This is a genomic window from Ruegeria sp. BB9, from assembly GCF_056539345.1.
The window spans coordinates 556,195-778,948 of sequence record NZ_JBQFUU010000001.1; the positions used below are offsets into that span (position 1 = coordinate 556,195).

The window sequence follows — 222,754 nt, forward strand, 5'->3', positions numbered from 1 at the left end:
GAAAAAGGGCGCCCGTTCGGGGCGCCCTTGCGTTCTTGGCTTTGTGCCGGCTTAGCTGGCCTTGGCCAGGTTCCGCAGCACATAGTGCAGCACGCCGCCGTTTTCGATGTATTCGATCTCGGGTGCGGTATCGATGCGGCACTTGAGCGTGATGGTCTTCTCGGTCCCGTCTGCGTAGGTGATGGTGCATGGCAACTCTTGCAGCGGCTGGATCGTGTCCAGACCGTGGATCGAGAAGGTCTCGTCGCCTTTCAAGCCCAGCGTCTTGCGGTTGTCGCCGGCGGTGAACTCGAACGGGATGACGCCCATGCCCACCAGGTTCGAGCGGTGGATACGCTCGAAGCTTTCTGCGATCACGGCCTTGACACCCAGCAGCGCGGTGCCCTTGGCCGCCCAGTCCCGCGAGGAACCGGCGCCATACTGCTCGCCACCGATCACGACCAGCGGAGTGCCTTCAGCCTGATAGGCCATCGATGCGTCATAGATCGAGGTCTGCTGACCATCGGGGCCTTTGGTGTAACCACCCTCGACGCCGTCCAGCATCTCGTTCTTGATGCGGATGTTGGCGAAGGTGCCGCGCATCATGACCTCGTGGTTGCCACGGCGCGACCCGTACGAGTTGAACTCGCGCGGTTGCACCTGGCGCTCCAGCAGGTATTTGCCCGCGGGGCTGGTGGTTGCAAACGAACCAGCCGGCGAGATGTGGTCGGTGGTGACCATGTCGCCCAGAATGGCAAGAACCTTGGCGCCTTCGATGTTCGAGATGGTGCCCGGCTGTGCCCCCATACCCTGGAAGTAGGGCGGGTTCTGGATATAGGTCGACGTCGGCGGCCAGTCATAGGTCTCGGCATCGGTGGTTTCGACCGATTGCCATTTCTCGTCGCCCTTGAAGACATCAGCGTATTTCGACTGGAATGCCTCGCGGGTTACGGTTGCCTCGACCAGTTCGGCGATCTCTTTCTGGGTCGGCCAGATGTCTTTCATGTAGACGTCGTTGCCGTCCTTGTCCTGACCGATCGGTTCCGAGGTCAGGTCGATGTCCAGCGTGCCGGCCAGCGCATAGACAACCACCAGCGGCGGCGAAGCCAGGTAGTTGGCGCGCACGTCGGGCGAGATCCGGCCTTCGAAGTTGCGGTTGCCCGACAGGACCGAGGTCGCCACAAGGTCGCCCTCGGCGATGGCTTCCGAGATCTCTTTCTGGATCGGGCCCGAGTTGCCGATGCAGGTGGTGCAGCCATAACCAACGAGGTTGAAGCCGATCTTGTCCAGATCTTCCTGCAGGCCAGCGGCCTCAAGATATGCGGATACGACCTGCGATCCCGGGGCCAGAGAGGTTTTGACCCACGGTTGGCGGTTCAGGCCCAAAGCCGCCGCCTTGCGTGCGACAAGGCCCGCACCGATCATCACATAGGGGTTCGAGGTGTTGGTGCACGACGTGATCGAAGCGATCACGACCTTGCCCGATTCCATGGTGTAGTCTTCGCCTTTGACCGGCACTTCCTTGCCCATCGGGCGCTTGAAAGTGTTTTCCATTTCCTGGCGGAAGGCAGCCTTGGCGTTGGTCAGGGGCACATAGTCCTGCGGACGCTTGGGACCCGAGATCGCCGGAACGATGGTGCTCATGTCCAGCGTCAGGGTGTCGGTGTAGACCGGGGCATAGTTCTCGTCGCGCCAGAAACCGTTTTCCTTGGCGTAGGCTTCGACCAGCGCGATGCGGTCCTCGTCACGGCCAGTGTTGCGCAGGTAGCGCAGGGTTTCGTTGTCGATCGGGAAAAAGCCGCAGGTCGCGCCGTATTCGGGCGCCATGTTGGCGATGGTTGCACGGTCGGCCAGCGGCAGACGGTCCAGGCCTTCGCCGTAGAATTCAACGAACTTGCCCACCACGCCCTTGGCGCGCAGCATCTCCACGACCTTCAGAACCAGGTCGGTGCCGGTGGTGCCTTCGACCATCTCGCCGGTCAATTCGAACCCGATCACTTCGGGGATCAGCATCGAGATCGGCTGACCCAGCATCGCGGCCTCGGCCTCGATCCCGCCAACGCCCCAGCCCAGAACGGCCATGCCGTTGACCATGGTGGTGTGGCTGTCGGTGCCGACCAGCGTGTCGGGATATGCGACTTCTTCGCCGTTCTGGTCGGTGTCGGTCCAGACGGTCTGGGCCAGGTATTCCAGGTTCACCTGGTGGCAGATGCCGGTGCCCGGCGGTACCACGCGGAAGTTGTTGAACGCGCTCTGGCCCCATTTCAGGAACTGGTAGCGCTCCATGTTGCGCTCGTATTCGCGGTCCACGTTCATCTGGAAGGCGCGCGGGTTGCCAAATTCATCGATCATGACCGAGTGGTCGATGACCAGATCGACGGGGTTCAGCGGATTGATCTTCTGCGGATCGCCCCCCAGCGCCTTGATGCCGTCGCGCATCGCGGCCAGGTCGACAACGGCCGGAACGCCCGTGAAGTCCTGCATCAGCACGCGGGCAGGGCGATAAGCGATCTCGCGCGGGTTCTTCCCGTTGTTGGCACCCCATTCGGCAAAGGCCTTGATGTCATCGACCGAGACCGAAAAACCGCCGTCCTCGAACCGCAGCATGTTTTCCAGCACCACTTTCAGCGCGGCGGGAAGCTTGGAGAAATCGCCCAGGCCGGCCTCTTGCGCGGCGGGGATCGAGTAATACGAGATGGACTTGCCATTCACGCTCAGGCTGCGGCGTGTCTTGGCGGTATCCTGTCCGACTTTGATGGGCATCTGTGGCCTCCCTCTCAAATGACGTGGAATTGGGATTCGCTGAGCGGTATCTGCATCACCAAGGCCTGCGGTTCAAGGTCCAACAGGGCGGGTGCGGCAATTTTTGTATACCATTGCACACATTTTTGCGGATTGCCGCCGAAACCTGTCTCAAGAAACCTTGATTGGCGCTTGATCCGGTGGCGGAGTACACCGGTGCTTGCAGGCTCCTCAAACCGAGAGTGAAATGAAAAGATCAGCCCTGACCACATTTCTTGCGTCCGTGTTCCTGTCGGCGTCTTCGGCCTGGGCGGACGGCCCGGTAGTAGTCGAATTGTTTACCTCGCAGGGGTGTTCGTCCTGTCCGCCGGCAGATGCGATCATGCACGATCTCGCCATGCGCGACGACGTGATCGGCTTGGCGCTGCACGTGGACTATTGGGACTACATCGGTTGGAAGGACGAGTATGCCGATCCGGCGCATACGGACCGTCAACGAGCGTATGCGCGGCGCGGCGGCCGTTCGATGATCTATACCCCTCAGATGGTGATCAACGGACAGCAGGATGTCGTTGGCGCCAAATCCCGTGACTTGAACCGTTTGATCGACGCGCATTTGACCGCTGCGCCCACCGCGTCGGTTTCGGCGCAGAGGTCCGGGAACACGGTTACGGTCCGCGTTGCCCCGGTCGATCTCGCCGCCGCGGAAAACTATGACGTGGTGGTCGTACAATACACGCCGTTGCGCCACGCATCGATTCGACGGGGTGAATTGGCCGGACACGATCTGGACTACGCGAATGTCGTTGAGGAATGGCACAATGCGGGCGGATGGAGCGGGTCGGCTGAACAGGATTTTCAGATCGAACTGTCTTCGGACCTGCCTGCGGTGGTTCTGATTCAGGGCACCGGCAATGGCCCGATCATCGCCTCAACAAGGGTGAAGTAGAGGGCGGCTCAGGGCATGTCCTGAGGCTGCACACCCAGCCCATTCCAGGCTTTCCACCGTCGGTGAATCCAGAACCATTGGCCCATGTGTTTCCGCACCATGCCTTCCAGGTCATCGTTGATGAACTGGGTCATGGTCTTGGGGTCCGTATGCGGCACCGGATCATGCAAAACGATCTCGAAATCGATACCGTTGGCTTGGCGCACCGCATAGCAAGGAATGAGAACGGCATCGTATTTCATTGCCAATTCCGCGTTCAATACCGACGTGACTGCGGGTTTGCCAAAAAACGTCAATTCTTCACCGCCATGGGCGTGCAGGTCCGATACGATGGCGATGATGCCGCCCTTTTTGAGGGACCGAACCATTTCCACCATGCCGCGCCGACCTTGTTCGAACATCGGCTCGCCGGTTTTGTGGAAGGCGTCGACATACATCTCGTTGAAATACGGATTGGCCATGCGGCGGTACAGGCAGCCAATCGGCTTGCCGCTGCGCGCCTGCAAAGCGATCCGCGCAGCAAGGTAGTGGCCGAAATGTGCGGTGATCATCATCACCGGCCGACCTTCGGCCACCGCTTGTTCAAAGGCGGCGATTCCTGAACCTGATACTTTTGCGTTCTTCTGCCGTTCAGTGAAATCCTCGGGCGAGAAGTGTTCCATAATCGCGCGGCCTGCGTTGTCGGGCACCGCACGGCAAATGCGTTTGACTTCGGCTTCAGGCAGGTCAGGGCAGGTCAGTTTCAGGTTGCTTCGCACACGTTTGGTGAACCCAACCGCCGGGGCCAACCCGCGCACGATCGCCCCCATCGTCGCAATGCGCCGTTCATAGGGCAAAAGGCGCATTGCGCCGATCATGCCTTTCAGGAACAGGTTGGCGACATAGTATTGACCAAGCTCAAAGCGGCTCAGTTCCGACTTTTCGACGGGCATCGGGGGATCTCACCGGGTGTTGTGAATTGCGGATTCAGACATACAGCCGGCGCGCAACAACCACAAGCATTGTCCCGAGCCCTGGTTCTACGGCATCCGAGCCAGCGGCGGGCAGCCCTTAGTCCTCGTTGCCATCGGCGTCCGCTTCGACCAAGGTGATTGTGCCTGCGTCCACGAGTGTGCGGATCGCACCGACAATCTGGGTCATGGCCTCCTCTGCTTCGGCCTGCTTGACCTTGCCGCGTTCAGCAATTTCCTCGCGCAGGTTGTCGGCCATCCGTGCGGATATGTTGGACAGCAGATAGTCGACCGAGGCCTTGTCATCCTCGGTTCTTGCGCCAGCCAGAGCAGTTATCAAAACCGGCTGATCGACTTCGCGCAGGATGGCAGGCACATCCCGTGCAGCTATACGCGTGGCGATGTGCGCAAAGGTGAAGATGGACTTTCGAACAGCGCTGGCGAACTCAGTATCCTCCTCATCGAGCGCGTCCAGCAGTCCGTCACGCGTGGATGGGGGGGATTGGTTCAAGATCGCCCCGACGCGCGTGTCGGGTGAATCGGTGAAGGCCGGAACTGGGCGTTGATCGAGTTGCGCGGCCAGGGACCAGCCGATCCGCTCCACCGCCTCGGGCGTCACGTTGGCGGTTTTTGATACGGCATAGGTTATCCGTCTGGCCACCGGCCCGGGCAATTGCGCCAACAACTGTGCTGCCTTCGCCGTATCCAGCTTGGATAGCATGACGGCTGCAACTTCGGTGCTTTCGGCCTGAGCCATACGCGCAAGGTCTTCGGCAGGGGTGTCACGCAGGCGCAGCCATGGATCGCCGACCTGGCGCACACCCGCGACCTTGCGCAGCCGGGCGGCGGTCGCCGGGGCAATCTTGCCATTTACTGCGTCAAGCGCCCCAGCCAAGCCGTGCGGGAAGGCAAGTCCGACGCTGTCCAGCGCATCTGCGAATTCTTGCGCGACCGCAGCGAGGGTTACACGGTCAACCAGCCCCATCCGGCCCAGTTGGAGGGTCAGCCGTTCCTGCAGTTCGTCGGGCAACTCCTCCAACGGAAGATCGGCCCCCTCGTTCAACAGCAGGCGTACGATGATGGCGGCCTTCTGACCGGGCGTGAGTTGGCGAGGTATGACGCGAGGGGCGTCATCCGTCTGTTTCTCGGCCGGAGCAGAATTGCCCGGCGCGGTCTGTACCAAAGCATGTGAATCTTGCATCTGCCTGCGGTGTCAATTTTTGTTCCGCAGGCAGACTAGCGAGAGTCGAGTAAAGAAAGACTGAACCTAGTAGCTGTAAGTCAGCCCCGTGCGGATCGCCTCGCGCAGAGACGCTTCGGCCCAGGTGCCTTCGCCTCCGCGTGCCTTGATCTCGCGCCATTGCGCGATGGCCAGTTCGGTTTTCCCTTCGGTGACATATCCCTGACCCATGTAGCTGCGGGCCAGAATGTTGTCAGGATTGGTTTTGATTGCGCGTTGGTAATAGGTGTTGGCCAGCTCGGCTTCGCCCATTTTGCGGTAGGTGAAGCCCCAATACGTCAAAACGCGATCATCGTCTTGATCCATGACCCGCAACACGTTCTGCGCATTTTCGAACTGGCCGTCATAAGCAAGCTCGCGCACGGCCTGATACAATTGCTCTTCGCTGAAATTGGTCTTGTTCGGTTTGACGCACCGGCCGGCTGCTTCGTCATAGACGCGGCCGAACAGGCATTTCTTGGTGGTATTCGTCGGTTTTGGGGGGCTGCTGTCACCGCCGGCGGCACTGACCGCGGGGGCAAAGGCAAAGGTCTGAAGGGCTAGTGCCGTGGCCATCAAAAGGCGCATTGTCCTACTCCGTTCCAAGGGCTGCTCGCAAGAAGCATAGTGCGTTCTTCAAAAAAGCTAACAGCCAATGGCTCGCTTTTATTCACAAGTAGGACAAGAAATCAGCTGCTGGCGTTTTTCACGCAGCTTTCCGAGGCCGAATCCCAAGTCGTACCGGGCGCACAGGATTGCGATTGCTTGCTGTGGCCTTGGCATGCGAAAGCGGACGAGGCGGACAGGGCAAGGGCCAGTGCGCAGAGGGTCGTGCGGATCATGGTGGGCTCTCCTTGAACGGAAATTGCCCACCCAGCATAGCCGATTTCCGATGTTTCCGCAAAAGACAGGGGCCCGGATCGCGCTGTGCGACCCGGGCCCCGAAAAAAGCCGTTCCTGCGTCGAGGGTTACTCGCCGAACACCCGCTCGAAGATCGTGTCGACATGTTTGGTGTGATAACCAAGGTCGAATTTTTCTTCGATCTCTTCCTTGCTCAGCGCCGCGGTCACGTCCGGGTCGGCCAGCAGTTCGGTTTTGAAGTCCTTGCCTTCTTCCCAGACCTTCATCGCGTTGCGCTGCACCAGGCGATAGGCGTCTTCGCGGCTGACGCCGGCCTGGGTCAGGGCCAGCAGCACGCGCTGGCTCATGACCAGACCGCGGAACTTGTTCATGTTGGCCAGCATGTTGTCCGGATAGACCACCAGCTTGTCGATCACCCCGGTCAGGCGCGACAGGGCGAAATCCAGGGTCACGGTGGCGTCGGGGCCGATGTTGCGCTCGACCGAGCTGTGGCTGATGTCGCGCTCGTGCCACAGGGCCACGTTTTCCATCGCCGGGATCACGGTCATGCGCACCAGCCGGGCCAGGCCGGTCAGGTTTTCGGTCAGCACCGGGTTACGTTTGTGCGGCATCGCCGACGAGCCCTTCTGGCCTTTGGAAAAGAACTCCTCGGCCTCCAGAACCTCGGTGCGCTGCATGTGGCGGATTTCGATGGCGATGTTCTCGATGCTGCTGGCGATCACGCCCAGCGTGGCAAAGAAGGCCGCGTGGCGATCGCGCGGGATGACCTGCGTGCTGATCGGCTCGGGCACCAGGCCCAGCTTTTCGCAGACATGCTCTTCGACGCGGGGGTCGATATTGGCGAAGGTGCCGACCGCGCCGCTGATGGCGCCGGTGGCGATCTCGGCGCGGGCGTCGCGCATCCGCGACAGGTTGCGGTCCATCTCGGCGTAGAAGCGCGCGAAGGTCAGGCCCATGGTGGTGGGTTCGGCATGAATGCCGTGGCTGCGGCCGATGCGGACAGTGTCCTTGTGCTCGTAGGCGCGGCGCTTGAGCGCGGCCAGCAAGCCTTCGAGATCGGCGATCAGGATGTCGGCGGCGCGGGTCAGTTGCACGTTGAAGCAGGTATCCAGCACGTCCGAGCTGGTCATGCCCTGGTGGACAAAGCGGGCCTCATCGCTGCCGACATGCTCGGCCAGATGGGTCAGAAAGGCGATGACGTCATGCTTGGTGACGGCCTCGATCTCGTCGATGCGGGCCACGTCGAATTCCACGTCCTTGGCCTTCCAGACGGCCTCGGCGTTTTCGCGCGGGATGACGCCCAGATCGGCCATCGCGTCGCAGGCATGGGCCTCGATCTCGTACCAGATGCGGAACTTGGTCTCGGGCGACCAGACGGCAACCATTTCGGGGCGGGAATAGCGGGGAATCATGGGCGGCGGCACCTTTTTCGGTTGGCAATGGGTGTTGGCGCGGGTGATAGACTCGCCGGACCGTTGGGACAAGGCAGGAGACGCGGGATGAGACGGTTTGCCCTGATTTTGTTGGTTTGGCCCGAAATTCTGGCGGCCGACACGTTCCTACCGCTGACGGGCGCGCAGATTCTCGACGCCCTGTCAGGCCGGATGCTGGCCTATGACAACGGAGCCACACAGGTCTTCGAGCCGTCTATGGCCACGCAGTATTTCTCGGGTCGACCCAGCTCGGGGCGCTGGGCGGTGCGGGATGACCGATATTGTTCGATCTGGCCACCGTCTGACTTTTGGGCCTGTTACGATGTTCAGTCGGACGGTACGCGGATCCGATTTGTGGGAGAGGCCGGCGATGTGACAGTCGGCGTATATGCAGACTAGGCGGCAATGCAGGTCGGGCGGGCCCCTGAGCAAAACTCTTTAAAAACTGGACAAGCGCGGGTTGCATCGCTCATCCTCGGGACGATGACACCAACAAATAGAGATATCAGCTTGTTTAAGAAAAACCTTTTTGCCATCGGCGCGGCTTTTTGGGTCGGGATGGCGGGTGCGGGGCTGAGCGATACGCCGGTCACCTACACCGAAGGGGGGCGTGCGCTGTTTCAGTTCGATGTCCCGGATTTCTGGATGCTGCGCACGGGCGGCCCACGCGATCTTGAGGATACACAACTGGGCGATACCCGGTCCGTAAGCCGGGTGATGGCTGCGCGCCCGGTCACAGATGACTCGGTCTGGATCGGGTTCGTGTCGCCGTTCGGCGTTGCCAGCATCGAGGACGGGGTCCGTTACTTGCAGGATGTCGACAAGTTTCTGGTGAAAAACCCAGAGGTGACAAGTGATGCGAACATGCGCATCGGCGGTTTGCCGGCCCGGGTCATTCGCGGCATCGGCACCCGTGACGGGCGCGGGGTCAACTTCACCGCAACGGTGATCGACCTGCCGCTCAACCGTGTTGCGGTTGTGGTGACCATCCTGCGCGACGGTGCAGATCCTGGCTATGTCGAGGATCTGAATGCCATCTTCGCGTCATTCCGGTCGATGCAGTGAGGGCGTGACAATGGCAGGAACATTTTTGAAGCGATCCGTCATCGTTCTGGGGCTTGGGGCCGGTGGATTTACCCTCTCGGGCTGTGAGGGTGTCACGGTCGGCGTAGGATACGGATATGACCCGTTCTATGACTCGATGCTGTGGAACGACTATTACCGCAACGTGAATGTCGACATTGACGTGGACCGTCCTCCGCCGCCGGGTAAACCGCCGGGTGGAAAACCGCCGCCCAAACCCAAGCCGCCAATTGCGAAACCGCCTGCGCGGCCGAAACCTCCGATCGCCAAGCCGCCGGCGCGTCCTCGACCGCCCGTGGCCCGCCCACCAGCGGCACGGCCCCCGATCCACAGGCCTGCGCCACGGCGATAGGTCGTCCGGAACGGGTATTGGGTCACGCCGGAGCCGAAACCGGTTCCGGCGGCAGCAGTTCGGTGGTGATATGCGCCGAATTCTCAAGCGTGCGGTGCACGGGGCATTTGTCGGCGATTTCAAGAAGTTTGGTCCGCTGGGCGTTGTCCAGCGGTCCGTCCAGTCGGATCTTGCGGCGGAACTGGTCGATCTTTCCATCCCCCGCCAGCCCCGCGTCCTGCGCGTGCACCTTGTTGTGACAGACATCCACGCTGATCCCGGTCAGGGGCCATTGCTTGCGTCGCGCATACATGCGGATCGTCATCGAAGTGCACGCCCCAAGCCCGGCGGAAACGAAGCCATAAGGCGACATGCCGCGATCGGTCCCGCCGTAAGAGGCCGGCTCATCGGCCACGGCATGATGGCTTGGACCTGATTGAATGTCCTGAAGAAAACCGCCCGGGTCCACCTCGGTCACGCGCACCACGCCTTCGGGGGCGCCCGGCGGCGGGGCGGGCGGCGACAGCGGCACATAGCGCGATACCCATGCGGCGATGACGTCGGCCGCGTATTCTGCATCCTTTGAACGGGTGATCAGGTGGTCTGCGTCATCGAGCGTGACAAAGCTTTTGGGGTGCTTGGCGGCCAGAAAAATCGTGCTGGCATTGTCGATGCTGACTGTTTCGTCGCGCGGCGCATGCAGAATCAGCAGCGCGGCCTTCAACTCGGCAATCGAGGGCGTCAGTTTGGATTCAGAGATGTCGCGCACAAACTCTCGACCGATGCGGATGGGGCGCCCACCCAGCAGAACTTCCGCGCTGCCATCCTGTTCGATCTGGCCCCGCGCGTCTTCAAAGTGATGAGCCACATGGCCGGGGTCGGCCGGGGCGCCGATCGTAACCACCGCCTTGACAGATGGGATTCCGGCCCGCGCCCGCAAGACTGCGGCCCCGCCCAAAGAATGCCCGACAAGCAGGTCGGGCGCCATGTTCCGGCCCGCAAGAAACTGCGCAGCGGCGATCAGATCTTCAACGTTCGAAGTGAACGTCGTGTTGGCGAACTCGCCCTCGGAATGGCCCAGCCCGGTGAAGTCGAACCTTAGAACGGCAAATCCCATCGCGGCCAGCCGCGCGCTGATGCGTCGGGCCGCGGGAATGTCCTTGGAGCAGGTAAAGCAATGCGCAAACAGCGCAGTTGCCAGCACCGGCCCATCGGGGAAATCCAGCCGAGCAGCCAGTTGGCCACCATCGTGACCGGAAAATGTGACGCGTTCTGTGGGCATGTCGGGTCCTCAGGCTGTGATACTAGGCGCAATACTGTGAACAAGGCAGTGCAGTCTCAACCCTTGTGACAGGACCGTCACGGGAAGGTGAGGGCGCAGGCGGTGATCGTGAGGCGCCCTTTGTCCGGGAAGTGATCACAATTTGTGAAGTCTAAGCGAACAACAATTCGTTTTTACAATGATTCAGAAGCTCCCATGTTCGGCCTAACCGAAACAAAGGATCAAGGAGCGCGGAGATGACAAATTCGACAAACGCAGCGCATTTCGAAGCTGTACAGGTCGGTACGGCGGTTGCTGTCCTTCTGGCCACGGCCATCGGATTTGCCGCCGGACTGCACTGGCCCCAAGACATGTTTTCACCGGGCGCATCGGCAGAGCCGGTGCTTGAGGATTGGCACGGAAATGTGCGTCGCTCTCACTGGGCGGATTGAGACCTAGTCAAGCCCCATAAGCGCGGAATCGAACGGATAGCGGGTCAGGTTCTCAAAGCCGTCTTCGGTGATCAGAACCTGATCTTCCAGCTTGATCGAGAAATCGCCGCCGACTTCGCCCACGGCGGCCTCGACGCACAGTACCATGCCGGGTTCCAGCGGATAATCATATGAGCCTGGCACCGCCTTGTCCGGATAGGCCACCAACGGCCATTCATCACACAGGCCCACGCCATGCATCAGGCAGCCGTATTTCTGCGCCTGGAACTTGTCGTCCAGCCTGTGGCAGTTGGCGGTCAACTCGGGAATCATCACGCCGGGCTTCAGCATCTCCATGTTGGTCATGATGTGCTCGTGCGCGTGCTGCATGGCATAGACCATGTCGGGGCGCGGCTTTTGATCCCCGATCCACCAGGTGCGCGAGATGTCGACGCAGATGCCGTAGCTGCCGATCAGATCGGTATCGAAGGCGATGATCTCGTTCCTCTGCGTGATCCGCGGCCCGCATTCCTGAAACCACGGGTTGGTACGCGGCCCCGAGGCCAGCAGACGGGTTTCGATCCACTCGCCGCCGCGCTTGATGTTCTCGGCGTGCAGAACGGCCCAGATGTCATCTTCGGACGTCTTGCCGTCGCCCACATGGGCACGGGCGAACTTCTCCATCTCGGCCACGGCGGTTTCGCAGGCGTGGCTGGCGCAGCGCATGGCCAGGATCTCGTCAGGGCCCTTGATGGCGCGGGTCTTTTCGGTGACCTCTTCGCCCTCCATGATCTCGAAGCCCTGCGCCTCGAGCGCGCGGAGGCCGTGCAGCATGATCTTGTCCACCGCCAGCCGGGTGTGGCCGGGGGCGTGGTCCTGCATCAGCCCGCGCACCTCGTTGGCGAACACGTCCGCCTGCACGTCCACCTTATCGCCCCGGTCGAAATAGAACAGGTCCGCGCCCGAGCGCTGCTCGCGCACCAGCGGGTTGAATTTCGACAGGAAGGGCGAGTTCTTGTAGTCCCAGATCACCATGTAGCCATCGGCGCACAGCAGCACGGCCCGGAACGGGTTGTGCGTGTTCCACAGCTGCATGTTGGTGCTGTCGGTGGCGTATCGGATGTTGAGCGGGTCGAACAACAGCAGCCCGCCATAGCCCCGGTCGACGATCGCCTGGGTCAGCCGTTTCCAGCGATATTCGCGCATCCGGTCCAGGTTGGGCAACTGCAAACCGGCGGCGGCCCATTCGTTGAATGCAAGTCGGGTGGGGCCGATCTCTATCCGGTCATTGTCGTTCGGCGTGCCGTCGCCCAGCGTCGCGCCGCGGCTGGGGTCGATCTTGCGGGTGTCTCGGTAGTGGTGGTTCACGGCGCGCCTCCCTGCTTACCGGTTCAGCCTGAAGGGGCAGGGCGGCCCCGTCTGGGTGAATTGCGACGATTTGCCAGTCGCTTTTTGACCGACATGGCCTGTTTTGAGTGCTAACCCAACGCCATGACAGTCATTCTGCAACAGACTCTGCCCTACGATCCGACCCAACAGCGCCCGCTGCCGGGGATCGCGCCGACCACGATGGAGGACTGGCTGCATCGCGATGATGCCTTTGCCGCGCAGATGCGCCACCGCCAACAACTGCTTGAAACCCGCCGGGACGACGTTCTGGCGCTGGACGCGCAGGCGCACCCGGCCGCCGTCGAACTGCTGGATCTGGTCTTGGCGCAGGCCTATCCCGAGGCGACCGACACCGCGCAGCGCCCGGACGGGGTCGCCGTGCCGATTGACCGCGACACCCCTTTGGATACGCTTTGCCTGCTGGCGCAGGAGGATTTCTGCATCCTGCAGAAACAGGGCGACCAGCATGTACTGACCGGGGCCATCCTGTGCTTTCCCGCCAGCTGGCGTCTGTCCGAGAAATTCATGCGCCCGCTGATTGCCATTCACGAGCCGGTCGACAGCTATGACCCCAACATCGCGCGCCGGGTTCAGCGCCTGTTCGACGGGATTCAGGTCGACCGGCCTTTGTGGCGCTTCAACGCGCTGTGGTACGACGACCCCGAACTGCACCAGCCCCGAAGCGCCAGCGCCCCGCGCGAGATCCGTGACCGTGGTACCACCCGGTATCTGCGCAGCGAGCGACAAACGCTTTTGCGGTTGCCCGAGACACGGGCCGTGGTGTTCTCGATCCACACCTATGTCGTGCCGGTCGAGCACCTGCCAGAAATGGAAAACCCCGCCTGATGGCGGGGCCTCCAAGGAGGGTCTTCTGGTAATTCAGTTACAGTCCGATCGCATTGGCGACATCGGCAAACGCACCACTTGAGTTCAGCGACACGATGGCGACCGTATAGGCCAGGACCTGAGTGTTCAGGCGAAAGTCTTCGCCCCGGATGAGGTTCACAGCGGCCATCGACAGAGCGATCGGGGCCGACAGGCTGGCAACGGCACCGGTCAGGGCCCAGCTGGTCAGTCGCAACGCGTCACTGGGCCGGTCGTCATCGCCATCCGTCGCGGCCGGTGCATCGGAAACGGGTGCGTTGGCCTCGTCGGAACGGAAGGCAATGCTGAGCAATTGCTCATCGGTCAATTGAATCGGGCGAGGCGGCTTTGCCGGTGCTTTGACGGCCTCGTGGTCATCAGTTGCTGCGGGCTCAAGGCCCGCAAAAGGTCCGCTGACCGCCTCGAACGCCTCGCGGCGGTTCCGCTGCTTGCGTGGCATCAACGAGTCAAACGCGCCCATGAACTGTTCGATCGTCAAAACGGTTTGCGGCGACAGCCATTCCACTCGTTGCGTCGAGCAGATGTCGACCATCCGATACAGCATGACGACAAGCATCAATTCGGAAATCTCAGGGTCATCCATCAGGCCTGAAACAGGCGAGACCGAAATCACCAATCGGTTGCGCGGGCGTGTCGCCGAGGGGCGCACCATGGTCTTCAGACCAACCGTACGGTCCAGACGCCCATAGCGGTCGCTGGTCTCCCGGGGTTCGGACTCGAGGGTCAAACGGACAAGGTACTGGCTGGACACGATGGTTGCCTCGGTCTGGCTCAGCAGGGTCTTTCGTTCCACAAGATGCCCGTAGTCCTCAAGAGTTGCCACCACGATATGGCCGAACCGCTCCAACGCGCCGTTCGTGTCGCCGTTGAATTGCAGGCCACCGTGGTATCTGTGCTTCGTGGTCACAGTCTTGCCCTCTGCCGTACGAATACTGAACCAACACTCTAGTCGGTGATGAGGGTCAAATTTTGACCATATTGCAAAAAAATGAATTTTTGCGACGATTGATTACGCTTTGGAAACCAAGAAATTAGAGCTTTCCACCCGACACTGTGGCAGCAATGTGGCGGAATTGAGTGCGGTGGCCCGGTGGCCAACAAAGCCTCAGTTGTCGATTCGAGCGGCCATGATCGCAATTGATTTTTGGTAAACCGATGCGGCGTTCCATTGCTGTATCACCGCAAAATTCGGTTCGCCGGGTTGATAGCCCCGGCCGGGTTTCCACCCTTTCTGCCGAAGAAAATTTGCGGTTGAGGCCAACGCATCCGTCATGTTGTAGAAGTCCACGCGCCCGTCACCCGTGGCGTCCACGCCATAGGTCAGAGCATTGCCGGGCAGAAACTGGGTGTGGCCCAACTCGCCATGTTTTGCCCCTTTTGTTGCCACCGTGATCGCCCCCTGATCGACCAGTTTCAGCGCCCCGATGGCATGGGGAACAAAGAAGTCGGACCGTCGACAATCGTAGGCCAATGTTGTGATTGCGGAAACAACCTGGCTGTCGCCCATGAAGTTTCCGAACCCGGTTTCCATGCCGTGAATGGCAATCAGAACGCCGGCCGGGACACCATACTGACGCTCCAGCGCCGCGTAGAATCCCGGGTTTCGGGCCTTGCGCTTGCGCCCCTGGACCACGATCGTATCCGCCCCTCGAACCTTCATGAACTTGTCGAGGGAATATTTGAAGCTTTTCTGCCCCCGATCCGCGGCGATGGTCCGTGTGGCATATTGGGTTTGCGCCAGAGCCTGCAGCCCTTTTTTCTTTACTCCGGCTTTGCGCGCCTGCTTGGCAAAGTCGGCCTTCCAGGCTTCAAAACCAGCGCCTGTGTTCCCGCAGGGAGCGGACTGCGCCGCCACGGGGGCACTCAGTGCAATGAAAACGGACAGGACCGTAAGGCGCATGGGGACCTCCTGGAAATCAGGGCAGGGTGGGTGCGATAACGTACAGGGCTTTTAGGGCCTCGCTGGGTTCAATCCCGGGCAGTGCGGCGCGAAAGATCTCTTCCATCGTGCCTTGGGCATACAGCTGCGACAGGATCTCATCGACCATCAGGCGAAAGTCATCGTCGCCGCGCGCAAGGGCCAGGCCTTGCTTTTCAATCGTCAGAATCTCTTGCGAGATTTTGAAGTCGTCCTTCAATCCAGCTGCCAGATAATTCACCAAAAGGATGGATTGGTCGGCGAAATAGGCGTCGATCTCTCCGTCCCTCAAAGCCTTGATCCCGTCGGGATGCGAGGCGAACCGAACGAGCTTTGCCTCGATCCCCGCTGATCCGAACGAGTTGAACACGGCTTCTTCGGTGGTCGTGCTGCTGCGCATGCCGACTTTCTTGCCGGAAAGCGACGCCATCGTGACTTCCGCATCTATCGGCAGCAAAACGGATGTTCCGTCTACGAAGATCGGGATCGAAAAATCGACGGTTTCCCGCCGCGACAGTGTGATTGTCGCCGCGCCGCACAACAGGTCGATCTGGCCAGAGGCGACCATGTCAAAGCGTGTATCCGACTGCACCGGAATGAACTGTGCGGTGAGGTCATCCGCACCCAGTCGGCTGGCGATGGCTCGGGCAACCTGATCGCAGACCATCACGGACAACCCGTCGGGTCGCTCTTGGTCGTTGATGTAAGAAAGCGGGGCGGCATCTGTCCGAAACCCAAATCGGATTTCGCGGGTTTCTTTGATCCGGTCGATCGTCTGCGCCGCAGCGCCTGAAACAAGAAGTGCAGCAGAGAGGGTCAGGGCGAGAAGGCGCATGAAAAATCCTGATAATTGAATTGATCTTCAGCCTAGCGGCAAAGGCGCCTGTCACAAAGGGAAATATCGGGGCCTTGCACCACTGAAAAGGGGCGCCCGACAGGACGCCCCCAAGGTCTTTTCATTGGACTTCCGACCGGGGTCAGCAGCTGTAGTACATGCCGTATTCGACCGGGTGCGGAGTGTGCTCGTAGGTTTCGACCTCTTCCATCTTCAGTGCGATGTAGCCGTCGATCTGGTCTTTGGTGAACACGTCGCCCTGCAGCAGGAAGTCGTGATCGGCCGCCAGACATTCCAGCGCCTCGCGCAGGCTGCCGCAGACGGTCGGGATACCGGCCAGTTCTTCGGCGGGCAGATCGTACAGGTTCTTGTCCATGGCTTCGCCCGGATCGATCTTGTTCTTGATGCCGTCCAGGCCGGCCATCAGCAGTGCCGCAAACGCCAGGTAGGGGTTTGCCGACGGATCGGGGAAGCGGGCCTCGACGCGCTTGGCCTTCGGCGATTCAGTCCACGGGATACGGACGCAACCCGAACGGTTGCGGGCCGAGTAGGCGCGCAGAACGGGCGCTTCGAAGCCCGGGATCAGGCGCTTGTAGCTGTTGGTCGACGGGTTGGTGAAAGCGTTCAGGGTCTTGGCGTGCTTGAGGATACCGCCAATGAACCACAGGGCTTCGTCCGACAGATCGGCATATTTGTCGCCTGCAAACAGCGGCTTGCCGTCCTTCCAGATCGACATGTTGACGTGCATACCGGTGCCGTTGTCACCCGCGATCGGCTTCGGCATGAAAGTGGCCGACTTGCCGTAGGCGTGCGCGACGTTGTGGATGACGTACTTGTATTTCTGCAGCTCGTCCGCCTGTTTGGTCAGGCTGTCGAAGATCAGGCCCAGCTCGTGCTGGCACGAGGCCACTTCGTGGTGGTGCTTGTCGACCTTCATGCCCAGACGCTTCATGGTCGACAGCATTTCCGAACGCAGGTCCTGCGCCTCGTCGATTGGGTTCACGGGGAAGTAGCCACCCTTGACGCCCGGACGATGGCCCATGTTGCCCATCTCGTATTCGGTGTCGGTGTTCCAGGATGCATCGGTTGCATCAACTTCGTAGGACACCTTGTTGATGCTGTTCGAGAAACGCACGTCGTCGAACAGGAAGAACTCGGCCTCGGGGCCCATGTAAGCCACGTCGCCAACGCCCGAAGACTTCAGGTAGGCTTCGGCCTTCTGCGCGGTGCCGCGCGGGTCACGCTCATAGGCTTCGCCGGTATCGGGTTCCACGACCGAGCAGTGCAGGCAGATTGTCTTTTCCGCATAGAAGGGATCGACATACGCGCTTTCAGTATCGGGCATCAGTTTCATGTCCGATGCTTCAATCGACTTCCAACCGGCGATGGACGAACCGTCGAACATGAAGCCTTCCTCAAGGAAGTCTTCGTCGACCTGGTCGGCCATGACGGTCACGTGCTGAAGCTTGCCACGCGGATCGGTGAAGCGGATGTCGACATACTCGGCACCCTCGTCTTTGATCAGCTGAAGAACTGCGTCCTTGCTCATTACTATGTTCCTCTAGATTGCAGAATTGGTATTACAGCGCGTCCGAGCCGGTCTCGCCGGTCCGGATGCGAATGGCTTGTTCAACGGACGAGACAAAGATCTTGCCGTCCCCGATCTTGTCGGTCTTGGCGGCCGACACGATGGCTTCGATGGCCGCATCGACCTGATCGGCATCCAGAACGACCTCGACTTTGACCTTGGGCAGAAAGTCCACCACATATTCCGCACCGCGGTACAGTTCGGTGTGTCCTTTCTGGCGGCCGAAGCCCTTGACTTCGATCACGCTGAGGCCCTGGACGCCAACGTCCTGCAGGGCCTCTTTCACTTCGTCCAATTTGAACGGCTTGATGATCGCTTCGATCTTTTTCATCCGGGCTCACCTCGCATGGTTGTCAGAATGGCAGTGATCACGTCTAAGATCGGGCGGCAATGCGATTGCCGAATTGACCGTCTGCTGGTGAAGGGATTCTGGGCGGCGGGCCAATTTTTAGGCAAGTTGCGCAAAAATTAATCAGATTTGAAACGTGCGAGGGTTTCGGATGCCAAAACTGCTGACTTCGTCCCAGATGAGGGCGGCCGAACGCGCCGCAATCGAATCCGGGTTTGTCACCGGCCTTGAGCTGATGGAGCGCGCAGGTCGCGGGGTGGTCGAGGCCGTCTTTGAAACCTGGCCTGACCTGGCGGCGGGGTCAGGGCGGGCCGTTGTGTTGTGCGGGCCGGGCAACAACGGCGGCGACGGTTTTGTAGTTGCGCGCATTCTGAAAGAGTGGGGGTGGGTCGTGGACCTTTTCCTGTTGGGCGACTCCGAGAAGTTGCCGGAAGACGCGCGGGCGAATTATGAGCGCTGGTGCGCGATGGGTTCGTGCCATGCGCTGTCCGATGACGCGCTTGATGCCTACGCCGCGGACCGTTTGGATACTGTTCTGGCGGTTGATGCCTTGTTTGGAACCGGGCTGACGAGACCGGTAGCCGGGCTGCCACGGACAATGCGTAAATTGGGCCAGTGGAAAGCGTCACAGTCGGAAGGTGGTTGCCCACGTGTGGTTTGTGTGGACATTCCCAGCGGCCTATGCGCGGACAGTGGTCGGCGTCTGGTGTCAGAGGGATTTGCCCCCGAAGATTGCGCCGCTTCGGCCAACCTGACGGTGACGTTTCATACCGCAAAGCCGGGCCATTATCTGGCCGAGGGACCAGAATGCTGTGGCAGGGTGTCCGTTGTCGATATCGGTCTGCCGGCTCTGTCAGTTGAAGAAACACCAGATGGCCGGCCGAGCGTGTTGCTGGACCCGGAAAATCTGCCTGATCTGCAGAAATCGGCTTTCGATCACAAATACGGTCACGGTCATGCGCTGATCCTGACGGGCGAAACTGGAAAAACAGGCGCTGCGCGATTGGCTGCGCGCGGAGCGTTGCGCGTGGGCGCTGGTCTTGTCACGCTGGGTATCCCTCCCGCCGAATTGCAGGAAGTCGCCAGCCAAGTCACCGCGGTCATGATTGAGCAGATCGAAGGCGCGGATGGGCTGGCCATTGCATTGCGGGACCAACGCCTGAACGCGCTGTGCCTCGGGCCCGGATTGGGCCTGGACAAGGCTCGATCGCTGGTCCCCGTGGCATTGGAGTCCGGAAGGGCAACCGTGCTGGATGCCGACGCTCTTTCGGCATTTGCCGAGGATCCGGCGTCACTGATGGCGATCCTGCATGAAAACTGCGTCCTGACACCGCACGGCGGTGAATTCGCCCGTCTGTTCCCCGACATCTCGGCCAAGCTTTCCTTACATCCCGAGGATGGACCGGCTTTCTCAAAGGTTGATGCCGTGCGCGAGGCGGCCGGCAGGGCAGGGTGCGTGGTTCTTTTCAAGGGACCGGACACTGTGATTGCGGGGCCGGACGGTCGGTGCTCGATCCATTCAGCCCACTATGATCGGGCCGCGCCGTGGCTGGCGACCGCAGGCGCGGGCGACGTGTTGGCGGGTTTATTAACCGGGCTGCTGGCACGTGGATTGCACCCGCTGAAAGCGGCCGAAACCGCCGTCTGGCTTCACGTGGAGTGTGCGCGCGCTTTTGGCCCGGGATTGATCGCGGAAGACCTTCCCGAGCAACTGCCCGGTGTGCTCAAGCGTCTTCAGGTATGAAGTTCTTGCGTGTTCCCAAGGCGCAAGGCTAGAATATCGGCAGGTTTTTGCTGTCAAGACCGCGCAAATGCATAGCGAGTGTTTGCCAAACGCATGGCCGGATGGCAGAATTCTCTTGCGGGCCGTCTGAAGCCTGTGCACGTTTGTTGTTAAAATATTGATAACACGGACATTTTGCTTTGCTGCCACTTTGTCTTTGTGGCGGATTTGCAATGATCGAGCTGAATGGCGTAGGGGCCTCTGGAACCGGACAGTTCCACTGAACATCTGGGCAGTACCTGAAACCCGAACCTTTCATGGTGAGTGCTATGACATTGAATATCAAACTCTCCTCAGTCGCCGCTGTTCTTGCGGCCACCACGGCCATCCCCGCCGCGGCAGAGCTGAAATACGAGAACAACAGCGGTGGCTATGTTCTGCTGTATGGGCAGTTCAACCCGGCAATCATCTCGGTTGACGACGGCCAAGAAACCGATACCCGCCTGCTGGACAACGACCTGTCCAACAGCCGCGTCGGCCTGAGCCTGATGCAGCCGTTTGGCCAGAACGAATTCACCTTCCGCTTTGAAACCGCGCTGGGTCTTCCGAACTCCAGTGAGTGGAACCAGTTGGGCACCGATTTCAGCGGCTGGACCCGGGAAGACATTCGTCACGTGGATTTTGCGCTGAAAGGTGGCTGGGGTAAATTCTCGGCCGGTCAGGGCAGCATGGCGTCTGACGGTGCAGCGGAAACTGACCTGTCTTATGTCGGCACCGCGCTGTATTCGTTCACCAACGATGAAAACTCGGGCTTCTTCTACCGCGGAACCGACGGAACCCTCAGCGACATCACCGTCGGCGACTCCAGCAGCAACTTTGACGGCGCGCGCCGTGGCCGCGTGCGGTATGACACGCCGGATTTCAGCGGCTTTTCGGCCAGCTTCGCCTATGGTCAAAACATCCTGTCCAGCAGTGATGACGACGACTATTACGACGTTGCTCTGAACTACAACAACACCTTTGCCGGTGGCATCGAGTTCGCGGCAAGCGTGGCCTATGCGGTGCGTGATTTCGACGACGGTTCGGGCGACCGTGAAGACACGATCGGCTCGGCATCGGTACTGCTGCCCAGCGGCTTCAGCTTCACCGCTGCTGCCGGTACCCGAAACAACGTGTCAGGCGAAAGCGATCCCAACTTTTGGTACACCAAGATCGCCTACGAGGATAATTGGGTGTCCTGGGGCAAGACCGGTATCGGCATCGACTACTATGATGGTTCCGATTTCAACACGGACGGGTCCAGCACCGAGTCCTGGGGTATCGCAGTGGTGCAGCGCATCGACAGCATCAACACCGATGCCTACCTGAAATATCGCAACCACGACTTCAACGACGGAACGTCTTTTGACAAGAACGAAGCTTGGGTCCTGGGGGCCCGCTGGAAGTTCTGATCCTGATGTTGTTGTGAATTCATGGCGCCCCGGCTCTGTCCGGGGCGTTTTTTGTGGGGCAGGGTGGCAAAACAAGGCCAATCTGGCACCTTGCCCCTTGCCCTTCGGCGGCTAGGCAAATAGAAGGCGTCAAATTTGCCCGGCGCGCCCGTTTTGCGCGCCCCGAATCCTATGGGGACTACCAGAATGCAGGTTACCGAGACGCTGAACGAGGGTCTGAAACGCGGCTACAACATCGTTGTCACCGCCGCCGAGCTGGACGAGAAGGTCAATGAGAAACTGATCGAAGCTCAGCCGGAAATCGAGATGAAAGGCTTCCGCAAGGGCAAGGTTCCCATGGCACTGCTGAAAAAGCAGTTTGGCCAGCGCCTGTTGGGCGAAGCAATGCAAGAAACCATCGACGGTGCGATGAACAAGCACTTCGAAGACAGTGGTGATCGTCCGGCGCTGCAGCCTCAGGTCAAGATGACCAACGAAGACTGGAAAGAAGGCGACGACGTTCACGTCGAAATGTCCTATGAAGCCCTGCCGGAAATCCCCGAAGTTGACCTGAAATCGGTCGAGCTGGAGAAGCTGGTCGTCAAGGCGGACGACGCGGCCGTGGAAGAAGCCCTGCAGAACCTGGCTGAAACCGCTCAGGATTTCAAAGCCCGCCGCAAGGGATCAAAGGCGAAGGAAGGCGATCAGGTCGTCATCGATTTCGTCGGCAAGGTTGACGGCGAAGCCTTCGAAGGCGGTTCGGCCGAGGATTACCCGTTGGTGCTGGGCTCGAACAGTTTCATCCCCGGTTTCGAGGACCAGCTGGCTGGCGTGAAGGCCGAGGAAGTCAAGGACGTCACCGTTACCTTCCCCGAGGAATACGGTGCCGAGCACCTGGCCGGCAAAGAGGCCGTGTTTACCTGCACCGTCAAAGAGGTGAAGGAACCTGTTGCCGCCGAGATCAACGACGAACTGGCACAGAAGTTTGGCGCTGAGGATCTGGCTGCGTTGAAGGCGCAGATTGCCGAGCGTCTGGAAGCCGAATACGCGGGTGCGTCGCGCGCGGTGATGAAGCGCGCACTGCTGGACGCGCTGGACGAGAAAGTGTCGTTCGACCTGCCGCCGACCCTGGTCGAAGCCGAAGCCAAGCAAATCGCGCATCAGCTGTGGCACGAAGAAAACCCCGAGGTGACCGATCACAACCACGATGAGATCGAGCCGACCGAAGAGCACAACAAACTGGCTGAGCGCCGCGTGCGTCTGGGCCTGTTGCTGGCCGAGCTGGGCCAGAAGGCTGAAGTCGAAGTCACCGACGCCGAGATGACCCAGGCGATCATGAACCAGGCTCGCCAGTACCCGGGTCAGGAGCGTCAGTTCTTCGAGTTCGTTCAGCAGAACGCTCAGATGCAGCAGCAACTGCGCGCGCCGATCTTTGAGGACAAGGTTGTAGACTACGTGGTCGAGTTGGCCAAAGTGACCGAAAAGGAAGTCAGCAAGGAAGAGCTGCAGAAGGCAATCGAAGCCCTCGAAGAGGAATAAGCCGCGTTTTCAGGTCGGTCCGGGTGCCGCCGCACCCGGTCGGTCAAACGGCGAATGTCCGAACAGAAAGAAATGAAAACAGGCCCTCTTCGGAGGGCCTTTTTTGTTGCCGCCGAGAACCGGAACGTATGGCGCCAGCGGCGGATCGGTTGCCGAAATTAGAGCGGAGCCGCCTGGAATGAGACGGCTCCGCATGGGTGGCTTTTGGACTTATGAGGTGAGGGGGTCAGGCCTCATGAGCAAAAGCACGGGGGGTTTGCAACAAAGCGGTTTTCTGCTCTGGGGTGAAGCGGTCCGACAGGCTCTCGATCAATTTGAGTACGGCCTGGACTTCTTCTTTCGTCGTCGCAGCGTGCATCTGCTCGACGAAGTATTTCTCAAGATCGGTCAGTGGCTGGTGGTCAAGATTGGCGGCACCGGCCTGTGCAAGCTTGGCTTGCTGACCCGAATTAAACAGTTCGAGCGCCTGATCGTCGGTCAGGAACACGTCGTAGTCGATGCTCGAATACTCGCGGATCGATTGGATACGCTCGTCCGAACAATCCATCAGAGCGGCCATTGCGACCACTTTGCCCATCGGCTTGGCCGTTCCGACATAGTCGTACGGAGCATTTCCGGACCGTTGCAGCACCCGGTTCATAACCGGATCAATGACCGCGACCGAGTCGAGCACTCCAGCTTCCTGGGCGTATTCGAATGACCCAATCATGACCTCGCTGGTCACGTAGGATACGGAATTTTTGCCACGTCCCCGGCCGAGCCGTTTCGTGTCGACGCAGAACCGTGTGGCTTCCCAGACCTGGGCGCTGCGGATTGGCGGCTCGCCATCAAGGATCGAGCTGAACACATCGGACAGCATGTGCGGGCCGGTCGTCTGCAAGAGGCGCATGCACCCAACGACGTCCCCCTCGTCGTTGATGCTGACCACGTGTGCAGGATTGAGCGAGTCGAACTGATCGAATTCGCGCCCGTCCTGGATGTTCACTTCCCAGCCCAAGCGATCCCCGAACACGCGTGCGCGCAGCTTGAACATCTCATCCAAGACGTCTTTGAACTTATGCTGGTTGATGCCATCAATAACGATGATCATTCCATCCCCCTACAGTTTGGTTACCGTAAGGAGCAGATTAACCAAGTTTCGAAACAAGACTATTGGGGATATCCCGTATTTTTCTGCCTTAATTGTTAACCGGGGTAAATTAACCCCAGACCAATGGCACGGCCGATCGCCTGGGCGGTCGTTAGTGCGCCCAGTTTCTCTCGCCCGGAACGCATGTGCACTTCGACCGTCCGGTGCGAAATGCACAGAATGTCCCCGATATCCTGCTGGGACTTGCCCTCGGCGACCCATTGCAAGATTTCTTTTTCGCGCGAGGACAGGGTCGGAAGGTATAGAGCCTTGGCCAAAAGGCCAGATTGCATGACGGTGTCATGCGCGTGAACCGCGGCCATCTGGAGGTCGCCCATCACGTGCTTTTTTAGCTTTTTCCATTCCTCGTCCGTGCAATCCTTGGTCACGCTGAGCAAGCCAGTTTCGCCATAAGGTCCCCGAACCGGAACCGTCAGGCCGCGGTCGGTGATCCCGAAGTCATGAGCGTCGCGGAAAACCGCGTTGAACTTGTCGTCGTGATTGAAGCGGCCCCAGTCCACCGGCGCGATGCTGAGCGCCGACTGATATAGGGTGGGATCAAGGTGATGGTAGCCTTGCGTGGCGTAGTGGATCTTCCACTCGTCCGGGTAGTTCGCGTAACCTTGGACGTCACCATTCACGGGATGGGTCGTCGCATAGGACGCATAGTCGAACCCAAGTTCGTTGCAGACAGAATTGATGATGTCGTAAGCCGACCGTTCATCATGATCAATTGTGGCCAAGTCAATAAGTTTCACTCGTCCAACCTTTGTCCCTACGGCATTTCCCCCGAAAAATGCCGTATCTGCCCGTATCACAGCCTACGTTGCGTCAATCTGAACAGATTGCGCAACCCATTTGTACATATCACATGGAGTTATTGAGTGCTAATGGCAACAGACAACCTCCGGATTATTTCGTCCTGTGAGGTATTCTCGGTCAAATTGAATGCTGTATAGACCGGGGTCGATTGCCCCGTTCAAGCTATTCGGACCGCAAGCCAGTTTCAACCAGCATTCCGCGAGCCTTGGCTTCGGGGTAGTACCCCTTTGCATAGAGGAAGATCGCGCGCTGCTGGTCGCCGTCGGCCAACATCCATGCGCCGCGAAGATACTTGCCCGCATACTCCAGGTTGGTGTCAGCATCCAGAAGACCTTTGGCGTCGCCCTTGTAGCCCATCGAACGAGCGGTGGCGGGAAGGATCTGCAGCAGGCCGTAATATGGCCGGTTCGTCGCCCAGGGGCGATGCGTGCTTTCGCGGATCGCCAGCTTATGGACCAACTCTCGCGGAAGTTCGTAGTGATCAGCCCATTTGTTGATCGATTCGCGCAATTCGGGCGTTTCGTTGGGGTGGAGCGGCGGCTCGAATGCCTGTTCCTTCGTCGCTTTGCCAGATGGGTCGCTGCAGGCGGCAATCGGGGCAGCCAGAAGCACTGAAAGCATTATTCGACGCAGGACCTTTGCCATGCAACTTCTCCGGATTGTTACGCGGCTGGATGATACGAAAGTGGCCCGGGGTCGCAAGTCCGGCGCGCTGTGGTGGCCAAAAATTGCCAGTCGAAAGAAAAAGGCCGCGCAATGCAGCGCGGCCTTTGAGATTAACAGACCTGATCGGATCAGGCTTTGGGTTCGTCTTCCTCGGTCGTAGCATCGGCGGCAACCAGTTCTTCGTCTTCCGAAGCGGCCGAGCCGATGTCGTCGAACAGTTCCGCGATTTCAAAATCTGCGGCGGCCTCTTCTTCAGCGGCCAGTTCCTGGATCGACTTGCCCGATGCCTGAAGTTCGGCTTCTTCTTCCGAGCGGGCAACGTTCAGTTTTATTTCGACTTCGACTTCGGGGTGCAGCTTGACGGAAACCGTGTGCAGACCCAGCTCTTTGATCGGCGAGACCAGAACGACCTGCTTCTTGTCAACAGTGAAGCCAGCAGCGGTCGCGGCATCGGCTGCGTCACGCGGGGTGACCGAGCCGTACAGCGCACCGGCGTCCGATGCCGAGCGAATCACGATGAACTGCTGACCGTCCAGCTTTTCAGCCAGAGCTTCAGCTTCTTTCTTGGTTTCCAGGTTGCGGGCTTCCAGCTGTGCTTTCTGGGCTTCGAACGAGGCGATGTTGGCCTCGGACGCGCTCAGCGCTTTGCCTTGCGGCAGCAGGAAGTTGCGGGCGTATCCGGGCTTGACGTCGACGACATCGCCCATCTGACCCAGTTTCGCAACGCGTTCCAGAAGGATAACTTGCATATCAGTCTCTCCTTACTTCACGGCGTAGGGCAGCAGGGCGAGGAAGCGGGCGCGCTTGATGGCGCGGGCCAGTTCACGCTGCTTCTTTGCCGAAACGGCGGTGATGCGCGAAGGCACGATCTTGCCACGCTCGGAAATGTAGCGCTGCAGCAGACGGGTGTCTTTGTAGTCGATCTTCGGCGCGTTTTCGCCCGAGAACGGGCAGACCTTGCGGCGGCGGAAAAACGGTTTTGCGGCCATGATTTGGTGTCCTTTCCTCAGGCGTTGATCAACGGCGCTCGCGGCGGCCATCGCGCTCATCGCGCTTCTGCATCTGGACCGAGGGGCCCTCGGGATGTTCGTCGACCTTGATGGTCAGAACGCGCATCACGTCTTCATGCAGGCGCATCAGGCGCTCCATTTCCTGAACGGCGCCCGACGGTGCGTCGGTCTTCAGGAAGGCATAGTGGCCCTTGCGGTTTTTGTTGATCTTGTAGGCCATCGTTTTGACGCCCCAGTACTCGCTGTCGACGATCTTGCCGCCGTTGTCAGCCAATACGGTGCCAAAGTGTTCGATCAGGCCCTCGGCCTGCGCGTTGGACAGATCCTGACGCGCGATCATTACATGCTCATACAGTGGCATGTTCACTCCTGTTTATATCAAGGCGCATTTCATAGGCGGGGCCAGCAACCCTTCGCGACCCTGCCACGAGAGGCTGCGCGGTTCATGCGTATTGCGAAGGATGGCCCCGTATACACGTTTCTGGATGGGGGGCAAGCCCTGCCATGAATGCCTTTCTCACGCCGCCCAATTACCTTTGGGCTGCCCAAATCCTGACGCTTTTCGGCTTGAGGTTGTTTGCAAGCCCGGCGTTACCCGGGGGGTCTAAAGAAACTTGGACAGGGCAAAAGCGATGGCCGTCATGAACACGAACACATTTCAACAGTCCGCAGCCGGCGCAGCATACGACAAATCCGTGCCCGTGCTTATTTCCTTTGCACCGAATTGGAAGGCCCGGTTGGTCCTGTTCCGTGTGCTGGGTGCATTTCTGATCGTATCGGCCTTTTCGATGTGGCTGATGCCGGGTTCGGTCATCGGGGCCGACGTCTGGACCATCAAGCTGGTCGCATCGCTGATGTTCCTGATCCTCGGGGTGAGCCTGCTGACCATCGAGGTTCTGGATCCGCGTCCCGACGCATATTTCGACCCGATCCGCCGCGAAGTTCGGGTGCTGCAGAAGAACGAAAACGGGCGTCCGCAGACCGTACTGCGCCGCAGCTACGATACGTTGGGCGGAGCCCGGTTCGTGGACGACCAGGTTGAACTCTTTGAAGTCGATGGCAGCCTTCTGATGAAGCTGCCGCTGGAATCGGCGGATGTCAGCCGAGCGCTGAAAGGGCAACTCAGCGGAAGCGTAACAATTTTCGCCTGAATTTTATTCTGTTCATTGAGGAACAGAATTTGTGAGAGAATGAAGGTTGTGTGCCGCCCATGGGCGGCACATCTTTGTTTTGGAGCAACCCAACCGGTTTGCGCTTTGAAAACTTTCGGAGATTGTCATGAAATCCACCCTTATTGCAGCAGCAATTGCCACGGCGGCGACCTCGGCCATCGCGGCCCCGGAAAAATACGTTCTGGACCCAAGCCACAGCCAGGTTGTTTTCAGCTACGACCATCTTGGCTTTTCGACCACCACCGGCATGTTCTCGGGTTTCGAGGGCGAAATCATGTTTGATCAGGAAGATCCAGCAGCGTCGAGCGTGACGGTTTCGATGCCCGTGGTCGAGATGATCACCGGCTGGAAACCCCGTGAAGATCATTTCATGTCCGAAGATTTCTTCGCGGCGACTGCCGAGGAAATGGTGACATTTACCTCGACCTCGATCGAGGTGACGGGTGAGAACACCGCAAAGATCACCGGGGACCTGACCTTGAATGGTGTGACCAAGCCAGTGGTTCTGGACGCCAAGCTGAATCAGGTCGGCGAGCATCCGATGGCGGGCAAGCCTTGGGCCGGGTTCGATGCCACCACCACCCTGGTGCGCAGCGATTTCGAACTGGGCAAGTTCGCGCCTTTCGTCGGAGACGAAGTTGCCATCGCGATTTCGATCGAGGCGCAGAAGGCCGACTGAGCCGGACTTCAGAACTACAGAAACCGCCGGTGGCCGATGCCCCGGCGGTTTTTTCGTGTCGTCGGCTTACTGAGCGTTGCGTGTTGCCGTCAACTCGACCGAAACGGTGACGGCGAAGGCCAGCGAATCCTCTTTCGGCATCGATTGGCCAACCCCGAAGTCGAGGCGGTTGAGGTCCACCGTGCCGGACATTTTGGCAGTCTCGCCTTGGATGTCCAAAGAGAAGGGCAATACAACGTCCAGTGTTTGATCGCGGATGGTCAGCGGTCCCCTTGCTTCATACCCCGTTTCGGTTTTGTAGATCTCGGCATCGAACTTGGCCGTCGGGAATTGCGCCTTGTCGAAGAAATCAGCCCCCATGGCCTGATCGGTCACGGTACCCAGGCTCAAAGATCCGATGGAGACCGTGACCTCTGCCGACCCGGCCGGACCGGGTTCGACGGGGTCGTCAAAGGTGATTGCGGCGGTCCAGTCTGAAAACTGACCGGTAACCGGGTTGCCCAGTTGTGTGATCGTGATGGCAAGCGTGCCTTCTTCCACCTGCCAATCCGATTGAACGGCCGCCAACTCGGCCGTTGCAACCTCGGCATCAGGCTTGTCTGAAAAACTGCCGGTCAGCAGGCCGGCTGACAGAACGCCAACCCAGACAAGCCCAGCAGCTGCGGCGGGAACCATCGAGTGCTTCTGTTCCGGCGGAACCGGCGCAGAGGACGCCCCGGGCAACATTCGCCGCAAAGTACTGTCCTTGTCGATGACGTGGTGTTTCAGTGCTCCGGCGATGTGCAGGGTCAAAGCTGCGACGAGAACCAGCATGAAAAGCCAGTGCAGCGTTGCCATCACCTCGGCCAGATGCTCGGACTTCGGCACCAGTGGCAGGTTCTGCCCAAATGGCCAAAGGATGGGCGCGAAGCCTTCGGTGGCAGCGTGGTCGATCCAACCAGACAGCGGAACCAAAACCAAGGACCCGTACAGCAGCCAATGGACCGTCTCGGCCGCAAAGGCCTCGGGCTTGTTGTCGGCGTTCAGCAGTCCAGGCTTGGTTTGGGTGAGCGACCAGAGAATGCGTGCCAGCGCAACGAAGAAGACGGTGATCCCAACGGTTTTGTGCAGGGAAAACAGCCGTGCGGCTTGGGCAAGATCGGCCTCGGTGGTGGGGATGGTCGGGTCATAGATTGCATGGGCCAGGTTGTTGGCGAACCACCCCAAGGGCAAGGCGGTGAAGATCAACAATGCGGTCAGCCAGTGGAATGTCTTGGTCACGCTGCCATAGCTGACATTGGTGTTGGTTAGGGACATCGATCTTGCGCTCCGGGTTTTCTGCTGTGGCCAAGGTAACCGTGTGACGCACATAGACAATAGCGTGTGGCGCACAGACCCGGTGCCGTCACGCAGAGTGCAGGCAGTGCTTGTGCCGGACCCTCACTCGGTTTACACCCCGGCGCAACCTAACGTCATCCAAGAGGTTGCAATGACACTTGCGTTCGTTTTTCCGGGGCAGGGCGCCCAGACCATCGGCATGGGCAAGGCGCTGGCCGACGCTTATCCGGCCGCCAAGGCCGTGTTTGACGAGGTGGACGAAGCGCTGGGCGAAAGCCTCAGCAGCCTGATCTGGGATGGCGATATCGAGACCCTGACTTTGACGCAGAACGCGCAGCCGGCGTTGATGGCCACATCGATGGCGGCGATGCGCGCGCTTGAGGCCGAAGGGGTCGATGTGACACGGGCCGCCTTCGTGGCCGGTCATTCGCTGGGCGAATACTCGGCCCTTGCCGCAGCCGGCGCGCTGAGTGTCGCGGACACTGCTCGCCTTCTTCGCACGCGCGGTCAGGCAATGCAGAGCGCCGTCCCAGTGGGCGAGGGTGCGATGGCCGCGATCCTGGGGCTCGACCTGGACGCCGTGCGAGCCGTGGCCGAAGAGGCCGCACAGGGTGAGGTCTGCCAGGCAGCCAATGACAATGACCCCACGCAGGTCGTGGTTTCGGGTGCCAAGGCCGCTGTTGAACGCGCCGCTGAAATCGCCAAGGAAAAGGGCGCCAAGCGCGCTGTGATGCTGCCGGTCAGCGCTCCGTTCCATTGTGCCCTGATGCAGCCTGCCGCCGACGTGATGGCCGAAGCTCTGGCGGGAGTCGAAATCAAGGCGCCGGCGGTTCCGTTGGTTGCCAATGTCCGCGCCGAGGCGGTGACCGATCCCGACCTGATCCGGCAATTGCTGGTCGAGCAGGTTACCGGTTCGGTCCGGTGGCGCGAATCCGTTCAGTACATGGTGGCGCAGGGTGTGACCGAAGCGTGGGAGATCGGTGCAGGCAAGGCTCTGTCGGGCATGATCCGCAAGATCGACCGGTCCGTGGCCTGCTCCGCCGTTGGTACGCCGGAAGACGTTCAAAAAGCGCTGCAGGCAGGCGATTAACTCAAAGCTGGTCCGACAGGACACTCGAAAAGGATACCGGTATGTTTGATTTGACTGGAAAATGCGCCCTTATCACCGGGGCTTCGGGCGGGATCGGGGGCGAGATTGCACGCACCTTGCACGCCGCAGGGGCCACTGTGGGCCTGTCGGGCACGCGCGTCGAACCGCTGCAGAAGCTGGCGGATGAACTGGGCGAGCGCGCTCATGTCCTGCCGTGCAATCTGGGTGACCCCGAGGCCGTGGCCGCGTTGCCGAAACAGGCCGCCGATGCCATGGGCGCTGTTGATATTCTGGTCAACAACGCAGGCATCACCCGCGACAACATCTTCATGCGCATGTCCGACGAGGAATGGCAGAGCGTGATCGACGTGAACCTGACCGCCACCGCCAAGCTGTGCAAAGGCGTTCTTCGCGGCATGATGAAGGCGCGTTGGGGCCGCATCATCAACATTTCGTCCGTTGTCGGTGCAACAGGCAACCCGGGTCAGGTGAACTATGCCGCGTCCAAGGCGGGCATGGTCGGCATGACCAAATCGCTGGCCTACGAGGTCGCGAGCCGTGGCATCACCGCCAATGCCGTCGCGCCGGGTTTCATCACGACCGCGATGACCGACAAGCTGACCGATGAGCAGAAATCCGGCATCCTGACGCAGGTTCCCGCCGGTCGGATGGGCGAGCCATCTGAAATTGCGGCGGCCGTTCTGTACCTTGCAAGCCCCGAAGCGGGCTATGTTACCGGAACCACCTTGCATGTGAACGGCGGCATGGCCATGTTGTAGGCGCAGCCAGAGGCAGATGCGAAAGCGTTTGCCTCTTGCGTCGTCTGTGCTATAGGCGGCGCATGTAATCAGGGGCCGGTCGTTCAGGTCGGCCTTCTACTTTCCCGGAGACCCGGGACTCAAACCGCCCGGATCGGGCAAACCAAGGCCACCCCGAGCGGGCAAGGGCAGAACCGGGCAGACCGCCCTGAAATGGAATGAGGAATAGACATGAGCGACGTCGCAGATCGCGTTAAAAAGATCGTTGTTGAGCACCTGGGTGTTGAAGAGGACAAAGTCACCGAGAACGCGTCCTTCATCGACGATCTGGGCGCGGACAGCCTGGACACCGTTGAGCTGGTCATGGCTTTCGAAGAAGAGTTCGGCATCGAGATCCCCGATGATGCAGCCGAGACCATCCAAACCTTCGGCGACGCCGTGAAGTTCATCAGCGAAGCTTCCTGATCGCTTTGAATTTGACCGAAAACGGCGCTTCCGGGCAACGGAAGCGCCGTTTTTTTTTGCCCGCTGGAATTCCCGCTTGCCTCGTGGAAAATCGGTTTGCACTGTTTGCGATGAGGCAACAAAACACCGGGTAAGGGCATGAAAAGATCCGCCCCGATGATCAACACCGCGCGCCTGATGATGTGTGCAATGCGCCCCGAGGACTTTGAACGGTTCGCGGAGATTTGGCGTGACCCCTGCGTGGTGCGTCATATCGGGGGCAAACCCCGCACCCGCGGCGAGGCGTGGGACGCGTTCCTGCGCAATGCGGGGCACTGGCAGATGGCTGGATTCGGGCAATGGGCCGTGTTCTTGCAGGCGAATCGCAAATTGATAGGTCAGGCCGGGTTCTTTTACGGCAACCGCTGTCTGGGCGAAGATTTCGATACCTTCCCCGAGGCCGGTTGGGTGTTGGCGCCCGAGGCGCATGGCCTGGGATACGGGCACGAGGCCGTTCAGGCCGCGCATGACTGGTTCGACCGGATCATGCCCGGGCCCTTGGTGTCGATGATTGACGCGGATCATGAGGCCTCGCAAAAGCTGGCGGCCAAGCTTGGATACAAATTGCTTCGCCAGACAGAGTATCGGGACAGCCCGGTGAAACTGTTTCGCCGCGACGGCCCTCCGGCCCGGAACTGAAACGCTTCTTTTTTCGCGGTGCCGCAAACGGATCGCCGTTTGCCGAAACTGAGAAATGCGAACTTGCGCGCGACCAGTATGCTATCATGGATATCCGGAACGATTGAGCGGAGGAGTGTGCTCATGAGGGTTTATCCTACAATGGAATTGCAGAACGGCCGCTGTGTCACGCTGGACAAGGGCCGTCTGGACGAGCCGATGATCTGGCATGTCGATCCGGTGGAAACGGCCCAAGGCTGGGCCGCCGCAGGTGCCGAGTGGATGCACCTGACCGATTTCGACGCGATCGAGGGGCGGGACACGAACTCTGCGTTTGTCGAACGGATCATCCGCAGCGCCGAGCTGCCTGTTCAACTGGCCGGCGGGTTCCGCTCGCGCGAGCAGGTCGAGCGTTGGATCGACAAAGGGGCGGGCCGCATCGTGATCGGCACCCTTGCGGCGCGTGATCCGCATCTGTTCAAAGAGCTGGCCAAGCTATACCCAGACCAGATCGTGTTGGCCGTGGACGTGTGGCAAGGTTACGTGATGACCGACGGCTGGCGCACCCAAAGCGCGTTCACACCGGAGGCTTTCATCGAAGCGTTTGCCGATGCTCCGCTCGCTGCCATTCTGGTCACCGATATCGACAGCGACATGGTGGATGTAGAGGCGCAGCTGGGCCTGATTTCGGGGCTGGCCGCGCATTCGCGTACGCCGGTGATCGCCAGCGGCGTCGTGCGCAGCAGCGACGACATCTCGCGTCTGGCGTACATTCCCAATATTTCGGGTGCGTTGGTCGGGCGGGCGCTATTCCGCAAGGCGGTCGACCTGTCCGAGGCGTTGGCGGTTGCCAAAACCGCCCATGAACCTGTGGCGCAGTTCCAGTAACGCAGCCTAATCCGTCCGAGATGCCCCTGACAGGTTGTCGGGGGCGGCTCGTGTGGTTCTGCTCTGGCCGTGCGCGGTGTGTGGCGCGGAGGCAGGCGGCAAGCTGCCGGTGCGGAATATGCTGTTGCTCTTGCCCCCGGCCCCCGGGCCGGGGTATGAGCGTTTCTCAAACAGGAAGCAGGCAAGAGGCATTTCATGCGCAGAGTCGTTGTAACCGGTCTGGGATTGGTCACTCCACTGGCCAGCGGGGTCGAGGAAACCTGGTCGCGGCTGCTGGCCGGAGAGTCGGGCGCCGGCCCGATCACCTTGTTCGATGCCGAAGCCGCAGGAGTCACCACGACCTATGCCTGCGAGGTGCCACGTGGTGACGGGACCAACGGGACCTTTAACCCCGATGACTGGATGCCGCCCAAGGAACAGCGCAAGATCGAGGATTTCATCCTGTATTCGATCGCTGCCGCCGAGATGGCCTGCAAGGACGCGAACTGGTTGCCCGAAGACGAGGAAGAACGTCTGCGCACCGGCGTGCTGATCGGGTCGGGCATCGGTGGTCTGGGCTCGATCGCTGAAACCGCCAACCTGATCCGTGACAAGGGTCCGCGCCGTGTGTCGCCCTTCTTCATCCCGGGCGCGCTGATCAACCTCGCGTCGGGTCAGGTCTCGATCCGCTTTGGCTTCAAAGGGCCGAACCACTCGGTGGTGACCGCCTGTTCGACCGGTGCCCACGCGATCGGCGATGCCAGCCGTATCATCCGGTCGGGCGATGCCGACGTTATGATCGCCGGCGGCGGCGAGGGCTGCATCTGCGAGATCGGTATTGCCGGTTTCAACGCATGCAAGGCGCTGTCGACCAAATATGCCGACAACCCCAAGGCCGCCAGCCGCCCCTATGACGTCGACCGCGACGGTTTCGTGATGGGCGAGGGCGCCGGTATCGTTGTTCTGGAAGAATACGAGCATGCCGTGGCCCGCGGCGCCAAGATCTATGCCGAGGTTCTGGGCTATGGGATGTCGGGCGATGCCTATCACATCACCGCGCCGGCCGAGGATGGTGACGGGGCCGAACGTTCGATGAAGGCAGCGCTACGCAGCGCAGGGCTCGAGCCGAAGGATCTGGACTATATAAACGCGCATGGCACCTCGACCATGGCCGACACGATCGAGCTGGGTGCCGTTGAACGGCTGCTGGGCGAACATGCCAGCAAGGCGACGATGAGTTCGACCAAATCGGCCACAGGACACCTGCTGGGGGCCGCGGGCGCGATCGAGGCGATCTTCTCGATCCTTGCGATCCGCGATCAGGTCGCCCCGCCGACGATCAACTTGGACAATCCGGCGGTGGAAACACCGATCGACCTTGCGCCGAATGCCAAGCGCGAGCGGGAAATCAACGTGGCGCTGTCGAACTCGTTCGGTTTCGGCGGCACCAATGCCAGCGTGATTTTCGGGAAAGCATCATAAATGTGGCGGGCTCTGGCATCCAATGCGCTTACCTTTCTTGTGGTCGCCATGTTTCTTCTTGGCGGTGTGATCCTTTGGGGGCAATCGCAATATAAGGCCGAGGGCCCGCTCGATACCGCCATTTGCCTTCGGGTGAAGGGTGGCTCGAACATGAACAAGGTCAGCCGTGACCTGGAAGATCAGGGCGCGATCAGCAGCGCAACGATCTTTCGTATGGCGGCAGACTACACCGACAAGTCGCAGCAGCTGAAGGCGGGTAGTTTCCTGATCCCCGAAGGCGCATCGATGGCGGAAATCATCGACGAAGTCACCCGCAGCGGCGCCAGCACATGCGGAACCGAGGTCGAGTACCGCATCGGTGTGACCCGCACTCAGACACGCGTACGTGAGCTGGACCCTGCAACCTTGAATTTCGTCGAGGTCGCGTCTTTTGTCGTTGGTGAGGACGAAGTTCCTGAAGTCTATCAGGAAAAGCGGAATCAAGCCGATACGCGATACCGTGTGTCCTTGGCCGAAGGTGTCACCAGTTGGCAGGTCGTTGAGGGGCTGAAGGCCGTGGATGCCCTGACCGGAGAGGTCTCGGAAATTCCGCCGGAAGGCATGTTGGCCCCGGACAGCTACGAAATCTCACCCGGTGATGAGCGCACGGCTTTGTTGCAAAAGATGCAGGACCGGCAGCAAGAGCGGATTGCGCGGGTTTGGGAGACGCGTCAAGAGGGGTTGCCCCTGTCCAGCCCTGAAGAAATGCTGATCCTCGCCTCGATCATCGAGAAGGAGACAGGCATTCCGGAAGAGCGCGGTCAGGTTGCCAGTGTCTTTGTTAACCGCCTGAAGCAAGGCATGAAGCTGCAGACAGATCCCACGGTGATCTATGGCGTGACCAAGGGTCAGGGTACGCTGGGCCGAGGCCTTCGCCGCAGCGAGCTTCGGCGGAACACGCCTTGGAACACCTATTTGATCGACGGGTTGCCGCCCACGCCGATTGCCAATCCGGGCCTGGCCAGCTTGCAGGCTGCCGTGACTCCAGACGAGACCGACTTCGTGTTCTTCGTCGCAGATGGAACCGGCGGCCATGCCTTCGCCAAGACGCTGCAGGAACACAACCGAAACGTTGCCAAATGGCGTGAGATCGAAGCCGAGCGGAACAATTCGGGTAACTGATCCGCTCGCTGGTTGAAATCAGAGCCAGCAAAAATCAGGCGGACGACCCACCTGATTTATGAAAAGGCAAAATCTTGGAAAAAGACTGCGCGCATGGAGACATGCGCGCAGTTTTTTATGCGGCCGATTTGCGGCGCGGATGGCGCCGGCGGTTGGCGGGGCCGTTTGTGCCCTGCGGTTTCGGGCCACGGCGTCGATTGCGCTGGCGACCGCCGGGCTTGGCGGCTTCTGCGGCTTCGGGTGCCGTTCCACTGGCGACCGGGATCTCGATCTTCATCAATTTTTGAATCTGACGCAGCAGATCAAATTCATCCGGTGCGCAGAAGGCGATGGCTTCGCCTTCACGGCCGGCCCGAGCGGTGCGGCCAATGCGGTGCACATAGTTGTCAGGAACGTCCGGCAGGTCGTAGTTGATGACATAGGCCACCCCAGGAATGTCGATGCCACGGGCTGCCACGTCGGTGGCAACCAGAACTGTGATTTCGCCGGCGCGGAAGGCCTTGATGGCGCGATCCCGCTGGCCCTGGCTCTTGTTGCCATGGATCGATGCTGCGTTGTAGCCGTCAGCCACCAACCCTTTCATCAGCTTTTCCGCACCATGCTTGGTCCGGGAGAACACAAGCGTCAGGGCGTCGGTATCACGCGAAAGGATCTCGCGCAGCTTGGCGGGTTTTCCCGGCTTTTCAACGAAATGCACCGACTGGGTGATCTTGTCGGCCGCCTTGCCCGGGGGCGAGACCTGCACCCGTTGCGGGTTGGTCAGGTAGGCGCGGCTGAGTTCCTCCATCTGCTTCGGCATGGTGGCCGAGAACAGCATGGTCTGGCGCGGAGTGCCCAGTTGCGGCGCGATTTTGCGCAGAGCGTGGATGAAGCCGAGGTCTAGCATCTGGTCGGCCTCATCCAGAACTAGGTGCCGAACCGAGCCGAGATCGACCGCGCCACGCTCCATCAGGTCGATCAAACGACCGGGGGTCGCGACAAGAATATCGGTCCCGCGCGACAGAAACATGATCTGTTTGTTGATCGACTGTCCGCCGACAACTGTGGCCACACGCAGTTTCGTCTTTTTGGTAAGCGTGCGGAGGCTGTCAGCGATCTGGTTCACCAGTTCGCGAGTGGGAGCCAGGATCAACGCCTTGGCGGTTTTGGGCGCCGGTTTGCCGGGTTGCGCCAGAAGGTGGTCGATCAACGGTAGGCCAAAGGCCAGCGTCTTGCCGGTGCCGGTCTGTGCAAGGCCCAGAATGTCGTGTCCTTCCAGAGCCAACGGGATGGCCTGGTTCTGGATCGGTGTGGGTTGTGTGAAATTTGCGCGCTCGAGCGCGTCGTTCAGAGCCGGCGCGAGGCCGAGCATGTCGAAATCGAACAAGTAGTCTTCCTTTGTGATCCGCGCCGGCATTGGCCGTGCGCGAACGAGAGTGGCTGGCCGTGCAGATTGCACGACCGGCAGGGAGTGTGCGCAGCCTCAGAATTTGCGGGCGAGTCCCGCAACATCCGGCTTTTGCGTCAAGAACCCTGCGTGAATGGGAACTGGGAAAATTGGGCGCTATCTCGGACCTCGGTTCGGTCCGCGTGCTCACGCGGCAGCGCTGTGGCGTAAATGAGCGTTGCTGAGGCGAATGTCAAGCCGACACCGGCAGTCAAGGCTGCCGGTGTCCTATTCGTTGCAAATGGATGTTCAACGACGAGGCGTCGGGGCGGCGGCAGCCAGCGCCTTTTCGACAGCCTGTGTGGTGGAAGGGTGACCGGCCTTGGACAGGCACGAAGCAATTTTGCCCGCGTCAGGGCGCTCGGGGCGGTTGCCGGGCTTGGGACGATCGCCCAGGCAGCTTTGGAGCGCAGATTGCGGAACGCCAATCTCGCTTGCGATCTTGCCAAGATCAGGCCTGCGGTGCCCTGTCTGAGCCTGCGCCACTGTGCCCAAGAGCATCAGGCCGCCCAGACAGATTACCGAGACATAGCTGAGGGGATGGTACATTTTTTGTCCTTCAGATATTTTTCGTATGCTTGTGGTTTATGGTTTTGGTGCAGATTGCGTGTGCAATCAGTTTTTGAAACGCACGACGGGAATTACTCCGTCGCGGAAATCTCGCCGATCGGAGAATTGATTGCGGTCCGTGGGCCGGATTAGGATTTTGTTAACAATGACAGTGCGTTACTTGTTGCGCGCTGTTGCTTCAGAGCTTGACTGAGCGCCCGTTTTCTCGTATAAGTTGTGTCATGCTAGAAGAAGTGGGCAACGGCCCCGGGGCAACCCGGCGGCCGTTTTTCATTTCTCTCGTGCGGAGATCACTCACGCATGAGGTCACAGGCAAACATGACTTTGATTACCCCGGAAGAGCGGATGTCCCGGACGGCCGAGCTGTTGCAGTCGTTGGAGGTGTCCATTCGCGGTTTGCGGCAAGCGGCGGAAGACCTGCGCAAGCGGATCGAGACCGGGGAGGATGCAGACCTGGCGAGTTCAGCCAGACAACTCGGGCAGCTAGAGGGGCTGATCCGGAGTTGCCAGAAAGTGGAGACAAGCTTTGTCGAACAATGTCACAGACAAGCGGGAATTGCCCAAGGGGGCTATGCGCTCGACCTGGAGTGGGCCCGATCTGAGATCGGGTGCCGATTGGCTCGCCTCCGCGCCTGCTGCGGTGCGGGACAGATTTCTGAGTGAGATCGGGGAGGGAGGGCTATGTGCCCTCCCTTTCCTGTTCGAGTTCTGGGCGCTGCCGCACCAGTTGCCGCCCGAGGGCGACTGGCGGTCATGGGTGATCATGGGCGGGCGTGGCGCGGGCAAGACGCGGGCCGGGGCTGAATGGGTGCGATCCATGGTCGAAGGGGGCAAACCTTTCGACGAGGGTGAGGCCCGGCGCGTGGCGCTGGTGGGCGAGACCTTTGACCAGGTGCGCGACGTGATGATCTTTGGCGACAGCGGGATCATGCAGTGCTCTCCGCCCGACCGGCGGCCGCAGTGGAAGGCGTCGGAACGCAAGCTGGTCTGGCCCAACGGGGCCGAGGCACAGGCCTTTTCGGCGCATGACCCCGAGGGGCTGCGAGGGCCGCAGTTCGACGCGGCTTGGGTCGATGAACTGGCCAAGTGGAAAAAGGCGGGCGAGACCTGGGACATGCTGCAATTCGCGTTGCGACTGGGCGAGCGGCCGCGGGTCTGCGTCACCACGACGCCGCGCAACGTGAAGGTTTTGAAAGATCTGCTGGCGGCGCCGTCCACGGTGATGACCCATGCGCCGACGGAGGCGAACCGGGCCAACCTGGCGGAGTCCTTTCTGGAGGAGGTGCGCGCGCGCTATGCCGGCACGCGGCTGGGGCGGCAGGAATTGGACGGTGTGCTGCTAGCCGATGCCGAGGGGGCGTTGTGGACCGGCTCGATGCTGGATGCGGCGCGGGTCAAGGCGCTGCCCGAGCTGGACCGCGTGGTGGTGGCGCTGGACCCCGCGGTGACCGGCGGGTCGGGGGCCGATGCCTGCGGGATCGTGGTGGTCGGCGCGCAGGTGCAGGGGGCGCCCGAGGACTGGCGCGCCTATGTGCTGGCCGACCGGACGGTGCAGGGCGTTGGCCCGGCGGGCTGGGCGCGGGCGGCGATTGGCGCGATGGACGCGTTCGGGGCCGAGCGGCTGGTGGCCGAGGTCAATCAGGGCGGGCAGTTGGTCGAAGAGGTGGTGCGGCAGGTGGACCCTCTGGTCCCGTTCCGGGCGGTGCGGGCCTCGCGCGGGAAAGTGGCGCGGGCCGAGCCGGTGGCGGCTTTGTATGAGCAGGGGCGGGTGTTCCATGTGGCCGGGCTGGAGGCGCTGGAGGAGCAGATGTGCCAGATGACCGCGCGCGGGTTCGAGGGGCAGGGCTCGCCCGACCGGGTCGATGCGCTGGTTTGGGCGTTGCATGAGCTGGTGGTGGGGCCGGCGGCGGTTTACCGGCGGCCGCGGGTGCGGGTTTTGTGATCAGCCCTCGGGCTTTTCGAACTTTGCGAAGCCCTCGGCATAGTCGGGGTGCCAGCGCGAGAGGGCGGGGCGGTTGTGGATGATGTCCTCGGCAGCCCATTGAACGCGACGGCTGTCGCGTTCGGCATCGACGTCGTTGTCGGGGCAGAGGATGTAGAAGTCGCCCTGGGCCATGCGGTCCAGGAAGTAGTCGACGGTCTGCTCGCTGGTCCAGGCGGCGGCCGGTTTTTCGGACAGGAATGACGCGACCATGCCGGTGTAGGTAAAGCCCGGAACGAAGAGATGCGCGGAGATCGGAGCGCCAGCCTCGCGAAGCTCGTGCGCGAGCTGTTCGGTCAGTGTTTTGACGGCGGCCTTGGAAACGTTGTAGCCGGGGTTGCCCGGCGGGGTGGTGATCCCCTGCTTTGACCCGGTGTTGATGACGACCGCCGGGCGGTCAGCCTCGATCATGCGAGGCAGGAAAGCGTGGATGCCGCGCAGGACCCCCAGAAAGTTCACGTCGAGAATTTTCCGCCAGTTGTCGAATGACTCCCATGTTTTCGTCGGCAGGCTGATCCCTGCATTGTTCATCAAGACTGCAACCTGCCCGGCGGCGAAAGCTGTTTCGGCGAGGTTTTCGATGTCGGCTTGCGAGGTGACATCCGTCGGCACCGCGGTGATGTTTACCCCGTCAAAGCCTGCCTTCAGGTCGTCCGTTGTTGCGTCAAGCGCCTGTCCCGGAAGATCGGCCAGTATGACGTCCAGCCCGGCTTGGGCAAAACGCTGTGCCGCGACGCGCCCGACTCCGCTGGCGGCGCCGGTCACGACGGCGATCCCGCCGGTTTTCACTGCGCTTACATACATGGCTGGTCCCTCGTGATGCTCAAATTCAGAAGGTAGCGCCTTTCCGTCGGATGCCGAGGTTTATCCTGCGGGCACACGTTCCCAAGCCGTTGCAAAACCCCCGTACGCCCCATTCCCGAGGCTTAAACTTCTTTCCGTCATAACTCCTTTCAACAAGCCGGGCAGAGCGGCGGCAGAAAGGAGCATCTGGACATGGTATTCGATTTCTTGCGTCGTGGATCGGCTGAGAAGGTCCCCGAGGCAAAAGCAAGCGCAGCCGGGCCGGTGGTCGCCTGGCAAACCGGTGGGCGCGTGGCCTGGAGCCCGCGCGACACCGCCTCGCTGACGCGCACGGGGTTCTCGGGCAACCCGGTGGGGTTCCGGTCGGTCAAGCTGATTGCCGAGGCCGCGGCGGCGCTGCCCCTGGTTCTGCAGGACGATGCGCAGCGGTACGAGACGCACCCGGTTCTGCGCCTGATGCGCCGTCCGAATGCGGCGCAGGGCAAGGCCGAGCTGCTGGAGGCGCTGTTCGGGCAGTTGCTGCTGTCGGGCAATGCCTATGTCGAGGCGGTGCAGGCCGAGGGCGGGCTGCCGGTCGAGCTGCACGTGCTGCGCTCGGACCGGATGAGCGTGGTGCCGGGGGCGGATGGCTGGCCCAGGGCCTATGACTATACCGCCGGGGGCAAAACGCACCGGTTCCCGGCCGAGGCCATCTGCCACATCAAGTCGTTCCACCCGCAGGATGACCACTATGGCTTCTCGCCCCTGCAGGCGGCGGCGATGGCGATCGACGTGCACAACAGCGCCTCGCGCTGGTCGAAATCGCTGTTGGACAACGCTGCGCGGCCCTCGGGCGCGCTGGTGTGGAAGGGCGGCGACGGACAGGGCGTGATGGCCGAAGAGCAGTTCCGCCGCCTGAGCGACGAGATCGAGGCGAACTATCGCGGGGCGCGGAATGCCGGGCGTCCGATGGTTCTGGAAGGGGGGCTGGATTGGAAGCCAATGGGCTTTTCCCCCTCGGACATGGAGTTTCAGAAGACCAAGGAAGCCGCCGCCCGCGAGATCGCGCTGGCCTTCGGTGTCCCGCCGATGCTGCTGGGGATCCAGGGTGACGCGACCTATTCGAACTATCAGGAGGCCAACCGGGCGTTCTATCGCCTGACCGTTCTGCCCCTGGTGACGCGGGTGGCGGCGGCGTTGTCGGACTGGCTGTCGGACTTTACCGGCGAAGACCTGATGCTGAAGCCCGATCTGGACCAGGTGCCGGCGCTGGCGGCAGAACGCGATGCGCAATGGGCGCGGGTGGCCAATGCCGATTTCCTGACCGATGCCGAGAAGCGTGCTCTGCTGGGCCTGCCGGTGCTGGCGGAGACGGCGGATGGCTGACACGCCGGGATATCCGCCCTTTGACTGCGCGCCGGGCCTGCGTCTGGCCGCGCATGAAAGGGTGGCCGAGATCCAGCATGCGCATCTGTGCAGGCGGCTGGATCAGATCGAGGAGATGATGGAGCGGCTGGAGCGGCGGTTGTGGCTGACGGTCTATGGCGTGGCGGCGGTGATCCTGGCGCAGGCGTTCCAGTCATTCCTGACGGTGGCGCCATGAATTCAGCGGCTTACGAGGAGTATTTCATGAATTTGGAACGCAAGTTCGCGCGGTTCGGCGATGGGCTGTCGGTGACCGAGGACGCGGTGATCGAGGGCTATGCCAGCCTGTTCGGCCAGGTCGATCAGGGCCGCGACGTGGTGCAGAAAGGGGCCTATGCCGCGTCTCTGGCCGGGCTGAAGGCGGCCGGGCAGCGGGTCAAGATGCTGTGGCAGCACGACCCGGCCCAGCCCATCGGCGTGTGGGACGAGGTGCGCGAGGACGACCGTGGCCTGTGGGTCAAGGGGCGGCTGCTGGAAAGCACCCAGAAGGGCCGCGAGGCGGCCGAGCTGATCCGCGCGGGGGCGCTGGACGGGCTGTCGATCGGCTATCGCACCAAGCGGGCCGTGAAGGATGACAAGGGCCGGCGGCTCTTGACGGAACTGGAGCTGTGGGAGGTGTCGCTGGTGACCTTCCCGATGCTGCCCAGTGCGCGGGTGGCGGCAAAGGGGTCGGACCTCGATGCCGAGGACACCTGGCGCAGTATTGCCGAGGTGTTCCAGAACGCCCGGCAGGAGCTGGCGCGAACCTAGCGCGCCTCAACCCCCACCCAGAAAGGAAGTGCTGATGAGCAAGACCGAGACCGCGGCCTTGACCGGAGAGGGTGTGCCCCTGGTTCAGGAGGTGAAGCAGGCGATGGCTGGATTCGTCATCGAATTCAAGGGCCTGAAGGCTGAAGTTCAACAGAAACTGCAACAAACAGAAGAGCGACTGACCATGCTGGATCGTAAATCAACCATCGCGGCGCGCCCGCATCTTGCGGCCTCGACCCTGGAGGAAGCGCCGCACCAGAAGGCCTTTGACGCCTATGTGCGTTCGGGCGATGACGATGCCCTGCGCGGGCTGGAGATCGAGGCCAAGTCGCTGTCGACCGCCGTCAACAGCGATGGCGGCTATCTGGTCGATCCTCAGACCGCCGAGATGATCAAGTCGGTGCTGAAATCCACCGCTTCGATCCGCTCGATCGCGTCGGTCGTGAATGTCGAGGCGAATTCGTTCGACGTGCTGATCGACCACACCGATGTGGGCGCGGGCTGGGCCGATGAAACAGCGGCGGCCACCGAGACCGGCACCCCGTCGATCGACCGCATCTCGATCCCGCTGCACGAGCTGAGCGCGCTGCCCAAGACCTCGCAGCGGTTGCTGGACGACAGCGCATTCGACGTCGAGGGCTGGCTGGCCGGCCGTATCGCCGACAAGTTTGCCCGCGCCGAGGCGGCGGCCTTTGTCAACGGTGACGGCATCGACAAGCCGAAGGGCATCCTGAGCCATCCGGCGGTGGACAACGACGTCTGGACCTGGGGCAACCTGGGCTATGTGCCCACCGGTGTCGCGGGCGGCATCGACGCGGATGCGATCGTTGACGTGGTCTATGCGCTGGGCGCGCAGTACCGCGTGAACGGCACCTTCGTGATGAACTCGAAAACCGCGGGCGTGATCCGCAAGCTGAAGGATGCCGACGGCCGCTTCCTGTGGTCGGATGGCCTGGCCGCGGGTGAGCCCGCGCGCCTGATGGGTTATCCGGTGCTGATCGCCGAGGACATGCCCGATCCGGGCACCGACAGTTTCTCGATCGCGTTCGGTGACTTCTCGGCCGGCTACACCATCGCCGAGCGCCCCGACCTGCGCGTGCTGCGCGATCCGTTCAGCGCCAAGCCGCATGTCCTGTTCTATGCCACCAAGCGCGTGGGCGGCGACATCAGCGACTTTGCCGCGATCAAGCTGGTGAAATTCGGCACCGCCTAAGTGGTGACGGATCCGGGGGGCCGGTGGGCCGGTCCCTCGGGCGGCGGGCGCGGGCCGGGGTGAGATCCCCCGCGTTGTCTAGCTGCTCCCCTCCGTCCGAGCAACGTGGGGCGGCGCGTGCCCGCCATTTTCCAAGGATGCGGCACCCGGAGGGGTCCGAGATTGCGGAGTGAATGGATGATGTTGATCGAAGAAACCGCCATCGCGGATGCGGCGCTGCCGGTGGATCAATTCAAGGCGCATCTGCGGCTGGGCACGGGATTTGCCGAGACCGGCCTGCAGGACGACGTGTTGAAAGGGTTCCTGAGGGCGGCGATGGCCGCGATCGAGGCGCGCACGGGCAAGGTGCTGATATCGCGCAGTTTCACCTGGACCCTGAGCCGTTGGCGGAACGACGCGGGCGAGGTTCTGCCGGTCGCGCCGGTGACGAGCATCGACGCGGTGACGCTGACCGACGCGCGGGGCACCCAGCAGGTGGTGGCGCCCGGGACTTACCGCCTGGAGCGCGACAACCAGCGCCCCTGCCTGCGCCCGCTGGGGGCTTGCCTGCCCGCCAATCCCACCGGTGGAGAGGTGACCATCGCGCTGACGGCTGGGATGGCGGCGGATTGGGGCGGGCTGCCGGCGGATCTGGGGCAGGCGGTGCTGCTGCTGGCGGCGCATTACTATGAGTATCGCAACGAGACCAGCCTGAGTGACGGCTGCATGCCCTTCGGCGTGACCAGCCTGATCCAGCGCTATCGCATGGTGCGCTTCGGCGCGGGGGTGATGCAATGAGCGCTCCCCGCCTGAACCGGCAGCTGGTGCTGGAGGCCCCGGTGCGGGTGGCCGATGGCGCGGGCGGCTATGCCGAGACTTGGGCGCCTCTGGGCACGCTGTGGGCCGAGGTGACCGCCCGGACAGGCACCGAGCGCGCGGTCGCGAATGTGGCGGTCTCGCGCGTGAGTTACCGCATCGTGGTGCGTGGCGCGCCCGAGGGGTCGTCGATGCGCCCGGCACCCGATCAGAGGTTTCGCGAGGGCAATCGGCGCTTCGTGATCCGCGCGGTGGCCGAATACGACGCGGCCGGGCGCTATCTGACCTGTTTCGCGGATGAGGAGGTGGCGGCATGAGCTATGGCGTTTCGGCGGCGCTGCAGGCGGCGGTGTTCCAGCAATTGGTGGCGGATGCCCAGGTGGGCGCGCTGAGCGGCGGCGCGATCTATGACGCGGTGCCTTCGGGGACGGTTCCGCAGACCTACGTGACGCTTGGCCCCGAGGAGGTGCGCGAGGCCTCGGACAAGACGGGGCAAGGCACTTTGCATCGCTTCACGGTGTCGGTGGTGTCCGAGGCGGCCGGGTTCGGCGCGGCCAAGACGCTGGCCGGGGCCGTGTGCGACGCGCTGGACGGGGCCGCGCTGACGCTGGATCGGGGACGGCTGGTGGGGCTGTGGTTCGAGCGGGCCTCGGCCCGGCGCACCGGGACCGGCGGCGCGATCCGGCAGATCGACCTGAGATTCCGCGCCCGCGTGGAAGACAACTAAGCAATCAATGGAGAGAGCATATGGGTGCCCAGAACGGTAAGGACCTGCTGGTCAAGGTGGACATGAATGGCACAGGCCTGTTCCAGACCATCGCGGGGCTGCGTGCCACGCGGATCAGTTTCAACGCGGAAAGCGTGGATGTCACCTCGTTGGAGAGCCAAGGCGGCTGGCGCGAGCTGCTGTCGGGGGCGGGGGTCAAGTCGGCCTCGATTTCCGGATCGGGCGTGTTCAAGGACGCCGGCACGGATGAACGCGCGCGGCAGTTGTTCTTTGACGGCGAAACGCCCGCCTTTCAGGTGATCATCCCCGATTTCGGCATCGTCGAAGGACCGTTCCAAGTGACCGGGATCGAGTATGCCGGCTCGCATAATGGCGAAGCGACCTATGAGATGAGCCTGGCCAGCGCCGGTGCTCTGACCTTCGTGGCGTTGTGATGGTCAATCCGTGGGCGGGAGAAGTGGCGCTGGTGGTCGATGGCCAGCGCCGGGTGCTCAAGCTGACGCTGGGCACGTTGGCCGAGCTGGAGCAGGAGCTGGGCGCAGGGTCTTTGGTGGAACTGGTGCAGCGGTTCGAGAGCGGCGCCTATTCCAGCGGTGACGTGCTGGCGCTGATCTTGGCGGGGTTGCGCGGTGGCGGGATGGATGTGACCCGCGCCGACATGTTGCGGGCCGAGATAGAGGGCGGCCCGATGGCGGCGGCGCGGGCGGCGGCCGAGCTGCTGGCGCGGGCCTTCATGGTGCCGGGTGAGTCATGAGCGGCTTTGACTGGCCCGGCCTGATACGTGCCGGGCTGCACGAGCTGCGGCTGACGCCGGATCAGTTCTGGCGTCTGACCCCGGCCGAACTGCGGCTGATGCTGGGGCAGGGCCGCGGGATGCCGGCGATGAACCGGGCGCGGCTGGACAGGTTGCTGGCCGCCTGGCCCGACAAGATACAAGGAGAGCGTGATGACGGATCGGGACGGGTTTGACGACCTGCAGGAGCGCGGCGAGGCGCTGGGCGATGCCCTGGGCGATGCCGCCACGATGGCGGCGGCCTTCGATGCCCAGATGAAGCGGATCAGCGCCGCTTTCGAAGAGACCGGGAAGGATGTCGCCACCCTGGAGCGGGGCATGTCGAGCGGGCTGCGCAAGGCCTTCGACGGCGTGGTTCTGGACGGAATGAACCTGTCGGACGCGCTGGACGTGCTGAAGAACTCCATGATCCGCACGGCCTATTCGGCGGCGATCAAGCCGGTGACGGATCATTTCGGCGGCATGCTGGCCAATACGGTCGGCGGCCTGGTGCAGGGGCTGCTGCCCTTTGCCGACGGCGGCAGTTTCGCCCAAGGACGCGTCATGCCTTTTGCCAATGGCGGAGTGGTCACCGGGCCGACCACCTTTCCGATGCGCGGTGCGACCGGGTTGATGGGCGAGGCCGGCCCCGAGGCGATCATGCCGCTGGCGCGCGGACCCGACGGCAAACTGGGGGTGCGCAACTCGGGCGGCGGACGGGCGGTGAACGTGGTGATGAACATCACCACACCCGACGTTCAGGGCTTTCGCCGCAGCCAGGGCCAGATCGCAGCCCAGATGAGCCGCGCCCTGGGGCGCGGCAATCGGAACCGCTAGTTTGGGGAGCAGGACATGAATTTCCACGAAGTCAGATTTCCCGCCAGCCTGAGTTTCGGCTCGGTCGGCGGACCCGAGCGGCGCACGGATATCGTGACGCTGGCCAACGGGTTCGAGGAACGCAACACGCCCTGGGCGCATTCGCGGCGGCGATACGACGCCGGTTTGGGGATGCGGTCGCTGGACGACATCCAGACGCTGATCGCCTTTTTCGAAGCGCGTCAGGGTCAGATGTACGGGTTCCGCTGGAAGGACTGGTCGGACTACAAGTCCTGCGCCGCCACTGCCGAGTTCGACAAGGGCGACCAGGTGATCGGGCAAGGCGACGGGGTCACGACCGAGTTCCAGTTGGTCAAGATCTATGCCTCGGGCGGGGTCAGCTATGTCAGGCCCATCGTCAAGCCGGTACTGGGTACGGTCAAGATTGGGCTGGATCAGGATGAGGCCCGAGAAGGCGTCGATTTCGAGGTGGACCTGAATAGCGGTCTGATCCAATTCGTCGTCCCGCCATCCGAGGGGGTCGACGTGACCGCCGGGTTTGAATTCGATGTGCCGGTGCGGTTTGACACCGACAGGATCCAAGTCAGCGTGGCCAGCTTTCAGGCAGGCGACGTACCCAATGTTCCGGTGGTGGAGGTGCGGGTCTGATGAGCGGCGACAAGCAGGCATTGCTGACCCATCTTCAGTCCGGCATGACCACGGTCTGCCGCTGTTGGGTGATCACTCGAACCGATGGCGTGTCCTTCGGGTTCACCGACCATGACCGCGAACTGGCCTTCGAAGGGCTGGTGTTCAAGGCAAGCACCGGCCTCACAGCCTCGGCGATCGAACAAGCGACGGGCCTGTCGATCGACAATTCCGAGGCCATGGGGGCGCTGTCTGATGCGGCCGTGTGCGACGAGGATATCGAAGACGGCCGCTTTGACGGTGCCGATGTCCGAGCATGGCTGGTCAACTGGGCCGCGCCGGAACAGCGCATGTTGCAGTTCCGTGGCTCAATCGGCGAGCTGCGCCGCGCTGGGGGCGCGTTTCATGCCGAGTTGCGCGGGCTGACCGATCTGCTGAACCGACCCTTGGGGCGGATCTACCAAAAACCCTGTACGGCCGTTCTGGGTGACAAAGCCTGCGGCTTCGACAGGTTGACGCCCGGCTACTGGGCCGAGGCCGAGATTGCCGAGATCGACGATGGGCCGATCCTCAGACTGCAGGGTGCCGAGGCGTTTGAGGACGGCTGGTTCGAACGTGGCCGCGTCGATGTGTTGACCGGCCGCTCTCAGGGGCTTTGGGCCTCGGTGAAGACGGACCGGAGCATCAAGATCGGGCGGGAATTGCACCTTTGGACTGCTCTGGGCTCGGGTCTGGCCACAGGTGACCGTGTGCGGGTGCTGGCGGGCTGCGACAAGCGGATGGAGACCTGTCGGTTGAAATTCAACAACGTCATAAATTTCCAAGGTTTTCCGGATCTGCCGAGCGAAGACTGGGTGATGGCCGTGCCGAAACAGGGCAACGCGAACAATGGAGGCAGCAGGCGGTGATGGTGACGGCTCAGGATATCGTGGACGAAGCGCGAGGCTGGCTGGGAACGCCCTATGTGCATCAGGCCTCGGTCAAGGGAGCGGGAACCGATTGCTTGGGATTGCTGCGCGGCGTCTGGCGTTCCGTCATCGGCCACGAGCCCGAGGCGGTGCCTACCTACAGCATGGACTGGTCTGAACCGCAGGGCGAAGAGCGCATGTGGGCGGCTGCGCGGCGCAATCTGGTTGAACGTCCGCGCAACTTTCTGGCCCCTGGGTGCGTGCTGCTGTTCCGGATGCGCGATGCCGGTGTGGCCAAACACCTTGGTATCGTGAGTGAAGCGGGCGCCGTGCCACGCTTCATCCATGCCTATTCCGGACATGGCGTTGTCGAGAACACTCTGAGCGACCCCTGGCGCCGCCGGGTGGTCGCCTGCTTTGAATTTCCTTTGGAGGGCAACTGATGGCGACGATAGTTTTATCTGCGGCGGGGGCTGCGCTGGGCGGCTCCATCGGTGGAACCGTTGCAGGGTTGTCAACGGCCATCGTGGGGCGGGCAGTCGGCGCGACGCTCGGGCGGGTTATCGACCAGCGATTGATGAGCCAGTCGGTCATGGGCGCCGGAAGCGAGGTGGTCGAGTCCGGCCGGCTGGACCGGTTCAGACTTACGGAAACAGGCGAGGGCGTGCCGTTGTCCACTGTGTTCGGCCGAATGCGGGTCGGTGGGCAGGTGATCTGGGCGTCGGATTTCCTTGAGACCCGCAAAACCACGACGTCTACGCAGTCTGCTGGCGGCAAGGGAACTCCAAAACCTGCCGAAGTCACCACGACCACCCATAGCTACAGCTATTCGATATCACTGGCGATTGCTGTCGGCGTCGGAGAGATCGCGGACATCGCGCGGATATGGGCCGATGGGGAAGAGCTTGAGCGCAACAGCCTGAACATGCGGGTTTATACGGGTAGCCAGGATCAGCTGCCGGATCCCCTGATCGAAACGATCGAAGGTGACGGGACGGTTCCGGCCTATCGCGGCACAGCGTATGTGGTGATCGAAGATCTGCCGCTGGCGCAATTTGGCAATCGCGTTCCCCAGTTCTCCTTCGAGGTTGTTCGGCCGGACCAGAAATCCGCACCAGACTACGAGTTCGAATTGCAACGGATTGTCCGGGCCGTGGCCCTGATGCCTGGCACCGGGGAATACACGCTGGCCAGCACGCAGGTAAACTACTCCAAAGGGTCGGGTCAAAGCTGGGCCGCCAACGTCAATGCGCCCTCGGGCGAGCCCGATTTGGTGGCCTCGATGCGTGCCCTGAGCAAAGAACTTCCGGGCTGCAAGGCTGCGTCGCTGGTGGTCTCGTGGTTCGGAGATGACTTGCGTTGCGGCGCTTGCAGCATTCGACCCAAGGTGATCCCCCAAGACGTGGACGGCGCCAACATGCCGTGGAAAGTCTCTGGGCTAAAGCGCAAATCGGCTCAGGTCGTGCAACAGGTGGACGGGCGACCGGTCTATGGCGGTACCCCGGCCGATGCGTCGGTGGTTCAGGCCATTCAACACCTCAAGGGCTCCGGCAGCCGGGTAATGTTTTATCCTTTCATCCTGATGGATCAGATGCAGGGTAATGGTCTTCCAGACCCATGGTCGGATGCCGGCGATCAGCCGCATCTGCCGTGGCGCGGCCGGATCACGCTGGACGTGGCTCCGGGGCGTCCGGGGTCGTTGGACGGAACCGCAGGTGCGGACGCTCAGGTGGCAAGCTTTTTTGGTGCAGCCCAAGCCTCGGATTTCATCATCGGTAATGGCAGCGTGACCTATACCGGCCCGGAAGAATGGAGCATGCGCCGTTTCATTCTTCACTACGCGGCGTTGTGCAAGGCAGCAGGCGGGGTCGAGGCGTTTTGCATCGGTTCGGAAATGCGTGGTCTTACCCAGATACGCGGCGCGTCCGGGTTCGCGGCCGTCGCTCAGCTGAAGGCATTGGCGGCGGAAGCGCGGCAGATACTGGGGCCAGACACCAAGATAGGCTACGCTGCGGATTGGACAGAGTATTTCGGGTACCAGCCTGCCGACGGCAGCGGTGACCGATACTTCCATCTGGACCCACTGTGGGCAGACGAAAACATCGATTTCGTCGGGATCGACAACTACATGCCGGTCTCGGACTGGCGGGATGGCGACGATCATCGTGATGCGATGGATGGTGCCCGGTCAATCTACGACCTGGATTATTTGCGCGGCAACATCGAAGGCGGTGAAGGATACGACTGGTACTATCCAACGCCGGAGGAACAGGACGCGCAGATAAGGTATCCGATCGAGGACGGCGAACATTCAGAGCCATGGGTGTGGAGATATAAGGACATCCGCAACTGGTGGTCGAACTTGCACCACGAACGGATCGGAGGAGTGCGCCAAGCTGACCCGACCGATTGGGTTCCGGGATCAAAGCCGATCTGGTTCACGGAATTGGGCTGTGCGGCCATAGACAAGGGAACGAACCAACCCAACAAGTTTTTGGATCCGAAATCCTCGGAATCCGATCTGCCCAAATACTCAAACGGTCAACGCGACGATTTCATTCAGGTTCAGTATTTGAAGGCAGTTCTGGGATATTGGGCCGATCCGCAGATTAACCCGGTTTCGGATATCTACGATGGTCCGATGGTGGACGTTTCGAATGCCTACGTGTGGGCGTGGGACGCGAGACCTTACCCGACATTTCCGAACCTGCGTTCGCAGTGGAGCGACGGCGAAAACTACGCCCGTGGTCATTGGTTGAACGGACGTTCTGGTGCCAGGACACTGGCCTCGGTGGTGGCCGAGATTTGTCAGGCTGCAGGCGTTTCCGATTTTGATGTGTCTGCGCTGGACGGAGTTGTCCGTGGATACGTGATCGAAGATGTTTCGGACGCGCGGGCGGCCCTGCAACCGCTGATGCTGCGCTACGGATTTGATGCGATCGAGCGGGACGGTGTTCTGACATTCCGCATGAGGGCCGGGCGCCGGGCATTCGATCTGTCGCTGGATCAGGTCGCGGAAAGCCCCGAGGTCGATGGCAGGGTCCAGTACCAGCGCGAAGCCGAGGCCGAAATGGCTGGCCGCGTGCGTCTGCGCTTCGTGCAGTCGGATGCGGACCACGATGTGGTATCAGAGGAGGCCGTGCTGCCCGATGATCGGACACATTCTGTTGCCGTGAACGAAATGCCTCTGTCGATGACCCGCGCCGAAGGGAGGCAGACGGTCGAACGTTGGCTGGCCGAGGCCCGCGTCGCGCGCAACACCGCTCGGTTTGCGCTGCCGCCGTCGCAGATGCATCTGGGCGCCGGCGACATTGTTCGACTTCCATCTTGGAATGGGGGAGCCGATGCGCTGTATCGCATAGACAGGTTGGAACAGGCTGACATCCAGCTGGCGGCTGCCGTGCGGATCGAGCCCGGGGTCTATTCGCCGTCCGACATGGCGGATGATGGGTTTGTCTCACAACCCTTTGTGGCCCCAGTCCCGGTTCTTCCGATTTTTCTGGATCTGCCACTCATTACCGGCGCCGAAGAGCCGCACGCCCCTTATCTGGCCGTCACGGCCGATCCTTGGCAAGGCAGCGTCGCCGTCTATTCCTCGGACAGCGACGAGGGCTACGCGCTGCGCGATCTGGTGACAGGTCAGGCTGTGATCGGGTTCACCGAATCCGCCTTGCTGTCCGCGAGCGCAGGGGTTTGGGATGAAGGTGAGCCGCTGCGCGTGCGCCTTGTTGATGGCGTCTTGCAGTCGCGGTCGCGTGACTCGCTTTTGACAGGCGCCAACTTGGCGGCGATCGGAGACGGCACGCCCGGAAATTGGGAAGTGTTTCAATTCGCGGATGCCGTCTTGCAGGAACCCGGGGTCTATGCCTTGTCTGGCCGCCTGCGCGGCCAATTGGGTACGGACGCAGTCATGCCTGAAAGCTGGTCGGAGGGTTCTGTGTTCGTGTTGCTTGACGAGAGGGTTCTTCAGACCAGCCTGCTGCGGACCGAACGCCGAATTGCCCGGCACTACCGGATCGGGCCTGCCACCCGCGGATACGACGACGATTCCTATGTCCATAAGGTCGAGGTCTTTGATGGAAACGGTCTGCGCCCCTACGCGCCAGTTCATCTGAAGGTCGAGAGACACGGGGGCGATGACCTGTTCACCTGGGTACGCCGAACCCGGATCGACGGCGACGATTGGGACGTGCTGGACGTGCCGCTGGGCGAGGAGTCCGAGACTTATCTGATCCGGATTCGGTCAGGTGGCACCCTTGTTCGGGAAGAGATCGCCACGACGCCAAGTTGGACCTATTCCGCGGCGGCACAGTCTTCGGACGGGGTCACGGGCCTCTACGAGGTCGAGGTGGCGCAGGTTTCGGCCAGCTACGGGCCGGGCGCGGCCGCGCGGCTGAGTGTGGGGTAGGGAGACCATGCGCCCTGTTTTGCACGGCGATGTCAGTTCTGCGGCGCGGGTTTTGCTGACCGTGCCGCAAGCCCAGCGTGAGCGGCTGTGCGCGCGCATGATCGCCGAGGCCGAGTTGGCTGACCGTCACGTAACCGCGACGGGTCGTTTGCATCCTGTTTACGGGAACGGAGCATTGATGGCAGCGGCACGCAGCCGCCCGCTGGCAGATGAGCCGAGCTTTAGCGACACCGAGTATTGCCGGTATTTCGAGGCGGTACTGCGCCAACTTATCCGGTTTCAACTCAACCGGCCGCGCAGCTGACGCACTTGCTGGCGGCCGGGTCCAGGTCCAGCCGCCTGCGCGGAATGTCGTCACCGCAATCCTCGCAATACCCGAATTCGCCCTCGGCTATCCGGTCGAGGGCGGCTCTCAGCCGTCGGGCTGCGAGATCTCGTCGCGTTTGTTGCGCCTTGGCCATGGCCTGATTCTGCAACGCATCCATTCGGCTGAGCCGCCCGACCGCCTGCTGGTCAAGCTCGACCACGGATTGAGCGTCCTGACCGGCCAGGGAATTGCGTTCCAATTCCTCCAGCCGGGACAGGATAAGTGTTTCAAATTCCCTGAGTTCGGACCGGTTCATTTTCTGTTGTGTTGCACATCAAGGGTTTGCGTTTGGCCTTTTTGGGCCTAGATGGCTATTCTAGGCGCAGCAGAGGATCAAAAGCCATGTTTGAAACGCGCACCCAAGTTACGTCAGTTGACCCCGTCTGGGACCGGATCACGGCCGAAGCACAGGCCGCCGTCGAAAAAGAGCCTTTGATGGGCGGACTGGTGCATGCCTGTATCCTGCACCACAAGTCTCTGGAACGTGCGTTGTCCTATCGGATCTCGGCCAAGCTGTGCTCGAACGAGATGTCGATGATGGTTCTGCGTGAAATCGTCGAAGAGGCATATGCCGATGACAAGGCGCTGATGAATGCAGCCCGCGCGGACCTGATGGCCGTGTACGAGCGTGACCCGGCCTGCCATCGTCTGCTGCAGCCGATCCTGTATTTCAAAGGCTACCAAGCCATGCAGGCCTATCGCGTGGCACACTGGCTGTGGCAGAAGGGCCGGCACGATCTGGCCTATTTCTTCCAGATGCGCAGTTCGGAAATCTTCGGGATCGACATTCACCCCGCCGCGAAGATCGGCAAGGGCATCATGATCGACCACGCGCATTCCATCGTGATCGGTGAAACTGCGGTCGTGGGCGACAACGTCTCGATGCTGCATTCGGTGACTCTGGGCGGGACCGGCAAGGAAGAAGAGGATCGTCATCCCAAAATCGAGGATGGCGTCCTAATCGGGGCCGGGGCCAAGGTTCTGGGCAACATCCGCGTGGGTCATTGCAGCCGCATCGCCGCCGGTTCGGTGGTGCTGCAGGATGTGCCGCCCTGCAAGACCGTAGCGGGTATCCCCGCCAAGATCGTTGGTGAGGCGGGATGCGACCAGCCCTCGATCTCGATGGATCACATGCTGGGCAAGGATCAGTAAGCCTGTTCTCAGGTGCGAAAAAAGCCGCCTCGGGGTCCGAGGCGGCTTTTTTGATTTTTGTGACTTGGATCAGGCCAGCATGACCATCGGATTTTCCAGGTTGTCCACGATGGCCTGCAGGAGCTGTGCTCCAAGCGCGCCGTCGATCACCCGGTGATCGACCGACATGGTTACCGACATCACGGTCGCCACGGTCAACTCGCCGTCTTCGCCCACGACCGGCTTCTTGGCACCGGTGCCGACGGCCAGGATGCCCGCATGCGGCGGGTTCACGATGGCGTCGAAATTGTCGATGCCATACATGCCCAGGTTCGAAACCGCGAAGGTGCCGCCTTGATACTCGTGCGGGGCCAGCTTGCGTTCGCGCGCACGCGCGGCCAGGTCCTTCATCTCGGTCGAAAGGGCCGACAAAGATTTGGTGTCGGCGTCCTTCAGGACCGGGGTGAACAGGCCGCCTTCGATCGCCACGGCCACGGCCACGTCCGAAGGTTTCAACTGCAGCACCCTGTCGCCCGCCCATACGGCGTTGCACTCGGGCACCTGCTGCAGCGCGTTGGCGACGGCCTTGATTATGAAGTCGTTGACGCTCAGCTTCACGCCGCGGGCTTCCAGCTGCTTGTTCAGCTGGCTGCGGAATTTCAGCAGCGCGTCCAGCTTGATGTCGCGGCGCAGGTAGAAATGCGGGATGGTCTGCTTGGCCTCGGCCAGACGGGCGGCGATGGTCTTGCGCATGCCGTCCAGCTTGACCTCTTCGTACTCGCGGCCTTCGTACATGCGGGCCACCATGTCGGCCGAGGGGCCTGCAGGAGCAGCAGCAGGGGCGGGCGCCGCGCTTGCCGAAGCAGCCGGTGCCGCTGTCGGAGCGGTTGCGCCTTCGACATCCGCTTTGACTATGCGGCCATGCGGGCCCGAGCCCTTGATCTGCGCCAGGTCCAGACCCTTTTGGGCGGCAATGCGACGGGCCAGCGGCGAGGCAAAGATGCGTCCGCCATCGGCTTTGACCGGGGCCGCCGGTGCCGGGGCAGGGGCGGGCGCCTCGGATGCCGCAGGGGCGGCAGCCTCGTTGCCCGCGTCGGCTGCGGGCGCAGCCTCGGGTGCCTTGGTCGGGGCTTCGGCGATGTCATCGGCGCTTTCGCCTTCTTCCAGCAGCACGGCGATGGGGGTGTTCACCTTGACCCCCTCGGTGCCTTCAGGAACCAGGATCTTGCCGACGACGCCTTCGTCAACGGCTTCGAACTCCATCGTGGCCTTGTCGGTTTCGATCTCGGCCAAAAGGTCGCCGGAGGAGACGGTGTCGCCTTCCTTGACCAGCCATTTGGCAAGCGTGCCTTCCTCCATGGTCGGTGAAAGGGCGGGCATCAGAATTTCGGTGGGCATCTGTCAGTCGCTCCTTACCGATAGGTCACTTGTTTGACGGCGGCGATCACCTCGTCGGTGGTAATCAGCGCCAGCTTTTCCAGGTTCGCCGCATAGGGCATGGGCACGTCCTTGCCGGTCAGCGTGATGACGGGCGCGTCCAGATAGTCGAACGCTTCCTGCATGACCACGGAACTGATGTAGCTGCCGACTGAGCCTTGCGGCCAGCCTTCCTCGACCGTGACCAGACGGTTGGTTTTCATCACCGAGTTGACGATCGCGCCAGTGTCCATCGGGCGGATGGTGCGCAGGTCGATCACCTCGGCGCTGATGCCATCCTCGGCCAGCTTGTCGGCGGCTTCCAATGCGTATTGCATGCCGATGCCAAAGCTGACGATGGTCACATCGGTGCCTTCGCGCCAGATGCGGGCCTTGCCCAGCGGCACGGTCAGGTCATCGACCTGCGGCACGTCGAACGAGCGGCCATAGAGGATTTCGTTTTCCAGGAACACGACCGGGTTGGGATCGCGGATGGCCGATTTCAGCAGACCTTTGGCGTCGGCTGCCGAATAGGGCATCACCACCTTCAGGCCCGGGATCTGCATGTACCAAGCGGCATAGTCCTGAGAGTGCTGGGCCGCCACGCGCGCGGCGGCGCCGTTGGGGCCTCGGAACACGATCGGACAGCCCATCTGACCGCCGGACATATACAGCGTCTTGGCGGCAGAGTTGATGATCTGGTCGATCGCCTGCATGGCGAAGTTGAATGTCATGAACTCGACGATCGGCTTCAACCCGCCAAAGGCGGAACCCACGGCAATGCCGGTAAATCCATGCTCGGTGATCGGCGTGTCGATCACGCGTTTTGCGCCGAATTCGTCCAGCAGGCCTTGGCTCACCTTGTAGGCGCCCTGGTATTCACCGACTTCTTCGCCCATCAGGTAGACGTCTTCGTCCGAGCGCATTTCCTCGGCCATCGCGTCGCGCAGAGCCTCACGGACCGTCATCGATTTCATCTCGGCATCTGCCGGCCAGTCCGGCGACAGGTCCACGGTAGGCGCGGCCGGTGCAGCAGGGGCAGGAGCGGGGGCCTCGACCGCCGCCGGGGCGGCTTCGGCCTCCGCTGCGGCTGCGGGTGCAGCCGCGGTCACGGCCGAGGCGTCTTCGCCCTCTTCGACCAGGATCGCGATCGGGGTGTTGACCTTTACGCCTTCGGTGCCCTCGGCAATCAGGATTTTGCCGACGATGCCTTCATCGACGGCTTCGAACTCCATCGTGGCCTTGTCGGTTTCGATCTCGGCCAGAATGTCGCCAGAGCTTACGGTGTCGCCTTCCTTGACCAGCCACTTGGCCAGTGTGCCTTCCTCCATGGTCGGCGAAAGGGCGGGCATGAGAATTTCGGTTGCCATGTCTTATTCGTCCTCTCAGGCGTAAATGTCGGTCCAGAGCTCGTCCAGCGACGGCTCGGGGCTTTCCTTAGCGAACTCGGCGGCCTGGTTGACGACCTCCTTGATTTCCTTGTCGATCGCCTTCAGGTCATCCTCGGTGGCGTGCTTGCCGGTCAGCAGCAGCTCGCGCACGTGTTCGATCGGGTCGCTCTGCTCGCGCACCTTCTGCACCTCTTCGCGAGTGCGGTACTTGGCGGGATCCGACATCGAGTGTCCGCGGTAGCGATAGGTCTTGACCTCGAGGATGTAAGGGCCCTTCCCAGCCCGGCAGTGCGCCACGGCCTTTTCGCCGGCCTCTTTCACTGCCAGCACGTCCATTCCGTTGACGATTTCGCCCGGGATGCCGAACGCCTCACCGCGGTGATAGATGTCCTTGGTCGAGGTTGAGCGCGATTGCGCCGTGCCCATCGCGTACTGGTTGTTCTCGATCACGAAGACCACCGGCAATTGCCAGATGGCCGCCATGTTGAAGGTTTCATAGACTTGACCCTGGTTCGCTGCGCCGTCACCGAAATAGGTAAAGGTCACGCGGCCGTTGTCTTTGTACTTGTCTGCAAAGGCAAGGCCCGCACCCAGCGGAACCTGTGCGCCGACGATTCCATGGCCACCATAGAAATGCTTTTCTTTTGAGAACATGTGCATCGAGCCGCCCTTGCCCTTGGACAAGCCGCCTTCGCGTCCGGTCAATTCAGCCATGACGCCGCCCGGATCCATGCCGCAGGCCAGCATATGGCCGTGGTCGCGGTAGGAGGTGATGCGCTTGTCGCCATCCTCGGCCGCAGCTTCGAGCCCCACGACGACGGCTTCCTGACCGATGTAAAGGTGGCAAAAACCGCCGATCAGACCCATGCCGTACAGTTGACCTGCCTTTTCCTCGAATCGGCGGATCAACAGCATCTCGCGGTAGTAGGTTTTGAGTTCTTCCGCAGAAACATTTGGTTTCTTTGTGGTTTTTCGCGCAGCCATCGTGGCGACCTCTCCCTTCCGGCAAGATAGTTTAGCGTTAAACTATCTCATAAAGCATTTCGCGCTTTCTGGCGAGCGGAAATGTGACGCAGCGTCCTGGACGGGGCGGGGGTATCTGTTTCTACCCGATATCCGGCAGGTTTTCGCCTTTTGGTTCGCCCTATGCACGGGTAGTATGCCTCCATTGGCAGGCAATTTTGAACGGGCGCCGGAGACAGATTGGCATGATGATCCTCAGAGAGCCGAAGCTGGTTTTCATCAAAACGAAGAAAACCGCCGGATCATCCATCGAAATTGCACTGAGCGCGAAACTGCAGGACGGAGATTTCGCAACACCGTTCGGCAAGGAAGCCGAACTTCAACGTCCGGGGAAGCAATACATCGTCCGCCGGTCGGTCCAGCTTTTGCGGGAAAGAGCCAAAGGCGAAGTGCAGGCTCGGTATCCCCACAATGGGATCGGCGTGGTCAATCGGTATCTGTCTGATATTGCGGAGGGCTGCAGCAGCATTTGCGTTGAGAGAAACCCTTGGGACAAGGCTGTCTCAGCGTTCTATTTCTGGATGCATCAGCGCGGAACACAGATCAACGACGCAAATGCACTGTTCCTGAGCTTTTGCAGGACTCGCCTGAAGTTCTTCTCTGACTTCCGTCTTTATTCTGAGGGCGGGGAGATCGCGGTTGATCGGGTGTTGCGATACGAAAGCCTGGACAGCGATTTGGCGCAGGTGCTGGATGACTTCGGCCTTGGCGATGTCAGTCTCGGCGACAAGCGTTTGAATTCCGGCATTCGGAAATCAAAGCAGTTCGATGTCTTCTACGGTGAAAACTGGGACGGCGAAGCCGTGGACCTGGTGGCTGACCTGTTCCGAAGGGAAATCGATGCTTTCGGGTATCAGTTGCCAACTGCAGAGGAACCCGGGGCGGTCGGGCAAACAGCTAGTTAGCGGATGACGATTTCATCAGCCCGGATCATTCCCAAAACGGTTCGGGCCTGCTGATCCAGCAGGTCGAGATCCAGGTAGGTGTCTGAAAGGCGTCGGGTCAGGTTTTCCATCCGAGCGATGTCGGCGTTCAGCGCCGCAAGGTCGCGTGACAGAGCGTCCCGTTCCGCTGAAATCTCGATCCGTCGGAACAGGCCGTAGTCGCCCTGAACGGCAGCAAAGGTGAAATAGACACCCAGCATGAAAGCCACCGAAAAGAATGCGACTGCGCCCAGACCGGGCCGATTGGAACGGGACACTCTGTTGACCGCCGTATGAATACTGCCTCAAAAACGTGCCCTTTGCGGGCATCTGTCAGCACTATGTCACAGGTGATTCGGGTTGTGAATCCCCCGATTCGCACTTTTTGTAATTCGACGAAAAAAGTGATGCTCGAAGAGCCATGACCGCGTAGGTATCCGCTCAACGCAAAGCGGACAGTTCCTGATTTCGATTCAGGGTCTGTTCTTCCATGCAAGACCAATAGAACATTTGCGCGGCACTGCCATCGCTTTTGAGTTCGGGGTCACAAGTTGCGTCCCTGCGTTTCAACCAAGCGCGCTGTTCGTTCAACAAAGCCTCACCGTTTCCGCGCCTGTCCGCCGCTGATTTGACCTCTTTCCAGAGGCGGTTCAGTTCTTTATCAGCGATTTCCCATTTCTCTTTGGCACAGAAAGTGGCGTCGATCTGAGTTTGACCGGCGCAATGGGACTGCGCGCCAGAAACACTGGGCAGGAGGATAACAGCAAACGTGGCAACGGCTTTCATGGCCCATCTCCCGGTCTGTGAGAGAATACCACGAATGCAGATCACCAACTAGAATGGGGTTATTGGGCCAGCGCTGCCACACCGGGCAGGGTTTTGCCCTCCATCCATTCCAGGAACGCACCGCCGGCGGTCGAGATGTAGGTGAAGTCCTGCGCGGCACCCGAGGCGTTGAGGGCTGCAACCGTATCGCCGCCACCGGCGACCGACACAAGTTTGCGCGCCCGCGTCAGTTCTGCGGCTTTCAATGCAGCGGCATTTGTCGCCGCGTCGAAGGGTTCCAGTTCGAATGCCCCCAATGGGCCGTTCCAGATCAGAGTCTTGCTCTGTTCGAAGATGGTGCAGATTGCGGCGACGCTGTCCGGCCCGGCGTCCAGGATCATCGAATCTGCGGGGCACTTGTTCGCGGGGACGACCTTGTGTGGGGCGTGTGCTTCGAATTTCTCTGCAACGACAACATCGCTGGGCAGGACGATCCGGCAGCCTGCCTTGTCTGCTTTTGCCATGATTTCGACTGCAGTATCGGTCATCGCGTGCTCGGCCAACGATTTGCCAACGTCCAGCCCTTTGGCCAGCAGAAAGGTGTTGGCCATGCCGCCGCCGATGATCAGGTTGTCGACCTTCTCGATCAGGTTGCCCAGCAGATCCAGCTTGGTTGATACCTTGGCCCCACCGACCACGGCGGTCACCGGACGCTGAGGGTTGCCCAGAGCGGCTTCGAGTGCGCTGAGCTCTGCCTGCATCAGGCGCCCGGCGCAGGAGGGCAGAAGGCGCGCCAGTGCCTCGGTCGAACTATGCGCCCGATGAGCCGCCGAGAAAGCGTCATTGCAGTAGATGTCTCCCATCTTGGCCATACCTTCGGCCAAGGTCATGCTGTTCTGTGTCTCTTCGGCGTGAAAGCGGGTGTTCTCCAGCAGCAAGACCTCGCCGTCACCCTGGTTTGCGGCAGCGATTTCAGCCTCGTATCCGACGCAATCCTCTCCGAAGCGGACCTTGGTTCCAAAGGCGGCTTCCAGCGCGGGCACCAGCTGTTTCAGCGACAGGTTCTGCCGACGCTCACCGCCGGGCCGGCCGAAATGGGCCAGCAGGATGGGTTTGCCGCCAGCGGCCAGAATGTCGCGCACCGTGGGCACGATCCGCTGGATCCGCGTGTCATCGGTCACGGCGCCATCCAGAACCGGGACGTTGATGTCTACGCGCACAAGAACGCGTTTGCCCTGCAAATCCATGTCGTCCAGAGTTTTCCAGCCCATCGTGTCATCCTCGCCGTTGTCACCACGCGTAAGCGGTTCTTTTCCTGCATTTTGCCCTCAGGTCAATGCGTCACTTGGCTTTCGCGCGTCCGGCGCATAGGTATTTGCGCAAATCAATTCCACAGGAGGGCCCCATGGCCGAGATCAAGGATCCCGAAAACACCATCATCATCGAGCTGAAGGACGGTAACGTCGTCATCGAACTGCTGCCGGACGTGGCGCCTCAGCACAGCGAGCGCATGAAGGAACTGGCGCGCGCGGGCGAGTATGACAACGTGGCCTTTCACCGGGTGATCGACGGCTTCATGGCGCAGACCGGCGACGTGCAGCACGGCGACATGGAAGACGGCTTCAACATCCGCATGGCAGGCACTGGCGGGTCGTCCTTGCCGAACCTTCCGGCCGAGTTTTCCAAGTTGCCGCATGACCGGGGCACCCTGGGTGCCGCTCGTTCGGCCAACCCGAACTCGGCCAACTCGCAGTTCTTCATCAACTTCAAGGACAACCACTTCCTCAACGGTCAATACACCGTTTACGGCCGCGTGATCGAGGGGATGGAGCATGTCGATGCCATCACCCGCGGCGAGCCGCCTGCGAACCCCGACCGCATGATCAGCGTCAAGGTGGCCGCCGATGTATAAGCTGGCCGCCGTTTTTACCTTGTTGGCCAGCCCCGCGCTGGCCGCAGGCCTGCAGATCGAAGTCGAGGGCGAGGCCAACGGCACGATCACCATCGACCTGTTCGAGGACGTCGCGCCCAAGCATGTCGAGCAGATCACCGCTCTGGCCGCCGAAGGCAAGTATGACGGGGTGGTGTTCCACCGCGTGATCGAGGGGTTCATGGCACAGACCGGGGACGTGGAATACGGTAAACTGGGCAGCGACATGCGTCGTGCCGGCACCGGCGGTTCAAGCCGTCCGGACCTACCAGCCGAGTTTTCCGAAGTCCCTTACGAGCGCGGCATTGTCGGAATGGCTCGCGCAAGCAATCCGAACAGCGCAAATTCGCAGTTCTTCATCATGTTCGAACCGGCCCCGACCCTGAATGGCCAGTACACGGTGGTGGGCAAGGTGACCGACGGCATGGATGTTGTTGATGCGATCAAACGCGGCACAGGCCCGAACGGCGCGGTGGTCGGCCAACCGGACGTCATGACCAAGGTGACCGTCACCGAATGATCCCTAGACCCGGCGCGGATTGCGCGCCGGGTTGTCCGCGCACGGCGCTTCACGTCCCTGTGTAAGGGGCTTGGCCTGGCCGCACTGCCTGACGCACGATGGCAGCTAGCCAAAGGTGCCTCATGCGATGCCGTCTGTTTGCCCTTCTGCTGTTCTGCGCAACCGCGGTGTCCGCGGACCCGAACCTGTGGCGCGACGAATGGCCCAAAACCGATTTTTCGGTCACCTCGATCGGTGACTGGTCTGAAGTCCGGTCCGGCGGACCGCCGAAAGACGGCATCCCGGCCATCGACAAGCCCGAGTTTGTCCCAGCTACGGCGGAAACCGGGCTGGGGCTGACCGAGGCCGTGATCACGGTGGAACTGCCCGGTACGCGCCCGCGCGCCTATCCCCTGCGTTACCTGATCTGGCATGAAATCGTGAATGATCGGATCGGTAACCGTCCAGTCGCGGTTACCTATTGTCCACTGTGCAATTCGGGGCTGGTTTTTGATCGGCGTATCCCGGGACGGGTTCTCAGTTTCGGCGTGTCCGGCAAGCTGCGAAATTCGGACATGATCATGTATGACCGCGAAACCGAAAGCTGGTGGCAGCAAGCCACCGGCGAGGCGATTGTGGGCCAGTTTACCGGTGCTCAGTTGACAGCGCTGCCAGCGTGGATGGAAGGGTGGGATCAGTTCCGCAAGCGCAATCCCGACGGTCTGGTGATGGCCGAGCCGAATTTTGCGCGGGACTACGGGCGCAACCCTTATCGAGGGTATGACAGCGCGCGCAGACCGTTCCTGTATGACGGCGCGCTGCCTCCGCATGGTATTCAACCGCTCGAACGGGTGGTGCGTGTCGGAGAGCGGGCCTGGCCTCTGACGCGATTGCGTGCGGCTGGGCGATTGTCAGAAGCAGGCGTTGTCATCGTTTGGTCGGCGGGGCAGGCTTCGGCTCTGGACGCCGGGCGCGTCGACAAGGGACGCGACATAGGATCGATCCGCGTCACGGATGGTGCCGGACGGGATGTCGTGCATGATGTGATGTTCGCGTTTGCCTTCCACGCCTTCTGGCCCGACGGTATCTGGATGACAGGGCGCTGACCCGCGCGCCGCGCGATCAATTCACCTGTCTGGCAACGCTCCGGGTCCAGCCGCTCAGGCCGCGTCGGATGCGGGCCAGAAGACCGTATTCGTTCACGTGCTTTTTGTAGGCTCGGTAGGACGGCGCGCGTGACAGGCAGCGCTCTTCGTGCCAGGCCCGTGCGAAATAGATCAGGTTCACACCCAGGAGGGCCAGACAGTTGGCCAGGCCTGCCCAGAAGTCGACCGCGATGAACGGGATCGAAATCATCCACCAGGTGATGTTCTTGCTGATGTAGGACGGGTGTTTGCTGATGTTGTAGGGAAAGTCGCAGGCCAGCCCGCGATAGGTCAGGTTCGAGAACCGCAGACCCATGCGCGCGGCGGTCAGGCAATAGACCGCCAGGAAGAACAGGATGGTGCCGCCCCACAATCCGTAGAGGACAGGGTAATCCCACAGCCAGACACCCCAGGCGAAGCCATCCTCGACATAGTTGAAATAGCTGCGTGACAGCAGTTGCCAGAACGGGGCATAGCAGATCACGCAGACCAGCCATCCGCTCACCGTCGTCTCGGTCCAGCGAATATGAGAGGTCAGAAGCCGGGTGGCGGTGGCATAGCCGATGGTGACGATTGTCAGGTCCAGAAAGAAGGCAAAGCGGTAGAGATATGCGTAGATCTGCTGAAAGTCCTGCGCGTCCCACAGCGAACGGGTCTGCAGAAAGCTCCAGTCATAAACCAGATAGCAGAACATCAGTGGCAGAAAGAACCCTTTGACGCCCAGCCCAAGAAGGAAGGATTTCAACTCGCGGGCCCCGGTGGATTGGCGACCAAAAGACAAAACCACACGTCCCAGATGCCACATGCCGTCGCGAGGATGCCGCATCGAGAAATGAACCGCCGTGACAACGGAAAGGACAATCGCAAGGATCAGCGGCCAGTAGTCGCCGAACAGCGAAAAGAACGGCTGATACCATTCATCCCGGTAGAGGTCGGCGGTGGAGTAGAACAGCGCAAGCAGCGCAAGACTGGCCGCCAGACCAATAAGTTTGATCCAGAAATCAGCCAGATACGCCGGGTTTTTGAAGTTTTCCGGGTTGTAGACCAAACCGCTGCCCGGCTTGCGATGGATTCTGGCGATGAAAATCTCGGATAGGGCCAGAATGGCAAAGATCGTCAGAGCGAACAGAACAGTCTGATCCCGATCAGAGACCGCGCCGAGGTCTGGCCAGAAATAATGAACCAGCGGAATACTGGCCATCGCAATCCATGCGGTGGATGCGGGAATTGCGGAAGCGGGGCGCCGGAACTTTGGCCAGGAAATCATGATCAGGTCTTTCACAGAGTTCTGCGAATTCTGGCGGTTCGTTCCGGAAATTCAACCACCCTGATCCGACCGGTCGAATTCTTGCCGCGGGTGTGGCCCACGCAACCGTATAACAGAGTCACCTCCCGGCGTAGGCCGGGAGGGGGTTTGCATTAGTAGGACGGGTTTCTATTCGTCCGAGGCCATCATTTTCCAGATCGCGGCTCCCAAAGCGCCACCGATCAGCGGGGCGACCCAGAACAGCCACAGCTGCGCCAAGGCGGGGCCATCGGCAAACAGCGCCACCCCAGTCGAGCGGGCCGGGTTCACCGACGTATTGGTGACCGGGATCGAAATCAGGTGGATCAGTGTCAGCCCAAGACCGATGGCAATGGGCGCGAACCCGGCCGGAGCCTTTTCGGATGTCGCGCCCAGAATGATGATAAGGAAGAAGGCGGTCAAAACGATCTCGATCACCAGCGCCGACATCATCGAATATCCTTCGGGCGAGGCCTCACCATACCCGTTCGAAGCAAAACTGCCAACGCCTTCGAAGCCGGGTGCGCCGCTGACGATCACGTACAGAACGGCTGCGGCCAGTATCGCTCCAAGCACCTGCGCAGCCCAGTAGGGCAGCAGATCCTTGGACGGGAAACGCCCACCGATCATCAGCCCGAGGCTGACGGCGGGGTTGAAGTGACCACCCGATATGTGGCCGACCGCAAAGGCCATGGTCAGGACCGTCAGGCCGAAGGCGAACGACACGCCCAGCCATCCGATGCCCACATCGGCGACCCCGGCAGCCAGCACCGCGCTGCCACAACCGCCGAGAACCAGCCAGAACGTGCCGAAGAATTCGGCCATCAGTTTTGCTCGCATGATAAAACCTCCCAATTTCAACGAGGTGAAGTTTAATTCAAAAAACACCTTTTGTGAAAATGTATCGCGCGTGCAGGGCTTTGCGGTCTTGATAGGGGGACGGATTGTTGCCTGATGGGCATAGAAAAACGCCGCGGACAGTGGCCGCGGCGTTCTTGGAACTCGGTACTCGGAGCGGTTTACTGGCTGACTTCAGCCGCCGGATTGGCTCCGGTTTTGCCGCTGCGTCCCGGGTTCAGCGGATCGTCCTGACGCTGAACCGAGCCTTCGAAATGCGCGCCGCTTTCGATGGCGATGGTCTTGTGGATGATGTCGCCCTCAACCCGGGCGGTCGAGGTCAGACGTACTTTCAAACCCCGTACACGACCCACGATGCGGCCGTTCACAACCACGTCGTCCGCGGTCACTTCGCCTTTGATGGTCGCGGTTTCGCCGATAGTCAGCAGATGCGCGCGGATGTCGCCTTCGACGGTTCCTTCGACCTGGATGTCACCGGTGGTCTTGATGTTGCCGGTGATATGCAGGTCCGACGACAGAACCGATGCCGGCGGCTTGGGCTTGGGCGCGGTGCTTGCGGCCTTCTGTTCGGTCGGGGCAGGGGTCGCCTGAGGCGCCGGGGCTGCCGGCTTGGCCGTTTCGGATGCCTTGGGTGCGGGCTCGTTGATTTTGCTTTTAGAAAACATTGTTCGCAGCCTTGATGAAGTCCATTGGGTTTACAGGTTTTCCGTTCACGCGCACCTCGTAGTGCAGATGCGTTCCGGTCGACCGTCCGGAATTACCCATATCAGCAATGTGATCCCCGCGCGAGACCCTTTGGCCGACCTTCACGCGGATCTTCGAGTTATGGGCATAAAGTGTCTCAACCCCGAAGGCGTGCTTTATCTTGATCAGACGGCCATAGCCGGATTGCCAGCCCGCATGGGTCACGACACCGTCGGCGGTGGCGAAGATATCCGTGCCTGTCGGGGCCGCAAAGTCGGTGCCCTTGTGCATCCGGCGCCCGCCGGTTTTGGGGTCGCGGCGATAACCATATCCGCTGGTGAACCGGAACGCCGATTTGACCGGTGTGGCAAACGGGGCCTTTTCGGCCGCTATGCGATACAGATTCAGCTGGTCCATCTGCTGCAGAAGCTGATTTGCGCGCACCTCATCTGCCGAAAGCTCTTCGCCGCGGGTGCTGAAGGAAATCGGCGTCAGCGGGCCGCCCATGCCGCTGTAGCCGCGCCGCACTTCGTCAAGCATCCGGTCGGTGGGCATTCCGGCCTCGCGGAACATCTTGTCCAGCGGTTCGACCGAGATCACCATGGCTTCTTCCAACTGGCGGAAGATCTCGTCATTGCGTTCCTGCATCAGCAGGATTTCCAGCTCAAGCTCATCGCGCTGGTCCAGTGCCGCCTGTGCATCAGTTGCGATCTGGTCCCGCTGCTGTGCTGTCCGGGTCAGGGCGTCAGCCATGAATTCGATCTGTGCCGGAGCGGCAGAGGCGAACATCGAAACCGATGCGCCATCGGATTTCTCCTGAAGCTCGGCGAGTTGCGCCCGGGCTTCCTCACGTTGCTTCATGGTCGACCGCAGGGTGGTCTGAATGACCTCGATGCCGGTTTCCAGCTCGCGTCGACGGTTTTCGGATTCCAGCAGTTCCGACTGCATCGCCGAGATCTGCTGAAGCGCCGAGTTGAACCGGGCGTGCGCGGCCAGTGCTTCCTGGGCCCGCGCGTCGCGTTCCTGCGACAGGATGTTCAGCCGTTCCTGATAGGTCGCCTGATCGCGTTTGGCCTGTTCACGGAAATTGCCCGACCCGATGCTGTCCATCAGCAGGATCGCCGTGGCGACCGCCGTCCAGCCGACCATGATCGAAACGCCAAGTGCGGCCACGATCTGCGTCTCCGAGCTGAGCCGGATGAAGCGTGTGTCATTGTCGGATTTCAGGAAGACCCGGCGTTCCGGGAAGTGCCGTTCGAGCAGTGAGTGTAGTTTGATTGCCAGACGTGTTCTCACGCGCCTTACCTCTCATCCCCAATGTCGGGACCGGTCGTGAGTGGATCGCCGCCCCTTGGGCCGATTGCTTAAAGGGCCGGTCCCGGTTGGGCAAGTTTGTTAACCGATTGGTCGACAATTACGGTGTTTTCCCGCACGTCATCGGCAGAAAATTGCCGAAAGCGGCACGTTTCCGTCAGCGTTTCCCGTCTCCCGGGGGCGGCAGATCCTCGGTCAAAGGCCAGTAGAAATCGGGCGGCAGGCCGGCTTCGGCCCGCTTTTCCTCGTTGAAGGGCGGCTTGAGCGCGCCATGAAAATAGCGCCGGACCAGTTGATGGAACACGTCCTTGGGGTCGGCATTCTCGCGGCCGCACAGAAAGTGGAACCATTTCGAGCCATAGGCCACATGCCCGACTTCTTCGGCGTAGATCACCTCAAGCGCGGCCACGGCCTGATCGGCCTTTGCCTTGCGGAAGATGTCGATCATGCCCGGTGTCACATCGAGGCCGCGCGCCTCGAGCACCATGGGCACCACCGCCAGCCGGCCCATCAGGTCTTCGGCGGTGTCCTCGGCCGCACGCCACATCCCGGCATGGGCGGGGAGGGCGCCGTAATAACTGCCCATCGCCTCCAAGCAATCGCAGACCATTTCGAAATGGCGCGATTCCTCCTCGGCGCATTTGACCCAGTCGTCGTAGAAGCCAACCGGCATCGGCACATGTCCAAACCGTGCGATGATGTCCCAGTGCAGGTCCACGGCATTCAACTCGATATGGGCCACAGCGTGCAGCAGCGCGATGCGTCCAGCCTCCGAGCCGGGGCGACGGCGCGGCACGTCGCGCGGCGACAGCAGCTCGGGCTTGTCAGGACGCGACGGATGCAACGGTGGCGTGGCTGTTCCGACTTCGATCGCGGGGGTGTCGCCGTTGCGCGCCGCAAACCATTCGGCGGCATAGCGTTTGGAAAGGGCGGTCTTGGACCGCCCATCCGCAGTGGTCAGAACCTCGGTTGCCATCTGGGTCAGGGTTTTGGCCACGGTAATCCTCGGGTTGGATGAAAACTGCCGCCTCTTAGACCGGATGGCCCGCAGCGTCAAAGCGCGCGTACGGCCTCCAGCACCTCATCCACATGGCCGGGAACTTTGACCTTGCGCCACACGCGGGCGATCTTTCCGTCGGCGTCGATCAGGAAGGTCGAGCGCTCGATCCCCATCGACTTCTTGCCATACATGTTTTTTTCGACCCAGACGCCGTAATCCTCGCACACGGTCGAACCTTCGTCGGACAGCAGCGGAGTGGTCAGCCCGTGCTTGGCGACGAACTTGTCGTGCTTGGCGACACTGTCGCGAGAGATGCCGAAAACCTGTGCACCGGCGTCGGCAAAGGATTGAAGCTGCTCCGAGAAACCGATGGATTCCTTGGTGCAGCCCGGCGTATCATCGCGGGGATAAAAGAACAGAACAACGGGACGACCGCGCAGGTCCGACAGGGTAACCGTGCCGCCGCCATCGCGGGGCAAGGTGAAATCGGTGGCGATGTCTGCAACGTCAGGCATTTTGAACTCCGGTCAGGATTTGTAGGTGATGCCGCGTATCATAGGGCGGCTCGGGCAGGTTGAAAGACGTGGACGGCAAATTGGCGCAAGACGAACAGGACGAGGCTGAGAAGGGCGGGAAACCGCCGCGCCGCCGATCCCGTCGGCGGACAGCCGGGCTGTGGGCCTTGCGCGGGGTGTTCCTGCTGGTGTTTCTGGCCGTCCTGTCCGGGGTCATGGTGTTCGGCCATCGGATCCATGCGCCGGAATGGCTGCGCGACCGGGTCGAAACGCGGCTGGAAAACGTATTGGGCGGTTTGCAGATCCGGTTCGGCGATGTGAGCTTTATCATCAATCAGGAATGGCGCCCGCGTCTGCGGCTCAGCGATGTTTCGATCAGCGACGCCGAGGGGCGCCAGATCGCTCAGGTCTCAAGCATGCAGGCCAGCCTGGCGATGCGTCCGCTGCTGCGCGGCCATGTCCGGCCCAAGCGGATCACACTCAACGGAGCGCAGATCGCACTGACCCGAGCCGAGGACGGATCGCTCTCGCTGACCGTCGGTTCCGGCAGCGCGCCCGTGCAGAATGCGCCAACCTTGGCCGAATTGATCGAACAGTCCGATCAGGTGTTCCTGTCACCGGTCCTGTCGTCTCTGACCTCGGTCGAGCTTGACGCCATTACGCTGGATTACCGCGACTTGCGCCTTGGGCGGTCCTGGGTTCTGGACGGCGGGCATATTCTGGCGACGCGGAGCGAAGGCGCCCTGCGCCTGGCGACCGGGTTTTCGGTGCTGGCGGGCCGTGACTATGTCAGCATGATCGAAGCGAACTACACCAGCACGCTCGGCTCACCCGAGGCGCAGTTCGGGATTTCGATCACCGATCTTCCGGCGACCGACGTGGCGGCGCAAACCCCGGCACTGGCCTGGTTGCAGGTATTGGACACGCCGATCTCGGGCGCATTGCGCGGCAGTATCGACGGGGCCGGCGCGCTCGGGCCGGTATTTGCAACCTTGAACCTTGGGGCCGGGGCCGTTCAGCCCAACCCCGAGACCCGACCGGTTCCGTTCGACTCGGCCCGCACGTATTTCACCTATGACCCGGCGCAGCAGGTTCTGGATTTCAACGAGGTTTCCGTGGTGTCGGGCTGGGGCAGCGTACAGGGCGAGGGCAAAGCCTATCTGAAGGGTGTAGAGGCCGGCGCGCTGGAAAGCATGGCGGTGCAGTTCCGTCTGAACGGTATCCGGGTGAACCCAGCCGACCTGTTCGTTGATGCGCTAGAGGTCAAGCAGGCCGATCTGGACTTTCAAGTGCGCCTGAACCCCTTCCGGCTGCAGCTGGGGCAGGTCGTGGTCGAGGATGGCGAAGACCTATTGCGCGCTTCGGGCGAGCTTGTGGGCCTGCCGGAGGGGTGGAGCGTGGATCTGAACGCGCGGCTGGGGCACATGGCATCGGACAAGCTGCTGCATTACTGGCCGCCCCGATTGGCTCCGAAGCCGCGCAAATGGGTTACCGAGAACCTGTACGAAGGCAATCTGTCGGACATGGACTTCGTTCTGAGGCTGCGGCCCGGAGACTCCAAGCCCGAACTGTATCTTGATTTCGATTTCGATGATGCGCTGGTTCGGTTTGCCAAGACCTTGCCGCCGATCCAAGGCGGGCGTGGGCAGGCCACGCTGATTGGCCGTCGATTCACGGTGACCGCCCGCAAGGGCGTGGTGATCGCCGATGACGGTGGCGCGGTTGATGCCTCTGGGACGTCGTTCATCATCCCGGATACAGACATCAAAAAGAATACACCGGGCATTGTGCGTGTTCAGGCCAGTGGCAGTGTGACCTCGGCCTTGTCGTTGCTTGACCGGGCGCCGCTGCAATTGCTGACCAAGGCAAACCTTCCGGTTGATCTGGCTTCGGGCAGCGTGCGACTGGGCGGCACTCTGTCTCTGCCCTTGATCAAGGGGTTGAAATTCGAGGACACGCAATTTCACTTTCTGGGAGAATTGATTGATCTGGATACGGAAAAACTGGTTCCGGGCTTCCGCATCAGCGCCGCCAAACTGCGCCTGAGCGGGGATCAGACCCAGGTGGCCATAGACGGAGACGGTCTGTTCGGTGAGGTGCCGATACAGGCGACTTGGCGACAACCGATCGGCGGCAAGACAGCACAACGCAGCACACTCAGTGGGCAGATCGAACTGTCCCCGCGGTTGATGGATGAACTGAAGGCCGGATTGCCGTCCGGTATGCTGACCGGGCAAGGCGTGGCTGAGATCAGTCTTGGAATTGGAGGGGGAGAGCCGACAAAGCTGACCGCGACCTCTGATCTGGTCGGCGTCGGAATGGCAATTCCCGAACTGGGGTGGCAAAAATCCGCAGCCACTGCCGGGACGTTGGCCACCGAGGCGACGCTGGGCGATCAACTGCGAGTGGACAGCCTGCGGATTGATGCCGCCGGATTGCGCGCGGTGGCCTCGATCTCGATCGCAAATGGCGCTTTGGATCGGGTTCAGTTCAGTTCTTTTGAACTGGGCGATTGGTTGGCTGTTCCGGCCGAGTTGATCGGCCGTGGTGCCGCGGCGCCGGATATCCGCGTTTTGGGCGGCGTTCTCAACCTGGGCAAAGCGACGTTCGGCAGCGGCAGCGGCGGCGGCGCGTCATCGGGTCGAGGTCCGAACCTTGACGTGGCGCTGGACCGGCTGCAGGTGACCGAGGAAGTGGCCCTGACCGGTTTGAAGGGCAATTTCGAAACGACCGGAGGGTTGAAAGGTGGATTTTCCGCTCAGGTCAACGGAGGCGCCCCGGTCCAGGGGCAGGTTGTGCCCAGCGGATCGCGCAGTGCGGTCAGCCTGCAATCCGTGGACGCCGGTGCGGTACTGCGGTCTGCCGGTTTGTTGACCCAGGCCAGAGGAGGAAAGCTGCAACTCCGGTTGAATCCGGTGGCTGGCCCGGGCAACTACGATCTGACCCTGAAAATCACGGACACGCGGATCCAGGATGCTCCGGCCATGGCGGCGTTGCTGAATGCCATCAGTCTGGTCGGTCTACTGACCGAGATGGCCGGGCAGGGGATCTACTTCTCATCAATCGACAGCGAGATGCGGATCACGCCGACCGAGGTCAAGATTCTCAGCGGCAGTGCGGTTGGACCGTCGATGGGGCTGTCCTTCGACGGGACGGTGGATACCGAACGAAAGTTCCTGAACCTGCGCGGCGCGATCTCTCCGATCTATATGGTGAACGCGATTGGCAGCGTCCTGACAAAGAAGGGCGAGGGCGTTTTCGCGTTCAACTATACGCTGGTGGGCCCGATCTCGGCCCCGCAAGTGTCCGTGAACCCGCTGTCCGGTCTGGCGCCACTGTTTTTGCGCAACTTGCTACGAGAACCTGCCCCAACCGTTTCCGACGGCCCAAATGCAACGCCTGTCGCACCGGAAGGACCGAGCCCTTCGGTGGGAAGCCGGGGCGAGGACCGCTGACGCAGAGTGTGGCCGAATCTGTTCGGGCGATGTATGGCGCGGCCATGAAGCTGAGTGATTTCGATTTCTACCTGCCTGATGACCTGATTGCCACGCGGCCCGCCAGTCCGCGGTCTTCGGCGCGCCTGCTGGTGGCACAGGGTGACGCGATCTCGGATGATCGGGTGTTCAACCTGCCCGACTGGCTTAGCCCCGGTGATCGGCTGGTGCTTAACGACACGCGCGTCATCCCGGCCCGGCTGAGCGGCCGGCGTCATCGCGACAGCGCCCAGGGTCCGGTCTCGGCCGCGATCGAGGCCACCTTGCTGGAGCCCCGCGCCGACGGGACCTGGGGTGCATTGCTGAAACCGCTCAAGAAGATCCGGGTGGGCGAAGAAATTGTGTTCTCCGACGACCTCAGCGCGGTTCTGGAAGGGGTCGCTGACGGCCAGGCCCATCTGCGCTTCAATCTGAAGGGCGATGATTTCGACCAGGCGCTCGAGCAGGCCGGAGCAATGCCTTTGCCCCCCTACATCGCGGCCAAACGGCCCGCGGACGAGCGTGACAAGACTGATTATCAGACCGTTTGGGCGCGGCAGGCCGGGGCTGTGGCGGCACCGACCGCCTCTCTGCACTTTGACGAGCCATTGTTGCAGGCCCTTGCGGATCGGGGAGTCGAGTTCACCCATGTTACCCTGCACGTCGGGGCCGGAACGTTCCTGCCGGTCAAGGTCGAGGATGTGACGACCCACAAGATGCACGCCGAATGGGGACAGGTCAGCCCGCAGGCCGCAGCCGAGATTCAGGCGACCAAAGCCTCGGGTGGTCGCGTCATCCCGGTCGGCACCACCGCCTTGCGACTGATCGAAAGTGCCGCGCGCGATGGATCGATCCAGCCTTGGGAGGGGGAGACCGACATCTTCATCTACCCCGGCTTCCAGTTTCAGGTCACCGACGCGCTGATGACCAATTTCCATCTGCCGAAATCGACGCTTCTGATGCTGGTTTCGGCGCTGATGGGACCGGACAGGATGCTGCGGGTCTATGATCATGCGATCAAAAGTGGCTATCGCTTCTTTTCTTATGGTGACGCGTCGCTTTTGATCCCTTAGAGGGCGGGATCGCGGGATCGAATCTGGTCAATGTCGTAGACAAGCGCGACCGGGACATCGTTTGATCCTTTAACGAAAGCCATTGTTCAGCGGATTTGGAGTGCAAACATGCTTCAGGTACTTGCCAGCGCGTGGGCGCTTCTACTCGGAATGGGTCTGCTGATGATCGGCAACGGCCTGCAGGGCACCTTGTTGGGTGTCCGGGGCGAGATCGAAGGGTTTTCGACCCTGCAGATGTCGTTTGTCATGTCCGCGTATTTCCTGGGCTTTCTGGGCGGATCCCGACTTGCACCCGAGATGATACGGCGGGTCGGGCACGTGCGGGTCTTCGCGGCGCTGGCGTCATTCATTTCTGCCGTGATGATCAGCTATCCGATGCTGACCGATCCGATCGCGTGGTCGCTGGGCCGTGTTGTCATCGGATTCTGCTTTTCCGGCGTGTACGTGACCGCCGAAAGCTGGCTGAACAACGCTGCGAGCAACGAAAACCGTGGCCAGGCATTGTCGCTATACATGATCGTCCAGATGATCGGCATTGTCAGCGCGCAGGCACTGATGCTTGCAGGGGACCCGGCCGGGTACGAAACCTTTGTGATTGCCTCGATCCTGGTTTCCGTTTCCTTTGCTCCGATCCTGTTGTCGATTTCTCCGACCCCGGCTTTTGATACGACCAAGCCGATGACGCTCAGGCAGCTGATGGACACGTCGCCCTTGGGCTGTGTCGGCATGTTTCTGTTGGGTGGCATCTTCTCGGCTCAGTTCGGCATGGCCGCGGTTTATGGCGCGCGGGCAGGGCTGACACTGGTCGAGATTTCAACCTTCGTGGCGTCATTCTACATCGGCGCGTTGGTTCTGCAGTATCCGTTGGGCTGGTTTTCGGACCGTATGGACCGGCGCCTGTTGATCCTGCTGGTGTCGGTCGTGGGCGGCATCAGTGCGGCGGTGGGCATGGTTTTCGGGGTCGACTTCCCGGTTTTGCTGGCTGCGGCCTTTGTCATCGGCGGCATGTCCAATCCACTGTATTCCCTGCTGATCGCCTACACCAACGACTACCTCGAACACGAAGATATGGCAGCCGCGTCCGGCGGGCTGATTTTCATCAACGGGCTCGGCGCAATTGCCGGCCCGCTGATCACCGGTTGGTTGATGGGGGATGCCGTGTTCGGGCCGTCCGGCTTCTTCCTGTTCATTGCCGCACTACTGTTTGCCATGGCGGTCTATGCGGTCTACCGGATGACCCAGCGGGCCTCGGTGCCCGTGGACGAGACCGGCACCATGTCGCCGCTGTACCCAACGGCATCGCCGGTCGCACTGGAAGTTGCTCAGGAAGTCGCGATCGAAGCAGCGCAGGACGAAGAGGAAGAACACCAACCTGCCTGACCGCCGGATTTATGTCGTCAATGTTGCAATATGTTACTGTAACAAGTCTGTAAAACCGACTTATATGACGTTACGTCCCTCGGGGGGGAACAGACGGAGTCAAGGGCAATGGTTGGTCCTGAAGAAGTACTGAGTTTCTGGTTGGATGAAGTAGGCCCCGAGGGGTGGTACCGCGAAGATGAAGCGCTGGATGCGCAGATACGGGACCGCTTCCTTGAGACATGGCAAGCCGCGTGCGAGGGTAAGTTCTCTCTGTGGTTGACATATCCCAGCGGATCGCTGGCCTACATCATCCTCATGGACCAGTTTCCGCGCAACATGTTCCGAGGCAGCGGCAAAGCCTTCTCATCCGACAAGGCGGCACTGGCAGCAGCGAAATGTGCCGTCGACAAGGAATGGGATCTGAAGATCGACGAGCCAGCCCGACAGTTCTTCTACCTGCCGATGATGCACTCAGAGAACCTGTGCGATCAGGAGCGCTGTGTGCGCCTGATGTGCCAGCGCATGCCGGAACATGGTGCAAGCAATCTGCTGCATGCCCGCGCCCATCGTGAGGTGATCCGCAAGTTTGGGCGTTTCCCATACCGCAACGCGGCGCTTGCCCGTGAGACCACGGCACCCGAAGCCGCATATGTCAGCGGCGGCGGATACGGCACAACGGTGCGTGAGTTGCAGGCGGCGGGTTAAGCCGCCTCTCCACATCCGCGCAATTCGATCAGCCTGGCCGTTGTGGCATCGACGGCCGTGGTGATTGCGTAATCAATCAGTAGCTGAGGGTTTTCGACCAGTTCGTTGAGGCGGGCCTGCGTGGTTTCCAGCTTGGCCTGGACCTCGTCCAATCGCACCAGCGCCTGCTGAAGCTTCTGCTTCAACTCCGGCTCATCATCTCCCAGGATGCGAATACCGGACAGATCAGCGCGCAGACTTGCAAGATCCTCTCGGACGCCCTGCGCCTGTTCACGCAGCGGCTGAACGATTTGCAGGCTTTCTCTGAAGTTGTCCTGAATATTCTCGACGCTTCGCGCCAGCTTCCAACCAAGGAACAGACACAGAGCCACAAGGATCAGTGTGGCGTTCAAAAGGGCAAGCAACAAATCTTTGAGAGTCTTGGCCATGATTGGTTTCCCTAAAATCTGCAGATCCGAAATTCGAACATGGTTGCAGGTCTTTTCTAGCCTTCAAGGGACGCGGGGTATAGGCTGAATACCGCGCGCTCTTGTTTTGATGACCCTGCGTCACATATGTCGCGGGGCAGCATATTGATGCGTTCAAAAATATAGTTTAACGGTAAACTAGTTTTCAATCGACCTGCGCCGAGAGGTAAACATGGCTGCACAATCCTTTGATCTGATCGTAATCGGTGCGGGCCCCGGCGGCTATGTGGCTGCCATTCGTGCGGCCCAACTGGGCCTCAAGACCGCCGTGGTCGAGCGCGAGCATTTGGGCGGCATCTGCCTGAACTGGGGTTGCATCCCGACCAAGGCCTTGCTGCGGTCGGCCGAAGTGTTCCATCTGATGGAGCGCGCCAAGGATTTCGGTCTGAGTGCGGACAAGATCGGTTACGATCTGGACGCGGTCGTCAAACGCTCGCGCGGGGTTGCAAAGCAGCTGACCAGCGGTGTCGGGCATTTGCTGAAAAAGAACAAAGTCACCGTCGTGATGGGCGAGGCGACAATCCCGTCGAAAGGTAAAGTGACGGTCAAGACCGACAAGGGCACCGAGGAACTGACGGCGAAGAACATCGTCTTGGCCACCGGTGCCCGTGCGCGCGAGTTGCCGGGCCTGGAGGCAGATGGCGATCTGGTCTGGACCTACAAACATGCGCTGCAACCGGCGCGGATGCCGAAAAAGCTGCTTGTTATCGGGTCCGGAGCGATCGGGATCGAGTTTGCCAGCTTCTACAATACGTTGGGCGCAGACACGACCGTGGTCGAAGTGATGGACCGGGTCTTGCCGGTCGAAGACGCCGAGATCAGCGCGTTCGCCAGGAAATCCTTTGTCAAACAGGGCATGAAGATCATGGAGAAGTCCATGGTCAAGCAGCTGGATCGCGGCAAAGGCAAGGTGACGGCTCATATCGAAACCGGTGGCAAGGTCGAAAAGCACGACTTCGATACCGTCATCTCCGCCGTTGGGATCGTCGGAAATGTCGAGAACCTCGGGCTTGAGGCGCTGGGCGTCAAAATTGACCGCACCCATGTGGTGACGGATGCATACTGCCGGACCGGGGTCGATGGCCTCTATGCCATCGGCGACATCGCCGGAGCGCCTTGGCTTGCGCACAAGGCCAGCCACGAAGGCGTGATGGTCGCAGAACTCATCGCTGGCAAACATGCCCATCCCGTGAAACCGGAAAGCATCGCGGGATGTACCTATTGTCATCCCCAGGTCGCGTCGGTTGGCTATACCGAGGCCAAGGCCAAGGAGCTTGGCTTTGATGTGAAAGTTGGCCGCTTCCCGTTCATCGGCAATGGCAAGGCAATTGCATTGGGCGAGCCGGAAGGCATGATCAAAACCGTATTCGACGCGAAAACCGGCGAGTTGCTGGGCGCTCATATGGTTGGCGCGGAAGTGACCGAACTGATTCAGGGCTATGTCGTAGGTCGCCAGTTGGAGACCACCGAAGAGGACCTGATGAATACAGTCTTCCCGCACCCGACCTTGTCGGAAATGATGCATGAATCGGTTTTGGACGCCTACGGGCGCGTGATCCACATGTAAGACGGTTTGTCCGCGGGCCGCGGCTTAAGGGGGCGCTGCCCCCGGCCGCGTTGCCCGCGACACACCGGGATACCGCCGGCCGGATGAAGTTCGCATCCGCGCTTCACCCGGCTCGGAATATCCCGGAGCGCAAGGCTGCGCCTTGCGATAAAACGCGGCTATCGGCTCAGAGCGTCCAGAATTCGGGCCCACGAGCGGATCCCTTTATGAAAGCTTTTCACGTCGTATTTTTCATTGGGCGAATGGATTGCGTCATCGTCGTTGGCATAGCCGACCAACATTGAATCCAAGCCCAGGACCGTATTGAAGTATCCCACCACCGGGATCGATCCTCCCATGCCGGTGAAAACGGCTTCGCGCCCCCATTCGTCGGACAGTGCGGCGCGTGCCGCTTCGAATTCCGGGCGATCCAGGTTCATGACCGACGCAGGGGAGCCCTCGAGATCATTGTCCCAGACGACTTTGGCGTCAGGAGAGAGCCGGTCTTCAACATGCTTACGGATCTTGTCGCGCAGTTTGTCCGGGTCCATTTCACCGACCAGGCGACATGTGATCTTGCAATGTGCCTGGCTGGGGATCACCGTTTTCGAACCGGCGCCGTTGTAGCCGCCCCACAGCCCGTTGATCTCCAGCGTCGGGCGCGCCCACTGCTGTTCAAGGGTCGAGTACCCTTTCTCACCATGAGGTTGCGTGTAACCCACCGAGTTGAGATATTCGGCCTCGTCGAAACCACAGTTCTCCCACTGGCGCAGCTGCTCGGCGGGAACTTCGTGGACCCCTTCGTAGAAACCTTCCACAGCGACCCGTCCGGTTTCCTCATCGTAGAACGATGCTACGATCCGCGAGATTTCACGCAGCGGGTTCAAGCCGGGGCCGCCGTAATGGCCGGAATGCAGGTCGATGCGCGGACCGATGATGGTGAATTCGTCCTTGAGCATGCCGCGCAGTTGCGATGCGATCGAGGGCACACCGCGTGATACCATCGAGGTGTCGCAGACCAGCGCCAGATCGGCCTTCAAATCTTCCTTGTTGGCCTCAAGAAATGGGACCAGCGAAGGTGAACCGGATTCCTCTTCGCCTTCGAAGAAAAACGTGATGCGGCAAGGCAGCTTGCCGTTGACCGCCTTCCAGGCGCGGCAGGCTTCGACAAATGTCATCAACTGGCCCTTGTCATCCGAAGAGCCCCGTCCGCGGATGACCTGACCGTGTTCTGTCTCTTCCAGCGCCGGGTCGAACGGGTCACGGTTCCACAGGTCCAAGGGATCAACGGGCTGCACATCGTAATGGCCGTAGAACAGCACGTGCGGGGCGTCCGCATCGTCGCCGACATGGCCTACGACCATCGGGTGGCCCGGGGTCGGGTGCTTTTTCGCATCGATCCCGATGCTTTTGAGGTCGTCGACCAACCAGTCAGCCGCCTTGTCCACGTCTTTCTTGAAGGCCGGATCGGTGGAAATCGACGGGATTCGCAGAAACTCCATCAGCCGCTCGATGGAGGCTGAGAGGTCAGAGTCGATTTTGCTCAGAGTGGCGTCAAGCGACATGGGTGTACTCCTGAATGGATGAGATATTGCGGCGGACCCTAACAGCGCTGGCAGCGCCGTCCAGCCCGTAGCGGCGGGAAAACGCGCGTCTGATCGGAAACATTCTGCGCGAAACGGGACGTAACCTGCGTCGTTTCCTCGCGCCTTATGGTCTCAACTTTACTTGTCGCTGCGGGTTCAAGGCGATAATTGATGCAAATCAAAGTTGCGACCCCTGTCTGGGCGTTAGGCAGGAAACCTGAAAATAGGCGCGGATGCGGCCGAAAAATCGGTTATGATACGCATCGGAACACAGCCTTGCCGTGCAATCACCCTGCGGCGGGGTCACGAAGGAGGGTCCTTTGGACTACACTGCTCAGCTCGACTCAGCGATTGCCAGGCTGCACGACGAAGGCCGTTACCGGACCTTCATCGACATCGAACGCCGCAACGGACATTTTCCCCATGCCGTGCGTACGCGTCCCGACGGGTCACAGCAGAACATCACCGTCTGGTGCGGCAACGACTACCTTGGCATGGGGCAGCACCCCGTCGTGCTGGAGGCGATGCACGAGGCGATCGACGCGGCCGGAGCGGGCTCTGGCGGGACGCGCAACATCTCGGGTACGACCGTATACCACAAGCGGCTCGAGGCCGAGCTGGCCGATCTGCACGGCAAGGAAGCGGCCCTGCTGTTCACCAGCGCCTACATCGCCAATGACGCCACGCTCAGCACGCTGCCCAAGCTGTTTCCCGGGCTGATCATCTATTCCGACGAACTGAACCACGCGTCGATGATCGAAGGCGTGCGCCGCAATGGCGGGGCCAAGCGGATCTTCCGCCACAATGACGTTGAGCACCTGCGCGAGCTGCTGCAAGCCGACGATCCGGCGGCGCCGAAGCTGATCGCGTTCGAGTCGGTCTACTCGATGGATGGCGACTTCGGTCCGATCGAACAGATCTGCGACCTGGCCGACGAATTCGGCGCGCTGACCTATATCGACGAAGTGCACGCAGTTGGCATGTATGGCCCGCGCGGTGGCGGTGTGACCGAGCGGGACCGCCTGGCGCACCGGATCGACATCATCAATGGCACTTTGGCCAAAGCCTACGGCGTGATGGGGGGGTATATCGCAGCAAGCGCGAAGATGTGCGATGCTGTCCGCTCGTATGCGCCGGGCTTCATCTTCACCACCTCGCTGCCACCATCGGTCGCGGCCGGTGCTGCGGCCTCGGTGGCGTATCTCAAGACAGCGCCCGAACTGCGTGAGCAGCATCAGACCCAAGCCAAGATCCTCAAGCTGCGACTGAAGGGCCTGGGCTTGCCGCTGATCGATCACGGCAGCCACATCGTTCCGGTGATCGTTGGCAACCCGGTGCACACCAAAAAGCTCAGCGACATGCTGCTGGACGACTACGGGATCTACGTGCAGCCGATCAATTTCCCGACCGTTCCGCGGGGGACGGAGCGTCTGCGCTTTACGCCTTCGCCGGTCCATGGACCCAACGAAATGAACCGTCTGGTCCAGGCCATGGACGAACTTTGGTCACATTGTGCGCTAAATCGCGCCGAACTTGCTGGTTAACCTAACGCCGACATGTGCAACTTGTTTGCCGCGTGTTAAGCTTACGCTAACAAAAGTAGCGGACGAATCGTTATGGGGACGATTCGCCGTTAGCGTGAAACACGCGATGGGCAGAATGGGGCAGCAGGAATGATTGGGCGCAGGACACAGCGCAATTCCGAAGAAGACGTGGACGTCAGGCCCAAGGGGTTCGACGACTACGAAGTACGGCTTGGCGACGTCATGCGCGGTGAGCGCGCGACGATGGGCAAGTCTCTTCTCGACGTACAGCGCGAACTGCGGATCAAGGCCAACTACATCGCTGCCATCGAGAATGCCGATCCCGACGCATTCGACACACCCGGCTTCATTGCCGGGTATGTGCGTTCTTACGCCCGCTATCTGGGGATGAACCCTGACGACACTTTCGCCGCGTTCTGCAAGGAAAGCGGGTTCGAAGTGGCACATGGAATGTCCGCACAGGCATCCGTGGTCAAAAAATCGGTCGGGGACCTTCCGAACCGTGGCCCGATGGGGCGCGATCCGTTCATTTCGCCGAACACGCCCTACGTTCCCGGCCGCGAGTCCGTGTTCAGCCAGATCGAGCCGCGCGCCGTAGGCTCGTCGCTTGTCCTCCTCGCGCTGATCGCCGGGATCGGATATGGCGGCTGGTCGGTTCTGAACAAGATCCAGCAGGTTCAGGTCTCGCCCGTCGAACAGGCCCCGGTCGTGTTGTCCGATCTTGACCCGCTGTCGGCCATCCGGACCGAGTCCGGAACGACCGAGGTTGCGGCCGCTGAAATTCCCAGCCCCGAAGCGCTGGACCGTCTTTACCGCCCCCAAGCACTGGATGTGCCGGTGATGGTTGCGCGGGATGCCCCGATTTCCACCCTTGATCCGCGGACCGTTGGAACGTTCCGTCCGCCGGAAGTTCCGGAAATCGCGCTGGCTGAGATTCATACCGTCGAAAGAACTGCCGCGACCCTTCCGCAGGTGGTCGAGAAGGTCGACACGTCGCTGAAAATCGTCGCGGTCGAACCGGCCTGGATGCGGGTCACCGCAGCGGATGGCAGCGTGATCTTCGAGGGCACGTTGGGAACCGTCGAAAACGGCAAGAGCTTTGAGGTTCCCCTGACGGAAGAGCCGCCGCAATTGCGGGCCGGAGCGTCGGGCAACGTGTATTTCTCGATGAACGGCGAGCTCTATGGGCCGGCCGGTGCACCGGGAACCGTCGCCAAGGGTGTGGTTCTGTCCAAGGACGCTGTGGCCGAGACCTATGCCGTGGCGGATCTTGAGGCTGAGCAAAACATTGCGCTCAAACAGCTGGTGGCCGAGCTTCAGACACAATCCGCCGAGGTGCCGGCAGAGTGATCTTGCCATTGCGGCGGGCTTGCCCCCGGACTATCTAAAGGCCAGACCCCAGGCTGACGCGGATCCGTTTTCATGTCTCTGAACCATGTGCGCCCTTGGCGCGACATCTATCGCCGCAAATCCCGCCAGATCATGGTGGGCAACGTTCCGGTGGGCGGCGACGCGCCGATTGCCGTTCAGACCATGACCAACACGCTGACGACCGATGTTGCCGCAACCGTGGCGCAGGTACAAGCTGCGGCAGAGGCGGGGGCTGATATCGTGCGCGTCTCTGTTCCTGATGAGGCGTCGTCGAAGGCGTTGAAGGAGATCGTGCGCGAAAGCCCGTTGCCGATCGTGGCCGACATTCATTTCCACTACCGCCGCGGCATCGAGGCCGCCGAGGCTGGTGCCGCCTGCCTGCGCATCAATCCCGGCAATATCGGTGACGAGGCGCGGGTGAAAGAGGTCATCAAGGCCGCACGCGACCACAATTGCTCGATCCGCATCGGCGTGAACGCGGGCAGCCTGGAAAAGCACCTGCTGGAGAAATACGGCGAGCCGTGCCCCGAAGCGATGGTGGAAAGCGGGTTGGAGCATATCCGTATTCTGCAGGATAACGATTTCCACGAATTCAAGATCAGCGTGAAGGCCAGCGACGTGTTCCTGTCGGCCGCGGCCTATCAGGGCATCGCCGAGGCCACCGACGCCCCGATCCATCTGGGCATCACCGAGGCCGGTGGGCTGGTCAGCGGCACGATCAAGTCGGCCATCGGGCTGGGCAACCTGCTGTGGATGGGCATCGGCGACACGATCCGCGTCAGCCTGTCCGCCGATCCGGTCGAAGAGGTGAAGGTCGGGTTCGAGATCCTGAAATCGCTGGGCCTGCGCCATCGGGGCGTGAACATCATCTCGTGCCCGTCCTGCGCGCGGCAGGGGTTCGACGTGATCAAAACCGTCGAGACGCTGGAACATCGGCTGGAGCATATCAAGACGCCGATGAGCCTGTCGATCATCGGCTGCGTCGTCAACGGCCCGGGCGAGGCGTTGATGACCGATGTCGGTTTTACCGGCGGCGGCGCAGGCTCGGGCATGGTGTATCTGGCGGGCAAGGCCAGCCACAAGATGTCGAACGAACAGATGATCGACCACATCGTCGAGCAGGTGGAAAAGAAGGCGGCCGAGCTGGAAGCCGCGGCCGAGGCGGCGGAGTAGTACTTTAACTTCGATCCGGAACTAATTCATCATAAGCCATTTTTAGGCCCATTTTGCGGTATCAATCGCGATATCGATTGTCTGGACCGGAGTTCGATTCTTTGAAACCAATGCCTTTCGTGACGGCCCTTGCCGTCGTCCTTCTTTCTGCGTGCAGCAGCCCCTCTACCGGGTCGGACAAACGCCCCGGTTTCTTCAGTGTTCCAGTTCCGCAGTCTGCACCGGGGACGCAACTTGGGTATATGTCGGTGCATGTGTCCGGTTTCGGAAGTGACGGAGTGACAACGCGCGCAGACGTCCGGCTCAGCCCGGGTGGAACCGGCAAGCCGCGGGGCCGTTTGACCCCGATCATGAATGTCGACCCGCAGCTGGCGTCTCGGGTCGCGGTATCGTTCAAAACCGGTCAGGATGCCCAGGCGGCCTATGCTTTGGCGAAACAGATCGCTAGGGCGACCTACTGCCCAACCGGCCCAATTTCTGAAAACACCGGTATTCGCAAGTACGACAATCCCCAGGACCTGCAGGCAATTCTGGCTGAAAGCAAACGGCAGGGGCGTGACGTCATTCCATCGGGAATTCGGGGCAAATCCGTACCCGCGACCCAATTTAGAAAAACTGGAACTCCGACATGGGTCGTGTCGATGAAATGCGACGCCCCGTATCCATACGGCTAGGGCGTCGTTTCAACGGGGCGGCGATCAAGCCGCCCCAGCTGCTTCAGCCGCGTTCAGCCCGCACACCATCAGCGATCTGTTTCATCTGATCTGCGGGCAGGAAGCCCCGCAGCATCTCGGTGCCCAGAACAAAGGATGGGGTGCCCGAAATCCGCATGCGCTGCGCCAGTGCCCGCGTCTTGGCAATTTCTTCGGTCACTTCGTCGCTGTCCATCGCCGCAAGGATGGCGTCACTGTCCAGTCCCAGCCCGTCCGAGATCCGGCGCAGCGTCACTTCCGAAGGCTCGCCCGTGAATTCCAGCAGGGCGTCATGGACTTGCTTGTACGCGTCATCCCCGGCGACCTGCTTGGTGGCGATGGCAAAGCGCGACGAAAGAACCGACGCATCGCCCAGAATTGGGAACTCCTTGATGATCAGGCGGATGTTGCCATCCTCGGCCAGCAGCGCGTCCACTTCGGGGACCGCGCGGCGACAGTATCCGCAACGGTAATCCATGAACTCGACGAGGGTGATGTCGCCGTCCGGGTTGCCACCGACCCAGCTATAGCCGTCATTGAACAGCTCGTCGGCGTTTTCAGCGATCAATTGCTGGTCGGCCTGTGCTTCGGCTGCGGCGTTGCGTTGCTCAAGGATGTTGATCGCCTCGAGAATGACTTCGGGATTTTCCAGAAGGTATTCCCGCACTTGCGCGCCGAACTCTGCTCTTTCGGATTCGGTCATCGAGGACAGATCCAGCGCATTGGCCGGACCGGCAATCAGGGAAAGCCCCAGAAGGGCAGGTGCTGCGTGTCTGAGGATCATTTCCGGTTCCTTTTCGATTTCTCAGCTTGTTCTGCGGCAATCAGCACATCCTGTGCCCGTTGCCAACCCGTCGAGCCTTCGGGCAACTGACCGATGGCTCGTCTTGCGTGAATGCCGGCATCCAGCAGACGCCCCTCCAAGGCGAACCGCTCGGCAGTGACGGCGGATGCCATACCGTTGTTGCCGACCTTTGAATAGGCCATTCCCAGATCCTGCATCAGGCGGCCGTTCCGGTAGTCGCGGGCGCGTGCGCTTTCCAACACCTGCAGAGCCTTTTTCGTCTGTCCGTCAGCAAGCAGGGCGCGCCCGTAGCCTGCCATGATCAATGCATCGGTCGGAGCCAGTTCGGACGCCCTGGCATAGGCCGTGACCGCCTCCGAGACCCGAAGGTTCTCCAAAAGGATCTGCCCCTTCAGTTCGTTATAGAACGGATCGTCGGGGCGGATGGCCAGCGCACCATCGATGGCTGCCCGGGCAGCCGAAAGGTTGCGGTTCTGATGATGGGCGGCGGCCTCGCGCATCAGGCGAATATCCTGCGCTGTTTCTTCCTTGGCCCGCCGCAGGGTCCAGCCGGGAGAGCGCAGAAACGCGGACAGCTTGCCCTTGACCCGCGCAAACCAGTAGTCGGCATTGGGGTTAGATTTCGCCCGATCCCCGAATTGGTACAGAAATTCCTCGGCAGCGCGCAGGCGTTCACGGCTGGTCGGGTGCGAGCGCATATAGGGATCCTGATTGATCTCGCTCAGCAATTCCTGGCCTGCGAATTTGCGGTGCAGTTCGACCATGCCAATGGGCGAAATCTCGGCCCAACGCAGGTAGCTGGCGGCGCTGCGATCCGCCGAGGATTCTTCGGCGCGCGTGTGGCCCAGAAAACTGCGGATTGCAGCCCCTTGGGTGCCGGCGGCAATGCCTGCGGCGGCCTCTCCGCCGCCCGCAGCGGCGGCAATCAGAGCCAGCGCGGTACCGAAACCGGCCGCGCGTTGAGCGGCCCGAAGGTTCTCGGCCCGACGGGCGAGGTGCCCGTTGGCGATATGCGCCGCCTCATGCGCGATCACGGCCTGCAGCATCTCGGGGCTGTCGACCGTCAGGATCAGTCCGTGGTTCAGGTAAATCGTGTTGTAGTCGATGACGAACGCGTTGAACGTTCCGTCCTTGACGACCATCACCCGCACGCGGTTGGTGTTCAGGCCGGCGGCGCGCAAGATCGGAAAGGCCAGTTCGCGCAGCCCGTGTTCGATATCGGGGTCGCGGATCAGGCTTTGCGCGTGGCTTTGCGCGGTCGACGCCATCCACAGCGTCACCGCCAGCAGAATTGCCGGGATTGACGCCAGCCGGGATCCGCGTTCAAAAGCCATGGTCGCAACATGGGAGATGGGCATGCGAAACTCAACCCGGTCGGGCGTTGATCCCTTCATCGTGATGGACGTGATGGAGGCCGCGCGCCGTGCTGAAGAGGCCGGGCGCCACATCATCCACATGGAGGTCGGCCAACCCGGAACCGGCGCCCCGCAAGGCGCGCTGGATGCGCTGGCCAAGGCGATGCGGCAAGGTCCGCTGGGCTATACGGTCGCGCTGGGTCTGCCGGCGCTGCGGCAACGCATCGCACGGATGTACGGCGAGTGGTACGACGTTGATCTGAACCCCGAACGGGTGGTCATCACTCCCGGATCTTCGGGCGGATTCCTGCTGGCCTTCACCGCGCTGTTCGACAGCGGTGACCGTGTGGGGATCGGCGCGCCGGGCTATCCGTCCTATCGTCAGATCCTCCGGGCGCTGGGTCTGGTGCCGGTCGATCTGCCGACTGCGCCGGAAAACCGCCTGCAACCCGTGCCACAGGACTTTGCCGGACTCGACCTGCAGGGGCTGATGGTGGCCTCGCCCGCAAACCCGACCGGAACCATGCTGGACCACGCCGCCATGGGCGCGCTGATCGAGGCTGCGCAGGGGCAGGGGGCCTCGTTCATCAGCGACGAGATCTATCACGGGCTGGAATACGAGGCCAAGGCCGTGACCGCGCTGGAGCTGACCAACGAGTGCTATGTCATCAACTCGTTTTCCAAGTATTTCTCGATGACCGGCTGGCGCGTCGGCTGGATGGTGGTGCCCGAGGATCAGGTGCGGGTGGTCGAGCGCATCGCCCAGAACATGTTCATCTGTGCGCCCCATGCCAGCCAAGTCGCCGCGCTGGCCGCGATGGATTGCGAGGACGAACTGCAAGGCAACCTGGCCGTCTATCGCCGCAACCGCGACCTGATGCTGAAGGGCCTGCCCGAGGCCGGGTTCACCAACATCGCGCCCCCGGACGGGGCGTTCTATGTCTATGCCGATGTCTCGGACCTGACCCAGGACAGCCGCGCCTTCGCCGCCGAGATCTTGGACAAAGCCGGCGTCGCCGTGACGCCGGGGCTGGATTTCGACCCGGTGCGCGGCCACACGACCCTGCGCTTTTCATACGCCCGGTCGACCGAGGACATCGAGCAGGGCCTTGAACGGCTGCGCAGCTTCATGGCGGATCGCCAGACCCCGCAGAAGTCGGCCTGAGGCGTTCACAAACCGGCCACGCTGCGATAGGCTGCTGCCAAACAATCTCGGGAAAACTTGAGGCCATGAGCAGGATCTTCTTCGTATGTGCGCTGATTTGGGCGCTGGCCGGAGCCGTTTGGGCGCAGGACTTCAACGCCTTGGCGCGGGTCCTGCCCGAGCAGAGCCGGATCACTGACGGCAAGGGTGCGGGGGTGACGCTTGAGCTGGGGCTCAGCCAAGGCGTCCCGTATCGCGTTTTCACGCTTCGAGACCCGTACCGTATGGTCATCGATTTTCAGGAGGTCGACTGGAGCGGGCTTGACCGGGCCAAGCTGTTGCAGACCCGTCGCATCAGCGGGGTCCAGTTCGGCGCTTATGTGCCCGGTTGGTCTCGGATGGTGCTGGATTTGGGGGCGCCCCTTGCTGTCGATACGGCGGCCATGCGCGTGGACCCCGACGGCGGGGCCGCGGTTCTGACGCTGAATCTGAAAGGTACGGATTTCGACAGTTTTGCCGCCAGCGCGGGTGCGCCGCGCAATCCGGGCTGGGATTTGCCTGCGCCTGCCGTCACGCCCCCGGTCGTGCCGCGAGATGGCGAAAGACCGCTGCGCGTGATGCTGGACCCGGGGCATGGTGGCATCGACCCCGGCGCGGAATCGGGTGGCGTTAACGAAAAAACCCTGATGCTCACGTTTGCGCGCGAACTGCGGGAACACTTGCTGCGCGCTGGCGGATACGAGGTCGTGATGACCCGGGTGGACGATCACTTCGTGTCGCTCGAACGCCGAATATCTCTGGCCCATCGGGCCAGCGCCGATGTGTTCATTTCGTTGCACGCGGATGCATTGTCCGAGGGGCAGGCTCATGGGGCCACTGTCTATTTCCTCTCCGATGAGGCCTCGGACGTGGCCAGCCAGAAACTGGCCGAACGGCACGATCGCAGCGACCTGATCGCGGGTATCGACCTGAGCGGCTCGGACGACCAGATCGCCGACGTTTTGCTGGACATGGCACGGCAGGAGACCCAGCCGCGCTCAGAAGCTTTGGCCCATGCGCTGGCGCACGGCATGGGGCAGCGGGGCGGCCCCATGAATCGGCGCCCGATCCGCAGTGCGTCGTTTTCCGTCCTCAAGGCTGCCGACATTCCCTCGGTTCTGGTCGAGATCGGATTCATCTCCAGCCCCAGAGACCTGAAAAACCTCGTAAATCCCGAGTGGCGCATCGGAATGGCGCAAGGAATTCACCAAGGTCTTGAAGCCTGGCGCCAGCAGGATCTGATCCGCCGCGGCTTGATTGGGCAGTGACCCTGCGGCGCAAAGTGGCTAGAATGCGCCCGTGTGTTTTGACCCTTGGGTGCAGCGACACTATATAGTCGTCACCGCGAACAAAAGGCAGCAACGTGATCCGGTTCATTCTTTCGATTTTCGGGGCGGTTTTCAGCCTCGTCACCTTGGGTATTTTCATGGTCGCGCTGGTGATTGGCGCGGTCTTCTGGATGTATGGCCGTGACCTGCCCAGCCACGAGTCGCTGGCCCAGTACAAGCCGCCCACCATCAGCCGTATCTATTCGGGCAAGGGTCAACTGATCGACGAATTCGCGCAGGAGCGCCGCCTTTTCACCCCGTCCGAGGAAATCCCGGACCTCGTTAAGCACGCGTTTATCTCGGCGGAAGACAAGAACTTCTATTCGCATCAGGGGTACGACCCACGCGGGATCATCGCAGCCGGGATCGAAGCGGTCCAATCCAAGGGCGAGACGCTGCGCGGCGCGTCGACCATCACCCAGCAGGTGATGAAGAATTTCCTACTGTCCGGCGACCGGCGGGTCGAACGCAAGATTCAGGAAATCATCCTCGCGACCAGATTGGAAAAAACGCTGAACAAGGAACAGATCCTTGAGCTGTATCTCAACGAGATCTTCCTTGGCCAAAACTCCTACGGCGTGACCGCCGCTGCACAGACGTATTTCAACAAGACTTTGCAGGAACTGGCCCCGCATGAAGCCGCGACGCTGGCTGCGATGCCCAAGGCGCCTTCGGACTATCACCCGGTGCGCCAGAAACAGCGTCTGTTGGATCGCCGCAACTACGTGCTGCGCGAGATGTATCAGAACGGATATATCGATCAGGCAACCTATGAGACTGAAGTGGCGCAACCGCTGCGTTCGGTTCAGAACGGTGATTTCGAAAGCTTCCGCACCGCACTGCCACCGCGCGACTATTTCACCGACGAAATCCGCCGCCAGCTGAGCGAGGACTTCGGCGAGGGTGAGTTCTTTACCGGTGGTTTCACCGTCCGGGCCTCGGTTGACGAGGAGATGCAGGTTGAAGCCGCACGCGCCCTGCGCGAGGCGCTTCAGAAATATGACCAGTCGCGCGGCAAGTGGCGCGGCACGGGTGAAACCATCCCCGAGGAAAAACTGGCAGACGAAGCCCAGTGGCGCGAAGCTCTGGCGATCATGGAAATCCCGCGCGACGTGGTGCTGCCCACGCAATGGTACCCCGCGGTCGTGCTGGATGTGGCCGATCAGCAGTTGACGGTGGGGATCGAGAACGGTCCCGCCGACGGCATCATCCCGCGCAGCGACATCAAATGGATGCAGGGCGACTTCAAGGCAAACTTCAAACGCGGCGACGTGATCCTGGTCGTTGCCGGGGAAGAGGGCCAGTGGTCCGCCCGTCAAATCCCCGAGGTCCAAGGCGGCTTCGTGGCGATGGACGTGAACTCGGGCCGCGTTCTGGCGATGCAGGGCGGGTTCTCGTACCAGGACTCGGTGTTCAACCGGGCAACCCAGGCGCAGCGCCAACCGGGATCGGCCTTCAAGCCTTTCGTCTATGCGGCAGCACTGGACAGTGGCTACAGCCCAGCGACCATCGTCGTGGACGCCCCGATCGAGGTGAACACACCGCAGGGTCTGTGGACCCCGAAGAACTCGACCAACAAATTCTACGGGCCGACGCCCCTGCGCACCGGGATCGAGCAGTCGCGAAACCTGATGACCATCCGACTGGCGCAAGAGGTTTCGATGCCGGTGGTTGCGGGATACGCGGAGCGGTTCGGTGTGTATGACAACATGGGTCCCTACCTGGCCAATGCGCTGGGGGCCGAGGAGACGACGCTCTACAAGATGGTGGCGGCCTATGCGATGTTCGCCAACGGCGGCGAGCGGGTCGAACCGACTCTGGTCGACCGGATCCAGGACCGGTTCGGCAAAACGATCTATCGGCATGATGACCGGCAGTGCCTGGATTGCAACTCCAGCTGGCTGGAGCCCGACGCCTCACCCACGATCGTGACCGACCGAGAGCAGGTGATGGATGCAATCACGGCTTATCAGCTGACGTCGATGATGAAGGGCGTGGTTGATCGCGGCACCGCGTCACGTGTGGTCAATCTGCCGGTTCCGACGGCTGGCAAGACCGGTACGACCAACGAATCCAAGGACGCCTGGTTCATCGGCTTCACCTCGAACATCGTTGCCGGGTGCTACATCGGGTATGATCGCCCGCGCCCGATGGGGCGGGGTGCTTACGGCGGCACGCTGTGCGGTCCGGTCTTCCAGAGCTTTATGGAAAAGGCCGTCGAGAAATACGGCGGCGGTCCGTTCGAAGTGCCGCCGGGTGGGCACTTCATCAAGATCGACCGTTTCAGCGGTGCCCGTCTGCCGGATGACGCATCGGGTGACTATGTGGTGGCCGAGTATTTCCGTGATGGCGTCGACGGGTTCATCGACCGTGTCTATGACGGTGGTTTTGCGATGGGGTCCGATCTGCCGTTGTTCGAAGAAGTGACCAATGGCGGGCGCCAGGTCCAGACCTCGACCGGGCAGACCATCATCGTGGGGCCCAAGGCCAGCCAGGGCGACCTTCAGGGCGGCGGACTTTACTGATCTGCAGCGCTTAGAAACAGGCGCAGCAGATCGGCCTCCGGGTCACTCTCGACCGATCCGCCGGACCGCCAGCATATGGACAGGGCGCATTTGGCCGCCGCCCATCGGGCCAGACGCGCCCGCGAAACATTCATCGCCGCGGCGTATAGATCCAGGCACGCGGAAATCTGCCCGACTTCGCGCACAAGGTCCGGCATGCCTTTTGGGTGCCGCAGCGCATTTGCCATTTCAAACGCCGGATCCCCGATATAACCCTTGGCATCGATCACGCGCGGGCCGGACGCGGTCAGGATGACATTGTCGGGGTGCAGGTCTCCATGCAGGGGGAGATGCACGGGTTGCGTCTGCAGCAGATCCTGAGCCAAAGCTATGGCGCGCCGCATATCGGTTTGCAGGGGCCGCGTACATTGATCGGTAAATCCGACGTCGAAAAGCGGTGCAAACACTTGCTCCAAAGGCCTCAGCCCGCTCACTTCGACAATCGGATCAGCATGCAGGTTCCGCGCCGTTTCAGCCAGTAGCGTCAGGGCGTCGGCCACGTTGCCTGCCCGTGCATGATCGCCGAGGGTCGGACCCTCGAGCCACTCCATCATGACCGCCCGGCGGTCTTCGGCCAGGATCGCGACGGCGCCCCGGTTGCGCCAGGCGGCCAGCAGGCTGCATCCCGGCGCCTCGTTTCCGCGACCGGCGCGGCGATAGAGTTTGAGCGCGACTTCAGACCCGTTATCACGTTTGGCCCGCCAGACACGTGCCGCGCCGGTATCAGCCACCAGCCGCGGGTCGGCCAGATGCCATTTCTTCAGGAACTGCTCCGGTCCGTGCTGCATTTGCCTTTCGGGTCATCTTGTGGTGGCCTGAACCTCTTGCTATCACGCAGGCCTGATTGAGCAAGTTGGGACCTGACCATGCGCGCCGAAATCCAGAACATCGTGGCCGAGATCCAAAAATCGCTGGAGCTGCTGGCCCAGCGTATGGACTATGAAACCGCGCCGCACCGGCTGGAGGAATTCAACGCCCGCGTCGAGGACCCCAACCTGTGGGACAACCCCGAAAACGCGCAGAAGCTGATGCGCGAACGGCAGGTTCTGGTCGATGCCATCGAAACCTACGAGTCGATCAAGACCGATCTGAACGACAACGTCGAACTGATCGAACTGGGCGAGATGGAGGGCGATGAAGAGGTCGTCAAGGATGCCGAAGAGGCCCTGAAGAAGCTGCGCGACAAGGCGGCCGAAAAAGAGCTTGAGGCGCTTCTGGACGGCGAGGCCGACGCCAATGATACCTTTTTGGAGATCAATGCGGGCGCCGGGGGCACCGAAAGCTGCGACTGGGCTTCGATGCTGGCGCGGATGTATGTCCGCTGGGCCGAGAAGAAGGGCTACAAGGTCGAGCTGCAGTCGGAAACCCCGGGCGAAGAGGCGGGGATCAAGTCGGCGGCCTACAAGATCTCGGGCCACAACGCCTATGGCTGGCTGAAATCCGAAAGCGGCGTGCACCGGCTGGTGCGCATCTCGCCCTATGACTCGGCGGCCAAACGGCACACGTCGTTCAGCTCGGTCTGGGTCTATCCGGTGGTGGACGACAATATCGAGATCGAAGTGAACCCGGCTGACATCCGCGTCGATACCTATCGGTCTTCGGGGGCGGGCGGTCAGCACGTAAATACCACAGACTCGGCGGTGCGGATCACCCACATCCCGACCGGCATCGTGGTGACCAGTTCGGAAAAATCGCAGCACCAGAACCGCGACATCGCCATGAAGGCGTTGAAATCGCGCCTGTACCAGATGGAACTGGACCGCCGCAACGCCGAGATCAACGCCGCGCACGAAGCAAAGGGCGATGCGGGCTGGGGCAACCAGATCCGGTCCTATGTCCTGCAGCCCTATCAGATGGTCAAAGACCTGCGCACCAGCTACGAGACGTCGGACACCAAAGGGGTCCTGGACGGTGATCTGGATGCATTCATGGCAGCCACTCTGGCCCTCAAGGTCTCGGGCAAAAGCCGGGCCGAGGCGCAGTCGGACGACTGATGCCGCGCAGTTGAACTGCGTGGAAAAGATATATCCAAAACACCGGGTTTAAATGCACACATGGGGTCGCTAGGCTGAGCGCAAGCAAAGCTCGGACGTAACCCCATGAACCTAAGCGATACTTCAGCCGCTGATCTTCTCGAGAAACTCGCGACAGGGCATTTGTCAGCCGCTGAGTTGATGCGCGCGACGCTCGACCGGATTGCCCAGGTGAACGGGCAGGTCAATGCAATCGTCGCGCTGCAGGACGAGAATGTGCTTATGGCACAAGCCCGGGCCGCCGACGACAAGTCGGGCCGCGGGTCGCTGCATGGGCTTCCGATTGCCGTCAAAGACCTGGTCAATGTGGCTGGCATCGCGTCGACCCAGGGGTCGCCGGTTTTTCGCAATCACGTCCCAGCCGTCGACGACCTGATCGCAGCACGGTTGCGGGCTGCCGGGGCTATTCTGATCGGAAAGACGAACACACCGGAGTTCGGGTTGGGCTCGCACACCTTCAATCCGGTCTATGGCGCAACCCGGAACCCATACGATCCGGCCCGGTCCTGCGGTGGGTCGTCGGGTGGCGCAGCGGTGGCCTTGGCCACTGGGATGGTCGCGCTGGCGGATGGGTCGGACATGATGGGCAGCCTGCGCAATCCGGCCGCGTGGAACAACGTGTACGGTTTCCGGCCCAGCTGGGGCCGGGTTCCCTCGGAACCACAGGGCGATTTGTTCCTGCACCAGCTCTCGACCTTGGGGCCGATGGCCCGCAGCCCGCAGGATATCGGGCTATTGCTGGATGTGATCTCAGGCCCCGATCCGAGGCAGCCTTTGAGCATTTCCTGCGACCCCGTCACCCCATTGTCCGTCGAAAGCCTGGACGGCATGCGGATCGGATGGCTGGGAGATTGGGGCGGCGCATTCCCGACTGAGGAAGGGATTTTGACCCAATGCAGCAACGAGTTGGCGATTTTTGAGGGACTTGGCGCAACCGTCGAGGACGTACCGCCGCCCTTCGATGCCGAACGCCTGTGGAACAGCTGGATCACCCTGCGGTCGTGGAGCGTAGCAGCAAGTCTGCTGCCTTTGGCCGACCGAAAAGACGTCCTTAAGGACACCGCGCAATGGGAGCTGGAGCGAGGTCTGGCCCTGACGGCGATGGAGGTCCATGCAGCCAGCGTCACCCGTTCGGATTGGTACCGTCGGGCGGTCGAACTGTTTGCCGAGTATGATGCGCTGGTGTTGCCGGCGGCTCAGGTGTGGCCGTTCCCTGTGGATCAGCCGTATCCGCGCAGCATTGGTGGGGTCGCGATGGACACCTATCATCGCTGGATGCAGGTGGTCACACCGGTCAGCCTGATTGGTCTGCCCTGCCTTTCGATACCGGCGGGGTTTGGCCCCGGAGGACTGCCGATGGGAATGCAACTGTTCGGGCCGCGCGGTAGCGACGCGCAACTGCTGGCTTTGGGGGCCGCCTATCACGCCGTGACGCATTGGCCGCAAAAACGCCCGGCCATGGCCTGAGGGCAAGGGGAGGAGAAACGGAACATGGAAAAGCCATTCGGAGTGCCAACGCTGAAACCGGCGGATATCGGCATGTTGCGCACGGCGCTGCGTCGCGCCTGGCAGGATTATCGCCGCGCACCGGTCTTTGGCCTGCTGTTCGGCGGCTTCTACGTTCTGGTCGGGTGGTTGATGGCCTGGGTAACCGTACAAACGGGCACCTCGTTCTGGCTGGTGCTGGCCGCCATCGGCTTTCCGCTGATCGGGCCGTTCGCCGCCGTGGGTTTGTACGAGGTATCGCACCGGCTCGAGCGGAATGAGCCGTTGGACTATGGCGCCATCTTCGGTGTCGTGATCCAGCAGAGCCGCCGTCAGTTGCCGTCGATCTGCGCGATCATCGTCGTGATGTTTCTGTTCTGGTTCTTTCTCGGTCACATGATCTTTGCGCTGTTCATGGGGCTGTCGACAATGACAAACGTGTCGTCATCGCTTGAGGTATTTCTGACGCCCAACGGTCTGGCCATGCTGGCTGTCGGCACTGCTGTAGGCGCGATCTTTGCCATCCTGCTTTACATGATCACCGTGTTGTCGATCCCGATGCTGCTGGACCGGGAACTCGACTTCGTCACTGCCATGATCTCGAGCTATGCCTATGTCAGCGTGAACAAGCGGGTCATGCTGTGCTGGGGTGCCTTCATTGCGGTCACGACCTTTGTCGCCATGGTGCCCTGGTTTTTGGGATTGCTGATCGTGTTGCCCCTGTTCGGTCATGCCAGCTGGCACCTGTATCGGCAGATCACCGAAGACGACGCAGCGGCAGAGCCGGTCGCCGAGCCGGCCCAAGCCTAGGTTCTCGGGGTCAGGAATCGGGCACTTCGCGGCCCATGTCGACCAGCATCTGACGCAGACGTCCCGCGCCGGGCATGTTGGCTTCAAGCGCATGGACATAGGCGTGGGTCAGAAAAAAGCTCCGGGCGTCGTCGTCCTGCTGGCTGGCGGCGGCCAGTTCGTACAATTCAGCCAAAGCCGCGATGTCACACGCCGCATGCGCCTGCAGAAGGCGGGTGTGCAGGTCGGTCATTCAGCGGCCAGTTCGGTGCGATGTGCCATCAGACGCTGCGCCACCCAGTCGTGGAACAGATGGGTCGGCCCGTCCATCGCCGGCGAGAAATGTCCGCCGTCAAACCCCGGCGCCGCGCGGCCACGCTGCATCCCTTCGACGACGAACACATCCTCTTCAAAGACCACTTTCCACTGCTCGGCATTGCGGGCGCGCAGATCCGCATCGGTATCCGGCGCCGAATAGAACAGGTGGATGTGCTCCGAGGTCCGGTTCTGGGCCTCGGGCCGCAGAATGATGGCGAAGGCGTGGTCCCGGTGCACGCCCAGTAGCACGTTAGGGAAGGCGGCAATGTACTCGGCTGCGGTGTCCCATTTCTCGCTGAGACCTTCGAAATCGGGAAAAACCCGACCGTCCTCAGTTTTCAGTTGCCGATAGACCAAGGTTCCCTGACCTGAATAAAGGCTGGGCTCCTGGATGTGATAGTGATCCTCAAGCCGCGAGTAACTGTTCAACCCGGGATGCACCCACGGTAGGTGATAGCTTTCGCAGTAGTTCTCGACCGCGAGCTTCCAGTTGCAATTGACGTCCAACCGAAAGGAACTTTCCGGGCCGCCGTGGTACAGCGGTTTGTCGAACTCGGCCCACCGCTCGATCAGCCTGGCGTTGGCATCCACGAAGGCTGGCGCGTCGCCCGAGACGTTGATCCACACCACGTCGCGCCAGATATGGCTGCGCACCTCGATCAGGCCAAGTTCCGATTTGCTGACCGCGTCATGTGCGTTCTGGCCCGGACCGCCCACATGCGGCGTGGCGACCAGCCGGCCTTCGGTGGAATAGCACCAGCTGTGATAGGGGCAGCGAATGGCGCCTTCGATCTTGCGGGGCTCTTCGACCAGGATCATGCCGCGGTGACGGCAGATATTCTGAAACACACGGACCGTACCGGAACGGTCACGCAGCAGCAGGAGCGGAATACCCATGAACTCCAGCGGAACCGCGTCCCCGGGCTCGGGGACATCGGCGGTTACCGCGAAACCGGCCCAGCCAGCCAGCAGCAGGGCCCGAGTTTCTTCGGCGTGCAGGGCAGGGTCCGTATAATGTGCATTGGGCAGGCCCAGAGCGGTTTCAATGCTCTGACGAACAGCCGACAGATCGGTTGGGGTGCTGGCCATCTGGTTCTCCTCGCTTCACCACCAGCCTAGGCATCCGGGACCAGCCCTCGCTTACACTTCCGCGACTCCGGCTTTTCTCACAACGACATGCACGGGATTTTAAGCGGTTTCCTATGTCCGGCGCGCCAGCCGCGCTGCCCCCAGCGTTGCCCGGAAGTCGTGGCCCAGATGGCGGATTTCCAATCTGTAGATGTGCGGAGTAGCCGCAGAGTGCTCCATGCACGAACCGATCCATACGCCGTTGCCATCGGTCATGTCTTTGCGGATCACGATCGTCTTGCTGTCACGACCAGCCTCGCGCGACAACACTGCGTAGATATTGGGCCCGGCGCAGGCGGCGAAGCCACGAAGCTCACGACCCGTGGCGGAACGCGTGCCTGCCATGGCCGGCGGCAGGAAGCCGCGCAGGACAGCACACTGATGCAGGTGCCGGGTTTGAACCAGCCAATGATGGGCGCGTGGATCGTCTTCGCCGCCATGTTGCGTCACAAGATAGACGCCGCTTGGAAACGCGTCCTCGGTCAAGGCTGACAGTCCGGGCCGAAGGAACTGGACCACGCTTTCAGGCAGGTCACAGCGCCGGGGCGCGGGGATTTCCTCAAGCGGTTTCAGCAGAATGCGGGCATCCACGTCAAAGAACCGGCAGATCCGGTCCAGAACGTCTGGGCGTGGAAAACTCTCGCCAGAAAGATACCGGTTGAACTGCGTGCGGTTGACGCCCAGCTGTCTGCACAGCTCGGCGACCGAAGGATAGCGGTCGGCAAGTTGCCTGAGATTCGCCCCCAGCATGCTGCGCAGCTCGGCGGGCGTGCGAGTGTCTACGGCCATGTCTCACTCTGGTTTGCAAAGGTTTGGGAAACACGACCGGAAGGGCCAGAAAGGCCGGTCGCCAGTCAAGAAATCGTAAAATTGACCCCATGGAACACGCGGGTTGCATGTTCTTGGTCAAGCGTAACGCGCTCAGGCGCGAACGCAATAGGCATTAAGCCCATTTGTATGGTCTTTTTCTTGTGATTGCTCAGTTATGTACCTGCGGAAATCGATCCGAAAACGCAAAACGCCCCGTCGACAAGGGCGACGGGGCGTTTTGATGGGTTCGCGGAAAATCAGTTGCCGCGCAGCAGGGCCGCGACGCCTGTCCGTGCAACCTCGACAGAGCCCAGCGGGCGCATCAGATCGGCAAATGCATCAATCTTGTCCGGCGCGCCGGTAATTTCGAAGATGAACGAGTTCAACGTGCTGTCCACGACATTGGCCCGGAAAATGTCTGCAAGACGCAACGCCTCGACCCGCTTGTCGCCTTCGCCAACGACCTTGATGATCGCCAGTTCTCGCTCGACTGAGGGGCCTTCGACAGTCAGGTCATGCACGTCATGCACCGGGACAATGCGGCCCAGCTGAGCCTTGATCTGCTCGATCACCTGCGGTGTACCGGTGGTGACGATCGTGATTCGGCTGAGGTGTCCGGTGTGATCGACCTCGGCCACGGTCAGGCTTTCAATGTTGTAGCCGCGCCCCGAGAACAGCCCGATGACCCGGGCTAGAACCCCCGGTTCGTTTTCGACCAGAACAGCGATCGTGTGGCGTTCCTGCACGTCCGAGAAGGTCGGGCGCAGGTTGTAGGCCGAGTGGCGGGTGGAACCTTTTCGGATCTTGAGTGCAGTCATTGGAAGACCTCATCGTTGGCAGAGGAATAGTCTGGCGCCCGCAGCCGTTGAACAACGGCGCCGATGCAGACCAGACAGGAAAGATACAAAAGCGGTGCAAAAAGCAGGCGGATCGAGATGTCGGCTTCGCCGCGGAACAGAAAGGCGAAGAAAGCGGGGGCGGCACCCAACCACATCGCTCCGGCCAGCGCCAGGCCCCATGGGCTGTTCGTCAATACACCTGCGCGCAAGAGGAATAGTCCCGCAGCGGCGATCAGGGCAGATTCGTAGAACCACAGGTATGGGGTGGACAGCATGACCGCCAGCGCAAGCACAGCGGCACGCAGGTCAAAACCGATGCGGGGGCTGCGCCAAGTGATCGTGACCATGATGGCCGCGCAGGCTGTGATCGTCCACTGAACAGCCAAGGCGACAGGCTCGGGTAGCCCAAAACTGGCGAGCGTCGAATAGGGGCTGAGCATTAGATTGTTTTCGACGATGGTTTCACGCACCACCGAAAAGTGGACCGCCATCATGTTGCGCATTTCCAGCCAGTATTCCGGACCGTAGAGCGCGGTCGCCAATCCCGAGATAACCAGGGTCGTGACGCCGGCCGAAATGATGGTCGGCCACGCCCGGCACGCCAGCAAAGCAAAGGGGATCAGGATGCCCAGCTGAGGTTTGAGGGTCAGAAGGCCGATGAAAAAGCCGGCAAGGACCAAACGTTGGTTCTTGAGCGCCGCAAGCGCCGCCAGCAAACCGGCCATCCACAGGGCAGCGGTCTGCCCCATGAACAGGGTCGGCAGTATCGCGGGCGGCAGCGCAAACGCAAACCAGACCGGTGTGATGCCTTCCGCGAACGGCCGGGCTGCGAATATCATCGCAACGATCGACGCGATCGAGAAGACCAGCCAGGCAATGGGGAAGGGAAGGGCGCCCAAGGGTTGCAGCGTTGCAAGAAACGCCGGCGGGTAAGACCAGGGCATCCAGTCATCTTCCTTGATGACGTTGTGCATGGCGGTCAGGCTGTCGACACTGAAGGCCGACAGAGGCTCACCCAGATGGGCCAGACGCCCAGCGGCCCAAAAGACCCGAAAGTCGATCGGAAAGCCGGCGCTGCCATTGGCCGCGATCTCGCTCCAGCTGAGGCCGAGCCAGATGACAAAGACCCCAAGCACCAGCGCCGGGACAAGAATGCCCAACTGCCAGCCGCGACGCCCCGCAAAAATCTGCAGGTTCTCGCGTGGAGTTGTCTGAGTGGGGATGCCGGGCATATTCCGTCCTGTCCTGTGCGCGTCCATCAGGGCCAACAGTTTGGCCCTGTGTCCGCAAGCAATATCAAACCAGCACCGCGCCGCCAGCCTGAATGACACCCTTCGTTTCAGCCTCGCCCAGCAGCATCTCGTTATGGGCCTTGCCCGACGGGATCATGGGGAAGCAGTTCTCGTGCTTTTCGACGAGGCAGTCAAAGATCACCGGACCGTCATAATTGATCATCTCCATGATCGCGTCATCCAGATCGGCGGGGTCTTTGCAGATGATCCCCTTGGCCCCGAAGGCCTCTGCCAGCTTGACGAAATCGGGCAGGGCCTCGGACCAGGAATGCGAATAGCGTTCGCCATGCAGCAGTTCCTGCCACTGGCGCACCATGCCCAGGCGTTCGTTGTTCAGGATGAACTGCTTCACCGGCAGGCGGTATTGGACTGCGGTGCCCATCTCCTGCATGTTCATCAGCCAGCTGGCCTCACCTGCGACGTTGATCACCAGCGCGTCCGGGTGTGCCATCTGCACACCGATCGAAGCCGGGAAGCCATAGCCCATGGTGCCCAGCCCGCCCGAGGTCATCCAGCGGTTGGGGTCTTCGAACCCAAGGAACTGCGCGGCCCACATCTGGTGCTGGCCCACCTCGGTACAGACATAGCGATCGTGATCCTTGGTGAGCGCTTCGAGCCGTTCCAGCGCGTATTGGGGTTTGATCGCCTTTTCGCTGTTGGTGTAGGCAAGGCAGTTGACCTTGCGCCAGTCCGAGATCTGGGATTGCCACTTGGCAATCGCTTCGGTGTTGGTTTTGCGGCCACGCGCCTTCCAGACTTTCAGCACATCTTCCAGAACATGCGCCACGTCCCCCACGATGGGGATGTCCACCCGGATCACCTTGTTGATCGAGGACGGGTCGATGTCGATATGTGCCTTCTTCGACTTGGGCGAGAAGGCGTCGATACGCCCCGTAATCCGATCGTCGAACCGGGCGCCGACATTGATCATCAGATCACAGTCATGCATGGCCATGTTCGCCTCGTACAGGCCGTGCATGCCCAGCATTCCGATCCAGTTCTTGCCCGATGCGGGGTAGGCGCCCAGGCCCATCAGGGTCGACGTGATGGGGAACCCGGTAGCGTCGACCAGCTCGCGCAGCAGTTGGCTGGCAGCGGGGCCTGAGTTGATCACGCCGCCTCCGGTGTAGAACACGGGTCGCTTGGCGGTTTCGATGGCGGCGACCAGTTCGGTGATCTCTTCGATGTCGCCCTTGAGTGCCGGTTGATAATGCGAGGTCGAGGGTTTCGGCGCGGTGTATTTGCCGGTGGCAAACTGGACGTCCTTGGGGATGTCGATCAGCACAGGACCGGGACGACCCGCGGTGGCGACGTGAAACGCCTCGTGCATGGTTTCCGCCAGCGAGTTGGTGTCCTTGACCAGCCAATTGTGCTTGGTGCAGGGTCGGGTGATGCCCACCGTGTCCGCCTCTTGGAACGCGTCCGAGCCGATCATGAAAGTCGGCACCTGTCCGGTCAGAACCACGATCGGTATCGAATCCATCAGCGCGTCGGTCAGGCCGGTCACCGCGTTGGTCGCGCCGGGCCCCGAGGTCACCAGTGCAACACCGGGTTTGCCGGTTGAACGAGCGTAACCCTCGGCCGCATGTATCGCGCCTTGTTCATGCCGCACCAGGATGTGACGGATGTCATTTTGCAGAAAGATCTCGTCATAGATCGGTAGCACGGCGCCGCCGGGGTATCCGAATACCGTGTCCACGCCCTGATCCTTGAGGGCCTGGACCACCATCTTTGCGCCGGTCATCTCACGTGTCATCTGCTTTGCTCCGTTCGCGACATGTGTCTTGCGTTTGACAAAAAAAAGCCCCCGAAGTTTCGGAGGCGCATGGGTTCGATTATGGCTTACCGTTACCGGCCCATGCGCATGGTTCCTACGATTACGACTAGCGTTCTCATCGCCAGAGGCTCCTTTTTGCGTGGAGCAGACATTATGGGCGGCGCGAAGGGGCGTCAACAGGCAATCTGGCCAATTTCCTGACTCTGATGTCGAATTTTGCGACATTTTGTTGCGCAGATTGCCGCATGTCGAGAAATTTCCGGAAATACTGGCCGAGTTTTGCCGAGTTCCCAGCGGTGGTAGAGGTCAGAATGCGTCAGAGCGATGTCTGAAACGGGCATGATGCGGGGTCCGGGCTGGGTCAGGCTGGAGCTGCGAACAAGTCAGGGAGGACGGCATGCTGGTGGATCTGGTGGACCTAGGGCGCTATCCGATAGATCGTCCGAATTCGGCGGCCTATGATCGGTTGATCGATGACATTCGTCGTGACCTCGACAAAGATGGTTGCGCAGTTTTGCCCGGATTTGTTCACGAAGACGGGTTGAGCCAGTTGCTGACCGAAGCCGAAGCCGTCGCGCCGAGCGCGCATCGCAGTTTCAACCGGACCAACGCCTATTTCACCAAGGACGATCCCCGCTTTGGTATCGCCCACCCGATCCGCCGGTTCTATGACCGGTCGAACGCCTTTGTTCCGGCCGACAATTTCCCGTCTACCGGTCCCTTGCGCAGAATCTACGAGTTCGAAGGATTTCTGCCCTTCATGCGCGAAGCGTTGAATGAACCCGCGGATCAGTTCTTTCGCTACGATGATCCATTGGCGGATGTGATCATCAACGTGGTCGAAGAGGGGCAGGGCTTTCCGTGGCATTTCGACACGAACAACTACACGGTTACTCTGGCGATCCAGAATGGCGAGCATGGCGGCGCCTTTGAATACGCGCCGAACCTGCGCACCGCCGAGGAGGAGAACTTTGACAAGGTGGCCTCGGTTCTAGACGGCAATATGGAAATGGTACGCCAGTTGGAGCTCAATCCCGGTGATCTGCAGATCTTTCGGGGGCGCTATTCCTTGCATCGCGTGGCGCCGGTGTCGGGTGCACGGCCGCGCTACGTGGGGATATTCTCCTTTGTCGAGGCCGAAGGTATGTGTGGCGGGGTCGAGCGTACCCGGCAGCTCTATGGCCGTGTGCTGCCGTGTCATCACGACAGGGAGGGGTTGCGAAACGATGAGCTTCTGGACTGACCCGTGCTAGGGTGGAGCAGTCAGATCCTGCCAGGGAGTGCAAGGTGCCACGTATTCTTCAGCTGACCCCTTTTGTCCTGTGTTCCTCGCTGAGCCGGCAAATTGCATTCTACTGCGATCGTCTGGGTTTCGCGTGTGGGTTCACGCAAGACAACTATGCTTTTCTCAGGCTTGGCCCGGTTGCAATTCGCCTGCTGGAATGCCCGCCGCGCGCGGATGGCCTGCCGCTGGGTCACGAGCAATCCTTCTATATCGATGTCGAGGATATAGACGACTTGTATGAAAGCCTGCGTCCCAAACTCGAAGATCTACCCGAAGGGCGGGTTCGTGCGCCATTCGATCAGCCATATCAACAGCGAGAGTTTCACGTTCTGGATGAGGACGGCACGCTGGTCTTTTTCGGCGAGGGAATCCGCTAAAGCGCGGAAGCTGCGCTGATGGCGCGGCCGTCAGAAGGCCACGCCGGTTCCTTGCAAAACGCCATGTTCCAGCGCGTATCGGGTCAGACCGGCAGTTGATGAGATGCCCAGCTTGCGCTTGATGTTTTTGCGATGGGTTTCGACCGTGCGAACCGAGATATCCAGCGCCAGCGCGACTTCCTTGTTCGACTTGCCCTGCGCCAATTCCAGAAGGATCGTCTGTTCACGCCCGGTGAGCGCTTCGCGCGCCGCATCCTCTTTCGGTTCCAGCGATCCGATCGCCCCGGTGCACAAATAGCGCTCTCCACGCATGACCGCGTCTATGGCCTGCTTGATTTCGTCCGTCGGCACATCCTTGAGAACGTAGCCCTTGGCCCCATGGCTCAATGCGGTCGAGATGTATTCCGGGCTGTCATGCATCGACAGAATGAGAATGCGGGTGTCGGGCAACCGTTCGAGGATCAGTTCAGTGGCGCTGAGCCCCCCGAGCCCCGGCATGTTCAGATCCATCAGGATGACATCGGGCTGCAGGCGCGCGGCCTGATCAACCGCGTCACGGCCATTGCCCAACGTGCCGACGACCTTGATGTCGTCAAAGCTCTCGAGGATCGACTGGATGCCCTCGGCGACCATGGGGTGATCGTCGACGATAAGGACTCGGATCGTTTCGGTCATCAGGAACCGGCCTTTCCTTTGGGTGTCGCGTCTTCCTGCGGCGGCAACAGGTGGCTCAGCGGCAGGCTGACTTCGATCACTGTACCACTTTGTGCGCCGCGTGATGACAGGATACGCAGGGACCCGTCAAGCTGTTCTATGCGCTCTTGCATGTTGCGCAGCCCGATCCCGGTGCTGACCCGGCCCGGTCGTGATCGAAGGCCACGGCCGTTGTCGGTGATGCGCATGGTCGCGCCCTTCTTGTGGCCGCGCAGGTCGATCGTGACGCGGGATGCGCCAGAATGGCGTTCGATATTCGTCAGCGCCTCTTGCGCGATACGGTAAAGGGCGATCTTGCTGTCCTGGTCCAGACGATTGCGGAACACGACCGTCGAGAACTCGGTCTCGATCCCGGTCCGTTCGCGGAAATCGTCGGTCAGCGCCTTCAGGGCCGGGCCAAGTCCCAAGTCATCCAGAACGCCGGGCCGCAGATCGCGACTGATGCGGCGCACTTCGGTAATCGCGGTGCCCAGGTTGTCGATGCCCTTGTCCAGCGGCGCACGTGCGCCATCATGATCGCCCTTGGACAAGCGCCGCCGGGCATTGTCCAGCGCATAGCGCACCCCGACCAGGATCTGGCTGATCCCGTCATGCAGCTCACGCGCCACCCGGCCGCGCTCTTCTTCCTGCGCGTCGATGACCCGCTTGGTCAGTTCTTTCAGCTTGGCATCCGCGAGCCGGCGTTCGCGGATGTTCAACAGCATCCCCGAGGCGAAGACGATCAGAACCGCCGCCAGAACGATGCCGCCGATGTACAGGAACGTGCGTTGCACCCGCGCTTCGACCTCGGCGCGGGCATTTGCAACGGTGGCCACGATGTCGTCGATGAATACACCAGTGCCCACGGCCCAGCGCCAATCCTGCAGGCCGACGACATAGGCGATCATCATCGCCTCTTCCCCGGTCGAGGGCTTCTGCCACATGAAACTGTGCCATCCGGCACCCTGCCGGGCCAGGCGGATGAACTCGTCGACCACCGGAACACCCTCGCTGTCCGTCAGGCCCTCCCAGTTCTGATTGATGAACTCGGTCTGGCGCGGGCTGACAAGGTTGTTGCCGTCATAATCATATACGAAGAAGAACCCGTCCTTTCCGTAAATCATCGCCGACAGGATCTGGGTCACCAGATTCTGGGCGACCTTGTCATCCGGAGACGCGCGTCCGTAGATATAAGCGAACCCGTTTCGGGCCTGTGTCACGTAATTGCGCAGCTCTTCCTTCTTGGCCTCGATCAGCCGACGCTCCAACGCCTTGATCTCGCGTTCAGCCGTCGCGCGGGATTCGTAGGCCACCATGACCGCGATCGCGGCCACGGCCACGACCAGCGGAATGGCCGCCACCAGCGACAGCTTCTGAGCGTAGGTCAGTGAAAGCAGAGCGCGGAGTTTCCCCATGGTCGAATCGATACGCAAGCGGGGGTGAAATTGCAAAGAGATTGGGCATTCCGGTGTTCGAAACGCCCAGGACTGGCGGTTTGCGGGTCAAAATGAGCCCCTCAATTGAGCGTTCCGCAGAAAAAACCATCTGATCTACGTAGTAATAGGTATTCCTTTTCAAACGGCCTTCATTAGGGTGACGCTACCGTAAACGACTGGCTCGGGCGCTGCCCGAGTCGTGACTATGAAGGGGAGGATTACTCTTATGGATCGTCGTAAGTTTCTAAAGACGTCGGCACTGGGCGGCTCGGCCGCAGCGGCAACCGCACTGGCGGCACCCGCCTATGCGCAGGGCAAGCGCACGCTGACCATGGTTACCTCGTGGGGCCGCGGTCTGGCTGGCGTGTTCGACAGCGCGCAGCGTTGCGCCGACAGCATCACCGCAATGTCCGACGGCAACCTGACCGTTGACATCAAGGCCGCGGGCGAGCTGGTGGGTGCGTTCGAAGTGTTCGACGCCGTCTCGTCGGGTCAGGCTGACATGTATCACGCCGCTGACTATTACTTTGTCGGTCAGCACCCGGGCTACGCGTTCTTCACGGCCGTTCCGTTCGGCATGACCGCGCAGGAACTGGTGAACTGGTACTATTTCGATGGCGGCATGGAGCTGCATGACGAACTGGGCCAGATCTTCGGCCTGAAATCGTTCCTGGCAGGCAACACCGGTGCGCAGGCCGGCGGCTGGTACTCGAAAGAGATCAACAGCCCCGAAGACTTCAACGGCCTGAAGTTCCGTATGCCGGGTCTGGGCGGCAAGGCTCTGGGCAAACTGGGCGCATCGGTTCAGAACATTCCGGGTTCGGAAGTGTACCAGGCGCTGTCCTCGGGTGCCATCGACGGCACCGAGTGGATCGGTCCCTGGGCCGACGAAAAGGCTGGTTTCCAGGAGATCACCAAGATCTACTACACCGCCGGTTTCCACGAGCCGGGCGCAGGCCTGTCGCTGGCCACCAACCGCGACGTGTTCGAAAGCCTCTCGCCGGCGCACCAGAAGATCATCGAAATCGCTGCCGGCGAAGCGCACCAGTGGAACCTGGCACAGTTCCTGGCCAACAACGGCGCGGCGCTGCAGCGTCTGCAGGCCGGTGGCGTAAAGGTCATGGAATTCCCCGACAGTGTCTGGGATGCCTTCGGACAAGCCAGCCAGGAAGTTCTGGCCGAGAACATGAGCGACGAGCTGTTCAAGAAGATCCACGACAGCGCGATGGCATCGATGAAAGCCTCGTCGTCGTGGCTGAACATGTCGTCGGGCGTCTACACCGCGCAGCGCGACCGCGTTCTAGGCTAACTGGCCGTCTAGCAATCAAACGGTTTCCCCGCCACGTGCGGGGAAACCGTTCCTGTTGCAGATGCGCGGATCGCACGGTTTTCCGCTATAATCAGCGTCGCAACCAACGGGACCTGGGGACATTATGCAGGACGAAAACGGTATCTCGTTCTTCGGCGCCCTGTGGAACGGACTGGTCTGGTTCGTTCAGAGCATCGCCGAAGCCTTTTATAATTTCGGATACGCCATCACGCATCCGCAGCTGTGGCTGAACTGGTCGGACAAAGAAGCAATCATGCGCTTTGTCTACTACGGCGGGTCGGTCGAGTTCTTTTTCGTGGTCTTCACGATCTTCCTCGTGCTGACCGCGATCGGGCTTTACTTCCGTGGCTTCATGTGGGGCATGGTGCGCGTTCTGGAAGGGTTCGCCAACACGACCGGGCGTTTCTTTGCCTGGGCGGGCCTGCTGATGGTGATCCAGCAAATCGTCATCGTATTCATGCAGCGCGTGTTCGCGCGGCCTGACATGGCGTTTGGTCTGGGTATCCCGTTCCAGATGGATATCAGCTGGTACGCCGAAGAGCTGAAGCTGTACAACGCGCTCGTCGTCTGCCTGTGCTGCACCTACACCTTCGTGCAGGGCGGCCACGTCCGCGTGGACCTCGTTTATGCCGGCATTTCACACCGGGCCAAGCGTGTGGTCGACATGCTGGGCTCGATCCTTTTCATGATGCCCATCGCCGTGCTGACCTGGATGTATGGCTGGTACTTCATGTGGCGTCACCTGATCGTGCCGAAGCCCTCGGCCAGCGACACGCTGGACCGGCTGGTGATGAAATCCCGCGCGCTGCGTTGGAACGTCGAAACCATCGGCTTCAGCCCCAACGGCTTCAATGCCTACTTCCTGTTCAAGATCCTGCTTGTGGCCTTTGCCGCGATGGTGTTCCTGCACGCGATCGCGTTCTTCTACCGGTCCTATCTCGAATATGTCGAAGGCCCGGAAAGCGCTGGAAAATACCTCGACAAGGACAGCCTTGGTGAGGGTGAAGAAGCCTACGAAGGCACACATTAAGGACGGAGACCAAGACAATGCTATTCGGACTTGATGGCGTCGAGATAGGCCTCATTATCGTATTCCTCTGCCTGTTTGGCGGGATTCTCAGCGGCTTTCCGGTGGCGTTTGCCATCGGCGGGGCCGGTATCATCTCTTTCGGGATCATCGCCGCGCTGGACAGCGCCGGGTTGCTGATCCACCAGGCGATCGACACAAGCTCGCAAGCCTATCGGGACATCGTGAATTCGGGTGTGAAACCCGATGTGATATCCGTGTTCCGATACCCGGACCTGCCAAGGATCGCCGAGCCGGTCTTTGTTCAGGGTTGGGAAACCGCGTTGGACCGCAACGTGTCCTTCATCGTGAACCGTATCAACGAACGGGTTCTGGCCGGTCAGTCGATCGAGACTCTGCTGGCGGTGCTGATGTTCGTGCTGATGGGCATCACGCTGGAACGCTCGAAAATCGCCAACGATCTGCTGACCACGATGGCGCGCGTCTTTGGCCCGTTGCCGGGCGGTCTGGCGGTGTCGATCGTGGTTGTGGGGGCATTCCTTGCGGCCTCGACCGGTATCGTGGGCGCGACCGTGGTGACGATGGGCCTGCTGGCCCTGCCGACCATGCTGCGCAACAACTACTCGCCAGAGCTGGCGACGGGTGTGATCGCGGCCTCGGGCACGCTGGGGCAGATCATTCCGCCCTCGATCGTGATCGTTCTGCTGGGCACGCTGGCGGGTGACCTGTATTCGACGGCGCAGGAGACTCGCGCGGTCGAAGCGGGCTGTACCGACGCGCTGACCTATCTGGGCGAGCCGGCCGTGGTTTCGGTTGGTACGCTGTTCCAGGCGGCGCTGCTGCCGGGGATCATGCTGGCGCTGCTCTATGCGCTTTATGCCTTTGGCTACGCGCTACTCAACCCGCACAAGGCACCTGCGGTCGAACTGTCAGGCGGCAGCGGCGAGCCGATCACCCGCTCGGAAGGCCTGACCTGGCTTCTGGGTGCCCCTGTCGCTCTGATCGTGGGCGCGGTGCTGCTGGGCAACCTGGGCGCCATCGGCAGCCAAAATATCACGGTTTCGGGCTTCTCGGATATCGGTGAGGCAGCCACGCTGCGCACCAACGTGTCCGAAGAGTGCAAGGCCTCGATGATCGAACTGCATGGTCAGGAGGCCTGGGACATGGCCGTGGCCGAGCAGGAAGCCATCGACGCTGCCGGCGGAGTGTCCGAGTCGCAGCGACTGAGCGAGGAAGAACTGGCCGCAGCGCGTGAAGCCAAGATCGCCGCCGCGGCTCCGATCGGCACCGGTGTTGCGGTGATTGTCGTGCTGCTGGGTCTGACGCTGGTGATGGGCCGGGGCATTGCGCCGTCGCAATCGCCGCAGCCGTTGATCGTGGGGGGGATCGGGCTTGTCTTGATGCTGCTGGTCGATGTGCTGCTGATCGCGCCGACCACCTCGTCGGGGGCCACGTTCCTGCTGTTGGCAGTGCCGTTCGCGCTGGCCATGTATGGCTGCAAAGCCGCGGCGGCGCGCTGTGCCACCAATGATCTGATCCGCGTGGTTTTCCCGCCGCTGGTTCTGATCATCGCGGTTCTAGGCTCGATCCTGGGTGGTGTGACCAACCCGACGCCGGCTGCGGCGCTGGGGGCAGGCGGCGCTATCATGCTGGCGGCCTATCGCAAGCTGCAGGATCAGGGGCGATCCGGAAAGGTGATCATCTGGTCGACCTTCGCGGTCGTCATCTGCCTGTTGATGGGCGTGAACTTCGATCTGCGCGTCAACCAGGGTGGCGTGACCGTGGAAAGCTGGATCGCGTTCATCCTGGCCTACGCCGCGTATCTGTACGCGCTGTTCGGGCTGCTGTTCGCGTGCTGGGTGCTGTTCACCAGCGGTGTTCTGACTCCGGTGGTGCGGGAAACCGCCAAGGTGACCTCGATGGTCTTCACCATCCTGATCGGCTCGCAGCTGCTAAACCTGGTGGTGATCTCGTTCGGCGGCGAACACTATATCCAGCAGTTCCTCAAAAGCTTTGACAACGAGTTCACGGTCTTCCTGATCGTGATGTTGGTGCTGTTCATCCTGGGCTTTGTGCTGGACTTCCTCGAGATCATCTACATCGTGATCCCGATCGTGGGTCCGGTGATCTATGGCGGGTCGTTCGACCCGAAATGGGTGACGATCATGGTGGCGGTGAACCTGCAGACCTCGTTCTTGACGCCGCCATTTGGCTTCGCGCTTTTCTATCTGCGCGGCGTGGCGCCCAAAGAGGTGACGACGGGCCATATCTATCGCGGAATCATCCCCTTCGTGCTGATCCAGGTGGTGGGCATCGGAATCCTGTGGTTCTTCCCGTCGATCGTGACCATCGTGCCGGACCTGATCCCGAACTGATCGGTGATGGCGTTATCAAATTGAAAAGGGGGCCGCGAGGCCCCCTTTGCTTTGGTCCCAGCTGACGCCGGTTGTCAGGTGAACTGGATCAGGTCCCAACGGTTCCCGAACGGATCCTGCCAGACGGCAACGATGCCATAGGGTTCGTCGCGTGGCTCTTCCTCGAACCGGACCCCGTTGGCCAGCATGTCTGCGTGATCGCGGGCGAAATCATCGGTTCTGAGGAAAAACCCGACACGACCACCGGTCTGATTACCGATTGCGGCCCGTTGGCTGTCTCCGTCAGCCTTGGCCAACAGCAGAGCAGCCCCATCGCTGCCTGGGGGCGCAACCAAAACCCATCGTTTGCCTTCGCCAAGATCGATGTCCTGGGTCAGCCGGAACCGAAGCGTCTCGGTGTAGAACGCGATCGCGTCATCATAGTCCGGCACCACCAGGGTGACGGCGTGCAAACCTTGCTGCATCAGAATTCAACCTTTGGTGGGGTGGCGATCGGGAAGTTGGATATTCGCGACCTGCTCGGCAATCGGAGCGGTCGAAAGCGGGTGATGCGTTGAATCGGTGAACGCCTCCGGAACGTCCACACGCTGCCACCCGCCTTTCACATAGACCTCGAGCCCTGCGAATTTCACCTTGTAGCCCATCTTGGGGCTGCCGGGGACCCAATAGCCCAGATAAACATAGGGCAGTCCGGCCTCGCGCGCGATGTCGATATGATCGAGGATCATATAGGTTCCCAGCGAGCTTTGCGGCTGGTTCGGGTCATAGAACGAATAGACCATGCTCAGCCCGTCATCCAGAACATCGGTCAGGCTGACGGCGATCAGGTTTCCGGTTTTGGGGTCGGCATATTCAACGACGCGGCTGCGGATCGGAGTCTCTTCGATCATCGCGGCGAATTCGAACACGTCCATATCCGCCATGCCGCCATCGGCGTGCCGGGTGTCCAGGTACCGCCGAAACAGTTCGTACTGGTCGTCGGTGGCCCAAGGCGAGGTCGCGCGTCGCTGAAGATGCGCATTGCGCCGCGCCGCGCGTTTCTGGCTTTTGGTCGGAGAAAAGGCCGAGACGTCGATCCGGGCCGACAGGCAGGCCGCACAATCGGTGCAGGAGGGCCTGTACAGGACGTTTTGAGACCGGCGAAAACCCTGCTGCGACAGAGAGTTGTTCAGCTGATCCGCGCCTTCGCCCTGCAGGGCGGTGAACAGCTTACGCTCGATCCTGCCCTCAAGATAAGGGCAGGGCTGTGGTGCAGTCACATAGAACTGCGGCGCAATCGGCAGCGTGTGTCGCATGAAGGCCCCGTGTTTCCTCGGGGTCGATGATAGCAACCGTTTCTGGGGTCGCCAAGTCCCAGAAACGGGCCGTGTCAGGCGCGCTGGTTCAGCATCACGGTGCCGAGGAATGCATCGGTCAGGCCCTGGTTGCGGGCACTGGTCAGCATCATGATCACCGAGATGATCTGCAGGATCGGAAACGCCATGCTGACAAAGTATCCGGCTGTATGTGCGACTGCCTTGCCGGTATCCATGCGTTCGCCAAACGCGTCGCGCAGCTCGATCCCCATAAAGCGCATGCCCAGCGTGGCAGACCCGTTTGCGATGGTGACGACACGGTAGATGAAACTGACGACCGCATAGATCAGCGCGATGACGAACAGGCCCATGCCGAAGGTCAGCAGAATGGCAACCGTACACAGCAGCGAAATGAAGGCGATATCGAACAGCCACGCGAAGAAGCGTTTGATCGCCACGGATTTGTAGAAGTCCGGCTGACGATCCGGGTCGGGCAGATGAGACATGAAGGAATTTCCGGTCGGTTGTTGAGGTTTGCCCTGTCCCACAGAGAGGGGCAGGGCGGTAGGGTATTAGGCGGTTTCGTCCTTGTCGTCCGCCGTATTCTCCTGAGCGCGTTCGTTCATGAACTGGTCGAACTCGGCCTTGTCCTTGGCTTCGCGCAGGCGGTGCAGGAAGGCTTCGAAATCCTGTTGTTCCCGTTCCAGGCGGGCCAGCGTGTCGGCCTTGTAGGCGTCGAACGCACTGTTGCCCGAGGGCTTCATCGCGCTCATGTGACTGTGCCAGGAATGGCGGCGGCTGCAGGATTTGCTGAACATGCGTTTGCTCCAGATCATATAGGCCAGAAGGGCCAGGCCGACGGGCCAGAAGAAGATGAAACCAAGGACCATGGCAGCGATCCAGGCGCCTTTGCCCTTGTCGTCAAGCCAGGCCTCTGCACGGTGCAACCATCCCGGGTTGCGGGGGACGGCGTGTTCGGACAATGCGGTCATTTGGGCTCTCCAGGTTGATGTAAATTGTGTTCACATTGATCTAGATGGGGTGGCCCGGCCCGGATGCAAGGGGCGATGTGAAAAAGATTTACATTTAGGGGCCCGGTTGACGACGGTTCTGATCCTGCGCAACGTGCGGGCATGAACACGCACAACGACAAGCCCGCCCCGACACTTGAAGAAATCCTGAACCTGGAGCAGCAGGTCTGGACCGCTTTGGTCGAGGGTGATGCGCAGGCGGACCGGGCGTTGCTGAGCGCCGATTTTCTGGGCGTCTACCCATCCGGTTTCGCCAATCGCGAGGATCATGTGGGTCAGTTCGCAGACAGCCCGACCATGGAGTCATATGAGTTGAGCGCGGCGCAACTGCGCGTTCTGACCGCGGATATCGTCCTGTTGTCCTACCGGGCGGACTATCGGCGGCCCGGTGCGTCCGCGCGCGAGGCGATGCTGATCTCTTCGTTGTGGGAACGCCGGGATGATGGCTGGATCAATACCTTCAGCCAGGACACTCTGGTCGACGTTAACTGACCGGAATTCGCCCATGACCGACATTTTCACCATCCGCCGCGCCCCGCGTCCCTACGATCCCGAACTGGGGCGAGAGGCCTGCGCCGCAGTGCCGGATCTGACCGCTGATCAGTCCGAACTGGTGACCGGTGCCGCAGGCAGCAGCCCGTACCTCAAGAGCCTGATCGACCGTGAGCGCAATTGGCTGGCCCCGGCGCTGGATCGGCCACAGCACGCCCTTGCGCAGATCATGGAGGACGCGCGCGCGTTGGCTCCTGACCAGTTGAAACCGGGCCTGAGGCAGGCCAAGCATCGGCTTGCCTTGCTGACGGCCCTGGCCGACCTGTCCGGAGCCTGGAACCTCGAGCAAGTCACGACGGCACTGACCGACTTTGCGGCGCTTGCCGTCGACATCGCTACCAAGGCAGAGATCGCGGCGCTGATCCGGCGCAAGAAGCTGCCCGGCATGACCGAAGACGACGTCGAGACCGCCGCCGGGATGGTGATCCTGGCGATGGGCAAGATGGGCGCGCACGAACTGAACTACAGCTCGGATATCGACCTGATCGTGCTGTTCGACGAAACCCGGTACGATCCGGATGATTTCTATGAGGCGCGGCAGGGCATGGTGCGGGCCACGCGCAATTTCTGCGCCACGCTCAGTGACAAGACGGCCGATGGGTACGTGTTCCGCACCGATCTGCGCCTGCGCCCCGATCCTGCGGTTACTCCCGTCTGCATGGCGACCGAGGCGGCCGAGCGCTATTACGAAAGCCTGGGCCGCACATGGGAGCGTGCCGCCTATATCAAGGCCCGCCCTTGCGCCGGCGACATCGCCGCCGGGCAGCGGTTTCTGGAAACCCTGCGGCCCTTTGTCTGGCGCCGCCATCTGGATTTCGCCGCCATCCAGGACGCTCACGACATGCGCCTGCGCATCCGCGAGAACAAGGGCACCGGGGGGGCTCTGACGATCCCCGGCCATGACATGAAGCTGGGGCAGGGCGGCATTCGCGAAATCGAGTTCTTTACCCAGACGCGGCAGTTGATTGCCGGGGGCCGCGACCCCGACCTGCGCGTGCGCGGCACGGTGCCGGGACTGGCCGCGCTGGCAGCCAAGGACTGGGTACCGCAGGACGTGGCCGACAAGTTGACCGACCATTACCGCGCACATCGCGAGGTCGAGCACCGCATCCAGATGGTGCATGACGCGCAGACCCACAAGGTGCCGCAGTCGTCCGACGGGATCGAGCGCATCGCCTGCCTGATGGGCACCACCAGCGCCGACCTGACAGCCGATCTGACACGCCGCCTGACCGAGGTGCACGAGCTGACCGAGGGCTTTTTCGCGCCCGGCGCCGGCCCCGCGCCGACCGCAGCGCCCCCGGTCGAGTTCGACGCCGGCGTTCTGGCCCGGTGGACAACCTATCCCGCGCTGCGTTCGCAACGGGGCGCGCGCATTTTCGAGCGGCTCAAACCCGAATTGCTGGCCCGGCTGGCCAAGACCGCCCGTCCCGACGAGGCGCTGCTGGCGCTGGATGGGTTTCTGGCCGGATTGCCCGCTGGTGTGCAGCTGTTTTCGCTGTTCGAAGCCAACCCGCATCTGATCGACCTGCTGGTCGACATCGTCGGAACCTCGCATGCACTGGCCGCGCACCTGTCGCGCAATGCCCAGGTGTTCGACGCGGTGATCGGTGGCAGCTTCTTTGCCGATTGGCCCGGTCAGTCCGCCTTGCAGGCTGAACTGTCCCACGCGTTGGCGGCTGAGTCGGACTATGAAACGCAGCTGGATCTGGCGCGGCGCTGGTGCAAGGAATGGCATTTCCGTATCGGTGTGCACCACCTGCGCGGTCTGATCGACGGGTTGCAGGCGGGGCGGCAATACGCGGACCTCGCGCAGGTTGTCATCGCCGCGATCTTACCCTGCGTAGAGCGGCAGTTTTCGCAGAAGCACGGCTTCCCCCCAGGGCGTGGCGCTGTGGTGCTGGGCATGGGATCGTTGGGGGCCGCTCGGCTGAACTCGCAATCCGATCTGGACATGATAGTGATCTACGACCCGCAAGCGGTGGACATGTCCGACGGCCCCAAGCCACTGGCCACGCGCACCTACTATGCGCGCTTTACACAGGCGCTGATTACCGCCCTGTCGGCACCGATGGCGCAGGGACGATTGTACGAGGTCGACATGCGACTGCGGCCGTCCGGCAATCAGGGGCCAGTCGCCACAAGCTGGGCCAGCTTCACTCATTACCAACAGGAGGAAGCCTGGGTTTGGGAGCATCTGGCCTTGACCCGCGCGCGTGCAGTTGCAGGCAACACGGATCTGGCAGACGATTTCGAAGCTTTCCGAATGCAGTTCCTGTCTCGCCCGCGCGACAAGGATCAGGCCCTGCGCGAAGTGTCCGACATGCGCGCACGCCTCGCGGCCGCGAAATCTCCCGCCGGTGTCTGGGATGTCAAGAACGGCCCCGGCCGTCTGCTGGATATCGAACTGATGGCCGAAACCGGCGCACTGTTGTCCGGAGCGCCACAGCGCGACGTCGACTCGGGCTTGGACGGAGCGGTCGCTGCGGGTCTTTTGGATGTCGCTCAGGCGCAGGTGTTGAAGGACGCATATGACCTATGCTGGTCGGTGCAATGCGCGGCGCGGCTACTGTCTGGCAAGGTGATCGAGGCCGACAAGATCGGGCAGGGGGGCACGGCCTTTCTGTGCCGGGCGACCGGGTTCGAGCAGGTCGAACAGTTACAGTCCGCCTTGCAGGACAGCTATGCCGCCGCAGCCGAAGTGATCGGCGCGGTGATCGAGGAGAGTGCGGATGGCGCGCAGTGACGACCCGAACGACCCCAAGGGCCTGATCCGCGAGGCCTATCGCATCGACGGAATCACGCTGCCCGAGTGCCGCAGCATCTTTCTGGATTGGGCGCTCAGCCTGCCGGAGGGGCGCGACCAGAAACAGGCGCTGACCGTGCTGCACGCCGCCTATGCCGCACAGGATGCCGACCACCCCATGACACAGGTTCTGCGCGAAGGGCTGGACACCGCGCAGACTCCGCGCCGGCGCGGCGGTTGGCGGGCGCGCCAACGCTGACGGATCGCCGGAGGGGCTTTTCTGCCCGCGCAATCGCGACTATGAGGGCGCCATGACCCATGCCGACATGCCCGACCGCCCCAGAATCCGTTTGAAACCCAAAGCCAATGCGCGCGGTCTGCGCCACGGCTTTCCCTGGGTCTATGCCAATGACATCGTCACCGACCGGCGCACCCGCAAGATCGCGCCGGGTGCGCTGGCCGTGCTTGAGGATGACAAACGCGCCCCGATCGCGTTGGTGGCAGTGAACCCGGATTCCAAGATCATGTGCCGGGTGCTGGATCGTGACCTGTCGGCACAGCTGGACGCCGGGTGGTTCGAAACCCGCCTGCGCCGGGCACTCGACCTGCGCGAACGGCTGTTCGATGCGCCCTTCTACCGGCTGGTCCATGCCGAGGCCGACGGTTTTCCCGGTGTCATCATCGACCGCTTTGGCGATGCCTGCGTGATCCAGCCCAACGCCGCCTGGGCCGAGGCGCATCTGGACCTTCTGACCGACGCGCTGGTCTCGGTGACGGGGGTGACGACCGTGCTCAAGAACGCCTCGGGCCGCACCCGCGGGCTGGAAGGTCTGGATGACGTGAACCAGACACTGCGCGGCACCGCGCCCGATGCTCCGTTGCCCGTCCCGATGAATGGCGCGACCTACATGGCCGACCTGACCGGGGGCCAGAAAACCGGGCTGTTCTACGACCAGCGCCCCAACCACGCTTTTGCCGCCCGGCTGACGGGCCCCGGCGCGCATGTGCTGGACGTGTTCAGCCACGTGGGCGGATTTGGCCTGGCCATGCTGGCCGGTGGGGCAGATCATGCGCTGTCGGTCGATGGCTCGGCCGCCGCGTTGACTCTGGCCGAGCAGGGCGCCGCCGCATCGGACTTCGGTGACCGCTTTGAAACCCGACAGGGCGATGCCTTCGACGTTCTGACCCAGCTGGGTGAGGAGGGTGCGCAGTTCGACGTGGTCATCTGCGATCCGCCGGCCTTTGCGCCGTCGAAACAGGCGCTGGATGCCGGGCTGCGGGCCTATGAGCGGATCGCCCGCCTGGCCGCGCCGCTTGTCAAACCGGGGGGGTATCTGGGCCTGTGTTCCTGCTCGCATGCCGCCGACCTGACCCGCTTTCGCGAGGCCTGTGCCCGCGGTATCGGTCGGGCCGGGCGTCAGGCGCAGATGATCCACACCGGCTTTGCCGGACCCGACCATCCGCAACTGCCGCAGTTGGCCGAGAGCGGCTATCTGAAATCCGTGTTCTACCGGCTGTGAAGGCGGTTCTTGACACCTGCGTCATCTATCCGACGGTGATGCGCGAGATGCTGCTGGGCGTGGCCACGCGGGGCCATTTCACCCCGCTCTGGTCGGCTCGCATCCTCGAGGAATGGGCCCGCGCCGCCCGCAAACTCGGACCCGAGGGCGAGGCGCAGGCCCGGGCCGAAATCGCGCTGGTGCAGGCACATTGGCCGCAGGCCGAACGCCCCGAGGCACCCGGCCTCGAACAGCGACTCTGGCTGCCCGATCCGGCCGACACCCATGTGCTGGCCACCGCGGTCGCCGCTTCGGCCGACACGATCATCACCGTGAATGCCAAAGACTTTCCAAGGAATATTCTGGCGGAAGAGGGCCTTGCGCGTATCGACCCCGACAGCTTCCTTCACGGCATCTGGCAGAGTGACCCGAGCAGTGTCGAAGAGATGGCTCAATCGGTCCTGACCGAAGCCAACCGTCTGTCGGGCGACAGATGGACTCTGCGCGCATTGATGAAAAAAGCCCGCCTGCCGCGTCTCGGCAAGGCTTTGGCGGCCTGACCTCTTCCCCTGGCTCCAAATATCGCGAGAGTGTGGCCTCTCGCACTCTGACCCTCAGCCACGCTCCCAACGTTGTTCAAGGGCCTCCAGCGCGGCAATCCGCTCGTCCGTCTTGGGATGGCTCATCAGCCAGGCCGGAACCACGCCCGCCCGCTGCTGGGTCAGATCCTCAAGCTTGTGAAACAGGGATTTCTGCGGCCCGATCCCGATTCCGGCCTTGGTCAGCAGGGCGGCTGCGTATTCGTCCGCCTCGTATTCGTCTGCCCGCGACAGGCGCGAGGCCAGCAGCGCGGTCAGCGCATTTGCGATCCACGCGCCGATGAAGGGAATGAACCGGTTGAGCAGCATCATCAGCGCTGCCCGCATCGCGTTCTGACCGGAAAAATCGATCATCCGCCGCCGGGCGTGGCCCAGCGCAACATGCCCCAGCTCGTGCGCGATGACGCTGGCCATCTCCTCGGCCGAAACCTCGCCGTTGCGGAACTTGCGATAGAAACCACGGGTGATGAAGATGCGCCCGTCCGGTGCGGCCAGCCCGTTCACCGGGTCGATTTCGTAAATATAGACCGGCACGCGCGCCACATCCAAGGCGGCGGCCAAGCGGTCGGTCATGCGTTTCAATTCGGGATCGGCCAGCTCGGTCGACTTCGCATCCAGCTCGCGATGCGTGCGCCAGACGGAAATCCGATACATCACAATGGCATAGGCGATCGCCAGCAGAATTGGGGTCAGACGCAACATATCTCAGATATGGGCGGATCGGGATGCGGGGGCAAGTCGTTCCTCATCACTTTCGGGCAACATGGGCGACTTGGGGCAGTTCATGAGACGGAAATCGCGCGGCGTCAGATCGCAAATTCCATATTTCAAAGGTTGAAATGAAGGCAAAAGCCTTCTAGGGCACGGCGCACGCTGTGCGAGCGCGCGCTATGCAAGAGGGACAAATGGCCAACAATGATTTAGAAGCCCGGCACCTTGAAACACTGGATCGTGACCTGCGTCGGTTTTCCCGCCTCGAGGTTGCAACGGCGCAGGTCGGGCGGCCGTTCGTCGGATCGGGCATCGCGTTCGTGTTCATCGTGATCGCCGGGATCACGGCTGCTTTGTTGTTCGGACAGGCCAGCAACACGATGATCGTCGTGATCGCGGCCATGTTCGGAGCCTACATGGCGCTGAACATCGGGGCGAACGATGTGGCCAACAACATGGCCCCGGCAGTGGGCGCGAACACGCTGACCATGGGCGGCGCCATCGCGATTGCCGCAATTTTCGAAAGCGCCGGCGCGCTGATCGCGGGTGGAGACGTGGTCTCGACCATCGCCAAAGGCATCATCAATACCGAAAGCATGGGAACGGCAACCGTCTTCATCTGGGCCATGATGGCCGCACTGTTGTCTGCCGCGCTCTGGATCAACCTGGCCACCTGGGTCGGCGCTCCGGTCTCGACCACGCATTCGGTCGTGGGGGGCGTCATGGGGGCAGGGATCGCGGCGGCGGGGTTCGGCGCGGTCAGCTGGGTCAAGATGAGCCAGATCGCAGCAAGCTGGGTCATCTCGCCGCTTCTGGGTGGCATCATCGCCGCCGGGTTCCTGTGGTTCATCAAGGCACGGATCATCTATCAGGATGACAAGATCGCCGCGGCGCGCAAATGGGTTCCGGTTCTGGTCGGCATCATGGCCGGGGCGTTCGCCTCGTACCTTGCGCTGAAAGGCCTGAAACATCTGTTCAAGATCAACCTGCAGACGGCGCTGGTGATCGGCCTGGTCAGCGGAGTGCTGATCTGGATGGTGACAATTCCTGTCATTCGCCGTCAGGCCGAAGGGCTGGAGAACCGCAACAAGTCGCTGAAGATCCTGTTCGGCATCCCGCTGATCATTTCAGCGGCGCTGCTCAGCTTTGCGCATGGGGCCAATGACGTGGCCAATGCCGTCGGGCCTCTGGCCGCGATCGTTCAGGCTTCGGCGGTAGGTGATTTCACTCATGCGGTGAGCATTCCGCCCTGGGTCATGATCATCGGCGCCTTCGGCATTTCGTTCGGTCTGTTCCTGTTTGGGCCCAAGCTGATCCGGGTGGTCGGCAGCCAGATCACCAAGCTGAACCCGATGCGCGCCTATTGCGTGGCGCTGTCGGCGGCGATCACCGTGATCGTGGCCAGCTGGCTTGGCCTGCCGGTCAGTTCGACCCACATCGCCGTTGGCGCGGTGTTCGGCGTCGGGTTCTTCCGGGAATGGGACGCCGAGCGACGCCTGATCAAGGCGCGCGGTGCCGTGCCGGAACGCCCGGTGCTCGCCCCCGAAGAGCGCCGCCGCCGCAAGCTGGTACGCCGGTCGCATTTCCTGACGATCATCGCGGCCTGGGTGATCACCGTGCCCGCGGCGGCCTTGTTGTCGGGGCTGCTGTTCCTGGGAATTCAGGCAATCGCGGGATAAAACCAAAGCCGGGCTGGCGCTATCGCGTCAGCTCGCGCATGCCGCGTTCCAGCCCGGCCAGCGTCATCGGCACCATCCGGTCTTCGAAGATCTCGCGGATCATGCCGATGGAATGGGTGTATTCCCAGTATTTCTCGGGCACCGGGTTGATCCACAGGTTCGACGTCCACTGTTCGCGCGCGCGTTGCAGCCAGACCTGGCCGGCCTCGGCGTTCCAGTGCTCGTTGGCGCCGCCGGGATAGGCGATCTCGTAGGGCGACATCGACGCGTCACCCACGAAGATGCACTTGTAGTCGGGGCCGTAGGTCCGCAGCACCTCATGCGTCGGGGTCTGCGCATCCCACCGGCGGCGGTTGTCGCGCCAGACGCCTTCGTACAGGCAGTTGTGGAAATAGAAATATTCCAGGTGCTTGAACTCGGCCCGCGCGGCCGAGAACAATTCCTCGACCACCTTGATATGCGGGTCCATCGAGCCGCCAACATCGAGAAACAGCAGCACCTTGACCGCATTGTGCCGTTCGGGCCGGGTCTTGACGTCCAGGTATCCATGCTCGGCCGTGGCGCGGATGGTACCGTCGAGGTCCAGCTCTTCGGCGGCGCCCTCGCGGGCCCAGCGGCGCAGGCGTTTCAAGGCGACCTTGATGTTGCGGGTGCCCAGTTCGACCGTGTCGTCCAGATTGCGGAACTCGCGCTTGTCCCAGACCTTGACTGCGCGCTGGTGGCGGCTTTCCTTCTGGCCGATACGCACGCCCTCGGGGTTGTAGCCATAGGCGCCGAAGGGCGAGGTGCCTGCCGTTCCGATCCACTTGTTGCCGCCCTGGTGGCGGCCTTGCTGATCCTTCAGCCGTTCGCGCAGCGTCTCCATCAGCTTGTCGAATCCGCCAAGTGCCTCGATCTCGGCCTTTTCCTCGTCTGACAGGTGCTTCTCGGCCATCTTGGCCAGCCAGTCGGCCGGAATGTCCACGGCCTCGAGCACCTGATCCATGGTGATCTCGGACAGCCCCTCGAAGCTGGCGGCAAAGGCGCGGTCGAACTTGTCGATGTTGCGCTCGTCCTTCACCATCGAGACACGGGCGAGGTAGTAGAACGCCTCGATGTCGTAGGTGGCCAGCCCCTTCTTCATCCCCTCCAGAAAGGTCAGGTATTCCCGCAACGAGACGGGGATGCCGGCTTTTCTGAGGTTTTCGAAAAAGGGGATGAACATCGGCTCAGCCTATCACCCGCACCAGAACAAGCGAAATGGCCAGTCCCGCCAATGCAAATGCAATGCCGTAGCCGGCCGCATATTGGGCGATATCGGCGCCGCTGCCTTTGCGTTTTCGTGCCGTCAGCGCGCCCAGAGCCGCTCCCAGGACCGCCATTCCCACAACCACTAGCATGTGTTCGTCATCCGCCTTTTGCGATGTTACGGGGGCCCCAGCGCGACGTCCTGCATCAACGAGCCGACCACCAATTCCGAGCCAAACCCGTAGCGCGCCCACCCCAGACTGTCCAGCCTGACGGAGCGTGCCTGTTCGGGTTTGCCGGCCTGCTTCAGGGCCTCGGCCTTCAGCAGCAGCAGCGTCGCCAGCATCGAGGCGTTTTCGGCCCGCGTCATCGTCGCTATGGCCCGGTCGAGGTCCGGCAGAGCTTCGGGGCCGCGCCCCTGCGTCAGGGCATAGGCCGCCGTTTGAACTGTGATATGCGCGCGCTGAAGCTCGGTTCCGGGGGTCGCGCGCAGGTATTGCATGGCGATGGCGTATTCGCGCTGCGCTTCCTCGGGGGCGTCGAATTCACCCAGGCGGGCCTTCAGATAATGGGGGTGCGCCCGGCGGTGATCGGTCCAACCTTGCTCTCGGCCGATCCGCATCGCGCGGTCGATGGCCCGCATTTGCCGCGGCGAGGCCCGGCCCTTGCCGACCGCCAGTTGCACGGCGTCGATCCATTCGCGCGGGGTTTCCGAGATTGGCTGGACGGGCAGATTGGCGCCGCGCGGGTTCAGGCGGGCGATGACCCCGGGTATGACCTGCGCCACCTGTTCCCGGGTCATTCCGGTCTGTAGTTCCGGCGCATAGGTCGCGCGCAGGATCAGCATGTCGAACCCGGTCAGGACAGTGTGAAAATTATCGTCGTTGAAGACCGAATCCGGCAGGCGGTACATGTCGTTCAGAGGCCCGATCGCCTGTGCAAGTTCTTCGTGAAGGCAATCCCGCATTTCCTGGGGGCTGACATCGTTGGGAATGAAGATGGCCAGCCGCTCGCGGCTGCGCAGCGCGCGCCAACTGCTTTTGGTCTTGCGCTTGTCGCGATTGTATTCCTCGAGGCTGGACGCGTTGGGCACGACGAAACACGCGGCTTGCGGCAGCAGCCGCTGAATCTGGCGCTGGGTCACTGCTTCGATCGTGATGTTGGCTGGCCCATCGTTGACCTGGCGGATGTCGATCCGGGCTTCGCGCTGCAGTCTGGTCAGCAGACGCGTCAGGTCGGATTGCATCGTGGGGGCAGGGGCGCCCGTCAGCCGAACTGTGATCGGACCCTCGAACCGCGTAAACACGGGCAGGGCAGTGCCGCTTTCCAGCGAGAAATGCAGGTCCACAAAATCTGCCGCGATGTTCGTATTTGACCGGGCCGGCGGGAAAGGACGTGGCGAGCCGAAAGTCTGAGTCACCGGTGCTGCGGCCTCGGTCACCTTGATTTCATCGGGCAACTCAATCCGGTCGACTGAACTGCATCCGGTAAGGACAAAGCCAAGAAATATGCCGGCCAGACGTTTCATGGACGCCGATACTTGAGGAAAGGCGTCAGTTGGCCGACGCGGTCATAAAGCTGGCGCGCCGTGTGGTTGAACTCCTGCGTCAGCCAATAGACATCGGGCGCGCCTTTTCGGTCGGCTTCGGCATAGACGGCCTCGATCAACGCCCGACCGACACCGGTACCGCGTACATGCGGGCTGGCATAGAGATCCTGCAGATAGCAGACGTTTTCGATCTTCCAGGCATGGCGATGAAACAGGAAGTGGGTCAGCCCGATCAATTCGCCGTCCAACTCGGCCACTAGGCATGAAAAGTCCTGCGGATCATCCCCCAGCAGGCGCGCAAACGTGCTGTCGTAGACCTCGTCGGGCAATACCGTTTCGTAGAATTCAAGATACGCCCGCCACAACAAGTCCCAGCTCGGCCGGTCTTCGGGCTTGAGGGGACGAATGCGCGGCGCTTGGGTCAATTCGGGTGGTCCTGCTCTACAGCGTGCTCGGTGTCGTGTTCTTTGATCTTTGTTGCAGCAATGCTGGCATCAGGCTTGCCGCAAGGCAAGCCGTGATCACCAAGTATTCATGAATGGGCGGGCTTCAGCGCTTGGCGCGCGCCATGAAGGCCAGCCGTTCGAACAGATGCACGTCCTGCTCGTTCTTCAGCAGGGCGCCGTGCAGCTTGGGCAGGGCATTGACCCCGTCGCGCTTCAGGTCTTCGGCATCCAGATCCTCGGCCAGGAGCAGCTTGAGCCAGTCCAGCACCTCGGAGGTCGAGGGTTTTTTCTTCAGCCCCTGCGTCTCGCGGATCTCGTAGAACTGGGTCAGGGCGGTGGTCAGCAACGCCTCTTTGATGCCGGGGTGATGCACTTCGACGATGCGGCGCATCGTGGCTTCGTCGGGGAAACGGATATAGTGGAAGAAACAGCGGCGCAGGAAGGCGTCTGGCAGTTCCTTTTCATTGTTCGAGGTGATGATCACGATGGGGCGGTGTTTGGCCCGGATCGTTTCGCCGGTCTCGTAAACATGGAACTCCATCTTGTCGAGTTCCTGCAGCAGGTCGTTGGGGAACTCGATATCGGCCTTGTCGATCTCGTCGATCAGCAGCACGACCTTTTCATCGGCGTCGAAGGCCTGCCACAGCTTGCCCTTCTTGATGTAGTTGCGGACGTCGTTCACGCGCTCGTCGCCCAGCTGGCTGTCGCGCAGACGGCTGACTGCGTCATATTCGTAGAGACCCTGCTGCGCGCGGGTGGTCGACTTGACGTTCCACTCGATCATCTTGAGACCCAGCGCGCCGGCGACCTGTTTGGCCAGTTCGGTTTTGCCCGTGCCGGGTTCACCCTTGACCAGCAGCGGTCGTTCCAGCGTGACGGCTGCGTTTACGGCAATGGTCAGGTCGTCGGTGGCAACGTATTCGGCTGTGCCTTTGAAACGTGCGGTCATGGGGCCCTCGTATGATGGTCGCAGCAACAGGAGACGGGAACCGGGTTACCTAGGGCGGGGCCGAATGACAAGCCGGGCCGCAGCGTCGCAGGCTGCCAACGACGGGCGCGAGGGACGAATCGCACCGATTCCATCATCCGCTCGCGGGTGTTCTGCCGCAAAATAGTCTTTTCGCTTTCACAGAATGGCAACGATTTGGTGCCCAAAGTCTCATGTTTATACCGGTTCTCATAACGGCGCGTCGGGGTTGCGTTTGGATAGTGACATTCCCCGTCCCGTCAGTTAAACGCTGCGCAGAAGGGGGTGCCAAATGTCAGGCGACACGACCGCAAAAGACGTTTCTGGCCATACCGAGGGAGCCAATATGAAGCAGGAAGTTTTTCTGCCGGAGGACTATCGTCCGGCCGAAGATGAACCTTTCATGAATGAACGCCAGCTTGAGTATTTCCGCCGCAAGCTGCTGAACTGGAAAAACGAACTTTTGGCAGGCAGCCGGGATACGATCGAGGGGCTGCAGGACAGCACCCGTAATATTCCCGACGTTGCAGACCGCGCCAGCGAGGAAACCGACCGTGCGCTGGAACTGCGCACCCGGGACCGGCAGCGCAAACTGGTTGCCAAGATCGACGCCGCTCTGCGCCGGATCGACGAGGGCGAATACGGTTACTGCGAAAAGACCGGTGACCCGATCTCGCTCAAGCGTCTGGATGCGCGTCCGATCGCGACCATGACGCTGGAAGCACAAGAGCGTCACGAGCGTCGCGAAAAAGTTCACCGCGACGATTGATCGCTGGGGTCTTTCAAAAAAGACAAGCGCCGGGGCCTGTGGCTCCGGCTTTTTTGCGTTAAGCCCGTGCCATGAAGATCGACGGTTTGCAAATCGGTGTCATCGGCGGCGGGATCGGCGGAATGGCCGCTGCGCTGGCCTTGCAGCAACGCGGCGCACGGGTGACCGTTCTCGAGCAGGCCGAGGCCTTGACCGAGGTCGGGGCCGGTCTGCAAATCAGCGCCAACGGCATGGCCGTCCTGCGCGCGCTGGGTGTTGTGGATGATCCCGGTCGGGTCGCACAACTCTCTCACGGCACTGTCCTGCGCGATTATCGGCGGGGCCGCGTCGTCAGCCGTCTTCCGGCACCCGCGGCCGGACCCACGTGGTATTTCCACCGTGCTGACCTTCTGGAAACGTTGCAAATGGCGGCCGAGCGCGCAGGGGTGTCGATCAGGCTGAATGCCCGCGTCTCCAATGTTCGGAAGCATCCAGCCGACGCCGAGATTGCGCTGCAGGATGGCACCCGGCTGCGCGCGGAATTCGCCGTTGCAGCGGATGGCGGGCGCAGCGGTATCCGGCCCATCCTGAACGGAACCGAAGCGCCCGCGTTCACGCATCAGGTGGCCTGGCGGGCAACGGTGCCCTGGATCAACCATGAAGCCGAGCCCATGGCATCGCTGACAATGGGCCCCGGGCGTCATGTCGTGACCTATCCCCTGCGAAAGCAGTCCATGTTGAACATCGTGGCGGTCGAAGAGCGGTCCGACTGGCGGGAGGAGGGCTGGCGTCTGCGCGGTGACCCCGAGGACCTGCGGGCGCGTTTTGCCGATTTCGGCGGTCCTGCAGGTGCCGCGCTTGCGCAGGTGCAAGATGTTCACCTGTGGGCTTTGTTTCTGCGCCCGGTGGCACAGAAATGGCAGAATGGTCGCGTTGCCCTTTTGGGGGACGCCGCGCATCCCACATTGCCGTTTATGGCTCAAGGGGCGTGCCTGGCCCTAGAGGATGCTTGGATCCTGGCCCGATCTTTTGACGAACAGTCGGGTGTCCGCCGCGCACTCGAAGCCTATGAAATCACGAGAAAAACCCGCGCGCGCAAGGTGGTCGCAGCTGCCGGTGCCAACGCGCGGAACTTTCATTTGCGCGGTCCCGCACGACTGGCCGCGCAGGCGGCCTTGGCCCTGATCGGTCCGCGCCTGACGCGTCGATACGACTGGATCTACGATTACGACCCGACGGCCTGACGAGTCAGATGTCGAGGTCCACCCAAACAGGAACGTGATCGGACGGCTTTTCATGTCCGCGCACTGCGGCGTCGATCTGGCAATCGCGCATCAGGTCCGCCGCTTGTGGTGTCAGAAGGAAGTGGTCAATGCGAATGCCGTCATTCCGGTTCCACGCGCCGGCCTGATAATCCCAGAACGAATAGTGGCCCGGGCCTTGCGTCCGCGCACGGAATGCTTCGGTGAAGCCAAGGTTAAGAACCTTGCGAAACGCCGCGCGGCTTTCCGGCCGAAACAGGGCGTCTTCGCGCCAGGCCTCCGGGCGTTTCGCGTCCTCGGCTTGCGGAATGATGTTGTAGTCCCCGGCCATGAGGGCCGGCTCTTCCGTGGCCAGAAGATCGCGGGCGCGCTCGTACAGCCGTTCCATCCAGGCAAGCTTGTAGTCGAATTTCGGCCCCGGAGCAGGGTTCCCGTTGGGAAGATAAAGCCCGCAAATCCGCAGCGCCCGCTTGCCGATGACGGTTGCTTCGATCCATCGCGCCTGCTCGTCCTCTTCATCCCCTGGCAGCCCGCGCGAGACGTCTTCGAGCGGATACTTCGAAAGTATCGCCACGCCGTTGAAGCTTTTCTGACCATGGGTTTCGACGTTGTACCCGCGTTCCTCAAAGATCTCGCGGGGAAAGTTTTCGTCGACGGATTTGATTTCCTGCAGCAGGACCACATCGGGCTGGGCTTCGTCCAACCAGCGGGGCAGAGCCTCGGCCCGCGCCTTGATGCCGTTGATGTTGAATGTTGCGATTTTCATCCCGGTCCCTCCGAAGCTCTGCCGAAACCTATCGCCCAGAACGGAGGCCATCACAAGGTGGCAGTCAGGTCTGCCACCGGCACCGGGGCGTTTGGGGACGGATGACGCCATGACGAGCTGGCACAGTTGCCACGGGGCCAAACACGGTCAACCGCACGCTACGGCCGCGTCGAAGGACAGCGGGCGCTCCTGCAGATCATGAAGATATCCAGAGGATGTGGACGCAACGCCCCCACGATTGATCACATCGAAAAAGACGTGCCGCACCCACAGGAAGAGGTTGCGTTGGGGTTGTCGATCACGAACCGGGCGCCGATCAGTTCCTGCGTGAAATCAATCGTCGCATTTTCCAGGAACGGCAGAGATATTTCGTCGACGACAACCTTCTGGCCTTTGCCTTCCAGTACCAGATCATCGTCCTTGGGCTCGTCCAATGCGATTTCGTACTGAAAGCCTGAACACCCTCCGCCTTCAACGGCGATTCGCAGGGCCTTGCCGTTGTCGGCGGCGCCGATCTCGGCAAGCCTCTCGAAGGCGCGTTCTGTGACTCTCGGAGGCAGATTCATGCCATGCTCCAAAGGTTTATTTCCTCGTTGGTCTACAATATAGAAACCCCGGAGACAGGCGACAAGGACAAGACCATTGGAGCGAGCAGGATTTGCTGCCGATCCGGGCCGGGCGCGCGGGCGGCTGGTGCCAGAGGAAGAAAGCAGTTTCCGGTCGTGCTTTCAGCGGGATCGGGACAGGATAATACACGCCAGCGCGTTCCGACGTCTGAAGCACAAGACGCAGGTTTTTGTCGAGCATGAGGGCGACAGCTATCGCACGCGCCTGACCCATTCGATCGAGGTGGCGCAGGTCGCGCGCACGATCTCGGGGGCATTGGGGCTGAACCCGGAACTGACCGAGGCCGTGGCCCTGGCGCATGATCTGGGCCACACGCCGTTTGGCCATACGGGCGAGGACGCTCTGCATGCGCTGATGGCGCCCTACGGGGGCTTCGACCACAACGCTCAGGCGATCCGCATCGTCACCAAGCTGGAACGGCATTACGCGGATTTCGACGGGTGCAACCTGACATGGGAATGCCTTGAAGGCATCGCCAAGCACAACGGCCCGGTTACGGGCGAGCTGCCCTGGGCGCTGGCCGAGTGCAATGCCGATTTTGACCTTGAACTGCACACCCATGCCAGCGCAGAGGCGCAGGTTGCGGCACTGTCCGACGACATCGCCTACAACAATCATGACCTGTTCGACGGCCTGCGGGCCGGACTTTTTACCGACGACGAGATCGCCCAATTGCCGATTGTCCGGGAGTGTTATGCCGAGGTGGATCGCAAGTATCCCGGGTTGGATTTCTACCGGCGTCGTCACGAGGCGCTGAGGCGGGTGTTCGGCGTGATGGTTTCGGATGTAATCGACACCTCGCGCGAGGTTTTGGAGAGATCGGGCGCGCAAACAGTCGAAGATGTTCGTCACCTCGGGGCTCCTGTCATCCGCTTCTCGGATGATCTTTGGGCGCAGCTCAACGATATCCGGGCGTTTCTGTTCACCCGCATGTACCGGGCGCCCAGCGTCATGGAGGTGCGCGCCAAGGTCAGTCGCGTAGTCGAGGAGCTGTTCCCGATCTATCTGAGCGACCCGCGCCAGATGCCTCGGCATTGGCATTCGGATATCGAAGCGGCGCCGGACGAGACCGCGCTGGCCCGGATCGTATCAGACTATATTGCGGGCATGACCGACCGGTTTGCCTTGCAGGATCATGCCCGCCTGACCGGCACGCAGCCCCCGCAGGTTTAGGGCTGCATGCTGCGAATGCTGGTTTGGACCGCTTGCCCGCATTGACCTTGCCGCCTTGCGTGGTAAACCGCTGCGCAAGCAAAAGGACATCCGAAATGAACCTGTTCTCCGAGATCCGCGGCCTTGTTCTGGACGCGCTGACGCAGATGCAGTCCGAAGGCGCGCTGCCCGAGGGGCTGAGCTTTGACAACGTTGCGGTCGAACCCCCGCGCGACGCCGCCCATGGAGACATGGCGACCAATGCCGCGATGGTGTTGGCCAAGCCTGCCAAGATGAAGCCGCGTGACATTGCCGATGCGCTGGCCGCGAAACTGGCTTCCGATGAGCGGATCACGAGTGCCGAGGTTGCAGGTCCGGGCTTTCTCAACCTGCGGCTTGCTCCGCCGGTCTGGCAGGGCGTTCTGGGTGCGGTGTTGGAACAGGGCACGGATTATGGTCGCTCGAACATGGGGCAGGGGCTGAAGGTGAACGTGGAATACGTCTCGGCCAACCCTACTGGACCGCTGCATGTGGGCCACACACGTGGCGCAGTGTTCGGCGACGCGCTGGCCAGCCTTTTGGCCTATTCCGGCCACGACGTGACCCGTGAATACTACATCAACGACGGCGGTGCGCAGGTGGATGTGCTGGCCCGGTCCGCGTTCGAGCGGTACCGCGAGGCCAACGGCCTGAGCCCGGAGATCGCCGAAGGCCTTTACCCGGGCGACTACCTGATCCCGATCGGCGAGGCGCTGAAGGAAAAATACGGCGACAGCTTGCTGGACAAGCCTGAAAGCGAATGGCTGGCCGAGGTCCGCGTTTTTGCAACCGACGCGATGATGGATCTGATCCGCGCCGATCTGAAGGCGCTGGGCGTCGAGATGGACGTGTTCTTCTCGGAGAAGTCGCTGTACGGAACCGGCAAGATCGAGGCCGCTCTGAAGTCGCTCAGCGACAAGGGTCTTATCTATGAAGGCGTTCTTGAGCCGCCCAAGGGCAAAACCCCCGAAGACTGGGAGCCGCGCGAGCAGACCCTGTTCAAGTCTACCGCGCATGGCGACGATGTGGATCGCCCTGTCAAGAAATCCGACGGCAGCTGGACCTATTTTGCTCCGGACATCGCTTATCACTACGACAAGGTGAGCCGCGGGTTCGACGCGCTGATCGACGTGTTCGGCGCAGATCACGGCGGCTACGTCAAGCGGATGAAGGCCGCTGTTTCGGCTCTGTCAGACGGCAAGGTGCCGCTGGACATCAAGCTGACCCAGTTGGTGAAGCTGTGGAAAAACGGCGAGCCGTTCAAGATGTCCAAGCGGGCCGGCAATTTCGTCACGCTGCGCGATGTGGTCGACCAGGTCGGCCCGGACGTGACCCGGTTCGTGATGCTGACCCGCAAGAACGATGCGCCGCTGGACTTCGACTTCGACAAGGTGCTTGAGCAAAGCCGCGAGAACCCCGTGTTCTACGTGCAATACGCCCATGCCCGGGTCATGAGCGTGCTGCGCCGGGCCGCCGAAGCGGGCATCGCCGCGGACGACGCGACCCTCAAGGCTGCCGATCTGAGCAAGATCGACCACGCGGCCGAGCTGGGTGTTGCCAAAAAGCTGGCCGAATGGCCACGGCTGGTCGAGATCGCTGCGCGTACCAACGAACCGCATCGGGTTGCCTTCTATCTGTATGAACTTTCAGGGGATTTCCACGCATTGTGGAACAAGGGCAACGAAGAAATGTCGGTGCGCTTCCTGCAAGATGGTGACGCGGCAACAAGCCAGGCAAAAATAGCACTGGCCCGGGCCGTTTCTGTTGTGATTTCAGCAGGCTTGGGTATTCTTGGTGTCACGCCGGCGCAGGAGATGCGGTAACCAACACTGCCCGAACCGCCGGCCCGAGGTAGGCAAGAAATGACCCGCGCGCCCCAATTTCAGGCGCGAAACGGGCAGTGAGGCGGATATGACCAGTTACGATTTCTCGGGGCAGACCAGCCCCGAGCACGCGCATTACTCGAATCAGTTCCACCCCGAAGATGGGTATGAATATCCCGACGACATGATGGACCAGGCAGAGGGTGCGCCGGCGGGCGCGGGCCTTGGGCGCGTCGTCAACCTGCTGGGTGCTGCCGCGTCTCTGGCGCTTGTCGCTGGCGTCGCGATCTGGGGGTACAAGCTGGTCATGCGCGATGTGAGCGGCGTACCGGTCGTACGCGCGGCCGAGGGACCGATGCGGGTGCAGCCGGAAACTCCCGGGGGCACACCCGCCGATCACCAGGGTCTTGCGGTCAATGCAGTTGCCGCGGTTGGAACCGCGGCGCCTCCGGCCGACCGGCTGATCCTTGCGCCGCGGCCCGTTTCCCTGACGGATGAAGACGTGGCGATGGGCGAGCTGAAGCCGACCCCCGCCGTCCATGTTGTCGAACAAGAATTCTCGAACCAGGAAGCGGCCGAACTGCGTCAAGGCGCAGTTGACGCCGTGGTTGCCGAACTGTCCGGCGTGCCTGCCGCTGAGACACCGCAGACCGAAGCGGGGGTGCAGCTTGCATCCCTGAACTTGGCCGATGACGAGCCAGCCATTGATCCGGCCGATCTCGCCGCTCAGTTGCCGGATCCCGAAATCGCGGCCCTGCCGGGCGTGCGCCGGTCCCTGCGTCCGCTCCGCCGCCCGGCGCGCGCGGCTTCCGCTGTGCGCCCTGCGGTCAACGAAGACGCGATCAACGCCGCGGTCAAGGCTGCTGTAGGGTTGGATGTCGACCCGAACACCTTGACCAAGGGTACCCGGCTGGCGCAGCTGGGTGCGTTTGAAAGCCCCGAGGTCGCGCAGGCCGAATGGGACAGGCTGTATCGTCGGTTTGGCGAATATATGGATGGAAAGCAGAGGGTTATCCAGAAAACCTCAAGTGGAGGCCGCACGTTTTACCGTCTGCGGGTCCTGGGGTTCGATGACCTGAGCGACTCGCGCCAGTTCTGCGCCGCCCTTGTCGCACAGGACGCTGACTGTATCCCGGTTGCCGTGCGGTGAGGTTTGGCGCCACGATCACGGATGCGGCCGGGCTGCGATTGACACCCGAAGAAAAGGCGTTGTTTCGCCAAATGAACCCGTTCGGGTTCATACTGTTTGCCCGCAACATCGAAACCGCGGATCAGGTCCGTGCCTTGTGTGGCGACTTTCGAGAGGCCGTCGGTCGAAACTGTCCGATCACCATCGACCAAGAGGGCGGACGGGTCCAACGTTTGCGCGCGCCATTGGCGCGGCAATGGATGCCCCCATTGGATCATGCGGAACGTGCCGTCGACCATGCCGAGCGGGCCATGTACCTGCGGTACCGCCTGATCGCGCATGAACTGTATTCCATGGGCATCGACAGCAACTGCGCACCGATGGTGGATCTGGCGCGTCCGGACACCCACGCCTTTTTGCGCAACCGGTGCTACGGTAGCGATGCTGCTACGGTCGCGAAAATCGGCCGGGCTGTTGCGCAGGGTCATTTGGACGGTGGCGTCTTGCCCATCGTAAAGCATATTCCCGGCCATGGACGGGCGACCTTGGACAGCCATTTCGACCTGCCGCACGTCGATGCGCCGTTGGACGATCTGTTGCAGACCGATTTTGCCCCGTTTCGCGCCTTGAACGACCTGCCGATGGGCATGACGGCCCATTTGGTCTTTGAGCAGCTGGATGAACGACCGGCAACGATCTCTCCGCAGATGATGGCTGTGATCCGGGATCAGATCGGGTTTGACGGCCTGATCATGACCGACGACATCTCGATGAAGGCGCTCAGCGGGTCTTTGGCCGACCTGTCACGTCAGGCGCTGGCCGCAGGATGCGATGTTGTGCTGCACTGCAACGGCTCGCTTGCCGACAGGGCGGCGGTCATGGAAGCTGCGGGCGAGATGTCGGAGGCGGCACAAGCCCGCGCAGACAAGGCGCTGGCACAGCGGCAATCGCCCGAGGAACTTGACATCCGTGCCGCCGAGACGGAACTATCCCGTCTGATGGGCGGGCAGGTATATGACGGATAACCTTTTCAGCGAAGACCCGGTTTCGGTCGCCGATCGGCTGGCCGCCGAGGCGCTGATCGTGGACGTCGACGGGTTTGAAGGCCCGCTGGACGTGCTGCTGACCCTGTCGCGGACGCAAAAGGTCGATCTGCGCAAGATCTCGGTTCTGGCGCTGGCGCAGCAATATCTGGCCTTTGTAGAACGGGCCCGCGCCCTGCGGATCGAACTGGCCGCCGACTACTTGGTGATGGCGGCGTGGCTGGCCTTTCTGAAATCCCGGCTGCTGCTGCCGCCTGACCCCGATGAAGAGGGGCCGACGGGCGAAGAACTGGCCGCGCACCTGGCCTTTCAGTTGGAACGCCTGCAGGCGATGCGCGATGCGGCCGCCCGCCTGATGGCGCGCGACCAGTTGGGGCGCGATTTCTTCGGGCGTGGGCAGGGCGAGGACGTGACCCGCATCCGCACGGTCACCTATTCCGCGACCTTGCTGGACCTGATGCAGGGATATGCCCGCATCCGAACCCGCGACGAGTTCCGGCCCTTCGTGATGGACCGCGACGCCGTTTTCACGATGGAACAGGCGCTGGAACGGATGCGCCCGCTGATCGGATTTGCCGGAACCTGGACCGACATGGAAACCTACCTGCCCGACGGATGGGACGTTGACCCGGTGCGGCGGCGCTCGGCCACGGCGGCGACGTTTGCGGCCTCGCTGGAACTGGTCAAGGAAGGACATATGGAGATCAAGCAAAGCGAGACCTTTGCTCCGATCCAACTGCGCAGAAGGACTGACAAACGTGACTGACGCCCCCGAAGACGACGGCACCGGCACCCTGTTCGAAGCGCCTCCGCTGGCTGAGCAGGAGCGTATGGTCGAGGCGGTACTGTTCGCCAGCGCCGAACCGGTGACGGTGGCCGATCTCGAGGCGCGGATGCCGCATGGCTGCGACGCCGCGCAAGCGCTGGAACTGCTGCAGAAACGTTATGAAGGGCGCGGGGTCCGCGTGGTCAAAGTGGGCGAGGCGTGGGCCATCCGCACGGCCCCCGATCTGGGCTTCCTGATGCAGAAGGAAACGGTCGAGACCCGCAAGCTGAGCCGTGCCGCCATCGAGACCTTGGCGATCGTGGCCTATCATCAGCCCTGCACCCGCGCCGAGATCGAAGAAATCCGCGGCGTGTCCGTGTCGCGGGGAACCATCGACCAGCTGCTGGAGATGGAGTGGATCCGGCTGGGCCGTCGCCGCATGACGCCGGGCCGTCCGGTGACCTTTGTCGTAACGCCTCAATTCCTGGACCATTTCGGTCTGGAAAGCGCGCGTGACTTGCCGGGCCTTAAGGAACTGCGCGCTGCTGGCTTGCTGGAAAATCGGCCGCCGCCGGGGGCGATGCCGATCGGCGAGGCCAACGAAGATGAAACGGGTGACGAAGATCAGTCCGAACTGTTCGAGGAAGATTGATTGCGTCGCCCATTTGTCGGCGCATATCGCCGTTAGGTTCGGCGCAGAGGAACGGAGACCGAAATGAACGCAAACCGCATCATCGACATGATCGTTCGGCAAGTCATGCGCAGGCTGGTCACGCGCGGTGTCGACAAAGGTTTTGACCTTGCCGATCGTGCGACCCGCAAACCGGGCCAACAGAGCCAGGCGCGCGATCCTCAGACCGACCGGCGCATGGCGCAAAGTGCAGGCGGACAGAGCCCGAGCATGAAGCAGGCCAAGCAGCTGACCCGCCAGATGCGGCGGTTCATGCGCTTCTGAGGTTCACTTTACGGACTTGAAATGCTTCGACAATTTCAGGCCCTGGCCCTGATAGTTCGAAGCAATTCCTGCCCCGTACAGCTGTGTCGGCATCTCGGCCATACGCTCATAGACCAGCCGCCCGACGACCTGTCCATGCTCCAGTACGAAGGGCGCTTCGTGACAGCGAACTTCCAGAACTCCACGTGACCCGGCGCCTCCGGCTTCGGCATGACCGAAGCCCGGATCGAAAAAGCCCGCGTAGTGCACCCGGAATTCGCCCACCATCGCCAGATAGGGCGCCATTTCGGCCGCGTACATCGGTGGAATGTGAACTGCCTCTCGGCTGACCAGGATATAGAATGCGCCCGGATCCAGAATGATCCGTCCGTCCTTGGTGCGCACCTCTTCCCAGTATTCCTGCGGGTCGTATTCGCCGATCCTGTCAAGGTCGATCACGCCGGTATGCGGTTTCGCGCGATAGCCAACAAGGTCAGTGTTGGGCAGGCGCAGGTCGACCGAAAACCCCAGACCGTCCTGAATGACGGCCGGACCATCGACCAATGGGGATTCCGCATGCAGAGCAGTCAGATCCGCATCGGACAAAACTGCCTGGCCTTGCCGGAACCGGATCTGGTTCAGCCGCATCCCCGGACGCACCAAGACAGAAAAGGACCGCGGGCAGATTTCGGCGTAGAGGGGCCCAGAATAGCCTGCGGGCACCCGGTCGAACTCGGTGCCGCCATCGGTGATTGTGCGGGTCAGAAGGTCCAGACGCCCGGTCGAGCTTTTGGCGTTGGCGACAGCGGTCACGTCACCGGGCAGGGACAACGCTTCCATCAGGGGCACAAGGTAGACGCAACCTTTTTCGAGAACGGCGCCGTCGGTGATGTCGATCCGGTGCATCTCGAACTCGGCGAGCCGTTCGGACACCGAACGCCCTTCGCCCGCCAGAAATGACGCGCGAACGCGGTAAGCGACTGTTCCCAAACGAAGATCAAGGCTGGCGGGCTGGATCTGGGCGGGCAGAATGGCCGGCTCGGCGGTGATCTCACTGCGCGCGATCATCGCCTCGATTTGCTGGTTCGGGCATACACCTGTCATTCCGATCCCCCCTGGTGCCAGAGCGGGATCTGGCCTATCTGCCATAAACGTCGGTGTGATTTGGTCGGGCTAGCAGGACTCGAACCTGCGACCTTCCGTCCCCCAGACGGACGCGCTACCAGGCTGCGCCATAGCCCGACGTTGGGCTGTTCATAATGATTTTCCCGGCAGGGGCAAGAGGAAAACATTGCCTTTCTTCTTATCCCGCCTTTTGACCTTCGACCCGGCTGAGCCATGCCCTGAGGTCCCTCGCGATCGGGGCGATCTGGCGCAGCGCCTCAGCGTCAAAATCTGTCGTCTGCCAAGCTTTGGAAGCGATGCCGCCGAACAGCGGGGCAGGGCTGATGCCGTCGTCCCCGTTGACCGCAGCGGGCGCGGGCGTCGGCTCGGGGTCTGGGGAATTGGGTGTTTCCTGAGGCTCTGGCGACCCGGGACCATCAGTGTCGGACTGCAGATCGAGGTCGATTTGCTGACCGGTCGATTTGGGCGGAAAGGATACCACCACGTCCTGCGGCGTCTGTGGTGATTCTGCGCTGACATCGATGTCGGGGGACAGCGCCGCCACATGGGCCACGCCCTGTTCCCTCAGAATGCGTTGAACGCCTTTTATCGTGATGCCGTCCTCGTGCAGCAGCTTCTTGATGCCGCCCAGCAGGCGCATGTCGTTGGGGCGGTAGTAACGGCGACCGCCAGCCCGCTTGACTGGTTTGACCTGTGCAAACCGGCTTTCCCAGAATCGCAGGACATGGGCTTGAACACCGAGCCAATCCGCAACTTCACTGATGGTGCGAAACGCGTCGGGTGACTTGCTCATATCCTCCTGGCCCCGGGTTTACTTGCGATTCCCGGCGGCGACGCGATCCTTCATCAGATGCGACGGGCGGAAAGTCAGCACGCGGCGCGGCTGGATCGGAACCTCTTCACCGGTTTTCGGGTTGCGTCCAATACGGGCTGATTTGTCACGAACGCTGAAAGTGCCGAAGGACGAAATCTTGACCTGTTCGCCACGCACCAGCGCGTCCGACATGTGGTTCAGAATGCTTTCGACAAGCTGTGCACTTTCGTTGCGTGACAGCCCAACTTCGCGAAACACGGCTTCGCTCAGATCCATTCGCGTCAGTGTATTATCGCCCATGACATTTCCCCTATTGATTTTCGAGCATAGGGGTAGCGCAAATTCGCTGTCAATATCAATGAATTGCGGGCGGCTGTGTAAGCCGGAATGCGCCGGTTACCAGCGCAGGACCACCGAGCCCCATGCCAAACCGCCGCCAATCGCCTCGGTCACGATCAAATCACCTTGCTTGATCTGGCCCCGTTCCTTGCCCACCGACAGGGCCAGAGGAATCGAGGCGGCCGATGTGTTTCCGTGGTCCTGAACGGTCACCACAACGTGATCCATGGGCAGGCCCATCTTCTTTGCGGTGCCCTGAATGATGCGGATATTGGCCTGATGCGGCACGATCCAGTCGACGTCCTGGCTGTTCAGTCCGGCACGTTCCAGGGCGGTTTCGGCCGTGGCGGTGAGCTTTTCGACCGCATGGCGGAACACCTGGTTGCCCTGCATACGAAGATGGCCCGTCGATTGCGTCGACACCCCGCCGTCCACGTACAGAAGGTCCTTGTAACGTCCATCCGAATGCAGATCCGTGGACAGGATACCCCGATCATCGCTTGTTCCGGCACCGTCCTGCGCCTCGAGCACGAGGGCACCGGCCCCATCCCCGAACAACACGCAAGTCGATCTGTCGGTCCAGTCCATGATCCGCGAAAAAGTTTCAGCGCCGATCACCAGCACCCGCTTGGCCTGACCCGAAAGGATCAGGGCGTTGGCGTTGCTCAGCGCAAACACGAAACCGGCGCAGACGGCCTGAACATCAAAGGCAAACCCCCGGGTCATGCCCAGATTGGCTTGAACCATGGTTGCGGCCGACGGGAACGTCAGATCCGCGGTCGAGGTCGCCAGTACGATTGCGTCAATGTCATCAGCTGTAAGGCCGGCGTCCTGCAAAGCGGCTTTGGCCGCATAGGTTGCCAGATCGGACGTGGTTTCATCTTCGGCCGCAAAGTGCCGACGTTCGATACCGGAACGGGTGCGAATCCATTCATCGGTCGTATCAAGCGTCTTTTCGAATTCGGAGTTCGGAACCACCCGCTTGGGCAGGTAATGCCCGACACCTACAACGACTGAACGGCCTGCCATCTGGGGTACTGCCTTCTTTGTTCTTATTTGGTCTGCAGCGCAGATTGCGCTGCATCTTGTTCAAGCTCAGCCGTGGATGCAACCCGTGCTGCCAATTTTTCCGCAAAGCCGGACTTGGCCAGGGTGAAAGCCAGCTTGATCGCGGCAGACACGCCGGTGGCGTCGGCGCCTCCGTGGGATTTGATGACAGTGCCGTTCAGGCCAAGAAAGACCCCGCCGTTGACGCGGCGCGGGTCGATGCGTTTCTTCAATCGCTGCAGAGAGGTGATGGCCAGAACCGAGGCCAGGCGAGATAGGGGCGAATACTTGAAGGCCTCGCGGAGCAGGTCACCGATCAGGCTGGCCGTGCCTTCTCCGGTCTTGATGGCGACGTTTCCGGTAAACCCATCCGTAACAATGACATCCGCCTTGTCGCCTGGAATGTCGCTGCCTTCCACGAAGCCCACGAAATCAAAGTTTGCCTGATCCGCGAATTCGGTGATCAGGGCATGGGCTTCCTTGAGTTCGGCGCGGCCTTTGTGCTCTTCGGTGCCGACGTTCAGCAGTCCGATACGCGGGCGGGTCAGTTCCATGCCGTTGCGCGCATAAGAAGCGCCCATCAGTGCAAACTGCAGCAGATCCTTGGCGTCGGCCCGCACATCCGCGCCCACGTCCAGCATGACGTTGAAACCCTGAGGGTTGCGGGATGGCCACAGAATCGCGATGGCGGGGCGGTTTACCCCGGGCAGTTTGCGCAGTCGCATCATCGACAGCGCCATCAGCGCGCCGGTATTGCCGCAGGACACGGCACCATGGGCCTCGCCCTGACGCACGGATTCCAGCGCCGACCACATCGAGGTGTTCTTGCCGCTGCGCACCACCTGGCTGGGCTTGTCCTGCATCGTGACCACGTCCGGGCAATCACGAAAAACGACGCGTCCGTCGAGGACACGCCGTTTCGATACAAGCCTGCTCAGCACATCTTCCGGGCCGTGCAGAAGAAATCCGATCTCGGGGTTCTTCTTTGCTGACTTCGCGATTCCAGCCACGACCACGCCGGGACCTGAATCCCCGCCCATTGCGTCAACCGAGATGATGATCTTTCCGGTCTGCGTGGGCTGCGCTGTCATGCCAGAACCTGCGTTCAATCAGGCTTAGGCCGCGTCTTCGTCCAGGTCGATGTCGTCGGCCTGAGCGACGACTTCACGATCGTCATAGTGGCCGCAGGCTGCGCAAACGTGGTGCGGGCGCTTCAGCTCGCCGCAGTTCGCGCATTCGTTCGGGTTTGCAGCAACCAGAGCGTCGTGTGCGCGGCGGTTGTTGCGACGCGACTTGGAAACTTTGTTCTGTTGGACGGCCATGGTCTCAACCTTTGTCTACTAAGGGCCAGCAGATTCGCTGCAGGCCGGGTTTCATTCTTCGTTTTCTCGTGGTGTGACGTGCGTTTAGGGAACAAGCCCCGCGATGTCCAACCCAAATTCCGATGAGCGCGCGAAAATACTGCGATTCTCGACATGTTCAAGCGATTTTTCTGAGCGCCTGCTATGACAGGAAATCGATCCCCTGTCACTCGTCTTTTTTAAGTGCGTCACGCAGGGACGCCAGCCCGGCAAAGGGTTTGGCATCCTCGTCGGTCATCGCCTGTTTGCCCGGTTCGGTATAGTTCGCGTCGCCCAGATGTGCACCGTCTTTCCGGGGGTATTGGGGTAACGCAAGGGACAATGCTTCGCGCATCACCTGGTCCAGATCGATTTCCGGGCCCAAGGCTTCGGTCTCGTCATCTTCGGGCATTTCGAACTCGGGTTCGTCCGGTTCGGACCAATTGGCCATGAAAACGCGCCGCACCGGGGCCTCGATCCGGGTCGTGACCGGGTCCAGCGTCACCACGCAGGGCTGAATGACGGTCGCGCCCAGCTTGGCGGTTAACACCCAATCACGCTTGCCCTGCGCGCGCAGCTCGCCGACAAAACTCAGCTTGCGCAGCCCGAGCAGGCCCAACGCATCACGAATTTCCTCGAGTTGCCGAGAAGGGGGGCGCAATTCGAACGCGGTCGGGCTGTTTTGAGGCAGATCGGCGACGCGCAATGTTGAGAGGTCGGACATTGTGACCCTTTCCTGTGTTGAACCGGGGCATGGGTTTCTATAATCGGATAGAAGCCGCAAGGGACCAAGGCAAGAGGGTGAACATGTTGAAAGTACTGAACAGGCTGAAACCGGCGTCCAGGGCGGTTGCCTGCACGCTTGTTCTGGCCACCGCTGTTGCCTGTACCCCGGTCTACAAGAAGCACGGCTATATCCCCACCCCGGAAGAGCTGGCCGAGATCAAGGTTGGCGTCGATACCCGCGACACGGTTCTGGAAAAGGCTGGCGCGCCCAGCTCGTCAGGTGTGTTGAAGGATTCGGGTTTCTACTATGTGGCGTCGCGCGTTCGCCACTATGGCCCCAAACGCCCCGAGGTCGTCTCGCGCGAATTGGTGGCGATCAGCTTTGACCAGCGTGGCGTCGTCCGCAATATCGAAAAATTCGGTCTCGAAGACGGCTATGTCATCGTGCTGGATCGCCGTGTGACGGACTCCAGTGTTCAGGACAAAGGCTTCCTGCGGCAGCTGCTGGGCAACATCGGCCAATTCAGCCCGTCGAACATCCCGGGGGCCAGCTAATTTCCGGCCGCCGGTTGAAAGCTTCACACGGCGGTCACACTATTGGTGCATGGGATCAGGCAGATCGCAATCGGTGAGAAACCGTGGAGGATGCGACCATGGCCGATGATATTTTGTTGGACAAAGGCCGCTTCCGCGCGCGCCTGGCGCGGTGTCCCGAGGACGTGCGGGCGGCCCAGAATCTTCGTACTCTTGCATTCCGAACAGCCGAGACGGATCGGGACGACTTCGACGTTACCTGCGCCCATGTTCTGGTCGAGGATTCGCAGGCAGGTGGCCAGTTGGTCTGCTGTTTTCGGATGCTGGTCATGGACAGCGGCAGCGAAATCAGCCGCAGTTATTCGGCCCAGTTCTATGACCTTTCCGCTTTGCAGAGCTTTGATGGGCGCATGGTGGAAATGGGGCGGTTCTGCATCCATCCGGATTGGACGGACCCCGATATCCTGAGAGTAGCCTGGGGCGCGATGACGGCCTTCGTCGACCGCAACGGGATCCAGTTGCTGTTCGGATGCTCGTCCTTCGCAGGAACCGAGACTGCGGAATACCTGGATGCCTTCGCGATGCTCAAACATCGCCACCTTGCGCCCAAACGCTGGTTGCCGCGGGTCAAGGCGCCGGACGTGTTCCGCTTTGCCGCGCGGCTGCGGCGGCGCCCGGATGCCAGAAAGGCCATGCTGCGAATGCCGCCGTTGCTGCGTACTTATCTTATGATGGGCGGCTGGGTCAGCGATCATGCGGTGGTAGACCGCCAGCTGAACACGCTGCATGTCTTCACCGGTGTCGAGATCGGCGCGATTCCCGCGGCGCGGAAACGCCTCTTGCGGATGATCGCGGGCTGAAGCCGCGCTGCTGGCAAAAGGTGAGGTTGGGGCGTTGACGCCCAATGCCTGCCGGTTTAGCTGGCGCTTATGGCACGTATTCCTTTGTTGCAGATGTCCGGTATCTCGCTGACCTTCGGGGGCGAGCCGGTGTTTTCCGACCTTGACCTGGTGGTTCAGCCCGGCGACCGCGTTGCGCTGGTCGGGCGGAACGGCTCGGGCAAATCCACCCTGATGAAGGTCATGGCCGGTCTGGTCGAACCGGACCGGGGCGACATTGTGGTGCCGCCCGGCAAATCCGTGGGTTACATGGAGCAGGACCCGACGATGGAGGGCTTTGCCACGCTGGGCGATTATGCGGCCAGCGGGCTGGAACCCGGCGAGCTGTACAAGGTGGAACGGGCCGGGGAAGGGCTGAAATTCGACCCCTCGCGCGCGGTTCAGACTGCCTCGGGCGGGGAACGGCGCCGCGCGGCGCTGGCCAAGCTGATGGCCGAGGCCCCCGATTTGATGCTGCTGGACGAGCCGACCAACCATCTGGACATCGAGGCCATCGGTTGGCTCGAACGTGAACTGGGCGCGACGCGGGCGGCTTTTGTCCTGATCTCGCATGACCGCGCATTCCTGCGGGCGCTGACCCGGGCGACATTGTGGATCGACCGCGGTGTGGTCCGCCGACAGGAGCAGGGGTTCGAGGCCTTCGAGGCCTGGCGCGACAAGATCTGGGAAGAGGAAGACCAGCAACGCCACAAGCTGGACCGGCTGATCAAGTCCGAGGCGCGTTGGGCGGTCGAGGGGATCAGCGCCCGCCGCAAGCGCAACCAGGGCCGGGTGCGGGCGTTGCAGGCCCTGCGGGCCGAACGCGCGGCGCAGATCAAGCGTCAGGGGTCGGCGGCCATGTCCTTGGAGACCGGTCCGAAATCCGGGCGCAAGGTGATCGAGGCGCGCGGCATCAGCAAGGCGTTCGACGGCAAGCCTATCGTGCGTAACCTGGACCTGCTGGTGCAGCGCGGCGATCGGGTGGCCTTTGTCGGGCCGAATGGTGTGGGCAAGACGACGGTTCTGAAGATGCTGCTGGGCGAAGTGGAGCCGGACGAGGGGGCGGTGACGCTGGGCACCAACCTCGAAATCGCGGTTTTCGACCAGACCCGCGCGCAGCTGGACCCCGAGATGACCCTGTGGGACAGCCTGACCGGCGACCCCGAGATGCGCGTCTCGGGCAAGGCCGATCAGGTGATGGTGCGCGGCCAGCCCAAGCATGTGGTCGGCTACCTCAAGGAGTTCCTGTTCGACGAACGGCAGGCAAGAGCGGCCGTCAAGTCCTTGTCGGGCGGCGAAAAAGCGCGGTTGCTGCTGGCCAAGCTGATGGCGAAACCGTCGAACCTGCTGGTGTTGGACGAACCGACCAACGACCTAGATATCGAGACGCTGGACCTGTTGCAGGAGTTGCTGGACGACTATGACGGCACCGTGCTGCTGGTCAGTCACGACCGGGATTTCCTGGATCGCGTGGCGACCACCACGATCGCGATGGAGGGCAACGGCCGCGCGACCGTCTATGCGGGCGGCTGGTCGGACTATGTCGCGCAGCGCGGCGATCTGGTCGAGAAAAAGCCTGAGAAAACAAAAGAGAACAAGCCGAAGGTCAAGCAAGAATCCAAGCCGAAAACCGGCCTGTCCTTTTCCGAAAAGCACCGGCTCGAGAAACTGCCCGCCGAGATCGCGCGGCTGGAAGCCGAGATCGCCAAGCTGGAGGAACTGATGTCGGACCCCGAGCTATTCACCCGCGAGCCGGTGAAATTCCAGAAGGCGACCGAAGCCCTTGTCGAGCGGCAGGAGAAGCTGGCCGCCGCCGAGGAGGAATGGCTGGAACTGGAAGAAAAGGCCGAGGCGGGCTGAGCCAATTCGTCTGTTTTGTACCGGCCCCGGGACGGAGGTCTTCCGTTTTGTACGAAACGAAAATGGCCGGCCCGGACGAAGATCGACCGGGCCGGAAATCGTCAGTGAGGGTCAGCGCATCCGCAGGGCGCCGTCGATGCGGATGACTTCGCCGTTCAGATAGCCCATCTCGACGATGAATCCGGCCAGCCGGCCATATTCGCGCGGGTCGCCCAGGCGGGCGGGGTTGGGCACGTCGGCGGCCAGCTGCTGCTGCACCTCTTCGGGTAGGCCGGCGAGCATCGGCGTCATGAAGATGCCGGGCGCGATGGTCATCACCCGGATCCCGGTCGAGGCCAGGTCGCGCGCCATCGGCAGCGTCATGCCCACAACACCGCCCTTGGACGCCGCATAGGCCGCCTGACCCTTTTGCCCGTCAAACGCGGCAATCGAGGCGGTGTTGATGATCACACCGCGCGCGCCATCCGACTCGGGGTCATTCTTGGCCATTTCGACGGCGGCCAGACGCGACACGTTGAAGGTGCCCACCAGGTTGATGTCGATGGTGCGCTGGAAGGCGTCCAGTGGGTGCGGGCCGTCCTTGCCGACGGTCTTGATGCCATAGGCGATGCCGGCACAGTTCACGCAGGCGGTGATCTTGCCCATCTTCTCCATCGCCAGCGCAATGGCCGCAGCCACCGAGTTCTCGTCCGTCACGTCGGTCTGGGCGAAATGTCCGCCGATCTCGGTCGCGACCTGCGCGCCACGCTCGGCATCGCGGTCGAGGATGGTGACCTGCGCGCCGTTCTCGGCAAAGTAACGTGCGGTGGCCTCTCCGAGGCCCGAGGCGCCGCCGGTGATGACGGCGGCGGTGGTGGACAATTGCATGGCGGGCTCCTCCCCAGTGATCTGAACGTTCGTTCAAATAATCCGAGATGGCCCGTCCTGTCCAGTCGGCAGTGACTCAGTCCAGCCGGCTGCGCTGCTGCATCGGGGTGACGCCAAAGGCGGCGCGGTACACGCGTGAGAAATGGCCGGGGCTTTCGAAGCCGCAGGCAAAGGCTACGTCGGTGACCGAGGATTCGGTCTGCAACAACAGGTTGCGCGCGCGGTCCAGCCGCAGTTCCATGAAGTATTTCTTGGGCGAGGCGTTGAGGTATTTGCCGAAGAGCCGTTCCAGCTGGCGGGTCGAGATGCCGATCTGTTCGGCGATCACCGCCGGCGAGATCGGGTCGTTGATGCGGTCGGCCATGATCTGGATCGCCTTGGCCAGATGCGCGTTGCGCATGCCGTTGCGCGATTGCAGCGACACACGCTGATCGGCGGTCGCGTTGCGCACGGCGTTATAAACCATCTGGTCGGCGACCGCGATCGACAGGTCCTGCCCGTGGTCGCGCTCGATCAGGTGCAGCATCAGGTCGGCCGTCGCCGTGCCGCCCGAGGCGGTCATGTGCTTTTCATCAGCCACGAAGACGCTGCGCACCAGGTTCACGTCCGGGAAAGCTTCCATGAAGGCGTCGTGATATTCCCAATGGATTGCCGCCTGCATCCCGTTCAGGAACCCGGCCTCGGCCAGCAGCCACGCGCCCGAACACAGCGCCCCGATGGCCGTTCCGCGCGCCCGTTCGCGGCGCAGCGCGGCCAGCAGGGGGCGGCTGACGTGATCGCGCATGTGGATGCCTGACAAAACGAAGATCTGGTCGCATTTCGGCAGGTCCGTCAGCCCGCCATGCACCAGCGTTACGGACCCGTTCGAACACACCGCCTGCGCGCCGTCCTCCGAGGCGAAGGACCAGCGGTACAGCTCCTCGCCGCTGACCCAGTTGGCGATGCGCAGCGGTTCGACCGCGCAGGAGAAGGCCAGGTGCGAGAACTCGGGAACGAGGATGAAACAGAAATGTTGCGGGTGGGTCATGCGCTTAGTCTATCACGGGCGGTCAGGCTGATTGTGTACAAGTTGCATTTTATCGGGCAAGAGCAGGGGCGACATCCTGGGTGTCGCGATTCGACCAAAGCGAAGGTTGGGGATGAAAGACGACACGAAAAGCCGCAAGGCGGCGCTGGCCGCGCATCTGAAGGCGGCGGTGATGACGCTGAAACTGCGCCCCGGCGATGACCTAGACGAGGCGCAGCTGTCCGAGGCGTTCGGCCTGTCGCGCACGCCCCTGCGCGAAGTGTTCCGGCATCTGGCCGGGCTGGGTTATCTTGAACTGCGTGAAAACCGGGGCGCGCGGGTGGCGCAGATGTCCTATGCCACGCTGCGCGATTTCTTCCTGGTGGCGCCGATGATCTATGGCGCGGTGCTGCGGCTGGCAGCGCAGAACGCGACAGGTGACCAGATCGACCGGTTGAAGGCGGCGCAGGCGGCGTTTCGGGAAACGCTGCGGGCGGGCTCGGCCGAAGATCGCGCGCTGGCCAACAACCAGTTCCACGAGATCACCGGCGAGATGGCGGCGAATGTCTACCTGCTGCCGTCGTTTCAGCGCCTGCTGATCGACCATGCGCGTATCGGCATGACCTTCTACCGCCCGGATCAGGCGGGGATGGGTGAAAGCCTGGATCTGGCCTGCGACCAGCATGACGCCATCATCGCCGCGATCGAGGCGCGCGACGAGGCGGCGGCGGGGCAGCTGGCGGCCGATCACTGGGCGCTGTCGCGCGATCAGATCGAACTGTTCGTGACGCCGGCCGGTCTGGACCTGCCGCTGGGCTCGGTCGAACGCGGATAGAAAAACGGCCGCCCGAAGGCGGCCGTCGTATTCGGGGTCAGGCGGTTCAGCCCAGCTGCACCAGCGCGTGCCGTTTCTTGCCGGCGCTCAGCTTGATGGGCGAGGACAGGGCCGCCGCGTCGATCATCAGCCCGGCATCGGTCAGCGGTGCGTCGTCCAGACGGGCGCCGTTTTCCGAAATCAGGCGCTTGGCCTCCTTGCCCGATTTCGCCAGGCCAGACTTCACGATCAGCTGCACGACCGATATGCCATCGCCCAGATCTTCGGCGGTCAGGGTCAGGGTGGGCAGGTCGCCGCCCACGCCGCCCTTTTCGAACACCTCGCGCGCGGTGGCCTCGGCCTTGGCCGCGGCCTCGGAACCGTGCAGCAGGGTCGTGACCTCGTTGGCCAGACGGATCTTGGCCTCGTTGATTTCGGACCCCTGCAGCGCGCCCATGCGGTCGCATTCGTCCACCGGAAGTTCGGTGAAGATCTTCAGGAAGCGGCCCACGTCGGCGTCAGTAGTGTTGCGCCAGAACTGCCAGAACTCGTAAGGCGACAGCATGTCGCCGTTCAGCCAGATGGCGCCGCCCTGGCTTTTGCCCATCTTGCGCCCGTCGCTGGTGGTCAGCAGGGGCGTGGTCAGGCCATAGATCTCATGATCCAGCACTCGGCGCGTCAGGTCGATGCCGTTGACGATGTTGCCCCACTGGTCAGATCCACCCATCTGCAGGATGCAGCTGTAACGACGGTTCAGTTCCAGAAAGTCATAGGCCTGCAGGATCATGTAGTTGAACTCGAGGAACGACAGGGATTGTTCCCGGTCCAGCCGCGATTTCACCGATTCAAAGGACAGCATCCGGTTGACCGAAAAATGGCGCCCGATGTCCCGCAGGAAATCGAGATAGTTCAGATCGTCCAGCCATTCGGCATTGTTCAGCATCAGCGCGCCGGTGTCGCTGTCGTCATAGGACAGGTACTTGTCGAACACCTTCTGCATGCCGGCGATGTTGGCGTCGATCTGCTCGGGGCCCAGCAAGGGGCGTTCGTCCGAGCGGAACGAGGGATCGCCCACCTTGGTGGTGCCGCCCCCCATCAGGGTGATCGGCTTGTGCCCCAGCTTCTGGAACCAGCGCAGCACCATGATGTTCATCAGATGCCCGACATGCAGGGACTGGGCGGTGGCGTCATACCCGATATAGGCTGTCTGCACCCCGCTTGTCAGAGCATCGTCAAGGCCCTGATAATCGGTGCAATCGGCCAGAAAGCCGCGCTCGATCATCGTGGCGATGAAATCCGATTTGGGGTGATACGTCATGTCTTGCCTCGGGGTTGAATTGCGGGGCACGTTATAGGCGGCGAACGAGGGAAGGAAAAGGCCATGAATAAGGCCCGAGGCAAAGTTGGGGCAGTGCGGGCACTGGGGGCCATGTCGGGCACCTCGCTCGATGGGGTCGATGCGGCGGTGGTGGAAACCGACGGGCGGCAGATCCTGCGGTTCGGCGACAGTGCCTACCGGCCCTATACCGAGGACGAGCGCAAGCTGCTGCGCGCCGCGCTTGGCAAATGGAGCGGACCCGAGGTGCACGCCGCCGAAGATCTGGTGACCCGCGCCCATGCCGAGCTGCTGTCGGAATTCGAGGACGTGGAACTGATCGGCTTTCACGGCCAGACCCTTGCGCATGAGCCGCGCGGCAAGGGCACGTTGCAGGTAGGCGATGGCGAGGGGCTGGCGGTTGCGCTGGGTGTGCCCGTGGTCTGGGATTTCCGCAGTGATGACGTGGCCATGGGCGGCGAGGGCGCGCCGCTGGCGCCGTTTTTCCACTTTGCCTGCGCCAAGTATGTCGGGGCCACGGCGCCCTTGTGCTTTTTGAACCTGGGCGGTGTCGGCAACCTGACCTATGTGGACCCGTCCTTTGACGGACCCGAGGCGCCAGGTGCGCTGTTGGCCTTTGACACCGGCCCGGCCAATGCGCCGATCGACGACCTGGTGCAGGCGCGTCTGGGCCTGCCGATGGACCGCGACGGCGCGCTGGCCCGGCAGGGAACGGTCGAGACCGGAGCGCTGGAGCTGTTTCTGGCCGAGCCGTATTTCAACCGTCTGCCGCCCAAATCGCTGGACCGCAACGATTTCGCCGAAATGATCGGCCTGGTGAAGGAATTGAGTGACGCCGACGCCGTCGCCACCCTGACTGGCATGAGCGCCGCCGGGGTGGTGCAGGGGATGGAGCATTGCCCCAAACCGCCCGCGCGGGTGCTGGTCACCGGCGGCGGGCGCAGGAACCCGGTCTTGATGGAGATGCTGCGCGTGGCGATGGACTGCCCGGTCGATCCGGTCGAGGCCGTAGGTCTGGATGGCGACATGCTTGAGGCGCAGGCCTTTGCCTATCTGGCGGTGCGCGTGGCGCGGGGGATGCCGACCTCTTGCCCCGGCACCACCGGTGTCAAGGCGTTGGTCGGCGGGGGCACGGTCAGCCGGGTGTCGCAGGGCGCACCGCGCTGAAACGCGGCGAAAAATGATCCTGCCAAGGCGCTCGGGCGTAATTGTAGCAGTAGCCACAACAATGCCGGAGATGAAGATGATCGGTTCCCTTGTCAAAAATGCGGCCGGTTGTGCCGCCGCGTTCATGCTCGCAGTGCCTGCCATGGCCGACGTGCAGGTTGAGTTCGTCGAGGGAGCGCCAAAGGACCGCTTCGTTCTTCGCAACGCCAGCGATTGCAGCCTGTCTGCTGCAACGGTGCGTCTGGATTTGTCCTCGTCGCAGGGCGGGCTGATCTTTGATGTCACCGGTGCGGGGGCAGGGGTTGAAGTATTTCAGCCCTTTGAAATGGTTTCGGGGTCCGAGTTTCTGAACGGGTTGCCTCAGGTTCAGGACGGGCAGTCAATGGTCGATCTGGACATCCGTGCCATGCCGCCCGGTGCGGAAATCGCCTTTACGATCGACGTGGATGACACGGGCGGCGGACGCGAGATCACCGTGTCGGGGGCCGAGATTCAGGGCGCGACGGTCTCTCTGGAAGGCGCGCAAAACCCGCCGCGTGGCGTCTTTTCCTCGGCGGCCCGCGCGGCTATACCGGTAGGGACCTGCTGAGCGGCAGTGCACCTGCGGATGGAACCGGCATGACCAAGACCCTGACACGTATCGCATTTCTGGTTCTGGTAATGGGAGGCGGCATACTGATCGGCACTCTGACGGGGCCGGGGGAGTGGTATGCAAACCTGAACAAACCGGTCTTCAACCCGCCGGGCTGGGTGTTCGGCCCGGTCTGGACGGTTCTGTACGTGCTGATCGCGATGGCGGGATGGCGGCAGTTCGAACGCGACCGGGGATCGCCCGCGATGCGCCTGTGGTGGGCGCAGCTGGGCCTGAACTTCTTGTGGTCGCCCGCATTCTTCGTGCTGCACCAGCCTTGGCTGGCATTGGTAGTGATCCTGGCGCTGCTGGTGGTGATTGTTCTGTTCATCAAACACGTCCGCCCGGTGGATCGCGTTTCGGCATGGGCGTTCGTGCCCTATTTGGCATGGGTGGCGTTTGCGACTGTTCTGAACCTGTCGATCGCGGTCCTTAACTGACGCCAGCGGTGGTCAGAGCATCCACTCGACCGGCAGCCACCTGACGACGGCGGCAAGGCCGCGCTGGAACCGAGAGGTGTTCGGGTCGGTCTCAAAGGTCGTGGTCGTCCCGTCCTTGGTCTGCTGAACCCAGACCAGCCCACCGTCATCGTCCATCTCGACGCGATAGGCAAATTCCGGCTTGTCCAGTTGCCGGGCAAGATCTGTCGCGATCGTGGGGCTCTCGATCAGCAGGCCCATCTCGGTGTTCAGCCGGGCCGAACGCGGGTCCAGATTGTATGAGCCGATGAAGATCCTTTTGCCATCCGAGCCAAACACCTTTGCATGCAGGCCCGACGCGGAACCTGCAAGAATCTCGGGCAGGCTGCGTTCCTTGTGCTCGTCGCGCAACGCGCGCAGCTCCAGCAACTGAACCCCGCTTGCCAGCAGGTCGTCGCGATAGGCCATGTAAGCGGCATGAACCGGCATCACATCGGTCGCATCCAGTGAATTGGTCAGGACCCGGACTTTGACCCCGGATGACGCCAACCGCTCAAGCAACTCGGCCCCGCGGGGACCGGGAATGAAATAGGCCGAGACCAGATCGAGCGATATCTCAGAGCTTTCGGCAAAGGCGATGAGACGCTCGACCATGAGGTTCTCGTCCTCCACCTGGCCAAGCCCCTTGGCCGGGTCATCGACAAAAAGTTCGACCGCGCTCCATTCGAACGGCAGATCGCGGGCGGCGATGCGGTCGGCCAGTTCATTGTCGCGGATCGCCTTTTGGTATCCGGCCCCGGCCGCGGTCTGACGCGCGGCCTCGGCCAGCGCTTTCAGGCTTGGGTCGGTTGCATCGGGCAGGAACAACGCGGCATCATAGGCCGAGCCGCTGTTCCAAAAGGCATCGAACGACTCGGCTACCTCGTCCACGATCGGACCGATCGCGATGGTATCGACATCCAGATAGTGCGTCCCGGCCCCATAGTCGAAGTAGATGTCGCCGATGTTTCGGCCCCCGACAATCGTGGCCACGCCGTCCACCGTCATGGACTTGTTGTGCATGCGGCGGTTCAACCTTCCGAAATCGAACAGATAGGACAGCAGCTTGGGATTGCGCAGCGTGAACGGGTTGAAGATGCGGACATGGGCCGTTGGCATGGCATCCAGTTCAGCCAGAAGCGGGTCCAGCCCCGAGATGCCGTTGTCATCGACCAGGAGGCGCACGCGCACGCCTCGCTCTGCCGCCGCACGCAATTCGTCCAGCAGCATCAGGCCGGTCACGTCATCCTGCCAGATATAGTATTGGGCATCGATGGACGAGACCGCCTCACGCGCGAGAACGGCGCGTGCGGCAAATGCGGTATGCCCCTGACCGAGGGGGCGGACGCCATCCAGCCCGGGATTGCGCTGCATCGCCGGCTCGATGGCTTGGCCCAGCGGACCAGTCCAATCCGTCGGCTGCCGGTATGTCTGCTCCGAGAAATTGGTCTCGGGCAGCGGAAAGGCCAACCGCAGCCCAAGCACGACCAAGCCGAGGATTACGGCCACGGTCACCAAAGTCTTGATCAGCCGCATCGCGCCCTCGTCCTTGCCCAATCATACACAAGCGAACCTTGCCGCATCGGGCAGGGCAAGTTCAAGCATGGTTCAGCAAGGACTGAAGGTTTAGCCTCTGGGAATGTCGAACTCCGGAGGCGCCAGTTCGAACCCGTCGAACTGGAACCCTGGCGAGACGGTACAGCTGACCAACGTGTAGTCCCCAGTGCTGCGGGCGGCCTGCCAATGTCCGGCGGGTACGATGACCTGCGGCGTACCTTCGCTCAGGTCAGGGGACAGCATGTGATCGCTTGCAGGCCCGGTATCGGTTTCGCTGATCGACAGGATCAGCGGCGCGCCGGCGTGAAACAGCCAGATCTCGGTCGCATCGACCCGGTGCCAGTGGCTGGCCTCGCCCTGTTTCAGCAGGAAATAGATGCAGGTCGCGGTGGGGCGGCCGTTGTTGTCCGCGCGCCAGGTCTCGGCATACCAGCCGCCTTCGGGGTGGGGCTGCAGTTGCAGGTGGTCGATGATCTGGTCGGCGGTCATGGCGAGCCTTTCACGGCGATGGGATTTGGTGCTGGCAATACTGCGCACAGATCATATGTTTGCGCCATGACCCTGACGATCCCCTTCGACAATTCCTATGCCCGGCTGCCCGGCGCCTTTTATGCGCGCCAGTCGCCCGAACCCGTGCGCGCGCCACGGCTGTTGGCTTTCAATGATGATCTGGCGCGGGTGCTGGGCATCTCGCCCGGCGACGCGCAGGACATGGCCGAGGTTTTTGCAGGCAATACCCTGCCTGACGGGGCCGAGCCGCTGGCGCAGCTGTATTCCGGCCACCAGTTCGGCAACTACAACCCGCAGCTGGGCGACGGGCGCGCGGTGCTGCTGGGCGAGGTTGTGGGCACGGACGGGATCCGCCGCGACATTCAGCTCAAGGGCTCGGGGCGCACGCCGTTCTCGCGGCAGGGCGACGGGCGGGCCTGGCTGGGGCCGGTTCTGCGTGAATATGTCGTGTCCGAGGCGATGCACGCGCTGGGCATTCCCACCACACGCGCTTTGGCGGCGGTGGAAACCGGTGAGGTCGTGCTGCGCGAAGGCCCGATGCCCGGCGCGGTGCTGACCCGCGTGGCGCAGAGCCATCTGCGGGTGGGTACGTTCCAGGTATTCGCCGCACGCGGCCAGATCGCCGATCTACGGCGGCTGACGGATTATGCCGTTGAACGCCATTACCCGGACGCCGTCGGGCCGATGGGCCTGCTGCGCGCCGTGCGTGACGCGCAGGCCGCGTTGATCGCGCAATGGATGGCGGTGGGTTTCATCCACGGGGTGATGAACACCGACAACTGCGCCATTTCGGGCGAAACCATCGACTATGGCCCCTGCGCCTTCATGGACGGCTATCATCCGAACACCGTCTACAGTTCGATCGACCGGATGGGGCGCTATGCCTATTCCAACCAGCCCGAGATTGCGGTGTGGAACCTTGCACAGCTTGCGACGGCGCTGATCCAGCAGATCGAGGACAAGCAGGCCGCCGTGGAAGAGGCGACCGAGATCGTACATGCCATGCCCGAATTGATGCAGCAGCACTGGCTGCGGCGGTTCCGGGCCAAGATCGGCCTGACCACCGAGGAGGATGGCGACCTTGCACTGATCTCGGACCTGCTGACGCGGATGGCGCAGAATCAGGCCGATTTCACCAATACCTTCCGCGCGCTGGGCAGCGATGCGACGCGGGACCAGTTCACCGATCCGGCGGCCTTTGACGGCTGGGCCGAGGGGTGGCGCGCGCGACTGACGCGCGAGGCGGACCCGGCCGCGGTGATGCTCGCGGCCAACCCGGCCTTTATCCCGCGCAACCACCGGGTCGAGCAGATGATCCAGGCTGCCGTTCAGGGCGACTATGCCCCGTTCCACCGGCTGAACGCGGTGCTGGCCCGGCCCTATGACGACCAGCCCGACGCCGCCGATCTGAGGCGCCCGCCCACGCAGGACGAGGTGGTGCATGCCACCTTTTGCGGCACCTGAGCGGGTTTCGGCATCTGTGCTGAACTATCGGCTTGCGTCCGGGCGCGATCCTGCGAATCCTGACGGGGTACAACCGTAGAAAACCGATGACCACTTTGCCCAAGCTGCGCCTTGCCAGCTACAACATCCAGAAATGCGTCGGACTGGATCTGCGACGCCAGCCGCAGCGCATCCTGCAGGTGCTGGACCGGCTGGGCGCCGATATCGTGGTGCTGCAAGAGGCCGACAAACGCCTGCCGCCGCGCCCGGCGGCGCTTCCGCATTTCATGCTGGACGAGGCCGGGTGGAAGATCGTCGATCTGGGCGGTGCGGGCAGTCTGGGCTGGCATGGCAACGCGGTGATCTGGCGGGGAGACCACATCCGGGTGCGCCGCGCCGCGCATCACGATCTGCCGGGGCTGGAGCCGCGCGGAGCGGTCCGGGTCGAATTCGACACGCATATCGGGCCTTTGCGGGTGATGGGGATGCATCTGGGGCTGTTCTCGGCGTGGCGCCGCCAGCAGATCATCCACCTGCGGCAGGACGGCCGCGCGCTGGACCGGATGCCTACCGTCTGGGCTGGGGATTTCAACGAATGGTCACGCCAACCGATTCTTGACCGTCTGGCTCCCGACATGCGGTTCCTGCCGCCTGTGCCCAGCTTTCCCGCCGCGCAGCCTCTGGGCGCGCTGGACCGGATCGCGCTGGGCGGTGGGCTCGAGGCGCTGGCCCACGGCGTGCACGGGGAACGGCCCGCGCATATCGCCTCGGACCACCTGCCGGTCTGGGCCGATCTGCGGCTGGCGGGCTAAGGCGCAGCGGGCGCAAATCACAGTGGCGAAATCTGCGCGGACGTACTAAGACAGAAACCCGAACGGATTCTGGGGGATGACATGGCGGACACGATCATCGCGCGTTGCGAAGCCAAAGGCCTGCGCATGACCGGCCAGCGTCGAACCATCGCACAGGTACTGCAGGACAGTGATGATCATCCCGATGTCGAGGAACTGTACGCACGCGCCTCGGCGCTGGATGCGGGCATTTCGATCGCAACCGTCTATCGCACCGTCAAACTTTTCGAAGAGGCCGGCATTCTCGAACGGCTGGAATTCGGCGACGGGCGTGCGCGCTATGAGGACGCCGAGCGCGACCACCACGATCACCTGATCGACATGAACTCGGGCGAGGTGATTGAATTCGTGGACCCCGAGATCGAAGCCCTGCAGGAAAAGATCGCCTCGAAGCTGGGCTATCGCCTGAAAGGTCATCGGCTGGAGTTGTACGGAGTTCCGCTGGACAAGGACTGATCCGGCCGGGACACATCACCAAAAGCGATTGGTCATCTAAAATCTATTCATGGTTCCAAGCCCTCTTCGCGCTTGCCACGGCGGCGCGATCCGGGTCTTCTGCGTTGCGACGCGGCAATTAGGCCGTACGAAATCAATAGGCAATGACATGAACAACGCGAACGGCATCCTGCTGGTCATCGGCGCTATGGCCGCCTTCACGCTTGAGGACATGTTCATCAAGCATCTGTCGGTCACCGTGCCGACCGGTCAGGTCATGATCGTGCTGGGGCTGTTCTGCGCGCTTGTCTTTGCCGCCATGGCCATCGTGACACGCAAACCGATCTTTGACTCGGCAGCCTGGCAACCGCTGTTCGTGATCCGCGCGTGCACCGAGGCGGTCGGGGCGCTGAGTTTTGTCACCGCCTTGTCCTTGGTCGACCTGTCGACCGTTGCGGCCGTGTTCCAGGCGATGCCGCTGGTGGTCACGATGGGGGCCGCTCTCTTCCTGCGCGAGCAGGTCGGCTGGCGCCGTTGGAGCGCAATCGGCGTTGGGTTCATCGGCGTTCTGATGATCATCCGCCCCGGTCTGGACGGGTTTCGGCCCGAGGCTCTGTTCGTGGTGGCCAGCGTCATCGCCATTGCCGCGCGGGACCTGATCACCCGCCGGCTGGACGCGCGCGTGGCCTCGGCCGTGGTGGCGTTGCAGGCCTATGCGGCGGTCGCCATTGCCGGCGGCGTGCTGATGCTGACCTCGGCGCAGCCTCTGGCGCCGCTGCAGATGGGGCAGATCGGACCCTATTTCGGTGCCGTTGGTTTTGGTGTTCTAGGCTATCTGGGGATCGTGACCGCAATGCGCGTGGGCGAGGCCTCGGCCCTGACGCCGTTCCGCTATACGCGGCTGCTGTTTTCGATCTTGGCAGGGATGTGGATGTTCGGCGAACGGCCGGACCTGATGACCATGATCGGCGCGTCGCTGATCATCGGGTCGGGCATGTACACGTTCATCCGCGAACGGCGCATCGCGCGGTCCATGGCCCCGGCGGTCTGCTGACCTGTTGGCGCAAACACGCCGCTGTTGGCGCTAAAGGCCAGAAAATATGCGTGTTAGCGATAACGGACCCGGTTTACTTTTCCCCGCGTGCTGGTATGAGGCATGCAACCGAACGCATTTTCAGGGACCGGTATCATGAGCACCATCATCGACATCCACGCACGCGAAATCCTGGACAGCCGGGGCAACCCCACCGTCGAGGTGGACGTGGTTCTGGAAGACGGCACCATGGGCCGGGCGGCCGTGCCTTCGGGCGCATCGACCGGCGCCTATGAGGCGGTTGAAAAGCGCGATGGCGACAAGTCCCGTTACATGGGCAAGGGCGTGCTTGAAGCCGTGGCCGCCGTGAATGGCGAGATCGCCGAAGAGCTGGTGGGCTTTGACGCGACCGAGCAGGTGGCGATCGACGCCGCGATGATCGAGCTGGACGGCACCCCCAACAAGGCCCGCCTGGGCGCCAACGCAATTCTGGGCGTCTCGCTGGCGGTGGCCAAGGCGGCCGCGGATTTCACCACCCAGCCGCTTTATCGCTACGTGGGTGGTACCTCGGCGCGCGTCCTGCCGGTGCCGATGATGAACATCATCAATGGCGGCGAACATGCCGACAACCCGATCGACATCCAGGAATTCATGATCATGCCCGTGGCCGCCAGCAACATCCGCGAGGCGGTGCGCATGGGTTCGGAAGTGTTCCACACCCTGAAAAAGGAACTGTCGGCCGCCGGGCTGGCCACCGGTGTCGGCGACGAGGGCGGGTTTGCCCCCAACATCGCCTCGACCCGAGAGGCGCTGGATTTCATCCTCAAGTCGATCGAGAAGGCGGGCTACAAGCCGGGCGACGAGATCTATCTGGCGCTGGACTGCGCCGCGACCGAATATTTCAAGGATGGCAAATACGTTCTGGCGGGCGAGGGCAAGACGCTCAGCAGCGACGAGAACGTGGCCTATCTGGCAGCCCTGGTGAACGACTATCCGATCATTTCGATCGAGGATGGCATGTCCGAGGATGACTGGGACGGCTGGAAGGCGCTGACCGACGAGCTGGGCGGCAAGGTGCAGCTGGTGGGTGACGACCTGTTCGTGACCAACCCGGCGCGCCTGGCCGAGGGGATCGAGAAAGGCTGCGCCAACTCGATGCTGGTCAAGGTGAACCAGATCGGTTCGCTGACCGAAACGCTGCGCGCCGTGGATATGGCGCACCGGGCCGGCTACACCAACGTGATGAGCCACCGCTCGGGCGAGACCGAGGACGCCACCATCGCCGATCTGGCCGTGGCGACCAACTGCGGTCAGATCAAGACCGGCTCGCTGGCGCGGTCGGACCGGCTGGCCAAGTACAACCAGCTGATCCGCATCGAGGAATCGCTGGGCGAGGTCGCGGAATACGCGGGGCGTTCGATCCTTCGCAAGTAAGCCGCAAGCTGCTAGGCTGCCCCCGACATTGGCCGGGGGTCCTTTATGCTGAGTATCGTTGAACCAAAAACGCCGGACCAGTTTGATGCTGTCCGGCGTTTGTGTTGGGATTATCACGCCTATCTGCTGAGGCTGGATGAACGGTCGCGGCAGGTCGTGAACACGTTCTATCCACCCGAGAAATATGCGGCTGTTCTGTCCGCCATCGAGATCGAGCATATGCCGCCCAAGGGCGGGACCCGGCTGGCGATGCTGGACGGGCAGGCGGTGGGCTGCGGGATGTTCCAGACGATCGGTCCGGGTATCGCCGAGATCAAGCGCGTGTTCGTGACCGATGACGCTCGGGGCACTGGTGCGGGGTGTGCGATCATGCAGGCGCTGATCGCTCAGTGCCGCAAAGACGGGTTTGAGTTGATCCGGATGGACACCGGGAAACCGCTGGAAGCGGCGACTCGGCTGTATCTGTCTCTGGGGTTCAAGCTGCGCGATGCCTATTCGGATATACCCGAAATCGCCCAGGGTCAGCTGTTATTCTTCGAAATGTCGCTGACGGGTGACCCCGCTGAACCCAATGGAATTGCAGGGTAATCTCCCTTTAACCCGGAGTTCGGGGCAGGCAGGGAGAAAAAATGCAAACATAAATGTGATTATGTGTGAACTTGTTCCTACAAGTGCGACGTTGTCGGGCGTAGTTTGACGGTACAGCAGAAAAGGAGAACGTGATGTCCGCTTCAAGAATCCTTCTCGTTATTTCCGTGCTTTCCGTCGGGGTTCTGGCGGCCTGCGCAGGTCCTGACACTTACCCGATCACCGGCGAGCCGGTGTCGCAGAACGATCCGGTGCAAGAAATGTACTACAATCCCGGGCTGATCTTCCGCGGTGAATCACGCTAGAGCTTTTTGCTCATCAACATGTAACGGTCGCGCGGTTTGAAACCGGTCCGAAGGTAGAGTTTCTGCGCGGCCTCGTTGGTTCGATCCACTTCCAGATGCAGGGTCGTCAGGCCGGCCCCGGCCAGTGCTTTGGGCAAGTCCAATAGAACCTCGGTGGCAATTCCGCGGCCGCGAATGGCCGGCCGGATGTAGATTTCGTCCACGAACCCGTCCATCCCCCCGAACTCGACCGACCAACCAAAGGTCAGTATGATATAACCCAGCGGCGCGCGCGACGGGCCGATCAGATAGATACAGCCGTGCGGGATGCCTTCCAGCAGAGGCATCAGCGCATCGCGCCTTTGGTCGGGGTCCTGCTGGATCCCGGCCTCAGCGTGAAAGGCGGCGACCAGGCCCATCAGGCGATCAAGGTCCTCGGGGCGGGCAAGGCGCAGAGCGGCGCTCATAGCCGCGCCAGCCGTTCGGTCAGCAGGGCAAAGAACCCGTCGGCATCCACGTCGCCGATGAACAGCGCGTTGGGCGTGCGGTCGGTGACGCCCCACCAGTCGGCGACGGTCATGCCGAGCGTAAGGTCCGACTGGGTCTCGATTTCCACGTTCACATGGCGGCCCGAGAACAGCTCGGGCCGGATCAGATAAGCGGTCACGCAGGGATCGTGCAGGGGCGCACCTTCGCTGCCGTATTTTTCCTTGTCGAAACGTTCAAAGAAATCGGTCATTTCGGCGACAGCAATGCCGACCTTGGCGCCAAGGGCCCGGAACGCGTCATTGCGCGGTTTGGTGACCAGCGCCTTGTGCGTCACATCCAGTGGCATCACCACGATCGGAACGCCGGATTTGAACACGATATCAGCGGCCTCGGGGTCGACATGGATGTTGAATTCAGCGGTGGGTGTGATGTTTCCGACTTCGAAGTAAGCGCCCCCCATCAGCACGATTTCCTGTATGCGTTCAACAATGTCGGGCGCCTTTTGAAAGGCCGTGGCGATGTTTGTCAGCGGCCCCAGCGGGCAGAGTGTTACGGTGCCGGGATCCTGCGCGCGCAGAGTGTCGATGATGAAATCGACGCCATGCCCCTCGGCCAACGGCATCTGCGGGTCAGGCAGTACGGGGCCGTCCAGCCCGGTCTTGCCATGCACGTGCTCGGCGGTGATCAGCGGGCGTTTCAGCGGTCGATCGCAGCCCGCATGGACCGGAATATCGGTGCGACCGGCCAGTTCGCAGACGATGCGCGCATTCTTGGCCGTCAGTTCCAGCGGCACGTTGCCGGCGACGGCGGTGATGCCCAGCACCTCGATTTCGTCGGGGCTGGCCAGCGCCAGCAGGATGGCGACGGCGTCGTCCTGTCCGGGGTCGGTGTCGATGATGATCTTGCGCGCGGTCATGGGGCCTCCGGGGTCTTGAAGGGCGGAGACTGGCAATCCGCGCGCCGCTTGTCCAGCGGTTTCAGGCCCCTGTTCCGGTGGCCACCGGCGGGAGTTTGCCATTTGCCCGGTGTTCTTCGGTTTTCACCGCGTCCCACAGGGCGTCCATCTCCTCCAGAGTGCTGTCCGAAGGGGTCTTGCCACGCGCGGTCAGACGGGCCTCGACCTGCTCGAAGCGGCGGGTGAACTTGGCGTTGGCGCGGCGCAGCGCGGCCTCGGGCTCGATACCCAGATGGCGGCCGAGGTTGACGATCACGAACAGCAGGTCGCCAAATTCATCCTCAAGCGCGTCGGCGTCCCTCTGGTCGCGCGCCTCTGCCAGTTCGGCGGCCTCTTCTGTGATTTTGGCCAGCACATGGCTGACATCGGGCCAGTCGAAACCCACCCGCGCGGCGCGTTTCTGCAGCTTGTAGGCGCGCAGCAGGGCGGGCAGGTTCGCGGCCACGCCGTCCAGCGCACCTTTCTGCTCTTTGCCGGCGCGCTCGGCGGCCTTGATCGCCTCCCAGTCGCGGGTCTGTTGTTCGGCAGACTTGTCGCGGGATTCGTCGCCGAAGACATGCGGGTGGCGGGCCACCATCTTGTCGGACATGGTGCGCACCACGTCCTGAAAGGTGAAATGCCCGGCCTCTTCGGCCATCTGCGCGTGAAAGACCGACTGGAACAGCAGGTCGCCCAGCTCGCCCTTGAGCTCGTCCCAGGCCTGCCGTTCGATGGCGTCGGCGACCTCGTAGGCCTCTTCGATCGTGTAGGGGGCGATGGTGGCGAAATCCTGTTCGATGTCCCACGGGCAGCCGGTGTCCGGGTCACGCAGGCGGCGCATGATTTCCAGCAGCCGCTCGATTCCGGCGTCAGTATCGTGGATCAGTGGATTTTCAGCCATTGCGAAGCCCCTTGTTCCGGTGTCAGATGCATCCATCCCGCAGCTTGGATCAGGAGTCCACCCCCGATGCCCGTCGTCAACCGAATTGCCGATTACGCCGCCGACATGGCCGAATGGCGCCAGCACCTGCACACGATCCCGGAACTGGAGTTGGACTGCCATCAGACCGCCGCCTTCGTGGCCGAACGGCTGCGCGAATTCGGCGTGGACGAGCTGCACGAAGGGATCGCCCAGACCGGGATCGTGGCGATCATCAACGGGCAGGGCGACGGTCCCACGATCGGGCTGCGCGCCGACATGGATGCGCTGCCGATCGCTGAGGAAACGGGTGTGGACTATGCCTCGAAGACTCCCGGCATGATGCATGCCTGCGGGCATGACGGGCACACGACCATGCTGCTGGGCGCGGCGCGGTATCTGGCCGAGACGCGGAATTTCCGGGGCCGCGTGGCGTTGCTGTTCCAGCCCGCCGAGGAAGAGGGCGGCGGCGCCGATATCATGGTCAAAGAGGGTGTGATGGACCGGTTCGACATCGCTCAGGTCTATGCGCTGCACAATGCGCCGGGCTTTGCCGAGGGTGCTTTCTATACTACGCCCGGGCCGATCATGGCGGCGGTCGACACGTTCGACATCCACATTCAGGGCGTCGGTGGCCATGGCGCCATGCCGCACGAGACGCGCGACCCGGTCATGGCCGCCTGCGGAATCGCACAAGCGATCCAGACCATCGTCAGCCGCAACCATTATGCGCTGGACGACCTGGTGATCTCGGTCACCCAGATCCACACCGGGACCGTGAACAACGTGATCCCCGACACCGCCTATCTGAACGGCACCGTCCGCACCTTCGATCCGGCGGTGCAGCAGATGGTGATGACCCGCCTTGAGGAAATCGTGCAGGGGCAGGCGGCGTCCTACGGCGTTACGGCGACATTGGATTATGTCGTCGGCTATCCGGCCACGGTCAACGATGCGGACAAGACCGGTTTCGCCGCCGAGGTGGCGCGCGAAGTGGCAGGCGCCGATCGGGTGATCGCAAATTCGGGCCGCGAGATGGGGGCCGAGGATTTCTCGTACATGCTGCAGGAACGCCCGGGCGCCTATCTGTTCCTGGGGCAGGGCGACGGGCCGGGGCTGCATCACCCCAAGTACAATTTCAACGACGAGATCGCACCGGTGGGTGCCTCGTTCTTTGCGCGCATCGTCGAAAAGGCGCAGCCGTTGACCTGACGGTCCGGTCAATATCAGGAAGGAAACGGGCCAAAATGGCATTGGAAGACGCGAAAAATCAGGTCGATGAGGCCTTTACCAACCCCGACCTGAAGGGGTTGAGTTATGAAAACACCTTTGGCGGGGCCACATCCTTTCTACGGCGGCTCTACACCAAGAACCTGAAAGGCGTGGATATCGCCGTGACCGGCGTGCCGTTTGATCAGGCGGTGACCAACCGCCCCGGCACCCGTCTGGGCCCGCGCGCGATCCGCGAGGCCAGCGCGCTGCAATCACCCGATGCGCCTTATGGCTGGCCCTTCGATGCGCTCAGCGAGCTGGCGATCATCGACTATGGCGACATGGCCTATGACTATGCCAACATCCCGGCCTTTCCCGACACGCTGACCGATCATATCCGCACCATTCTGGCGGCGGATGTGGCCTCGGTCACGCTGGGGGGCGACCACTATATCAGCTTTCCGATCCTCAAGGCCTATGCCGAGAAATACGGCCCGATGTCGCTGTTGCAGTTCGACGCCCATACCGACACCTGGGCCGATGACGACATGAGCCGGGTGGACCACGGCACCATGTTCTACAAGGCGGTGAAGTCGGGAATCGTGGACCCGAAGCGCTCGGTTCAGGTGGGGATCCGCACCACCAACGAGGACACGCTGGGCGTCAACATCATCGATGCGCGCGAGGTCTATGAATCCGGCCCCGCCACCGTGGCGCAGAAGATCAAGGGCATTTTGGGCGACAGCCCGGTCTATCTGAGCTTTGACATCGACGGGCTGGACCCGGCCTTTGCCCCCGGAACCGGCACGCCGGTCTGGGGTGGGCTCAGCTCGATCCAGGCGCAGATCATTCTGCGCGACATCGCCGGGATCAACATCAAGGGCGGCGACGTGGTCGAGGTGTCTCCGCCGTATGATACGTCCGGTGCAACGGCGATTGCGGGGGCGCATGTGGCGACCCAGATTATCTGCCTGCTGGGATGGACCAAACTGGCAAAAGACGGGCGGCTTTAACCATTGGTTAGCCATGGTTTTGCTATGGCCGGTATCAGGTGAACCAAAGGGACAAGGGGCGCGCACGCCATGAGCCAATACAATCAACCCATCAGCGGCAATGATTTGGCGCGGTTTTCGGGCCCGAACACCTTCATGCGGTTGCCCGCGGCCGATACGCTGGCGGGGCTGGACGTGGCGGTGCTGGGCGTGCCTATGGACATCGGAACCTCATGGCGGTCCGGCACCCGGTTCGGCCCCAAGCAGATCCGCGCTGAAAGCGCGATGATCCGGCCCTACAACATGGCCACCTTCGCCGCGCCTTTCGACAGCCTCCAGATCGCTGATATCGGAGATCTGGCGATCAACACCTTCTCGCTGGCCGACAGCCTTCGGATCATCAAGGAAAGCTATGACGCGATCCTGGCGCAGGGCGTGATCCCGGTGGCGATGGGGGGCGATCATTCGATCACCCTGCCGATTCTGCGGGCCGTTGCCGCGAAACACGGCCCCGTTGCCCTGGTCCATGTGGACGCCCATGCCGACGTCAATGACGAGATGTTCGGTGAGCGCGAGACCCACGGAACCGTCTTCCGCCGCGCGTATGAAGAGGGGCTGATCGTGCCCGACAAGACCTTTCAGGTCGGTATCCGCGGCTCGGGCTATGCGGCCAGCGATTTCACCGAGGCCAAGGGCTGGGGGTTCCGGCAGTTTCCTGCGTGGGAGTTGTGGCAACAAAACCTGACTCAAATCGGAGCGTTGATCCGCAAGGAAATCGGCGAACACCCGGTCTATGTCACCTACGATATCGACAGCCTGGACCCGGCCTATGCCCCCGGCACCGGCACGCCCGAGATCGGAGGGCTGACCACGCCGCAGGCGCTGCAGCTGATCCACGCGCTTGGGGGCATGAACGTGGTGGGCTGCGACCTGGTCGAGGTCTCTCCACCCTATGATCCGTCGGGCAACACCGCGTTGACGGCAGCAAACCTGCTGTTCGAGCTGCTGTGCATCCTGCCCGGTGTGACGTCACGGTAAGCGGGGCCGGCAGGCCTTGCCCCGCACCGGCGGGCGGCTAGGGTTCTGCCGGAAGGTCTGATTGGAATGAAACGCATGGTTGTTTGGTTGGTTGTCGCCGCGGTTGTCGGGCTTGGCCTCTATGTGCGGCTGGCACCGGCCGATCCCGCGCGCTGGCATGTGCAGGTCGTGGCCGAGGCAGATCGTGACCTGCCCGGAGGCGTGATCCGCGTGGCGCAGACCGGGCCGGACGGCCTCGCGCGGCTGGACCAAGTGGCGCGGGCGACTCCGCGTACGACGGTGCTGGCCGGATCGGTGGATGAGGGCCTGATCACCTATGTGACCCGCAGCCGGGTGTTCGGCTTTCCCGACTACACCACCGCCCAGCAGGACGGCGACACACTGCGCATCTATGGACGGTTACGATTTGGCCGACGGGATTTCGACGTCAACCGGAGCCGGGTCGACGGTTGGCTGGCGGCTCTGCAGTCCTGAAGACAGGCACCCCTCTGACACCTCGCGCCACATCGGCACGTTCAGCGACATCTGGCACTGAGCCATGAACATGCGGCCATCGACCTGCAGGCAGACCATCTCGCCCAGTTCGACGCGGCTGCCGGATGTGTCGGTGCAATAGCAATCCTGCACCTTGCCACCGGGGCCGATGACATCGGCCAGACCGGGCGTTGCGCAGACAATCAACAGGGCAATGATCCGTTTCATGCGCATAGCTTAGCACAAGCCGGGGCCTTGACCAAAGCCGTCGGATGATAGACACCGCCCCAATGATCCCCGAAGAACGTCTTGAACAGATCACTCAGCGATTCCAGTACCTCGAAGCGGCCATGTCCGATGGCGCCTCGGGCGGGGATATCGCGGCTTTGGCCAAGGAATATTCCGACCTCAAGCCGGTGGTCGAACAGATCGCAGCCTGGCGTCAGCTGCGGGCCGATCTGGCCGAGGCCGAGGCGATGCTGGGCGACCCCGACATGAAAGAGCTGGCCGAGGAGGAGATCCCGCAGCTCAAGGCGCGCATCCCCGAGGTCGAGCATGCGCTGCAACTGGCGCTGCTGCCCAAGGACGCGGCCGATGCGCGGCCGGCGATGCTGGAGATCCGCCCCGGCACCGGCGGCGACGAGGCGGCTTTGTTCGCGGGCGACCTGCTGCGGATGTATCAGCGCTATGCCGAGGCGCGCGGCTGGCAGCTAGAGATCATCGAAGAACAGCAGACCGAACTGGGTGGTATCAAGGAAGTGGTGGCCCATATCAAGGGCGACAACGTTTTTGCCCGGCTGAAATACGAATCCGGCGTGCACCGCGTTCAACGCGTGCCCGAAACCGAAAGCGGTGGGCGCATCCACACCTCGGCGGCGACCGTGGCGGTTCTGCCCGAGGCCGAGGACGTGGACATCCAGATCGACCCCAATGACCTGCGTATCGACACGATGCGAAGCTCGGGCGCAGGCGGACAGCATGTGAACACCACCGACTCGGCGGTGCGGATCACGCACCTGCCCACGGGAATCGTGGTGACCAGTTCCGAGAAGTCGCAGCACCGCAACCGCGAGATCGCGATGCAGGTGCTCAAGACGCGTCTCTATGACCTCGAACGTCAGCGGATCGACAGCGAACGCTCGGCCGACCGGGCCAGCCAGGTGGGGTCGGGCGACCGCTCCGAGCGCATCCGTACCTATAATTTCCCGCAGGGCCGGATGACCGATCACCGGATCAACCTGACGCTCTACAAACTCGACCAGATCATGCAGGGCGATCTGGACGAGGTGATCGACGCGCTGACCGCCGATGATCAGGCGCGCCTGTTGGCGGAGATGGCGCAATGATCGCGGCGCTGACAGCGGCACAGGCCATGGTGGCCGCCACCGCGCGCCTGCGGGCCGCAGGTGTGGACGACCCGGCGCGGGACGCTAGGGTCCTGCTGGCCCATGCCGCCCGGATCGAGGCCAGCCGCGTGACCCTGATCGCTCCCGAAGAGCTCTCGCCCGAGATCGCCGAACGCTATGAGCAACTGGTGTCGCTGCGCGCGATCCGGGTTCCGGTTTCCCATCTGCTGGGTGAGCGCGAGTTTTACGGCCGACGCTTCCGCGTCAGCCGCGACGTGCTGGACCCGCGCCCCGAAACCGAGGCGCTGATCGAAGCGGCCCTGAGCCAGCCGTTTGACCGCGTGCTGGACCTGGGCGTCGGCTCGGGCTGCATCCTGATCACCTTGCTGGCGGAACGCACCAGCGCAACCGGGCTGGGCGTCGATCTGAGCGAGGCCGCCTGTCTGCAGGCCAGCGCCAATGCGGTGGCCCATGGGGTGCAGGATCGGGCAGAGATCCAGCGCTCGGACTGGTTTGAGAACATTGGCGGGTATTTCGACCTGATCGTTTCCAATCCGCCCTATATCGCGCTGGATGAGATGGATGGCCTGTCGCCAGAAGTACGCGAGCACGAGCCGCGTCTGGCTTTGACGGATGAAGCGGACGGGCTGGACGCCTATCGTCGGATTGCGGCCGGCGCCCCGGACCACCTTGTTCCCGGCGGACGACTTCTGGTGGAAATCGGCCCGACACAGGCGCAGGTGGTCAGCGCGTTGTTCGACGCGGCGGGGCTGGCGGATATCCGTGTCGTTCCTGATCTGGACGGGCGGGATCGGGTGGTAAGCGCTAGAATGCCGGGCTAGCCGCGGATTCTGAGGCCGATTTACGCCGGTCGGGGTAAAAAACCCGGCATTTGGTGTATTAACCCCTTGTCTGCGCCGTCAGGACATGCTTACTCAGAGTAGTCAGCGCGGTTGACGCCCCTTCGGCGCACCCCTGACGCCAAGCCCAAAAAAGTCGACATCCCGTGACGGCACAGGCCACAGAGCAGCGCAGAATACGGGTGGATCGACAGTGCAAGACAAGGCTGACGTACAGTAAGATGAGATCCTCCAAATCCCGCTCGCGGGCAAAGAACAACCGCAATCGTCCCTCTGGTGGAAACGTCGTTAACCGGGTTTTCGACAGCTCGGGGCCCGAGGGCAAGGTGCGCGGCACGCCGCAGCAGATCATTGACAAGTACAACCAGCTGGCGCGCGATGCACAGCTGGCCAATGACCGCGTCGCTGCCGAAAACTTTCAGCAACATGCCGAGCATTACCTGCGCCTGCTGAGCGAGGCGCAACGCGAAATGGAAGCGCGTCGGGAAGAGCAGGAACGCCAGAACCGCGAGCGTCAGGCCGAGCGCGATCGGGAGCGGGCGGAACGGCAGGAACGTGAAGCCGCACGCCAGGCGGACCCGGCCGAGGCTCCGCAGCCGGACATCGTTGATCTGAACGCCGATTCGGATACTCCTGAATCCGGGCTTGTCGAGACGCCCGAAAGCGCGGGCGCCAAGGCCGAAGCGGCCGAGCGCAAGGACAAACCTGCCCGGAGACCGCGCGCACGCAAGCCTAAGGCCGTAGAAGAGCAGGCCCCCCAAGGCGGCGGTGATGCACCAGAGGCTGCCGAATAAGCCATAGCGGTTGCGCACAGAGTTCAAAGGCCCCGGTCAGAGATGTCCGGGGCCGTTTTCGTTCGGGATCAGGTTTTCTGCAGTTCCCGTGCCAGCGCACAGAAGGCCTCGAGCGAGACCTGCTCGGCGCGTTCGGTGGGTTTTATGCCGGCGGCTGTCAGACGGTCTTCGATATCGGGGGTCAACCCCTTGAGCGCTGCGCGCAGCATCTTTCGGCGCTGATTGAACGCAGCGGCCACGACGCGGGACAGGGTGTCGGCATCCGCCGGAAAGCGGGGTTCGGGCCGGGCGGTCAGGTGGACCACGGCGCTGCTGACTTTGGGCGGCGGGGTGAACGCTCCGGGGGGCAGGGACATGGCGATGCGCGCCTCGGCCCGCCACTGGGCCAGAATCGCCAGTCGGCCATAGGCCTTGGAGCCGGGCTGCGCCACGATGCGCTCGGCCACCTCGCGCTGGAACATCAGGGTCAGGCTCTGCCAGAAGGGTGGCCATTCCGGCGGGGTCAGCCAGCGCACCAGCAGTTCCGTGCCCACATTGTAGGGCAGATTGGCCGCCACGCGGATGGGCGGGGTCAGATGTTCAAGCGGATCGATTTCAAGAGCGTCGCCATTGATGACCTCGAGCCGCCCGGGATAGGCAGCGGCGATTTCCTGAAGCGCGGCGATGCAACGGATATCTTTTTCCACCGCCACCACCTTGCGCGCACCTTCGGCCAGCAAACCGCGGGTCAGGCCTCCGGGGCCGGGGCCGATCTCCAGCACGTCGCATTGGCTCAGGTCGCCGGCCTGCCGGGCGATCTTGGCCGTCAGGTTGAGATCGAGCAGGAAGTTCTGGCCCAGCGACTTGCGGGCCGAGAGCTGGTGCTTGGCGATGACCTCGCGCAGCGGGGGGAGGGTGTCGATTGCGCTCATGATCCGGTTACCGTGGCGCGAGGGGCAGGCGGTGCGCCAGAGAATTTTTGCCTCCGGCGGGGATATTTGGCGCCAGATGAAGGATCAAGTGCTTTGTGCCATGCGTTGGGCGAGTTTCAGCGCCTCGATCAGGCTGGTGGGGTTTGCGATGCCCTGTCCGGCGATGTCGAGCGCGGTGCCATGGTCGGGCGAGGTGCGGATGAAGGGCAGGCCCAGGGTCACGTTCACGCCACGGTCGAAGTCGAGGGTCTTGATCGGGATCAGCGCCTGATCGTGATACATGGCGATGGCGGCGTCATAGCGGGCGCGTGCGGCGGCGTGGAACATCGTGTCTGCCGGGTGCGGGCCGGTGACGGTGTAGCCCTCGGGGGTGAGATCGGCCAGCAGAGGGGCGATCCAGTCCAGTTCCTCGCGGCCCATCTTGCCACCCTCGCCGGCATGGGGGTTGAGCCCGGCCACCGCGATGCGAGGATGCGGGATGCCGAATTGGCGGCGCAGGCCGTCGGCGGTGATTGCGATCGTGTCGCGCAGCAGGTCGGGCGTGAGGCGCGAGGGCACCTGCGACAGTGGGATGTGGATCGTGGCGGGTACCACGCGGAGTTGCTCGCTGGCTAGCATCATCACCACGCGGGAACGGCCTGCCAGCGCCGCCAGAAATTCGGTATGGCCAGGATAGGCGAAATCGGCGCCGTCGATCAGGGCCTTCTTGTGGATCGGTGCCGTGCAGAGGGCCGAGGCCGCGCCCGATTGCACCAGTGACACGCCGGTTTCGATGGCGTCTATCACCGAAGGCGCATTGGCTGGATCGGGGTGGCCGGGCAGGTTCGGGGCCGGAAAGGTCAGCGGCAACACCGGCAGCGCCTCTGCGCAGATGTCAGCCACTTGGGCCGGGTCTACGATCTCGGTCGTGGGGATGTCGTCGGGCAGGTGACCGGCGTCGCCGATGTAAAAGAATGGGCAGCTGTCGCGCAATGCGGTCCAAGCCTTGGCGGCGATCTCCGGACCGATGCCCGAAGGTTCTCCGCAGCTGAGCGCGATGGGCGCGGTCATTGCTCGATGATGGTGGCGTCGGCGCGCAGTTGTTCGACGAGGCTGTTGGCGAATGCCTGCAGGCGTTGCTGCGTCAGCGCGTTGGCCACGTCCTCGCGCGACGTGTCCTCACCCAGATCGCGCGTCCGATTGCACAGCATGAGGAACACCAGCGTCTGGCCGTTGTTTCGGGTCAGAGAGGTCGACACCTCGTTTGGGTCCAGCTTGGCGAGTTCCAGCGCGATGTCGCGCGGGATTTCGGACGGACTTGCCGAGACCCGGTCGAGTACCTCGGGCGGTTGCCCCTTGGCGATGCCGTACAGGTCGTCGCAGGTATCCACCGTTTCCTTCAGTTCGGCGGCTCTTTGCAGTGTTTCGGGGCTGAGTCCGCCAGGCAGGTAATAGGCCGCATAGTCGATCTTGGAGAACCGCGGCGTGCTGGCGGCCACTTCTCGCAGGCCGCGCATCTGGAACAGGGCTACGGCGTTGGGCAGGCTCAGCGGGGCCGTGACCTCGCCATTCTTCAGGCCAAGGATAACCGGTTGCAGCGCCGGAGGCAGGTTGCTGACGTTCAACCAGTCCAGGCGTCCGCCATTTTCGCGTGTCGGCGCTGCCGAGTACTGCGTGGCGGCGGCCGAAAATGCATCGATGGTTTCGACACGGGCGATCTCGTCGGCCAAGGCTTCGGCCTGTGCCAAGGTTTGCGCATTCACGGGGATGATGATTTCGGACAGCAAAACCTGGAGACCGCCACCGCCGGTCTGACCCATTGCGCGGTCAATTTCGTCGTCTGTCGGACGGGCCTGAGAGATAAAGCGGGCGCTGACATAGTCGCGCCATGCCAGCTGGCTGGATACGTAGTCCCTCACGGTTTCCCGGTCGATGCCCGCGTCGGCCAATGCCTTCAGGAACTGATCCGGGGACAGCTGACCGCGCGAGGCGAATTCGTCGATCGCAACCTGAATGTCTTCGGGTGTGGGCTGGATGCCGGCTTCGCGCATGGCCTGTTTGCGCAGGCGTTCGTCGATCAGCGCCTTGCGGACTTCGGCCTCAGAGCTGCCCGGGATACCCAGAATTTCGAGAAACCGCTGGCGCTGATCCAGTTCGTACCAGGTGACGATATCCTGATTCACGCGGATAGCCGGTGAAAACAAGCTTTGCGCGGGGGCTTGCTGAGGCGCAACTGTCAGCATGGCGACCGCGAGGCCGGGCGCAAATACCGTCAGCCAACGGGAACGAAAGAACCTGGAAAAACCTGAAATCAGCTGCATTTTCTTTTATACTTCTTGCCCCCGCCTTCAACGGCGTATCCTGTCAGTGCAACGGTAAAGCCGAATTCCGTCGAAGGCTCAATACTTGATGTCGAAGTATATCGCCGGCTGACGGACATGTTAACCTGCACACATTCATTTTCATACGTCACACCCAAGCCCAGCCGCAGCGGTTCGGATTCTGCCAGATCATAACGGGCCAGGGCGTTGGCTCTCCAGTTTTCATCCAGTCGTTGACGTGCGGTCAACCGTATCTCGGATGTCTCCATGTCAAGGTTTTCGGCCGGGTCCGGCTGCTGCCAGATATAGCTTCCGCCCAGTTGGGTCCCCTCGTTGGCCCAGGTTCCGCGCAATTCAGCCTTGGTAAAGCTGAAATCTCCATCCATCAATCCGCGTGCGGCCAGTGTAAGGCCATTGTTCGTCTTGATCTGCCCTGCCAGCAGCAGGTCGGACGAAGTTCCCTGCAGGCCGGACGTAGCGGTGAAGTTCGGATCGGCGGTCGAGCGGAAGACCTGGCCGACCGTGGCCAATGCCCGCCAACCGCCCGGGGCATACCGAGCCCAGTTCACGCCCACGACCGCGGTCGTGCCGTCTTCGCGTCGGTCCTCGGCCGGAAAGCGTGACAGGGACAACAGGTTGCCCTGGTCAAATTCCTGGAAGGTGCTTTCGTCATCGGGCACATCGGTGTCCGAAACATGGGTCCAGCCAAACTGCGCGATCGGCTCCAGAAACTGGGTCGCACCAGAGGCTTCGCGCCGGGTCATCGGGTAGCGCAGCGTCAAAGCCGCGCGCGGGGTCGACCGGGTGATCTGGTCGGGGTAGGCGCTGTCATTGCGAATGTCGAACGTGTCGACCGAAGCCCCCAGTTCCGCATCCGCGCGCAGCCCGGAGGCAAAGGTCCAGCTGCGCAGCCACTGGGCGTCGAATGTGGCGCGGGCCACATCGCGCCCGATGATATCCTCGTCGCTGGTCCGGGTGTGGGTGTGGGTGACGAAGCCCAACCGCACCTCACCGCCGACAGCGGAGGCGGGAAAATAGCGTTTCTGGTAGAACAGATCGAAGACCTGCGACGGGATCTCATCCTGTTCCTCGCTGTCGCGCAGGGTCTTGTAGTGAATGAAGCTGGTCCGAAACGCCGTGTCGCGTTTGATGCGCTCGAGCGCGATCTCGCTGCGCAGGCGGTCATAGTCAGGCAGCCCGTAGTCCGCCAGGTACGAGTCGTCCGATGCGGTCTGGACGTCAAAGGTCAGCCGGAAATCGTTCGGCAGATTGAACCAGCCATTTGCAAAGAAATAGCCCCGATCCTGCTCCTGCTGGACGTCGTCGCGGGTATAGGCCCCTTCAAACTGGATGCGGCCGTTCTTGAAGGCCTGCCGGTAGCGATAGCCAAGCGTCGTGGTCTTGGACGACAGGTAGGGGGTCAGCGTCAGATCCTTGTGATCGCCCAGTTTGAAGAAATACGGCGTCTTGACGCCAGTACCCAACTGCGAGGTCGTGCGGATTGACGGCACAAGAAATCCGGTTGCCCGATCCAGTGTCGGGTCCGGCAGTCGCAGGGTTGGAAAGTAGAAAACCGGCACATCCAGAATGCGGAACTGGGCGCCCTCGAAATACAACTGCCGTTCGAGCTGATCATGCGTGACCTTGCGCGCCCGGATCTGCCAGAGGGGCGGCCGACCGTCGGCGCAGACATGGCAGGACGTGGCCGAGACCTTGCTGAACTGCGTGTATCGTCCTGCCGCGCGGGTCGCCTGAACCGACGCGATCTGTACCTGCTGATCGAAGACCAGCCGTGCGCCGGTCAGCAACCCGTTCTGGATGCCGTCATCCAGTTGCGCTGAGTCCGCAAGGACGGTCGAGCGTCCGCCCTGATCGATCCGGATCGGACCTTCCAGCGTCAGCTCGCCCGACTCGCGGTCGAACACCACGCGCTGTGCGGACAGTTTGACGTCGCCCTGAAAAGCTTCGACGTTGCCCTCGGCCACCAGTTTGCGATCCGGGGTGATGAAGATCCTGTCGGCGACCAGCAGGGCAGGCTGATCCTGTTGTTGTGCCGTGTCAGACGCGGGCGTACTGGTCTCCGAGGTCTGGGCCAATGCCAGCCCCGGACCGGAAAAGAACACGGCACTGGACAAAAGAAGGGGCAGAAGGCGCCGCATCAACCGTCCTCCGCGTGCAGCAGAAGGCCGAGCGACAGCAATATGGCCGCAAACGGTGGTGCCCAGGCCGCAATCACAATCGGCAATTGGCCGTTCTCTCCCAAAATCTGAGCGAAATTGCGCACGAAGTACACGCCGAACCCCAGCAAAACAGCAGTCAGCACGGCGACGCCGGTGCCGCCGAACCGCACGTGCCGCATGGTGAAGGCCGCGCCGATCAACACCATCGAAATCAGGAAGAATGGGCGCGCCAGCTGCACCTGCAGCCAAACCTCGTATTGCTTGGTTGAAAAGCCCGCCTCGCGCAGGTCGCGGATCAGCTGGGGCAGGTCATAGACCGAGACGCTGTCCTGTTGGCCCAAGGTTTCCAAGATGCGCTGACGGGTCAGCGAAGTGGGCAGCCGCAGGGTCTCATGCGTAACGGCGTGGGTCTCGGGGTTGGTGTCGCTGGACAGGGGCCATTCCTTGGTGTTGCGCAAGATCCAGGCCCCGTCCTCGAGGCGAGCGCCGTCGGCGATGATTTGACGGGTCGGAAGACCTTCGGGCGAAAACGTGATGATGGTCACGTCGATCAATTCAAGCTCGGCGTCGTTGGTCGATGCGCGGGCATGAATCACCGATTGGCCCTGCGGTGAGCCCTGACGCAGCCAAAGCCCGTCGCGGCTGATCGAGAGGGCGGAATTGCCACCGTTTTTGTATAGATCCGAGAAATGCCGGTACTGCTCGGACGTGGCCGCCGCAATCGGGTTCAGCAGGGCCACCGCCAGCGTTCCGATTAGCAGCGCCAGAAGGACCGGTGCCACCAGCGCGCGGATACCCGAGCGGCCGATCGCCCGGGTCACCACCAACTCCGAGCTTCGGGCGAGGCCGACAAACAAAGCAATGGTCGACAGGATCATCAACAGCGGCAGCATCTCGCTGATCGCAGCGGGCGTGTTCAACAACGTCAGCTGCAGAACCTGGCCAAAGGACAGGTCGGCGTCATTGAACCGACGGGCCTGTTCGATCAGGTCGATCAGGATCATCAGTGTCAGGAAGATGGCCCCAATCACCAGAAAGCTCTGCAAAAAGCGGCGGGCGAAGTACCGGTCCAGAATCACGGCCGCATCCCCGGCACGGGGCGTCCAGCAGGCCTGTTGCCAGAATCGCCAAGGCACAAAAACATGCGCGACGGCCTATGCCTGCCGAATGATGCCAAGTTTTCTCCCCCGAGCCTGCCGGTCATTTTGGCGCGACCTTAATGCAATTGGCGGGCGGGGAAAACTGCTATCTGGTCAATGGCGGCGGCGCGGGCTAGGTCTGTGGGCAGAGTTTTTCAGGAGCAAGAAATGAGCAGTCTGGTACCGATCCGTTTTCAAGCCTTCGAACTGGACCTGATGGCACAGGCCCAAGGCCGAGTGGCCATTCTCATACCGGCCGATGGCAAGATGAACCCCGCCGCGCGCCGCGCAAACCGCTTGACCCGTGGTGCCGTGGCCCGGCTGGTGGAAAGCGACCGTTTCGCCAAGGTCAAGACAGGCGACGTGATCTCGTTGGCTTGGCCCGGCGGGATGGAGGCCGAGGCATTGGACATTCTGGTCCTGCCACGCCGCCCGGAACCGGACGAAGCCCGCAAGGGCGGAGCCGCGCTGGCCAAGCTGGCAGGTGGCAAGGACCTGCTGGTCATGGCGGGCAACCAGGTCCGGACCGAGGAACTGGCCCTGGGCATTGCTTTGCGCAGCTATGATTTCGACGCACACAAAACCAAGGACGATGACGCAGACGGCACGGTGACCATCTGCCACGCCAAGCCCGAAGACGCCGAGGCCGCCTTCGCACCGCTCTATGCAGTGGCTGATGGTGTGCGCATGACCCGCGACCTGACGAACGAACCCGCCAACATCCTGACGACGACCGAATTTGCCAACCGTTTGAAAGAGATGGAGGAGTTGGGCCTGAAGGTCGAGGTGATGGACGAAGACAAACTGGCCGAGTTGGGCATGCGGACTCTGCTGAGCGTCGGGCAAGGCTCGGACAGCCCCTCGAAAGTCGTCGTGATGCAGTGGAATGGCGGCGATGCCGATGACGCGCCGCTGGCTCTGGTCGGCAAGGGGGTCGTTTTCGATACTGGCGGTATCTCGATCAAACCGGCCGCGGGCATGGAAGAGATGACCATGGACATGGGCGGCGCAGGCGTCGTTGCGGGAACCATGCGCGCATTGGCCAAGCGTAAGGCCAAGGCCAATGTCGTGGGCCTGGTCGGGCTCGTCGAGAACATGCCCTCGGGCAGTGCCACGCGGCCGGGCGACGTCGTCAAGTCGATGAAGGGCGATACGGTCGAGATCATCAACACCGATGCCGAGGGACGTTTGGTGCTGTGTGACGTCATGTGGTACGCGCAGGAGCGGTTCAATCCGGTCGGCATGATCGATCTGGCCACCTTGACCGGCGCGATCATCATCGGGCTGGGGCATGAAAACGCAGGCGTGTTTTCCAACAACGACACCTTCTGCGACGCGTTCCTGAAGGCGGCCCGGGCCGAGGATGAAGGCGCGTGGCGTATGCCGCTGGGGCAGGCTTATGACGATCTGCTGAAGTCGCGCATCGCGGACATGAAGAACGTGGGCGGCCGGCCGGCCGGTTCGATCACCGCAGCGCAGTTTCTGCAGCGTTTCGTCAAGGAAGAAACACCCTGGATCCATCTGGACATCGCGGGCGTGGCCTCGGTTGCGGCGGAAACGTCCTTTGCGCCCAAGGGCGCCACGGGTTGGGGTGTTCGTGCGCTCAGCCGTTTCGTGCAGGACAATTTCGAGTAGGTCGATGGGCGCCGTCTACTTCTACCACCTGACCCGCCAACCACTTGAGCAGACCTTGCCGGTGTTGCTGGACAAGGCACGACAGGCCGGGTGGCGGATTGCGGTGCGAGGTACTGACCCTGCGCGGATGGACTGGCTGGACGAAAGGCTTTGGCTGGGCCCCGAAGACGCGTTTCTGCCGCATGGGCAGGCAGGTGGGCCGTATGACGCGGTTCAGCCGATTCTGCTGACTACCGAGGCGGACGCTGCCAACAACCCGTCTTGCCTGATGGCGGTGGACGGGGCCGAGGTGACGCCGGATGAGGTGACCGCCTCAGAGCGGGTTTGCATCCTGTTCGACGGCAACGATCCAAGTGCGGTGGATCATGCGCGTGGTCAATGGAAGACTCTGACCGCGGCGGGTTGCGCGGCGCAGTATTGGTCGGAGGAATCCGGCCGTTGGGAGAAAAAGGCCGAATCCGGCTGACTCGGGACCGAAATCAGATTGCAGGCGTGGCGATCCGCGCGACAGGAGATTGATTGATGAAAATGAAACCGTTGGGCCGCACGGGCATCCAGGTCTCGGACCTGTGCCTCGGAACCATGACATTCGGCACGCAGACCCCCGAGGCGGACGCGCATCGTCAGATCGACACGGCGCTGGCGGCCGGGATCAATTTCCTTGATGCCGCCGAGATGTACCCGGTCAACCCGATCACCAAGGAGACCGTGGGCAAGACCGAGCAGATCATCGGCAACTGGAATGCGGCACACCCGGCCCGCCGCGGCAGCTATGTTCTGGCGACCAAGCATTCGGGCGCCGGCTTCGCGCATGCGCGGGACGGAGCACCGATCTCGGCCAGCACGATCCCCGGGGCCATCGAGGGATCGTTGCGGCGTCTGCAGACCGACTACATCGACCTGTACCAATTCCACTGGCCCAACCGCGGAAGTTACATGTTCCGGCAGAATTGGGACTACGACCCGTCGGGCGGTGATCGGCAGGCGGTTCTGGACAACATGCGCGAATGCCTCGAGGCGCTGCAGGTGCAGGTGGACAAGGGCAATATCCGCGCCTTCGGCCTGTCGAACGAAAGCGCCTGGGGTACCGCTCAGTGGTTGCGCCTGTCCGACGAGTTGGGGGCACCACGGGTCGCGTCGGTCCAGAACGAGTATTCCCTGCTGTGCCGCCTGTATGACACCGACATGGCCGAGTTGAGCGCCTATGAGGATGTGGGCCTGCTGGCCTTCTCGCCGCTGGCCGCCGGATTTCTGACCGGCAAGTATCAGGGCGGGGCTGTGCCCGAGGGATCGCGCATGTCGATCGTGCCGCAGATGGGCGGGCGCAAAGGCGACCGGGTTTTCGACGCGGTCGAAGCCTATCTGGCGATTGCCGCTAAACACGGGCTGGACCCGGTGCACATGGCGCTGGCCTGGTGCCAGGCGCGGCCGTTCATGACCTCGGTCATCTTCGGCGCGACCACGCAGGCGCAGCTGGAGCGGATCCTGGAGGGGCGGGATGTCGTGCTGTCCGATGAGGTTATGGCCGAGATCAACGCGGCCCATCGCGCGCATCCGATGCCGTATTGAGGGATGGGGGCGCTGCCCCCGTCGCCCTTGGGCGACTCCCCCGGGATATTTTTTTTGGCCAGATGAAGTGTGCGCCCGTCAGTGATGGGTGGGCTGCGTGCGGTCTTGTCTGAGGTCGCGGGCGGACTGCCCGTGCGCGGTGCGGAAGGCGCGGGCGAAGCTGGATTGTGACGTGAACCCCGTGGCCTGCGCCACGTCCATCAGCGGCATGTCGGTGTCGGTGACCAGGCGGTGGGCCTCGGCCAGGCGCAGTTGCAGGTAGTGGTCCTGCGGCGTGGTGTTGAGGCGCAGGCGGAATTGCTGCTGCAGAGTGCGCGGGCTGGTCCCAAGGGCTTTTGCGATCTCGGCCAGGGGCAGCGGGTCGTCCAGCGCGGCCTGCATGATCGCGTTGGCGCGGGCGGTCAGGGCACTGTGGCGGTGTGGCGCCCCAGTACGGCTCTGTGGTCTGCCGGGTTCGGGGGCGCCTTCGTAGAGGAACAGGCCCGAGACACGGGCCGCGAAGCCGGCGCCGTGGCGTGCCGCGATGATTTGCAGCATCATCTCGACCGCGGGGATCGCGCCGCCCGAGGTCAGGCGGTTGCCCGACACGGTGAACCGGTCGGGGCGCACGTCGACTTCGGGGAAGCGGCTGGCGAAGGTCTCGAGATCTTCCCAATGGGTGGTGGCGGCGTGACCGTCAAGCAGCCCCGCTTCGGCCAACAGCCAGGGGCCTCCGTCGATGCCCGCCATCGTGGCGCCGGTATTGGCGACGCGGCGCAGTCCGGCCAGAAGGCTGGGGGTGGCGTGGCGCACCAGGTTGAACCCCGCGATCACGATCATCAGGTCGCAGTGGTCGAGACGCGCCAGCGGGATGCCCGGCACTTGCAACGCGCTGGTCAGCATCGCCGGCTCGGGCGTGGCGGTCACGTAGTCCCAGTCGAAGGCCGGGCGGTCGGCCAGCCGGTTGGCGGCGCGCATCGGGTCCACGGCCGAGGCGAAGCTGAGCGTGTTGCACTCGTCCAGCACCAGAACGGCGGTTTTCAGCGCGCGGTGCTCGGGCTGGAGGATGTTTTTTGCGGATTTCATCAAGTCTGATTCGCATTCTGGCAAGTTGTCTGGTCAAGGCTGCGCCAGAGTCGGGGCCAGACGCAAATCGGAATCCGGGGAGAAGCCTGGGGAAAACCCATGGCGAAGCCGTGTATAACTTGGGGATAACACCATGCCTTTGGAAATGAACCGCGAAGTATTCATCACTTGTGCCGTGACCGGCTCGGGTGGGACGCAGGATCGCAGCCCGCATGTGCCGCGTTCGCCCAAGCAGATCGCCGACAGTGCGATCGCGGCCGCCAAGGCCGGGGCGGCGGTGGTTCATTGCCATGTGCGTGACCCCGGAACCGGCGCGCCCAGCCGCCGTCTGGACCTGTATCGCGAGGTGACGGACCGCATCCGCGACGCCGAGGTGGACGTGGTTCTGAACCTGACCGCCGGCATGGGCGGTGACATCGTGTTCGGCGGGGTCGAAGCCCCGTTTCCCGTGGCCGAAGGCACCGACATGATCGGTGCCTCGGAACGCGTGGCCCATGTGGCCGAGTGTCTGCCCGAAATCTGCACGCTGGATTGCGGCACCATGAACTTTGCCGAGGCCGACTATGTGATGACCAACACGCCCGGCGCCTTGCGGGCGATGGGGCAGATGATGACCGATCTGGGCGTGAAGCCCGAGATCGAGGCTTTTGACACCGGCCATCTGTGGTTTGCCAAGCAATTGGTGAAAGAGGGCGTTCTGGCCCCGAATGCGCTGGTGCAGCTGTGCATGGGCGTGCCGTGGGGCGCGCCGGATGACCTGAACACCTTCATGGCGATGGTGAACAACGTGCCCGACGACTGGACCTTCAGCGCGTTCTCGCTGGGGCGGCATCAGATGGCCTATGTGGCGGCTTCGGTTCTGGCCGGCGGCAACGTGCGCGTGGGGCTCGAGGACAACCTGTGGCTGGACAAGGGGGTGCTGGCCGAAAACTGGCAACTGGTCGAGCGCGCAGGCACTATCATCGAGAACATGGGCGCGCGGGTGATCGGGCCGCAGGAAGTGCGTGAGAAGCTGGGATTGGTCAAACGGGCGCCTGTGGCGTCCTGACGGGCGGGGCGACCCTCGCAAAACCTGTCGAATAACGATGGCCCCCGGTGCGGCCTGGACGTTCGGGGCGAAGGAGAGAAGATGAAAACGGCAGCGATCATCGGTGGTGGCGTGATCGGCGGCGGATGGGCCGCGCGGTTTCTGCTGAATGGCTGGAACGTGCGGGTGTTCGACCCGGACCCCGAGGCCGAGCGCAAGATCGGCGAGGTCTTGGACAACGCGCGGCGGTCGCTGCCCGGGCTGAGCGATGTGCCGCTGCCGCCCGAAGGCGCGCTTAGCTTTCATGGCGACATGGCCGACGCGGTGCAGGGGGCCACTTGGATACAGGAGAGCGTGCCCGAGCGGCTGGATCTGAAGCTGAAGGTTTACCAGGGGCTGCAGGAGGCCTGTGATCCGGGGGCGACCATTGGGTCCTCGACCAGCGGGTTCAAACCATCCGAGCTGCAGGAAGGCGCGCTGCGGCCCGAACAGATCATGGTAACGCACCCGTTCAACCCGGTCTATCTGCTGCCGCTGGTCGAACTGGTGCCCTCGGCCGCCAACCCGCCCGAACTGCTTGAGCAGGCCAAGAACGTGTTGCGCTCGGTCGGATTCTTCCCGCTGCAGGTCCGTAAGGAGATCGACGCGCATATCGCCGACCGGTTCCTCGAGGCCGTCTGGCGCGAGGCGCTGTGGCTGGTCAAAGACGGCGTGGCCACGACCGAGGAGGTAGACGAGGCGATCCGCATGGGCTTTGGCATCCGCTGGGCGCAGATGGGCCTGTTCGAGACCTATCGCGTGGCCGGGGGCGAGGCCGGGATGCGGCATTTCATGGCCCAGTTCGGTCCGGCGCTGAAATGGCCCTGGACCAAGTTGATGGATGTGCCCGAGTTCACCGACGCGCTGGTCGACATGATCGCCGACCAGTCGGACGCGCAATCGGGGATGCACTCGATCCGCGAGCTGGAGCGGATTCGTGACAACAATCTGGTGGGCATGATGCGGGCCTTGAAGGCGCGCGACTGGGGTGCGGGGGCAGTGCTGAACCAGCATGACGCGCTGCTGAAGCCGGGTGCCCTGCCGACGCTGGAGCAGGCGGATCTGAGCCAGCCGATCCTGACACTGGCCCGCGCGGTGCCGCTGGACTGGACCGACTACAACGGCCACATGAACGAGGCGCGGTATCTTGAGGCCTTTGCCGCTGCGACCGACCGCTTCATGGAGATCGTCGGCTGCGATGCCGACTACATCGCCTCGGGCGGCAGCTATTTCACCGCTGAGAATCACATCCGGTATCTGGACGAGGCCCGTGCCGGGGCGAAAATCGAGGTGCGCACGCAGATGCTGTTGGGGCAGGGCAAGAAGCTGCACCTGTTCCACAGCATGTACGAGGGCGACAAACTGCTCGCCACGGGCGAGAGCTTTCTGCTGCATGTCAGCCTGGAAACCCGTCGACCCTGTGCGCCGTCGCCGCGGATCGAGGCCGCGATGGCCCGCATCGCCGAAGCTCAGGCCGGGTTGCCCTATCCCGAGGGCGCGGGGGCGGCGATCCGCAAACCGGCATGACAGGGCGGGTTCTGATCACCGCCGGTGCCTCGGGCGTGGGGCGCGCGATGGCCGAGGCGTTCGACGCCGCGGGCGCGCAGGTTTGGGTGGCCGATGTGGACGCGGCTGCGCTTCAGGCCTGCCCGGATCACTGGGGGCGATCGCAGGTCGATGTGTCGGATGAGGCCGCCGTCGCAGCGCTGTTCGGCAAGATCGCGGCGCAGTGGGGCGGTCTGGACGTTCTGTGCGCGAATGCGGGTATCGCGGGGCCGACCGCATTGGTCGAAGATGTTGCGCTAAGCGATTGGCAAAAATGTATTTCCGTCAACCTGGACGGGGCGTTTTTGTGCGCGAAATACGCGGCGCCGATGCTCAAGCGGCAGGGGCGCGGCGCGGTGCTGATCACATCCTCGACCGCCGGGCAGTACGGCTATCCCAACCGTGCGCCCTATGCGGCGGCGAAATGGGCGGTGATCGGGCTGGGCAAGACCCTGGCGATGGAGCTGGGGCCGCACGGCGTGCGGTGCAACGTCATCTGCCCCGGCGCGGTGGAAGGCCCGCGGATGGAGGGCGTACTGCAGCGCGAAGCGACCGCCAAGGGCATGACCCGCGATCAGGTCTATCAGGGCTATGCGGCGGGTACTTCGATGGGCCGCTTCGTCGAAGCGCATGACATTGCCGCCATGGCGGTGTTCCTGGCCTCGGATGCGGCACGGCTGGTGTCGGGGCAGGTCATCGCCGTCGATGGGCACACCGTGAACCCCGACCCCAAGCTTTAGCCCTGGTTGGGGCCGCGCATCTGACGGATCGAGGCGCGAACGGCCTGCCAGTTCTGTGCCTCTTCCACGTTTCCGGCGGCTTCGAATTCGCGGGCTTTCTGGGCGGCTTCGGCCTCGGCCTTGTCGCCATGCGCCGAGTAGAGGGCGCGCGCGTATTGAGCGGTTTTGAGAGCGTCCATTCCTGATATCCTCCTTTTGGTCGGATCGTTCGGATTTTCGCGCACCTCAATATAGGGGATCGGGTGGGAAATTGCACCTGTTGGCTTGTGTTACCCTGCCGAAATGGCCGCGCGCAGTTGGCGCAGGTGGGTCGGGAAATGCCGGGCAGTCAGATCAGCTTCGCGGACCAAGGTATCGAAATGGCGTGTAAAAACTTCAATCCTATCCCGGTCGCGAAAGGCCATGTAATGGCTGCCGGCATAGAACACGCAGAGCAGCGGACCGAAGATGGTGACCGGCGCGGAATAGAGCCGCTTGGCATCGAACAGGTAAATACGCATGCGCGGATACAGCTGTTCGCACAGCTCCAGCATATGATCGATCTGGTCCAGCCGCACCTGCAGGGGCAGCCCGTCATAATAGCCGGTGCCATGGGCAAAGCTGTAAATCTCATACAGTGGCATGGCGATTTCATAGTCGGACTGGGCACCACGCATCCAGGTCAGGCGGTCCTCGGAGGCGCCGATGGCCTGGTCGGCGGTTCGGCCCAGATGCGGCGCGTATTCCCATTCCAGCACGGCGCGGGTTTTCAGCATGTCGGGCAGGGTGGCCGGAACATAGCGGATTTTGTAGCCGGCGGCCTCCTGATGCCATTCAAAGATGCGCTCGTCGACAAGGGCGCGGGGTGCCTCGGTCATGCTCAGTGAACTGGCCAGCAGCTCGGCCGCGCTCTCGGGTCGGTTCGAGAGGCTGAGCAGCCAATCCGCCGACACCCCCAGAGCCGAGGCGCAGCTGCCCACCACATGGGCGTTGGGCAGGCGTGCGCCCGTATCGGTCAATAACTGGGAAACGGTTGAGCGATCGACCCCGATGGTGCGCGCCAGCGCGCTTTGGCTCATCTTCCGCTGTTCCATGGCGCGGGCCAGGCGCAGGCGGAACTGCGCGGCGCGGTCTCGTTTGTCGAAAATTACCTGCATGTGATGATAATTATCACGAACGCTGAGATTTGTTAATCATATTCGGAATTCTCGACAGGGCCACTGGCAGGTAACGCTTGTGTGAAAAGCAAAAAGACTGGGGACCGGAATGGAAACGCGGCGAAGATCTGTCGTGAAAGCAATCATTTGGAATGCGATGGGCCTCGCGGTCATGACCGTGGTGGGGCTGTTCGCCACCGGCTCGGTCGCTATCGGTGGAGCATTGGCGGTGGTGAACACGGCGATTGGCCTGACGCTCTACGTGATTTACGAGCGCATCTGGGCCGGTATTTCTTGGGGGCGGCATGGCTGAGGCGACCACCCCCAAAACCCCCGAATGGCCGACCTTTGCCCTGATCTTTGCCTGCTATACCCTTTGGTTGGTCGCGATTTTCGGTGTGGCTGCGTGGTCGCTCTGGCTGGCGGTGCCGATGATGGGTGTCGTCGCGTCGCTGCATTCATCGCTGACGCATGAGGCGCTGCACGGCCATCCGTTCCGCGCAAAGTGGCTGAACGAGGTGCTGATGGCGCTGCCGCTGACCCTGTTCATCCCCTACAACCGCTTCCGCGATCTGCATCTGGCGCACCATCAGGATGCCAACCTGACAGACCCCTATGACGATCCGGAGTCCAACTATCTGGACCCGGCTGTCTGGGCCAGGTTGCCTCGGTGGCAGCGGTGGGTCTATCAGGCGAACAACACGCTGTTGGGGCGTATGGTGCTGGGCCCGATCATCGGCCAGCTGGCCTTTCTGCGCGACGACTGGCGGGGCGCAGTGCGCGGGGACCGCGACATCTGGCTGGCCTGGGCCTTGCATCTGCCGGGCGTAGCGACGGTTCTGTGGATCGTGGCGCAATCAGCGATGCCGGTCTGGGCCTTTGTTCTGGCGGCCTATCTGGGGCTGGCGCTTGTCAAGATCCGCACCTTTTTGGAACACCGCGCGCACGAGAAATCGCGCGCCCGCACGGTGATCGTCGAAGACCGCGGACCGCTTGCCTTTCTGTTTCTGAACAACAACCTGCACGTCGTTCATCACATGAACCCGGCGGCGCCATGGTATCGGCTGCCAGCGCTCTATCGCCGTGGGAAAGAGCGCTATCTGGCCTGCAACGAGGCCTATGTCTATCGCTCGTACGGACATGTTTTCCGGCAGTATTTCTGGCGTGCCAAGGATCCTGTAGAACATCCGCTCTGGCCAAAACCCTGATTTGACGACAGAAGGGAAGCCATGAGTTTGTGGATTCCCGTAACCTTGGCCGCCGCCACCTTTCAGACGGTGCGCTTCATGCTGCAGAAATCGCTGAGCAGCGTGAAGCTGTCGGCGACCGGCGCGACCTTTGCGCGCTTTGCCTATTCGATGCCTCTGGTGCTGCTGGGTCTGGTGGTGGCGATGCGTCTCAGCGGTCTGCCGCTGCCTGCGCTGCCGCCTCTGTTCTGGCTCTATGCCGCCATCGGTGGGGTGTCCCAGATCCTCGCCACGATCTGCGTCGTGGCGCTGTTCAAACAGCGCAACTTTGCCGTTGGCATCACCTTCAAGAAAACCGAGGTGATCCAGACCGCCATCGTCGGTTTCGTCGTGCTGGGCGACCGGGTTTCGGCCGGTGCGTTCGGGGCCATCCTGCTGGGGCTTCTGGCGGTTCTGCTGTTGTCGAAAACGCCGGGCGGCAGTGGGGCGTGGTGGCGTCACCTGACCAACCGCGCCTCGCAATTGGGGTTGGGATCGGGTGTCTTGTTCGCCTTTTCCGCGGTCAGTTATCGCGGCGCATCGCTGCAACTGGGCGATGGCGAGGCCTGGTTTCGGGCGCTGGTGACGCTGGCAGTCGTAGTCTCGATCCAGTTCCTGTCGATGGCGCTGTGGCTGGTTTGGCGCGACCGGGCCGAGCTGCGCGCGGTATGGGACACGCGGCGCACCGGCATCTTCGTCGGGCTGACCAGCCTGGGCGGGTCGTTCTGCTGGTTCTGGGCCTTCAGCCTGCAGAACGCGGCCTACGTCAAGGCGCTGGGGCAGGTGGAGCTGATTTTCAGCCTCATGGCCTCGGTCCTGGTCTTCCGCGAGACGGTGACGCGGCGCGAGACTATGGGGATGGTCCTGCTGGGTCTCTCGATCCTGATCCTGGTCGCCGCGATCTGAGATGCAAAAAGGCGCGCGGAGGTCCGTGCGCCTTCTGATCTTTTTGCCATGCAGGCGAGTCAGCCCGCGCGGCGTTCGTCAAAGCTGAGAGCGATAAAGCTGGGCAGGTGATCGCCCATGCCGACGACGGCTGGTCCGCCATCGTCGCGGCGTCCACGGCTTTTGCCGCGTTGGCCCTTTTCTCGTGCCGGCTTGTCCTTGGGGGCTGTTTCCCTGGGCGTAGCGTCCTTGGCGGGCTTGTCCTTCCCGGTGTCCTTGGCCTCGGATTTGCCCTCGCCCTTGCGGGTCGACGCGCGCGATCTCTTCTCGGGCTTTTTGTCCTCGTCCCCGGCCGGTTCGGCCTGAACCGGGTTGTCCAGACGTGGGATTTCCTTCTGGATCAGCTTCTGGATCGCGTCCAGCGCCTTTTCATCGCGGGCCGTGCACAGAGTGATGGCCTTGCCTTCGCGCCCGGCGCGGCCGGTACGGCCGATGCGGTGCACGTAATCCTCGGGGTGGCTGGGCACATCGAAGTTGAACACATGGCTGACCGACGGAACGTCCAGTCCCCGCGCGGCGACATCGGACGCCACCAGGAAACGCAGCGTTCCTTCGCGGAAGCCCTCAAGGGTCCTGGTGCGCACGGACTGGTCCAGATCGCCGTGGATCGCGGCCGCGTCATAGCCGTATTTCTTCAGCGATTTCGCGGTGATATCCACGTCGGTCTTGCGGTTGCAGAAGACGATGGCGTTGGTGCATTTGTCACCTTCGGCATCGATCAGTGCGCGCAGGACCTTGCGCTTGGTGCTGCCCTCACGGTCACGGCGGCCGCCTTTGACCATTACGACACCCTGTTCGATGGTCTCGGACGCGGTGGCCTGACGGGCCACTTCGATCCGGGCCGGGGCCGACAGGAACGTGTCGGTGATCCGCTCGATTTCGGGCGCCATGGTGGCCGAGAAGAACAGCGTCTGCCGGGTAAAGGGCGTCAGCGAGAAGATGCGTTCGATATCGGGAATGAACCCCATGTCCAGCATCCGGTCAGCCTCGTCCACGACCATGATCTGCACGCCGGTCAGCAACAGCTTGCCACGTTCGAAATGGTCCAGCAGACGGCCGGGCGTGGCGATCAGCACGTCCACGCCGCGGTCTATCAGGGCATCCTGTTCCTTGAAGCTGACGCCGCCGATCAGCAGCGCCTTGGTCAGCTTTAGATGCTTGGTATAGGTGTCGAAGTTTTCGGCCACCTGCGCCGCCAGTTCCCGCGTCGGGCACAGCACCAGCGAACGCGGCATCCGCGCCCGCGCACGACCGCGCGCCAACAGGGTGATCATGGGCAAGACGAAACTGGCCGTCTTGCCGGTTCCGGTCTGGGCGATGCCCAGAACGTCACGTCCCTCCAAGGCTGGCGGGATGGCGCCTTCCTGGATCGGGGTCGGGGTTTCGTAGCCGGCTTCCTCAATAGCTTTGAGGACCTTGGGGTTCAGATTCAGATCGGTGAATTTCGTCATGTATGTCCGGTTCATGCGGACACTGACCTGGCCCGCGCGTATGAAAAATGCCGGGCCCGGATGGCCATGCGCACCATGCGCGTTTCGGCTTGGATGCGGACATAACAAAAAGGTGTGGCAGGGTCAAATGAAGACAGTTTCATCTGTACCGCTACATCGCGTCACTGGCGATTTCGTGCAACAATTCAGCAGCTTCCGGGAAAGTGTTTCTGCAGCTTTTCCTCAAGATCAAGCGGTCGGTGCTTGATCAGACCCCGTTCCTGCAGGCGCGCGCGGACCTGCGGGTCGGTGGCGCTGAGTTCGTCAAAGAACTTGCGCAGACCTTTCTCGCCTTCTTCGGCCTCGATCCAACTGAGCAGTTCGTTCATGTTCAGCCCACCCCGATCGCGATGTACGTTCGGAGCCATGCCGGGCTGGTACGAGCCGCGCTCCAGCCGAAACCGATAGTGTGACCACCAATGCTCCCAATCCGGGGCATGGCGGTGGCACAGGTCGATCTGCGGCATTTCGGTCTTGCAGGGCAAGATGACCTTGTTCTGAAACAGGTTGTGGATGCGATAATTGAGGTTCTCCATCCCCGTACGCACGAACAGCTTGCCCTGTACGTGGCTCAGAAAGCCGCCCAGAACGAAGGCGCCGTAGTTTGGATAGATCGTCTCGACAAGCGCTTCTCGTTCGGGGCCCTGGGGGATGAACGCCTTGTAGAGATCGTCGCCGCAGGCCAGGGCTTCGATCGGACGAATCCGAACTGCGTGTACCGTTTCGGGCACTTCGCCCAGCAAGTCCGCGATAGGGGCCGTGGGCCACAGGAACTCGTCCACATCTATATGCGCCAGCCAATCGAGATCGGTGTGGCGATAGGTATAGGTCGCATGAACGGTCTGGCGGACCTGGTGGCGCTCGGGCTTGTCCCGTTTGCGCGCCGCCCAGAACGCATCGTCGCAGATGCGGACGGTCACCTTGGGGTGGCGGCGCAGGGGGCGAAAAGCCCGCCGGTTGGGCTCGTCAAGGTAGAGGTAGAGGTGATCCGCGCCCAGATCCAGGTGGTAGGCCGCAAAACTCAGAATGTCGCAGGCCGATCCACGCACCGTCGAGACGATGCCCCAGCTCGGCCCCGCTGCGGTCATGCGATGACGGCCTCTGATGCTTTGACGGGGGGCAGGGTCAGCATCACGTCATCATTTCCTTGGTCGCGGTAAGCGTCAGTTTGGGATAGTCGCGCACCACGCGGTCGATGTCCCATTGCAGGCGGGTCAGATAGACGATGTCGCCGTCGTGATCGTGGGCAATGTGCTGCTTGTTCGCATTGACGAACTTCTCGACCTCGGCCTTGTCGCCCGACACCCAGCGCGCACTGGTGAATTGCGAGGCCTCGAACCGCACAGGCAGGCCGTATTCCAGCTCGATCCGGCTGGCCAGCACTTCGAACTGCAGCGCGCCCACCACGCCGACGATAAAGCCCGAGCCGATTGAGGGTTTGAACACTTTGGCAGCACCTTCCTCGGCAAACTGCATCAGCGCCTTTTCCAGATGCTTGGCCTTCATCGGGTCGCCCGCGCGCACGCCCTGCAGCAGTTCGGGCGCGAAGGACGGGATGCCGGTCACGCGGATCGCCTCTCCCTCGGTCAGGGTGTCGCCGATGCGCAGCTGCCCGTGGTTGGGGATGCCGATGATATCGCCGGCCCAGGCCTCGTCGGCCAGTTCCCGGTCGGACGCAAGGAACAGCACCGGGTTCGTGATCGCCATGGGCTTCTTGCTGCGCACATGGGTCAGCTTCATGCCGCGCTTGAAGTGGCCGCTGGCCATGCGGACAAAGGCCACCCGGTCGCGGTGCTTGGGGTCCATGTTGGCCTGCACCTTGAAGACAAAGCCCGCCACCTTTTTCTCGTCTGGCGAAATCTGGCGCGGTTCGGCCGATTGCACCTGCGGTTGCGGGCCATATTGGCCGATCCCCTCCATCAGCTCCTTGACGCCGAACGAGTTGATCGCCGAGCCGAACCAGATCGGGGTCATGTGGCCTTCCAGAACCGCCTGCGGGTCCAGCGCGGGCAGCAGTTCGCGCGCCATCTCCACCTCTTCCAGCAGCTTGTCCAGCAGATGCGCGGGCACATGCTCGGCCAACTTGGGGTCGTCCAGCCCGTTGATCTCGATGCTTTCGGCCACCTTGTTGCGGTCGGCGCGGTCCATCAGTTCCAGCCGGTCGCGCAGCATGTCGTAGCAGCCGATGAAATCGCGCCCCACGCCGATGGGCCAGCTGGCCGGGGTCACGTCGATGGCCAGCATTTCCTGGATCTCGTCGATGATCTCGAACGTATCGCGACTCTCGCGGTCCATCTTGTTACAGAAGGTCAGGATTGGCAGGTCGCGCAGGCGGCAGACCTCGAACAGCTTCTGCGTCTGGCTTTCAACGCCCTTGGCCCCGTCGATCACCATGACCGCGGCGTCAACGGCCGTCAGCGTGCGATAGGTGTCTTCTGAAAAGTCCGAGTGGCCGGGCGTGTCCACCAGGTTGAACCGGTAGGGGCCATAGTCAAACGACATGGCCGAGGCCGAGACCGAAATGCCCCGGTCCTTTTCCATCTGCATAAAGTCCGACCGCGTACGCCGTGCCTCGCCCTTGGCCCGAACCTGTCCGGCCATCTGGATAGCACCCCCATACAGAAGGAACTTTTCGGTCAGGGTCGTCTTGCCCGCATCCGGGTGCGAGATGATGGCAAACGTGCGGCGCCGTGCGATCTCGGGCGGCAGGGTGGGCTGGTTCGAGGCGGTATCAAGCATGAAGGCGCGTATAGGCGGGGAATCCTGCCGAGGCAAGACAAAGGGGGTGGTTCGAATCGGGTGGATATGCCAATAAGAACATATAGTGAACAAATAATGGAGTGGACCAATGAATTTGAAAGAAATCGCCCAGGAACTGGTGGCAGGTTGCCGCGAGGACCGCGCCAAGGAGAATCTGGACAAGTTATACGCAGCCGATGCCGTTTCGGTCGAAGCGATGGACATGCAGGGCATGGGTCGCGAGACCCACGGCATCGAGGGCATTCGCGGCAAACATGATTGGTGGGAAAGCGCACACGAGGTCTCGGGCGCGTCAGTCAGCGACCCGTTCCTGCATGGTGAGAACAGCTTTGCCGTGATTTTTGAAGTGCAGGGCAAGGTGAAGGAAAGCGGTGAAGCTTTCGACATGCGCGAGGTCGGAGTCTATCACGTGGTCAACGGCAAGATCGTGCGGGAAGAGTTCTTCTACTGATTTGCCGACGCCAATCTGGTCTTCCCTGTCTGGCCGGTGCTAGACATGCGGGTAACAACTGACAGGGGGGATCACATGGATCTGGGACTAAAAGGAAAACGCGCGCTGGTCTGTGCCAGCAGCAAGGGCTTGGGGCTGGGCTGCGCCGAGGCGCTGGCTGCCGAGGGCGTTGATCTGGTGATGAACGCGCGTGGGCCTGACGTGCTGGAGGCGCAGGCCGACCGGTTGCGCGCCGAACATGGCGTCGAGGTGCAGACCGTGGCCTGCGATGTGACCACGCCTGACGGTCAGGCGCAGGTGATCGAGGCCGCGCAGGGCGTTGATATTCTTGTGACAAACGCCGGTGGCCCGCCGCCGGGCCTGTGGTCGGACTGGGACCGCGAGGATTTCATCAAGGCGCTGGATGCCAACATGCTGACGCCGATCGCCTTCATGAAGGCGCTGTTGCCGTCAATGATGGACAAGGGTTGGGGCCGGGTGGTGAACATCACCTCGCAATCGGTGCGGGCGCCCATCGCGGTGCTGGGCCTGTCGAACGCGGCGCGCACCGGGCTGACCGGCTATGTAGCCGGAACCGCGCGGCAGGTAGCGCCCTATGGCGTGACCATCAACAACCTGTTGCCCGGCATTCATGCCACCGACCGGGCGGACTCGCTGGATGCCGGGGTTTCGGCACAGAAGGGCATCTCGCTGGACGAGGCAAGGGCCGAGCGCGCGGCCACGATTCCGGCGCGGCGCTATGGCACGCGGCAGGAATTCGGCGCGACCTGCGCGTTTCTGTGCTCGCAACATGCCGGGTTCATCGTGGGGCAGAACATCCTGCTGGATGGCGGCGCGACCAACCTGACGATGTGACCGTGGCGCAGGGGTTTTCGCTGAAGGATCAGCTGTTCAACGCGGAAAAGACCCGTTACCTGGCCGGCCTGTTCACGCAGGCCGACGCCGGGTTTGACGGCGACGCATTCGTGGCGCGGGTCATGTCGCGCCTGCCGGAGCTGGAGCTGAAGCAGCGGATCGCGTGGATTGCCGATTGTTTGCAGACGGCCTTTCCTGGCGCGCTGCCCGACGTGGCCCCGGTGATCCTGCGCGCCTTGCCGCCGCCTCTGGACCCGTCCCTGAGCGATGATGATTTTGGTGACTTCATCTTTGCTCCGCTGGGTGACTGGGTGGCGCAGGTCGGCGCGGACCATCCAGAAATGGCGCTAGATGTCCTTGCAGAGCTGACCCAGCGGTTTTCGATGGAATGGGCGATCCGGCCTTTTCTGAACAGCCATCCCGATCTGGTGCTGGACCGGATGCAGGACTGGTGCGGGCATTCCAGCTATCACGTCCGGCGGCTGGTCTCCGAAGGCACACGCCCGCGGCTGCCGTGGGGGCAGGCGGTCGGGCTGGACCTGTCTGACCCGCTGCCGCTGCTGGATCGGTTGCGCTCGGATCCGACACGTTATGTCACGCGGTCGGTGGCGAACCATCTCAACGACATCACCAAAAAAGACCCCGACCTGGCATTGAACCGCCTGAGGGAGTGGCACGCCTTGGGCGCGCAAAACAGCGACGAGATGCGGTGGATCACCGCACATGCGCTGCGCGGGCTGGTCAAGTCCGGCCATGGCGGGGCGATGGCGCTGCTGGGTTATGATCCCGACGCACCGCTGGAGGTGAATGTTGAGGTGATTGGCGAGGCCTGCATCGGCGGGGTTCTGGAGTTCGCCGTCTCGGTTTCAGGCCCCGAAGATCAAGCGGTCTTGATTGACTATATCGTGCATTTTCAGCGACCTGGCGGGAAAATTTCACCCAAGGTTCACAAGCTCAAGCAAGCTAATCTGTCAAATGGCCGCCTGCGGCTGAGCAAGCGGCATAAACTCAAGGGCGACGCCACGACGTTTCGGTTGGTGCCGGGGCCGCACAGGCTTGAGATTCAGGTCAACGGCAAGGTCCGCGCGGGTGTGCCGTTCGAGCTGCTGGCCTAGCGCCTCTCTTGCGCCCGATGGGCGGGGTTGTTATCCCGGCGCAAGCCCGATGAAATTGATCGGGAAAAGGCAATTGGGGTCCGTCGGTGGCAATCAACACAGCTCCTCCGCGATTGGAAATCCGCAATCTGGTCTGCCGGTTCGGCGGGCGCACGGTGGTGGATGATGTCTCGCTGACCGTTCAGGCGGGCCAGGTGACCTGTCTGCTGGGCCCGTCGGGCTGCGGCAAATCCACTACGTTGCGGATGATTGCCGGCGTCGAAATGCAGGACTCGGGCGAAATCTACGTCGATGGCAAGCTGGTCTGTGACACGGTGTTCCGAGTCCCGCCGGAACGTCGCGAGATCGGACTGATGTTCCAGGATTTCGCTTTGTTTCCGCACCTCAGCGTGGCTGACAACGTAGCTTTTGGACTGAAGGGGGCCAAGGAGCAAAAGCGGGAACGTGTCGAAGAGTTGCTGAGAAAGGTCGACCTGATCCGCCATATCGACGGGTTTCCGCACCAGCTGTCAGGGGGTGAGCAGCAGCGGGTCGCGCTGGCCCGCGCGCTGGCTCCGCGTCCGCGGATTATGCTGATGGACGAGCCGTTCTCGGGCCTCGACAATCGTCTGCGCGACGGCATCCGCGACGAGACCCTGGCCATCCTCAAGGAAGAGGACGCCGCCGTGCTGCTGGTCACGCACGAGCCCGAAGAGGCGATGCGTATGGCTGACGAGATCGCACTGATGCGCCGCGGCAAGATCGTCCAGCAGGGTGCGCCCTACAATGTCTACACCCGACCCGTGGACAAGGCTGCCGTGGCATTTTTTAGTGATGTCAATGTGTTGCAGTCCCAGGTGAATGGAGCATTGGCGCAAACGCCATTTGGTCAATTCCTGGCGCCGGGTGTCCCCGATGGCACTGACGTCGAAATCGTTTTCCGCCCTCAGCATGTGCGGTTGGACTTTGATCGCAATGGCAAGGGACCGCTGCCGACGGCGACCGATGGCGTTGCGGCCCGCGGCGTGGTCGAGCGCGCTCGCTTTCTGGGCAACGAAAGCCTGATCGAGTTTCGGATGGACTATGACGGCTCGATCCTCAAGGCGACCGTCCCGAACGTGTTCGTGCCCAATCCGGGCCGGGTGATGTGGTTGACCATCCGGCGGGATCGCTGCTTCGTTTTTCCGGCCTAGACGCTGCAGCAGGTCGATTTCCCGGCGAGTGGTGCGCGAATGCCGCAGAATGCGCCGGGGCATCGCTTGCCGCATCCTTTGGGGCCGTCTATCAAGGGCGAAACGCGGGGGCACAGGCAGGCAATGCGCATACTTCTGACAAATGACGACGGGATCAACGCCCCGGGCCTGATCGCGCTCGAGGCGATTGCTGCGGATGTGGCCGGCCCGGATGGTGAGGTCTGGATCGTGGCTCCGGCTTTCGAACAGTCGGGGGTCGGGCATTGTATCAGCTATACCCATCCCATGATGGTCGCCAAACTGGGCGAGCGTCGTTTCGCGGCCGAAGGGTCGCCGGCCGACTGCGTTCTGGCCGGGCTGCATGACGTGATGAAGGTCGCGCGGCCTGATCTGGTTCTTTCTGGTGTGAACCGGGGCAACAATTCGGCCGAGAACACTTTGTATTCGGGCACGATCGGCGGGGCGATGGAGGCGGCGCTTCAGGGCATTCCGGCGATCGCCTTGTCGCAGTATTTTGGTCCGCGCAATCTTGGGCTGGACGACCCGTTCGAGGCCGCCACGCGGTTCGGTGCGGATCTGGTACGACGCATTCTTGAGGCCGATCCGCCCGCACAGGAAGACTACCGCCTGTTTTACAACGTAAATTTCCCTCCGGTGCCTGCCGATGAAGTTCTTGGCACACGCGTCGTGCGTCAGGGATTCCGACGAGACACGCATTTTGGGGTGGAACCGCACAGCTCGCCCTCGGGTCGCCGTTTCCTGTGGATCAAGGGGGGCTATCAGCACAACCCGACGGCTCCGGGAACGGATGCGGCGGCGAACCTGGACGGCTATATTTCGGTCACGCCGATGCGGGCCGACCTGACCGCCGATGATGCGCTGGAGGCATTGAAGACGATCGAATGACCGGACTGGACCCCGAAACAAAGATGCAGTTCCTGTTCGCCCTGCGGTCGCGCGGGGTGACGGATGCGCGTGTTCTTGACGCGATGGAGCAGATCGACCGCGGCAAGTTCGTGCGGGGCCTGTTCGCCGAGCGTGCCTACGAGGACACGCCACTGCCGATTGCATGCGGCCAGACGATCAGCCAGCCCTCGGTCGTAGGTCTGATGACGCAGGCGCTGCAGGTCACGCCGCGCGACAAGGTGCTCGAGGTGGGGACGGGTTCGGGGTATCAGGCTGCGGTGCTGTCCAAGCTGGCGCGGCGGGTCTACACCGTGGAACGCCACAAGCGTCTGGTACGCGAAACCGGAGAGCTGTTTCGAGAGTTGGGGCTGACGAATATCACGGCGATGCTGTCGGATGGATCTTTCGGGTTGCCCGAACAGGCTCCTTTTGACCGCATCATCGTCACCGCCGCGGCCGAGGACCCGCCGGGCCCGCTCTTGGCGCAGCTCAAAATCGGCGGTATCATGGTCTTGCCCGTTGGGCAGTCGGATGCGGTTCAGACCCTGATACGGGTCACCAGAACCGAGACCGCGCTGGAATATGACGAACTGTTGCCTGTTCGGTTCGTGCCCTTGCTGGAAGGGCTTGGAAAGGACGAGGCGTAACGTAGGTTTAGGAATTGGGCGCCAGAACCCCGGCAAACAGGGGCAGGTGTTGAGGACAGTGATATGAGAGCAGTTTCCAAGTCAGTCTTGGGTCGTGGAACAACGGCGATGGTGGCCGCGCTGGTGCTTGCCGGTTGCGAAGGCCCGCTGGATTACGACCTGCGCGGTCAGGTCGGCGGTTTTTCGACCACTCCGGCCGCACAATCAGCCACCACGAACCGGCCGGCGCCGGACAGCCGTGGCGTGATCACCTATCCGACATATCAGGTTGCCGTCGCGCAACGGGGTGACAACGTCGCCGCCGTGGCTGCGCGGGTCGGTCTGCCCGAGGCCGAGCTGGCCCGGTTCAACGGTCTCAAGCCCACCGACCAGCTGCGCGAGGGCGAAGTGCTGGCCTTGCCACGGTCCGTCGGCGCCGGAGCGGGGAATGTCGATATCGCCTCGATCGCCACGACCGCGATTGATCAGGCGCCGGACACGGGCGGCGTGCGGGTCACGAACCTTGAGCCGGCCAAACCGGCGCCCGTCACCTCGACGGACGAGCCGATCCGGCACAAGGTCAAGCGGGGTGAGACGGCTTATACCATTTCGCGCCTGTATCAGGTTCCGGTCGATGCGCTGGCTGAATGGAACGGTTTGGGTTCGGATTTTGCCGTGCGCGAAGGGCAGTTTCTGCTGATCCCCGTCAAAAATCAGGCTGCACCGCGCCAAGCTGCCGCCGCAGCGCCCACGGCGACCACCGAACCGGGGCAGGGATCGCCCACCCCGACGCCGCCCAGTGCAACGCAGCCGCTGCCGGACGAAAAAGTTGCGCCGTTGACGCCCGCTCCGGACGTGACGGCCGAGGCCCCGACGAATTCCAGCTCGTCAGCCTTGGCTCTGCCGGTAACCGGCAAGATCATTCGCCCGTATGCCAAGGGCAAGAACGAAGGGATCGACATCGCCGGATCGCCCGGTGCATCGGTCAAGGCGGCCGAAGCCGGTACCGTGGCGGCCATTACGGCGGATGCGGATCAGATCCCGATCATCGTCGTCAAGCACACCAACGATTTGCTGACGGTCTACGCGAATGTCGAGAACATCTCGGTCAAGAAAGGCGACCGGGTCAGCCGCGGCCAAAGCATTGCCAAGCTGCGCGGGGGTGAGAATGCCTATGTGCACTTTGAGGTGCGCAAAGGGTTCGAATCCGTCGACCCCGAAACCTATCTGCGCTGAGGCTCAGAGTGCGGTTCCAAGTAGCCTTGGGTGAAAAACGGGATCAGGCGGTCGGGTCGTAGTCGGCCAGCCGCTTTCCGGGCTCGTCGGCAAAGATCTCGGGCAGGGGCGTGACGCTTTCGATCAGGTCGATGCGGAACACGCGGAAGGCGTCGCGCAGCTCGCACCAAGCGGTCAGGGTCCAGACCCGTCCCCAGTATTCCATGTGCAGGGGGCGGATCGTGCGTTCGGTCAGGGTTCCGTCGATGCGCCGGTAGGTCAGCCGCAGTTTCTGGCGCGATTTGATGGCCGCCCGGATCGGCGCCATATGCGCCAGCCCGCGCGCGGCATCGGCAAAGGGATAGACGGCGAATTTCCAGGCATCCGCCTCGGCCACCACCTGGGTGGGCAGCACCGCGTCGATCTTGGCGGCCAGCGAGTCGGCGGCGGCCTTAAGGTCGGGGTCGGCGGCCTCGGCCACGATCGCCATCCCGAGGTTCAGGGCCTCAAGCTCGCCCGGGGTGAGGTTCAGCGGGGGCAGGGTGATCTGCTCGCGCACCATATAACCCACGCCGCGTTCGCCCTCGACCGGGACGCCCGACGCCACCAGCGTATCCATGTCGCGATAGATCGTACGGACCGACACTTCGAGCCGGTCCGCGATGTCCTGCGCGCGGTGCAGTTTGCCGTCGCGCAGGATCTGGATGATGTCGAACAGGCGGTCAGTGCGGCGCATGACACGCCGTCCGGACCGCGATCAGGCGGTCATGTTCCATAGCACTTTCTCGTGGCGCATCTGGATGCTGGCGGGGTCGATGGCCGCCATCAGACCGGCGGCAAAGTCCTGCTGCGGGAACTGCGCGGCGGCGTCCTGCGCGGCCGTCATGTCGGTCCAGATGACATAGTCGGTCCAGCGGCCATCCTCACCCTGGCTCAGCTGGCGGTGGGCAAAGCCCGGGGCCGCGCGCACGAAGGCCTCGGTCGTCTGGCTGAGCCTGACGAACGCTTCCGGCGTGGTGCCATCAGCGAGGGTGAAGGTGACGATTTCAGCAACATGGGTCATGTGAGTCTCCGTTGACCAGGTTTCGATGCCCTGTTCCTAGCCGCCTGCAACTGACATAAACCTGTCAGTTGGAAATTGCCAGCCCGCAAAAACCACCTGACCAGCGCGGATTTGAACGCGGATTTGACTTGCGTCACTTTTTTCGACGGCCCGGTGGGCGTAGACAGGCTTCCAGATCACATTCCCGGCGCAACGCGCCGACGTTGAAGGAGAAGAGACATGCTCAACAATATCGGCCTTCCCGGCCTGCTGCTGATCGCCGTCGTGGTGCTGGTGCTGTTTGGCCGCGGCAAGATCAGCTCGTTGATGGGTGAAGTGGGCAAGGGCATCACCGCATTCAAGAAAGGCGTCAAAGAAGGCGGCGAGGAGATCGAACAGGACGCGTCCGAACTGGCCAAGGATGTCACGCCCGAGTCCGACAAAGACAAGGTCTAATCGCCCATGTTTGATCTGGGCTGGACCGAGCTTCTGGTCATCGGCATCGTTGCCCTGATCGTCGTGGGGCCCAAGGACCTGCCGGTTCTGTTCCGCAATGTCGGACGGTTCGTCGGCAAGGCCCGCGGAATGGCGCGCGAGTTCTCAAGCGCCATGAACGAAGCGGCCGACCAGGCGGGCGTGAACGACATCAAGAAAGGTCTGGACGCGGCCACCAACCCGGTGGGCAGTGCGATGGACGGCGTCAAGCAGGCGGCCCAGGACATGGCCAAGAGCATGGACCCGACCAAGTTCGACCCCGACAGCGAAACCGGCAAACTGGCCGCTGAGCGGGCCGAGCAGGCGAAGAAGATCCAGGCCTCAACCGCCCGTGCCGCCGCCGAGCGCAAAGCGAAAGAAGCCGCCGAGGCCTTGGCCAAGGCCGAAGAGGCCGAAGCCGCGCTGAAAACCGAAGGCAAGACATGAGCAAGACCGACGAGATCGAAGATACCTCGGCCCCCCTGATCGAGCATCTGGCCGAGCTGCGCACGCGTCTGATCCACAGCGTCGTGGCCTTTTTGATCGGTATGATCATCTGTTTCACGGTTGCCACGCCGATCTTCAACTTTCTGACCCAGCCTCTGTGCGATGTTCTGTCCGAGCGCGGACAGGACTGCGACCTGATCTTCATTTCGCCGCAGGAGGGCTTCTTCGTGGCGATCAAGGTCTCGCTCTTGGGTGGGTTCATTCTGGCCTTTCCGTATATCGGTATGCAGATGTGGCGGTTCGTGGCGCCGGGGCTCTACAAGTCGGAAAAGAACGCCTTTCTGCCGTTCCTCGTGGCCTCACCTTTCATGTTCCTGTTGGGCGCCAGCTTTGCCTTTTACGTGGTCACGCCGCTGGCCTATGACTTCTTCCTTGGGTTCCAGCAATTCGGGGCCGAGGGCGAGGCCTTGGCGGATGGTGCCACTGCGCCGCTGAGCGTGGTTTTCCAGGGCTCGGCGCAGGAATATCTGAACCTGACGATCAAGTTCATCGTGGCCTTCGGTCTGTGTTTCCAGCTTCCGGTTCTGTTGACCCTGATGGGCAAGGCCGGGCTGGTCAGCGCCGAAGGTTTGGGCGCGGTGCGCAAATATGCCGTGGTGGGCATTCTGGTTCTGGCCGCCATCGTGACACCGCCGGACGTGATAACCCAGATCATCCTGTTCGTTGTGGTCTATGGCCTGTACGAGATTTCGATCTTCCTGGTGGCCCGGGTCGAGAGAAAGCGTGAAGAACAGCTGCGCGAGGAGGGCTATTACGACGATGAAGAAGCCGCCGATGATGCGATGATGAACGAGTTTGACGCAGAAGACGGCAAATAAACCCGAGCAATAAACGGGGAAGGGCGTGCCTTGACGGGTGCGCCCTTTCTTCATGCGGGTCTTGTTGACGGCTCTTGAACGTGGTTGAAATCGGCCGCACGACTTTGGAGGACCCATGGACGACCAAGCTCTGAACCGCATCGCCGACGCATTGGAACGCATGGCCCCGGCGCCGTTGGCCGCGCCTGATTTCTCGGCGGCGCCGGCCTTTGTCTGGCATGTCTCGCCCGACCGGCTTGAGCCGGTGCACCATGTCAACCGCGTCGATCTGGATCTGCTGGTGGGCATAAACCGGTCGCGCGATACGCTGCTGGACAACACGCGCCGCTTCGCCGCCGGGTACAAGGCCAACAACGCGCTGCTGTGGGGTGCCCGCGGCATGGGCAAGTCCAGCCTGGTCAAGGCGGTGCACGGCACCCTTCAGCCCGAGTTTCCGGACCTGAAATTGGTCGAGCTGCAGCGCGAGGACATGGGCTCGGTCGCGCGGCTGCTGAACCACCTGCGCGCCGCACCTTACCGGTTTATCCTGTTCTGCGATGACCTGTCGTTCAGCCATGACGATCAGCACTACAAGTCGCTGAAAGCCGTGTTGGATGGCGGGATCGAGGGCCGGCCCGAAAACGTGGTGTTCTATGCCACGTCGAACCGCCGCCACCTGATGCCGCGCGACATGATCGAAAACGAACGCTCAAGCGCGATCAACCCGTCCGAGGCGGTCGAGGAAAAGGTTTCGCTGTCCGACCGGTTCGGCCTGTGGCTGGGGTTCCACCCCTGCGATCAGGACGAATACCTTGCGATGATCGACCGGTATTGCGCGGCTTATAGCGTCAGCGTCGATGCCGACGTTCTGCGGGCCGAGGCGATCGAATGGCAGGCCACGCGCGGCGCGCGTTCGGGCCGCGTGGCGTGGCAGTTCTTTGTCGATCTGGCGGGCCGAAAGGGCGTTCACATCGAATGAAAACGGCGCCCGCTTGGGGCGCCGCAGCATCTTTCCCGTCGATCTGACCGAGAGGTCTCAGCCCAGCATGGACAGCAGGCGCGGGGCCTCGTCCGAGGGACTGGCCAGCTTCGACCGGTCCTCACCGGGGAAGAAACGCGCGCGCAGGGCTGTGGCCATCGGCTTGGGCTGCAACACATGAACCTTCGGCCCGGTGCGAACGGTTTCGGCGGCCCAGCTGCGCGCCATGGCGATCTGCGCGGCCTTGGTTGCGCCGTAGGTGGCGCAGAACTTCTCGCCGGCACGCGGGTCGTCAAAGAACACGGCCTGTCCAGCCTCACCCAGCAAGGGCGCGACATAGGGGATCAGCACCGAAGTTGCCGAGGCGTTCACGTCCACGGACTTTTGCCAATCCTTGGGGTCGATGAAATCTGCGGGCGTCAGCGGTGCGGTGTGGATGGCCGTATGCAGCCACAGATCCAGCTTGCCCCAGCGGTCATGGATGCCCCGGCACAGCGTGGCCATGGCATTGGGGTCGGCGATGTCCATCGGCGCCAGGGTGGCCGCGCCCCCTTTGGCCTTGATGCGGTCATCCAGGTCTTCCAGCCCGCCGGTGGTGCGGGCAACGGCGACGATGTGATATTCGGGCGCCAGGGCCTCGGCCAGAGCGGCACCCAGGCCGCGCGACGCGCCGGTAACAAGTGCGATTTTGGTCTGATCGGTCATGCGCGGGGTTTGAACCCAAGCGCGCAGCCCGTCAAGCCCGGATCAGCTTCCGGGGATGGCGATGCGCTGGGTCCGGCCGCTTTGTCGCAGCATGATGCCGTCTTTGTCGATGGCCACGATCGTGCCCGAACCAAAGCGGCTGCCTGTCTTGACCTCTTTCACCCGTCCAGACGATGAGCGCATCAGGGCGCGCATGTCGTTCTGCGGGCCAAAGACGCCCAGGACGGTCGTACCATTCTTGCTGAGCGCGCCCTTTTGGGTGGCCGCGCTGTCGACGCTGGGATTTGCCATGTAAACTGGCCGGCCCGGTGGCCCGGCCTCCGTGTGATTGCGTGAGTGAGCAGCCGGTTGGCTAGCAGAGCCAAAGGGGAAGGAAAAGCCGGTGCAGCAGGTTTCGGCCATGTTTCGCCACGCAGATCCGGACCATGAAAAAAGGGGCCCTGCGGCCCCTTGGAGAAGTCTCTGAATTCCGGCCTTATTCGGCCGCCGGTTGCATCTTGAACCCTTGTTCAACCATGTCCGCCGGAGTGACGGGATACTCGCCCGAGAAGCATGCATCGCAGTATTGCGGGCAGTCCTTGCTGCGGCCCTGCGATTCGCCGACCGCCCGGTACAGCCCGTCCAGCGAGATGAACTTGAGGCTGTCGACCGCCAGATGCTTGGTCATTTCTTCCTCGGTCATGGTGGCGGCCAGCAGCTTTTCGCGCTGTGGCGTGTCCACGCCGTAGAAACAAGGCCAGGCCGTGGGCGGCGAGGCGATGCGGAAATGCACCTCTTTCGCTCCGGCATCCAAGATCATTTCCTTGATCTTGCGGCTGGTCGTACCGCGCACCACCGAGTCGTCAACCAGAATCACCCGCTTGCCCTCGATCAGGGCGCGGTTCACGTTCAGCTTGAGGCGTACGCCCATGTTGCGGATCTGTTCGGTGGGTTCGATGAAGGTGCGGCCCATGTATTGATTGCGGATGATCCCCATCGCATAGGGGATACCCGACTCCAGCGAGTACCCAATGGCCGCGGGCGTGCCGCTGTCGGGCACGGGGCAGACTAGATCCGCCTCGACCGGGCTTTCCTTGGCCAGCTCGCGTCCGATGGCTTCGCGTGTCTCATAGACCGAGCGTCCACCCAGAATCGAGTCTGGGCGCGAGAAGTAGACATGCTCGAAAATACAGAACTTGCTGGGTTGCCGGCGGAACGGGAAGTGGCTTTCAACGCCGTTCTGGGCATTGATCACCACCATTTCGCCGGGCTCGATCTCGCGCAGGAATTCAGCACCGATGATGTCCAGGGCACATGTTTCCGAAGCAAGACACCAGCCATCGCCGATTTTGCCCAATACCAGCGGGCGCACGCCCAGCGGATCGCGTACGCCGATCAGCTTGGTGCGGGTCATGGCGACCACCGAGAAGGCGCCCTCGACCCGGCGCAGCGCGTCTTCCATCCGTTCGGGGATGTTGCGCTGTAACGAGCGGGCCATCAGGTGGATGATGCATTCGCTGTCGGACGAACTTTGGAAGATCGAGCCGCGCTCGATCAGCTCGCGCCGCAGGGCATTGGCGTTCGTGATGTTGCCATTGTGCGCAATCGCGGCCCCGCCCATCGAAAACTCGCCAAAAAACGGCTGGACGTCACGGATGGCGGTTTGGCCCTTGGACCCGGCCGTGGAATAGCGCACATGGCCGATCCCGATCGGTCCGGGCAGGCTTTCCATCACGTCGGACGAGGTGAAATTGTCGCGCACATAGCCAAATCGACGGGCCGAGTTGAAACCGAGTTCGGGATCATGGGTGACGATCCCGCCGGCTTCCTGCCCGCGGTGCTGCAGGGCATGCAGACCAAGAGCAACGAAATTGGCGGCATCCTTGACGCCGACGACCCCGAAAATCCCGCATTCCTCGCGGAGCTTGTCATCATCGAACGGGTGGGCGGGGGGCATCTGCGGGCTATGCAAGACAGGCAGCTCCGATTCCATGGCGAGTTGGCCCTCACATAATGCCTAATGCCCCCCATGTCACCAAAGGATCATAATTCGTTTTGCCGCAGGCCGGGTTTCTGGTTTGATGGGGCCGCGAACATGAGTGTTTCCCGTGTTTTGAAGGCGCTGCGTGGAATGATGCCGGCAGCATTTGACCGAGGGCAAAACAGGTATGTGGCAGGGACGACCGGGCCAGAAAAAAGACGAGCACGTCAAACGCCGGTGCCATCGGTGCCGCGGAATGGGGCGTGCCCCTTGCCAGATATGCAACGGGAAGGGCGAAGTCCTGAAGGGCCGAGACCACTTGGGCAAGCCCCAGTTCAGCCGGTGTGACGGATGCTTTGGCCTGAAAACCAACCGCTGCTCGGTTTGTGGGGGCGAAGGGTTCGTCTGACCCTCTGACAAAAGAAAAGCCCGGCTGGCAGCCGGGCTGGTTCGTTTTGCTTGGCTGGTAGCTGTTACTGGCCCTGAGAATCCGCTGTGCAGGATGCAACAAGCTCTTCGTACTGGGTGGTCACCCAACCCAGGGCAGCCTCGGGGTTCTGTTCTTCGATCCTGTCGCTGAACTGCTCGAATACCTTGGCCGATCGGCTTTCGTCGACGATCGTGTAGGACTGGCCGGTCATCACGGTGTCGTAGACAAAGAAGGCGATGGCAACCAGCAGAATGCCGCGGGCAATGCCGAAGAAGAAACCCAGCGCCTGATCCAGCCCACCCAGCGCCGAGCGCTGTACCAGGGACGAGAACAACGGGGTGAAGATGCTGACCACGATGAGCGCAATGGCAAACACTGCGGCAAAGCCCGTAATCACTGACAATTCGCAGCTGTCACGCAAGAAGTCTCCGACCACAGGGATTTCCTTGACCAGCGGCACGGCTTGCGGAGCAAAGATGAAGGCCAAGACTGCGGCGGCGACCCAACCTGCAATGGCCATGACCTCGCGCATGAAGCCGCGCGAATAGGCCAGAATCCCCGACAGCACGATGATCAGGGCAACGAGCCCGTCAATTATTGTAAAACCTTCCATGGCCCTCGCCTGTTCTTTTTCTGCCCCTCGAGGCGCGACTTTAACCTGCTCCGAAGGTTTCGCCAACAAACCCAACCAAATCAGAGGGTCGGGTGAGTGTCAGACCTGCCACAGTACCGGTTTTGCCGCCTGCCGGAGCAATTGCTGCTGTGAAACCAAGTTTTTGCGCTTCTTTCAACCTGTTTTCGGTCTGCGGCGCTGGTCTAAGTGCCCCGGATAGCGAGATTTCTCCGAAAACCACGGTGTCGGCGGGCAGGGCGGTGTCCTCGCGCGCGCTCAGCAGAGCGGCGGCCACGGCAAGGTCGGCTGCGGGTTCGCTGATCTTCAGGCCTCCGGCCACGTTCAGATAGACGTCGAGCCCTGCAAAGGGGATGCCGCAGCGCGCTTCGAGCACGGCGAGGATCATCGCCAGCCGCCCGCTGTCCCACCCGACGACCGTGCGGCGGGGCTGTGAGTGGGGCGAGGGCGCGACCAGCGCCTGCAGTTCGACCAGCACGGGCCGCGTGCCCTCGATGCCTGCGAAAACGGCCGAGCCGGGGCTGGGTTTGCCGCGTTCCGAAAGGAACAGGGCCGAGGGGTTGGTGACCTGCGCCAGACCTTTACCGGTCATCTCGAACACGCCGATCTCGTCGGCGGGGCCAAAGCGGTTCTTGACCGCGCGCAGGATGCGGAACTGGTGGCCGCGCTCGCCCTCGAAATAGAGGACGGTATCGACCATGTGTTCGACCACGCGGGGGCCGGCGATCTGGCCTTCCTTGGTGACATGGCCGACCATGATGATGGACACGCCGTGGCGCTTGGCAAAGCTGGTCAACTCGTGCGCGGCGGCGCGGACCTGACTGACTGATCCCGGCGCGCTGTCGACATTGTCCGCCCACATGGTCTGGATCGAGTCGATGATGGCAAGGCCGGGTTTCTCGGCCTCGAGCGTGGTGAGAATGTCGCGCAGGTTGGTCTCGGCCGCCAGTTGCACCGGCGCGTCCTCGAGCCCCAGGCGGCGCGCGCGCATGCGAACCTGGGCGCTGGCTTCCTCGCCCGAGACATAGATGGTTTTCAGGCCCGACCGGGCAAATCGCGCGGCGGCCTGCAACAGCAGGGTGGATTTGCCGATGCCCGGATCGCCGCCCACCAGCAGGGCCGAGGCAGGGACCAGCCCGCCGCCCAGGACACGGTCCAGTTCCTCGACGCCGCAGACTGTGCGGGGCGGCGGGGCCTCCTCGGTGGAGAGGTCCGTCAGGGTGACGGCCTGGCCCCGTTTGCCGCCCAGCGATTTCCTGGCCGGGCCTGCCGACAATGGGGCCTCTTGAACTATGGTGTTCCACTCGCCACAGCCGTCGCAGCGGCCGGACCAGCGGGATTGCGAGGCGCCACAGGCCGAGCAGGTGAAAGTCGTCGTCTTTGCCATGGCGCAATTCGTGCCCGAGCTTGCGCGGTTCTTCAAGCCCTTCCGGTGTTCAATCCGGACTGACGGGCCGCGGCGTCAGGCCCGGGCGGGCCATCCTTCGCGGCGGGTGCTGGCGCACCTGGTGAGTGAGTGGCTATTCGGCGGCGCGGGGCGGGGGCATGGCGATGACGCTCGACGCGGTCGGGTCGCTGTCGTCCGGCGGTGTCTGCAACTGGGCGGAAAGCTCGGGCAAAAGCTCGAACAATTCTTCGCGCAGACGGGCCAATTGCGCCTTGGCGATGGATTCCTCGATCTCGATGTCGCGGGTCCACTGGCGCAATTCATGCTGTATGGTCTGGGCGTCTTCGATCCGTTGCTGGAACAGTTCGACCTCTTCCTGCCGCTGTTGCAGGAACGCCCGCGCTCGGGCGACTTTGGCCGCGCCGTAGGTCTCGGCCAGTTCGTGGCTGACCTGGCTCATCTGCGCGGCCAGTTCAAGGATCTCGGGCTCCAGCGATTGCAGGTCGGGGTGATCGCGCAGGAAGGCCATGCGTTCCTTGACCGCGTCAAACTCCGAGGCCAGCGCGAACACGCCGCTGCGGTCGGCCGCATGGGCGATCTGGTAGGCATCGACCACGTCCTGCATCTGCAGCGAGAACTTCCGATGCGCGTTTTCCAACGCCATCATGCGCGCGCTGGAGGGCAGATAGAAGGCGAGCATCAAAACCAGAGCGGTCAGGCCGATCTGGATGTAGATGCCTGCGTTCGGGATGTCCTGCCCGCCCAATCCAGCCTGCATCGTCAGCCAGGGCCAGACATTCACGGCGGCAAGCAGGGTGGCGGATACGGCAAACAGAGCGGCGGCGCAGATCAGGAAAAAAGTCAGTCGCAGGAATACGTTCTGGAAATGAATTGAAATCGAATGGAGGGCGGCCATGGCAGTCCTACTCCTTTGGAAACCGGCAAAACCGGGCCCGGGCGGAGTATCCATCAAACGTGCAAGACGGTCCGCGTCGGACCCCGAAACAAAAATGACTTGGCTGCTCGAATACTGGCCATCATAGCCAGAAATGCGTTTTCAATCAATCAGGTCCGGGGATTTCGTGAACCAAGTTTCACTTCGGTAACGTATCCCAGCGCGATCGAGGCAAGGATGCAGCCGGTGAACAGGTACAGGCCCCACGCTGTTTCGATCGTTGCGTATGAGATGCCCTTGGCCAAGGTAATGTAGAGTGCAATGAGGAAGATATCGGCCATGGCGAGCTTGCCCATGATGTTCAGCGCGGGTTGGACGCGCGGGTCCAGCAGGTCCCATTGGACCAGCGCGGTTCCGATGGTTTTGATGTACGGCGCAAACAGGGCAAAGACGGTGACGACCAGCGCGAGGAATATGTCGGATTTCCAGAGGGATTGGAGGCCGGTGATGACGCTGATCTCGCTGAGGCCGAAGATCGGCAGCAGGCCCGCGCGCATCAACGGGGCGAACCACGCGATGGGGTAGAGGATCAGCAGCGAGAGGGTGGCGAGGCGGAGGGTCATTATGCTTAAATCGTAGGGTTTATGGACGACGCTTTCTTCGACTGAATGATGTGATAACGTGTACAAGTGAAGTCATGTAAAGTCATTCGGCAAGGAGATAATTTCTATGCCCGCCTATTTGGCGTTCAAGTCGGTGGTTGATCCTTCCGATTGCGATTTCCTTGGGCACATGAATGTATCCAGGTATTTTGCAGCATGTTCAGATTCCGTTTTCGCCATGCAGGCCGAAATGGGCTTGACGGCAGACGATATGCGGAGCGGTAGGCGGCTTTCCTTCGCAGTGGTGAATATCAACAGCGACTTCCGGCAGGAACTTGGTTCAGGCGAAGCGATCCAAATGGAGAGCGAAATTCTGGAAATTGGAAAGAAATCCATGACTTTCCGCCACACGCTTAGAAAAGTAGCGGACGGTGAAACGGCTTTCATCGCTGTGTTTAAATGTGTTTTGCTGAACTTGGAAACACGCCGGGCTGAGGTGTTGCCCGGTGATGTTTCAGAAAAAGCGAAACTGTGGATGGATGTAGAATAGACCTACCGCACCGCCTCGATCGGTCCCTCGGCACTCCCACTGATGAACTGCTCGACGAAAGGATCACCCGAGGAATCCATCTGGCTGACCGGGCCGGTCCACTGGATCACCCCGTCATGCAGCATCGCCACGTTGTCAGCAATCGCGCGGACCGAGCTCATGTCGTGGGTGATGGTCATCGCGGTGGCGCCCATTTCGGTCACGATCTCGCGGATCAGGTCGTTGATGACGCCCGACATAATCGGGTCCAGGCCGGTGGTGGGTTCGTCGAAAAAGATGATCTCGGGCTCGGCGGCGATGGCGCGGGCCAGACCCACGCGTTTCTGCATGCCGCCCGACAGCTCGGAGGGATACAGATCTGCCACCTTGGCGCGCAGGCCCACGCGGCGCAGTTTCTCGATCGCGATTTCACGTGCCTCGTCCGTCGGTCGTTTCAGCGAGCCGCGCAGCAGGCGGAAGGCCACGTTCTGCCAGACGGGCAGCGAGTCAAACAGGGCCGCGCCTTGAAACAGCATACCGAACCTGGCCAGAAAGGCGTCTCGGTCGCCGGTCCGGGCGTCCTGCCCATCGACAAAAATCTTGCCGCTGTCGGGTTTGATCAGGCCAAGGATGCATTTCAGCGCCACGGATTTTCCGGTGCCCGAACCACCGATGATCACCATGGACGTGCCTTTGGCAATCTCGAGGTTCATGCCCCTGAGAACATGGTTGTCGCCGAAGGCCTTGTGTACGTTCTCCATTCGGATCATAGCGAGAAGAACACCCCCGTGAGAACGAAGTTGGCGGCAAGGATCAGGACTGCGGCGGCCTCGACCGAGCCCTTGGTTGCGCGGCCCACGCCTTGCGCGCCGCGTCCCGAATGCATGCCGAAATAGCAGCCCATGATCGCCGCGATCATCCCGAACGCCGCCCCTTTGACCAGCGAGGACAGGATGTCGAGCGGCTCGAGGAAATCGACCGTGTTTTTCAGATAGGCTGCCGGGTTGAAACCGAGGTTCTGTGTCGCCACCGCATAACCGCCTGCGATGCCGATGATGTCGCCCACGGCAACCAGAACAGGGACGGTGATCAATGCGGCCAGAACGCGCGGGGCCGCCAGGTATTTCATCGGGTGGGTCGACAGGGTGACCAGCGCGTCGATCTGCTCGGTCACCTTCATTGTGGCGATCTCGGCGGCGATCGACGAGGTGACGCGCGCGGCAATCATCAGGCCGACCATGACAGGACCCAACTCGCGGACCATGCCGATGGCGACGATCTGGGGCACCACGGCCTCGGCGTTGAAACGCGCGCCGCCGGCGTAGATCTGAAGCGCCAGCGCGCCGCCGGTGAATATGGTCGTCAGGCCTACGACCGGCAGCGACAGCCAGCCGATGTTCAGCAGAGCCATGCCCAGTTCACGCGGGTAGAACGGCGGTCGAAAGATGTGTGACAGAGCATCCAATGCAAACAGCGCCACGCGGCCGAACGCCGCCAGCAGGTTCAGGACCGCGCGGCCCAGTTCGCCAAGCCATGCGAGTGGGTTCATTCGACATAGCCCCGCGAATAGCGGCTGCCGAGTGAGGTCAGGATCTCGTACCCGATGGTGCCCGCGGCCTCGGCCAGGTCGTCCACCGTCTGGTGGCCGTTCAGAATGCGCAGACGTTCGGGCGTGTGCGGCAGGTCGGTCACGTCGACGGTGATCAGATCCATCGAGATGCGTCCGACGACGGGGCAGGGCAGGTCACCGGCGAAGGTGTCGATGCCGCCACCGATGGCGCGGTGCAGCCCGTCGGCATAACCCGCAGCCACGGTTGCGATCCGCGAGGGGCGCCGGGCTTTCCACGTGTTGCCGTAGCCGACGGTTTCTCCGATCGCCAGCTCGCGCACCTGTATCACCGGCAGATCGACGGTGACCACAGGTTTGGCGCCCGCAAAGGGCAAGCCGCCATACAGGCCGATGCCGGGCCGACAGAAATCAAAGTGGAATTCCGGCCCCAGCAGCAGGCCACCGGTGGCCGCCAACGAACGCGGAGCCGATACGCCATCGGTCATCTCGCGGAAGGTTTTCAGCTGTTGCCGGTTCATGGGATGGTCCGGTTCGTCCGAACAGGCCAGGTGCGACATGACCACGACAGGGTTCAGCGCCTCGGCCCGGCTGCGCAGAGCGGCCCAGTCGGAAGGCTCCAGCCCGAGGCGGTTCATGCCACTGTCCAACTGAATCCCGAACGGATGGACCGGTAGCGCCTGCAGGTGGCGTTGGAATTGCTCGGGCGAGTTGATCAGCGGCACAAGGTCGTGATCGCGCAACAGGTCGGCGTCGCCCTCCATATGGCCTGAAAAGACGCAGATCAGGGGGCCGGGGCCAATCGCTTGGCGGACGGCGGCTCCTTCCTCGGCAACGGCGACAAAGAACTTGCGGACGCCTTCTTCGGCCAGCGTGTTGGCCACAGGTCCGGCGCCCAGACCATAGGCGTCGGCCTTGACCACGGCGCCGGTCTCGACATCGGTTTTTGCGTCCAGCGCCCGCCAGTTACTGGCCAGCGCATGAAGGTTGATCGTCAAACGTGCAGTACTCATGACCCGTTCATGACATTGCGCCGCACGAGGTCAAGGGGGAATGCGCTGCAAACGCGCGTAAAGTCCTTGCCATGGGCGGCTTGTAGCCGGGTTGCGCAGGTCCGGGCGGGCTTGAACGCGGGCAAGACAGCCTGCCAGCATTGTCCGCCTATCCGGGCCAAAACCGTTGGCTGATCCAGATCGTTCATCCGGCGCATTGGGCCGCGGCACATGGATTCGGGCCTGATAGGCTTAGTAGCCTTCGATCTGGCTACCCTGCTGCCAGGGTTTGACAAGGTTGCCAAATCGGGTGAACTGCGCCTCGAAGGACAGCTCGACCGTGCCGATGGGGCCGTGGCGCTGCTTGCCGACGATGACCTCGGCCTTGCCGTGCAGGCGTTCCATGGCCTGCTTCCACTCTTCCATCTTCTCCAGCTCGTGATCTCCAGGCTTTTCGCGCTCTTTGTAGTACTCTTCGCGGAACACGAACATCACCACGTCGGCGTCCTGCTCGATCGAGCCGGATTCGCGTAGGTCGGACAGCTGCGGGCGCTTGTCGTCGCGGTTCTCGACCTGACGCGACAACTGCGACAGGGCGATGACGGGAATATTCAGCTCTTTCGCGATAGCCTTCATACCCATCGAGATCTCGGCGATCTCGTTCACGCGGTTGTCGGACATGCCTCGGCACAGCTGCAGATAGTCGATGACCAGCAGGTCCAGCCCATGCGTCCGCTTGAGCCGCCGCGCCCGGGCCGCCAGCTGGCTGATCGGCAGAGCCGGCGTGTCGTCGATGTAAAGCGGACAGGCTTCCAGCGCCTTGGCCGCATCGACGAAACGGCGGAACTCGTCCTCGGTCATGTCCCCTTGGCGGATCTTGTGGCTGGAGATCTCGGACGCCTCGGCCAGAACCCGTCCGGCCAGCTGCTCAGCGCTCATTTCCAGCGAGAAGAAACCGACGACGCCGCCGTCCACCGCACCCTCGGTGCCATCGGCGCGCTGACCCCGCTTATAGGCTTTGGCCACGTTGAACGCGATGTTGGTCGCCAGCGAGGTCTTACCCATCGACGGACGCCCGGCAAGGATGATCAGGTCCGACGGGTGCAACCCGCCCAGCTGTTTGTCCAGATCGGCCAGCCCGGTCGAAATCCCGGCCATGCCGCCGCCGCGCTGATAGGCCTCGTTGGTGACATTCACCGCCTCGGTCACAGCCTTGAGGAAAGATTTGAACCCCTGTTCGGTCTGGCCCTGTTCGGACAGCTTGTAGAGCTTCTGTTCGGCCTCGACGATCTGTTCCTTGGGTTCGCTGGCCACTTCGACCCGCGCGGCCTTGTCCGAGATGTCGCGGCCAAGCCGGATCAGTTCGCGCCGGATCGCCAGATCATAGATCATCTGGGCATAGTCATGCACGGCGAAGGCGCTGATCGAGGCCCCGGCCAGCTTGACCAGATAGGCCGGGCCGCCGAGTTCCTTCAAACCCTCGTCCTCGGCCATGAAGGATTTCAGAGTCACCGGCGATGCCAGCGCGTTCTTGGCGATGCGCGCGGCGGCGACCTCATAGATACGGGCATGGACCGGGTCATAGAAATGCTCGGGCCCGATGATCGAGGCGACCCGGTCATACAGGTCGTTGTTGGTCAGGATCGCACCCAGAAGCTGCTGTTCGGCCTCGATGGAATGCGGCATGGTCTCGGCGTTCTGAATCTGCGCCGCTGCCTGCTCGATACTGCTGATCTCGTTCATTGCTGCTCTCGCTGTCCCCATGGGACAAAGGTCATATCTCGGCCCCGTGAGTCGGGGCAAATTGTATGTTTTCTGGGGATATGCTGTGCATATCTTCCGCTCCTGCATCTTGCCGCAGGGACTGGTCATTCGTCAACATCTTGTGGATAGGCAGCAAGGCTGACGGCCAGTGTTTCCCGGCCGTCAACAATGGCCAGATAGTCAGCTCTTGTTGGCCTCCTGCCAGCCGCGCGGGTCGTTCAGGAAGGCTTCGACCCCGTCCAGCGTTTCCGCGTCAAAGGTGCCCTGCGCCTTGGCCTCGGCCAGAACGTCCCACCAGGTGCACAGGTGGTGCAACTGCACGCCATGATCGCCGAGCGTCTTTTCGGTTTCGGGGAAGATGCCATAGTAGAAGATCACCGCCGTATGCCCACAGGTGGCGCCCGTTTCGCGGATCGCGTCCACAAAGGACAGTTTCGAGCCGCCATCAGTGGTCAGGTCCTCGACCAGAAGCACGCGCTGGTCTTCGGTCATGACCCCTTCGATCCGGGCGTTGCGGCCATAGCCCTTGGGCTTTTTGCGCACATAGGTCATCGGCAGGGCCATGCGCTCGGCAACCATCGCGGCGAAGGGAATGCCCGCGGTTTCACCGCCGGCGATGTTGTCGAAGGCTTCGAAGCCGGCATTCCGCATGACGGTGACCGTCAGGAAGTCCATCAGGGTCGACCGGATGCGCGGGTACGAGATCAGCTTGCGGCAGTCGATATAGGTGGGGCTGGGCAGGCCACTGGCCAGCGTGAACGGCTCGCGCGCGTTGAAATGCACCGCCTTGATCTCCAGCAGCATCCGCGCGGTCAGGCGGGCGATTTCCGTGCTGTCGGGAAAGGAACTGGGGATCATGGCGGGACCTCGGTGCTGAAATGACGTTGCGGGCTGATAGCCTGCCGACCGGCCCGATGTCGAGAGGGGTTGGCCCAAAAGAAAAGCGGACCTCGCAAGAGGTCCGCTTGATGCCCGGATGGGCAGTCGAGCCAGCCAAGGTGGGCTTAGCTGCTCATGTCATAGGCCCGTTCGCCGTGGACCGACAGGTCGAGCCCGTTCGTCTCGGTCTCGGCGTCTACGCGAAGCGGGGTGACAAGCGCAACCACCTTGATCAGCACAAATGTGACAACTGACGTAAAGACACCCACGATCACCAGCCCGCCCAGCTGCGCGGTCCAGGCGCCCAGGCCGAAAACGGCGATCATGATGGTGCCGAAAATGCCGCCCACGCCATGCACGGCGAACACGTCCAGCGTATCGTCGATGTTCAGCACGTTGCGGACCACGTTCACCGCCTCTTGGCACAGGATGCCGGCGACCGCGCCGATGATCAGCGCCTGAACCGGATCGACATAGCCCGAGGCCGGCGTGATCGAGGCCAGACCCGCGATGGTCCCGGTGACCAGACCGACCAGCGAGGCCTTGCCGTACTTGATCCGCTCCCACAGCGCCCAGCTGAGCGATGCGGTGGCGGCCGAGATATGCGTGACCGTCAGCGCCATGGCCGCGCCGCCATCCGCGGCCAGCTGCGAGCCGCCGTTGAAGCCGAACCAGCCGACCCACAGCATCGCGGCCCCGATCATGACGTATCCGGGGTTGTGCGGCGGGGTGGTGCGGTTCCTGCGCGGCCCCAGGACCCACGCGATGATCAGAGCGGCCAGACCGGCGGTTTCGTGCACCACGATGCCACCGGCGAAATCGCGCACGCCGATTTCGCCCAGAATGCCGCCATCGGTCAGGATGCCGCCGCCCCAGATCCAATGAACCACCGGCGCATAGCACAGCAGCATCCAAAGGCCCGAGAAGACCAACACGAAGCCAAAGCCCACGCGCTCCACATAGGCGCCTACGATCAGAGCCGGAGTGATGATGGCAAAGGTCATCTGGAAGGCAAAGAACAGCACCTCGGGCAGGGTGCCTGACAGGCTGTCGGCATCGACGCCGTTCAGAAACGCCTTGCCCAGCCCGCCCCACAGGCCCGAACCGCCGTCACCGAAGGCGATCGAATACCCGGCGACCAGCCACAGGATGCTCATCAAGCAGGCGATCGCGAAACAGTGCATGAAAACGCTCAGCACGTTGCGGGCGCGCACCAGCCCGCCATAAAACAGGGCGAGGCCCGGCAAGGTCATGAACAAGACCAGCGCCGTCGCGACGATGATCCAGGCGGTATCGGCTCCGTTCATTGGGCCGTTCTCCTCTTTCCTGTAGCTGCGCCAAGGGGCGCGGTGTGAGTGACGTGCCGAGGGTTCAACCGAACGGCGGCCGAGGAAAAAAGAGGCAGGCTGTGAAAAAGGTGCCTGTTTTGGCGTCCTTTTTCCAAGTGGTGACAAAAAGTGCGCCTTGTCCGGGTGGGTGCCAAAAATTTAGGCGACTTCGGAAAGGCCGTTTTCCAGCAGCTTAAGCGCATGATCCCGTGCCGCGCGTCGGACATTGGCGCGGCCCGCGGCGCCGAACTCGACGGTTTCGGTCAGGGTGGGCTGGCCTGTGACGGCGAGGCCGAAACAAACCCGGCCCTCGGGTTTGAACTCGGACCCGCCGGGCCCCGCGATGCCGGTGATCGAGACCGCAAGCTGCGCCTGAGAATGCGCCAGCGCACCCTCGGCCATTTCGCGGGCGACCTCTTCGGAGACGGCCCCATGGGCCGCCAGCGTGTCGGCGCGCACGCCCAGTATGTCCTGCTTGGCGGCGTTGGAATAGGTGACGAAGCCTCGGTCAACCACGGCCGAACTGCCGGGAATGTCGGTCAGCGCGGCGGCAACCATGCCGCCCGTGCAGCTTTCGGCGGTGGCGATCATGACGTTCAGCGCCTTGGCGCGGTCGAGCAGTTCGGCGACGGTCATAGGCCCAGTACTCCATGTGCGATCCCGGCCAGGATCAGAACCCCCGCGGCCGCGAACGCGCCCGCGATCACGTCGTCCAGCATCACGCCCAAGGGGTCGCCGCGCCGGTCGGCCCAGCCGATGGGGCCGGGTTTGGTGATGTCGAACAAGCGGAACAGCAAAAACGCGGCGATCCAGCCCGGCCACAGGGCGGTGATCGCGATGTCATGCGCCCAGGCTGGATAGGACACGGCCCAGATGGCGATGAACTGGCCCGCGACCTCGTCGACGACGATCTCCGAAGGGTCGTGATCGTCCTGCCCGGCGGTCATGACACCTGTGGCCCAGGTGCCGGCCACAAAGACGGCGACGGTTGCGACGGCCAGCAGCGGGAAGCCACCCAGCAGGTGCAGCGCCAAGGCCAAAGGCAGTGCGGCCAGCGAGCCCCAGGTGCCGGGGGCAGGGCGCAGGTAACCGACCCCGCCCACGGTTCCGATCAGGCGCGCCAGGGTCATGGTTTCACCAGACAGGCGGTCGCGATAGCGGCGATGCCTTCCTTGCGCCCGGTAAAGCCCAGACGCTCGGACGTGGTGGCCTTGATCGACACGCGGTCGGCGTCCAGCCCCATGATTTCGCTCATTTTCTGCCGCATCGCCGCAGCGTGCGGGCCGATCTTGGGGTATTCGCAGACCAGCGTGCAGTCGACGTTCGAGATGCGAAAGCCCATGTGCGCGGCCAGATCCACCGCATGGCGCAGAAAGATCTCGCTGGCGGCGCCCTTCCATTGCGGGTCGGACGGGGGAAAGTGCTGGCCGATATCGCCCTGCGCCAGCGCGCCATAGATCGCGTCGGTGACGGCGTGCATGCCCACATCCGCGTCGGAATGGCCCTGCAGCCCCCGATCATGCGGGACCTTAACGCCGCACAGGATCACGTGATCGCCCGGCCCGAACCGGTGCACATCATATCCGTTGCCCAGCCTTACATCCATGTCTGACCTCAATATGCGTTCGGCCCGGGCAAAATCCTCGGGCCGTGTGATTTTCAGATTGTCCGCGTCGCCCGGCACGATGGCCACGTCGATCCCGGCGGCGCGGGCAACCTCGACATCATCGGCGGCCCCGCCGGGATGCGCCGCATGCGCGGACACGATGGCGTCATAGCGGAACCCCTGCGGCGTCTGCGCGGCAAACAGGCCCGCGCGATCTCGGGTGCCGGTTACCTGGTCGTTCTCTCCGGTCCACAGCGCATCGGTGACGGGCAGCCCCGGCGCCGCGGCGGCGTGGGTGTCGAGGGCCGCCAGCACGTCACCAATGACCCGCGCGCTGACACAGGGCCGAGCTACGTCATGAATCAGAACCTTGCTGACGCCGCGATCGGCCAGCGCCTGCAGCCCGTTGCGCACGGATTCGGCTCGGTCTGCGCCGCCGGGCGCAAGAATCAGGCCGCTGTCGGCGAAGTCCGCCCAAGCCTCGGGGTCATCGGGGGACAGGACCAGCACGACCAGTGGCACCTGCGCCCTGATCCGCTCGATCGTCCAGTCGGCCACACGCCGCTCGGCCAAGGGGCGCCACTGCTTGGGCTGGCCCCCTCCGGCGCGCAGGCCGCGCCCGGCGGCGACGATGATTGCGGCGGTTGTCATGTCTGAATTTCCGACCTTCGTTTGGCTTCCGTTTTTAGGCGGCGGTGAAAGCAGAGGCAATCACTCGCGGTAAGTCGATTAAAAATTAGGCACATGATGATTTTGCGGGCTTGTTGGTCGCGGATTTGTTGTTCATATGCCCCGGATTCGATATGAAACCCGCAATTGCTCAAGGATTAGGCACGTTGACGCTGCGAATTGCCGAGAAAACTTTGACCCCGCCGGTTCTGCTGGCGCCGATGGCCGGAATCACCGACCGGCCGTTTCGCGACCTCGTCATGCGGTTCGGCGCCGGGATGGTGGTCAGCGAGATGGTCGCCAGCCAGGAAATGGTGCAGGCCAAGCCCGGCGTGCGCGAACGGGCCGAGCTGTCGGCGGATGTGGAAAACACCGCCGTACAACTGGCCGGGCGCGACGCCTATTGGATGGCCGAGGCCGCGCGGCAGGTTGCCGACCGGGGCGCGCGTGTGATCGACATCAACATGGGCTGCCCGGCCAAGAAGGTGACGAACGGTTATTCCGGCTCGGCCCTGTTGAAGACGCCCGACCACGCCCTGACCCTGATCGAGGCGGTTGTGGGTGCGGTAGATTTGCCGGTGACGCTCAAGACCCGACTGGGGTGGGACGACACGCTGCTGAACGCGCCGGACGTGGCGCGGCGGGCGCAGGAGGCCGGCGTCCAGATGGTGACGATCCACGGGCGCACGCGCTGTCAGTTCTACAAGGGCGAGGCGGATTGGGCCGCGATCCGCGCCGTCAAGGATGCCGTCAGCATTCCCGTCGTGGCCAATGGCGACATCACCAGCCCCGAGCGTTCGCAGGCGGCGCTGGAACAGTCGGGCGCGGATGGCGTCATGGTGGGCCGTGGCGCGCAGGGCAAACCGTGGCTGCTGGCGCAGATCGCGCACGAGTTGTGGGGGACGCCGGCGCCAGAGGTTCCCGAGGGCGACGATCTGGCCGACATGGTGCGGGCGCATTATGAAGCGATGCTGGGGTTCTATGGCACCGATCTGGGGCTGCGTGTCGCACGCAAGCATCTGGGCTGGTACATGGACGAGGCCGGAACGCCGGCGTCGCTGCGCCGCGCGGTCCTGACCGCGCGCGATCCGGCCGAAGTTCTGCGGCTGATCGGCGACGCGTTGGCGGAAAATGCCGAGGTGGCAGCATGATTTCGGATCAGGTCATCTGGGCATCGCTGCCGGTTCCCGCCTTCATCATCGACCCCGAGGATCGCATCGCGGATGTCAATTCCTCGGGTGAGGGATTCCTGAACGCCTCACGCAAATCGGTGGTCGGGCATCCGGTCTGGGACCAGATCGCCGTGGACGCGCCGTTGGAAGAGGCGTTCACGCGCGCCCGCGAGCAGGGCACGCCGCTGTTCGTTAATGACGTGGACGTGGGCTCGGGCAATCGCGCGCCGCTGCAATGCGCGCTGCAGATCGCGCCTTTGCTGGGGCACCCGGGGTCGATGATCATGATCGTCTCGCCGCGCGAACTGGCCAGCCGCATGACCCGCGGCAACACGGTCAAATCGGCGGCGCAGTCGGCGATCGGCATGGCCGAGATGCTGGCCCATGAAATCAAGAACCCGCTGGCCGGGATCACCGGTGCCGCGCAGTTGCTGAGCATGAATATCGGCCCGCAAGACCTTGAGCTTACAGATCTTATCGTGGCCGAAAGTCGCCGGATCGTGAAGCTGCTCGAGCAGGTCGAGCAGTTCGGAAACCTCTCGCGTCCCGAGTTCAAGCCCGTCAACATCCACGATGTCCTAGACCGCGCGCGCCGCTCGGCGCTGTTGGGCTTTGGCGCGGACATGACCATCATCGAGGATTACGACCCGTCGCTGCCACTGGCCTATGGTGACCCGGATCAGCTGTTACAGGTGGTTCTGAACCTGCTCAAGAACGCGTCCGAGGCAGCAGGCCCCGAGGGCGGAATTATCCGCCTGCACACCTATTTCGAACATTCCTTCCGCCTGCGGCGCAGTGATGGCTCGGGCCACTCGTTACCGCTGCAGATCGAGATCATTGACGATGGCCCGGGCCTGCCCGAGGACATCCGCGGCGACATTTTCGACCCGTTCGTATCCGGCAAGGAGAACGGCACCGGCCTTGGCCTGGCGTTGGTCAGCAAGATCGTGTCCGACCACGACGGTTGGATCACGGCCGAGTCGGTTCCGGGGCGGACAGTCTTCCGGCTGTCGCTGCGCCGCGCACCGCGCGAGGCAGGGCAGGGCAAAGAATAATAAAGGAGAACACCAGATGGATGGCACGGTACTGGTTGCAGATGATGACAGAACGATCCGGACGGTTCTGACCCAGGCCCTCACGCGGGCGGGCTGCAAGGTGCATGCGACCTCGTCCCTGACGACGCTGATGCGTTGGGTCGGCGAGGGCAAGGGCGACGTGGTGATCTCGGACGTGGTCATGCCCGATGGCAACGGGCTGGAAATGCTGCCCAAGATCGCACAGGACCGGCCGGGCCTGCCGGTGATCGTGATCTCGGCCCAGAACACGATCATGACGGCGATCCAGGCGGCCGAGGCGGATGCCTATGACTATCTGCCCAAGCCGTTCGACCTGCCGGATCTGATGAAGCGCACCGCCCGGGCGCTGGACCGCAAGCAGCGGGTTCAGATCGAACCCGCGGACACATCCGAAGACCGCCCCGACGAGTTGCCATTGGTCGGCCGGACCCCAATTATGCAAGCCCTGTACAGGTTGGTTGCCCGGGTGATGAACACCGATCTTTCGGTCATGATTTCCGGTGAAAGTGGAACGGGCAAGTCTCTGATTGCGCGGGCAATTCACGATTTCTCAGACCGGCGGACACTGCCCTTCGTGACTGCTACTGCAGCAGACCTGCGCGACCTGGAGGGTCCGGCCCGGGTCATGGCCCGAGTGCGCGGCGGTACCTTGCTGATCGACGAAATTGCAGACCTGGACGATGAAATCCAGGCCCGGATCGTGCGGATGATGGACACGCCCGGCGACCACGTTCCGCGATTCATGGCGACCAGCCAGTCGGACCTGACCGAGGCGATGGAAAGCGGGCGGGTGCGGCAGGACCTTTATTACCGCCTCTGCGGTGCCACCATTCATGTGCCAGCCTTGCGCGAGCGGGTCGACGACATCCTGTTGCTGGCCGAGCATTTTCTGGCCCGTGAAGAACGCGAAAACGGCACAAAGCGGCGATTGGGTCCTGACGCGATCGAGCTTGTGCGCCGGTATTCCTGGCCCGGCAACGTGCGGCAACTGGAAAACGCGATCCGGCGGCTGAGCCTGACCAGCCGATCCGACGAAATCACCAAGTCCGAGGTCGAGGCCGTCTTGGGCAGCCAGCCCGAGGCCGAACCACTGCTGAGCGGGAGCGAACGAGAGAAACTGTCGTCGTCGGTTGCGCGGCACCTGCGGCGCTACTTTGACCTTCATGGAAACATGCTGCCGCCACCGGGCCTGTACCAGCGCATTCTGCGCGAGGTCGAGGCTCCGCTGATCGAAATCGCGCTGGATGCGACCGGAGGAAATCAGGCAAAATGTGCCGATTTGCTGGGGATCAACCGGAATACGCTGCGCAAAAAAATCACTGATCTCGATATTCAGGTGACACGTCGGCGCAAACTGATGTAATCTCGCCACACAAACCGTGGCATCCGGGCAAGATCCCGGAAAAGACCACGATATATGGCGGTACGCCGCGAAAGCGGCACATCAGGATGAGGGCAGACGGTGGTATCCCGGGCACAGAAACGGCCGGCATTATCCCTGAATCGGTGGCGTAAGTCCCGGAAACTGCGCAATTTCGGCACCTTGGGGCTGGTTGTGTTGGGGCCGGTCCTGACACTTGCGACCTACCTTGTAATCGGGCCGTTTGACCTGGGTGCGAATGCCCCCACGCTTCGGCTGATTCTGCTGGCAGACCTTGTCTACATTCTGGTCGTGGCGGCCCTGGTTCTGGGGCAGTTGGGCAATCTTATTGCGGCGCGCCGGGCCAAATCGGCGGGCTCTCGCCTACACCTGAGGCTGATCGGGGCGTTCACGCTGTTGGCGCTGGTGCCCACGGTGACGGTTGCGATTTTTGCCGGTCTGACCGTGAATATCGGGCTTGAGGGATGGTTCTCGGACAGGGTCAGGCAGGTGGTCGGATCTTCGCTGACGGCCGCCGAGGCCTATGAACAAGAGCACGAACAGGGTCTGACGCAGGATGCCACGGTTCTTGCGCGGTTTCTGGACAATGCACGCAAGCTGGACTTCTACATCTCGGATGCCGAGCTGCGCGAGGTGCTGGCCCAGGGGCAGGCACAGATTCAGCGCGGACTGCGCGAAGCCTACGTGATTGACGGCAGTGGTGAAATCCGGGCCCGCGGAGACAGGTCTTATCTGTTCAACTACGAACCGCCGACACCCGAGCAGTTGGAGCAGGCCCGAGACGAGGGTCTGTTGATCATCGCGGACTGGCCCAACAACGAATTCCGGGCTCTGGTGCCGCTGCGCGCCTATCTGGACCGACACCTGTATGTCAGCCGCGCCGTAGATGGCCAGTTGTTGACCCTTTTGGACGACACCAAGGAAACCGCGCAGTTCTATCAACAGTTGGAAAACGAACGGGGCAGGGTGCTGTTCGAGTTCGGGCTGCTGTATCTGGGGTTCGCGGTAATCCTTATTTTGGCGGCCGTTTCGCTGGGTATGTGGTTCGCCGAGCGGCTCTCGCGCCCGGTTGGTCGCCTGACCACCGCCGCGCAGCGGGTAGGGGCCGGTGATCTGGACGTGCAGGTCATCGAGGAGGCCAGCGACGACGAAATCGCCATGCTGGGGCGCTATTTCAACCAGATGACCCGGCAATTGAAGGCGCAGCGGGGTACGCTGCTGGAAAACACCCGCCAGATCGAAAGCCGCCGCCGACTGTTCGACTCGGTGCTCAGCTCGGTGACTTCTGGCGTTGTCGGGGTGGATCCGGATGGTCAGGTGACATTCGTCAACCGCTCGGCCGAGCGCTTGCTTGACTGGAAAGGCCATGAGCAACAACTGGCAATCGGCATTGCAGTACCCGAGTTCCTGCCTTTGTTCGAAGCGCTGAAAGAAGGCAACCAGGAAGCAATTCAGGACGAAATCAAGGTCACTCGCAAGGGGCAGTTGGAAAACCTGCTGGTCCGGATGGCAACCCGACGCGGCGAGGACGGCAGGCTGGAAGGTTACGTGGTCGCCTTTGACGACGTGACCGATCTGGTCAGCGCCCAGCGTATGGCGGCCTGGGGGGACGTGGCCCGCCGCATCGCGCATGAGATCAAGAACCCGCTGACCCCCATTCAGCTGAGCGCCGAACGCATCCGGCGGAAGTTCGCGCGGAAGCTGGATGAAGAGGACAGCGCCAGCCTTGAATCCATGACCGACGTGATCGTTCGCCAGACCAACGATCTGCGCCGGATCGTGGACGAATTCTCGAAGTTTGCCCGCATGCCCGAGCCCGACCGGCACGAGGAAGACATCGCGGGCCTGGTGCGCGAGGCGGTTCTGCTGCAGCAGGCCGGTCAGCCAGACGTTCAGATCGACGCGGAGATCCCGGACCAGCCAGTATTGGCCGATGTGGACGCGACGATGTTGAACCAGGCGCTCACAAATCTGATCAAGAACGCCGGCGAAGCCATCGAAACCCTGAAAAAGAAGGGTCCGCCCGACAACCTCAGCCCGCAGATAAAGGTGCGCCTGTCCACGGATGACGACGGAACACTGATTACCATCGCCGACAACGGCATCGGGCTGCCGGAAGACCGGGCGCGGCTGTTCGAGCCCTATGTGACCACGCGCGACGAAGGGACTGGCCTGGGCCTGCCCATCGTCAAGAAAATCATTGAAGAACACGGCGGTACGCTGACCCTTGAGGATGCGCCCGTGTTCGACGGACAGGACCATTTTGGCGCAATGGCCGTGATCCGGTTGCCGAAGGCCAACACGGCCCCGGTCGCAGCGCCGCAAAAGCAGGCAATTAAAACCAAAACACTGAAAGCAGGCCAAAGATGAGTGACATTCTGATCGTAGATGACGAGCGCGATATTCGCGAACTGGTGTCCGACATTCTGGAGGACGAAGGATATTCCACCCGGCTGGCCGGCAACTCGGACGAGTGCATGGCCGCGATCAACGCAGAACCACCCGGGCTGCTGATCCTGGATATTTGGCTCAAGGACAGCCGCATGGATGGGATCGACATTCTGAAGGCGGTCAAACGCGACAATCCGGATGTTCCGGTGGTGATCATATCGGGGCACGGAAATATCGAAATCGCCGTCGCAGCGATCAAGCAGGGGGCATATGATTTCATCGAAAAGCCCTTCAACATCGACCAGTTGATGGTGGTAATCCGCCGCGCGATGGAAACTTCGCGCCTTCGTCGCGAGAATGCCTCGCTCAAGCGCAAGGAAGTCAGCAATTCCGACATGATCGGCAAGTCGGCTGCGTTCCGCGCGATGCTGAGCCAGTTGGACAAGGTGACCAAATCCAACGGTCGGGTGATGCTGCGTGGTCCTGCTGGATCGGGCAAGGAAATCGCCGCGCGCTACATTCATGCGCACTCGAACCGGGCGAACGCGCCCTTTGTCACGGTCAACTGCGCAGGGGTCGAGCCCGAACGCATGGAAGAAGTGCTGTTCGGCCGTGAATCCGCCGAGCGTGGCGTTGAGTCCGGTCTGCTCGAACAGGCCCATGGCGGTGTGGTCTATTTCGACGAGGTTGCCGACATGCCGTTGGGCACGCAGTCCAAGATCCTGCGCGTTCTCGTCGATCAGCAGTTTCAGCGGGTGGGTGGCTCGGACAACGTGCGTGTCGATTTGCGGGTGATCTCTTCCACCAACCGCGACCTTGAATCCGAGATTGCCGCGGACCGGTTCCGCGAAGAGCTGTATCACCGCCTCAATGTCGTCCCGATCGCAGTGCCGTCTTTGGAAGAACGGCGCGAGGATATTCCTGTTCTCGCCAAGCATTTCATCGAGATGTGCAACGAAACCCAGGGCCTCCCTGTGCGCGAGTTGTCGGAAGAGGCCGTGGCCCTGCTGCAGACCATGAGTTGGCCCGGCAACGTGCGCCAGTTGAAGAACCTGGTCGAGCGGGTTTTGATCCTTGGTGATGGCACCGGACCGATCGAAGCGCGGGAATTGCCGAATGAAGAGGAAAAAGCCGACGATTCCGGCCGGGTCGTGCTGTCGGGCGCTCTGGCAACGCTACCACTGCGCGAGGCGCGCGAAGCGTTCGAGCGTGAGTATCTGCTGACCCAGATCAATCGCTTTGGCGGCAATATCAGCCGCACGGCCAGTTTCGTGGGAATGGAACGCAGCGCCTTGCACCGCAAACTGAAATCGCTGGGTGTGGTGACGTCGAACAAGTCGGGCGCGCGGGTGGCGCAAC

Annotated in this window: 228 protein-coding genes and 1 tRNA gene (1 of these 229 cut by a window edge); 122 read left to right on the plus strand and 107 right to left on the minus strand. The window is 62.2% G+C overall.

Features of this window, described 5'->3' with window-relative positions:
- Positions 1-51: 51 nt before the first annotated feature.
- Positions 52-2,742 (minus strand): aconitate hydratase AcnA, encoded by a 2,691-nt coding sequence (gene acnA, locus ACR0FC_RS02785; RefSeq protein ID WP_170338022.1) that lies wholly within the window; start codon positions 2,740-2,742, stop codon positions 52-54.
- Positions 2,743-2,968: 226 nt separating this feature from the next.
- Between acnA and ACR0FC_RS02790 the strand changes: the two genes are divergently transcribed.
- Positions 2,969-3,670, plus strand: coding sequence for a DUF1223 domain-containing protein (locus ACR0FC_RS02790; protein ID WP_170338024.1), 702 nt, complete (start codon positions 2,969-2,971; stop codon positions 3,668-3,670).
- 8 nt (positions 3,671-3,678) lie between these two features.
- Here the strand turns inward: ACR0FC_RS02790 and ACR0FC_RS02795 are convergent, their stop codons facing one another.
- The 5 genes from ACR0FC_RS02795 to purB form a co-directional block, all read right to left on the minus strand.
- Positions 3,679-4,602, minus strand: coding sequence for a lysophospholipid acyltransferase family protein (locus ACR0FC_RS02795; RefSeq protein WP_170338026.1), 924 nt, complete (start codon positions 4,600-4,602; stop codon positions 3,679-3,681).
- Between the two features lie 118 nt (positions 4,603-4,720).
- Positions 4,721-5,821, minus strand: a complete 1,101-nt coding sequence (locus ACR0FC_RS02800) for a flagellar motor switch protein FliG (RefSeq protein WP_170338027.1) — start codon at positions 5,819-5,821, stop codon at positions 4,721-4,723.
- 66 nt (positions 5,822-5,887) lie between these two features.
- Positions 5,888-6,427 (minus strand): tetratricopeptide repeat protein, encoded by a 540-nt coding sequence (locus tag ACR0FC_RS02805; protein WP_170338029.1) that lies wholly within the window; start codon positions 6,425-6,427, stop codon positions 5,888-5,890.
- 101 nt (positions 6,428-6,528) lie between these two features.
- Positions 6,529-6,681, minus strand: a complete 153-nt coding sequence (locus ACR0FC_RS02810; protein ID WP_141138470.1) for an adenylosuccinate lyase — start codon at positions 6,679-6,681, stop codon at positions 6,529-6,531.
- A gap of 127 nt (positions 6,682-6,808) precedes the next feature.
- Positions 6,809-8,113, minus strand: a complete 1,305-nt coding sequence (gene purB / locus ACR0FC_RS02815; RefSeq protein WP_170338031.1) for an adenylosuccinate lyase — start codon at positions 8,111-8,113, stop codon at positions 6,809-6,811.
- An 87-nt stretch (positions 8,114-8,200) separates the two neighbouring features.
- On the opposite strand from purB, the gene ACR0FC_RS02820 reads away from it, so the two are divergent.
- The 3 genes from ACR0FC_RS02820 to ACR0FC_RS02830 all read left to right on the plus strand — a co-directional run bounded on the left by ACR0FC_RS02820 (position 8,201) and on the right by ACR0FC_RS02830 (position 9,569).
- Entirely contained in the window at positions 8,201-8,533 is a 333-nt protein-coding gene (locus tag ACR0FC_RS02820; protein ID WP_170338033.1) for a hypothetical protein, read from the plus strand.
- A 111-nt stretch (positions 8,534-8,644) separates the two neighbouring features.
- Positions 8,645-9,199, plus strand: a complete 555-nt coding sequence (locus ACR0FC_RS02825; protein WP_254437750.1) for a hypothetical protein — start codon at positions 8,645-8,647, stop codon at positions 9,197-9,199.
- Positions 9,200-9,209: 10 nt separating this feature from the next.
- Positions 9,210-9,569 carry a hypothetical protein gene (locus ACR0FC_RS02830; protein ID WP_170338034.1) on the plus strand — a complete coding sequence of 120 codons (360 nt, stop codon included), beginning with the start codon at positions 9,210-9,212 and terminating at the stop codon, positions 9,567-9,569.
- Between the two features lie 22 nt (positions 9,570-9,591).
- Here the strand turns inward: ACR0FC_RS02830 and ACR0FC_RS02835 are convergent, their stop codons facing one another.
- Positions 9,592-10,830 carry a bifunctional alpha/beta hydrolase/OsmC family protein gene (locus tag ACR0FC_RS02835; RefSeq protein WP_170338036.1) on the minus strand — a complete coding sequence of 413 codons (1,239 nt, stop codon included), beginning with the start codon at positions 10,828-10,830 and terminating at the stop codon, positions 9,592-9,594.
- A 236-nt stretch (positions 10,831-11,066) separates the two neighbouring features.
- Here ACR0FC_RS02835 and ACR0FC_RS02840 point away from each other — a divergent pair, with 236 nt between their 5' ends.
- Entirely contained in the window at positions 11,067-11,261 is a 195-nt protein-coding gene (locus ACR0FC_RS02840; protein WP_170338038.1) for a hypothetical protein, read from the plus strand.
- Positions 11,262-11,264: 3 nt separating this feature from the next.
- On the opposite strand, the gene dddP is transcribed toward ACR0FC_RS02840, so the two are convergent.
- On the minus strand, positions 11,265-12,608 hold the full coding sequence (dddP, locus tag ACR0FC_RS02845) for a dimethylsulfonioproprionate lyase DddP (protein WP_170338040.1): 1,344 nt from the start codon (positions 12,606-12,608) through the stop codon (positions 11,265-11,267).
- A gap of 123 nt (positions 12,609-12,731) precedes the next feature.
- Between dddP and ACR0FC_RS02850 the strand changes: the two genes are divergently transcribed.
- Positions 12,732-13,475, plus strand: coding sequence for a heme-dependent oxidative N-demethylase family protein (locus ACR0FC_RS02850; RefSeq protein WP_170338042.1), 744 nt, complete (start codon positions 12,732-12,734; stop codon positions 13,473-13,475).
- 37 nt (positions 13,476-13,512) lie between these two features.
- Here the strand turns inward: ACR0FC_RS02850 and ACR0FC_RS02855 are convergent, their stop codons facing one another.
- From ACR0FC_RS02855 to ACR0FC_RS02875, 5 genes are all read right to left on the minus strand, one after another.
- Positions 13,513-14,421: a hypothetical protein gene (locus ACR0FC_RS02855; RefSeq protein WP_367646345.1), complete on the minus strand. Its 909-nt coding sequence runs from the start codon at positions 14,419-14,421 to the stop codon at positions 13,513-13,515.
- Positions 14,422-14,619: 198 nt separating this feature from the next.
- Positions 14,620-15,414 (minus strand): lytic murein transglycosylase, encoded by a 795-nt coding sequence (locus ACR0FC_RS02860; RefSeq protein ID WP_170338044.1) that lies wholly within the window; start codon positions 15,412-15,414, stop codon positions 14,620-14,622.
- A gap of 16 nt (positions 15,415-15,430) precedes the next feature.
- Complete coding sequence (locus ACR0FC_RS02865; RefSeq protein ID WP_170338046.1) at positions 15,431-16,267, minus strand: amino acid ABC transporter substrate-binding protein; 837 nt, start codon at positions 16,265-16,267, stop codon at positions 15,431-15,433.
- Positions 16,268-16,409: 142 nt separating this feature from the next.
- Complete coding sequence (gene glnA, locus ACR0FC_RS02870) at positions 16,410-17,816, minus strand: type I glutamate--ammonia ligase (protein WP_093962421.1); 1,407 nt, start codon at positions 17,814-17,816, stop codon at positions 16,410-16,412.
- A gap of 31 nt (positions 17,817-17,847) precedes the next feature.
- Positions 17,848-18,186: a P-II family nitrogen regulator gene (locus ACR0FC_RS02875; RefSeq protein ID WP_093962420.1), complete on the minus strand. Its 339-nt coding sequence runs from the start codon at positions 18,184-18,186 to the stop codon at positions 17,848-17,850.
- Between the two features lie 169 nt (positions 18,187-18,355).
- Between ACR0FC_RS02875 and ACR0FC_RS02880 the strand changes: the two genes are divergently transcribed.
- From ACR0FC_RS02880 to tig, 3 genes are all read left to right on the plus strand, one after another.
- Positions 18,356-19,948 (plus strand): NAD(P)H-hydrate dehydratase, encoded by a 1,593-nt coding sequence (locus ACR0FC_RS02880; protein WP_170338047.1) that lies wholly within the window; start codon positions 18,356-18,358, stop codon positions 19,946-19,948.
- A 308-nt stretch (positions 19,949-20,256) separates the two neighbouring features.
- On the plus strand, positions 20,257-21,378 hold the full coding sequence (locus ACR0FC_RS02885) for a porin (RefSeq protein ID WP_170338049.1): 1,122 nt from the start codon (positions 20,257-20,259) through the stop codon (positions 21,376-21,378).
- Positions 21,379-21,564: 186 nt separating this feature from the next.
- Positions 21,565-22,896, plus strand: a complete 1,332-nt coding sequence (gene tig, locus ACR0FC_RS02890) for a trigger factor (RefSeq protein WP_170338051.1) — start codon at positions 21,565-21,567, stop codon at positions 22,894-22,896.
- 226 nt (positions 22,897-23,122) lie between these two features.
- Here tig and ACR0FC_RS02895 read toward each other — a convergent pair whose 3' ends face one another.
- The 6 genes from ACR0FC_RS02895 to rpsF form a co-directional block, all read right to left on the minus strand.
- Positions 23,123-23,986: an acyl-homoserine-lactone synthase gene (locus ACR0FC_RS02895; protein WP_170338053.1), complete on the minus strand. Its 864-nt coding sequence runs from the start codon at positions 23,984-23,986 to the stop codon at positions 23,123-23,125.
- 95 nt (positions 23,987-24,081) lie between these two features.
- Positions 24,082-24,783 carry a helix-turn-helix transcriptional regulator gene (locus ACR0FC_RS02900; protein ID WP_170338055.1) on the minus strand — a complete coding sequence of 234 codons (702 nt, stop codon included), beginning with the start codon at positions 24,781-24,783 and terminating at the stop codon, positions 24,082-24,084.
- A gap of 226 nt (positions 24,784-25,009) precedes the next feature.
- Positions 25,010-25,492 carry a lytic transglycosylase domain-containing protein gene (locus ACR0FC_RS02905; RefSeq protein ID WP_170338057.1) on the minus strand — a complete coding sequence of 161 codons (483 nt, stop codon included), beginning with the start codon at positions 25,490-25,492 and terminating at the stop codon, positions 25,010-25,012.
- A 149-nt stretch (positions 25,493-25,641) separates the two neighbouring features.
- Positions 25,642-26,262 carry a 50S ribosomal protein L9 gene (gene rplI / locus ACR0FC_RS02910; protein ID WP_170338059.1) on the minus strand — a complete coding sequence of 207 codons (621 nt, stop codon included), beginning with the start codon at positions 26,260-26,262 and terminating at the stop codon, positions 25,642-25,644.
- Positions 26,263-26,274: 12 nt separating this feature from the next.
- Positions 26,275-26,502, minus strand: a complete 228-nt coding sequence (gene rpsR / locus ACR0FC_RS02915) for a 30S ribosomal protein S18 (protein WP_005608650.1) — start codon at positions 26,500-26,502, stop codon at positions 26,275-26,277.
- 28 nt (positions 26,503-26,530) lie between these two features.
- Positions 26,531-26,884, minus strand: coding sequence for a 30S ribosomal protein S6 (gene rpsF, locus ACR0FC_RS02920; RefSeq protein ID WP_093962413.1), 354 nt, complete (start codon positions 26,882-26,884; stop codon positions 26,531-26,533).
- 280 nt (positions 26,885-27,164) lie between these two features.
- Here rpsF and ACR0FC_RS02925 point away from each other — a divergent pair, with 280 nt between their 5' ends.
- Both ACR0FC_RS02925 and ACR0FC_RS02930 read left to right on the plus strand, forming a co-directional pair.
- Positions 27,165-27,674 (plus strand): hypothetical protein, encoded by a 510-nt coding sequence (locus ACR0FC_RS02925; RefSeq protein ID WP_244952357.1) that lies wholly within the window; start codon positions 27,165-27,167, stop codon positions 27,672-27,674.
- 127 nt (positions 27,675-27,801) lie between these two features.
- Positions 27,802-28,374 carry a YceI family protein gene (locus tag ACR0FC_RS02930; RefSeq protein ID WP_170338063.1) on the plus strand — a complete coding sequence of 191 codons (573 nt, stop codon included), beginning with the start codon at positions 27,802-27,804 and terminating at the stop codon, positions 28,372-28,374.
- 66 nt (positions 28,375-28,440) lie between these two features.
- On the opposite strand, the gene ACR0FC_RS02935 is transcribed toward ACR0FC_RS02930, so the two are convergent.
- Complete coding sequence (locus ACR0FC_RS02935) at positions 28,441-29,670, minus strand: cytochrome b/b6 domain-containing protein (RefSeq protein ID WP_170338065.1); 1,230 nt, start codon at positions 29,668-29,670, stop codon at positions 28,441-28,443.
- Positions 29,671-29,842: 172 nt separating this feature from the next.
- Between ACR0FC_RS02935 and fabD the strand changes: the two genes are divergently transcribed.
- The 7 genes from fabD (at position 29,843) to mltG (ending at position 36,171) form a co-directional block, all read left to right on the plus strand.
- On the plus strand, positions 29,843-30,781 hold the full coding sequence (fabD, locus tag ACR0FC_RS02940; protein ID WP_170338067.1) for an ACP S-malonyltransferase: 939 nt from the start codon (positions 29,843-29,845) through the stop codon (positions 30,779-30,781).
- Between the two features lie 41 nt (positions 30,782-30,822).
- Positions 30,823-31,560 carry a 3-oxoacyl-[acyl-carrier-protein] reductase gene (gene fabG / locus ACR0FC_RS02945; protein WP_170338069.1) on the plus strand — a complete coding sequence of 246 codons (738 nt, stop codon included), beginning with the start codon at positions 30,823-30,825 and terminating at the stop codon, positions 31,558-31,560.
- A gap of 210 nt (positions 31,561-31,770) precedes the next feature.
- Positions 31,771-32,004 carry an acyl carrier protein gene (locus ACR0FC_RS02950; RefSeq protein ID WP_005982462.1) on the plus strand — a complete coding sequence of 78 codons (234 nt, stop codon included), beginning with the start codon at positions 31,771-31,773 and terminating at the stop codon, positions 32,002-32,004.
- Between the two features lie 138 nt (positions 32,005-32,142).
- Positions 32,143-32,682 (plus strand): GNAT family N-acetyltransferase, encoded by a 540-nt coding sequence (locus ACR0FC_RS02955; protein ID WP_170338071.1) that lies wholly within the window; start codon positions 32,143-32,145, stop codon positions 32,680-32,682.
- Between the two features lie 123 nt (positions 32,683-32,805).
- Positions 32,806-33,549, plus strand: a complete 744-nt coding sequence (locus tag ACR0FC_RS02960) for a 1-(5-phosphoribosyl)-5-[(5-phosphoribosylamino)methylideneamino]imidazole-4-carboxamide isomerase (RefSeq protein ID WP_170338073.1) — start codon at positions 32,806-32,808, stop codon at positions 33,547-33,549.
- A gap of 195 nt (positions 33,550-33,744) precedes the next feature.
- Positions 33,745-35,010 (plus strand): beta-ketoacyl-ACP synthase II, encoded by a 1,266-nt coding sequence (gene fabF, locus ACR0FC_RS02965; protein WP_170338075.1) that lies wholly within the window; start codon positions 33,745-33,747, stop codon positions 35,008-35,010.
- The gene (mltG, locus tag ACR0FC_RS02970; RefSeq protein WP_170338077.1) at positions 35,011-36,171 is read left to right on the plus strand and encodes an endolytic transglycosylase MltG; all 1,161 of its coding nucleotides are present in this window, start codon (positions 35,011-35,013) and stop codon (positions 36,169-36,171) included.
- A 115-nt stretch (positions 36,172-36,286) separates the two neighbouring features.
- Here the strand turns inward: mltG and ACR0FC_RS02975 are convergent, their stop codons facing one another.
- Together ACR0FC_RS02975 and ACR0FC_RS02980 are read right to left on the minus strand one after the other, a co-directional pair.
- Positions 36,287-37,537 carry a DEAD/DEAH box helicase gene (locus ACR0FC_RS02975; RefSeq protein WP_170338079.1) on the minus strand — a complete coding sequence of 417 codons (1,251 nt, stop codon included), beginning with the start codon at positions 37,535-37,537 and terminating at the stop codon, positions 36,287-36,289.
- 309 nt (positions 37,538-37,846) lie between these two features.
- Positions 37,847-38,146, minus strand: a complete 300-nt coding sequence (locus ACR0FC_RS02980) for a hypothetical protein (RefSeq protein WP_170338081.1) — start codon at positions 38,144-38,146, stop codon at positions 37,847-37,849.
- Between the two features lie 592 nt (positions 38,147-38,738).
- On the opposite strand from ACR0FC_RS02980, the gene ACR0FC_RS02985 reads away from it, so the two are divergent.
- Positions 38,739-40,109: a DNA-packaging protein gene (locus ACR0FC_RS02985; RefSeq protein WP_170339422.1), complete on the plus strand. Its 1,371-nt coding sequence runs from the start codon at positions 38,739-38,741 to the stop codon at positions 40,107-40,109.
- Here ACR0FC_RS02985 and ACR0FC_RS02990 read toward each other — a convergent pair whose 3' ends face one another.
- Positions 40,110-40,952 (minus strand): SDR family NAD(P)-dependent oxidoreductase, encoded by an 843-nt coding sequence (locus ACR0FC_RS02990; RefSeq protein WP_170338083.1) that lies wholly within the window; start codon positions 40,950-40,952, stop codon positions 40,110-40,112.
- A gap of 192 nt (positions 40,953-41,144) precedes the next feature.
- Here ACR0FC_RS02990 and ACR0FC_RS02995 point away from each other — a divergent pair, with 192 nt between their 5' ends.
- The 16 genes from ACR0FC_RS02995 to ACR0FC_RS03070 all read left to right on the plus strand — a co-directional run bounded on the left by ACR0FC_RS02995 (position 41,145) and on the right by ACR0FC_RS03070 (position 53,697).
- Positions 41,145-42,317: a phage portal protein gene (locus tag ACR0FC_RS02995; protein WP_170338085.1), complete on the plus strand. Its 1,173-nt coding sequence runs from the start codon at positions 41,145-41,147 to the stop codon at positions 42,315-42,317.
- Positions 42,310-42,534, plus strand: coding sequence for a GTA head formation protein, RCAP_rcc01685 family (locus ACR0FC_RS03000; RefSeq protein WP_093962401.1), 225 nt, complete (start codon positions 42,310-42,312; stop codon positions 42,532-42,534). Before ACR0FC_RS02995 ends, ACR0FC_RS03000 begins: the two co-directional genes overlap by 8 nt.
- Before the next feature lie 26 nt (positions 42,535-42,560).
- A complete protein-coding gene (locus ACR0FC_RS03005) occupies positions 42,561-43,106 on the plus strand; it encodes an HK97 family phage prohead protease (RefSeq protein ID WP_170338086.1) in 546 nt (181 codons plus the stop codon).
- A gap of 34 nt (positions 43,107-43,140) precedes the next feature.
- A complete protein-coding gene (locus ACR0FC_RS03010; protein WP_170338089.1) occupies positions 43,141-44,319 on the plus strand; it encodes a phage major capsid protein in 1,179 nt (392 codons plus the stop codon).
- 177 nt (positions 44,320-44,496) lie between these two features.
- The gene (locus ACR0FC_RS03015) at positions 44,497-45,096 is read left to right on the plus strand and encodes a head-tail connector protein (protein ID WP_170338091.1); all 600 of its coding nucleotides are present in this window, start codon (positions 44,497-44,499) and stop codon (positions 45,094-45,096) included.
- Positions 45,093-45,431, plus strand: coding sequence for a phage head closure protein (locus tag ACR0FC_RS03020; RefSeq protein WP_170338093.1), 339 nt, complete (start codon positions 45,093-45,095; stop codon positions 45,429-45,431). The genes ACR0FC_RS03015 and ACR0FC_RS03020 overlap by 4 nt, the downstream gene beginning before the upstream one ends.
- Positions 45,428-45,841, plus strand: a complete 414-nt coding sequence (locus tag ACR0FC_RS03025) for a DUF3168 domain-containing protein (protein ID WP_170338095.1) — start codon at positions 45,428-45,430, stop codon at positions 45,839-45,841. Before ACR0FC_RS03020 ends, ACR0FC_RS03025 begins: the two co-directional genes overlap by 4 nt.
- Positions 45,842-45,861: 20 nt before the next feature.
- Positions 45,862-46,275 (plus strand): phage major tail protein, TP901-1 family, encoded by a 414-nt coding sequence (locus ACR0FC_RS03030; protein WP_170338097.1) that lies wholly within the window; start codon positions 45,862-45,864, stop codon positions 46,273-46,275.
- Entirely contained in the window at positions 46,275-46,595 is a 321-nt protein-coding gene (locus tag ACR0FC_RS03035; RefSeq protein ID WP_170338098.1) for a gene transfer agent family protein, read from the plus strand. The genes ACR0FC_RS03030 and ACR0FC_RS03035 overlap by 1 nt, the downstream gene beginning before the upstream one ends.
- A complete protein-coding gene (locus ACR0FC_RS03040) occupies positions 46,592-46,810 on the plus strand; it encodes a rcc01693 family protein (protein ID WP_170338100.1) in 219 nt (72 codons plus the stop codon). Before ACR0FC_RS03035 ends, ACR0FC_RS03040 begins: the two co-directional genes overlap by 4 nt.
- On the plus strand, positions 46,788-47,450 hold the full coding sequence (locus tag ACR0FC_RS03045; RefSeq protein WP_005982489.1) for a phage tail tape measure protein: 663 nt from the start codon (positions 46,788-46,790) through the stop codon (positions 47,448-47,450). Before ACR0FC_RS03040 ends, ACR0FC_RS03045 begins: the two co-directional genes overlap by 23 nt.
- Before the next feature lie 15 nt (positions 47,451-47,465).
- On the plus strand, positions 47,466-48,098 hold the full coding sequence (locus ACR0FC_RS03050; protein ID WP_170338102.1) for a DUF2460 domain-containing protein: 633 nt from the start codon (positions 47,466-47,468) through the stop codon (positions 48,096-48,098).
- Positions 48,098-48,985 carry a DUF2163 domain-containing protein gene (locus ACR0FC_RS03055; protein WP_093962394.1) on the plus strand — a complete coding sequence of 296 codons (888 nt, stop codon included), beginning with the start codon at positions 48,098-48,100 and terminating at the stop codon, positions 48,983-48,985. Before ACR0FC_RS03050 ends, ACR0FC_RS03055 begins: the two co-directional genes overlap by 1 nt.
- Entirely contained in the window at positions 48,985-49,428 is a 444-nt protein-coding gene (locus ACR0FC_RS03060) for a C40 family peptidase (RefSeq protein ID WP_170338104.1), read from the plus strand. Before ACR0FC_RS03055 ends, ACR0FC_RS03060 begins: the two co-directional genes overlap by 1 nt.
- Positions 49,428-53,393 (plus strand): baseplate multidomain protein megatron, encoded by a 3,966-nt coding sequence (locus ACR0FC_RS03065; RefSeq protein ID WP_170338106.1) that lies wholly within the window; start codon positions 49,428-49,430, stop codon positions 53,391-53,393. The genes ACR0FC_RS03060 and ACR0FC_RS03065 overlap by 1 nt, the downstream gene beginning before the upstream one ends.
- 7 nt (positions 53,394-53,400) lie before the next feature.
- Complete coding sequence (locus tag ACR0FC_RS03070) at positions 53,401-53,697, plus strand: DUF7742 family protein (protein WP_170338107.1); 297 nt, start codon at positions 53,401-53,403, stop codon at positions 53,695-53,697.
- On the opposite strand, the gene ACR0FC_RS03075 is transcribed toward ACR0FC_RS03070, so the two are convergent.
- Complete coding sequence (locus ACR0FC_RS03075) at positions 53,678-54,016, minus strand: TraR/DksA family transcriptional regulator (protein WP_170338108.1); 339 nt, start codon at positions 54,014-54,016, stop codon at positions 53,678-53,680. The two genes, ACR0FC_RS03070 and ACR0FC_RS03075, sit on opposite strands and share 20 nt — an antisense overlap.
- Positions 54,017-54,102: 86 nt before the next feature.
- Here ACR0FC_RS03075 and cysE point away from each other — a divergent pair, with 86 nt between their 5' ends.
- Positions 54,103-54,912, plus strand: a complete 810-nt coding sequence (gene cysE / locus ACR0FC_RS03080) for a serine O-acetyltransferase (protein WP_093962389.1) — start codon at positions 54,103-54,105, stop codon at positions 54,910-54,912.
- Between the two features lie 69 nt (positions 54,913-54,981).
- On the opposite strand, the gene ACR0FC_RS03085 is transcribed toward cysE, so the two are convergent.
- From ACR0FC_RS03085 to pdhA, 3 genes are read right to left on the minus strand one after another with little or no spacing between them, the layout of a single operon-like run.
- A complete protein-coding gene (locus ACR0FC_RS03085; protein ID WP_170338109.1) occupies positions 54,982-56,289 on the minus strand; it encodes a pyruvate dehydrogenase complex dihydrolipoamide acetyltransferase in 1,308 nt (435 codons plus the stop codon).
- A gap of 14 nt (positions 56,290-56,303) precedes the next feature.
- Positions 56,304-57,677, minus strand: coding sequence for a pyruvate dehydrogenase complex E1 component subunit beta (locus ACR0FC_RS03090; protein WP_170338110.1), 1,374 nt, complete (start codon positions 57,675-57,677; stop codon positions 56,304-56,306).
- Between the two features lie 15 nt (positions 57,678-57,692).
- Positions 57,693-58,682: a pyruvate dehydrogenase (acetyl-transferring) E1 component subunit alpha gene (gene pdhA, locus ACR0FC_RS03095; RefSeq protein ID WP_093962386.1), complete on the minus strand. Its 990-nt coding sequence runs from the start codon at positions 58,680-58,682 to the stop codon at positions 57,693-57,695.
- A 224-nt stretch (positions 58,683-58,906) separates the two neighbouring features.
- Between pdhA and ACR0FC_RS03100 the strand changes: the two genes are divergently transcribed.
- Entirely contained in the window at positions 58,907-59,626 is a 720-nt protein-coding gene (locus ACR0FC_RS03100) for a hypothetical protein (protein WP_170338111.1), read from the plus strand.
- Here ACR0FC_RS03100 and ACR0FC_RS03105 read toward each other — a convergent pair.
- The 3 genes from ACR0FC_RS03105 to ACR0FC_RS03115 all read right to left on the minus strand — a co-directional run bounded on the left by ACR0FC_RS03105 (position 59,623) and on the right by ACR0FC_RS03115 (position 61,680).
- Positions 59,623-59,922, minus strand: a complete 300-nt coding sequence (locus tag ACR0FC_RS03105) for an FtsB family cell division protein (RefSeq protein ID WP_170338112.1) — start codon at positions 59,920-59,922, stop codon at positions 59,623-59,625. The genes ACR0FC_RS03100 and ACR0FC_RS03105 overlap by 4 nt on opposite strands.
- 163 nt (positions 59,923-60,085) lie before the next feature.
- A complete protein-coding gene (locus ACR0FC_RS03110) occupies positions 60,086-60,430 on the minus strand; it encodes a lysozyme inhibitor LprI family protein (protein ID WP_170338113.1) in 345 nt (114 codons plus the stop codon).
- Between the two features lie 59 nt (positions 60,431-60,489).
- A complete protein-coding gene (locus ACR0FC_RS03115) occupies positions 60,490-61,680 on the minus strand; it encodes a phosphoglycerate kinase (protein ID WP_170338114.1) in 1,191 nt (396 codons plus the stop codon).
- A 134-nt stretch (positions 61,681-61,814) separates the two neighbouring features.
- On the opposite strand from ACR0FC_RS03115, the gene ACR0FC_RS03120 reads away from it, so the two are divergent.
- The 3 genes from ACR0FC_RS03120 (at position 61,815) to ACR0FC_RS03130 (ending at position 63,944) form a co-directional block, all read left to right on the plus strand.
- Entirely contained in the window at positions 61,815-62,321 is a 507-nt protein-coding gene (locus ACR0FC_RS03120) for a peptidylprolyl isomerase (protein ID WP_093962382.1), read from the plus strand.
- Entirely contained in the window at positions 62,314-62,859 is a 546-nt protein-coding gene (locus ACR0FC_RS03125; protein ID WP_170338115.1) for a peptidylprolyl isomerase, read from the plus strand. Before ACR0FC_RS03120 ends, ACR0FC_RS03125 begins: the two co-directional genes overlap by 8 nt.
- 122 nt (positions 62,860-62,981) lie before the next feature.
- Entirely contained in the window at positions 62,982-63,944 is a 963-nt protein-coding gene (locus tag ACR0FC_RS03130) for a DUF3179 domain-containing protein (protein WP_170338116.1), read from the plus strand.
- Between the two features lie 16 nt (positions 63,945-63,960).
- On the opposite strand, the gene ACR0FC_RS03135 is transcribed toward ACR0FC_RS03130, so the two are convergent.
- From ACR0FC_RS03135 to ACR0FC_RS03160, 6 genes are all read right to left on the minus strand, one after another.
- On the minus strand, positions 63,961-65,184 hold the full coding sequence (locus tag ACR0FC_RS03135; protein ID WP_170338118.1) for an isoprenylcysteine carboxyl methyltransferase: 1,224 nt from the start codon (positions 65,182-65,184) through the stop codon (positions 63,961-63,963).
- 234 nt (positions 65,185-65,418) lie between these two features.
- Complete coding sequence (aqpZ, locus tag ACR0FC_RS03140; RefSeq protein WP_170338120.1) at positions 65,419-66,108, minus strand: aquaporin Z; 690 nt, start codon at positions 66,106-66,108, stop codon at positions 65,419-65,421.
- Positions 66,109-66,287: 179 nt separating this feature from the next.
- Positions 66,288-66,791: a bactofilin family protein gene (locus tag ACR0FC_RS03145; protein WP_170338122.1), complete on the minus strand. Its 504-nt coding sequence runs from the start codon at positions 66,789-66,791 to the stop codon at positions 66,288-66,290.
- Positions 66,781-68,106, minus strand: a complete 1,326-nt coding sequence (locus tag ACR0FC_RS03150) for a DUF5930 domain-containing protein (protein ID WP_170338124.1) — start codon at positions 68,104-68,106, stop codon at positions 66,781-66,783. The genes ACR0FC_RS03145 and ACR0FC_RS03150 overlap by 11 nt, the downstream gene beginning before the upstream one ends.
- Before the next feature lie 175 nt (positions 68,107-68,281).
- Positions 68,282-69,100, minus strand: coding sequence for a ferritin-like domain-containing protein (locus ACR0FC_RS03155; RefSeq protein WP_170339424.1), 819 nt, complete (start codon positions 69,098-69,100; stop codon positions 68,282-68,284).
- 77 nt (positions 69,101-69,177) lie between these two features.
- Positions 69,178-69,639 carry a peroxiredoxin gene (locus ACR0FC_RS03160; protein ID WP_170338126.1) on the minus strand — a complete coding sequence of 154 codons (462 nt, stop codon included), beginning with the start codon at positions 69,637-69,639 and terminating at the stop codon, positions 69,178-69,180.
- Positions 69,640-69,707: 68 nt separating this feature from the next.
- On the opposite strand from ACR0FC_RS03160, the gene ACR0FC_RS03165 reads away from it, so the two are divergent.
- The 4 genes from ACR0FC_RS03165 (at position 69,708) to ACR0FC_RS03180 (ending at position 76,252) form a co-directional block, all read left to right on the plus strand.
- Complete coding sequence (locus ACR0FC_RS03165) at positions 69,708-73,094, plus strand: YhdP family protein (RefSeq protein WP_367646636.1); 3,387 nt, start codon at positions 69,708-69,710, stop codon at positions 73,092-73,094.
- Between the two features lie 44 nt (positions 73,095-73,138).
- Complete coding sequence (queA, locus tag ACR0FC_RS03170) at positions 73,139-74,185, plus strand: tRNA preQ1(34) S-adenosylmethionine ribosyltransferase-isomerase QueA (RefSeq protein WP_170339427.1); 1,047 nt, start codon at positions 73,139-73,141, stop codon at positions 74,183-74,185.
- A gap of 108 nt (positions 74,186-74,293) precedes the next feature.
- Positions 74,294-75,565: an MFS transporter gene (locus ACR0FC_RS03175; RefSeq protein ID WP_170338130.1), complete on the plus strand. Its 1,272-nt coding sequence runs from the start codon at positions 74,294-74,296 to the stop codon at positions 75,563-75,565.
- Between the two features lie 108 nt (positions 75,566-75,673).
- Positions 75,674-76,252: a DUF924 family protein gene (locus ACR0FC_RS03180; RefSeq protein WP_170338132.1), complete on the plus strand. Its 579-nt coding sequence runs from the start codon at positions 75,674-75,676 to the stop codon at positions 76,250-76,252.
- Here ACR0FC_RS03180 and ACR0FC_RS03185 read toward each other — a convergent pair.
- A complete protein-coding gene (locus ACR0FC_RS03185) occupies positions 76,249-76,680 on the minus strand; it encodes a hypothetical protein (protein ID WP_170338134.1) in 432 nt (143 codons plus the stop codon). The genes ACR0FC_RS03180 and ACR0FC_RS03185 overlap by 4 nt on opposite strands.
- Positions 76,681-76,891: 211 nt before the next feature.
- Here ACR0FC_RS03185 and lpdA point away from each other — a divergent pair, with 211 nt between their 5' ends.
- On the plus strand, positions 76,892-78,286 hold the full coding sequence (gene lpdA / locus ACR0FC_RS03190) for a dihydrolipoyl dehydrogenase (protein ID WP_170338136.1): 1,395 nt from the start codon (positions 76,892-76,894) through the stop codon (positions 78,284-78,286).
- Positions 78,287-78,444: 158 nt separating this feature from the next.
- Here lpdA and ACR0FC_RS03195 read toward each other — a convergent pair whose 3' ends face one another.
- Complete coding sequence (locus tag ACR0FC_RS03195; protein WP_170338138.1) at positions 78,445-79,830, minus strand: dipeptidase; 1,386 nt, start codon at positions 79,828-79,830, stop codon at positions 78,445-78,447.
- 341 nt (positions 79,831-80,171) lie between these two features.
- On the opposite strand from ACR0FC_RS03195, the gene hemA reads away from it, so the two are divergent.
- The 4 genes from hemA (at position 80,172) to ACR0FC_RS03215 (ending at position 84,613) form a co-directional block, all read left to right on the plus strand.
- Positions 80,172-81,395: a 5-aminolevulinate synthase gene (gene hemA / locus ACR0FC_RS03200; RefSeq protein ID WP_170338140.1), complete on the plus strand. Its 1,224-nt coding sequence runs from the start codon at positions 80,172-80,174 to the stop codon at positions 81,393-81,395.
- A gap of 129 nt (positions 81,396-81,524) precedes the next feature.
- Positions 81,525-82,745, plus strand: a complete 1,221-nt coding sequence (locus tag ACR0FC_RS03205; RefSeq protein WP_093962367.1) for a helix-turn-helix domain-containing protein — start codon at positions 81,525-81,527, stop codon at positions 82,743-82,745.
- A 72-nt stretch (positions 82,746-82,817) separates the two neighbouring features.
- A complete protein-coding gene (gene ispG, locus ACR0FC_RS03210) occupies positions 82,818-83,939 on the plus strand; it encodes a flavodoxin-dependent (E)-4-hydroxy-3-methylbut-2-enyl-diphosphate synthase (RefSeq protein WP_170338142.1) in 1,122 nt (373 codons plus the stop codon).
- Positions 83,940-84,217: 278 nt separating this feature from the next.
- On the plus strand, positions 84,218-84,613 hold the full coding sequence (locus ACR0FC_RS03215) for a hypothetical protein (protein WP_170338144.1): 396 nt from the start codon (positions 84,218-84,220) through the stop codon (positions 84,611-84,613).
- 43 nt (positions 84,614-84,656) lie between these two features.
- On the opposite strand, the gene ACR0FC_RS03220 is transcribed toward ACR0FC_RS03215, so the two are convergent.
- Positions 84,657-85,415 (minus strand): DsbA family protein, encoded by a 759-nt coding sequence (locus ACR0FC_RS03220; protein ID WP_170338145.1) that lies wholly within the window; start codon positions 85,413-85,415, stop codon positions 84,657-84,659.
- Entirely contained in the window at positions 85,412-86,794 is a 1,383-nt protein-coding gene (locus tag ACR0FC_RS03225) for a M48 family metalloprotease (RefSeq protein ID WP_170338147.1), read from the minus strand. Before ACR0FC_RS03225 ends, ACR0FC_RS03220 begins: the two co-directional genes overlap by 4 nt.
- Here ACR0FC_RS03225 and ACR0FC_RS03230 point away from each other — a divergent pair.
- The 3 genes from ACR0FC_RS03230 to ACR0FC_RS03240 all read left to right on the plus strand — a co-directional run bounded on the left by ACR0FC_RS03230 (position 86,793) and on the right by ACR0FC_RS03240 (position 91,827).
- Positions 86,793-87,956 (plus strand): pyridoxal phosphate-dependent aminotransferase, encoded by a 1,164-nt coding sequence (locus ACR0FC_RS03230; RefSeq protein WP_170338149.1) that lies wholly within the window; start codon positions 86,793-86,795, stop codon positions 87,954-87,956. The two genes, ACR0FC_RS03225 and ACR0FC_RS03230, sit on opposite strands and share 2 nt — an antisense overlap.
- A gap of 65 nt (positions 87,957-88,021) precedes the next feature.
- Entirely contained in the window at positions 88,022-89,242 is a 1,221-nt protein-coding gene (locus ACR0FC_RS03235) for an N-acetylmuramoyl-L-alanine amidase (RefSeq protein ID WP_170338151.1), read from the plus strand.
- Between the two features lie 95 nt (positions 89,243-89,337).
- Positions 89,338-91,827 (plus strand): penicillin-binding protein 1A, encoded by a 2,490-nt coding sequence (locus ACR0FC_RS03240; protein WP_170338152.1) that lies wholly within the window; start codon positions 89,338-89,340, stop codon positions 91,825-91,827.
- On the opposite strand, the gene ACR0FC_RS03245 is transcribed toward ACR0FC_RS03240, so the two are convergent.
- Entirely contained in the window at positions 91,821-92,654 is an 834-nt protein-coding gene (locus tag ACR0FC_RS03245) for an aminoglycoside phosphotransferase family protein (protein ID WP_170338154.1), read from the minus strand. The genes ACR0FC_RS03240 and ACR0FC_RS03245 overlap by 7 nt on opposite strands.
- A 78-nt stretch (positions 92,655-92,732) precedes the next feature.
- Between ACR0FC_RS03245 and prfB the strand changes: the two genes are divergently transcribed.
- The 3 genes from prfB (at position 92,733) to ACR0FC_RS03260 (ending at position 96,194) form a co-directional block, all read left to right on the plus strand.
- On the plus strand, positions 92,733-93,860 hold the full coding sequence (prfB, locus tag ACR0FC_RS03250; protein ID WP_170338156.1) for a peptide chain release factor 2: 1,128 nt from the start codon (positions 92,733-92,735) through the stop codon (positions 93,858-93,860).
- Between the two features lie 105 nt (positions 93,861-93,965).
- Positions 93,966-95,366 (plus strand): amidase, encoded by a 1,401-nt coding sequence (locus ACR0FC_RS03255; RefSeq protein WP_170338158.1) that lies wholly within the window; start codon positions 93,966-93,968, stop codon positions 95,364-95,366.
- Positions 95,367-95,390: 24 nt separating this feature from the next.
- The gene (locus tag ACR0FC_RS03260) at positions 95,391-96,194 is read left to right on the plus strand and encodes a DUF2189 domain-containing protein (protein WP_170338160.1); all 804 of its coding nucleotides are present in this window, start codon (positions 95,391-95,393) and stop codon (positions 96,192-96,194) included.
- Positions 96,195-96,204: 10 nt separating this feature from the next.
- On the opposite strand, the gene ACR0FC_RS03265 is transcribed toward ACR0FC_RS03260, so the two are convergent.
- The 6 genes from ACR0FC_RS03265 to ACR0FC_RS03290 all read right to left on the minus strand — a co-directional run bounded on the left by ACR0FC_RS03265 (position 96,205) and on the right by ACR0FC_RS03290 (position 102,316).
- Positions 96,205-96,426, minus strand: a complete 222-nt coding sequence (locus tag ACR0FC_RS03265; protein ID WP_170338161.1) for a hypothetical protein — start codon at positions 96,424-96,426, stop codon at positions 96,205-96,207.
- Positions 96,423-97,580 carry an aromatic ring-hydroxylating oxygenase subunit alpha gene (locus ACR0FC_RS03270; RefSeq protein WP_170338162.1) on the minus strand — a complete coding sequence of 386 codons (1,158 nt, stop codon included), beginning with the start codon at positions 97,578-97,580 and terminating at the stop codon, positions 96,423-96,425. The genes ACR0FC_RS03265 and ACR0FC_RS03270 overlap by 4 nt, the downstream gene beginning before the upstream one ends.
- 111 nt (positions 97,581-97,691) lie before the next feature.
- Positions 97,692-98,408: a helix-turn-helix domain-containing protein gene (locus ACR0FC_RS03275; protein ID WP_254432897.1), complete on the minus strand. Its 717-nt coding sequence runs from the start codon at positions 98,406-98,408 to the stop codon at positions 97,692-97,694.
- A gap of 278 nt (positions 98,409-98,686) precedes the next feature.
- Positions 98,687-99,247 carry an acetolactate synthase small subunit gene (gene ilvN / locus ACR0FC_RS03280; protein WP_093962354.1) on the minus strand — a complete coding sequence of 187 codons (561 nt, stop codon included), beginning with the start codon at positions 99,245-99,247 and terminating at the stop codon, positions 98,687-98,689.
- The gene (locus ACR0FC_RS03285) at positions 99,244-100,500 is read right to left on the minus strand and encodes a glycosyltransferase family 87 protein (RefSeq protein WP_170338164.1); all 1,257 of its coding nucleotides are present in this window, start codon (positions 100,498-100,500) and stop codon (positions 99,244-99,246) included. The genes ilvN and ACR0FC_RS03285 overlap by 4 nt, the downstream gene beginning before the upstream one ends.
- A gap of 64 nt (positions 100,501-100,564) precedes the next feature.
- A complete protein-coding gene (locus tag ACR0FC_RS03290; RefSeq protein ID WP_170338165.1) occupies positions 100,565-102,316 on the minus strand; it encodes an acetolactate synthase 3 large subunit in 1,752 nt (583 codons plus the stop codon).
- A gap of 418 nt (positions 102,317-102,734) precedes the next feature.
- Between ACR0FC_RS03290 and ACR0FC_RS03295 the strand changes: the two genes are divergently transcribed.
- Positions 102,735-103,580: a HalD/BesD family halogenase gene (locus ACR0FC_RS03295; RefSeq protein ID WP_170338167.1), complete on the plus strand. Its 846-nt coding sequence runs from the start codon at positions 102,735-102,737 to the stop codon at positions 103,578-103,580.
- A gap of 44 nt (positions 103,581-103,624) precedes the next feature.
- Positions 103,625-103,999: a bleomycin resistance protein gene (locus tag ACR0FC_RS03300; RefSeq protein ID WP_170338169.1), complete on the plus strand. Its 375-nt coding sequence runs from the start codon at positions 103,625-103,627 to the stop codon at positions 103,997-103,999.
- Positions 104,000-104,029: 30 nt separating this feature from the next.
- Here the strand turns inward: ACR0FC_RS03300 and ACR0FC_RS03305 are convergent, their stop codons facing one another.
- Both ACR0FC_RS03305 and ACR0FC_RS03310 read right to left on the minus strand, forming a co-directional pair.
- On the minus strand, positions 104,030-104,674 hold the full coding sequence (locus ACR0FC_RS03305) for a response regulator transcription factor (protein ID WP_170338171.1): 645 nt from the start codon (positions 104,672-104,674) through the stop codon (positions 104,030-104,032).
- Complete coding sequence (locus ACR0FC_RS03310; RefSeq protein WP_170338173.1) at positions 104,674-106,107, minus strand: cache domain-containing protein; 1,434 nt, start codon at positions 106,105-106,107, stop codon at positions 104,674-104,676. The genes ACR0FC_RS03305 and ACR0FC_RS03310 overlap by 1 nt, the downstream gene beginning before the upstream one ends.
- A 247-nt stretch (positions 106,108-106,354) precedes the next feature.
- Here ACR0FC_RS03310 and ACR0FC_RS03315 point away from each other — a divergent pair, with 247 nt between their 5' ends.
- The 3 genes from ACR0FC_RS03315 (at position 106,355) to ACR0FC_RS03325 (ending at position 110,860) form a co-directional block, all read left to right on the plus strand.
- Complete coding sequence (locus ACR0FC_RS03315) at positions 106,355-107,437, plus strand: TRAP transporter substrate-binding protein (RefSeq protein WP_170338175.1); 1,083 nt, start codon at positions 106,355-106,357, stop codon at positions 107,435-107,437.
- Between the two features lie 124 nt (positions 107,438-107,561).
- Entirely contained in the window at positions 107,562-108,488 is a 927-nt protein-coding gene (locus ACR0FC_RS03320) for a TRAP transporter small permease subunit (RefSeq protein WP_170338177.1), read from the plus strand.
- A gap of 17 nt (positions 108,489-108,505) precedes the next feature.
- Positions 108,506-110,860 (plus strand): TRAP transporter large permease subunit, encoded by a 2,355-nt coding sequence (locus tag ACR0FC_RS03325; protein ID WP_170338179.1) that lies wholly within the window; start codon positions 108,506-108,508, stop codon positions 110,858-110,860.
- Positions 110,861-110,934: 74 nt separating this feature from the next.
- Here the strand turns inward: ACR0FC_RS03325 and ACR0FC_RS03330 are convergent, their stop codons facing one another.
- The 4 genes from ACR0FC_RS03330 to ACR0FC_RS03345 all read right to left on the minus strand — a co-directional run bounded on the left by ACR0FC_RS03330 (position 110,935) and on the right by ACR0FC_RS03345 (position 113,147).
- Positions 110,935-111,324 carry a VOC family protein gene (locus tag ACR0FC_RS03330; RefSeq protein ID WP_170338181.1) on the minus strand — a complete coding sequence of 130 codons (390 nt, stop codon included), beginning with the start codon at positions 111,322-111,324 and terminating at the stop codon, positions 110,935-110,937.
- A gap of 6 nt (positions 111,325-111,330) precedes the next feature.
- On the minus strand, positions 111,331-112,155 hold the full coding sequence (locus ACR0FC_RS03335; RefSeq protein ID WP_170338183.1) for an arginyltransferase: 825 nt from the start codon (positions 112,153-112,155) through the stop codon (positions 111,331-111,333).
- A gap of 74 nt (positions 112,156-112,229) precedes the next feature.
- Positions 112,230-112,661: an RDD family protein gene (locus ACR0FC_RS03340; protein ID WP_093962341.1), complete on the minus strand. Its 432-nt coding sequence runs from the start codon at positions 112,659-112,661 to the stop codon at positions 112,230-112,232.
- Between the two features lie 66 nt (positions 112,662-112,727).
- Complete coding sequence (locus tag ACR0FC_RS03345) at positions 112,728-113,147, minus strand: DUF2852 domain-containing protein (RefSeq protein ID WP_170338185.1); 420 nt, start codon at positions 113,145-113,147, stop codon at positions 112,728-112,730.
- 141 nt (positions 113,148-113,288) lie between these two features.
- On the opposite strand from ACR0FC_RS03345, the gene ACR0FC_RS03350 reads away from it, so the two are divergent.
- The 5 genes from ACR0FC_RS03350 to ACR0FC_RS03370 are packed head-to-tail and all read left to right on the plus strand — an operon-like array spanning position 113,289 to position 118,543.
- Positions 113,289-113,678 (plus strand): nuclear transport factor 2 family protein, encoded by a 390-nt coding sequence (locus tag ACR0FC_RS03350; protein WP_170338187.1) that lies wholly within the window; start codon positions 113,289-113,291, stop codon positions 113,676-113,678.
- 13 nt (positions 113,679-113,691) lie between these two features.
- Positions 113,692-116,484 (plus strand): [protein-PII] uridylyltransferase family protein, encoded by a 2,793-nt coding sequence (locus ACR0FC_RS03355; protein WP_170338189.1) that lies wholly within the window; start codon positions 113,692-113,694, stop codon positions 116,482-116,484.
- Entirely contained in the window at positions 116,471-116,743 is a 273-nt protein-coding gene (locus tag ACR0FC_RS03360; protein WP_170338191.1) for a hypothetical protein, read from the plus strand. Before ACR0FC_RS03355 ends, ACR0FC_RS03360 begins: the two co-directional genes overlap by 14 nt.
- A 52-nt stretch (positions 116,744-116,795) precedes the next feature.
- Positions 116,796-118,004, plus strand: coding sequence for an RSP_2647 family RNA methyltransferase (locus ACR0FC_RS03365; RefSeq protein WP_170338192.1), 1,209 nt, complete (start codon positions 116,796-116,798; stop codon positions 118,002-118,004).
- Positions 118,001-118,543, plus strand: a complete 543-nt coding sequence (locus ACR0FC_RS03370) for an RSP_2648 family PIN domain-containing protein (RefSeq protein WP_170338194.1) — start codon at positions 118,001-118,003, stop codon at positions 118,541-118,543. Before ACR0FC_RS03365 ends, ACR0FC_RS03370 begins: the two co-directional genes overlap by 4 nt.
- Positions 118,544-118,597: 54 nt before the next feature.
- On the opposite strand, the gene ACR0FC_RS03375 is transcribed toward ACR0FC_RS03370, so the two are convergent.
- On the minus strand, positions 118,598-119,284 hold the full coding sequence (locus tag ACR0FC_RS03375; RefSeq protein ID WP_093962334.1) for a M48 family metallopeptidase: 687 nt from the start codon (positions 119,282-119,284) through the stop codon (positions 118,598-118,600).
- 203 nt (positions 119,285-119,487) lie between these two features.
- On the opposite strand from ACR0FC_RS03375, the gene ACR0FC_RS03380 reads away from it, so the two are divergent.
- Complete coding sequence (locus ACR0FC_RS03380) at positions 119,488-120,972, plus strand: inorganic phosphate transporter (protein ID WP_093962333.1); 1,485 nt, start codon at positions 119,488-119,490, stop codon at positions 120,970-120,972.
- Positions 120,973-120,991: 19 nt separating this feature from the next.
- Here ACR0FC_RS03380 and ACR0FC_RS03385 read toward each other — a convergent pair whose 3' ends face one another.
- The 5 genes from ACR0FC_RS03385 to ACR0FC_RS03405 form a co-directional block, all read right to left on the minus strand.
- A complete protein-coding gene (locus ACR0FC_RS03385; protein WP_170338196.1) occupies positions 120,992-122,176 on the minus strand; it encodes a vWA domain-containing protein in 1,185 nt (394 codons plus the stop codon).
- Positions 122,177-122,180: 4 nt separating this feature from the next.
- Positions 122,181-122,351: a hypothetical protein gene (locus ACR0FC_RS03390; protein WP_170338198.1), complete on the minus strand. Its 171-nt coding sequence runs from the start codon at positions 122,349-122,351 to the stop codon at positions 122,181-122,183.
- Between the two features lie 26 nt (positions 122,352-122,377).
- On the minus strand, positions 122,378-123,727 hold the full coding sequence (locus ACR0FC_RS03395; RefSeq protein ID WP_170338200.1) for a DUF2927 domain-containing protein: 1,350 nt from the start codon (positions 123,725-123,727) through the stop codon (positions 122,378-122,380).
- Entirely contained in the window at positions 123,724-124,173 is a 450-nt protein-coding gene (locus ACR0FC_RS03400; protein WP_170338202.1) for a GNAT family N-acetyltransferase, read from the minus strand. The genes ACR0FC_RS03395 and ACR0FC_RS03400 overlap by 4 nt, the downstream gene beginning before the upstream one ends.
- Positions 124,174-124,297: 124 nt before the next feature.
- Positions 124,298-125,143, minus strand: coding sequence for an AAA family ATPase (locus tag ACR0FC_RS03405; protein WP_170338204.1), 846 nt, complete (start codon positions 125,141-125,143; stop codon positions 124,298-124,300).
- Positions 125,144-125,507: 364 nt separating this feature from the next.
- Here ACR0FC_RS03405 and dksA point away from each other — a divergent pair, with 364 nt between their 5' ends.
- Positions 125,508-125,930, plus strand: coding sequence for an RNA polymerase-binding protein DksA (gene dksA, locus ACR0FC_RS03410; RefSeq protein ID WP_093962986.1), 423 nt, complete (start codon positions 125,508-125,510; stop codon positions 125,928-125,930).
- Between the two features lie 71 nt (positions 125,931-126,001).
- A complete protein-coding gene (locus ACR0FC_RS03415) occupies positions 126,002-127,153 on the plus strand; it encodes an FAD-dependent monooxygenase (protein ID WP_170338206.1) in 1,152 nt (383 codons plus the stop codon).
- Between the two features lie 4 nt (positions 127,154-127,157).
- Here the strand turns inward: ACR0FC_RS03415 and xth are convergent, their stop codons facing one another.
- Positions 127,158-127,937, minus strand: a complete 780-nt coding sequence (xth, locus tag ACR0FC_RS03420; protein ID WP_170338208.1) for an exodeoxyribonuclease III — start codon at positions 127,935-127,937, stop codon at positions 127,158-127,160.
- A 242-nt stretch (positions 127,938-128,179) separates the two neighbouring features.
- Positions 128,180-128,503 (minus strand): HesB/IscA family protein, encoded by a 324-nt coding sequence (locus ACR0FC_RS03425; RefSeq protein ID WP_093962326.1) that lies wholly within the window; start codon positions 128,501-128,503, stop codon positions 128,180-128,182.
- Between the two features lie 76 nt (positions 128,504-128,579).
- Here ACR0FC_RS03425 and ACR0FC_RS03430 point away from each other — a divergent pair, with 76 nt between their 5' ends.
- From ACR0FC_RS03430 to ACR0FC_RS03460, 7 genes are all read left to right on the plus strand, one after another.
- Positions 128,580-129,737 carry a deoxyguanosinetriphosphate triphosphohydrolase gene (locus tag ACR0FC_RS03430; protein ID WP_170338210.1) on the plus strand — a complete coding sequence of 386 codons (1,158 nt, stop codon included), beginning with the start codon at positions 128,580-128,582 and terminating at the stop codon, positions 129,735-129,737.
- A gap of 95 nt (positions 129,738-129,832) precedes the next feature.
- On the plus strand, positions 129,833-131,578 hold the full coding sequence (gene argS / locus ACR0FC_RS03435; protein ID WP_170338212.1) for an arginine--tRNA ligase: 1,746 nt from the start codon (positions 129,833-129,835) through the stop codon (positions 131,576-131,578).
- A gap of 88 nt (positions 131,579-131,666) precedes the next feature.
- On the plus strand, positions 131,667-132,728 hold the full coding sequence (locus ACR0FC_RS03440; RefSeq protein ID WP_170338214.1) for an SPOR domain-containing protein: 1,062 nt from the start codon (positions 131,667-131,669) through the stop codon (positions 132,726-132,728).
- On the plus strand, positions 132,725-133,732 hold the full coding sequence (gene nagZ / locus ACR0FC_RS03445; protein WP_170338216.1) for a beta-N-acetylhexosaminidase: 1,008 nt from the start codon (positions 132,725-132,727) through the stop codon (positions 133,730-133,732). The genes ACR0FC_RS03440 and nagZ overlap by 4 nt, the downstream gene beginning before the upstream one ends.
- Positions 133,722-134,516 carry a segregation and condensation protein A gene (locus ACR0FC_RS03450; RefSeq protein WP_170338218.1) on the plus strand — a complete coding sequence of 265 codons (795 nt, stop codon included), beginning with the start codon at positions 133,722-133,724 and terminating at the stop codon, positions 134,514-134,516. The genes nagZ and ACR0FC_RS03450 overlap by 11 nt, the downstream gene beginning before the upstream one ends.
- Positions 134,509-135,168 carry an SMC-Scp complex subunit ScpB gene (scpB, locus tag ACR0FC_RS03455; protein WP_170338220.1) on the plus strand — a complete coding sequence of 220 codons (660 nt, stop codon included), beginning with the start codon at positions 134,509-134,511 and terminating at the stop codon, positions 135,166-135,168. The genes ACR0FC_RS03450 and scpB overlap by 8 nt, the downstream gene beginning before the upstream one ends.
- Positions 135,169-135,231: 63 nt before the next feature.
- Entirely contained in the window at positions 135,232-135,471 is a 240-nt protein-coding gene (locus tag ACR0FC_RS03460; protein WP_093962319.1) for a hypothetical protein, read from the plus strand.
- Between the two features lie 3 nt (positions 135,472-135,474).
- Here ACR0FC_RS03460 and ACR0FC_RS03465 read toward each other — a convergent pair whose 3' ends face one another.
- The 8 genes from ACR0FC_RS03465 to ACR0FC_RS03500 all read right to left on the minus strand — a co-directional run bounded on the left by ACR0FC_RS03465 (position 135,475) and on the right by ACR0FC_RS03500 (position 140,839).
- Complete coding sequence (locus ACR0FC_RS03465) at positions 135,475-136,554, minus strand: 2'-deoxycytidine 5'-triphosphate deaminase (protein WP_170338222.1); 1,080 nt, start codon at positions 136,552-136,554, stop codon at positions 135,475-135,477.
- Between the two features lie 61 nt (positions 136,555-136,615).
- Positions 136,616-136,692 (minus strand) — tRNA-Pro (locus ACR0FC_RS03470).
- A gap of 61 nt (positions 136,693-136,753) precedes the next feature.
- Complete coding sequence (locus ACR0FC_RS03475) at positions 136,754-137,368, minus strand: MerR family transcriptional regulator (RefSeq protein ID WP_170338224.1); 615 nt, start codon at positions 137,366-137,368, stop codon at positions 136,754-136,756.
- Between the two features lie 18 nt (positions 137,369-137,386).
- Positions 137,387-137,689, minus strand: a complete 303-nt coding sequence (ihfA, locus tag ACR0FC_RS03480) for an integration host factor subunit alpha (RefSeq protein ID WP_093962316.1) — start codon at positions 137,687-137,689, stop codon at positions 137,387-137,389.
- A 96-nt stretch (positions 137,690-137,785) separates the two neighbouring features.
- On the minus strand, positions 137,786-138,757 hold the full coding sequence (locus tag ACR0FC_RS03485) for a beta-ketoacyl-ACP synthase III (RefSeq protein WP_093962315.1): 972 nt from the start codon (positions 138,755-138,757) through the stop codon (positions 137,786-137,788).
- Positions 138,758-138,780: 23 nt separating this feature from the next.
- Entirely contained in the window at positions 138,781-139,866 is a 1,086-nt protein-coding gene (plsX, locus tag ACR0FC_RS03490) for a phosphate acyltransferase PlsX (RefSeq protein ID WP_170338227.1), read from the minus strand.
- 24 nt (positions 139,867-139,890) lie between these two features.
- On the minus strand, positions 139,891-140,097 hold the full coding sequence (gene rpmF, locus ACR0FC_RS03495) for a 50S ribosomal protein L32 (protein ID WP_093962313.1): 207 nt from the start codon (positions 140,095-140,097) through the stop codon (positions 139,891-139,893).
- Between the two features lie 205 nt (positions 140,098-140,302).
- A complete protein-coding gene (locus tag ACR0FC_RS03500) occupies positions 140,303-140,839 on the minus strand; it encodes a YceD family protein (protein ID WP_170338229.1) in 537 nt (178 codons plus the stop codon).
- A gap of 83 nt (positions 140,840-140,922) precedes the next feature.
- On the opposite strand from ACR0FC_RS03500, the gene ACR0FC_RS03505 reads away from it, so the two are divergent.
- From ACR0FC_RS03505 to ACR0FC_RS03515, 3 genes are all read left to right on the plus strand, one after another.
- Complete coding sequence (locus ACR0FC_RS03505) at positions 140,923-141,396, plus strand: outer membrane protein assembly factor BamE (RefSeq protein ID WP_093962985.1); 474 nt, start codon at positions 140,923-140,925, stop codon at positions 141,394-141,396.
- A gap of 98 nt (positions 141,397-141,494) precedes the next feature.
- On the plus strand, positions 141,495-142,235 hold the full coding sequence (locus tag ACR0FC_RS03510; RefSeq protein ID WP_170338231.1) for a GNAT family N-acetyltransferase: 741 nt from the start codon (positions 141,495-141,497) through the stop codon (positions 142,233-142,235).
- Positions 142,236-142,304: 69 nt separating this feature from the next.
- Positions 142,305-144,113 (plus strand): ABC-F family ATP-binding cassette domain-containing protein, encoded by a 1,809-nt coding sequence (locus tag ACR0FC_RS03515; protein ID WP_254432896.1) that lies wholly within the window; start codon positions 142,305-142,307, stop codon positions 144,111-144,113.
- 111 nt (positions 144,114-144,224) lie between these two features.
- Here ACR0FC_RS03515 and ACR0FC_RS03520 read toward each other — a convergent pair whose 3' ends face one another.
- Both ACR0FC_RS03520 and ACR0FC_RS03525 read right to left on the minus strand, forming a co-directional pair.
- Positions 144,225-144,980 (minus strand): 3-hydroxyacyl-CoA dehydrogenase, encoded by a 756-nt coding sequence (locus ACR0FC_RS03520; RefSeq protein ID WP_170338233.1) that lies wholly within the window; start codon positions 144,978-144,980, stop codon positions 144,225-144,227.
- A gap of 76 nt (positions 144,981-145,056) precedes the next feature.
- Positions 145,057-146,007, minus strand: coding sequence for a GlxA family transcriptional regulator (locus ACR0FC_RS03525; RefSeq protein ID WP_170338235.1), 951 nt, complete (start codon positions 146,005-146,007; stop codon positions 145,057-145,059).
- A gap of 112 nt (positions 146,008-146,119) precedes the next feature.
- On the opposite strand from ACR0FC_RS03525, the gene ACR0FC_RS03530 reads away from it, so the two are divergent.
- The gene (locus ACR0FC_RS03530; protein WP_170338237.1) at positions 146,120-146,821 is read left to right on the plus strand and encodes a GntR family transcriptional regulator; all 702 of its coding nucleotides are present in this window, start codon (positions 146,120-146,122) and stop codon (positions 146,819-146,821) included.
- A 46-nt stretch (positions 146,822-146,867) separates the two neighbouring features.
- Here the strand turns inward: ACR0FC_RS03530 and tyrS are convergent, their stop codons facing one another.
- Positions 146,868-148,118 (minus strand): tyrosine--tRNA ligase, encoded by a 1,251-nt coding sequence (gene tyrS / locus ACR0FC_RS03535; protein WP_170338239.1) that lies wholly within the window; start codon positions 148,116-148,118, stop codon positions 146,868-146,870.
- A gap of 63 nt (positions 148,119-148,181) precedes the next feature.
- Between tyrS and ACR0FC_RS03540 the strand changes: the two genes are divergently transcribed.
- The 3 genes from ACR0FC_RS03540 to ACR0FC_RS03550 all read left to right on the plus strand — a co-directional run bounded on the left by ACR0FC_RS03540 (position 148,182) and on the right by ACR0FC_RS03550 (position 150,374).
- Complete coding sequence (locus ACR0FC_RS03540) at positions 148,182-149,303, plus strand: anhydro-N-acetylmuramic acid kinase (RefSeq protein WP_170338241.1); 1,122 nt, start codon at positions 148,182-148,184, stop codon at positions 149,301-149,303.
- 76 nt (positions 149,304-149,379) lie between these two features.
- Positions 149,380-149,892 (plus strand): aggregation factor core, encoded by a 513-nt coding sequence (locus ACR0FC_RS03545; protein WP_170338243.1) that lies wholly within the window; start codon positions 149,380-149,382, stop codon positions 149,890-149,892.
- 29 nt (positions 149,893-149,921) lie between these two features.
- On the plus strand, positions 149,922-150,374 hold the full coding sequence (locus ACR0FC_RS03550) for a TspO/MBR family protein (RefSeq protein ID WP_170338245.1): 453 nt from the start codon (positions 149,922-149,924) through the stop codon (positions 150,372-150,374).
- 12 nt (positions 150,375-150,386) lie between these two features.
- On the opposite strand, the gene ACR0FC_RS03555 is transcribed toward ACR0FC_RS03550, so the two are convergent.
- Both ACR0FC_RS03555 and ACR0FC_RS03560 read right to left on the minus strand, forming a co-directional pair.
- On the minus strand, positions 150,387-151,928 hold the full coding sequence (locus ACR0FC_RS03555; protein WP_170338246.1) for a phospholipase D family protein: 1,542 nt from the start codon (positions 151,926-151,928) through the stop codon (positions 150,387-150,389).
- A gap of 90 nt (positions 151,929-152,018) precedes the next feature.
- Complete coding sequence (locus ACR0FC_RS03560) at positions 152,019-152,438, minus strand: cupin domain-containing protein (RefSeq protein ID WP_170338248.1); 420 nt, start codon at positions 152,436-152,438, stop codon at positions 152,019-152,021.
- Between the two features lie 66 nt (positions 152,439-152,504).
- Here ACR0FC_RS03560 and ACR0FC_RS03565 point away from each other — a divergent pair, with 66 nt between their 5' ends.
- The 7 genes from ACR0FC_RS03565 (at position 152,505) to ACR0FC_RS03595 (ending at position 158,548) form a co-directional block, all read left to right on the plus strand.
- Positions 152,505-153,923 (plus strand): protein adenylyltransferase SelO, encoded by a 1,419-nt coding sequence (locus ACR0FC_RS03565; protein ID WP_170338250.1) that lies wholly within the window; start codon positions 152,505-152,507, stop codon positions 153,921-153,923.
- 86 nt (positions 153,924-154,009) lie between these two features.
- The gene (locus ACR0FC_RS03570) at positions 154,010-154,714 is read left to right on the plus strand and encodes an endonuclease/exonuclease/phosphatase family protein (protein WP_170338252.1); all 705 of its coding nucleotides are present in this window, start codon (positions 154,010-154,012) and stop codon (positions 154,712-154,714) included.
- Positions 154,715-154,795: 81 nt separating this feature from the next.
- The gene (locus ACR0FC_RS03575) at positions 154,796-155,209 is read left to right on the plus strand and encodes a Fur family transcriptional regulator (RefSeq protein WP_093962302.1); all 414 of its coding nucleotides are present in this window, start codon (positions 154,796-154,798) and stop codon (positions 155,207-155,209) included.
- 148 nt (positions 155,210-155,357) lie between these two features.
- Positions 155,358-156,242 carry a DMT family transporter gene (locus tag ACR0FC_RS03580; RefSeq protein WP_170338254.1) on the plus strand — a complete coding sequence of 295 codons (885 nt, stop codon included), beginning with the start codon at positions 155,358-155,360 and terminating at the stop codon, positions 156,240-156,242.
- A gap of 135 nt (positions 156,243-156,377) precedes the next feature.
- Positions 156,378-157,655, plus strand: a complete 1,278-nt coding sequence (gene eno / locus ACR0FC_RS03585) for a phosphopyruvate hydratase (RefSeq protein WP_170338256.1) — start codon at positions 156,378-156,380, stop codon at positions 157,653-157,655.
- A 45-nt stretch (positions 157,656-157,700) separates the two neighbouring features.
- Positions 157,701-158,243 (plus strand): GNAT family N-acetyltransferase, encoded by a 543-nt coding sequence (locus ACR0FC_RS03590; RefSeq protein ID WP_170338257.1) that lies wholly within the window; start codon positions 157,701-157,703, stop codon positions 158,241-158,243.
- Between the two features lie 134 nt (positions 158,244-158,377).
- Complete coding sequence (locus ACR0FC_RS03595; protein WP_170338259.1) at positions 158,378-158,548, plus strand: hypothetical protein; 171 nt, start codon at positions 158,378-158,380, stop codon at positions 158,546-158,548.
- Here ACR0FC_RS03595 and ACR0FC_RS03600 read toward each other — a convergent pair.
- The 3 genes from ACR0FC_RS03600 to mazG all read right to left on the minus strand — a co-directional run bounded on the left by ACR0FC_RS03600 (position 158,545) and on the right by mazG (position 160,851).
- On the minus strand, positions 158,545-158,994 hold the full coding sequence (locus tag ACR0FC_RS03600; protein ID WP_170338261.1) for a GNAT family N-acetyltransferase: 450 nt from the start codon (positions 158,992-158,994) through the stop codon (positions 158,545-158,547). The two genes, ACR0FC_RS03595 and ACR0FC_RS03600, sit on opposite strands and share 4 nt — an antisense overlap.
- Positions 158,991-159,932 carry a nucleoside hydrolase gene (locus tag ACR0FC_RS03605; RefSeq protein ID WP_170338262.1) on the minus strand — a complete coding sequence of 314 codons (942 nt, stop codon included), beginning with the start codon at positions 159,930-159,932 and terminating at the stop codon, positions 158,991-158,993. The genes ACR0FC_RS03600 and ACR0FC_RS03605 overlap by 4 nt, the downstream gene beginning before the upstream one ends.
- A gap of 61 nt (positions 159,933-159,993) precedes the next feature.
- Positions 159,994-160,851: a nucleoside triphosphate pyrophosphohydrolase gene (gene mazG / locus ACR0FC_RS03610; RefSeq protein WP_170338264.1), complete on the minus strand. Its 858-nt coding sequence runs from the start codon at positions 160,849-160,851 to the stop codon at positions 159,994-159,996.
- 66 nt (positions 160,852-160,917) lie between these two features.
- On the opposite strand from mazG, the gene ACR0FC_RS03615 reads away from it, so the two are divergent.
- The 4 genes from ACR0FC_RS03615 to ACR0FC_RS03630 all read left to right on the plus strand — a co-directional run bounded on the left by ACR0FC_RS03615 (position 160,918) and on the right by ACR0FC_RS03630 (position 164,585).
- Entirely contained in the window at positions 160,918-162,081 is a 1,164-nt protein-coding gene (locus ACR0FC_RS03615) for a M20 aminoacylase family protein (protein WP_170338266.1), read from the plus strand.
- Between the two features lie 35 nt (positions 162,082-162,116).
- The gene (speB, locus tag ACR0FC_RS03620; protein WP_170338268.1) at positions 162,117-163,094 is read left to right on the plus strand and encodes an agmatinase; all 978 of its coding nucleotides are present in this window, start codon (positions 162,117-162,119) and stop codon (positions 163,092-163,094) included.
- A gap of 69 nt (positions 163,095-163,163) precedes the next feature.
- On the plus strand, positions 163,164-164,111 hold the full coding sequence (gene speB / locus ACR0FC_RS03625; protein WP_170338270.1) for an agmatinase: 948 nt from the start codon (positions 163,164-163,166) through the stop codon (positions 164,109-164,111).
- 66 nt (positions 164,112-164,177) lie between these two features.
- Entirely contained in the window at positions 164,178-164,585 is a 408-nt protein-coding gene (locus tag ACR0FC_RS03630; RefSeq protein WP_170338272.1) for a DUF1499 domain-containing protein, read from the plus strand.
- Here ACR0FC_RS03630 and ACR0FC_RS03635 read toward each other — a convergent pair.
- Complete coding sequence (locus ACR0FC_RS03635; protein ID WP_170595348.1) at positions 164,511-164,813, minus strand: hypothetical protein; 303 nt, start codon at positions 164,811-164,813, stop codon at positions 164,511-164,513. The genes ACR0FC_RS03630 and ACR0FC_RS03635 overlap by 75 nt on opposite strands.
- A 62-nt stretch (positions 164,814-164,875) precedes the next feature.
- Here ACR0FC_RS03635 and prfA point away from each other — a divergent pair, with 62 nt between their 5' ends.
- From prfA to ACR0FC_RS03650, 3 genes are all read left to right on the plus strand, one after another.
- Positions 164,876-165,931, plus strand: coding sequence for a peptide chain release factor 1 (prfA, locus tag ACR0FC_RS03640; RefSeq protein WP_170339442.1), 1,056 nt, complete (start codon positions 164,876-164,878; stop codon positions 165,929-165,931).
- Positions 165,928-166,773 carry a peptide chain release factor N(5)-glutamine methyltransferase gene (gene prmC, locus ACR0FC_RS03645; protein WP_170338276.1) on the plus strand — a complete coding sequence of 282 codons (846 nt, stop codon included), beginning with the start codon at positions 165,928-165,930 and terminating at the stop codon, positions 166,771-166,773. Before prfA ends, prmC begins: the two co-directional genes overlap by 4 nt.
- A gap of 239 nt (positions 166,774-167,012) precedes the next feature.
- Positions 167,013-167,585: a DUF4167 domain-containing protein gene (locus tag ACR0FC_RS03650; protein WP_170338278.1), complete on the plus strand. Its 573-nt coding sequence runs from the start codon at positions 167,013-167,015 to the stop codon at positions 167,583-167,585.
- 68 nt (positions 167,586-167,653) lie between these two features.
- Here ACR0FC_RS03650 and rsmA read toward each other — a convergent pair whose 3' ends face one another.
- The 5 genes from rsmA to lptG form a co-directional block, all read right to left on the minus strand.
- Positions 167,654-168,496, minus strand: a complete 843-nt coding sequence (gene rsmA, locus ACR0FC_RS03655) for a 16S rRNA (adenine(1518)-N(6)/adenine(1519)-N(6))-dimethyltransferase RsmA (protein ID WP_170338280.1) — start codon at positions 168,494-168,496, stop codon at positions 167,654-167,656.
- A gap of 84 nt (positions 168,497-168,580) precedes the next feature.
- Positions 168,581-169,546 (minus strand): 4-hydroxythreonine-4-phosphate dehydrogenase PdxA, encoded by a 966-nt coding sequence (gene pdxA / locus ACR0FC_RS03660; RefSeq protein ID WP_170338282.1) that lies wholly within the window; start codon positions 169,544-169,546, stop codon positions 168,581-168,583.
- Positions 169,543-170,658: a peptidylprolyl isomerase gene (locus ACR0FC_RS03665; RefSeq protein WP_367646638.1), complete on the minus strand. Its 1,116-nt coding sequence runs from the start codon at positions 170,656-170,658 to the stop codon at positions 169,543-169,545. The genes pdxA and ACR0FC_RS03665 overlap by 4 nt, the downstream gene beginning before the upstream one ends.
- Before the next feature lie 128 nt (positions 170,659-170,786).
- Complete coding sequence (locus ACR0FC_RS03670) at positions 170,787-172,955, minus strand: LPS-assembly protein LptD (protein WP_170338285.1); 2,169 nt, start codon at positions 172,953-172,955, stop codon at positions 170,787-170,789.
- Positions 172,955-174,055, minus strand: a complete 1,101-nt coding sequence (lptG, locus tag ACR0FC_RS03675) for an LPS export ABC transporter permease LptG (protein WP_170338287.1) — start codon at positions 174,053-174,055, stop codon at positions 172,955-172,957. The genes ACR0FC_RS03670 and lptG overlap by 1 nt, the downstream gene beginning before the upstream one ends.
- 228 nt (positions 174,056-174,283) lie before the next feature.
- Here lptG and ACR0FC_RS03680 point away from each other — a divergent pair, with 228 nt between their 5' ends.
- Genes ACR0FC_RS03680 through ACR0FC_RS03690 form a run of 3 tightly spaced genes read left to right on the plus strand, consistent with a single transcriptional unit; the run spans position 174,284 to position 177,319 of the window.
- Positions 174,284-175,750: a leucyl aminopeptidase gene (locus ACR0FC_RS03680; protein WP_170338289.1), complete on the plus strand. Its 1,467-nt coding sequence runs from the start codon at positions 174,284-174,286 to the stop codon at positions 175,748-175,750.
- A 4-nt stretch (positions 175,751-175,754) separates the two neighbouring features.
- Positions 175,755-176,216: a DNA polymerase III subunit chi gene (locus ACR0FC_RS03685; protein ID WP_170338291.1), complete on the plus strand. Its 462-nt coding sequence runs from the start codon at positions 175,755-175,757 to the stop codon at positions 176,214-176,216.
- Between the two features lie 56 nt (positions 176,217-176,272).
- Positions 176,273-177,319 (plus strand): aldo/keto reductase, encoded by a 1,047-nt coding sequence (locus ACR0FC_RS03690; protein WP_170338293.1) that lies wholly within the window; start codon positions 176,273-176,275, stop codon positions 177,317-177,319.
- A gap of 78 nt (positions 177,320-177,397) precedes the next feature.
- On the opposite strand, the gene ACR0FC_RS03695 is transcribed toward ACR0FC_RS03690, so the two are convergent.
- Positions 177,398-178,384, minus strand: a complete 987-nt coding sequence (locus tag ACR0FC_RS03695; protein ID WP_170338295.1) for a GlxA family transcriptional regulator — start codon at positions 178,382-178,384, stop codon at positions 177,398-177,400.
- Between the two features lie 133 nt (positions 178,385-178,517).
- Between ACR0FC_RS03695 and bcoG the strand changes: the two genes are divergently transcribed.
- From bcoG to ACR0FC_RS03710, 3 genes are all read left to right on the plus strand, one after another.
- Positions 178,518-179,432 (plus strand): 3-dehydrocarnitine:acetyl-CoA trimethylamine transferase BcoG, encoded by a 915-nt coding sequence (bcoG, locus tag ACR0FC_RS03700; protein WP_170338297.1) that lies wholly within the window; start codon positions 178,518-178,520, stop codon positions 179,430-179,432.
- A gap of 81 nt (positions 179,433-179,513) precedes the next feature.
- Positions 179,514-180,977 carry a carnitine 3-dehydrogenase gene (locus ACR0FC_RS03705; protein ID WP_170338299.1) on the plus strand — a complete coding sequence of 488 codons (1,464 nt, stop codon included), beginning with the start codon at positions 179,514-179,516 and terminating at the stop codon, positions 180,975-180,977.
- Positions 180,974-181,735, plus strand: coding sequence for an SDR family oxidoreductase (locus ACR0FC_RS03710; RefSeq protein WP_170338301.1), 762 nt, complete (start codon positions 180,974-180,976; stop codon positions 181,733-181,735). Before ACR0FC_RS03705 ends, ACR0FC_RS03710 begins: the two co-directional genes overlap by 4 nt.
- On the opposite strand, the gene ACR0FC_RS03715 is transcribed toward ACR0FC_RS03710, so the two are convergent.
- Positions 181,732-181,914, minus strand: coding sequence for a hypothetical protein (locus ACR0FC_RS03715; RefSeq protein ID WP_093962276.1), 183 nt, complete (start codon positions 181,912-181,914; stop codon positions 181,732-181,734). The genes ACR0FC_RS03710 and ACR0FC_RS03715 overlap by 4 nt on opposite strands.
- A gap of 90 nt (positions 181,915-182,004) precedes the next feature.
- Entirely contained in the window at positions 182,005-182,871 is an 867-nt protein-coding gene (locus ACR0FC_RS03720; RefSeq protein WP_170338303.1) for a helix-turn-helix domain-containing protein, read from the minus strand.
- 109 nt (positions 182,872-182,980) lie between these two features.
- Here ACR0FC_RS03720 and ACR0FC_RS03725 point away from each other — a divergent pair, with 109 nt between their 5' ends.
- From ACR0FC_RS03725 to ACR0FC_RS03735, 3 genes are read left to right on the plus strand one after another with little or no spacing between them, the layout of a single operon-like run.
- Entirely contained in the window at positions 182,981-183,184 is a 204-nt protein-coding gene (locus ACR0FC_RS03725; RefSeq protein ID WP_170338305.1) for a DUF2061 domain-containing protein, read from the plus strand.
- Positions 183,177-184,079 carry a fatty acid desaturase gene (locus tag ACR0FC_RS03730; RefSeq protein WP_170338307.1) on the plus strand — a complete coding sequence of 301 codons (903 nt, stop codon included), beginning with the start codon at positions 183,177-183,179 and terminating at the stop codon, positions 184,077-184,079. Before ACR0FC_RS03725 ends, ACR0FC_RS03730 begins: the two co-directional genes overlap by 8 nt.
- A gap of 21 nt (positions 184,080-184,100) precedes the next feature.
- The gene (locus ACR0FC_RS03735) at positions 184,101-185,003 is read left to right on the plus strand and encodes an EamA family transporter (RefSeq protein WP_170338309.1); all 903 of its coding nucleotides are present in this window, start codon (positions 184,101-184,103) and stop codon (positions 185,001-185,003) included.
- A 59-nt stretch (positions 185,004-185,062) separates the two neighbouring features.
- On the opposite strand, the gene ACR0FC_RS03740 is transcribed toward ACR0FC_RS03735, so the two are convergent.
- The 3 genes from ACR0FC_RS03740 to ACR0FC_RS03750 form a co-directional block, all read right to left on the minus strand.
- Positions 185,063-186,493 carry a DEAD/DEAH box helicase gene (locus ACR0FC_RS03740; RefSeq protein ID WP_170339444.1) on the minus strand — a complete coding sequence of 477 codons (1,431 nt, stop codon included), beginning with the start codon at positions 186,491-186,493 and terminating at the stop codon, positions 185,063-185,065.
- Positions 186,494-186,678: 185 nt separating this feature from the next.
- Positions 186,679-187,620 carry a glycosyltransferase family 2 protein gene (locus ACR0FC_RS03745; protein ID WP_170338311.1) on the minus strand — a complete coding sequence of 314 codons (942 nt, stop codon included), beginning with the start codon at positions 187,618-187,620 and terminating at the stop codon, positions 186,679-186,681.
- A gap of 43 nt (positions 187,621-187,663) precedes the next feature.
- Positions 187,664-189,271, minus strand: coding sequence for a peptide chain release factor 3 (locus ACR0FC_RS03750; protein WP_170338313.1), 1,608 nt, complete (start codon positions 189,269-189,271; stop codon positions 187,664-187,666).
- Between the two features lie 109 nt (positions 189,272-189,380).
- Here ACR0FC_RS03750 and ACR0FC_RS03755 point away from each other — a divergent pair, with 109 nt between their 5' ends.
- The 7 genes from ACR0FC_RS03755 (at position 189,381) to ACR0FC_RS03785 (ending at position 195,653) form a co-directional block, all read left to right on the plus strand.
- Positions 189,381-189,743, plus strand: a complete 363-nt coding sequence (locus ACR0FC_RS03755) for a nuclear transport factor 2 family protein (protein WP_170338315.1) — start codon at positions 189,381-189,383, stop codon at positions 189,741-189,743.
- Between the two features lie 75 nt (positions 189,744-189,818).
- A complete protein-coding gene (locus ACR0FC_RS03760) occupies positions 189,819-190,598 on the plus strand; it encodes an SDR family oxidoreductase (protein ID WP_170338317.1) in 780 nt (259 codons plus the stop codon).
- Positions 190,599-190,600: 2 nt separating this feature from the next.
- Complete coding sequence (locus ACR0FC_RS03765; RefSeq protein ID WP_170338319.1) at positions 190,601-191,713, plus strand: hypothetical protein; 1,113 nt, start codon at positions 190,601-190,603, stop codon at positions 191,711-191,713.
- A gap of 86 nt (positions 191,714-191,799) precedes the next feature.
- Entirely contained in the window at positions 191,800-192,885 is a 1,086-nt protein-coding gene (locus ACR0FC_RS03770) for an ABC transporter ATP-binding protein (RefSeq protein WP_170338320.1), read from the plus strand.
- Positions 192,886-193,008: 123 nt separating this feature from the next.
- Positions 193,009-193,791 (plus strand): 5'/3'-nucleotidase SurE, encoded by a 783-nt coding sequence (gene surE / locus ACR0FC_RS03775; RefSeq protein WP_170338322.1) that lies wholly within the window; start codon positions 193,009-193,011, stop codon positions 193,789-193,791.
- Positions 193,788-194,438 carry a protein-L-isoaspartate(D-aspartate) O-methyltransferase gene (locus tag ACR0FC_RS03780; protein ID WP_170338324.1) on the plus strand — a complete coding sequence of 217 codons (651 nt, stop codon included), beginning with the start codon at positions 193,788-193,790 and terminating at the stop codon, positions 194,436-194,438. Before surE ends, ACR0FC_RS03780 begins: the two co-directional genes overlap by 4 nt.
- Positions 194,439-194,501: 63 nt before the next feature.
- Entirely contained in the window at positions 194,502-195,653 is a 1,152-nt protein-coding gene (locus ACR0FC_RS03785; protein ID WP_170338325.1) for a M23 family metallopeptidase, read from the plus strand.
- Positions 195,654-195,696: 43 nt separating this feature from the next.
- On the opposite strand, the gene ACR0FC_RS03790 is transcribed toward ACR0FC_RS03785, so the two are convergent.
- The gene (locus ACR0FC_RS03790; protein WP_170338327.1) at positions 195,697-196,368 is read right to left on the minus strand and encodes a helix-turn-helix transcriptional regulator; all 672 of its coding nucleotides are present in this window, start codon (positions 196,366-196,368) and stop codon (positions 195,697-195,699) included.
- A 21-nt stretch (positions 196,369-196,389) separates the two neighbouring features.
- Entirely contained in the window at positions 196,390-196,695 is a 306-nt protein-coding gene (locus tag ACR0FC_RS03795) for a hypothetical protein (protein WP_170338329.1), read from the minus strand.
- A gap of 219 nt (positions 196,696-196,914) precedes the next feature.
- Between ACR0FC_RS03795 and ACR0FC_RS03800 the strand changes: the two genes are divergently transcribed.
- The 4 genes from ACR0FC_RS03800 (at position 196,915) to ACR0FC_RS03815 (ending at position 199,431) form a co-directional block, all read left to right on the plus strand.
- Positions 196,915-197,130, plus strand: coding sequence for a twin-arginine translocase TatA/TatE family subunit (locus ACR0FC_RS03800; protein ID WP_170338331.1), 216 nt, complete (start codon positions 196,915-196,917; stop codon positions 197,128-197,130).
- A 6-nt stretch (positions 197,131-197,136) separates the two neighbouring features.
- Positions 197,137-197,595 carry a Sec-independent protein translocase protein TatB gene (gene tatB / locus ACR0FC_RS03805; RefSeq protein WP_170338333.1) on the plus strand — a complete coding sequence of 153 codons (459 nt, stop codon included), beginning with the start codon at positions 197,137-197,139 and terminating at the stop codon, positions 197,593-197,595.
- Positions 197,592-198,473 (plus strand): twin-arginine translocase subunit TatC, encoded by an 882-nt coding sequence (gene tatC, locus ACR0FC_RS03810; protein WP_170338335.1) that lies wholly within the window; start codon positions 197,592-197,594, stop codon positions 198,471-198,473. Before tatB ends, tatC begins: the two co-directional genes overlap by 4 nt.
- 115 nt (positions 198,474-198,588) lie before the next feature.
- Complete coding sequence (locus tag ACR0FC_RS03815; RefSeq protein WP_170338337.1) at positions 198,589-199,431, plus strand: ATP-binding protein; 843 nt, start codon at positions 198,589-198,591, stop codon at positions 199,429-199,431.
- Positions 199,432-199,488: 57 nt separating this feature from the next.
- Here the strand turns inward: ACR0FC_RS03815 and ACR0FC_RS03820 are convergent, their stop codons facing one another.
- From ACR0FC_RS03820 to ACR0FC_RS03850, 7 genes are all read right to left on the minus strand, one after another.
- Positions 199,489-200,136 (minus strand): SDR family NAD(P)-dependent oxidoreductase, encoded by a 648-nt coding sequence (locus ACR0FC_RS03820; protein WP_170338339.1) that lies wholly within the window; start codon positions 200,134-200,136, stop codon positions 199,489-199,491.
- Positions 200,137-200,178: 42 nt separating this feature from the next.
- On the minus strand, positions 200,179-200,427 hold the full coding sequence (locus ACR0FC_RS03825) for a hypothetical protein (protein ID WP_170338340.1): 249 nt from the start codon (positions 200,425-200,427) through the stop codon (positions 200,179-200,181).
- Positions 200,428-200,611: 184 nt separating this feature from the next.
- Positions 200,612-202,072 (minus strand): amidophosphoribosyltransferase, encoded by a 1,461-nt coding sequence (purF, locus tag ACR0FC_RS03830; protein WP_093962976.1) that lies wholly within the window; start codon positions 202,070-202,072, stop codon positions 200,612-200,614.
- A 497-nt stretch (positions 202,073-202,569) separates the two neighbouring features.
- Positions 202,570-203,139 (minus strand): CvpA family protein, encoded by a 570-nt coding sequence (locus tag ACR0FC_RS03835; protein WP_093962256.1) that lies wholly within the window; start codon positions 203,137-203,139, stop codon positions 202,570-202,572.
- A gap of 40 nt (positions 203,140-203,179) precedes the next feature.
- Positions 203,180-204,544 carry a DNA repair protein RadA gene (gene radA, locus ACR0FC_RS03840; RefSeq protein WP_170338342.1) on the minus strand — a complete coding sequence of 455 codons (1,365 nt, stop codon included), beginning with the start codon at positions 204,542-204,544 and terminating at the stop codon, positions 203,180-203,182.
- Between the two features lie 133 nt (positions 204,545-204,677).
- On the minus strand, positions 204,678-205,460 hold the full coding sequence (locus ACR0FC_RS03845; RefSeq protein ID WP_170338343.1) for a kinetochore Spc7 family protein: 783 nt from the start codon (positions 205,458-205,460) through the stop codon (positions 204,678-204,680).
- A gap of 149 nt (positions 205,461-205,609) precedes the next feature.
- Positions 205,610-206,062: a paraquat-inducible protein A gene (locus ACR0FC_RS03850; RefSeq protein ID WP_170338345.1), complete on the minus strand. Its 453-nt coding sequence runs from the start codon at positions 206,060-206,062 to the stop codon at positions 205,610-205,612.
- A gap of 106 nt (positions 206,063-206,168) precedes the next feature.
- Here ACR0FC_RS03850 and ACR0FC_RS03855 point away from each other — a divergent pair, with 106 nt between their 5' ends.
- Complete coding sequence (locus ACR0FC_RS03855) at positions 206,169-206,591, plus strand: acyl-CoA thioesterase (RefSeq protein WP_170338348.1); 423 nt, start codon at positions 206,169-206,171, stop codon at positions 206,589-206,591.
- Between the two features lie 2 nt (positions 206,592-206,593).
- Here the strand turns inward: ACR0FC_RS03855 and ACR0FC_RS03860 are convergent, their stop codons facing one another.
- From ACR0FC_RS03860 to ACR0FC_RS03900, 9 genes are all read right to left on the minus strand, one after another.
- Positions 206,594-207,340 (minus strand): ABC transporter ATP-binding protein, encoded by a 747-nt coding sequence (locus ACR0FC_RS03860; protein ID WP_170338350.1) that lies wholly within the window; start codon positions 207,338-207,340, stop codon positions 206,594-206,596.
- Entirely contained in the window at positions 207,337-208,119 is a 783-nt protein-coding gene (locus ACR0FC_RS03865) for an MlaE family ABC transporter permease (protein WP_170338351.1), read from the minus strand. Before ACR0FC_RS03865 ends, ACR0FC_RS03860 begins: the two co-directional genes overlap by 4 nt.
- The gene (gene alr / locus ACR0FC_RS03870) at positions 208,116-209,150 is read right to left on the minus strand and encodes an alanine racemase (RefSeq protein WP_170338353.1); all 1,035 of its coding nucleotides are present in this window, start codon (positions 209,148-209,150) and stop codon (positions 208,116-208,118) included. Before alr ends, ACR0FC_RS03865 begins: the two co-directional genes overlap by 4 nt.
- A 231-nt stretch (positions 209,151-209,381) precedes the next feature.
- Positions 209,382-210,872, minus strand: coding sequence for a replicative DNA helicase (locus ACR0FC_RS03875; RefSeq protein ID WP_170338355.1), 1,491 nt, complete (start codon positions 210,870-210,872; stop codon positions 209,382-209,384).
- Between the two features lie 201 nt (positions 210,873-211,073).
- Complete coding sequence (locus ACR0FC_RS03880) at positions 211,074-211,751, minus strand: orotate phosphoribosyltransferase (protein ID WP_170338357.1); 678 nt, start codon at positions 211,749-211,751, stop codon at positions 211,074-211,076.
- Between the two features lie 146 nt (positions 211,752-211,897).
- Positions 211,898-213,079 (minus strand): ammonium transporter, encoded by a 1,182-nt coding sequence (locus tag ACR0FC_RS03885; RefSeq protein ID WP_093962246.1) that lies wholly within the window; start codon positions 213,077-213,079, stop codon positions 211,898-211,900.
- 180 nt (positions 213,080-213,259) lie between these two features.
- Complete coding sequence (locus tag ACR0FC_RS03890; RefSeq protein WP_170338359.1) at positions 213,260-213,736, minus strand: CinA family protein; 477 nt, start codon at positions 213,734-213,736, stop codon at positions 213,260-213,262.
- On the minus strand, positions 213,733-214,230 hold the full coding sequence (locus ACR0FC_RS03895) for a phosphatidylglycerophosphatase A family protein (RefSeq protein ID WP_170338361.1): 498 nt from the start codon (positions 214,228-214,230) through the stop codon (positions 213,733-213,735). The genes ACR0FC_RS03890 and ACR0FC_RS03895 overlap by 4 nt, the downstream gene beginning before the upstream one ends.
- The gene (locus ACR0FC_RS03900) at positions 214,227-215,357 is read right to left on the minus strand and encodes a bifunctional 2-C-methyl-D-erythritol 4-phosphate cytidylyltransferase/2-C-methyl-D-erythritol 2,4-cyclodiphosphate synthase (protein WP_170338363.1); all 1,131 of its coding nucleotides are present in this window, start codon (positions 215,355-215,357) and stop codon (positions 214,227-214,229) included. Before ACR0FC_RS03900 ends, ACR0FC_RS03895 begins: the two co-directional genes overlap by 4 nt.
- A 152-nt stretch (positions 215,358-215,509) precedes the next feature.
- Between ACR0FC_RS03900 and dusB the strand changes: the two genes are divergently transcribed.
- From dusB to ntrX, 5 genes are all read left to right on the plus strand, one after another.
- Entirely contained in the window at positions 215,510-216,526 is a 1,017-nt protein-coding gene (gene dusB / locus ACR0FC_RS03905; RefSeq protein WP_170338364.1) for a tRNA dihydrouridine synthase DusB, read from the plus strand.
- Positions 216,523-217,602, plus strand: coding sequence for a two-component system sensor histidine kinase NtrB (locus tag ACR0FC_RS03910; protein WP_170338366.1), 1,080 nt, complete (start codon positions 216,523-216,525; stop codon positions 217,600-217,602). Before dusB ends, ACR0FC_RS03910 begins: the two co-directional genes overlap by 4 nt.
- A gap of 16 nt (positions 217,603-217,618) precedes the next feature.
- Positions 217,619-218,986 carry a response regulator gene (locus ACR0FC_RS03915; protein WP_170338368.1) on the plus strand — a complete coding sequence of 456 codons (1,368 nt, stop codon included), beginning with the start codon at positions 217,619-217,621 and terminating at the stop codon, positions 218,984-218,986.
- A 99-nt stretch (positions 218,987-219,085) separates the two neighbouring features.
- Entirely contained in the window at positions 219,086-221,374 is a 2,289-nt protein-coding gene (locus ACR0FC_RS03920) for a sensor histidine kinase NtrY-like (RefSeq protein ID WP_170338370.1), read from the plus strand.
- Positions 221,371-222,754, plus strand: partial view of a nitrogen assimilation response regulator NtrX gene (ntrX, locus tag ACR0FC_RS03925; protein WP_093962238.1) — the 5' portion only. Its footprint extends 26 nt past the window's final position; 1,384 of the gene's 1,410 nt are visible here — the first part of the coding sequence; its start codon is at positions 221,371-221,373; the stop codon falls past the right edge of the window. The genes ACR0FC_RS03920 and ntrX overlap by 4 nt, the downstream gene beginning before the upstream one ends.

Coding starts and splice junctions, on each gene's coding strand:
- ACR0FC_RS03690 (WP_170338293.1), top strand. CDS start 176,273: ATGAAAATGAAACCGTTGGGCCGCACGGGCATCCAGGTCTCGGACCTG.
- pdhA (WP_093962386.1), bottom strand. CDS start 58,682: ATGGCTGCGCGAAAAACCACAAAGAAACCAAATGTTTCTGCGGAAGAA.
- ACR0FC_RS03225 (WP_170338147.1), bottom strand. CDS start 86,794: ATGCCCATCTCCCATGTTGCGACCATGGCTTTTGAACGCGGATCCCGG.
- prfA (WP_170339442.1), top strand. CDS start 164,876: ATGATCCCCGAAGAACGTCTTGAACAGATCACTCAGCGATTCCAGTAC.
- dksA (WP_093962986.1), top strand. CDS start 125,508: ATGAAGCAGGAAGTTTTTCTGCCGGAGGACTATCGTCCGGCCGAAGAT.
- ACR0FC_RS03375 (WP_093962334.1), bottom strand. CDS start 119,284: ATGTTGCGTCTGACCCCAATTCTGCTGGCGATCGCCTATGCCATTGTG.
- ACR0FC_RS03270 (WP_170338162.1), bottom strand. CDS start 97,580: ATGGCCAGCACCCCAACCGATCTGTCGGCTGTTCGTCAGAGCATTGAA.
- ACR0FC_RS03180 (WP_170338132.1), top strand. CDS start 75,674: ATGGTTGGTCCTGAAGAAGTACTGAGTTTCTGGTTGGATGAAGTAGGC.
- ACR0FC_RS03015 (WP_170338091.1), top strand. CDS start 44,497: ATGATGTTGATCGAAGAAACCGCCATCGCGGATGCGGCGCTGCCGGTG.
- ACR0FC_RS03155 (WP_170339424.1), bottom strand. CDS start 69,100: ATGGCAACCGAGGTTCTGACCACTGCGGATGGGCGGTCCAAGACCGCC.
- ACR0FC_RS03390 (WP_170338198.1), bottom strand. CDS start 122,351: ATGCTAGTGGTTGTGGGAATGGCGGTCCTGGGAGCGGCTCTGGGCGCG.
- ACR0FC_RS03475 (WP_170338224.1), bottom strand. CDS start 137,368: ATGAGCAAGTCACCCGACGCGTTTCGCACCATCAGTGAAGTTGCGGAT.
- ACR0FC_RS03860 (WP_170338350.1), bottom strand. CDS start 207,340: ATGATCCGAATGGAGAACGTACACAAGGCCTTCGGCGACAACCATGTT.
- ACR0FC_RS02835 (WP_170338036.1), bottom strand. CDS start 10,830: ATGCCCACAGAACGCGTCACATTTTCCGGTCACGATGGTGGCCAACTG.
- ACR0FC_RS03890 (WP_170338359.1), bottom strand. CDS start 213,736: ATGACCGTCGCCGAACTGCTCGACCGCGCCAAGGCGCTGAACGTCATG.
- ACR0FC_RS03275 (WP_254432897.1), bottom strand. CDS start 98,408: ATGGCCGTAGACACTCGCACGCCCGCCGAGCTGCGCAGCATGCTGGGG.
- xth (WP_170338208.1), bottom strand. CDS start 127,937: ATGAAAATCGCAACATTCAACATCAACGGCATCAAGGCGCGGGCCGAG.
- ACR0FC_RS02960 (WP_170338073.1), top strand. CDS start 32,806: ATGAGGGTTTATCCTACAATGGAATTGCAGAACGGCCGCTGTGTCACG.
- ACR0FC_RS03635 (WP_170595348.1), bottom strand. CDS start 164,813: ATGAAACGGATCATTGCCCTGTTGATTGTCTGCGCAACGCCCGGTCTG.
- purF (WP_093962976.1), bottom strand. CDS start 202,072: ATGCCCCCCGCCCACCCGTTCGATGATGACAAGCTCCGCGAGGAATGC.
- ACR0FC_RS03680 (WP_170338289.1), top strand. CDS start 174,284: ATGAGCAGTCTGGTACCGATCCGTTTTCAAGCCTTCGAACTGGACCTG.
- ACR0FC_RS03160 (WP_170338126.1), bottom strand. CDS start 69,639: ATGCCTGACGTTGCAGACATCGCCACCGATTTCACCTTGCCCCGCGAT.
- ACR0FC_RS03310 (WP_170338173.1), bottom strand. CDS start 106,107: ATGGGGAAACTCCGCGCTCTGCTTTCACTGACCTACGCTCAGAAGCTG.
- ACR0FC_RS03265 (WP_170338161.1), bottom strand. CDS start 96,426: ATGACCGACCTGCACACCCGCCTTCTGCAGGCGCATGCGGCGTGTGAC.
- ACR0FC_RS03850 (WP_170338345.1), bottom strand. CDS start 206,062: ATGACCCTCCGCCTCGCCACCCTCTCGCTGCTGATCCTCTACCCCATC.
- ACR0FC_RS02880 (WP_170338047.1), top strand. CDS start 18,356: ATGCCAAAACTGCTGACTTCGTCCCAGATGAGGGCGGCCGAACGCGCC.
- ACR0FC_RS02830 (WP_170338034.1), top strand. CDS start 9,210: ATGGCAGGAACATTTTTGAAGCGATCCGTCATCGTTCTGGGGCTTGGG.
- pdxA (WP_170338282.1), bottom strand. CDS start 169,546: ATGACCGCGCCCATCGCGCTCAGCTGCGGAGAACCTTCGGGCATCGGT.
- ACR0FC_RS03530 (WP_170338237.1), top strand. CDS start 146,120: ATGAAAGACGACACGAAAAGCCGCAAGGCGGCGCTGGCCGCGCATCTG.
- ACR0FC_RS03085 (WP_170338109.1), bottom strand. CDS start 56,289: ATGCCCACCGAAATTCTGATGCCCGCCCTTTCACCGACCATGGAGGAA.
- ACR0FC_RS03440 (WP_170338214.1), top strand. CDS start 131,667: ATGACCAGTTACGATTTCTCGGGGCAGACCAGCCCCGAGCACGCGCAT.
- ACR0FC_RS03060 (WP_170338104.1), top strand. CDS start 48,985: ATGGTGACGGCTCAGGATATCGTGGACGAAGCGCGAGGCTGGCTGGGA.
- lpdA (WP_170338136.1), top strand. CDS start 76,892: ATGGCTGCACAATCCTTTGATCTGATCGTAATCGGTGCGGGCCCCGGC.
- ACR0FC_RS03055 (WP_093962394.1), top strand. CDS start 48,098: ATGAGCGGCGACAAGCAGGCATTGCTGACCCATCTTCAGTCCGGCATG.
- ACR0FC_RS03175 (WP_170338130.1), top strand. CDS start 74,294: ATGCTTCAGGTACTTGCCAGCGCGTGGGCGCTTCTACTCGGAATGGGT.
- ispG (WP_170338142.1), top strand. CDS start 82,818: ATGTCTCTGAACCATGTGCGCCCTTGGCGCGACATCTATCGCCGCAAA.
- eno (WP_170338256.1), top strand. CDS start 156,378: ATGAGCACCATCATCGACATCCACGCACGCGAAATCCTGGACAGCCGG.
- rpmF (WP_093962313.1), bottom strand. CDS start 140,097: ATGGCCGTCCAACAGAACAAAGTTTCCAAGTCGCGTCGCAACAACCGC.
- ACR0FC_RS03815 (WP_170338337.1), top strand. CDS start 198,589: ATGGACGACCAAGCTCTGAACCGCATCGCCGACGCATTGGAACGCATG.
- ACR0FC_RS03550 (WP_170338245.1), top strand. CDS start 149,922: ATGACCAAGACCCTGACACGTATCGCATTTCTGGTTCTGGTAATGGGA.
- ACR0FC_RS03875 (WP_170338355.1), bottom strand. CDS start 210,872: ATGAACGAGATCAGCAGTATCGAGCAGGCAGCGGCGCAGATTCAGAAC.
- ACR0FC_RS03540 (WP_170338241.1), top strand. CDS start 148,182: ATGAATAAGGCCCGAGGCAAAGTTGGGGCAGTGCGGGCACTGGGGGCC.
- ACR0FC_RS02885 (WP_170338049.1), top strand. CDS start 20,257: ATGACATTGAATATCAAACTCTCCTCAGTCGCCGCTGTTCTTGCGGCC.
- ACR0FC_RS03735 (WP_170338309.1), top strand. CDS start 184,101: ATGAGTTTGTGGATTCCCGTAACCTTGGCCGCCGCCACCTTTCAGACG.
- ACR0FC_RS03035 (WP_170338098.1), top strand. CDS start 46,275: ATGGTCAATCCGTGGGCGGGAGAAGTGGCGCTGGTGGTCGATGGCCAG.
- fabG (WP_170338069.1), top strand. CDS start 30,823: ATGTTTGATTTGACTGGAAAATGCGCCCTTATCACCGGGGCTTCGGGC.
- ACR0FC_RS03385 (WP_170338196.1), bottom strand. CDS start 122,176: ATGTTCATCCCCTTTTTCGAAAACCTCAGAAAAGCCGGCATCCCCGTC.
- ACR0FC_RS03755 (WP_170338315.1), top strand. CDS start 189,381: ATGAATTTGAAAGAAATCGCCCAGGAACTGGTGGCAGGTTGCCGCGAG.
- fabD (WP_170338067.1), top strand. CDS start 29,843: ATGACACTTGCGTTCGTTTTTCCGGGGCAGGGCGCCCAGACCATCGGC.
- ACR0FC_RS03010 (WP_170338089.1), top strand. CDS start 43,141: ATGAGCAAGACCGAGACCGCGGCCTTGACCGGAGAGGGTGTGCCCCTG.
- ACR0FC_RS03065 (WP_170338106.1), top strand. CDS start 49,428: ATGGCGACGATAGTTTTATCTGCGGCGGGGGCTGCGCTGGGCGGCTCC.
- ACR0FC_RS03555 (WP_170338246.1), bottom strand. CDS start 151,928: ATGCGGCTGATCAAGACTTTGGTGACCGTGGCCGTAATCCTCGGCTTG.
- ACR0FC_RS02935 (WP_170338065.1), bottom strand. CDS start 29,670: ATGTCCCTAACCAACACCAATGTCAGCTATGGCAGCGTGACCAAGACA.
- queA (WP_170339427.1), top strand. CDS start 73,139: ATGAAGCTGAGTGATTTCGATTTCTACCTGCCTGATGACCTGATTGCC.
- ACR0FC_RS02810 (WP_141138470.1), bottom strand. CDS start 6,681: ATGATCCGCACGACCCTCTGCGCACTGGCCCTTGCCCTGTCCGCCTCG.
- ACR0FC_RS02840 (WP_170338038.1), top strand. CDS start 11,067: ATGACAAATTCGACAAACGCAGCGCATTTCGAAGCTGTACAGGTCGGT.
- ACR0FC_RS03835 (WP_093962256.1), bottom strand. CDS start 203,139: ATGGAAGGTTTTACAATAATTGACGGGCTCGTTGCCCTGATCATCGTG.
- ACR0FC_RS03545 (WP_170338243.1), top strand. CDS start 149,380: ATGATCGGTTCCCTTGTCAAAAATGCGGCCGGTTGTGCCGCCGCGTTC.
- speB (WP_170338268.1), top strand. CDS start 162,117: ATGGCATTGGAAGACGCGAAAAATCAGGTCGATGAGGCCTTTACCAAC.
- ACR0FC_RS03360 (WP_170338191.1), top strand. CDS start 116,471: ATGGCGCGCAGTGACGACCCGAACGACCCCAAGGGCCTGATCCGCGAG.
- prmC (WP_170338276.1), top strand. CDS start 165,928: ATGATCGCGGCGCTGACAGCGGCACAGGCCATGGTGGCCGCCACCGCG.
- ACR0FC_RS02990 (WP_170338083.1), bottom strand. CDS start 40,952: ATGTATGTAAGCGCAGTGAAAACCGGCGGGATCGCCGTCGTGACCGGC.
- ACR0FC_RS03565 (WP_170338250.1), top strand. CDS start 152,505: ATGACCCTGACGATCCCCTTCGACAATTCCTATGCCCGGCTGCCCGGC.
- ACR0FC_RS03780 (WP_170338324.1), top strand. CDS start 193,788: ATGACCGGACTGGACCCCGAAACAAAGATGCAGTTCCTGTTCGCCCTG.
- ACR0FC_RS02930 (WP_170338063.1), top strand. CDS start 27,802: ATGAAATCCACCCTTATTGCAGCAGCAATTGCCACGGCGGCGACCTCG.
- purB (WP_170338031.1), bottom strand. CDS start 8,113: ATGATTCCCCGCTATTCCCGCCCCGAAATGGTTGCCGTCTGGTCGCCC.
- ACR0FC_RS03685 (WP_170338291.1), top strand. CDS start 175,755: ATGGGCGCCGTCTACTTCTACCACCTGACCCGCCAACCACTTGAGCAG.
- ACR0FC_RS02865 (WP_170338046.1), bottom strand. CDS start 16,267: ATGCGCCTTCTCGCCCTGACCCTCTCTGCTGCACTTCTTGTTTCAGGC.
- ACR0FC_RS02850 (WP_170338042.1), top strand. CDS start 12,732: ATGACAGTCATTCTGCAACAGACTCTGCCCTACGATCCGACCCAACAG.
- ACR0FC_RS03670 (WP_170338285.1), bottom strand. CDS start 172,955: ATGCGGCGCCTTCTGCCCCTTCTTTTGTCCAGTGCCGTGTTCTTTTCC.
- argS (WP_170338212.1), top strand. CDS start 129,833: ATGAACCTGTTCTCCGAGATCCGCGGCCTTGTTCTGGACGCGCTGACG.
- ACR0FC_RS03705 (WP_170338299.1), top strand. CDS start 179,514: ATGAAAACGGCAGCGATCATCGGTGGTGGCGTGATCGGCGGCGGATGG.
- ACR0FC_RS03525 (WP_170338235.1), bottom strand. CDS start 146,007: ATGACCCACCCGCAACATTTCTGTTTCATCCTCGTTCCCGAGTTCTCG.
- ACR0FC_RS03020 (WP_170338093.1), top strand. CDS start 45,093: ATGAGCGCTCCCCGCCTGAACCGGCAGCTGGTGCTGGAGGCCCCGGTG.
- surE (WP_170338322.1), top strand. CDS start 193,009: ATGCGCATACTTCTGACAAATGACGACGGGATCAACGCCCCGGGCCTG.
- ACR0FC_RS03575 (WP_093962302.1), top strand. CDS start 154,796: ATGGCGGACACGATCATCGCGCGTTGCGAAGCCAAAGGCCTGCGCATG.
- tatB (WP_170338333.1), top strand. CDS start 197,137: ATGTTTGATCTGGGCTGGACCGAGCTTCTGGTCATCGGCATCGTTGCC.
- ACR0FC_RS02950 (WP_005982462.1), top strand. CDS start 31,771: ATGAGCGACGTCGCAGATCGCGTTAAAAAGATCGTTGTTGAGCACCTG.
- ACR0FC_RS02955 (WP_170338071.1), top strand. CDS start 32,143: ATGAAAAGATCCGCCCCGATGATCAACACCGCGCGCCTGATGATGTGT.
- ACR0FC_RS03075 (WP_170338108.1), bottom strand. CDS start 54,016: ATGAACCGGTCCGAACTCAGGGAATTTGAAACACTTATCCTGTCCCGG.
- rplI (WP_170338059.1), bottom strand. CDS start 26,262: ATGCAAGTTATCCTTCTGGAACGCGTTGCGAAACTGGGTCAGATGGGC.
- fabF (WP_170338075.1), top strand. CDS start 33,745: ATGCGCAGAGTCGTTGTAACCGGTCTGGGATTGGTCACTCCACTGGCC.
- rpsF (WP_093962413.1), bottom strand. CDS start 26,884: ATGCCACTGTATGAGCATGTAATGATCGCGCGTCAGGATCTGTCCAAC.
- ACR0FC_RS03745 (WP_170338311.1), bottom strand. CDS start 187,620: ATGACCGCAGCGGGGCCGAGCTGGGGCATCGTCTCGACGGTGCGTGGA.
- ACR0FC_RS03760 (WP_170338317.1), top strand. CDS start 189,819: ATGGATCTGGGACTAAAAGGAAAACGCGCGCTGGTCTGTGCCAGCAGC.
- mazG (WP_170338264.1), bottom strand. CDS start 160,851: ATGGCTGAAAATCCACTGATCCACGATACTGACGCCGGAATCGAGCGG.
- aqpZ (WP_170338120.1), bottom strand. CDS start 66,108: ATGCGAGCAAAACTGATGGCCGAATTCTTCGGCACGTTCTGGCTGGTT.
- ACR0FC_RS03600 (WP_170338261.1), bottom strand. CDS start 158,994: ATGAGCGCCGCTCTGCGCCTTGCCCGCCCCGAGGACCTTGATCGCCTG.
- radA (WP_170338342.1), bottom strand. CDS start 204,544: ATGGCAAAGACGACGACTTTCACCTGCTCGGCCTGTGGCGCCTCGCAA.
- ACR0FC_RS02895 (WP_170338053.1), bottom strand. CDS start 23,986: ATGATCATCGTTATTGATGGCATCAACCAGCATAAGTTCAAAGACGTC.
- ACR0FC_RS03395 (WP_170338200.1), bottom strand. CDS start 123,727: ATGAAACGTCTGGCCGGCATATTTCTTGGCTTTGTCCTTACCGGATGC.
- ACR0FC_RS03500 (WP_170338229.1), bottom strand. CDS start 140,839: ATGTCCGACCTCTCAACATTGCGCGTCGCCGATCTGCCTCAAAACAGC.
- ACR0FC_RS03100 (WP_170338111.1), top strand. CDS start 58,907: ATGATGATCCTCAGAGAGCCGAAGCTGGTTTTCATCAAAACGAAGAAA.
- ACR0FC_RS02860 (WP_170338044.1), bottom strand. CDS start 15,414: ATGCGCCTTACGGTCCTGTCCGTTTTCATTGCACTGAGTGCCCCCGTG.
- ACR0FC_RS02795 (WP_170338026.1), bottom strand. CDS start 4,602: ATGCCCGTCGAAAAGTCGGAACTGAGCCGCTTTGAGCTTGGTCAATAC.
- ACR0FC_RS03025 (WP_170338095.1), top strand. CDS start 45,428: ATGAGCTATGGCGTTTCGGCGGCGCTGCAGGCGGCGGTGTTCCAGCAA.
- ACR0FC_RS03505 (WP_093962985.1), top strand. CDS start 140,923: ATGTTGAAAGTACTGAACAGGCTGAAACCGGCGTCCAGGGCGGTTGCC.
- ACR0FC_RS03790 (WP_170338327.1), bottom strand. CDS start 196,368: ATGCGCCGCACTGACCGCCTGTTCGACATCATCCAGATCCTGCGCGAC.
- ACR0FC_RS03325 (WP_170338179.1), top strand. CDS start 108,506: ATGCTATTCGGACTTGATGGCGTCGAGATAGGCCTCATTATCGTATTC.
- ACR0FC_RS03335 (WP_170338183.1), bottom strand. CDS start 112,155: ATGCGACACACGCTGCCGATTGCGCCGCAGTTCTATGTGACTGCACCA.
- speB (WP_170338270.1), top strand. CDS start 163,164: ATGAGCCAATACAATCAACCCATCAGCGGCAATGATTTGGCGCGGTTT.
- ACR0FC_RS03135 (WP_170338118.1), bottom strand. CDS start 65,184: ATGGCCAGTATTCCGCTGGTTCATTATTTCTGGCCAGACCTCGGCGCG.
- ACR0FC_RS03460 (WP_093962319.1), top strand. CDS start 135,232: ATGAACGCAAACCGCATCATCGACATGATCGTTCGGCAAGTCATGCGC.
- prfB (WP_170338156.1), top strand. CDS start 92,733: ATGCGCGCCGAAATCCAGAACATCGTGGCCGAGATCCAAAAATCGCTG.
- ACR0FC_RS03115 (WP_170338114.1), bottom strand. CDS start 61,680: ATGGGCTGGAAAACTCTGGACGACATGGATTTGCAGGGCAAACGCGTT.
- ACR0FC_RS03245 (WP_170338154.1), bottom strand. CDS start 92,654: ATGCAGCACGGACCGGAGCAGTTCCTGAAGAAATGGCATCTGGCCGAC.
- ACR0FC_RS03560 (WP_170338248.1), bottom strand. CDS start 152,438: ATGACCGCCGACCAGATCATCGACCACCTGCAACTGCAGCCCCACCCC.
- ACR0FC_RS03415 (WP_170338206.1), top strand. CDS start 126,002: ATGAAGATCGACGGTTTGCAAATCGGTGTCATCGGCGGCGGGATCGGC.
- ACR0FC_RS03130 (WP_170338116.1), top strand. CDS start 62,982: ATGCGATGCCGTCTGTTTGCCCTTCTGCTGTTCTGCGCAACCGCGGTG.
- ACR0FC_RS03120 (WP_093962382.1), top strand. CDS start 61,815: ATGGCCGAGATCAAGGATCCCGAAAACACCATCATCATCGAGCTGAAG.
- ACR0FC_RS03230 (WP_170338149.1), top strand. CDS start 86,793: ATGCGAAACTCAACCCGGTCGGGCGTTGATCCCTTCATCGTGATGGAC.
- ACR0FC_RS02905 (WP_170338057.1), bottom strand. CDS start 25,492: ATGGCAAAGGTCCTGCGTCGAATAATGCTTTCAGTGCTTCTGGCTGCC.
- ACR0FC_RS03145 (WP_170338122.1), bottom strand. CDS start 66,791: ATGTTTTCTAAAAGCAAAATCAACGAGCCCGCACCCAAGGCATCCGAA.
- ACR0FC_RS03295 (WP_170338167.1), top strand. CDS start 102,735: ATGCTGGTGGATCTGGTGGACCTAGGGCGCTATCCGATAGATCGTCCG.
- ACR0FC_RS03630 (WP_170338272.1), top strand. CDS start 164,178: ATGAAACGCATGGTTGTTTGGTTGGTTGTCGCCGCGGTTGTCGGGCTT.
- ACR0FC_RS03305 (WP_170338171.1), bottom strand. CDS start 104,674: ATGACCGAAACGATCCGAGTCCTTATCGTCGACGATCACCCCATGGTC.
- ACR0FC_RS03590 (WP_170338257.1), top strand. CDS start 157,701: ATGCTGAGTATCGTTGAACCAAAAACGCCGGACCAGTTTGATGCTGTC.
- ACR0FC_RS03125 (WP_170338115.1), top strand. CDS start 62,314: ATGTATAAGCTGGCCGCCGTTTTTACCTTGTTGGCCAGCCCCGCGCTG.
- dusB (WP_170338364.1), top strand. CDS start 215,510: ATGAAACCCGCAATTGCTCAAGGATTAGGCACGTTGACGCTGCGAATT.
- ACR0FC_RS03570 (WP_170338252.1), top strand. CDS start 154,010: ATGACCACTTTGCCCAAGCTGCGCCTTGCCAGCTACAACATCCAGAAA.
- ACR0FC_RS02820 (WP_170338033.1), top strand. CDS start 8,201: ATGAGACGGTTTGCCCTGATTTTGTTGGTTTGGCCCGAAATTCTGGCG.
- ACR0FC_RS02875 (WP_093962420.1), bottom strand. CDS start 18,186: ATGAAAAAGATCGAAGCGATCATCAAGCCGTTCAAATTGGACGAAGTG.
- ACR0FC_RS03330 (WP_170338181.1), bottom strand. CDS start 111,324: ATGCAGCAAGGTTTGCACGCCGTCACCCTGGTGGTGCCGGACTATGAT.
- ACR0FC_RS03185 (WP_170338134.1), bottom strand. CDS start 76,680: ATGGCCAAGACTCTCAAAGATTTGTTGCTTGCCCTTTTGAACGCCACA.
- ACR0FC_RS03030 (WP_170338097.1), top strand. CDS start 45,862: ATGGGTGCCCAGAACGGTAAGGACCTGCTGGTCAAGGTGGACATGAAT.
- ACR0FC_RS03825 (WP_170338340.1), bottom strand. CDS start 200,427: ATGGCAAATCCCAGCGTCGACAGCGCGGCCACCCAAAAGGGCGCGCTC.
- ACR0FC_RS03340 (WP_093962341.1), bottom strand. CDS start 112,661: ATGTCTCATCTGCCCGACCCGGATCGTCAGCCGGACTTCTACAAATCC.
- ACR0FC_RS03220 (WP_170338145.1), bottom strand. CDS start 85,415: ATGATCCTCAGACACGCAGCACCTGCCCTTCTGGGGCTTTCCCTGATT.
- tig (WP_170338051.1), top strand. CDS start 21,565: ATGCAGGTTACCGAGACGCTGAACGAGGGTCTGAAACGCGGCTACAAC.
- ACR0FC_RS03260 (WP_170338160.1), top strand. CDS start 95,391: ATGGAAAAGCCATTCGGAGTGCCAACGCTGAAACCGGCGGATATCGGC.
- ACR0FC_RS03345 (WP_170338185.1), bottom strand. CDS start 113,147: ATGACCGCATTGTCCGAACACGCCGTCCCCCGCAACCCGGGATGGTTG.
- ACR0FC_RS03515 (WP_254432896.1), top strand. CDS start 142,305: ATGGCACGTATTCCTTTGTTGCAGATGTCCGGTATCTCGCTGACCTTC.
- ACR0FC_RS03740 (WP_170339444.1), bottom strand. CDS start 186,493: ATGACGAAATTCACCGATCTGAATCTGAACCCCAAGGTCCTCAAAGCT.
- ACR0FC_RS03885 (WP_093962246.1), bottom strand. CDS start 213,079: ATGAACGGAGCCGATACCGCCTGGATCATCGTCGCGACGGCGCTGGTC.
- ACR0FC_RS03895 (WP_170338361.1), bottom strand. CDS start 214,230: ATGACCCTGGCGCGCCTGATCGGAACCGTGGGCGGGGTCGGTTACCTG.
- ACR0FC_RS03820 (WP_170338339.1), bottom strand. CDS start 200,136: ATGACCGATCAGACCAAAATCGCACTTGTTACCGGCGCGTCGCGCGGC.
- ACR0FC_RS02800 (WP_170338027.1), bottom strand. CDS start 5,821: ATGCAAGATTCACATGCTTTGGTACAGACCGCGCCGGGCAATTCTGCT.
- tyrS (WP_170338239.1), bottom strand. CDS start 148,118: ATGACGTATCACCCCAAATCGGATTTCATCGCCACGATGATCGAGCGC.
- ACR0FC_RS03510 (WP_170338231.1), top strand. CDS start 141,495: ATGGCCGATGATATTTTGTTGGACAAAGGCCGCTTCCGCGCGCGCCTG.
- alr (WP_170338353.1), bottom strand. CDS start 209,150: ATGAGTACTGCACGTTTGACGATCAACCTTCATGCGCTGGCCAGTAAC.
- bcoG (WP_170338297.1), top strand. CDS start 178,518: ATGCCTTTGGAAATGAACCGCGAAGTATTCATCACTTGTGCCGTGACC.
- ACR0FC_RS03465 (WP_170338222.1), bottom strand. CDS start 136,554: ATGACAGGTGTATGCCCGAACCAGCAAATCGAGGCGATGATCGCGCGC.
- tatC (WP_170338335.1), top strand. CDS start 197,592: ATGAGCAAGACCGACGAGATCGAAGATACCTCGGCCCCCCTGATCGAG.
- ACR0FC_RS03520 (WP_170338233.1), bottom strand. CDS start 144,980: ATGCAATTGTCCACCACCGCCGCCGTCATCACCGGCGGCGCCTCGGGC.
- ACR0FC_RS03070 (WP_170338107.1), top strand. CDS start 53,401: ATGCGCCCTGTTTTGCACGGCGATGTCAGTTCTGCGGCGCGGGTTTTG.
- ACR0FC_RS02995 (WP_170338085.1), top strand. CDS start 41,145: ATGGTATTCGATTTCTTGCGTCGTGGATCGGCTGAGAAGGTCCCCGAG.
- ACR0FC_RS03580 (WP_170338254.1), top strand. CDS start 155,358: ATGAACAACGCGAACGGCATCCTGCTGGTCATCGGCGCTATGGCCGCC.
- ACR0FC_RS03040 (WP_170338100.1), top strand. CDS start 46,592: ATGAGCGGCTTTGACTGGCCCGGCCTGATACGTGCCGGGCTGCACGAG.
- ACR0FC_RS03865 (WP_170338351.1), bottom strand. CDS start 208,119: ATGAACCCACTCGCATGGCTTGGCGAACTGGGCCGCGCGGTCCTGAAC.
- ACR0FC_RS03730 (WP_170338307.1), top strand. CDS start 183,177: ATGGCTGAGGCGACCACCCCCAAAACCCCCGAATGGCCGACCTTTGCC.
- ACR0FC_RS03715 (WP_093962276.1), bottom strand. CDS start 181,914: ATGGACGCTCTCAAAACCGCTCAATACGCGCGCGCCCTCTACTCGGCG.
- ACR0FC_RS03425 (WP_093962326.1), bottom strand. CDS start 128,503: ATGAATCTGCCTCCGAGAGTCACAGAACGCGCCTTCGAGAGGCTTGCC.
- ACR0FC_RS03800 (WP_170338331.1), top strand. CDS start 196,915: ATGCTCAACAATATCGGCCTTCCCGGCCTGCTGCTGATCGCCGTCGTG.
- ACR0FC_RS03350 (WP_170338187.1), top strand. CDS start 113,289: ATGAACACGCACAACGACAAGCCCGCCCCGACACTTGAAGAAATCCTG.
- ACR0FC_RS02805 (WP_170338029.1), bottom strand. CDS start 6,427: ATGCGCCTTTTGATGGCCACGGCACTAGCCCTTCAGACCTTTGCCTTT.
- ACR0FC_RS03315 (WP_170338175.1), top strand. CDS start 106,355: ATGGATCGTCGTAAGTTTCTAAAGACGTCGGCACTGGGCGGCTCGGCC.
- ACR0FC_RS03845 (WP_170338343.1), bottom strand. CDS start 205,460: ATGGCCGCCCTCCATTCGATTTCAATTCATTTCCAGAACGTATTCCTG.
- ACR0FC_RS03720 (WP_170338303.1), bottom strand. CDS start 182,871: ATGCAGGTAATTTTCGACAAACGAGACCGCGCCGCGCAGTTCCGCCTG.
- mltG (WP_170338077.1), top strand. CDS start 35,011: ATGTGGCGGGCTCTGGCATCCAATGCGCTTACCTTTCTTGTGGTCGCC.
- ACR0FC_RS03380 (WP_093962333.1), top strand. CDS start 119,488: ATGGCCAACAATGATTTAGAAGCCCGGCACCTTGAAACACTGGATCGT.
- ACR0FC_RS03090 (WP_170338110.1), bottom strand. CDS start 57,677: ATGGCAACCGAAATTCTCATGCCCGCCCTTTCGCCGACCATGGAGGAA.
- ACR0FC_RS03285 (WP_170338164.1), bottom strand. CDS start 100,500: ATGCCCGGCATCCCCACTCAGACAACTCCACGCGAGAACCTGCAGATT.
- ACR0FC_RS03785 (WP_170338325.1), top strand. CDS start 194,502: ATGAGAGCAGTTTCCAAGTCAGTCTTGGGTCGTGGAACAACGGCGATG.
- ACR0FC_RS03900 (WP_170338363.1), bottom strand. CDS start 215,357: ATGACAACCGCCGCAATCATCGTCGCCGCCGGGCGCGGCCTGCGCGCC.
- ACR0FC_RS03405 (WP_170338204.1), bottom strand. CDS start 125,143: ATGACCGCACGTTTCAAAGGCACAGCCGAATACGTTGCCACCGACGAC.
- ACR0FC_RS03615 (WP_170338266.1), top strand. CDS start 160,918: ATGCCCGTCGTCAACCGAATTGCCGATTACGCCGCCGACATGGCCGAA.
- ACR0FC_RS02925 (WP_244952357.1), top strand. CDS start 27,165: ATGAACACGAACACATTTCAACAGTCCGCAGCCGGCGCAGCATACGAC.
- ACR0FC_RS03605 (WP_170338262.1), bottom strand. CDS start 159,932: ATGACCGCGCGCAAGATCATCATCGACACCGACCCCGGACAGGACGAC.
- ACR0FC_RS03005 (WP_170338086.1), top strand. CDS start 42,561: ATGAATTTGGAACGCAAGTTCGCGCGGTTCGGCGATGGGCTGTCGGTG.
- ACR0FC_RS03365 (WP_170338192.1), top strand. CDS start 116,796: ATGACCCATGCCGACATGCCCGACCGCCCCAGAATCCGTTTGAAACCC.
- ACR0FC_RS03880 (WP_170338357.1), bottom strand. CDS start 211,751: ATGATCCCCAGTTCCTTTCCCGACAGCACGGAAATCGCCCGCCTGACC.
- plsX (WP_170338227.1), bottom strand. CDS start 139,866: ATGACAGCGCAGCCCACGCAGACCGGAAAGATCATCATCTCGGTTGAC.
- glnA (WP_093962421.1), bottom strand. CDS start 17,816: ATGAGCAAGGACGCAGTTCTTCAGCTGATCAAAGACGAGGGTGCCGAG.
- ACR0FC_RS03355 (WP_170338189.1), top strand. CDS start 113,692: ATGACCGACATTTTCACCATCCGCCGCGCCCCGCGTCCCTACGATCCC.
- ACR0FC_RS03290 (WP_170338165.1), bottom strand. CDS start 102,316: ATGACACGTGAGATGACCGGCGCAAAGATGGTGGTCCAGGCCCTCAAG.
- ACR0FC_RS03725 (WP_170338305.1), top strand. CDS start 182,981: ATGGAAACGCGGCGAAGATCTGTCGTGAAAGCAATCATTTGGAATGCG.
- ACR0FC_RS03485 (WP_093962315.1), bottom strand. CDS start 138,757: ATGGCAGGCCGTTCAGTCGTTGTAGGTGTCGGGCATTACCTGCCCAAG.
- ACR0FC_RS03450 (WP_170338218.1), top strand. CDS start 133,722: ATGACGGATAACCTTTTCAGCGAAGACCCGGTTTCGGTCGCCGATCGG.
- rpsR (WP_005608650.1), bottom strand. CDS start 26,502: ATGGCCGCAAAACCGTTTTTCCGCCGCCGCAAGGTCTGCCCGTTCTCG.
- ACR0FC_RS02790 (WP_170338024.1), top strand. CDS start 2,969: ATGAAAAGATCAGCCCTGACCACATTTCTTGCGTCCGTGTTCCTGTCG.
- ACR0FC_RS03650 (WP_170338278.1), top strand. CDS start 167,013: ATGAGATCCTCCAAATCCCGCTCGCGGGCAAAGAACAACCGCAATCGT.
- ACR0FC_RS03205 (WP_093962367.1), top strand. CDS start 81,525: ATGATTGGGCGCAGGACACAGCGCAATTCCGAAGAAGACGTGGACGTC.
- ACR0FC_RS03195 (WP_170338138.1), bottom strand. CDS start 79,830: ATGTCGCTTGACGCCACTCTGAGCAAAATCGACTCTGACCTCTCAGCC.
- ACR0FC_RS03000 (WP_093962401.1), top strand. CDS start 42,310: ATGGCTGACACGCCGGGATATCCGCCCTTTGACTGCGCGCCGGGCCTG.
- ACR0FC_RS02980 (WP_170338081.1), bottom strand. CDS start 38,146: ATGTACCATCCCCTCAGCTATGTCTCGGTAATCTGTCTGGGCGGCCTG.
- ACR0FC_RS03235 (WP_170338151.1), top strand. CDS start 88,022: ATGAGCAGGATCTTCTTCGTATGTGCGCTGATTTGGGCGCTGGCCGGA.
- ACR0FC_RS03695 (WP_170338295.1), bottom strand. CDS start 178,384: ATGAAATCCGCAAAAAACATCCTCCAGCCCGAGCACCGCGCGCTGAAA.
- ACR0FC_RS03915 (WP_170338368.1), top strand. CDS start 217,619: ATGGATGGCACGGTACTGGTTGCAGATGATGACAGAACGATCCGGACG.
- ACR0FC_RS03110 (WP_170338113.1), bottom strand. CDS start 60,430: ATGAAAGCCGTTGCCACGTTTGCTGTTATCCTCCTGCCCAGTGTTTCT.
- ACR0FC_RS03045 (WP_005982489.1), top strand. CDS start 46,788: ATGACGGATCGGGACGGGTTTGACGACCTGCAGGAGCGCGGCGAGGCG.
- ACR0FC_RS03595 (WP_170338259.1), top strand. CDS start 158,378: ATGTCCGCTTCAAGAATCCTTCTCGTTATTTCCGTGCTTTCCGTCGGG.
- ACR0FC_RS03320 (WP_170338177.1), top strand. CDS start 107,562: ATGCAGGACGAAAACGGTATCTCGTTCTTCGGCGCCCTGTGGAACGGA.
- rsmA (WP_170338280.1), bottom strand. CDS start 168,496: ATGAGCGCAATCGACACCCTCCCCCCGCTGCGCGAGGTCATCGCCAAG.
- ACR0FC_RS02985 (WP_170339422.1), top strand. CDS start 38,739: ATGCGCTCGACCTGGAGTGGGCCCGATCTGAGATCGGGTGCCGATTGG.
- ACR0FC_RS03795 (WP_170338329.1), bottom strand. CDS start 196,695: ATGACCCATGTTGCTGAAATCGTCACCTTCACCCTCGCTGATGGCACC.
- ACR0FC_RS03855 (WP_170338348.1), top strand. CDS start 206,169: ATGCCCGCCTATTTGGCGTTCAAGTCGGTGGTTGATCCTTCCGATTGC.
- ACR0FC_RS03710 (WP_170338301.1), top strand. CDS start 180,974: ATGACAGGGCGGGTTCTGATCACCGCCGGTGCCTCGGGCGTGGGGCGC.
- ACR0FC_RS03750 (WP_170338313.1), bottom strand. CDS start 189,271: ATGCTTGATACCGCCTCGAACCAGCCCACCCTGCCGCCCGAGATCGCA.
- ACR0FC_RS03910 (WP_170338366.1), top strand. CDS start 216,523: ATGATTTCGGATCAGGTCATCTGGGCATCGCTGCCGGTTCCCGCCTTC.
- ilvN (WP_093962354.1), bottom strand. CDS start 99,247: ATGACTGCACTCAAGATCCGAAAAGGTTCCACCCGCCACTCGGCCTAC.
- ihfA (WP_093962316.1), bottom strand. CDS start 137,689: ATGGGCGATAATACACTGACGCGAATGGATCTGAGCGAAGCCGTGTTT.
- acnA (WP_170338022.1), bottom strand. CDS start 2,742: ATGCCCATCAAAGTCGGACAGGATACCGCCAAGACACGCCGCAGCCTG.
- ACR0FC_RS03255 (WP_170338158.1), top strand. CDS start 93,966: ATGAACCTAAGCGATACTTCAGCCGCTGATCTTCTCGAGAAACTCGCG.
- ACR0FC_RS03050 (WP_170338102.1), top strand. CDS start 47,466: ATGAATTTCCACGAAGTCAGATTTCCCGCCAGCCTGAGTTTCGGCTCG.
- cysE (WP_093962389.1), top strand. CDS start 54,103: ATGTTTGAAACGCGCACCCAAGTTACGTCAGTTGACCCCGTCTGGGAC.